Annotated in this window: 214 protein-coding genes, 3 pseudogenes and 1 riboswitch (2 of these 218 cut by a window edge); of the genes and pseudogenes, 124 read left to right on the top strand and 93 right to left on the bottom strand. The window is 69.3% G+C overall.

Annotated features, from left to right (window positions below):
- Positions 1-1,209: the 3' portion of an NPCBM/NEW2 domain-containing protein gene (locus JOF29_RS08150; RefSeq protein WP_209693611.1), read on the top strand. It extends 855 nt beyond the left edge of the window; the window shows 1,209 of its 2,064 coding nt (coding positions 856-2,064); its start codon lies beyond the left edge, outside the window; its stop codon occupies positions 1,207-1,209.
- 223 nt (positions 1,210-1,432) lie between these two features.
- On the opposite strand, the gene JOF29_RS08155 is transcribed toward JOF29_RS08150, so the two are convergent.
- The gene (locus JOF29_RS08155; RefSeq protein WP_209693612.1) at positions 1,433-3,043 is read right to left on the bottom strand and encodes a beta-N-acetylhexosaminidase; all 1,611 of its coding nucleotides are present in this window, start codon (positions 3,041-3,043) and stop codon (positions 1,433-1,435) included.
- Between the two features lie 363 nt (positions 3,044-3,406).
- Here JOF29_RS08155 and JOF29_RS42820 point away from each other — a divergent pair, with 363 nt between their 5' ends.
- On the top strand, positions 3,407-3,724 hold the full coding sequence (locus JOF29_RS42820; protein WP_245357495.1) for a CopG family transcriptional regulator: 318 nt from the start codon (positions 3,407-3,409) through the stop codon (positions 3,722-3,724).
- Positions 3,725-3,841: 117 nt separating this feature from the next.
- On the opposite strand, the gene JOF29_RS08165 is transcribed toward JOF29_RS42820, so the two are convergent.
- The 7 genes from JOF29_RS08165 to JOF29_RS08195 all read right to left on the bottom strand — a co-directional run bounded on the left by JOF29_RS08165 (position 3,842) and on the right by JOF29_RS08195 (position 12,362).
- Positions 3,842-5,227 carry a GH1 family beta-glucosidase gene (locus tag JOF29_RS08165; protein WP_209693613.1) on the bottom strand — a complete coding sequence of 462 codons (1,386 nt, stop codon included), beginning with the start codon at positions 5,225-5,227 and terminating at the stop codon, positions 3,842-3,844.
- A gap of 10 nt (positions 5,228-5,237) precedes the next feature.
- Complete coding sequence (locus JOF29_RS08170) at positions 5,238-6,236, bottom strand: ABC transporter ATP-binding protein (protein WP_209693614.1); 999 nt, start codon at positions 6,234-6,236, stop codon at positions 5,238-5,240.
- The gene (locus JOF29_RS08175) at positions 6,233-7,234 is read right to left on the bottom strand and encodes an ABC transporter permease (protein ID WP_209693615.1); all 1,002 of its coding nucleotides are present in this window, start codon (positions 7,232-7,234) and stop codon (positions 6,233-6,235) included. Before JOF29_RS08175 ends, JOF29_RS08170 begins: the two co-directional genes overlap by 4 nt.
- Positions 7,234-8,214, bottom strand: a complete 981-nt coding sequence (locus JOF29_RS08180) for an ABC transporter permease (protein ID WP_209693616.1) — start codon at positions 8,212-8,214, stop codon at positions 7,234-7,236. The genes JOF29_RS08175 and JOF29_RS08180 overlap by 1 nt, the downstream gene beginning before the upstream one ends.
- Positions 8,211-9,224: an ABC transporter ATP-binding protein gene (locus JOF29_RS08185; RefSeq protein ID WP_209693617.1), complete on the bottom strand. Its 1,014-nt coding sequence runs from the start codon at positions 9,222-9,224 to the stop codon at positions 8,211-8,213. Before JOF29_RS08185 ends, JOF29_RS08180 begins: the two co-directional genes overlap by 4 nt.
- A 170-nt stretch (positions 9,225-9,394) precedes the next feature.
- Positions 9,395-11,020, bottom strand: coding sequence for an ABC transporter substrate-binding protein (locus tag JOF29_RS08190; RefSeq protein ID WP_245357496.1), 1,626 nt, complete (start codon positions 11,018-11,020; stop codon positions 9,395-9,397).
- A gap of 256 nt (positions 11,021-11,276) precedes the next feature.
- Positions 11,277-12,362, bottom strand: a complete 1,086-nt coding sequence (locus tag JOF29_RS08195) for a LacI family DNA-binding transcriptional regulator (protein WP_209693619.1) — start codon at positions 12,360-12,362, stop codon at positions 11,277-11,279.
- 222 nt (positions 12,363-12,584) lie between these two features.
- On the opposite strand from JOF29_RS08195, the gene JOF29_RS08200 reads away from it, so the two are divergent.
- Positions 12,585-13,760, top strand: coding sequence for an ROK family transcriptional regulator (locus JOF29_RS08200; RefSeq protein ID WP_209693620.1), 1,176 nt, complete (start codon positions 12,585-12,587; stop codon positions 13,758-13,760).
- Here the strand turns inward: JOF29_RS08200 and JOF29_RS08205 are convergent.
- On the bottom strand, positions 13,757-14,983 hold the full coding sequence (locus JOF29_RS08205) for a glycoside hydrolase family 16 protein (protein WP_209693621.1): 1,227 nt from the start codon (positions 14,981-14,983) through the stop codon (positions 13,757-13,759). The genes JOF29_RS08200 and JOF29_RS08205 overlap by 4 nt on opposite strands.
- Before the next feature lie 222 nt (positions 14,984-15,205).
- Here JOF29_RS08205 and JOF29_RS08210 point away from each other — a divergent pair, with 222 nt between their 5' ends.
- The 4 genes from JOF29_RS08210 (at position 15,206) to JOF29_RS08225 (ending at position 19,638) form a co-directional block, all read left to right on the top strand.
- Positions 15,206-17,062 carry a ricin-type beta-trefoil lectin domain protein gene (locus JOF29_RS08210; RefSeq protein WP_209693622.1) on the top strand — a complete coding sequence of 619 codons (1,857 nt, stop codon included), beginning with the start codon at positions 15,206-15,208 and terminating at the stop codon, positions 17,060-17,062.
- Between the two features lie 77 nt (positions 17,063-17,139).
- Entirely contained in the window at positions 17,140-18,423 is a 1,284-nt protein-coding gene (locus JOF29_RS08215) for a ricin-type beta-trefoil lectin domain protein (RefSeq protein ID WP_307863208.1), read from the top strand.
- A 45-nt stretch (positions 18,424-18,468) separates the two neighbouring features.
- Positions 18,469-19,284, top strand: coding sequence for a MerR family transcriptional regulator (locus JOF29_RS08220; RefSeq protein ID WP_209693624.1), 816 nt, complete (start codon positions 18,469-18,471; stop codon positions 19,282-19,284).
- A gap of 6 nt (positions 19,285-19,290) precedes the next feature.
- Entirely contained in the window at positions 19,291-19,638 is a 348-nt protein-coding gene (locus JOF29_RS08225; protein ID WP_209693625.1) for a VOC family protein, read from the top strand.
- A 110-nt stretch (positions 19,639-19,748) separates the two neighbouring features.
- Here JOF29_RS08225 and JOF29_RS08230 read toward each other — a convergent pair whose 3' ends face one another.
- A complete protein-coding gene (locus JOF29_RS08230; RefSeq protein WP_209693626.1) occupies positions 19,749-20,471 on the bottom strand; it encodes a 6-phosphogluconolactonase in 723 nt (240 codons plus the stop codon).
- A 232-nt stretch (positions 20,472-20,703) separates the two neighbouring features.
- Between JOF29_RS08230 and JOF29_RS08235 the strand changes: the two genes are divergently transcribed.
- On the top strand, positions 20,704-21,324 hold the full coding sequence (locus tag JOF29_RS08235) for an NADPH-dependent FMN reductase (RefSeq protein ID WP_209693627.1): 621 nt from the start codon (positions 20,704-20,706) through the stop codon (positions 21,322-21,324).
- Here JOF29_RS08235 and JOF29_RS08240 read toward each other — a convergent pair whose 3' ends face one another.
- The 4 genes from JOF29_RS08240 to JOF29_RS42830 form a co-directional block, all read right to left on the bottom strand.
- Complete coding sequence (locus tag JOF29_RS08240) at positions 21,325-23,820, bottom strand: ABC transporter permease (RefSeq protein ID WP_245357497.1); 2,496 nt, start codon at positions 23,818-23,820, stop codon at positions 21,325-21,327.
- Entirely contained in the window at positions 23,817-24,602 is a 786-nt protein-coding gene (locus tag JOF29_RS08245; RefSeq protein ID WP_209693628.1) for an ABC transporter ATP-binding protein, read from the bottom strand. The genes JOF29_RS08240 and JOF29_RS08245 overlap by 4 nt, the downstream gene beginning before the upstream one ends.
- Positions 24,603-24,680: 78 nt before the next feature.
- Positions 24,681-25,277, bottom strand: coding sequence for a TetR/AcrR family transcriptional regulator (locus JOF29_RS08250; RefSeq protein WP_209693629.1), 597 nt, complete (start codon positions 25,275-25,277; stop codon positions 24,681-24,683).
- A gap of 63 nt (positions 25,278-25,340) precedes the next feature.
- A complete protein-coding gene (locus tag JOF29_RS42830) occupies positions 25,341-25,958 on the bottom strand; it encodes a hypothetical protein (protein WP_245357498.1) in 618 nt (205 codons plus the stop codon).
- On the opposite strand from JOF29_RS42830, the gene JOF29_RS42835 reads away from it, so the two are divergent.
- The 4 genes from JOF29_RS42835 (at position 25,930) to JOF29_RS08270 (ending at position 29,757) form a co-directional block, all read left to right on the top strand.
- A complete protein-coding gene (locus JOF29_RS42835; RefSeq protein WP_245357499.1) occupies positions 25,930-26,400 on the top strand; it encodes a hypothetical protein in 471 nt (156 codons plus the stop codon). The genes JOF29_RS42830 and JOF29_RS42835 overlap by 29 nt on opposite strands.
- A gap of 190 nt (positions 26,401-26,590) precedes the next feature.
- The gene (locus tag JOF29_RS08260; protein WP_209693630.1) at positions 26,591-27,991 is read left to right on the top strand and encodes an extracellular solute-binding protein; all 1,401 of its coding nucleotides are present in this window, start codon (positions 26,591-26,593) and stop codon (positions 27,989-27,991) included.
- 18 nt (positions 27,992-28,009) lie between these two features.
- Positions 28,010-28,933, top strand: a complete 924-nt coding sequence (locus tag JOF29_RS42840; RefSeq protein ID WP_209693631.1) for a carbohydrate ABC transporter permease — start codon at positions 28,010-28,012, stop codon at positions 28,931-28,933.
- Positions 28,930-29,757: a carbohydrate ABC transporter permease gene (locus tag JOF29_RS08270; RefSeq protein ID WP_209693632.1), complete on the top strand. Its 828-nt coding sequence runs from the start codon at positions 28,930-28,932 to the stop codon at positions 29,755-29,757. Before JOF29_RS42840 ends, JOF29_RS08270 begins: the two co-directional genes overlap by 4 nt.
- Before the next feature lie 744 nt (positions 29,758-30,501).
- Here JOF29_RS08270 and JOF29_RS08275 read toward each other — a convergent pair.
- Together JOF29_RS08275 and JOF29_RS08280 are read right to left on the bottom strand one after the other, a co-directional pair.
- The gene (locus JOF29_RS08275) at positions 30,502-32,067 is read right to left on the bottom strand and encodes an HNH endonuclease signature motif containing protein (RefSeq protein WP_245357500.1); all 1,566 of its coding nucleotides are present in this window, start codon (positions 32,065-32,067) and stop codon (positions 30,502-30,504) included.
- Between the two features lie 48 nt (positions 32,068-32,115).
- Positions 32,116-32,721 carry a CGNR zinc finger domain-containing protein gene (locus tag JOF29_RS08280; protein ID WP_209693633.1) on the bottom strand — a complete coding sequence of 202 codons (606 nt, stop codon included), beginning with the start codon at positions 32,719-32,721 and terminating at the stop codon, positions 32,116-32,118.
- A gap of 82 nt (positions 32,722-32,803) precedes the next feature.
- Here JOF29_RS08280 and JOF29_RS08285 point away from each other — a divergent pair, with 82 nt between their 5' ends.
- Positions 32,804-33,973: an epoxide hydrolase family protein gene (locus tag JOF29_RS08285; RefSeq protein ID WP_209693634.1), complete on the top strand. Its 1,170-nt coding sequence runs from the start codon at positions 32,804-32,806 to the stop codon at positions 33,971-33,973.
- Positions 33,974-35,509: 1,536 nt separating this feature from the next.
- Here the strand turns inward: JOF29_RS08285 and JOF29_RS08290 are convergent.
- Together JOF29_RS08290 and JOF29_RS08295 are read right to left on the bottom strand one after the other, a co-directional pair.
- On the bottom strand, positions 35,510-36,160 hold the full coding sequence (locus JOF29_RS08290) for a hypothetical protein (protein ID WP_209693635.1): 651 nt from the start codon (positions 36,158-36,160) through the stop codon (positions 35,510-35,512).
- On the bottom strand, positions 36,157-37,368 hold the full coding sequence (locus tag JOF29_RS08295; protein WP_209693636.1) for an MFS transporter: 1,212 nt from the start codon (positions 37,366-37,368) through the stop codon (positions 36,157-36,159). The genes JOF29_RS08290 and JOF29_RS08295 overlap by 4 nt, the downstream gene beginning before the upstream one ends.
- A gap of 149 nt (positions 37,369-37,517) precedes the next feature.
- Between JOF29_RS08295 and JOF29_RS45210 the strand changes: the two genes are divergently transcribed.
- The 3 genes from JOF29_RS45210 to JOF29_RS08310 all read left to right on the top strand — a co-directional run bounded on the left by JOF29_RS45210 (position 37,518) and on the right by JOF29_RS08310 (position 40,286).
- On the top strand, positions 37,518-38,807 hold the full coding sequence (locus JOF29_RS45210) for a sensor histidine kinase (RefSeq protein WP_209693637.1): 1,290 nt from the start codon (positions 37,518-37,520) through the stop codon (positions 38,805-38,807).
- Positions 38,808-38,814: 7 nt separating this feature from the next.
- Complete coding sequence (locus tag JOF29_RS08305; RefSeq protein ID WP_209693638.1) at positions 38,815-39,459, top strand: response regulator; 645 nt, start codon at positions 38,815-38,817, stop codon at positions 39,457-39,459.
- Between the two features lie 401 nt (positions 39,460-39,860).
- The gene (locus JOF29_RS08310; RefSeq protein ID WP_209693639.1) at positions 39,861-40,286 is read left to right on the top strand and encodes a CBS domain-containing protein; all 426 of its coding nucleotides are present in this window, start codon (positions 39,861-39,863) and stop codon (positions 40,284-40,286) included.
- Positions 40,287-40,325: 39 nt separating this feature from the next.
- On the opposite strand, the gene JOF29_RS08315 is transcribed toward JOF29_RS08310, so the two are convergent.
- Both JOF29_RS08315 and JOF29_RS08320 read right to left on the bottom strand, forming a co-directional pair.
- On the bottom strand, positions 40,326-41,672 hold the full coding sequence (locus tag JOF29_RS08315; RefSeq protein ID WP_209693640.1) for a M16 family metallopeptidase: 1,347 nt from the start codon (positions 41,670-41,672) through the stop codon (positions 40,326-40,328).
- Positions 41,669-42,952, bottom strand: a complete 1,284-nt coding sequence (locus tag JOF29_RS08320) for a M16 family metallopeptidase (RefSeq protein WP_209693641.1) — start codon at positions 42,950-42,952, stop codon at positions 41,669-41,671. Before JOF29_RS08320 ends, JOF29_RS08315 begins: the two co-directional genes overlap by 4 nt.
- 117 nt (positions 42,953-43,069) lie before the next feature.
- Between JOF29_RS08320 and JOF29_RS08325 the strand changes: the two genes are divergently transcribed.
- The gene (locus JOF29_RS08325; protein WP_307863209.1) at positions 43,070-43,417 is read left to right on the top strand and encodes a YciI family protein; all 348 of its coding nucleotides are present in this window, start codon (positions 43,070-43,072) and stop codon (positions 43,415-43,417) included.
- Between the two features lie 23 nt (positions 43,418-43,440).
- Positions 43,441-44,601 (top strand): RNA polymerase sigma factor, encoded by a 1,161-nt coding sequence (locus JOF29_RS08330; RefSeq protein WP_307863210.1) that lies wholly within the window; start codon positions 43,441-43,443, stop codon positions 44,599-44,601.
- On the opposite strand, the gene hisN is transcribed toward JOF29_RS08330, so the two are convergent.
- Positions 44,585-45,364 (bottom strand): histidinol-phosphatase, encoded by a 780-nt coding sequence (gene hisN / locus JOF29_RS08335; protein ID WP_209693642.1) that lies wholly within the window; start codon positions 45,362-45,364, stop codon positions 44,585-44,587. The genes JOF29_RS08330 and hisN overlap by 17 nt on opposite strands.
- A gap of 134 nt (positions 45,365-45,498) precedes the next feature.
- On the opposite strand from hisN, the gene JOF29_RS08340 reads away from it, so the two are divergent.
- On the top strand, positions 45,499-45,993 hold the full coding sequence (locus tag JOF29_RS08340) for a DUF2231 domain-containing protein (RefSeq protein WP_209693643.1): 495 nt from the start codon (positions 45,499-45,501) through the stop codon (positions 45,991-45,993).
- A gap of 40 nt (positions 45,994-46,033) precedes the next feature.
- Here JOF29_RS08340 and rsgA read toward each other — a convergent pair whose 3' ends face one another.
- Genes rsgA through JOF29_RS08365 form a run of 5 tightly spaced genes read right to left on the bottom strand, consistent with a single transcriptional unit; the run spans position 46,034 to position 50,919 of the window.
- Positions 46,034-47,077: a ribosome small subunit-dependent GTPase A gene (gene rsgA, locus JOF29_RS08345; RefSeq protein WP_209693644.1), complete on the bottom strand. Its 1,044-nt coding sequence runs from the start codon at positions 47,075-47,077 to the stop codon at positions 46,034-46,036.
- Positions 47,077-48,348 (bottom strand): 3-phosphoshikimate 1-carboxyvinyltransferase, encoded by a 1,272-nt coding sequence (aroA, locus tag JOF29_RS08350; RefSeq protein ID WP_209693645.1) that lies wholly within the window; start codon positions 48,346-48,348, stop codon positions 47,077-47,079. Before aroA ends, rsgA begins: the two co-directional genes overlap by 1 nt.
- 40 nt (positions 48,349-48,388) lie before the next feature.
- A complete protein-coding gene (locus JOF29_RS08355) occupies positions 48,389-49,540 on the bottom strand; it encodes a hypothetical protein (protein WP_209693646.1) in 1,152 nt (383 codons plus the stop codon).
- A 31-nt stretch (positions 49,541-49,571) separates the two neighbouring features.
- Positions 49,572-50,144: a DoxX family protein gene (locus tag JOF29_RS08360; RefSeq protein WP_209693647.1), complete on the bottom strand. Its 573-nt coding sequence runs from the start codon at positions 50,142-50,144 to the stop codon at positions 49,572-49,574.
- A 31-nt stretch (positions 50,145-50,175) separates the two neighbouring features.
- Positions 50,176-50,919 carry a DsbA family oxidoreductase gene (locus tag JOF29_RS08365; protein WP_209693648.1) on the bottom strand — a complete coding sequence of 248 codons (744 nt, stop codon included), beginning with the start codon at positions 50,917-50,919 and terminating at the stop codon, positions 50,176-50,178.
- 85 nt (positions 50,920-51,004) lie between these two features.
- Between JOF29_RS08365 and JOF29_RS08370 the strand changes: the two genes are divergently transcribed.
- The 4 genes from JOF29_RS08370 to JOF29_RS08385 all read left to right on the top strand — a co-directional run bounded on the left by JOF29_RS08370 (position 51,005) and on the right by JOF29_RS08385 (position 54,477).
- Complete coding sequence (locus tag JOF29_RS08370; RefSeq protein WP_307863211.1) at positions 51,005-51,850, top strand: aminoglycoside phosphotransferase family protein; 846 nt, start codon at positions 51,005-51,007, stop codon at positions 51,848-51,850.
- A 78-nt stretch (positions 51,851-51,928) separates the two neighbouring features.
- The gene (locus JOF29_RS45890) at positions 51,929-52,033 is read left to right on the top strand and encodes a helix-turn-helix domain-containing protein (protein WP_209696029.1); all 105 of its coding nucleotides are present in this window, start codon (positions 51,929-51,931) and stop codon (positions 52,031-52,033) included.
- Between the two features lie 17 nt (positions 52,034-52,050).
- Positions 52,051-53,232, top strand: coding sequence for a DUF4097 family beta strand repeat-containing protein (locus tag JOF29_RS42850; protein WP_245357503.1), 1,182 nt, complete (start codon positions 52,051-52,053; stop codon positions 53,230-53,232).
- Positions 53,233-53,250: 18 nt separating this feature from the next.
- A complete protein-coding gene (locus JOF29_RS08385; RefSeq protein WP_209693650.1) occupies positions 53,251-54,477 on the top strand; it encodes a serine hydrolase domain-containing protein in 1,227 nt (408 codons plus the stop codon).
- A 51-nt stretch (positions 54,478-54,528) separates the two neighbouring features.
- Here JOF29_RS08385 and JOF29_RS08390 read toward each other — a convergent pair whose 3' ends face one another.
- The 5 genes and pseudogenes from JOF29_RS08390 to JOF29_RS08405 all read right to left on the bottom strand — a co-directional run bounded on the left by JOF29_RS08390 (position 54,529) and on the right by JOF29_RS08405 (position 60,887).
- Entirely contained in the window at positions 54,529-55,752 is a 1,224-nt protein-coding gene (locus JOF29_RS08390; RefSeq protein WP_209693651.1) for an ArgE/DapE family deacylase, read from the bottom strand.
- Between the two features lie 409 nt (positions 55,753-56,161).
- Positions 56,162-57,016, bottom strand: a complete 855-nt coding sequence (locus tag JOF29_RS08395; protein WP_209693652.1) for a phosphotransferase family protein — start codon at positions 57,014-57,016, stop codon at positions 56,162-56,164.
- Positions 57,017-57,026: 10 nt separating this feature from the next.
- Positions 57,027-57,947, bottom strand: coding sequence for an aspartate--tRNA(Asn) ligase (gene aspS / locus JOF29_RS08400; protein ID WP_307863545.1), 921 nt, complete (start codon positions 57,945-57,947; stop codon positions 57,027-57,029).
- A gap of 160 nt (positions 57,948-58,107) precedes the next feature.
- Positions 58,108-58,311, bottom strand: a pseudogene (locus JOF29_RS42855) (OB-fold nucleic acid binding domain-containing protein); the annotation flags it as partial.
- Between the two features lie 275 nt (positions 58,312-58,586).
- Positions 58,587-60,887 carry a sigma-70 family RNA polymerase sigma factor gene (locus JOF29_RS08405; protein WP_209693653.1) on the bottom strand — a complete coding sequence of 767 codons (2,301 nt, stop codon included), beginning with the start codon at positions 60,885-60,887 and terminating at the stop codon, positions 58,587-58,589.
- Positions 60,888-61,159: 272 nt separating this feature from the next.
- Between JOF29_RS08405 and JOF29_RS08410 the strand changes: the two genes are divergently transcribed.
- The gene (locus JOF29_RS08410; protein WP_209693654.1) at positions 61,160-61,975 is read left to right on the top strand and encodes a hypothetical protein; all 816 of its coding nucleotides are present in this window, start codon (positions 61,160-61,162) and stop codon (positions 61,973-61,975) included.
- A 226-nt stretch (positions 61,976-62,201) separates the two neighbouring features.
- Here JOF29_RS08410 and JOF29_RS08415 read toward each other — a convergent pair whose 3' ends face one another.
- Positions 62,202-63,410: a pyridoxal phosphate-dependent aminotransferase gene (locus JOF29_RS08415; RefSeq protein WP_209693655.1), complete on the bottom strand. Its 1,209-nt coding sequence runs from the start codon at positions 63,408-63,410 to the stop codon at positions 62,202-62,204.
- Positions 63,411-63,473: 63 nt separating this feature from the next.
- Here JOF29_RS08415 and JOF29_RS08420 point away from each other — a divergent pair, with 63 nt between their 5' ends.
- Positions 63,474-64,091: a winged helix-turn-helix transcriptional regulator gene (locus tag JOF29_RS08420; RefSeq protein WP_209693656.1), complete on the top strand. Its 618-nt coding sequence runs from the start codon at positions 63,474-63,476 to the stop codon at positions 64,089-64,091.
- Between the two features lie 14 nt (positions 64,092-64,105).
- Here the strand turns inward: JOF29_RS08420 and JOF29_RS08425 are convergent, their stop codons facing one another.
- On the bottom strand, positions 64,106-64,585 hold the full coding sequence (locus tag JOF29_RS08425; RefSeq protein ID WP_209693657.1) for a universal stress protein: 480 nt from the start codon (positions 64,583-64,585) through the stop codon (positions 64,106-64,108).
- 5 nt (positions 64,586-64,590) lie between these two features.
- On the bottom strand, positions 64,591-65,043 hold the full coding sequence (locus JOF29_RS08430; RefSeq protein WP_245357504.1) for a MarR family winged helix-turn-helix transcriptional regulator: 453 nt from the start codon (positions 65,041-65,043) through the stop codon (positions 64,591-64,593).
- A 78-nt stretch (positions 65,044-65,121) separates the two neighbouring features.
- On the opposite strand from JOF29_RS08430, the gene JOF29_RS08435 reads away from it, so the two are divergent.
- From JOF29_RS08435 to rsrA, 4 genes are all read left to right on the top strand, one after another.
- Positions 65,122-65,907: an SOS response-associated peptidase gene (locus tag JOF29_RS08435; protein ID WP_209693658.1), complete on the top strand. Its 786-nt coding sequence runs from the start codon at positions 65,122-65,124 to the stop codon at positions 65,905-65,907.
- 36 nt (positions 65,908-65,943) lie between these two features.
- The gene (locus JOF29_RS08440; RefSeq protein WP_209693659.1) at positions 65,944-66,585 is read left to right on the top strand and encodes an alpha/beta hydrolase family protein; all 642 of its coding nucleotides are present in this window, start codon (positions 65,944-65,946) and stop codon (positions 66,583-66,585) included.
- Between the two features lie 104 nt (positions 66,586-66,689).
- Positions 66,690-67,370, top strand: a complete 681-nt coding sequence (locus JOF29_RS08445) for a sigma-70 family RNA polymerase sigma factor (protein ID WP_245357505.1) — start codon at positions 66,690-66,692, stop codon at positions 67,368-67,370.
- Positions 67,367-67,645: a mycothiol system anti-sigma-R factor gene (rsrA, locus tag JOF29_RS08450; protein ID WP_209693660.1), complete on the top strand. Its 279-nt coding sequence runs from the start codon at positions 67,367-67,369 to the stop codon at positions 67,643-67,645. The genes JOF29_RS08445 and rsrA overlap by 4 nt, the downstream gene beginning before the upstream one ends.
- Positions 67,646-67,656: 11 nt before the next feature.
- On the opposite strand, the gene JOF29_RS08455 is transcribed toward rsrA, so the two are convergent.
- Both JOF29_RS08455 and JOF29_RS45895 read right to left on the bottom strand, forming a co-directional pair.
- A complete protein-coding gene (locus JOF29_RS08455; RefSeq protein WP_209693661.1) occupies positions 67,657-70,110 on the bottom strand; it encodes an XRE family transcriptional regulator in 2,454 nt (817 codons plus the stop codon).
- A gap of 278 nt (positions 70,111-70,388) precedes the next feature.
- A complete protein-coding gene (locus tag JOF29_RS45895; protein ID WP_369759046.1) occupies positions 70,389-70,463 on the bottom strand; it encodes a 50S ribosomal protein bL37 in 75 nt (24 codons plus the stop codon).
- Between the two features lie 471 nt (positions 70,464-70,934).
- Here JOF29_RS45895 and JOF29_RS08460 point away from each other — a divergent pair, with 471 nt between their 5' ends.
- Complete coding sequence (locus JOF29_RS08460; RefSeq protein WP_245357506.1) at positions 70,935-72,092, top strand: HD-GYP domain-containing protein; 1,158 nt, start codon at positions 70,935-70,937, stop codon at positions 72,090-72,092.
- Positions 72,089-73,372: an HD-GYP domain-containing protein gene (locus tag JOF29_RS08465; RefSeq protein WP_307863212.1), complete on the top strand. Its 1,284-nt coding sequence runs from the start codon at positions 72,089-72,091 to the stop codon at positions 73,370-73,372. Before JOF29_RS08460 ends, JOF29_RS08465 begins: the two co-directional genes overlap by 4 nt.
- On the opposite strand, the gene JOF29_RS08470 is transcribed toward JOF29_RS08465, so the two are convergent.
- From JOF29_RS08470 to JOF29_RS08480, 3 genes are all read right to left on the bottom strand, one after another.
- Positions 73,334-74,008 (bottom strand): DUF5317 domain-containing protein, encoded by a 675-nt coding sequence (locus tag JOF29_RS08470; RefSeq protein WP_307863213.1) that lies wholly within the window; start codon positions 74,006-74,008, stop codon positions 73,334-73,336. The two genes, JOF29_RS08465 and JOF29_RS08470, sit on opposite strands and share 39 nt — an antisense overlap.
- Positions 74,009-74,126: 118 nt before the next feature.
- Complete coding sequence (gene mctP, locus JOF29_RS08475) at positions 74,127-75,758, bottom strand: monocarboxylate uptake permease MctP (RefSeq protein ID WP_425557266.1); 1,632 nt, start codon at positions 75,756-75,758, stop codon at positions 74,127-74,129.
- Entirely contained in the window at positions 75,755-76,021 is a 267-nt protein-coding gene (locus tag JOF29_RS08480; RefSeq protein ID WP_209693663.1) for a DUF3311 domain-containing protein, read from the bottom strand. Before JOF29_RS08480 ends, mctP begins: the two co-directional genes overlap by 4 nt.
- An 84-nt stretch (positions 76,022-76,105) precedes the next feature.
- Between JOF29_RS08480 and JOF29_RS08485 the strand changes: the two genes are divergently transcribed.
- Positions 76,106-77,074 (top strand): endonuclease/exonuclease/phosphatase family protein, encoded by a 969-nt coding sequence (locus tag JOF29_RS08485; RefSeq protein WP_209693664.1) that lies wholly within the window; start codon positions 76,106-76,108, stop codon positions 77,072-77,074.
- On the opposite strand, the gene JOF29_RS08490 is transcribed toward JOF29_RS08485, so the two are convergent.
- On the bottom strand, positions 77,071-77,973 hold the full coding sequence (locus JOF29_RS08490; protein WP_209693665.1) for a DUF2785 domain-containing protein: 903 nt from the start codon (positions 77,971-77,973) through the stop codon (positions 77,071-77,073). The two genes, JOF29_RS08485 and JOF29_RS08490, sit on opposite strands and share 4 nt — an antisense overlap.
- 105 nt (positions 77,974-78,078) lie before the next feature.
- Here JOF29_RS08490 and JOF29_RS08495 point away from each other — a divergent pair, with 105 nt between their 5' ends.
- Positions 78,079-79,557 carry a sensor histidine kinase gene (locus tag JOF29_RS08495; RefSeq protein ID WP_209693666.1) on the top strand — a complete coding sequence of 493 codons (1,479 nt, stop codon included), beginning with the start codon at positions 78,079-78,081 and terminating at the stop codon, positions 79,555-79,557.
- Positions 79,558-79,664: 107 nt separating this feature from the next.
- On the opposite strand, the gene JOF29_RS08500 is transcribed toward JOF29_RS08495, so the two are convergent.
- Complete coding sequence (locus tag JOF29_RS08500) at positions 79,665-79,916, bottom strand: WhiB family transcriptional regulator (protein ID WP_130383822.1); 252 nt, start codon at positions 79,914-79,916, stop codon at positions 79,665-79,667.
- A 483-nt stretch (positions 79,917-80,399) separates the two neighbouring features.
- Between JOF29_RS08500 and JOF29_RS08505 the strand changes: the two genes are divergently transcribed.
- Entirely contained in the window at positions 80,400-80,732 is a 333-nt protein-coding gene (locus JOF29_RS08505; RefSeq protein ID WP_209693667.1) for a DUF1266 domain-containing protein, read from the top strand.
- Positions 80,733-80,734: 2 nt separating this feature from the next.
- Here the strand turns inward: JOF29_RS08505 and JOF29_RS08510 are convergent, their stop codons facing one another.
- The 8 genes from JOF29_RS08510 to JOF29_RS08545 all read right to left on the bottom strand — a co-directional run bounded on the left by JOF29_RS08510 (position 80,735) and on the right by JOF29_RS08545 (position 87,369).
- Positions 80,735-81,514 carry an RNA polymerase sigma factor SigF gene (locus JOF29_RS08510; RefSeq protein WP_209693668.1) on the bottom strand — a complete coding sequence of 260 codons (780 nt, stop codon included), beginning with the start codon at positions 81,512-81,514 and terminating at the stop codon, positions 80,735-80,737.
- The gene (locus tag JOF29_RS08515) at positions 81,511-81,903 is read right to left on the bottom strand and encodes an ATP-binding protein (protein WP_209693669.1); all 393 of its coding nucleotides are present in this window, start codon (positions 81,901-81,903) and stop codon (positions 81,511-81,513) included. Before JOF29_RS08515 ends, JOF29_RS08510 begins: the two co-directional genes overlap by 4 nt.
- Before the next feature lie 162 nt (positions 81,904-82,065).
- Entirely contained in the window at positions 82,066-82,884 is an 819-nt protein-coding gene (locus JOF29_RS08520) for an amino acid ABC transporter ATP-binding protein (RefSeq protein ID WP_209693670.1), read from the bottom strand.
- Positions 82,884-83,849 (bottom strand): amino acid ABC transporter permease, encoded by a 966-nt coding sequence (locus JOF29_RS08525; protein ID WP_209693671.1) that lies wholly within the window; start codon positions 83,847-83,849, stop codon positions 82,884-82,886. The genes JOF29_RS08520 and JOF29_RS08525 overlap by 1 nt, the downstream gene beginning before the upstream one ends.
- An 8-nt stretch (positions 83,850-83,857) precedes the next feature.
- A complete protein-coding gene (locus JOF29_RS08530; RefSeq protein WP_209693672.1) occupies positions 83,858-84,769 on the bottom strand; it encodes an ABC transporter substrate-binding protein in 912 nt (303 codons plus the stop codon).
- A 175-nt stretch (positions 84,770-84,944) separates the two neighbouring features.
- Complete coding sequence (locus JOF29_RS08535; RefSeq protein WP_245357507.1) at positions 84,945-85,700, bottom strand: amino acid ABC transporter ATP-binding protein; 756 nt, start codon at positions 85,698-85,700, stop codon at positions 84,945-84,947.
- Positions 85,700-86,524, bottom strand: a complete 825-nt coding sequence (locus JOF29_RS08540; RefSeq protein WP_209693673.1) for an amino acid ABC transporter permease — start codon at positions 86,522-86,524, stop codon at positions 85,700-85,702. Before JOF29_RS08540 ends, JOF29_RS08535 begins: the two co-directional genes overlap by 1 nt.
- Positions 86,521-87,369: an ABC transporter substrate-binding protein gene (locus JOF29_RS08545; protein WP_209693674.1), complete on the bottom strand. Its 849-nt coding sequence runs from the start codon at positions 87,367-87,369 to the stop codon at positions 86,521-86,523. The genes JOF29_RS08540 and JOF29_RS08545 overlap by 4 nt, the downstream gene beginning before the upstream one ends.
- A gap of 289 nt (positions 87,370-87,658) precedes the next feature.
- Here JOF29_RS08545 and JOF29_RS08550 point away from each other — a divergent pair, with 289 nt between their 5' ends.
- The 4 genes from JOF29_RS08550 to JOF29_RS08565 all read left to right on the top strand — a co-directional run bounded on the left by JOF29_RS08550 (position 87,659) and on the right by JOF29_RS08565 (position 91,035).
- Positions 87,659-88,876: an NAD(P)-dependent malic enzyme gene (locus JOF29_RS08550; protein WP_209693675.1), complete on the top strand. Its 1,218-nt coding sequence runs from the start codon at positions 87,659-87,661 to the stop codon at positions 88,874-88,876.
- A gap of 226 nt (positions 88,877-89,102) precedes the next feature.
- Entirely contained in the window at positions 89,103-90,071 is a 969-nt protein-coding gene (locus JOF29_RS08555; RefSeq protein ID WP_209693676.1) for a zinc-binding dehydrogenase, read from the top strand.
- On the top strand, positions 90,072-90,578 hold the full coding sequence (locus tag JOF29_RS08560) for a GNAT family N-acetyltransferase (RefSeq protein WP_209693677.1): 507 nt from the start codon (positions 90,072-90,074) through the stop codon (positions 90,576-90,578). It begins immediately after the preceding gene.
- Positions 90,579-90,723: 145 nt separating this feature from the next.
- Complete coding sequence (locus tag JOF29_RS08565) at positions 90,724-91,035, top strand: WhiB family transcriptional regulator (RefSeq protein WP_209693678.1); 312 nt, start codon at positions 90,724-90,726, stop codon at positions 91,033-91,035.
- On the opposite strand, the gene JOF29_RS08570 is transcribed toward JOF29_RS08565, so the two are convergent.
- A complete protein-coding gene (locus JOF29_RS08570) occupies positions 91,032-92,261 on the bottom strand; it encodes a calcium:cation antiporter family protein (protein WP_209693679.1) in 1,230 nt (409 codons plus the stop codon). The two genes, JOF29_RS08565 and JOF29_RS08570, sit on opposite strands and share 4 nt — an antisense overlap.
- A gap of 114 nt (positions 92,262-92,375) precedes the next feature.
- On the opposite strand from JOF29_RS08570, the gene JOF29_RS08575 reads away from it, so the two are divergent.
- On the top strand, positions 92,376-92,726 hold the full coding sequence (locus JOF29_RS08575; RefSeq protein ID WP_209693680.1) for an ArsR/SmtB family transcription factor: 351 nt from the start codon (positions 92,376-92,378) through the stop codon (positions 92,724-92,726).
- Between the two features lie 80 nt (positions 92,727-92,806).
- Here the strand turns inward: JOF29_RS08575 and JOF29_RS08580 are convergent, their stop codons facing one another.
- From JOF29_RS08580 to JOF29_RS08595, 4 genes are all read right to left on the bottom strand, one after another.
- Complete coding sequence (locus JOF29_RS08580) at positions 92,807-93,535, bottom strand: AAA family ATPase (protein WP_209693681.1); 729 nt, start codon at positions 93,533-93,535, stop codon at positions 92,807-92,809.
- Between the two features lie 13 nt (positions 93,536-93,548).
- Positions 93,549-93,725 carry a DUF6104 family protein gene (locus tag JOF29_RS08585; protein WP_209693682.1) on the bottom strand — a complete coding sequence of 59 codons (177 nt, stop codon included), beginning with the start codon at positions 93,723-93,725 and terminating at the stop codon, positions 93,549-93,551.
- A 1-nt stretch (position 93,726) separates the two neighbouring features.
- Positions 93,727-97,527: a multifunctional oxoglutarate decarboxylase/oxoglutarate dehydrogenase thiamine pyrophosphate-binding subunit/dihydrolipoyllysine-residue succinyltransferase subunit gene (locus JOF29_RS08590; RefSeq protein ID WP_209693683.1), complete on the bottom strand. Its 3,801-nt coding sequence runs from the start codon at positions 97,525-97,527 to the stop codon at positions 93,727-93,729.
- 430 nt (positions 97,528-97,957) lie between these two features.
- Complete coding sequence (locus JOF29_RS08595) at positions 97,958-98,368, bottom strand: DUF3052 domain-containing protein (protein ID WP_209693684.1); 411 nt, start codon at positions 98,366-98,368, stop codon at positions 97,958-97,960.
- 34 nt (positions 98,369-98,402) lie between these two features.
- Between JOF29_RS08595 and JOF29_RS08600 the strand changes: the two genes are divergently transcribed.
- The 4 genes from JOF29_RS08600 to JOF29_RS08615 all read left to right on the top strand — a co-directional run bounded on the left by JOF29_RS08600 (position 98,403) and on the right by JOF29_RS08615 (position 103,291).
- Complete coding sequence (locus tag JOF29_RS08600) at positions 98,403-99,074, top strand: FadR/GntR family transcriptional regulator (RefSeq protein ID WP_209693685.1); 672 nt, start codon at positions 98,403-98,405, stop codon at positions 99,072-99,074.
- 15 nt (positions 99,075-99,089) lie between these two features.
- Positions 99,090-99,296 (top strand): DUF6343 family protein, encoded by a 207-nt coding sequence (locus JOF29_RS08605; RefSeq protein WP_209693686.1) that lies wholly within the window; start codon positions 99,090-99,092, stop codon positions 99,294-99,296.
- A 150-nt stretch (positions 99,297-99,446) separates the two neighbouring features.
- Positions 99,447-101,027, top strand: a complete 1,581-nt coding sequence (locus tag JOF29_RS08610; protein WP_209693687.1) for an ABC-F family ATP-binding cassette domain-containing protein — start codon at positions 99,447-99,449, stop codon at positions 101,025-101,027.
- Between the two features lie 86 nt (positions 101,028-101,113).
- Positions 101,114-103,291: a heavy metal translocating P-type ATPase gene (locus JOF29_RS08615; protein WP_245357508.1), complete on the top strand. Its 2,178-nt coding sequence runs from the start codon at positions 101,114-101,116 to the stop codon at positions 103,289-103,291.
- On the opposite strand, the gene JOF29_RS08620 is transcribed toward JOF29_RS08615, so the two are convergent.
- Complete coding sequence (locus JOF29_RS08620; protein ID WP_209693689.1) at positions 103,268-103,750, bottom strand: TetR/AcrR family transcriptional regulator; 483 nt, start codon at positions 103,748-103,750, stop codon at positions 103,268-103,270. The two genes, JOF29_RS08615 and JOF29_RS08620, sit on opposite strands and share 24 nt — an antisense overlap.
- On the opposite strand from JOF29_RS08620, the gene JOF29_RS08625 reads away from it, so the two are divergent.
- Positions 103,749-104,006: a DUF2218 domain-containing protein gene (locus tag JOF29_RS08625; protein WP_209693690.1), complete on the top strand. Its 258-nt coding sequence runs from the start codon at positions 103,749-103,751 to the stop codon at positions 104,004-104,006. The two genes, JOF29_RS08620 and JOF29_RS08625, sit on opposite strands and share 2 nt — an antisense overlap.
- Before the next feature lie 80 nt (positions 104,007-104,086).
- Here JOF29_RS08625 and JOF29_RS08630 read toward each other — a convergent pair whose 3' ends face one another.
- Together JOF29_RS08630 and JOF29_RS08635 are read right to left on the bottom strand one after the other, a co-directional pair.
- On the bottom strand, positions 104,087-104,698 hold the full coding sequence (locus JOF29_RS08630; protein WP_209693691.1) for a DUF305 domain-containing protein: 612 nt from the start codon (positions 104,696-104,698) through the stop codon (positions 104,087-104,089).
- Between the two features lie 51 nt (positions 104,699-104,749).
- Complete coding sequence (locus JOF29_RS08635; RefSeq protein WP_209693692.1) at positions 104,750-105,220, bottom strand: DUF6153 family protein; 471 nt, start codon at positions 105,218-105,220, stop codon at positions 104,750-104,752.
- 80 nt (positions 105,221-105,300) lie between these two features.
- Here JOF29_RS08635 and JOF29_RS08640 point away from each other — a divergent pair, with 80 nt between their 5' ends.
- The 6 genes from JOF29_RS08640 (at position 105,301) to JOF29_RS08665 (ending at position 113,867) form a co-directional block, all read left to right on the top strand.
- Positions 105,301-106,647: a purine-cytosine permease family protein gene (locus JOF29_RS08640; protein WP_209693693.1), complete on the top strand. Its 1,347-nt coding sequence runs from the start codon at positions 105,301-105,303 to the stop codon at positions 106,645-106,647.
- Between the two features lie 97 nt (positions 106,648-106,744).
- Positions 106,745-108,316 (top strand): hydantoinase/oxoprolinase N-terminal domain-containing protein, encoded by a 1,572-nt coding sequence (locus tag JOF29_RS08645; protein WP_209693694.1) that lies wholly within the window; start codon positions 106,745-106,747, stop codon positions 108,314-108,316.
- A 124-nt stretch (positions 108,317-108,440) separates the two neighbouring features.
- Positions 108,441-109,514: an S-methyl thiohydantoin desulfurase family protein gene (locus JOF29_RS08650; RefSeq protein WP_209693695.1), complete on the top strand. Its 1,074-nt coding sequence runs from the start codon at positions 108,441-108,443 to the stop codon at positions 109,512-109,514.
- A 73-nt stretch (positions 109,515-109,587) separates the two neighbouring features.
- Entirely contained in the window at positions 109,588-110,691 is a 1,104-nt protein-coding gene (locus JOF29_RS08655) for an S-methyl thiohydantoin desulfurase family protein (protein ID WP_209693696.1), read from the top strand.
- Positions 110,692-111,003: 312 nt separating this feature from the next.
- Positions 111,004-112,074, top strand: coding sequence for a DUF917 domain-containing protein (locus JOF29_RS08660; RefSeq protein ID WP_209693697.1), 1,071 nt, complete (start codon positions 111,004-111,006; stop codon positions 112,072-112,074).
- A gap of 614 nt (positions 112,075-112,688) precedes the next feature.
- Positions 112,689-113,867, top strand: coding sequence for a PucR family transcriptional regulator (locus JOF29_RS08665; RefSeq protein ID WP_209693698.1), 1,179 nt, complete (start codon positions 112,689-112,691; stop codon positions 113,865-113,867).
- 111 nt (positions 113,868-113,978) lie between these two features.
- Here JOF29_RS08665 and JOF29_RS08670 read toward each other — a convergent pair whose 3' ends face one another.
- From JOF29_RS08670 to JOF29_RS08680, 3 genes are all read right to left on the bottom strand, one after another.
- On the bottom strand, positions 113,979-114,941 hold the full coding sequence (locus JOF29_RS08670; RefSeq protein ID WP_209693699.1) for an aldo/keto reductase: 963 nt from the start codon (positions 114,939-114,941) through the stop codon (positions 113,979-113,981).
- Positions 114,938-115,690 (bottom strand): SDR family NAD(P)-dependent oxidoreductase, encoded by a 753-nt coding sequence (locus JOF29_RS08675; protein WP_209693700.1) that lies wholly within the window; start codon positions 115,688-115,690, stop codon positions 114,938-114,940. The genes JOF29_RS08670 and JOF29_RS08675 overlap by 4 nt, the downstream gene beginning before the upstream one ends.
- Positions 115,691-115,808: 118 nt before the next feature.
- The gene (locus tag JOF29_RS08680; RefSeq protein WP_209693701.1) at positions 115,809-117,125 is read right to left on the bottom strand and encodes an L-fuconate dehydratase; all 1,317 of its coding nucleotides are present in this window, start codon (positions 117,123-117,125) and stop codon (positions 115,809-115,811) included.
- Positions 117,126-117,293: 168 nt separating this feature from the next.
- On the opposite strand from JOF29_RS08680, the gene folP reads away from it, so the two are divergent.
- Genes folP through JOF29_RS08705 form a run of 5 tightly spaced genes read left to right on the top strand, consistent with a single transcriptional unit; the run spans position 117,294 to position 121,194 of the window.
- Entirely contained in the window at positions 117,294-118,175 is an 882-nt protein-coding gene (gene folP / locus JOF29_RS08685) for a dihydropteroate synthase (protein WP_307863214.1), read from the top strand.
- A complete protein-coding gene (locus tag JOF29_RS08690) occupies positions 118,172-118,915 on the top strand; it encodes a pyrimidine reductase family protein (protein ID WP_307863215.1) in 744 nt (247 codons plus the stop codon). Before folP ends, JOF29_RS08690 begins: the two co-directional genes overlap by 4 nt.
- Positions 118,915-119,604 (top strand): class III extradiol dioxygenase subunit B-like domain-containing protein, encoded by a 690-nt coding sequence (locus tag JOF29_RS08695; RefSeq protein ID WP_209693703.1) that lies wholly within the window; start codon positions 118,915-118,917, stop codon positions 119,602-119,604. The genes JOF29_RS08690 and JOF29_RS08695 overlap by 1 nt, the downstream gene beginning before the upstream one ends.
- 10 nt (positions 119,605-119,614) lie before the next feature.
- Positions 119,615-120,211 (top strand): TetR/AcrR family transcriptional regulator, encoded by a 597-nt coding sequence (locus tag JOF29_RS08700; RefSeq protein ID WP_209693704.1) that lies wholly within the window; start codon positions 119,615-119,617, stop codon positions 120,209-120,211.
- 44 nt (positions 120,212-120,255) lie between these two features.
- Entirely contained in the window at positions 120,256-121,194 is a 939-nt protein-coding gene (locus JOF29_RS08705; RefSeq protein ID WP_209693705.1) for an alpha/beta hydrolase, read from the top strand.
- Here JOF29_RS08705 and JOF29_RS08710 read toward each other — a convergent pair.
- Both JOF29_RS08710 and JOF29_RS08715 read right to left on the bottom strand, forming a co-directional pair.
- Positions 121,177-121,827: a hypothetical protein gene (locus JOF29_RS08710; protein ID WP_209693706.1), complete on the bottom strand. Its 651-nt coding sequence runs from the start codon at positions 121,825-121,827 to the stop codon at positions 121,177-121,179. The two genes, JOF29_RS08705 and JOF29_RS08710, sit on opposite strands and share 18 nt — an antisense overlap.
- 24 nt (positions 121,828-121,851) lie before the next feature.
- Positions 121,852-122,844 (bottom strand): ABC transporter substrate-binding protein, encoded by a 993-nt coding sequence (locus JOF29_RS08715; protein WP_307863216.1) that lies wholly within the window; start codon positions 122,842-122,844, stop codon positions 121,852-121,854.
- 160 nt (positions 122,845-123,004) lie between these two features.
- Between JOF29_RS08715 and JOF29_RS08720 the strand changes: the two genes are divergently transcribed.
- The 8 genes from JOF29_RS08720 to egtD all read left to right on the top strand — a co-directional run bounded on the left by JOF29_RS08720 (position 123,005) and on the right by egtD (position 133,743).
- Entirely contained in the window at positions 123,005-123,967 is a 963-nt protein-coding gene (locus JOF29_RS08720) for a FecCD family ABC transporter permease (protein WP_307863217.1), read from the top strand.
- Positions 123,964-125,001: a FecCD family ABC transporter permease gene (locus tag JOF29_RS08725; RefSeq protein WP_209693708.1), complete on the top strand. Its 1,038-nt coding sequence runs from the start codon at positions 123,964-123,966 to the stop codon at positions 124,999-125,001. The genes JOF29_RS08720 and JOF29_RS08725 overlap by 4 nt, the downstream gene beginning before the upstream one ends.
- Positions 125,002-125,004: 3 nt before the next feature.
- On the top strand, positions 125,005-125,769 hold the full coding sequence (locus tag JOF29_RS08730; RefSeq protein ID WP_209693709.1) for an ABC transporter ATP-binding protein: 765 nt from the start codon (positions 125,005-125,007) through the stop codon (positions 125,767-125,769).
- Positions 125,770-125,848: 79 nt separating this feature from the next.
- The gene (locus JOF29_RS08735; protein ID WP_209693710.1) at positions 125,849-129,370 is read left to right on the top strand and encodes a glycoside hydrolase domain-containing protein; all 3,522 of its coding nucleotides are present in this window, start codon (positions 125,849-125,851) and stop codon (positions 129,368-129,370) included.
- Between the two features lie 119 nt (positions 129,371-129,489).
- Entirely contained in the window at positions 129,490-130,710 is a 1,221-nt protein-coding gene (locus JOF29_RS08740; protein WP_209693711.1) for a glutamate-cysteine ligase family protein, read from the top strand.
- Positions 130,707-132,044, top strand: a complete 1,338-nt coding sequence (gene egtB, locus JOF29_RS08745; protein WP_209693712.1) for an ergothioneine biosynthesis protein EgtB — start codon at positions 130,707-130,709, stop codon at positions 132,042-132,044. The genes JOF29_RS08740 and egtB overlap by 4 nt, the downstream gene beginning before the upstream one ends.
- Positions 132,044-132,781: an ergothioneine biosynthesis protein EgtC gene (gene egtC / locus JOF29_RS08750; protein WP_209693713.1), complete on the top strand. Its 738-nt coding sequence runs from the start codon at positions 132,044-132,046 to the stop codon at positions 132,779-132,781. Before egtB ends, egtC begins: the two co-directional genes overlap by 1 nt.
- On the top strand, positions 132,778-133,743 hold the full coding sequence (gene egtD / locus JOF29_RS08755; protein WP_209693714.1) for an L-histidine N(alpha)-methyltransferase: 966 nt from the start codon (positions 132,778-132,780) through the stop codon (positions 133,741-133,743). Before egtC ends, egtD begins: the two co-directional genes overlap by 4 nt.
- A 61-nt stretch (positions 133,744-133,804) precedes the next feature.
- Here egtD and JOF29_RS08760 read toward each other — a convergent pair whose 3' ends face one another.
- Genes JOF29_RS08760 through JOF29_RS08770 form a run of 3 tightly spaced genes read right to left on the bottom strand, consistent with a single transcriptional unit; the run spans position 133,805 to position 136,913 of the window.
- The gene (locus JOF29_RS08760; RefSeq protein WP_209693715.1) at positions 133,805-135,106 is read right to left on the bottom strand and encodes an ABC transporter substrate-binding protein; all 1,302 of its coding nucleotides are present in this window, start codon (positions 135,104-135,106) and stop codon (positions 133,805-133,807) included.
- 12 nt (positions 135,107-135,118) lie between these two features.
- On the bottom strand, positions 135,119-136,000 hold the full coding sequence (locus JOF29_RS08765) for a carbohydrate ABC transporter permease (RefSeq protein WP_307863218.1): 882 nt from the start codon (positions 135,998-136,000) through the stop codon (positions 135,119-135,121).
- 10 nt (positions 136,001-136,010) lie between these two features.
- Entirely contained in the window at positions 136,011-136,913 is a 903-nt protein-coding gene (locus JOF29_RS08770) for a carbohydrate ABC transporter permease (protein WP_245357510.1), read from the bottom strand.
- A gap of 129 nt (positions 136,914-137,042) precedes the next feature.
- On the opposite strand from JOF29_RS08770, the gene JOF29_RS08775 reads away from it, so the two are divergent.
- Together JOF29_RS08775 and JOF29_RS08780 are read left to right on the top strand one after the other, a co-directional pair.
- The gene (locus JOF29_RS08775) at positions 137,043-138,089 is read left to right on the top strand and encodes a LacI family DNA-binding transcriptional regulator (protein WP_307863219.1); all 1,047 of its coding nucleotides are present in this window, start codon (positions 137,043-137,045) and stop codon (positions 138,087-138,089) included.
- Positions 138,090-138,248: 159 nt separating this feature from the next.
- Positions 138,249-138,842 (top strand): alpha/beta fold hydrolase, encoded by a 594-nt coding sequence (locus JOF29_RS08780; protein WP_209693718.1) that lies wholly within the window; start codon positions 138,249-138,251, stop codon positions 138,840-138,842.
- A gap of 40 nt (positions 138,843-138,882) precedes the next feature.
- On the opposite strand, the gene JOF29_RS42860 is transcribed toward JOF29_RS08780, so the two are convergent.
- A complete protein-coding gene (locus JOF29_RS42860) occupies positions 138,883-139,086 on the bottom strand; it encodes a hypothetical protein (RefSeq protein WP_245357511.1) in 204 nt (67 codons plus the stop codon).
- Entirely contained in the window at positions 139,053-139,487 is a 435-nt protein-coding gene (locus JOF29_RS42865; RefSeq protein ID WP_245357512.1) for a hypothetical protein, read from the bottom strand. Before JOF29_RS42865 ends, JOF29_RS42860 begins: the two co-directional genes overlap by 34 nt.
- A gap of 215 nt (positions 139,488-139,702) precedes the next feature.
- On the opposite strand from JOF29_RS42865, the pseudogene JOF29_RS08790 reads away from it, so the two are divergent.
- Positions 139,703-140,041: pseudogene (locus tag JOF29_RS08790) on the top strand (NBR1-Ig-like domain-containing protein); the annotation flags it as partial.
- 168 nt (positions 140,042-140,209) lie between these two features.
- Here the strand turns inward: JOF29_RS08790 and JOF29_RS08795 are convergent.
- Complete coding sequence (locus tag JOF29_RS08795; protein WP_209693719.1) at positions 140,210-141,199, bottom strand: type IV toxin-antitoxin system AbiEi family antitoxin domain-containing protein; 990 nt, start codon at positions 141,197-141,199, stop codon at positions 140,210-140,212.
- Positions 141,200-141,360: 161 nt separating this feature from the next.
- Positions 141,361-141,870, bottom strand: coding sequence for a GbsR/MarR family transcriptional regulator (locus tag JOF29_RS08800; RefSeq protein WP_209693720.1), 510 nt, complete (start codon positions 141,868-141,870; stop codon positions 141,361-141,363).
- Positions 141,871-141,951: 81 nt separating this feature from the next.
- On the opposite strand from JOF29_RS08800, the gene JOF29_RS08805 reads away from it, so the two are divergent.
- From JOF29_RS08805 to rpe, 7 genes are all read left to right on the top strand, one after another.
- On the top strand, positions 141,952-142,863 hold the full coding sequence (locus JOF29_RS08805; protein ID WP_209693721.1) for an ABC transporter ATP-binding protein: 912 nt from the start codon (positions 141,952-141,954) through the stop codon (positions 142,861-142,863).
- Entirely contained in the window at positions 142,860-144,458 is a 1,599-nt protein-coding gene (locus JOF29_RS08810) for an ABC transporter permease (protein ID WP_209693722.1), read from the top strand. The genes JOF29_RS08805 and JOF29_RS08810 overlap by 4 nt, the downstream gene beginning before the upstream one ends.
- Positions 144,459-144,552: 94 nt before the next feature.
- A complete protein-coding gene (locus JOF29_RS08815; protein ID WP_209693723.1) occupies positions 144,553-144,933 on the top strand; it encodes a PPOX class F420-dependent oxidoreductase in 381 nt (126 codons plus the stop codon).
- A complete protein-coding gene (cbiE, locus tag JOF29_RS08820) occupies positions 144,923-146,137 on the top strand; it encodes a precorrin-6y C5,15-methyltransferase (decarboxylating) subunit CbiE (protein ID WP_209693724.1) in 1,215 nt (404 codons plus the stop codon). Before JOF29_RS08815 ends, cbiE begins: the two co-directional genes overlap by 11 nt.
- Before the next feature lie 25 nt (positions 146,138-146,162).
- Entirely contained in the window at positions 146,163-146,903 is a 741-nt protein-coding gene (gene cobM / locus JOF29_RS08825; protein WP_209693725.1) for a precorrin-4 C(11)-methyltransferase, read from the top strand.
- Entirely contained in the window at positions 146,900-147,925 is a 1,026-nt protein-coding gene (locus JOF29_RS08830) for a precorrin-6A/cobalt-precorrin-6A reductase (protein WP_245357513.1), read from the top strand. The genes cobM and JOF29_RS08830 overlap by 4 nt, the downstream gene beginning before the upstream one ends.
- A gap of 238 nt (positions 147,926-148,163) precedes the next feature.
- Complete coding sequence (gene rpe, locus JOF29_RS08835) at positions 148,164-148,829, top strand: ribulose-phosphate 3-epimerase (RefSeq protein ID WP_209693726.1); 666 nt, start codon at positions 148,164-148,166, stop codon at positions 148,827-148,829.
- A gap of 70 nt (positions 148,830-148,899) precedes the next feature.
- Here the strand turns inward: rpe and JOF29_RS08840 are convergent.
- Positions 148,900-150,180, bottom strand: a pseudogene (locus tag JOF29_RS08840) (MFS transporter); the annotation flags it as partial.
- On the opposite strand from JOF29_RS08840, the gene JOF29_RS08845 reads away from it, so the two are divergent.
- Positions 150,077-150,877 carry an HAD-IIA family hydrolase gene (locus JOF29_RS08845; protein WP_209693727.1) on the top strand — a complete coding sequence of 267 codons (801 nt, stop codon included), beginning with the start codon at positions 150,077-150,079 and terminating at the stop codon, positions 150,875-150,877. The pseudogene JOF29_RS08840 and the gene JOF29_RS08845 overlap by 104 nt on opposite strands.
- Here JOF29_RS08845 and JOF29_RS08850 read toward each other — a convergent pair.
- The 5 genes from JOF29_RS08850 to JOF29_RS08870 form a co-directional block, all read right to left on the bottom strand.
- A complete protein-coding gene (locus JOF29_RS08850) occupies positions 150,874-151,608 on the bottom strand; it encodes a polysaccharide deacetylase family protein (protein ID WP_307863220.1) in 735 nt (244 codons plus the stop codon). The genes JOF29_RS08845 and JOF29_RS08850 overlap by 4 nt on opposite strands.
- 79 nt (positions 151,609-151,687) lie before the next feature.
- Entirely contained in the window at positions 151,688-152,425 is a 738-nt protein-coding gene (locus tag JOF29_RS08855) for an amino acid ABC transporter ATP-binding protein (RefSeq protein ID WP_209693728.1), read from the bottom strand.
- Positions 152,412-153,146 (bottom strand): amino acid ABC transporter permease, encoded by a 735-nt coding sequence (locus tag JOF29_RS08860; protein WP_209693729.1) that lies wholly within the window; start codon positions 153,144-153,146, stop codon positions 152,412-152,414. The genes JOF29_RS08855 and JOF29_RS08860 overlap by 14 nt, the downstream gene beginning before the upstream one ends.
- Entirely contained in the window at positions 153,146-153,988 is an 843-nt protein-coding gene (locus JOF29_RS08865; RefSeq protein ID WP_307863221.1) for an ABC transporter substrate-binding protein, read from the bottom strand. The genes JOF29_RS08860 and JOF29_RS08865 overlap by 1 nt, the downstream gene beginning before the upstream one ends.
- A 143-nt stretch (positions 153,989-154,131) precedes the next feature.
- Positions 154,132-154,770 (bottom strand): helix-turn-helix domain-containing protein, encoded by a 639-nt coding sequence (locus JOF29_RS08870; RefSeq protein WP_209693730.1) that lies wholly within the window; start codon positions 154,768-154,770, stop codon positions 154,132-154,134.
- A 147-nt stretch (positions 154,771-154,917) separates the two neighbouring features.
- Between JOF29_RS08870 and JOF29_RS08875 the strand changes: the two genes are divergently transcribed.
- From JOF29_RS08875 to ribH, 7 genes are all read left to right on the top strand, one after another.
- A complete protein-coding gene (locus JOF29_RS08875) occupies positions 154,918-156,981 on the top strand; it encodes a vWA domain-containing protein (protein ID WP_209693731.1) in 2,064 nt (687 codons plus the stop codon).
- A 130-nt stretch (positions 156,982-157,111) separates the two neighbouring features.
- Positions 157,112-158,371 (top strand): serine/threonine-protein kinase, encoded by a 1,260-nt coding sequence (locus JOF29_RS44385; RefSeq protein WP_307863222.1) that lies wholly within the window; start codon positions 157,112-157,114, stop codon positions 158,369-158,371.
- A 136-nt stretch (positions 158,372-158,507) separates the two neighbouring features.
- Positions 158,508-158,638, top strand: a riboswitch (FMN riboswitch).
- Positions 158,639-158,854: 216 nt separating this feature from the next.
- Positions 158,855-159,865, top strand: coding sequence for a bifunctional diaminohydroxyphosphoribosylaminopyrimidine deaminase/5-amino-6-(5-phosphoribosylamino)uracil reductase RibD (ribD, locus tag JOF29_RS08885; protein WP_245358252.1), 1,011 nt, complete (start codon positions 158,855-158,857; stop codon positions 159,863-159,865).
- The gene (locus JOF29_RS08890) at positions 159,866-160,495 is read left to right on the top strand and encodes a riboflavin synthase (RefSeq protein WP_209693732.1); all 630 of its coding nucleotides are present in this window, start codon (positions 159,866-159,868) and stop codon (positions 160,493-160,495) included. It begins immediately after the preceding gene.
- On the top strand, positions 160,492-161,166 hold the full coding sequence (gene pnuC, locus JOF29_RS08895) for a nicotinamide riboside transporter PnuC (protein ID WP_209693733.1): 675 nt from the start codon (positions 160,492-160,494) through the stop codon (positions 161,164-161,166). The genes JOF29_RS08890 and pnuC overlap by 4 nt, the downstream gene beginning before the upstream one ends.
- A gap of 1 nt (position 161,167) precedes the next feature.
- Entirely contained in the window at positions 161,168-162,406 is a 1,239-nt protein-coding gene (locus tag JOF29_RS08900) for a bifunctional 3,4-dihydroxy-2-butanone-4-phosphate synthase/GTP cyclohydrolase II (RefSeq protein ID WP_209693734.1), read from the top strand.
- Positions 162,406-162,879: a 6,7-dimethyl-8-ribityllumazine synthase gene (gene ribH / locus JOF29_RS08905; protein WP_209693735.1), complete on the top strand. Its 474-nt coding sequence runs from the start codon at positions 162,406-162,408 to the stop codon at positions 162,877-162,879. Before JOF29_RS08900 ends, ribH begins: the two co-directional genes overlap by 1 nt.
- A gap of 16 nt (positions 162,880-162,895) precedes the next feature.
- Here the strand turns inward: ribH and JOF29_RS08910 are convergent, their stop codons facing one another.
- Positions 162,896-163,852: a hypothetical protein gene (locus JOF29_RS08910; protein WP_209693736.1), complete on the bottom strand. Its 957-nt coding sequence runs from the start codon at positions 163,850-163,852 to the stop codon at positions 162,896-162,898.
- Between the two features lie 61 nt (positions 163,853-163,913).
- Between JOF29_RS08910 and JOF29_RS08915 the strand changes: the two genes are divergently transcribed.
- Positions 163,914-164,879, top strand: coding sequence for a helix-turn-helix transcriptional regulator (locus JOF29_RS08915; protein WP_209693737.1), 966 nt, complete (start codon positions 163,914-163,916; stop codon positions 164,877-164,879).
- On the opposite strand, the gene JOF29_RS08920 is transcribed toward JOF29_RS08915, so the two are convergent.
- The gene (locus tag JOF29_RS08920) at positions 164,870-165,352 is read right to left on the bottom strand and encodes a MarR family transcriptional regulator (RefSeq protein ID WP_209693738.1); all 483 of its coding nucleotides are present in this window, start codon (positions 165,350-165,352) and stop codon (positions 164,870-164,872) included. The two genes, JOF29_RS08915 and JOF29_RS08920, sit on opposite strands and share 10 nt — an antisense overlap.
- Positions 165,353-165,419: 67 nt before the next feature.
- Between JOF29_RS08920 and JOF29_RS08925 the strand changes: the two genes are divergently transcribed.
- Positions 165,420-166,058, top strand: a complete 639-nt coding sequence (locus JOF29_RS08925) for an NAD(P)-dependent oxidoreductase (protein ID WP_209693739.1) — start codon at positions 165,420-165,422, stop codon at positions 166,056-166,058.
- A gap of 91 nt (positions 166,059-166,149) precedes the next feature.
- On the opposite strand, the gene JOF29_RS08930 is transcribed toward JOF29_RS08925, so the two are convergent.
- Positions 166,150-167,166, bottom strand: coding sequence for a P1 family peptidase (locus tag JOF29_RS08930; protein ID WP_209693740.1), 1,017 nt, complete (start codon positions 167,164-167,166; stop codon positions 166,150-166,152).
- 83 nt (positions 167,167-167,249) lie between these two features.
- On the opposite strand from JOF29_RS08930, the gene JOF29_RS08935 reads away from it, so the two are divergent.
- The 3 genes from JOF29_RS08935 to JOF29_RS08945 are packed head-to-tail and all read left to right on the top strand — an operon-like array spanning position 167,250 to position 168,874.
- Positions 167,250-167,513: a phosphoribosyl-ATP diphosphatase gene (locus tag JOF29_RS08935; protein ID WP_209693741.1), complete on the top strand. Its 264-nt coding sequence runs from the start codon at positions 167,250-167,252 to the stop codon at positions 167,511-167,513.
- Between the two features lie 46 nt (positions 167,514-167,559).
- Positions 167,560-168,408 (top strand): ATP phosphoribosyltransferase, encoded by an 849-nt coding sequence (gene hisG, locus JOF29_RS08940; RefSeq protein ID WP_209693742.1) that lies wholly within the window; start codon positions 167,560-167,562, stop codon positions 168,406-168,408.
- A 1-nt stretch (position 168,409) separates the two neighbouring features.
- Positions 168,410-168,874: a PH domain-containing protein gene (locus JOF29_RS08945; RefSeq protein ID WP_209693743.1), complete on the top strand. Its 465-nt coding sequence runs from the start codon at positions 168,410-168,412 to the stop codon at positions 168,872-168,874.
- Here the strand turns inward: JOF29_RS08945 and JOF29_RS08950 are convergent.
- Positions 168,852-169,736, bottom strand: coding sequence for an aldose 1-epimerase family protein (locus JOF29_RS08950; protein WP_209693744.1), 885 nt, complete (start codon positions 169,734-169,736; stop codon positions 168,852-168,854). The genes JOF29_RS08945 and JOF29_RS08950 overlap by 23 nt on opposite strands.
- Before the next feature lie 196 nt (positions 169,737-169,932).
- On the opposite strand from JOF29_RS08950, the gene JOF29_RS08955 reads away from it, so the two are divergent.
- Positions 169,933-170,268, top strand: a complete 336-nt coding sequence (locus tag JOF29_RS08955) for a YciI family protein (protein WP_245358256.1) — start codon at positions 169,933-169,935, stop codon at positions 170,266-170,268.
- A 2-nt stretch (positions 170,269-170,270) separates the two neighbouring features.
- Positions 170,271-171,950 (top strand): DUF6596 domain-containing protein, encoded by a 1,680-nt coding sequence (locus tag JOF29_RS08960; protein ID WP_307863223.1) that lies wholly within the window; start codon positions 170,271-170,273, stop codon positions 171,948-171,950.
- Here the strand turns inward: JOF29_RS08960 and JOF29_RS08965 are convergent.
- Positions 171,929-172,603 carry a uridine kinase family protein gene (locus tag JOF29_RS08965; RefSeq protein WP_209693747.1) on the bottom strand — a complete coding sequence of 225 codons (675 nt, stop codon included), beginning with the start codon at positions 172,601-172,603 and terminating at the stop codon, positions 171,929-171,931. The genes JOF29_RS08960 and JOF29_RS08965 overlap by 22 nt on opposite strands.
- Positions 172,590-173,090, bottom strand: coding sequence for a hypothetical protein (locus JOF29_RS08970; protein WP_209693748.1), 501 nt, complete (start codon positions 173,088-173,090; stop codon positions 172,590-172,592). Before JOF29_RS08970 ends, JOF29_RS08965 begins: the two co-directional genes overlap by 14 nt.
- Before the next feature lie 99 nt (positions 173,091-173,189).
- On the opposite strand from JOF29_RS08970, the gene JOF29_RS08975 reads away from it, so the two are divergent.
- On the top strand, positions 173,190-173,699 hold the full coding sequence (locus JOF29_RS08975) for an SseB family protein (RefSeq protein ID WP_209693749.1): 510 nt from the start codon (positions 173,190-173,192) through the stop codon (positions 173,697-173,699).
- A gap of 16 nt (positions 173,700-173,715) precedes the next feature.
- On the opposite strand, the gene JOF29_RS08980 is transcribed toward JOF29_RS08975, so the two are convergent.
- From JOF29_RS08980 to JOF29_RS08990, 3 genes are all read right to left on the bottom strand, one after another.
- Positions 173,716-176,211, bottom strand: coding sequence for an FtsX-like permease family protein (locus tag JOF29_RS08980; protein WP_209693750.1), 2,496 nt, complete (start codon positions 176,209-176,211; stop codon positions 173,716-173,718).
- 61 nt (positions 176,212-176,272) lie between these two features.
- A complete protein-coding gene (locus tag JOF29_RS08985) occupies positions 176,273-177,010 on the bottom strand; it encodes an ABC transporter ATP-binding protein (RefSeq protein WP_209693751.1) in 738 nt (245 codons plus the stop codon).
- Complete coding sequence (locus JOF29_RS08990; RefSeq protein WP_209693752.1) at positions 177,007-177,432, bottom strand: DUF1707 SHOCT-like domain-containing protein; 426 nt, start codon at positions 177,430-177,432, stop codon at positions 177,007-177,009. The genes JOF29_RS08985 and JOF29_RS08990 overlap by 4 nt, the downstream gene beginning before the upstream one ends.
- 140 nt (positions 177,433-177,572) lie before the next feature.
- On the opposite strand from JOF29_RS08990, the gene JOF29_RS08995 reads away from it, so the two are divergent.
- Together JOF29_RS08995 and JOF29_RS09000 are read left to right on the top strand one after the other, a co-directional pair.
- On the top strand, positions 177,573-178,286 hold the full coding sequence (locus JOF29_RS08995; RefSeq protein ID WP_209693753.1) for a TetR/AcrR family transcriptional regulator: 714 nt from the start codon (positions 177,573-177,575) through the stop codon (positions 178,284-178,286).
- A 63-nt stretch (positions 178,287-178,349) separates the two neighbouring features.
- Entirely contained in the window at positions 178,350-179,360 is a 1,011-nt protein-coding gene (locus JOF29_RS09000; RefSeq protein ID WP_209693754.1) for a serine hydrolase domain-containing protein, read from the top strand.
- Here JOF29_RS09000 and JOF29_RS09005 read toward each other — a convergent pair.
- Positions 179,350-180,510 (bottom strand): glycoside hydrolase 5 family protein, encoded by a 1,161-nt coding sequence (locus tag JOF29_RS09005; protein WP_209693755.1) that lies wholly within the window; start codon positions 180,508-180,510, stop codon positions 179,350-179,352. The genes JOF29_RS09000 and JOF29_RS09005 overlap by 11 nt on opposite strands.
- 179 nt (positions 180,511-180,689) lie before the next feature.
- Positions 180,690-181,706 (bottom strand): LacI family DNA-binding transcriptional regulator, encoded by a 1,017-nt coding sequence (locus tag JOF29_RS09010; protein WP_209693756.1) that lies wholly within the window; start codon positions 181,704-181,706, stop codon positions 180,690-180,692.
- An 87-nt stretch (positions 181,707-181,793) separates the two neighbouring features.
- Between JOF29_RS09010 and JOF29_RS09015 the strand changes: the two genes are divergently transcribed.
- The 3 genes from JOF29_RS09015 to JOF29_RS09025 all read left to right on the top strand — a co-directional run bounded on the left by JOF29_RS09015 (position 181,794) and on the right by JOF29_RS09025 (position 184,994).
- Positions 181,794-183,092, top strand: coding sequence for an ABC transporter substrate-binding protein (locus JOF29_RS09015; protein ID WP_209693757.1), 1,299 nt, complete (start codon positions 181,794-181,796; stop codon positions 183,090-183,092).
- A complete protein-coding gene (locus JOF29_RS09020) occupies positions 183,092-183,970 on the top strand; it encodes a carbohydrate ABC transporter permease (RefSeq protein WP_209693758.1) in 879 nt (292 codons plus the stop codon). The genes JOF29_RS09015 and JOF29_RS09020 overlap by 1 nt, the downstream gene beginning before the upstream one ends.
- A 118-nt stretch (positions 183,971-184,088) precedes the next feature.
- Complete coding sequence (locus JOF29_RS09025; protein ID WP_209693759.1) at positions 184,089-184,994, top strand: carbohydrate ABC transporter permease; 906 nt, start codon at positions 184,089-184,091, stop codon at positions 184,992-184,994.
- Here JOF29_RS09025 and JOF29_RS09030 read toward each other — a convergent pair.
- Entirely contained in the window at positions 184,984-185,832 is an 849-nt protein-coding gene (locus JOF29_RS09030; protein WP_245357514.1) for a phosphotransferase, read from the bottom strand. The two genes, JOF29_RS09025 and JOF29_RS09030, sit on opposite strands and share 11 nt — an antisense overlap.
- Before the next feature lie 86 nt (positions 185,833-185,918).
- Between JOF29_RS09030 and JOF29_RS09035 the strand changes: the two genes are divergently transcribed.
- From JOF29_RS09035 to JOF29_RS09060, 6 genes are all read left to right on the top strand, one after another.
- Positions 185,919-186,599: a TetR/AcrR family transcriptional regulator gene (locus JOF29_RS09035; protein ID WP_307863224.1), complete on the top strand. Its 681-nt coding sequence runs from the start codon at positions 185,919-185,921 to the stop codon at positions 186,597-186,599.
- On the top strand, positions 186,596-187,642 hold the full coding sequence (locus JOF29_RS09040; protein ID WP_209693760.1) for an FAD-dependent oxidoreductase: 1,047 nt from the start codon (positions 186,596-186,598) through the stop codon (positions 187,640-187,642). The genes JOF29_RS09035 and JOF29_RS09040 overlap by 4 nt, the downstream gene beginning before the upstream one ends.
- A 219-nt stretch (positions 187,643-187,861) precedes the next feature.
- Positions 187,862-188,590 carry an ABC transporter ATP-binding protein gene (locus JOF29_RS09045; RefSeq protein WP_245357515.1) on the top strand — a complete coding sequence of 243 codons (729 nt, stop codon included), beginning with the start codon at positions 187,862-187,864 and terminating at the stop codon, positions 188,588-188,590.
- Positions 188,587-191,091, top strand: a complete 2,505-nt coding sequence (locus tag JOF29_RS09050) for an FtsX-like permease family protein (protein WP_307863225.1) — start codon at positions 188,587-188,589, stop codon at positions 191,089-191,091. Before JOF29_RS09045 ends, JOF29_RS09050 begins: the two co-directional genes overlap by 4 nt.
- A 49-nt stretch (positions 191,092-191,140) precedes the next feature.
- On the top strand, positions 191,141-191,551 hold the full coding sequence (locus JOF29_RS09055; protein ID WP_307863226.1) for a hypothetical protein: 411 nt from the start codon (positions 191,141-191,143) through the stop codon (positions 191,549-191,551).
- The gene (locus JOF29_RS09060; protein ID WP_209693763.1) at positions 191,548-192,378 is read left to right on the top strand and encodes an HTTM domain-containing protein; all 831 of its coding nucleotides are present in this window, start codon (positions 191,548-191,550) and stop codon (positions 192,376-192,378) included. Before JOF29_RS09055 ends, JOF29_RS09060 begins: the two co-directional genes overlap by 4 nt.
- Here JOF29_RS09060 and JOF29_RS42875 read toward each other — a convergent pair.
- Positions 192,357-192,596 (bottom strand): DUF1844 domain-containing protein, encoded by a 240-nt coding sequence (locus JOF29_RS42875; RefSeq protein ID WP_307863546.1) that lies wholly within the window; start codon positions 192,594-192,596, stop codon positions 192,357-192,359. The two genes, JOF29_RS09060 and JOF29_RS42875, sit on opposite strands and share 22 nt — an antisense overlap.
- A 433-nt stretch (positions 192,597-193,029) precedes the next feature.
- Here JOF29_RS42875 and infC point away from each other — a divergent pair, with 433 nt between their 5' ends.
- The 5 genes from infC (at position 193,030) to JOF29_RS09085 (ending at position 196,171) form a co-directional block, all read left to right on the top strand.
- Entirely contained in the window at positions 193,030-193,707 is a 678-nt protein-coding gene (gene infC / locus JOF29_RS09065) for a translation initiation factor IF-3 (RefSeq protein ID WP_245357516.1), read from the top strand.
- A gap of 90 nt (positions 193,708-193,797) precedes the next feature.
- Positions 193,798-193,992, top strand: a complete 195-nt coding sequence (rpmI, locus tag JOF29_RS09070) for a 50S ribosomal protein L35 (protein WP_209693764.1) — start codon at positions 193,798-193,800, stop codon at positions 193,990-193,992.
- A gap of 75 nt (positions 193,993-194,067) precedes the next feature.
- Positions 194,068-194,460 (top strand): 50S ribosomal protein L20, encoded by a 393-nt coding sequence (gene rplT, locus JOF29_RS09075; protein ID WP_209693765.1) that lies wholly within the window; start codon positions 194,068-194,070, stop codon positions 194,458-194,460.
- 20 nt (positions 194,461-194,480) lie between these two features.
- Entirely contained in the window at positions 194,481-195,284 is an 804-nt protein-coding gene (locus JOF29_RS09080; RefSeq protein WP_209693766.1) for a TrmH family RNA methyltransferase, read from the top strand.
- Positions 195,281-196,171, top strand: coding sequence for a CehA/McbA family metallohydrolase (locus JOF29_RS09085; protein ID WP_209693767.1), 891 nt, complete (start codon positions 195,281-195,283; stop codon positions 196,169-196,171). Before JOF29_RS09080 ends, JOF29_RS09085 begins: the two co-directional genes overlap by 4 nt.
- Positions 196,172-196,355: 184 nt before the next feature.
- On the opposite strand, the gene JOF29_RS09090 is transcribed toward JOF29_RS09085, so the two are convergent.
- The gene (locus JOF29_RS09090; RefSeq protein ID WP_209693768.1) at positions 196,356-197,060 is read right to left on the bottom strand and encodes a TetR/AcrR family transcriptional regulator; all 705 of its coding nucleotides are present in this window, start codon (positions 197,058-197,060) and stop codon (positions 196,356-196,358) included.
- Positions 197,061-197,115: 55 nt separating this feature from the next.
- On the opposite strand from JOF29_RS09090, the gene JOF29_RS09095 reads away from it, so the two are divergent.
- The 9 genes from JOF29_RS09095 (at position 197,116) to JOF29_RS09135 (ending at position 215,015) form a co-directional block, all read left to right on the top strand.
- Positions 197,116-198,630 (top strand): MFS transporter, encoded by a 1,515-nt coding sequence (locus tag JOF29_RS09095; RefSeq protein WP_307863227.1) that lies wholly within the window; start codon positions 197,116-197,118, stop codon positions 198,628-198,630.
- A 110-nt stretch (positions 198,631-198,740) separates the two neighbouring features.
- Positions 198,741-199,094 carry a hypothetical protein gene (locus tag JOF29_RS09100; RefSeq protein ID WP_209693770.1) on the top strand — a complete coding sequence of 118 codons (354 nt, stop codon included), beginning with the start codon at positions 198,741-198,743 and terminating at the stop codon, positions 199,092-199,094.
- 168 nt (positions 199,095-199,262) lie between these two features.
- Positions 199,263-200,222 carry a hypothetical protein gene (locus tag JOF29_RS09105; RefSeq protein ID WP_209693771.1) on the top strand — a complete coding sequence of 320 codons (960 nt, stop codon included), beginning with the start codon at positions 199,263-199,265 and terminating at the stop codon, positions 200,220-200,222.
- A gap of 395 nt (positions 200,223-200,617) precedes the next feature.
- Positions 200,618-201,727: a phenylalanine--tRNA ligase subunit alpha gene (gene pheS, locus JOF29_RS09110; RefSeq protein ID WP_209693772.1), complete on the top strand. Its 1,110-nt coding sequence runs from the start codon at positions 200,618-200,620 to the stop codon at positions 201,725-201,727.
- Positions 201,727-204,432 carry a phenylalanine--tRNA ligase subunit beta gene (locus JOF29_RS09115; RefSeq protein ID WP_209693773.1) on the top strand — a complete coding sequence of 902 codons (2,706 nt, stop codon included), beginning with the start codon at positions 201,727-201,729 and terminating at the stop codon, positions 204,430-204,432. Before pheS ends, JOF29_RS09115 begins: the two co-directional genes overlap by 1 nt.
- Positions 204,433-204,437: 5 nt before the next feature.
- A complete protein-coding gene (locus JOF29_RS09120; RefSeq protein ID WP_209693774.1) occupies positions 204,438-205,982 on the top strand; it encodes a gamma-glutamyltransferase in 1,545 nt (514 codons plus the stop codon).
- Between the two features lie 41 nt (positions 205,983-206,023).
- A complete protein-coding gene (locus tag JOF29_RS09125; RefSeq protein ID WP_209693775.1) occupies positions 206,024-206,998 on the top strand; it encodes a glycosyltransferase family 2 protein in 975 nt (324 codons plus the stop codon).
- Positions 206,995-209,205, top strand: a complete 2,211-nt coding sequence (locus tag JOF29_RS09130; RefSeq protein WP_209693776.1) for a hypothetical protein — start codon at positions 206,995-206,997, stop codon at positions 209,203-209,205. Before JOF29_RS09125 ends, JOF29_RS09130 begins: the two co-directional genes overlap by 4 nt.
- 80 nt (positions 209,206-209,285) lie before the next feature.
- A complete protein-coding gene (locus JOF29_RS09135; RefSeq protein WP_209693777.1) occupies positions 209,286-215,015 on the top strand; it encodes an Ig-like domain-containing protein in 5,730 nt (1,909 codons plus the stop codon).
- Here JOF29_RS09135 and JOF29_RS09140 read toward each other — a convergent pair.
- The 3 genes from JOF29_RS09140 to JOF29_RS09150 form a co-directional block, all read right to left on the bottom strand.
- Positions 214,914-215,525, bottom strand: a complete 612-nt coding sequence (locus tag JOF29_RS09140; protein WP_209693778.1) for a GNAT family N-acetyltransferase — start codon at positions 215,523-215,525, stop codon at positions 214,914-214,916. The genes JOF29_RS09135 and JOF29_RS09140 overlap by 102 nt on opposite strands.
- A gap of 74 nt (positions 215,526-215,599) precedes the next feature.
- Positions 215,600-216,472: an RNA polymerase sigma-70 factor gene (locus JOF29_RS09145; protein WP_209693779.1), complete on the bottom strand. Its 873-nt coding sequence runs from the start codon at positions 216,470-216,472 to the stop codon at positions 215,600-215,602.
- Positions 216,469-217,023 (bottom strand): carboxymuconolactone decarboxylase family protein, encoded by a 555-nt coding sequence (locus tag JOF29_RS09150; protein WP_209693780.1) that lies wholly within the window; start codon positions 217,021-217,023, stop codon positions 216,469-216,471. Before JOF29_RS09150 ends, JOF29_RS09145 begins: the two co-directional genes overlap by 4 nt.
- A 122-nt stretch (positions 217,024-217,145) precedes the next feature.
- On the opposite strand from JOF29_RS09150, the gene argC reads away from it, so the two are divergent.
- The 10 genes from argC (at position 217,146) to JOF29_RS09200 (ending at position 226,757) form a co-directional block, all read left to right on the top strand.
- Positions 217,146-218,186, top strand: a complete 1,041-nt coding sequence (argC, locus tag JOF29_RS09155; RefSeq protein ID WP_209693781.1) for an N-acetyl-gamma-glutamyl-phosphate reductase — start codon at positions 217,146-217,148, stop codon at positions 218,184-218,186.
- A complete protein-coding gene (argJ, locus tag JOF29_RS09160) occupies positions 218,183-219,397 on the top strand; it encodes a bifunctional glutamate N-acetyltransferase/amino-acid acetyltransferase ArgJ (protein WP_209693782.1) in 1,215 nt (404 codons plus the stop codon). The genes argC and argJ overlap by 4 nt, the downstream gene beginning before the upstream one ends.
- A 115-nt stretch (positions 219,398-219,512) precedes the next feature.
- Positions 219,513-220,391 carry an acetylglutamate kinase gene (argB, locus tag JOF29_RS09165; protein ID WP_209693783.1) on the top strand — a complete coding sequence of 293 codons (879 nt, stop codon included), beginning with the start codon at positions 219,513-219,515 and terminating at the stop codon, positions 220,389-220,391.
- Complete coding sequence (locus JOF29_RS09170; RefSeq protein WP_209693784.1) at positions 220,388-221,587, top strand: acetylornithine transaminase; 1,200 nt, start codon at positions 220,388-220,390, stop codon at positions 221,585-221,587. The genes argB and JOF29_RS09170 overlap by 4 nt, the downstream gene beginning before the upstream one ends.
- Positions 221,587-222,519 carry an ornithine carbamoyltransferase gene (gene argF, locus JOF29_RS09175; protein ID WP_209693785.1) on the top strand — a complete coding sequence of 311 codons (933 nt, stop codon included), beginning with the start codon at positions 221,587-221,589 and terminating at the stop codon, positions 222,517-222,519. Before JOF29_RS09170 ends, argF begins: the two co-directional genes overlap by 1 nt.
- 76 nt (positions 222,520-222,595) lie before the next feature.
- Positions 222,596-223,150: an arginine repressor gene (locus tag JOF29_RS09180; RefSeq protein ID WP_209693786.1), complete on the top strand. Its 555-nt coding sequence runs from the start codon at positions 222,596-222,598 to the stop codon at positions 223,148-223,150.
- Positions 223,151-223,217: 67 nt separating this feature from the next.
- Positions 223,218-223,757 carry an RNA polymerase sigma factor gene (locus tag JOF29_RS09185; protein WP_209693787.1) on the top strand — a complete coding sequence of 180 codons (540 nt, stop codon included), beginning with the start codon at positions 223,218-223,220 and terminating at the stop codon, positions 223,755-223,757.
- Positions 223,754-224,398, top strand: coding sequence for a hypothetical protein (locus JOF29_RS09190; RefSeq protein WP_209693788.1), 645 nt, complete (start codon positions 223,754-223,756; stop codon positions 224,396-224,398). Before JOF29_RS09185 ends, JOF29_RS09190 begins: the two co-directional genes overlap by 4 nt.
- Positions 224,399-224,414: 16 nt before the next feature.
- A complete protein-coding gene (gene argH / locus JOF29_RS09195) occupies positions 224,415-225,830 on the top strand; it encodes an argininosuccinate lyase (protein WP_209693789.1) in 1,416 nt (471 codons plus the stop codon).
- 210 nt (positions 225,831-226,040) lie between these two features.
- The gene (locus tag JOF29_RS09200) at positions 226,041-226,757 is read left to right on the top strand and encodes a DNA-3-methyladenine glycosylase (protein WP_209693790.1); all 717 of its coding nucleotides are present in this window, start codon (positions 226,041-226,043) and stop codon (positions 226,755-226,757) included.
- On the opposite strand, the gene JOF29_RS09205 is transcribed toward JOF29_RS09200, so the two are convergent.
- Positions 226,754-227,004: the end of an LLM class flavin-dependent oxidoreductase gene (locus tag JOF29_RS09205; protein WP_245357517.1), read on the bottom strand. Its footprint extends 697 nt past the window's final position; only the last 251 of its 948 coding nucleotides appear in the window; its start codon lies beyond the right edge, outside the window; it ends in the stop codon at positions 226,754-226,756. The two genes, JOF29_RS09200 and JOF29_RS09205, sit on opposite strands and share 4 nt — an antisense overlap.

Here is a 227,004-nt window from a genome sequence, read left to right on the forward strand (position 1 = left end):
ACGTTGTGGGCGGTCGCGGCCGCGCCGCTGGTGATCGGCAGCGACGTACGAAAGCTCAGCGCGACCACCGTCGGGATGCTGACCGATCCCGAGGTGATCGCCATCAACCAGGACAAGGCTGCTGTCCAAGCAGTACGTGTCGGAGCAGCCGGTACGACGGAGACGTGGGTGAAGCGGCTCGCCGACGGCAGCCGCGCCGTCGTACTGCTCAACCGTGGTGACAGCGCGCAGACGCTGACGACCACCGCGTCGGCGGTCGGGCTGTCCGGGGAACGGTTCACACTGAAGAACGCGTGGACCGGCAAGGTGACCGAGAGCGGCGGCGTGATCAGCGCGGCGGTTCCGGCGCACGGTACGGCGTTGTTCCGGGTCGCGGCGGCCCGTGGCGCCCCGGGCGCTCCGCACGTGACGGCGGGCATCCCGCAGGTGACGAAGGTCGGCACCGACGCCCAGCCGGCGGACGCGGCACCGGTCGTTGCCGGAGGCGACGAACTGACCGTGCAGGTTGCCGTGCGCAATGATGGCGTGCGGCCGGTGTTCGAGCCGGCGGTGACTGTTGCCGGAGGCACCGGGTGGACGGTGCGGGCATTGTCGAAGGCGCCGCGGCTGATCGAGGGCGGTGGGCAGGCGACGTTCGCGTTCACGGTCAGGCTCCCCGCCGGCGCCCCACCCGGCACGGCGAGTCTGACCGCGACGACGACATACCAAACCGTTCGGTATGGAGAGCAGCGGCAGACGACTGTGCTCACGCCGGTGGTCGTCGCGCCCGCGCCGCCGAGTGGGATCGTGCCGTTGTCGCATCATCAGTGGATCACGGCGACGAGCGGGTGGATGTCGCCGACCGTCGACGAGAGCGTGGGCGGTGGCAATCCGATCAAGCTCACCGGTACGACGTACCCCACCGGGATCGGGGTCGCCTCGCCGTCACTGATCCGGTACTACGTCGGCAAGGCGTGCTCGCGTCTGACCGGCACTGTCGGCATCGATGACGTGGTCAGCAACGTCGGTCCGGAGGGCGGTACCTCGACGTTCCAGGTTGTCGGCGACGGCAAGGTCCTGTTCGACAGCGGCATTGTCGACCGCTTCACGCCGAAGCAGTTCGACGTCGACCTGACCGGCGTACGCGTCCTCGACCTCCTCGTCGGCGACGCCGGCGACGGCGGCTACAACGACCGCGCCGACTGGGCAGCACCTACCGCCACCTGCTGACGACCTGAGCGGACCGGGCGCGGATCGCCAGGCCATCACAATCACCGCCTCCGGAGGACGGCCCGCGGGGACCGGTCCCAGGCGGGCGATTGTGATGGCCTGCAGATCCGGACTCCGGACGTGTGGCACTCACCAACTGCCCGTGGACCCTCGGGCCCACGCTCGACAGGGTGTCGGCGACGCCCCGTCCGTGGAGTTGGTGAGTGGCACGGGTCCGCAGTTCCTACTTCCAGTCCACCTCGGTCGACTGCAGCCAGGTCCAGGTGCGGTTACGCCAGGTGGGGGACTGGCGGGCGAGGCGGGCGGCGTACTCGGGCCAGTTGGTGGGGGTTTGGTGGGACCAGGCCTTTTCGGCGAGGCCGGGGATGCGGGGGAGGAGCAGGAGTTCGAGGTCGTCGGAGTTGGTGATGGTTTCGCACCAGATCGCGGCCTCGACGCCGGCGATCTGGTCGGGGTCGACGAGGGCGGCCGGGTCCCAGGAGACGCCGTGTTCGATGGAGGCGGCGCCGTAGAACTCGAGGCCTAGGCGTTCGCGGGCCTTTTCCTGTTCGGGGTCCGCGGATACGTCGGCGTGTGGGCGGTCGAAGTACAGCCAGGTGACGGGGGAGACGATCAGCTTCGCGCCTTGTTCGAGGGCTTTCGGGGCGTCGTGCTTCGCCTTGCGGAGGGCTTCGACCAGGACCGGGAGGAGTTCCTCGGGTGGGGTCGGGGCGTCGGGGTTGTCGGCCATCGTGTCGATGTCGAGGTCCAGCCAGTACTGGACGACGTCGGCGGGGTCGAGCTTCGCGCGGGCGATCTCCTGCCAGCCGACGACCCGCTTGCCGCGCTGCCTGACGAGTGCGGATGCCTTTTCCACGAACGCGGCGTGGTCCTCGTCGGACATGCCCCAGGTCTCGTCGCCGCCGATGTGTACGTACGCACTGCCGGGGAATTGCGGGATGATCGCGTCCAGCACGTCCTCGACGAAGGTCCAGGTCTCGTCGCGCGCCGGATCCAGCGTGCCGAGGTGGAGCTTGTCGCCGTTGCCGAGCTCGACCGTCTTCGGGTCGGCGGGGGCGAGCTCCGGGTAGGCCTTGAAGACGGCTGCGGTGTGGCCGGGCATGTCGATCTCGGGGACGATGGTGATGTAGCGGTCGGCTGCGTAGGCGACGAGGTCGGCGAGTTCGGCCTGGGTGTAGTAGCCGCCGGGGCGGTCGCCGATCGCGCCGGTTGCTCCTACTTCGGTGAGCGCTGGGCGGGACGGGACCTCCACCCGCCAGCCTTGGTCGTCGGTGAGGTGCAGGTGGAGGACGTTGAGCTTGTACAGGTCGAGCATGTCGATGATGCGACGTACTTCGTCCGGCCCGTGGAACGTGCGTACGACGTCCAACGACAACCCGCGCCACGCGAACCGCGGCCCGTCGACGAACCGAGCAGCCGGGAGCACCGCAGTACCGTCCTGCAGATGCTCCGACACCAACTGCCGAAGAGACGTCAGCCCCCGGTGCACTGCTTCAGCTGTAGACCCCCACACCCGAACCCCGTCGGCGGAAACCTCCAACCCGTAACGCTCATCCGCCTCTGCACCGGCGCCTCCGGCGCTTGCGGGAGGCGCCGTACCCGCGGTTGGTGCGCCGTCGGCTCGCACGCCGACGGCTGGTGGTACGTCGTCTGTCGGGGCGAGTTCTACGGTGATGCCTGTGGTGCCGGTGAGGGTTAGGCCGGTGTCTTGTGCGAGGGCTTGGACGAAGCGGGCTACCGGGCCGGCGAGTTCGGGTGGGGTGGTGATGCCGGTGGTTGCGGTGAGAGTGAAGGTGCCGGCGCCGGGGATGGTGGTCGTGGGTGCAGGGATCATTCCACGAGTTTGCGGCAATACAGGACGTCCGGGGTACCACTTGAACCTACTCAGGTGGTGAACCCGGCCCCGGCGACGTACTCGTCGTCCGCGCACTGCCCCCAACGACTGCGACGTACCAGCGCACAGTACTGATGAGACGCGGGCTCCCCGCACGCTGTAGCCGATCAGGTAGAAGCCCGGCGAGCCTGAGTTCGGCGAACCCGGCGACGATGTCCGGCCGATGCTCTTCATCGGGCCGCCCAGGCGGCTCGGAGGAGCACTGCTGGAGGTCATGGTCGAGGTGACGCCGCCTCGGGATCTGCACAGATTTCATGTGATGATCGCCAGGCCCAAACACCTCGAGCGACTTGAGGAGGACAAGTGACTGACAAGGACTATGAGGGCGCGGCCGAGTGGGCCGAGCACGACCTGAGCTTGCCGACGAACTCGAGGACCAGCCTTCGCGGTGCGGACGCCGCCGACTTCGGTCGAGAGCTGGTCGAGCGCTCTCGGGGAGGACGGCCGTCGATCGATCCCGAGGCGGCACCGGGAGAGAAGTCGCCGGTGCGCCAGGTGCGACTTCCGCGCGCTCTCGACGCTGATCTGGAAGCGTTCGCGAGCAGTCGCAAGCGCAAGCCGAGCGAGATCATGCGTGAGGCCCTGAGCGAATACCTCGAGAGCCACAGAAAAGCCGGCTGACTCCAGTCGGCTCGACAGCCGTCCCGGGTACAGGCGTTTCACAGACACGGCGCCGAGCATCGCGTCGGTCGGGCGAGGGACGCGGCAGCACGATCTTCGGGCGCTGGGACGAGATGCTCAGTGGGCTCGGTGCTGGGCTGCTAGCTGCTTGAGGTACGTCGCGCTGGCTTTGGGGGTTCGTTGCTGGGTCTCGTAGTTGACGCGGACTATGCCGAAGCGTTTGGCGTAGCCGTAGGCCCATTCGAAGTTGTCGAGGAGGGACCAGGCGAGGTAGCCGCGGATGTCGGCGCCCTGGGTGATGGCGTTGGCGACCGCGGTGAGGTGGGAGGTGAAGTACGCCGTACGGTCGGTGTCGTCGACGTAGTCGTCGGCGTCGGGGACGTCCTCGAAGGCGGAGCCGTTCTCGGTGATGACCATCGGGAGGCCGGGGTAGTCGCGGTGGATGCTCAGCAGCAGTTCGGTGAAGCCCTCGGGGACGATCTCCCAGTCCATCGCGGTGCGGGGTTTGCCGAGCGGTACGTCGCGGCTCACCGGGTTGCCATCGGCGTCGGTCGTGCTGCCGTCCTCGGCGTACCCGGTGAACTTCTGGCTGAAGTAGTAGTTGACGCCGAGTACGTCGATGGGGGACGAGATGATCTCCAGGTCGCCGTCGGCAACGGGTAGCGTCACGCCCTCGCGGGCCAGGTCCGCCACCACGTCGGCGGGGTAGTGACCGTGGACCAGCGGGTCGAGGTAGATGCGGCGGCCCATCCCGTCTGCGCGCCGAGCGGCGTCGACGTCCGGTGCGGCGTCCGAAGCCGGGTACGCCGTGGCGACGTTGAGCGTGATGCCGATCTCGAGCTTGCGCGGTGACGCCTCCCGCATCTGAGAAGTCGCCAGCCCGTGCCCGAGCAGCAGATGATGTACGGCGGCCAGCGCCGCCGGGTACTCGCGCCGCCCCGGCGCATGCATGCTGTACGCGTATCCCAGCATCGCCGAGCACCACGGCTCGTTCAGGGTGGTCCAGGTGTCGACCCGGTCCTTCAACGCGTCGAACACCAGCATCGCGTACTCCGCGAACCGGTACGCAGTGTCCCGTACCGGCCAGCCGCCCGCGTCCTCCAGCTCCTGCGGCAGGTCCCAGTGGTACAGCGTCACCCACGGGTCGATGCCCTGGGCAAGCAGCTCGTCGACCAGCTTGTCGTAGAAGCCGATGCCGGCCGGGTTCACCGGGCCCTTGCCGCGCGGCTGCACTCGCGGCCAGGCGACCGAGAATCTGTACGTGTCCAGGCCGAGGTCCTTGATCAGGGCGACGTCCGCCGGCATCCGATGGTAGTGGTCGCAGGCGACGTCGCCGGTGTCGGCGTTGTCGATCGCGCCGGGTACCTGGCAGAACGTGTCCCAGATGGAGGGGGTGCGGCCGTCGTCGTTCACGGCGCCTTCGATCTGGTACGCGGAGGTGGCGACGCCCCAGCGGAATCCGGTCGGGAGTTCCGCGATCAGGGCCTCGGGAGTGGTGCTCATAGGTGCCTTTCTAGGCAGTGCGGCCGGGGAGCCAGCACGCGACAGCTCGGTTGGGGTCGTTGCGGGCGGACGGGATCTCCAGGACGGGAACGTCGACGGAGCAGCGTTCGAACGCTTGCGGACAGCGTGGATGGAACGAGCACCCGGACGGCATTCCGCGAAGGTCCGGCGGTGATCCGGGGATTCCGGCGAGTTCCCGGCGGGCGCCGCGCAGGGCCGGGAAGGACTTCAGGAGGCCTTCGCTGTAGGGGTGCAGGGAATCCTTGTAGAGGTCGGCGGAGCGCGCTTCCTCGACGATGCGGCCGCCGTACATGATCGCGATGCGGTCCGAGAACTCGACCAGCAGAGACAGGTCGTGGGTGATGAAGAGGACCGAGAAGCCGAGGCGTTCGCGGAGTTCGACGAGTTGGGCGAGGATCTGGCGTTGCATCACCACGTCGAGGGCGGTGGTCGGCTCGTCCATGATCACGACCTGCGGCTCGAGGACGAGCGCCATGCCGATCATCACCCGCTGCCGCATGCCGCCGGACAACTGGTGCGGGTACGCGTCCATCCGGTCCGCGGAAATGCCGACGAGTTTGAGCATTTCCTGCGCCCGGGCGATCCGGGCCGGTGCGGACAGCCCGGGCTCGTGCGCCTTGATCACGTCGAGCAGCTGGGTGGAGACCTTGTGCACCGGGTTCAGCGAGTTCATCGCGCCCTGGAACACGATCGACGTCTCCGCCCAGCGGAACCTCCGCAGCTCGGCGTCGGTCAGCGCCATCACGTCGTACGGGTCGCCGCTAGGCGGGTAGTAGACGACCGACCCGCCGCTGATCACGCCGGGCGGCGGCAGCAGTCGCGTCACGCCGTACGCGAGCGTCGACTTCCCGCTGCCGCTCTCGCCGGCCAGGCCGAGTACTTCACCGCGGTGCAACGTCAGCGTCACGTCCCGGACGGCCTGAACTGCTTCAGAGCCGAGACCGTAGTCGACGTGGAAGTTCTTGATCTCCAGTACGGGCGTCTTCACGCGGCATCCTCCTCGCGACGTGCGACGGGGGTCACCGGTTCACGGGACGAAAGGACCGGAGTGAAGCCGACCCGCATCCGCACCGTGTGACCGTCCTTCGTCTTCACCTTCGTGTGACCGCTCGAGCGCAGCCGCGGGCTGACGAACTCGTCGATACCGAAGTTGATCAGCGACAGCGCCGTACCGAGGACCGCGATCGCCAGGCCGGCCGGGACGAACCACCACCACGCGCCCTGGGCCAGTGCCTGCTGTGATTGCGCCCAGAACAGGATCGTGCCCCAGTTCCACTCGGAGATCGTCGAGATGCCGATGAACGCCAGCGTGATCTCGGACATCACCGCGAAGATCACCGTCCCGACGAAGCCGGACGCGATGATCGCGGTGAGGTTCGGCATGATCTCGAACGTGATGATCCGCCAGGTACTCTCGCCGGTCGCCCGGGCCGCCTCCACGTAGTCCCGCCGGCGCAGCGACAACGTCTGCGCGCGCAGTACCCGCGCACCCCAGGCCCAGGACGTGAAACCGATGACCAGGGCAACCATCAGGTCGCCCGCGGACGGGATCGTGGACGCCACGATGATGATCAGCGGCAGCGCCGGAATCACCAGGAAAACGTTTGACAGCGCGGAAAGCCCGTCGTCCGCGGCGCCGCCGAGGAAACCCGCGCTGACCCCGATCAGGATCGACAACGTGGTCGCGACCAGCCCGGCCAGCAGCCCGACGAACATCACTCCGCGGGTACCGACCAGCACCTGGCTGAAGATGTCCTGCCCGAGGTGCGTCGTTCCGAACCAGTGCTTTCCGGACGGCGCCTGGATCAGGTCTCTGCTCCGCGCCGACGGGTCGTACGGCGCGATCCACGGGCCGATGATCGCGATCAGGCAGAAGAACGCGAGCACGACGAGGCCGGTTGCCGCTTTCGGGTTCGCGACGAACCGCAACCGCCGGCGCTTGGCCGGCGCCACTGAGGTCGTCACCGCGGTGATCGTGGCGGTCATCAGCCCTCCTTCCGGGTACGCGGGTCGAGGAGCAGGTACGCGACGTCGGCGAGCAGATTGGCCACCAGAACCGACAGCGTGATCACCAGGAAGACGCCCTGCATCAGGGGGTAGTCCTTGGCGCCTACGGCCTGGAACAGGTTGTAGCCGATACCCGGGTAGGAGAACACGATCTCCACCAGCAGCGTGCCGCCGACGATGAAACCGAGCGACAGCGCGAACCCGGAAACGTTCGGCAACAACGCGTTCCGCGCCGCGTAGCTGACCATCACCCGGCGCTCCGGCAGGCCCTTCGCGTGCGCGACCGTGATGTAGTCCTCGGACGCGACCGTCACCATCATGTTCCGCATGGTCAGGATCCAGCCGCTCACCGACGAGATCAGGATCGTGAACGCCGGCAGCAGACTGTGCTGTACGGCGCTGCCGATGAACCCGGCGTTCCACGAAGGCACCAGCCCCGGCTCGTACCCGCCGGACGACGGGAAGAAGCTGCCCGGTCCAGCCAGCAGCGCGATCGCCAGCAGGCCGAGCCAGAAGTACGGGATCGACGACAGGAACGTTGTCACTGGCAACAACCCGTCCATGATCGACCCGCGCCGCCAGCCCGCGACGACGCCCAGCGTCGTACCGATCATGAAGCTCGCGAACGTCGTGATGCCGACCAGCGCGATCGTCCACGGCAAGCTCTGTTTCAGGATTTCCGAAACCGGTGTCGGGAAGAACGTGAACGACAACCCGAGGTCGCCGTGGAACACCTGCCGCCAGTAGTCGACGTACTGGCTCCACAGCGACGCGTGCTTGTCCAGGCCGAACAGCACGTACAGCGACTTGATCGCGTCGGTGCTCAGCTGGCCCTGGTACTTGTTGATCAGCGACGTCACCGGGTCGCCCGGGATCAGCCGCGGGATGAAGAAGTTGATGGTCAGCGCCGCCCACGCCGTGAAGACGTAGAACGCCAAGCGCTGCAGGAGAAACTTCACTGCGCCGCCCCTTCCTCGTACAACCAGCAGGCGGCCCAATGACCTGAGGACGGCAGTTCGAAGCGGGGTGGAAGGTCGGTCGAGCACTTCGGCATCGCGTGCACACAGCGCGGGTTGAACCGGCAGCCGCTAGGCGGTGCGATCAGGCTCGGCGGTTCGCCGCCGGCCTGGTCCTCCGGCGTACTCAGCTGCCCGAGCCGGTCGGGGTCCGGCGCACTCTCGATCAGCAGCCGCGTGTATGGATGGGCCGGGTGCTGCGTCACGGTCTCGGAGTCGCCGCCCTCGACCAACCGCCCGGCGTACATCACGAGCGTCTCGTCGGCGAAGTACCGCGCGGACGCGATGTCGTGGGTGATGTAGAGGATCGCGAGGTCGAGCCGCTCCTTCAGGTCCCGGAGCAGGTTCAGTACGCCGAGCCGGATCGACACGTCGAGCATCGACACCGGCTCGTCCGCGAGCAGCGCCTCCGGGTCGGCGCCGAGCGCGCGGGCGATCGACACCCGCTGCCGCTGACCGCCGGACAGTTCGTGCGGGAACTTGTCGAGGTAGCGCTCCGGGGGAGTGAGCTGGACCTGCTCCAGCAGGTTGCGGAGGTTCTCCTCATGATCACCTGCACGGCCGTGAATGCGCAGCGACCGGGTCAGGTGGTACCGCACGGTGTGCGTCGGGTTCAGCGAGGCGAACGGGTCCTGGAAGATCAGCTGCACCTTGCGCGCGTAGGCGCGGAACTTCCGGCCGCCGCGGATCGTGACCGGCTCGCCGTGCAGGCGGATCTCACCGGCGGTCCGCCCGTACAGCTGGGCCATCAGCCGCGCGACGGTGGACTTGCCCGATCCGGACTCGCCGACCAGTGCGGTGACGCGGCCGCGGCGCAGGGTGAGCCGCACGTCGTCGACCGCGTGGACGGACTTGTGTTCGCGGGACAGCAGGTCGCGGACTCTCCGCCGTACCGGGAAATGCTTGGTGAGGCCCACGGCCTCCAGAACAACCTCGGTCTCGGTGACCGTCATTGGACTCCGATCACGGCTCGCTGCGCTCGCCGGATGTGGTTCGGGCGGCTCGCTGCGGTCGCCGGATGTGGTTCGGGGGCTGGCTGCGGTCGCCGGACGCCGGCTGCGGTCGCCGGATGTGGTTGGGGGTGCCGCGGCGCCGGGGTCGGGCCCGGCGCCGCGGTCACGCCTCACTGGCTGCCGGCCGGCTTCAGGTTCAGGATGATTTGCAGAGCGTTCTGCTGGGTCGGCTGCGCAGGCCCGTACTGGTTCTGCTCGTCGGGCCAGCCGACCCAGTTCTTGGTGCTGTAGAGACCGCCGACATTGGACGCCGAGGTGGGGATGATCGGCATCTGCTCGACCATGATCTTCTGCAGCGTGTTCAGCGCGGCGGTCCGGGTCGCGTCGTCCGCGGCGTTCGCGTACTGGTCCAGCGCCTTGGTCGCCTCCGGGCTGTTGAACCGCCCGTAGTTGCCGCTGACACCGCCCTTGCCGACCGGCTTCAGGATCTTGCCGTCCATGATGTTCTGGTAGATGTCGAACGGCGTCGCGCCGCCGTTGGTCCAGTGCATCGCGGCGTCGAAGTTGCCGGTGTCGATGTTCTTGAACCAGGCGTCCTGGTTGGCCTTGTCGACGGTCGCCTTGATCCCGATCGTGGACAGGTTGTCCCTGATGATCTCCAGGTCGGTCTGGTAGTCCGACCAGCCGGCCGGATCGGTCAGCGTGATCGTCACCGGCTTGCCGGCCGGGTCCTTCAGTACGTCGCCCTCGAGCTTGAAGCCCGCGGCGGAGAGCTCCTTCTTCGCGCCGTCGAGGTCGACCGAGTGGTTCTTGTCCTTGTACTCCGGGGCAATGAAGGACGCACCGGCCGGTGTGGGGATGCCGGTGACGGACTCCACCTTCGGGTAGAAGTAGCCGGCCTCGCCCTGCTGGAAGATGTCGTCGCGGTTGATCACCAGGTTCATCGCGCGGCGCAGCGCCGGGTTGTCGAACGGCTTCTTGGTGGTGTTGATCCACAGGCCGTGGATGCCGAGGTTCGCCGGGAACCAGAGCTTGTGGTTCTTCGGGTCCTTGTCCTGGTAGACGGCCTTGACGTTCGGGACGAAGACGAAGCTCCACTCCGACGAGCCGTTCGCCAGCGCGGTGGTCTGCGCGTTGTTGTCGTTGTACGACGTGTACCGGAGCTCCTTGACCTTCGGCAGGTCCTGCCAGTACGAGTCCCGCAGCGTCAGCGTGGTCGTCTGCGGGGTGAACGACTTGACCGTGTACGGGCCGGTGCCGATCGGGTTCTTCAGGGTGTCCTGGGTCGGGTCCGCGATCGTCGACCACTGGTGCTTCGGTACCACGAACACGGTCAGGATCTTGTTCTGGTTGGTGAACTGCGACCGGGGGAAGGTCAGGTCCACCTTGGTTCCGGAGGCGGTGATCGTGCCGTACGGGATCGCGTCGGTGTTCAGCGCGTCGTGGTCCTTGCGCAGCTGGAACGAGTACGCCACGTCGTCCGCGGTCAGCGGCTTGCCGTCGGACCACTTCACGCCGTCGCGGATCGTGAACGACAGCTTGGTGAAGTTGGCGTCCCACTTCCACTCGGTCGCCAGCCAGGGCTTGCCGGGCTCGGTCGGCTTGATCCCGTTGATCATCACCAGCGGCTCGTAGATCATCCACCGGTAGCCCAGCGAGGCACCCGCGGAGGAGCCGAGGAACGGGTTGTTGTTCTCGGTCTGCGGACCGTTCGGCATGCCGATGTTCAGTACGGTCGCGCCGCTGCCCGAGCCACTGCCGGCGGCCTTCCCGTCCCCGTTACTACAAGCAGCCAAGGTGGCTGCCGCGAGCAGGCCCGTGAGGGCGAGGACCGCGGAAGCGACGTTCCTCGAGTAACGCCGCTTCCGCGGTCCTGGCGCGACTGTGCGTCGTGCTCGCATCGGTTCCTCCTGTGCATCAGTTGGCGGATGGCCCACCCTGAGCCGGTGGGCCAGTGCATCCTGGCGTGAAAGCGCTCTCATGGGAAGAGCTCACACGGTCGAGCGAGTACGCCGGCGACGGAGCAGGGGCAGCTGCCCCGCCGCCGGAGCGCTACTGCCCCGCCATCCCCCTTGCGTCCGAAGAACTGTGGGTGCGAGCCCTCGCTTCTTCGGACGTAAGGGGGAGGCGGTGGGCGGGTTTCGGGGCGGTGGAGCTGCGGACGATGAGGGTTGTCGGGAGGACGAGAGGGTGGGTGGGGAGCGGCGTACCGGCGAAGTGCGCCATCAGCATCCGGGCCGCGGCCTGGCCCATCTGGCGCATCGGTTGGTGCACCGTGGTGAGGGGCGGCTCGGTGTGTTCGGCGTACGGGATGTCGTCGAAGCCGACCACGGAGACGTCGCTCGGCACGTTCCGCCCGGTCTCCCGGACGGCCTGGATCGCGCCACCGGCGGACAGGTCGTTGTGCGCGAAGACCGCGTCGAACTCGAGACGCTCGTCGAGTGCCTGCTGGACGCCGCGGCGCCCGCTCTCGTAGGTGAAGTCGCCCTCGTACACGAGTCTCGGGTCGAGCTCGATCCCGGCCTCCGCGTAGGTGTCGCGGAAACCGTCCAGGCGTTCGTGGGTGCAGCCGAAGCGCTCGACGCCGGTGATCACCAGTGGCCGGCGGCGGCCGAGCTCCAGCAGGTGCCGGGCGGCGGACTCGCCGCCGGCGTAGTTGGTGGTCGCAACGGACGGGAACTGCGGGCGGTGGTCGCGGTCGTCGATCAGGACCACCGGCAGGCCGCGGGCGTGCAGCTGCTCGATGTAGGTGAGCGTGCCCTCGGGCTCGATCACCAGCAGGCCGTCGAAGGACTGCGACGAGACCTGGGACGCGAACTGCTGCATGGATTCCGCACCCCGGTTGAAGGTGAACAGCAGCAGTCCGTAGCCCTCGCTCTCGACCACGTCGACGGCGCCCTGCAGCACCTCGCCCATCCACGGCCAGGTCAGCGACGGGACCAGCATCCCGACGATCCGGGTCCGGCCGCGGGCCAGCCCGACGGCGCGGGCGCTCGGCACGTACCCGAGCTCCTCGATCACCTGCCGGACACGTTCGGCGGTCCGCAGGTCCAGCTCGCCCTTGCCGTTGAGGACGCGCGACACGGTGGTCTTGCTGACGCCGGCACGGGCCGCGACATCGGCGATCGTGATGGACACGCTGAAGCTCCCCTCGGGCGGTCGGGGCTGAACTGGTCGGAACCGGTTTCGGGACCGGTTCCGTTGATGAAAGCCGAGCCGGGACGGGTCGTCAATCACGGGGCGGTAACGAATCGCGTCTTAGTTCACGATCTGGAGGAAGGGGGATCTTCCGCCGCCGGGGGTGACGTGATGAACTCGGGGTCGAGCGGCCCGCGCGGGCCGGGCAGGATGAGGTCGAGGATGGAAGTACGCCGGACCACGGTGCGCGACATGCGCCGGTCCAACCGCTCGGTGATCCTCACCAGCATCTATCGCGAGGGCCCGCTGAGTCGCCAGGAGCTGACCGTCCGGACGTCGCTGAGTGCCGCGAGCGTCAGTAACCTGGTCGCGGAGCTGATCGCCGAGGGCGTGGTCGAGGAAGCCGGCTCGGTCGAGTCCGAGGGCGGCCGGCCGCGGGTGCTGTTGCGGGTGGCACCGACCTTCCGGTACGTCGTGGGCGCCGAGGTCGGGGAGACCCGGGTCCGGGTGGAGCTGTTCGACCTGGCGATGAACGTCCTCGCCCGGGCCGACCACCCGATCAGCTCGCCGACACCCGAGGAGGTCGTGAAGCACGTCCTGGAAGGGCTTTCGACCGTGATCGCGGCCTCCGGCGTACGGTCCGGGCAGATCCTCGGCCTCGGAGTCGCGGTCTCCGGCGTGGTCGAGGACAACGCAGTCGTCGACGCGCAGACGCTCGGCTGGGACGCCGTACCGCTGGGCCCGATGCTTGCCGAGGGCATCGGTATTCCGGTGCACGTGGACAACGGCGCGAACATGCTCGGCCAGGCGGAGATGTGGTTCGGCGCGGGCCGGGGCGCGACCGACGCGGTCGTCGCGCTGGTCGGCTCCGGCGTCGGATCCGCCTTGGTGGCCGGCGGATCCAGCTACCGCGGCACCCGCAGCAGTGCGGGCGAGTGGGGCCACATGACGATCGTCTACGGCGGCCGGCGATGCCGCTGCGGGGCGCTCGGCTGTCTCGAGGCGTACGTCGGCGCCGAGGGCGTGCTGGACCGCTATCGGGAGGCCGGCGGGCTGGTCGGGGGCGACGAGGAGGCTGCCTTCGTCGAGGTCCTGGCGTCGGACAAGGAGCCGGCGGCAACCATCGTCGCGGACACGATCGGCTACCTGGCCGCAGGATTCGCGAACCTGGTCAACCTCGTCAACCCCGAACGCATCGTGCTCGGCGGCTGGGCCGGTCTGCTCCTCGGTGAGAAGCACCTGGACGAGCTCCGCGCGGAGGTGGGCAAGCACGCCCTCCGGCGGCCGTACGCACAGGTGTCCATCGTGTTGTGCGAACTGGGTCGCGACGCCGTGGCTCTCGGCGCCGCGACCCTCCCCGTAGTACGCCTACTCCGCGATGGAGGCGCAGTCCGTTAGACGGTCCACTTCTGGTTGGCGGCGCCGGAGCAGGTCCAGATCTGGGTCGGGGTGGCGTTCGCGGAACTGTTGCCGGTGACATCGAGGCACTTGTTCGCCTGTGGGTTCACCAGGTCGTGCCCGGAGCTGTAAACCCATTGCTGGGCAGCGTTTCCGTTGCAGGTCGCCAGCTGGACCCTGGTCCCGTCGGCGACTCCGGCGTTCGCCACGTCGAGACACTTGCCGAGGGCCCGGATCGTGCCGTCGCCAGGGCGGGTCCACTGCTGCGCGTTGGTGCCGTTGCAGTCGTACAGCTGCACCGTCGTACCGTCGGCGGCGTTCGCACCGGCGACGTCCAGGCACTTGCCGGCCAGGCCGGTGATCTGCGAGCCGCCACCGCCGGAGCTGCCGAGCGTGGTGACGCGCACGTAGTCGACGGTCATGGTCTGCGGCATCTGCGTGGTCCCGTCCGGGTAGCCCGGCCAGTACCCGCCGACGGCGAGGTTCAGGATCATGAAGAACGGGTGGTTGAACACCCAGGTGTTGCCGTTCAGGTCGGCCGGCGTACGGCGCTGGTACTGCACGCCGTCGACGTACCAGGTGATCGAGTCCGGGGCCCAGTCCACCGCGAACGTGTGGAAGTCGTCGGCGAAGGACCAGCCGTTCGGATGGTTGTACGCGGCACCGATGCCGCCGGCGCCGGAGTACCCCGGGCCGTGGATGGTGCCGTGCACGGTGGCCGGCTCCTTGCCGATGTTCTCCATGATGTCGATCTCGCCGTCGTTCGGCCAGTTGCCGCCGCCGAGCATCCAGAACGCGGGCCAGATCCCTTGTCCGCGGGGGATCTTGATCCGGGCCTCGAACCGGCCGTACGTCTGGGTGAAGGTCTGCGCGGTGAGCAGCCGGGCCGACGTGTACTGGCACGGGCCGTAGTGGCACTGGTAGCCGCCGTTCTCCTGCCGGGCGGTGATCACCAGGTTGCCGTTGCCGTCGAGAGCGGAGTTGCGGGTGCTGTTGGTGTAGTACTCCATCTCGTTGTTGCCCCAGCCGTTGCCGCCGATGTCGTACCGCCACTTGGCGGGATCGGGGGCCTGGCCGGCCGGGCCGTCGAAGTTGTCCTCCCAGACCGTCGCCGTCTGTGCGGCGGAGGCCTGCTGATGGCCGCTGACGGCCGGCTGGAGGAGGGCGGTGCCGACTGCGACGGCACCGATCGCGACAAGCGCGAGCAAGCGTGGACGCTTCATGAGTACCTCATTTCGGGGGCGTCTGAATGAGGACAGTGATTGGCCCGCAGCGTGCCGTGAGAACGCTCCCACGTCAACCCCGGGACTAATTAAAAGATCTGAAAAAAGTCGTGGGTTCGGCGTTGACAGGGTTCTTCACCGATGGTTATCTCGTGGTGACCAGCAGTTGCGGCGCGGGCAGACGCCGCCTTGAACTCCTTGAAATAAAGGGAGAACCGCCCCATGAAACGCTTCCTGCCGCCCGCGGTCGCCGCGCTCTGCGTGGCCGCCGCCGGCCTCGGCTTCGGAACCGCTGCACCGGCCCAGGCCGCCGGTGAGCAGGTCAACGTCTGGCTGACCACCACCAACGACTCCGGCGGCCGCAACGTGACCCGGGGGCTGCAGCAGCAGACCCCGGTGAACTTCGGCCCGGCCGGCGGCTCCGCGGACCAGACCATCACGGTCAACGAGAACACGACGTACCAGTCCTTCGAGGGCGGCGGCGCGTCGTTCGCCGACAGCTCCGCCTGGCTGCTGAACAGCGGCGGCGTGATCTCGGCGGCCACCCGCGACCAGGTGATGAAGGACCTGTTCGACCCGGTGAACGGGATCGGTCTGTCCTTCGTCCGGAATCCGATGGGCGCGTCCGACCTGGCCCGGTTCAACTACTCGTACGACGACACCTGCTGCGACCTGAACGACTTCAGCATCCAGCACGACCTGGCGGACGTCGTACCGCTGACCAAGCAGGCACGGCAGCTCAACCCCGCGTTGAAGGTGATGGGTTCGCCGTGGAGCGCGCCGGCCTGGATGAAGGACAACAACGACTTCGTCCACCGCGGCTGGCTGAAGGCCGAGTACTACCCGATGTACGCGCAGTACTTCGTCAAGTACCTGCAGCAGAACGAGGCCCAGGGCAACCACATCGACTACATCTCGGTGCAGAACGAGCCGACCTGCTGCGGTACGGACAGCACGGGGTACGCCTCGATGAACTGGAACGGGTCCGGGCTGCTCGAGTTCACCAAGAACAACCTGCTGCCCGCGTTGCACGCCGCCGGACTCACCACCAAGGTCCTGCTCCTCGACTACAACTGGGGCAACTACAACGACCTCGGCTCGGTCCCGCTGGCGGACGCCGCGGTACGGAACGACCCGAACTTCGGCGGGATCGCCTGGCACGGGTACGGCGGTGACGTGAACCTGCAGACCCAGATCCACGACCAGTACCCGTCGGTGAACGCGTACATGACCGAGCACTCCGGCGGTACCTGGATCGGGAACCAGCAGACCGAGGACATGAACAACCTGATCGACTACACCCGCAACTGGGACAAGTCGTGGGTCAAGTGGGGCATCGCTCTCGACGAGAACCACCTCCCGTACGTCGGTGCCGGGTGCAACGTCTGTACCGGACTCGTCACCGTGCACCGGAACGACAGCCTGCGCGGCCAGGTCACCAAGACCGTCGAGTACTACACGATGGGCCACCTGACGAAGTTCGTGAAGCCGGGGGCGTTGCGGATCGACTCCACCGCCAACGGCTCGGTGAAGAACGTGGCGTGGAAGAACCCGGACGGTTCGAAGGCCCTGATCGCGTACAACACCACGGGCAGCTCGCAGTCGGTCCGGGTGAACTGGGGCTCGCAGTCGTTCGTCTACACGCTGCCTACGCAGACGTCCGCGACGTTCACCTGGTCCGGCTCGCAGAGCGCTGGTAGCTCCGGGCAGATCACGGGGCTCGCCGGCAAGTGCATGGACGTCGCTGGTGCGAGCAGTGCCGACGGTACGGCGGTCCAGCTGTACGACTGCAACGGTTCGACGGCGCAGCAATGGCAGCGTCCTGGCGACGGGACCATCCGTGCACTCGGCAAGTGCCTCGACGTCAACGCGGGCTCAGTTGCCGACGGAGCGAAGGTGCAGCTTTACACGTGCAACGGCAGCGGCGCCCAGCAATGGACCTATACGAGCGGGAGAGATCTAGTGAATCCACAGGCGAACAAGTGCCTCGACGTCACGGGTAACGTCTCAACCAACAGCACCCCGCTCCAGCTGTGGAGCTGCACTGGTGCGGCCAACCAGAAGTGGACCGTGTCGTGAAGCGGCTGCTGGTAGGGGGTGCGGTTCTCGCACTCGGGCTGACGGTGGCTACTCCTGCGCAGGCTGCTACCGGAGCTGTGACAGGTCTGGCTGGCAAGTGCTTGGACGTGGCTGCGGCTGGGACTGGGACTGCTGACGGTACGGCGGTTCAGCTGTACGACTGCAACGGGACAGGTGCGCAGCAGTGGTCGCGGTCGAGTGACGGGACGCTGCGGGCGCTCGGGAAGTGCCTGGACGTTTCTGGTGGCTCCGTCGCTAACGGTGCCCGGGTGCAGCTGTGGACGTGTAACGGGTCCGCAGCGCAGCAGTGGACGTACACGTCGGGCCGTGACCTGGTGAACCCGCAGGCGAACAAGTGCCTCGATGTCACGGGCAACAACCCCGCGAACAGTACGCCGGTGCAGCTGTGGAGCTGTACCGGTGCGGCGAACCAGAAGTGGAACGTGCCGGCGTCGGACGGACCTCCGCCCGCGGGTGGTGCGCCGATGGCGGCAGCGCCGTACCTGTATGAAGGCTGGGGTGATCCGCCGGACCCGGCGACGGTGATGAACGCGACCGGGGTGAAGTGGTTCACGATGGCGTTCATCCTGTCCAACGGCTACTGCAACCCGCAGTGGGACGGCGGACGGCCGCTGACCGGCGGGGTCGACCAGCAGGCGATCAGCACGATCCGCGCGAACGGCGGCGACGTGGTGGTGTCGTTCGGCGGGTGGTCCGGGAACAAGCTGGGCCAGAGCTGCGGTACGGCGGGTGAGCTGGCGGCGGCGTACCAGAAGGTGATCGACGCGTTGTCGCTGAAGGCGATCGACATCGACATCGAGGACCAGGAGATGGCGCAGCCGGCTGTCCGGCAGAAGGTCATCGACGCGCTGAAGATCGTCGAGCAGAACAACGCCGGGATCACGACGTACCTGACCTTCGGCACGACGCAGTCCGGGCCGGACGGCGACGGGCAGGACCTGATCCACCGCGGCGCGGCGTTCGGGCTGAACCTGGACGGCTGGGTGATCATGCCGTTCGACTTCGGCGGCGGGTCGACGAACATGGGGACGCTGACGCAGCAGGCGGCGGACGGGCTGAAGAACGCGGTCAAGTCGGCGTACGGGCTGACCGACGACGCGGCGTACCGCAGGATCGGCATCTCCTCCATCAACGGCCTGACCGACCAGGCGGGAGAACGCGTCAACCTGTCCGACTTCGAGTCCAACCTCGCCTACGCCGCCCAGCACCACCTGGCCCGCTTCACCTACTGGTCCACCAACCGCGACCGCCCCTGCACCGGCGGCAGCGCCGACAGTTGCTCCGGCATCGCCCAGAATCCGTGGGACTTCTCGAAGGTGATCGGGCGGTACGCCGGGTAGGGCGCGTTTGACCCTCCTGTAGCCGGAGGGTGGAAGCTAGGGCACATGACGGCGACGGTGACGGTGGGGGAGTTTTCGCGACTTACCCACCTGAGTGTGAAGACCCTGCACCACTACCACGAGATCGGCCTGCTCGCGCCGGTGTCGGTGGATACTTCGTCCGGGTATCGGCGGTACGGGACCGGACAGGTGGAGACCGCCCTGCTGATCCGCCGGCTGCGCGAGTTACGGATGCCCTTGCCGGACGTGCGGTCCGTCGTCGAGGCGGGTGACGGTGCTGCCCGCGAGGAGACGCTCCGCACGCACCTCGAGCGGATGGAGCAGGAGCTCGCGCACACCCGCGACGTCGTCACTTCACTCCGCGAACTGCTCACCCCGGGCCGCCCGCTGCTCGACGTGCAGTACCGCTTCATCCCGCCGTTCCGTGCGTACGGCGTCCGCGGTCAGGTGCTGCGCGACGGGATCGGGCCGTGGTGCGAGTTCGCGTACGGCCGCCTGGGCCAGGTGGCCGGCCACATCAGCGGCACCTCCGGCGCGACGTACAGCGACGAGTTCTTCACCGAGGACGAGGGCGAGGTGGTCGCGTTCCATCCGGTCCCGCTCGACCAGCCGGCGGCCGACGGCGTCGAGCTCGTCGACCTGCCCGGCGGGTACTTCGCGATCGCCGTGCACGCGGGCCACATGACCGACTTCGACCGGACGTACGGCGCCCTCGGCAGTCACGTCGCGGAGTACTGCGAGGTCGCGCCCGGCCCGATCCGTGAGCTGTATCCCATCGGCCCCGGGGACGTCCCCGACCCGGCCGACTACCGAACCGAGGTCTGCTGGCCGATCCAGCGGATCCCTGTCCTGAAAGGCTGAACACCCATGTCGATCACCCTCGAGAACATCGCCGTCGACTGCGCGAACGCGAAGGCGCTGGCAACCTTCTGGGCCGCCGTACTGTCGTCCGAAGTGGAGGCCGAGGCCAACGAGTTCTTTGCGACCATCAAGGCGACGGCCGGACCGACGCTGATGTTCCTGCAAGTCCCCGAGCCGCGCACCGGCAAGAACCGCCTGCACCTCGACCTCGCCACCGCCGACTGGTCCGCCGAGGTCGACCGCCTCGTCGACCTCGGTGCCAAACGCCTCGACGAGCACACCGAGTACGGCACCCACTGGATCACCCTCGCCGACCCGGAGGGCAACGTCTTCGACCTGGCCGAGCACCACTGAGGGCAGCTCGGGTGAGAGATTGCGAGGCACCGGCTCGAGGAGGAAGGTGAGAACCGTCCGGCGGCGCCGCCGGGGCCTGCGTCCGGGCTACCTGGGTGAAGGTCGATGCCTCAGCCTGGTGGGTTGGACTCGGCGTCGAGGAACAGGTGTACGTCGGGGTGGGTGCGGAGCGCCGTGCCGGGGTGGTCGGGGCCGATCGGCTGGGTGAGGGTGTCGTGCACCGCCTGGCGTTTGACCGCGCCGGGAACGGAGCCGATCAGGGTGTGGGCGTTCAGCAGGCGGGGAATCGTGACCGTGACCGCGTGCGTCGGTACGTCGGCCAGCGTCGGGAAGTTGCCCTCGTCGACCTGCTGCCGGCGGCTCGTCTCGTCCAGTGTGACGCGCTTGACCGCGTGCGGGTCGTCGAAGTCCGCGGGCGGATCGTTGAAGGCGAGATGGCCGTTCACGCCGAGCCCGAACAGCACCAGGTCGAACGGTTCCTCGCCCATGACGTAGCTGTCGGCGTCCGGATTCAGTGGGTGAAAGGTTGCCTGTGGCACCTTTTCGAGGAAGGTCCGGCGCAGCCAGTTCCGGAACGACTGCGGCGCGTCCGGGCTCAGGCCGACGTACTCGTCCATGTGGAAACAGACGACCTTGCTCCAGTCGAGGTCCCGCTCGTCGGCGAGGGCCGTCAGAGTCGCGGTCTGACTCGGCGCGGCCGCGAGCATCACGCGTGCATGGCCCGTCTCCGCGATCGCCTTCCGGAGTCGTACGGCGGCCTCGGCGGCAGCGGCCCGCCCGAGCTCCCGGCGGTCCGGGAAGCCGCTGACCCGCACCGCATGCTCGACAGTCATACGCAAAGCCTCGCACAATTCCGCCTGCCGCACTTTGAGAAGCCACCAACCGGATTTCCGCTCCGGACATGGTTGGTGGCTTCTCAAAGTAGTCACCGCAACCCGCACGTGGCCGTGCAGCCGCCTGGGTCGGGCTGTGGGGGCGTTCGGATGCTGAGAAAGTCAAGTTGGGGGATCGACTTTGTCTACTCTCGAAGCAGGAGTTGCCGCCGAGATTCAGGAGATGGGTCAGATGCCGTCAGTCGCGTTCGAGTCGCAGGGTGGGCCCGAGGCCGGGTCACCGGTGTGGCCGCAGGCCGTGGTCACGGTGGTGGGTAATCCGCGCGCCGGTTCGCGGACGGCGGCCGCCGCGGCGTCGGTCGCGGAGTTGCTCGCCTCCGAGCTCGGTACGCCGTACCGGATCGACGAGCTGATCGACCTGGTGACGTTCGCGCCGGCGATCTTCCAGGGCGAGCACGCGGACGCCGACGCGCAGGCCGCGCTGGAGAGCGCGGTCGACCAGGTGTCCGCCGCGTCCGTGATCGTGGTCGCGACCCCGGTCTACAAAGGCAGCTACACCGGCCTGCTGAAGAGTTTCCTCGACGTACTGCGGCCCTCGGCGCTGGCCGGTGCGGTGGTGATCCCGGTGACGGTGTCCGCCGCCCCGAGCCACAAGCTCCTCGCCGACCAGCACCTGCGCCCGGTCCTGGCCGAGCTGGGCGCGAGCGTCCCGGTGCCCGGCGTGATCCTCGAGGAGCGCGACCTGGAGGACCTGCAGGTCGTCCTCTCCACCTGGATCCGGACGAACGCCGTCATCATCCAGGCCACGACGATCGCTCTCCAGCCGGTCCCCGAACCCACACCAGCGCGCTAGCTAGTCGGCGTGGGTGGGGTGGGTGGGGGAGTGGCGGAGGGCGGCGGTTGCCGGGACGAGCGTGGAGCCGAAGGTGAGTACGGCGGCTGCGCCTGCGATGGCCAGGTAGATCCAGGCGGGACCGGTGGGGATCGCGCTGCCGGAGACCTTGGACGAGAACGGGAGCAGGCAGGCCAGCGCCACCGCCGTACCGAGCGTGATGCCGATCAGCGTGACCAGTGTGCTCTCAGTGGTGAGCATCCGTAGTACCTGGAAGCGGGTGGAACCGGTCAGCCGTTGGAGGGCGAACTCGCGGCGGCGGCGCAGGGTCGTCGACACCAGCGTGTTGACGACCGAGACTGCCGTGTACGCGATCAGCATGCCGACCAGCATGTAGTTGACCCACGCCTGCGTCTGCAGGTCCTCGACGTTCGTGGCGACGAGTGCGCTGCGGTCTGCCACCTGGACGCCGGGGTGGACGGCCGCGAGTCTGGCGAGCGCCGGTCGTACGTCGGCACCAGGCGAGGCGCGGACCAGGATCTGCTTGGTGAGACCGTCGGTGGTGTGCGCGGCGACCAGTGACGCGGGGAGCATGATCGTTTCGTACCCGCGTTCGGCGGCGAACGTCCCGACGATCCGCAGCTTCACGGTGGTCCCGTCGCCGAGCGTCATCGTGATGTCCGAGCCGACGCCGCGGCCGGTCTTGGACGCCATGCTGTCCGGTACGGCGGCCGTCAGCCCGCTCAGGCCGGAGAGCGATCCGGCGGTCAGTCGTACGGGCGCCGTACCGTCGGCACCTTGTGCGTCGACGCCGACCACCGGTACACCGTCCTCGTCGAACGGGGCGTTGCGCGGGTCGTCGACGGCGCCCATGCTGCGGACGTACGCCGAGGCGCTCGCGACGCCGGGTACTGCGCGGACCTGTTGGAGGACCTTCGGGGAGAGGCCGGCGTCCGACACCAGTACGGCGTCTGCACGGAGGTCGCGGGTGAATGCCTCCGAGGATGCGTGGACCTGGGTGGTCTGCATGTACAGGTTCGCGGTCGAGATACCGACGGCAAGCATCACAGGGACTACTGCTGCCGAAAGGGCGACCGAGCGGGCCGAGAGGTTCCGGATCGCGAGGCGTCCGTTGACTCGGGTCAGCGCCTGGATCGGCCAGCGCCAGAACGCCAGTACGGACTTGGTCCAGAACGGGCCGAGGAGGGCGACGCCGATTGCCCAGCAGAGGACGGACGGGCCGGCAGTCGAGGCGGCGAGCGGGCCGCTCATGACGGTTGCGGTGACGATCAGCAGGGCGAGTCCGCCGCCGAGAGCGACCAGGCCGAGGAACAGACGGATCCAGCTGAACCATTTGCGTTGCAGCGAGGCCTCGGCGAGGGCTTCGATCGGGCGGATCTTGGCGGACTTCCGGGCGGCGATCAGGGCCGCTCCGATGGCGGCGAGTACTGCGGCGCCGGCGCCGGCGGCGAACGGGATCCAGCCCTGGGAGAACTCGATGACCGGGGAGGCGACGCCGTGGGCGCCGAGCTGGTCGAAGAGGAAGCGGCCGAGGAAGATGCCGGGTAGGCAGCCGAGTACGACGGCGGGCAGCGAGACCAGCAGGGCTTCGCCGAGGATCATCCGGCGTACCTGTCCGGGGGTGGTGCCGATGCCGCGGAGGAGGGCGAACTCGCGCTCGCGATGCTGCGCGGCGAGGGCCAGCGTGGAGGCGACGACGAACATCATCGTCATGGTCGCGATACCGCCGAAGGAGCCGGCGATCGCGATCAGGGCGGTCCGGTGGGATTCGGCGTCGGGGTGCTCGGCGAGGCCGCGGTCGACGCCGGTGGTGACTGTCAGGTCGGTGTCGATCGCCTGCAGGTTCTTCCGTACGGCGTCGAGGTCGGTGCCGGGAGCAACTTGTACGCCGACATCGGCGAAGCGCTCCGGATTGCGGACGAGGTGTGCGGCATCAGCGTCGGAGAAGAACGCGTGCCCCGCCGGGCCGCCCGCCAGCCCGCTGATGGTGAAGGTGCGCGGTTCTCCGTTGATCAGAAACGTGAGGGACCTACCTATCGTCCCCGACGGAACAACCACCTCCCCGGACAGCGGCGCACGCCCAGCACTGAGGTGGTAGGGCGCAAGCACCGCCGACGACCAGTTGTGGCCCTCGGCAACCGTCGGCGCCGCGCTCGCGCCGCGCGCGGCCGCGGTGGTGGTGGCGGTGAAGCTGTAGTCGCCGGTGGCGGAGGTGACGCCTGGTACTGAACGGATTTGGGGGAGGAGGTTGACCGGGACCCCTACGCGTTCGGGGAGGGGAGTGGCGTCTTCGGCGCCGGGGCGGAGGTGGGACTGTTTGCCGGTGAGGACGAGGGCGGATGCGGCCAGGCGTTGGGGTTCGACGTTCGAGCGGATGCCGGTTTCCATCAGGCCGCCGCACGCCATCACGATCGCCGTACCGAAGACGACCGCGACGAACGTCGCCAGGAATCCACTCTTGCGATAGCGCAACGTGCGGAGCGCGAGCCGCATCATCCCGCCACGACCTGCAGGTTCGAGCGGGCGCCGAGGTGCGTCATCCGGTCGGCCACCTGCTCCGCGGTGGGCTCGGTCAGGCTGCCGGCCAGTACGCCGTCGGCGAGGAACACCACCTGGTCGGCGTACGACGCGGCGACCGGGTCGTGCGTGACCATCACCACCGTCTGGCCCTGCGTCCGGACCGGCTCGCGGAGCAGTTCGAGTACGTCGGCAGCGGTCTGGGTGTCGAGCGCACCGGTCGGCTCGTCCGCGAAGATCACCGCCGGACGCGCGACCAGCGCACGGGCGATCGCGACCCGCTGCTGCTGACCGCCGGACAACTCGCTCGGGCGGTGGTTGTACCGATCACCGAGGCCGACGCGCTCCAGCACCTGGCGTACGGCGGCCTTGTCCGTACGGCGGCCGTCGAGCTCCTGCGGCAGGCAGACGTTCTGCCAGACGTTCAACGTGGGCAGCAGATTGAAGGACTGGAACACGAACCCGATCCGCTCCCGCCGGAGCTCGGTCAGCTTCCGCTCGCTCAACCCGGCCAGCGGCTGCCCGTCGATGGACACGCTGCCCGAGGTCGGGCGGTCGAGCCCCGCGGCGCAGTGCAGGAACGTACTCTTGCCGGACCCGGACGGCCCCATCACCGCGGTGAACGTCCCGGGGGCGAACTTCATCGAGATCCCGTTCAGCGCCGTCACCGCGTTCCCGCCGCGGCCGTACACGCGACGTACCTCCTGCAGGACGACCGAGTACCCGGTCCCGTCGACTGCTTCCTGCGTCCGTTTCCTCATGCCGTCGACGCTACGGAGCAACGGCGTACCGGCCGAGGGTGCTGGACCGCCGTACGAGGTGGGTGAAAGTCCACCCCGCTACGAACGCAGCAGCGCCCGCAGTCCCTCGGTGTAGCTCTCGGGTGTCACGTCCCCGATCAGCAGCCGCTGGATGATGAACCCGGGCAGGGTGCCGAACAGGACCTGCGCGATGTACGCCGGGTCCGCGTCGGCGTCGACCGTGCCGTCGGCCTGGGCGCGCCGGGCGACGGCCACGAAGTGCTCGCGCAGTTGCGTGTACTTGTCCACCGCGGTCGCCTTGACCGCCGGGTTTCGCAGCGACTCGGCCCAGGCCTGCACCGCCACCCGGGTGACGTCGCCGCCGGGCCGTTCCGCGATCACCACGACGTGCTTGAGTGCCGCCTCCAGCGCGGTCAGTGGAGTCAGCGGACCCTCGGAGGCGAGGATCTTCTCGAACAGCTCGTCGATCGCGCTCAGCGCGTCCTCGGCGATCGCCGCGACGATCTCCTCCTTGCTCTTGAAGTACCCGTAGACAGCGCCCGCGGAGAGCCCGGACGCGCGGATCACGTCCGCCATCGTCGTCTTGTGGAAGCCCTCCTCGAGCACACAGGTACGGGCCGCCGCGACGATCTGCGCACGGCGCGCCAGCCGGTGTTCCTCGGTGACCTTGGGCACGTCCGCAACATAAAACGAATGTCCGTTCTTGACAAGCCGACGACCCGTTTGCCACGCTCGGAATCATAAAGAACGATCATTCGGTTTTAATCTCAGAGTTGTCCGAGGGAGAGTCCCGCCATGACCACCGAAGCGCACGCGGCCGCCCGTCGCCGGCCGCCCCTGATCGCCGTCATCGTGCTGCTGACCGCGGTCCTCACGGTGTTCCTGATCGCGTTCGCCTGGCCGTCCGCCCGGTCCCAACCGCGTGACGTCCCGCTCGCCGTGGCCGGCCCGGCGCCCGCGGTCGCGCAGGTGAGGACCGCGCTCGACCAGGCGGTCCCGGGCGGCTTCGAGCTCGCCGCCGTACCGGATCGGCAGGCGGCCGTGCAACGGATCAAGGACCGGGACGCGTACGGCGCGATCGTGCTCGACTCGCCGCAACCCGAAGTACTGACCGCGTCGGCGGCCGGGCCCGCCGTCGCGCAGATCCTCACGCAGCTCGCCGGGCGGATGCACCCGGACGGCGGGGCGTTGGTCACCGACGTCGTGCCGCTGCCGAAGGACGACCCGCGCGGCGCCGGCCCTGGCCGCCGGTGCGTTGCCGCTCGTACTCGGCGGGATCATCGCCGCCGGAGCACTGACCCAGTTGGTGCGGTCCGGGTCGAAGCGGATGATCGGCGCGATCACGTTCGCCGTCACCGGCGGGCTCGCGCTGGCCGCCGTACTGCAGTACTGGCTGGGCTCGTTCGAGGGGAGCTACCTCGGCAACGCGGGCGTGATCGCGCTGTCGATCGCGGCCATCAGCCTCACCCTGCTCGGCCTCGAGTGGCTGCTCGGTACGGCGGGCCTCGCGCTCGGCGGCGCCGTGATGATGCTGCTCGGCAACCCGCTCTCCGGAATGACCAGCGCCCCCGAGATGCTGCCGAGCGGCTGGGGCACGCTGGGCCAGTTGCTACCACCAGGAGCCGCGGGTACGGCGTTGCGCTCGGTCAGCTTCTTCGATGGCGCCGGGATCGGGCGGCCGCTCGTCGTACTGGGCTGCTGGCTGCTCGCCGGGCTGCTGTTCTGCGGACTCGGCACACTCCGCGGCCGGCGCCGCGCCGTACCGGCTCGTCATGAGGCGCGAGCCGTAGCGGCCTGACAAAGCCGGGGTATGGAAACGCGGTGACCGGATCGTTACTATCCGGTCACCGCGTTACCGCGTGACTGCGGCGACAACGTTGTCTGTCAAGCATTGACTTGGGCCGACCGGGACTCCTACGGTCGCGGAAAAGCCCGCAGGATTTGGGTCGTAGTACCGGGATGACAACGATTGCCCGAAGGTGGACCTGATGAAGTCAAGGAAACGTTTCACAGTGGCCGCGGTCGCGAGCGCGCTGCTGCTGGCGGTGTCGGCCTGCAGCCAGGGTTCGACGACCAAGCAGCCGGACGCCGGCAGCTCGCAGAGCGCCGGTCCCGCGCACATCAAGATCGCGTACCAGCAGTGGGGTCCGGGCGTGGTGATGAAGAACTTCCTCACCGGCGTGAAGTCCGAGTACGAGGCCGCGCACCCCGGGTCCCAGGTCGAGATCGTCCCGGTCGTCGCCAGTGAGAACGACTACTACACCAAGATCCAGTTGATGATGCGGTCGCCGAACACTGCGCCGGACATCGTCTACGAGGACACCTTCCTGATCAACTCCGACATCACCGCGGGGTACCTGAAGCCGCTCGACGACTACATCAAGAACTGGGATCAGTGGAGCCAGTTCGAGGACACCGCCAAGGGCGCGGCGAAGGGCCAGGACGGCAAGACGTACGGCGTACCGGACGGCACCGACACGCGGGCGCTCTGGTACAACAAGCAGATCTTCCAGAAGGCCGGACTGCCGGCCGACTGGCAGCCGAAGACGTGGGACGACGTACTCAGCGCGGCGCGCACCATCAAGCAGAAGGTGCCGGGCGTGACGCCGTTCAACATGTACTCCGGCAAGCCGATGGGTGAGGGCTCGGCCATGCAGGGCTTCGAGATGCTGCTCTACGGCACCAAGGACACCCTGTACAACTACGACCAGAAGAAGTGGGTCGTCGGCAGCCAGGGCTTCAAGGACTCGCTGAACTTCGTCAAGACCGTCTTCACCGAGGGCCTGGCGCCGTCGCCGAAGGACGCGCTCAGCCCGAACATGGGCAGCAAGGTCGGCACCGAGCTGCTTCCGCAGAGCAAGCTGGCGATCGACCTGGACGGCTCCTGGATCTACGGCAACTGGCTGAAGTCCGGCGCCAAGCCGTGGCCGCAGTGGAGCACGGTGCTCGGGCAGACCGCGATGCCGACGCAGGACGGTAGTGGCAAGGGCAAGGTCAGCCTCTCCGGCGGCTGGACCTGGGCGATTCCGGCCAAGGCCAAGTCTCCCGACGCGGCCTGGGACTTCATCAAGACCCTGCAGACCCCGCAGAACGCGGCGAAGTACGCCACCGACGGCGCGCAGATCGCCGTACGGAAGGACGTCGCCTCGAACGCGGCGTACAAGTCCTCCTCGGCGAGCACGCAGTTCTTCACCGACCTGGTGTCGGTGACCGTGTACCGACCGGCGCTGCCGGAGTACCCGAAGGTGTCGAACGAGATCATCACCGCGATGGAGTCGGTGATGACCGGGCAGTCCTCGCCGGACGACGCCGCGAAGAACTACGACCAGGCGGTCGAGGGAATCGTCGGCGGCAAGGACAGTACGACGACCAAGAGCACTGGCCAGTAGGCCGGAGGTTTCTCCCCTGTGACGACGACTGTCGCGCCCACCGCGGCCGCTGCCCCGACAACGGGCAAGCGGCCGCGGGGGGCCAAACTCGTCCGGATGCTGCCGCTCTCGCCGGCCATCGGACTGATGCTGGTCTTCCTGGCCGGCCCGATCCTCTACTGCGTGTACGCCGCGTTCACGAACATGGCGCTCACCGGGCCCGGCGCGGCGAACGTGAAGTTCGTCGGGCTGGACAACTTCCGGAAGGCGTTCGGCAGCGGCGCGTTCACGAACGCGATCTGGCTGACGCTGGTGTTCACGCTGATCTCCGCGATCATCGGCCAGAACACGCTCGGCCTCGGGCTCGCGCTGCTGATGCGCAAGTCGACCAAGGTGGTGCGGAACTTCGTCGGTACGGCGGTGATCGGCGCCTGGGTACTGCCCGAGGTGGTCGCGGCGTACCTGCTGAGCGCGTTCTTCAACGACAACGGCACGCTGAACGTCATACTGCACGCGGTCGGCCTGCCCGGCCAGGACTGGTTGTACGGGGCACCGATCATCGCGGTGTCGCTGGCCAACATCTGGCGCGGTACGGCGTTCTCGATGCTGGTGTACTCCGCGGCGCTGAGCGAGATCCCGAAGGAGATCGAGGAGTCGGCCGAGATGGACGGCGCAGGCGGGTGGCGGCGGCTCGCGTTCGTGACGGTACCGATGATCACCCGCGCGATCATGACCAACCTGATGCTGATCACGCTGCAGACGCTGAGCGTGTTCGGCCTGATCTACGCGATGACCCGCGGCGGCCCCGGCACCAAGAGCCAGACGTTGCCGCTGTACATGTACGAGCAGGCGTTCAGCTTCTCCCAGATCGGCTACGGCACGGCGATCGCGCTGGTGATGCTGGCGATCGGCGCGGTCTTCTCGCTGATCTACCTGCGTGGACTCAACTCGGAGGCAGCGTGATAGCCCGCGACCGGATGAGCAAGCTCGCGTCGAACCTGGTACTGCTTGCCATCGGCATCTTGTTCGTGCTGCCGCTGCTGTGGGTGCTGTTCGCGTCGATCAACCGGACGGCGGGGTTGCGGGTCGAGCTCCCGACGCACCCGACGCTGCAGAACTTCAAGGCGGTGCTGAACACCGACACGACGTACCGTCCGGTGTTCAACGGCATCGTGCTGTGCGGCGGGGCCGCGTTGCTGACGATGGTGTGTGCCGTGCTGGCGGCCTATCCGTTGTCGCGCTTCCGCACTCGGTTCAACCGGCCGTTCCTGCTGACGGTGCTGTTCTGCACGGGGCTGCCGATCACTGCGGTCATGGTGCCGGTTTATGGGTTGTTCGTGCAGTTGAACCTGGTGGACACCCTTGGTGGCACCATCATGTTCATGGCGACAGCCGCGCTGCCGTTCGCGATCTGGCTGACCAAGACGTTCATGGACGGCGTACCGATCTCGCTCGAAGAGGCAGCCTGGGTCGACGGCGCGGGCAACATGCGGGCGCTGTGGGCGATCGTCCTGCCGCTGATGTGGCCCGGGATCGCGGTCGTGCTGATCTTCACCTTCATCGGCATGTGGGGCAACTTCTTCGTCCCCTTCATGCTGCTGCTGTCACCTGAACGGTTGCCGGCCTCGGTGAGCATCTTCACGTTCTTCGGCCAGTACGGCGAACCCAACTACGGCCAGCTGGCGGCGTACTCGCTCATCTACACCACCCCCGTCCTCCTCCTCTACCTCCTCCTCAGCCGAAAGCTAGGCGGCGCCTTCGCCCTCGGCGGCGCCATCAAGGGCTGACCCCCACGCCCTCCGCCCCCGAAAGCCAGGTACCGGCGACCGAGACGACGTCGCCGTTCCGGATCACGTTGCACACCAGGCCGCGCCGCCGCATGCCGGGCGTTAGGACACCGCTCCGCGCCGACTGCCTGCTGCCGCCTCCGGCGGTGCGCGCGTGAGGTGCTGAGGGCGCCGGGGTTGGTGACGCGTGGAGCTCGACGGCGCTGGGTGCCGTGATGGGGGTGAGGGACCCACAGCTGTGCAGGACTCCGGCGAATCCGGCCGGGCGGTGCGCGGCAGGTGCATGGGCTGGTGGCGTGCGGAGGTGGACGGCGCCGGGTGCCGTGATGGGGGTGAGGAACCCGCAGCTGTGCAGGACTCCGGCGAATCAGGCCGGGGCTGCGCGCGGCAGGTGCATGGGCTGGTGGCGTGCGGAGGTGGACGGCGCCGGGTGCTCTGGTGACGGAGTGGGGATGGGTCACGGGCGCGGCTTCGCGGTGGCAGTGTGCGGCCCTTGGCGGGCGCGGTGGTGGCGTGCGCAGGTCGGTAGGCCCGCGTGCTGGATACCGACAGAACGGCCGGCGCCGCTGACCGCGGAGGTGCTGGACGCCGAGGACCGGTTGCTGCGCGACTCTGATAGTCGCAGAACGACCGCAGCCGTCGAACGCGGCTGTTGAGCGCCGATGGCGGTGTGTTGACCCTCGCGCCGAGGTCGGCGATCGCCTGATCTCGGTGGGGGTCAGAGGGTGGCGGGTTCGGTGGGGGTCAGATGGTTGCGAAAGATGGTGGGCCGGTGGCGGGCTCCGCGGTGCGGTCGCCCCAGACGGCGAAGCGGGCTGCGGCGGTGAGGGTTGCTTCGTCGGATTTCCAGCGGGTTGGTTGGTCGGGCACGTCTGTGTCGCCCCAGGGGTTGTCTGGCGGCTTGTGGGGTTCGGGTGGTCTGGGTTGGTTGTCGGGATCGTCGGGGCATGCGGGTACGGCGCCTGGTGGCTCGGGTGTGCCGGGTGTGCCCGGTGTGTCCGATGCGTTGGGTGTATTGGGTGTGTCGCGCAGTGGTTGACCGGCTGGGGGACCGGGTTGTGCGATGCGAGCGCGTGCCGGTGGGCTGGTGTTTGGTGGGCTCGTGCTTGGTGGGTTGGTGCTTGGTGGGTTGGCCCAGGTGGGGCGGGCGATGTGGACTTTGCCGTTGGTGGTGGTGATGTGCCAGCGGCCGGTGTGGAGGTCTACATGGTGGCGGCGGCACAGCAGCACGAGGTTGGTCAGGGCGGTCGGGCCGCCGTCCAGCCAGGAGGTGAGGTGATGGGCGTCGCACATGACCGGCGGCGCGGCACACACTACGCAGCCGCGGTCGCGGGCGTTCAGGGCGTGCCGGGTGTGTTTGGTGACCAGGCGTTCGCGGCGGCCGACGTCCAGCGGTTCGGAGGTGGAGCCCAGGACCAGCGGGATGACATTGGCGTCGCAGGCCAGGCGGCGGATCGCGGCGGCGGACAGGGCGTCGCCGTAGACCGTTTGGCCGGTCGCGTCGGCGGTGGCTGATGTGAGGTCGTCGAGGTCGATGGTGACGGTGATGGTCGCTTTCGCGCCGTGCCCGGCCGTATCGGTGTCCCAGGCGTTCGCGGCGACCGTCAGTGCGGTGGTGAGTGCGTCGGCCTGGCGCTTGTCGCGGGACCGGGGGTCGTGTTCGCCGTCGACGGTTTTGTGGGGGCGGGCGCCGGCGTGGACGATGGCGCGCAGCAGTTCGGCGTTCTCGTTGGCGAGGTAGCCCCTGAATTTCACGCCGTTCTCGGCCGTGGTCAACGTCAGCGACTCCCGCGCGTACGCCTTGTGTTCCTCCGGTTCGACGCCGTCAGCATCGAGCAGGTTGCACAGCTCTCTGGCCGCGGCCCGCAGCTCTTTGGGAGTGAGGTGGGCGGCAAGCCCGACCAGTTGTGCCTCGGCGACGTCCAGGTCCTCCACCGCAACCCGCGAGCGGATCCGTTCGAGTTCGGTGACGATCGCGAACGCGTGCGCGGTCTGCATGAGCCGCACCGTGCCATCGCCGGACTGGATCCCGTCAGCCAGGGCGGCACCGACCGCGCCGTACTTGGGCAACACGCGGGCCAGGCGGACGTCGCGCCAGGCCTCGGAGCGGTCGCGGCGGTGCCGGAGGTTGAGCAGCTCGACGGTGTCGCGGGCGCCGAGTTCCTGGGCGTGGCCGTCTTCCTCGGCGCGGGTGACGAGTTGCAGCCGGATCCCTTGCAGCCGGATGATCTCGGCGTCGACCGCGTCGAGCGCAGGCATCACCTCATGGTTGCCCAACGCAACCACCGAGCGTCCACCGAGAACATCCATGCCAACAACTCTAGCCGCCGCCTCCGACAGTTCTCAAAGCGAACCCCCTTATTTTTCCGGGGATTTCGACAACGGAGCCGGAGCGGGGCGCTCCGCTCGCTTGCGGTGGCTGGCGTTGAAGCGGGCTTTCTTTTGGCGGTTGCCGCAGGTGTTCATGTCGCACCATCTGCGGGTGCGGCTTTGGCTGGTGTCGAAGAAGGCGGCTTGGCAGGTTGGGGATGCGCACAGGGCGAGCTTTCCGTCTCGTTCGCCGGAAATGATGCTGATTGCGTCGGCGGCGATGACGCTGAGGGCGTCTTCGACACGGGAAGCTGAGTCGAGTTGCCATTGGCGGTTGCCGTCTGGCGTCAGGATGGCCGCGGCTCGGCCGTGGGTGCTGCGGTCGTTGATGACCTGGACGGCGGATGCCGGGAGAGCGTCTTGGAGTGCGGCTGCTGTTGCGGCGGCGTGGATTGATTCCCTCAGGTCCCGGGCTAGTTCGAGTTGGGTGGGGGTGCAGGAGTCCACCGCGAGGCCGCTCACTGCCAGCCAGTCGACGAGTCGTTCGGGCGTGGGGATGCGCTCGACAGGTTCGCCGCAGCGTTCGGTCAGAGTCGCGGTGAAGCTGGTGGCCAGCACGGTGCCGAGGCGAAAGTCGGGGAACTCTGCGCGCATGGAACCACCTTAGCCGGTTGCATCCAGCCGGAAGGGCATGTTAGAACCGTCTTAGCCGGTTCCGCGATGGTCGGGAGGTCTCATGTCCACAGCCAGCGACGTACAAGCATTTGAAGCGCATGCATCTGACGCTGACCTCGACGAGCTGCGTGGGCGCTTGGCCGCGGCGCGGCTGCCGGAGGTCGAGACGGTTTATCGCGCGGGGCCCGATCCTCGCCGATGGGATCAGGGCGTTCCGCTCGCCGACCTCGTCGAGGTCGTGGACTACTGGCGCACGGAGTACGACTGGCGGTCGTTCGAGGAGCGCCTCAACGGCATCGGCCAGTTCCGCACGACCATTGACGGTCTGGGGATCCACTTCCTGCATCGACGATCCGCGCGTACCGATGCCACTCCGCTGGTCTTGACGCACGGCTGGCCGGGCAGCATCGCCGAATTCGTCGATGTCGTGGACGAGTTGGCGGATCCTGAGGATGCGGAGGCGCCGGCGTTCCATGTCGTGGTTCCGTCGCTGCCGGGGTTTGGCTACAGCGACAAGCCGGCTGCGACCGGGTGGGGGACCGAGAAGATCGCGGCCGCGTGGGTGGAACTGATGGGACGGCTTGGCTACCGCAAGTTCGTCGCCCATGGCGGTGATTGGGGAGGGAACATCACCACGGTTCTCGGCGGCAGGTTTCCGGCGCACGTGCTCGGGATCCACTCGACGTTCGCGGAGGGGCCGCCCGGGTTGACGACGGACGGGCTGACGGCGGACGAGCGCAGGTGGACAGCGGAGACCCGCGATTTCTGGCGCCACCGCGCGGCGTACGCGAAACAGCAGGCGACCCGGCCGCAGACGATCGGCTACTCGCTCGTCGACTCGCCGATCGGACTGCTTGCGTGGATCCTGGACAAGTTTGCCGAGTGGTCGGATACCGAGGACAGCCCGTTCGAGACGATTTCCAGAGATCGGGTTCTTGACGATGTCACGCTGTACTGGCTGACGCGGAGCGGCGCGTCGGCGGCGCGCATCTACTACGAGAGCCACAACTCGCTGGACCCCGAGCTTCGGGTCGACGTACCGGCGGCTCTCAGTGTGTATCCGCGGGACATCGAGAAGTATCCGCGTCCGTGGGCGCAGGAGCGGTACCGGCAGATCGTCCGCTGGGGCTCGCCGGAAAGCGGCGGACACTTCCCGTCGCTGGAGGTTCCGCAGTACTTCGTCCAAGACCTCCAAGCGGGCCTCGCGGCGGTACTTGCCGCCAATCGGTGAATGCGCCTAGGTGAACGCGCCTGGTGAATGTGCCTAGGTGGACGCGGCAGGTGAACGCGCCTAGTACTGCAGCCGTAGGGCGTGACCTTTTTCGGCGTCGGCAGTTGCAGAGTCGGGCGCGGTGAGGTGGCGGATTTCGTTGCAGGTATGGGGGATCAGCTGGTCGTCGGCGGTCGGCGGTCGGCGGTCGGTGTGGCGTGGTTGTGGTGGGTGTGGTCGATTCTCGTGCGTTGGTGACGGCGTCGAGGGTGGCGTGGCAGCGGTAGACCAGCTCGCCGCTGTACACCCCACCGTGTGGGTGGATGGCGGAGCTCGGGGCCGGACGTAGGTCCGGGTTGGGGAGGATGTTGTGCCGAATCGGGCGGGAAATCCTCCCCAACTCGCCGTGCCGAAATGGTGCCGGAGATCTGCCGGGATCCGCGGACACGGTCCCCGGGGGATCTCCCGCACTCATCAACCCTGCTGCACTGGCGGCGGGCGCCGATGCCGGCGGTTGCTCCTGGACGGCGGCCAGCGGTTGCTGAGTGCTGCACGTCCGGACCGGGGGGACATCGCAAAGTCCGGCTGTAGTACTAGGTGGACGCGGCTGCGTGGACGGGGCTGGGTGGCGGGCTGGGTGACGCCGGTCGATCGCCGCCTGCTCCGGCCCACGGCGTTGCCTCTCTCGGGACTTGTGGCGCACGCACAAGCCCAGATCCGTGGAGGGTCGGCCGCTGCGGCGGTCCTTCGGTGCGGGATCTGCCTGCAAGACGAGGGGTTCACCCATCGTGTTGCCCGTTCGCCCCTTGCATACCAGGGGCGAAGGGGCAACATCAGGGGATAACCCCCGAACGGCAGTTGCAGCGAGCCGGACCACTCACCTGAGCTACACCACCACCTCCCAAGCACGCCGCCGGAGGCGCCAGAACAACTGCCGCCGCCGGGGGTGCCAGAGCAGCTGCCGCCGCCGGGGGTGCCAGAGCAGCTGCCGCCGCCGGGGGTGCCAGAGCAGCTGCCGCCGCCGGGGGTGCCAGTACAGCTGCCGCCGCCGGGGGTGCCAGTACAGCTGCCGCCGCCGGGGGTGCCAGTACAGCTGCCGCCGCCGGGGGTGCCAGAGCAACTGCCGCCGTCGGGGGCGTCCCGAAGAACTGCTGCCGCGGAGCGGTGTCGTTTTACTGCGCCACCAGAGCTCGCGGCGTTGGAGACCTCCGCCTCACGATGACCTGTGGCGGGCGCCGAGGGTGGCGTCGTTGAGCGCCGCGACGCTTCGCGCCGTCGACCTCAGCCCCGCGATCGCCTCGTGCGCCTGCCGCCGGAGGCGGCCAGAAGAGTTGACGCCGCGGAGCGGTGTCCGTCACCACATCAGGCGGAGCCATCGACCTCCGCCATCTATCACCCGTATGTGCACCCGCCGAAGGCGGCAAGAGGCGGCCACCGCGAAGCGGTGACCGCTATCCACACACCCCAGCACCTGGCGCGGCCGGCCTCAGCCGTGTCAGGGCCTCACGCGCACACCGTCGGGGGCCGCGAGAGGGAGTCGCCGCGGGGAGGTGGCGTTTAGGTGAGGGCTTGTTTCCAGGTGGCGAGTTTTTCGGGGAAGGTCTGGGTCCATTGGGGATCGGGGATTGCTTGGGTGAAGCGGGTTAGGGCCAGGGGGATGAGGGTGGCTGAGTCGGGGGTGGCTTCGAGGGCTACGGAGAGGCGGATGGTGAGGGTGGAGAGGCGGGTGAGGCGGTCGTGGTCGGGGGTGGTTTCGAGGTCTTTGAGTTGGGCGCGGAGTTGTTTGAGGGTGCGGAGGGCGGTGCGGTGTTCGGCGCGGCCGGGGGAGGTGTCGAGGTCGCCGGACGGGATGCCGAGGAGTTCTGTGGCTTCCGCGGTGGGCTCGGACACCGCTGTGGGTTTGCCGAAGAGGCGGGGCTTGCCCAGGTGGTCGGTGATCTGCGTGAGCAGGGCGTCCAGGGACTCGACGACGGCGGGGACGGCGCGGTCGGCGGTTTTGCGGCGGTTGGTTTCCAGGGCGGTGAGGCGGGTGTGTTCTGCTTCGATCGCCGTGCGGAGGGACTCCGGGAAGTCGTCGAGCCCGGTCAGCTGTTCCTGACGGGGTGCTGACGGGCTGAGGGCGCTCGCGTCCAGCGGCTTGGCGCCGGAGCGGGCCGCGGTGATTTCTTCCTCGAGCTTCTTCTTCGGTCCCGGAACGATTGAGCTCACGCGTCCACCCTACGCAGGTTCCAGACCGACGGGACGATCAGCGTGATGACGGTGATCAGTACGAACAGGGCGGCGCCGTACAGTTCGACGGCCTTCGCGCTGATCGCCACCGCGACGTACCCGACGGTGAGTTGGCCGACCGGGCCGGCGATGAACGAGCCGAGCATGTCGTACGACGAGACGCGGGACAGCTTGTCGATCGGTACGTGCTGGCCGAGTGCAGTCTCCCAGCTGATACCGAAGATGTCGAAGCCGACGCCGAGGACGAACGCCGCGATCGCCATCGCCCAGAGGTGCGGTACCAGCGCCAGGCAGAGCATGACCGGGATGGTGAGCAGCATGCCGATCATCCCGATGCGCAGCGGTCGCCGCGGCTTGAGCCGGAGCATGACGATGCCGCCGGCAACGAGTCCGGCGCCGAAGCACGCGCTGACCACACCCCAGCCGGCCCGGCCGAAGGTGCGGTCCGCGATCACCGGGCCGAGGACCTGGTAGCAGGCCGTGTAGATGAGGTTGAGCAGGGCGAACGCGAGTACGATCACCCACACCCACTGCCGGGACACGAACTCGTGCCAGCCCTCGCGCAGATCGGTCAGCACGGAACTGGCCGCCCGTTCGATCCGCGGGATCGTCAACCGGGACAGCAGCAGCGCACCGACCAGGAACGTCGCCCCGTCGACCGCGAGGCCGATCCCGGGGCCGGTGAGGCCGACGATCACGCCGGCCACCGCGCCGCCGCCGATCATCGCGGACGAGCGGGCGAACCCGGAGATCGCGTTCGCCTGTGGGAGTTCGGCGCGGTCCACGATCGACGGCAGGATCCCGGTCATCGCCGGCATCACGAACGCGGACGCGATCCCGTTCACGGCCTCGATCGTCGCGAGTTGCCAGATCGTCGCGTGCCCGCTGAGGACGAGCGCTGCGGCGAGGCCTTGAGTGAGGCCGCTGATCGTGTTCGCGGTGACCAGGACCAGGTGCCGCGGCAACCGGTCCGCGATCACGCCGCCGAGCAGCAGGAACACGATGTTCGGGATGCTGCGCGCGGCGAGGACCGTCCCGACCGCGCTCGCCGAGTCCGAGACGTCGAGTACGGCGAACACCAGCGCCACCGGGGCGATCGACGACCCGAGGATCGAGATGAAGCGCGCGGACACGAAGACCCGCACGTCGCGATGCCGCAGTACGGCCAGATCCTGCCGGAACCCCACCCCACACCCCTCTCGCCAAACCTGGGGAGCCTATCGGACCGCGGTACCGGCGCTCCTCCGATTAACCCACCAGCAGACAAGGAGGCGTACGGTCGGTGATTGTGAGGCGGCAGCGGGTGGTGGGGGCAGCGTGGGCGGCACGGGGGAGCGTGGCGCTCGTAGCGGTTGTCGTATGCCTGGCCGTGGTCGCACTCGCCGAGGGAAAGCTCGGGTACCAGAGTCCCGCTGCGCACCTCGTGCTCGAGACCGTCAACGCCTGCGTGGCCCTGCTGCTGGCGTTCTTGGTTTACGGGCGCTTCCGGCGTAGCACCACCTGGCAGGACCTCCTCCTGCTTCAAGGACTGGTCGTTCTCGGTACGGCGAACGCACTGCTCAGCGTCACCCTCGTCAAGGGCGAGGTCGGCGCGTTCGGCAGCTGGCTCCCGCCGACCCTGCGGATCGTAGGGACGTTGCTGATCGCTGCATCCGCCCTGGCGCCGGCCAGGCAGGCCTGGGGTAGTGGCTGGCGGCACTGGGCGCTGGCACCAGCTGTCGCCGGCATGCTCCTGCTCAGCGCGTTGCTGTACTGGCGGAGGGGATCACTGCCGGACGCTGTGACAGCCGGCGAGCTGCTGGTCCCACAGATCCTGACACTCGCCTTCTTCGTGGTAGCCGCAGTGGCGTTCACGTTGCAGGCCCGTAGCCGTGACGACGTGCTCCTGCGGTGGCTGGGTCCTGCTTGTGCAGTAGGCGCGTTCGCACGCTTGAACTACCTCCTGTTCCCACCGGACAGCCCTGACTGGTTGTACTCCGGCGACGTACTAAGGACCGTGTCCTACCTCCTCCTGCTCATCGCTGCCGGCCGCGAGATCAGCAGGCACTGGGCGCTGCAGGCGGAGATCGCTGTCGTCGAAGACCGTCGGCGGCTCGCCCGCGAGATGCACGACGGCGTACTGCAGGAGCTCGGCTACATCCGTTCCGAGATCGCCACGTTCGACGGCCCGCGCGGCAACCTGATCCTCGCCGCCAGCGACCGGGCGCTGGACGAGGCGCGGCAGATGCTCGAAGCACTCGGCCGGGCGGACGACGAGCCGCTCGGGACCGTGCTGCGCCGGGCGGTCGAGCAGTTGGCCCAGCGGTACGGCGTGACGCTCGACCTCGAGGTGGACGAGTCGATCGTGGTCGACCGGCCGCAGCGGCACGCGCTGGTACGGATCGCGCGCGAGGCGGTACTGAACGCGGTACGGCATGGGAAAGCGGACCGGGTACGAATCCAGCTGAGCCGGGACGGCGACGGGAGCCGGCTGCGGATCATCGACGACGGGCCCGGGTTCGACCCGGAGCAGCGGCACACCGGGTTCGGGCTGATCAGCATGCGCGAGCGCGCGGAGGCGCTGCCCGGTACCTTCGTACTGACGACGCGACCGGCCGAGGGGACGACGGTGGTGGTCAGGTGGTGACGAATTGGTGACAGCGGAACCGCGCCGGGTGGTGATCGCGGACGACCATCCGCAGCTCAGGGCGCACATCCGGCAGGCTCTGGAGGCAGGCGGTTTCGAGGTCTGCGCCGAGGCGGCCACCGGTCCGCAGGCGGTTCGGCTCACCGAGGAACACCGGCCGGACGTGGTACTGCTCGACATCCACATGCCCGGCGGCGGGATCCGTGCCGCCGCGGAGATCTCCCGGCTGCTGCCGGACATCGCGATCGTGATGCTGACCGTGTCCCGCGACGACAACGACCTGTTCGACTCGCTGCGCGCCGGGGCGTCCGGCTACCTGCTCAAGGACACCGATCCAAGGCGGTTGCCGGAGGCACTGCGCGGTGTGCTGTCGGGCGAGGCCGCGATCCCGCGGTCGCTGGTCGCGCGGATCCTGGACGAGTTCCGGGAGCCGGGCCGCCGGCGCCCGGCCCGGCGGTCGAAGGCGGCGCTGCTCACGTCCCGCGAGTGGGAGGTGATGGGCCTGCTCGGCGACGGCCTGACCACCGACGAGGTCGCCAAGCGGCTGTTCCTCTCGCCGACCACGATTCGCGTACACATCTCCTCCGTACTGCGCAAACTCCGGGTCAAGGACCGCCAGGCAGCCATAGACCTGCTCCGCGACGAGAGCTGAAGAGCTGAAGACGAAGAGTTGAGACGAAGAGTTGAAGACGAGAGCTGAAGAGCTGAAAACGAAGAGCTGAAACGAAGAGTCGAGGACGAGAGCTGAACAGCTGAAACGAAGAGCTGAAGACGAAGAGCTGAAGGCGAAGAGCTGAACCGGTCGTGCGGGAGGTCCCCCCTCCTCACCGCCCGCACGACCGGTCCGCTGTTTTGTTACTTCGTGCCGAGCACGATCCCCCCTCGCACTCGGCATGTAATCACTGTAAGTAGCGATGGCTCGCGGTGCCATACCTTTGAGCGTTCAAACACCTAAACGCCCCCGGCGGCCGCGGTTGTCCGTCGTTGTCACTGGGGGTGATCACGGGATTGCCGTTACCGTGGGGTATTGGTCCTCGATCTGCAGGAGGCTCCGTGAAGATCAACGACGTACTGCGCGGCAAGGGCAACCAGGTCGTCACCATCTCCCCAGAAGCCACTGTCACCGAGCTGCTCGCCCTGCTGGCCGAACACAACATCGGCGCGGTGGTGGTGAGCGCGGACGGATCGACGGTGTCCGGGATCGTGTCGGAGCGCGACATCGTGCGGCTCTGGAACGGTACGCCGGAAGCCGGCGACGTCCGGGTCAGCGCGATCATGACGTCCGAGGTGCACACCTGTACGCCGGACGACCTGATCGACAACCTGATGCGGATGATGACCGACCGCCGGATCCGGCACGTCCCGGTCGTTGTCGACGGCAACCTGGCCGGCCTGGTCAGCATCGGCGACGTGGTGAAGTCCCGGATCGGCGAGCTCGAGTTCGAGAGGGAGCAGCTCTCCAACTACATCACCAGCTGACCGGGTGCTGCCCCCGACCGGATCGGGGGCAGCACCCGGCTACAGGTCGATGAGCTCGCCGAGATCGAGGCCCTCGAGCTGAGGACGCACGTCCTTGGCTTCTCCGACCACGACCACGAGCAGACCGTCGGTCCCGACGTACCGGCGGTAGGCCTCGGTTGCCTCCGCCGCGGTGGTGGCGGCGATGTTGGTCAGGTACGTGTCGGCGAAGTCGATCGGTACGCCGTTCGCGATGTTGCTGCCGACCTGTTGCGCCACCGAGTCGGCCTGCTCGTAGCGCAGCGGCGCGGTCCGGATCAGGCTGTCCTTCGCCTCCTGGACCTCCTGCTCGGTGAGGCCGTCGCGGGCCTCCCGCAGGATCCGTAGCGCGTCGGTGATGGCGGCGCCGGTGACCTCGGTCCGTACGGCGCCGCCGAGGCTGAACGTGCCGCCCTTGCGCGGTGCCGAGAAGCTGGTGCGCGTGCCGTACGTGTAGCCCTTCTCCTCGCGCAGCACCGTGTCCACGCGGGAGGTGATCGTCCCGCCGACCACGTGGTTCGCGACCGCGGCAGCGCCCCAGGCCGGGTCCCGGCGGTCAGGTCCGGCGCAGCCGATCAGCAGCTGGCTCTGCACGGAGCCCGGCCGGTCTACCAGGACGATCCGGTTCCCGGTGAGGTAGATCGGCTCCGGGGTCTCCAGCGCCGTACCGGCCGACGACGTCCAGTGGCCGAACGCGCCGTCGATGATTCCGGCAACATCCACACCGGTCGCGTCCCCGGCGAACAGGATCTGCGCCCGCTCCGGACCGATGTTGTTCCGGTAGAACTCGGCGACCTCGACGTGGGTCAGCGGCCGGATCGTGTCCGGCGTCCCCGCGGTCGGCCGGGACCGCCGCGTCGACGCGTCGAACAGGTGCGCCGCGAACGCCTCGCGCGCCCGGTACCCGGCGTTCGCCCGCTCCTGGTTGATCTCACCGAGCCGGATCGTCACGTGCCGCCCGACGTCGGCCCGGTTGAACGCGGGCCGGGTGATCGCCTCGGCCAGCAGCTCGACCGCCGGCGCCAGGTGCGACACCGGCACCGAGATCTCCACATGCAACGCGTCCGAGCTGACGTCCACGCCGTACGCCGCGCCGTGCCGCTCGAGGGCGGCCGCGAACTCGTTGGCCGAATGCAGCTCGGTGCCCTCGTCGAGGGTCCGCGACATGATCGTCGCGACACCCTCGAGGTCCCGCGGCTCGGCGATCAGCGGCATCGCGATCGTCACCCGCACGGTGGCGACGTACTGCCCCGGGCGGTCGAACACGTGCACCGGCGTACCGACGCCGATCTGTGTCGTCACGGCGTCCGGGAACTTCCACGGCCGCGGCGCACCGACGGCCGGTGGGGTGGTCAGAACCTGGTTCATGCCTGCTCTCCCGTTCCGCTGCGGCGGTAGGTCACCTGGACGCGGCCCGCCGCGCGGACCCACTTCTGCGCGGCTGCCTGCACCTGGTCGACCGTGACGGCCTGGACCTGGTCGATCCGGGTGTTGATCCGGTTCGCGTCGCCGAACAGGAGCGCGTAGTGCGAGATCTCGTCCGCACGCCCGGCGCAGGTCGCCAGCTGCTCCAGCCAGTCGCGCTCGGCCTGTGCCTGGACGGTCGCCAGTTCTTCGGACGTGACACCGTCGGTCGCGAGCTTCTCGATCTCCTCGAGCAGCGCGTCCTCGACCTTCTGCAGGTCGACGCCGTCCGACGCGATCCCGGTCAGCGTCCCGAACGACACCCCGCCGATCAGCGGCAGCGCGCCACCGGACACCGACTGCGCGATCTGCTCGTCGCGGACCAGCCGCCGGTTCAGCCGGCCGCTCTGCCCGGCCGCGAGGATGTCGAGCGCGAGCCCGGCCGCGTCGAGTTCCGGCGTACCGTCCACCGGGAGCCGGAACATCATCGTGACCAGGTCGGACGGTACGTCGGACGTCACGTCGTCGCGCTGTACGCCGGTCATCGGCCCGATCGTCCCGTCCGGGGCGGGCGGCGGTGCCGGGATCGCCGGCAGGTGCCCGAAGTACCGCTTGGCGGCGTCGAACGCGTCCGCCTCGGAGACGTCGCCGACGATCGTCAGGACCGCGTTGTTCGGCCCGTAGTACTTGCGGAAGAACGCGTGCACGTCCTCCACCGACGCGGCATCGAGGTCGGCCATCGAGCCGATCGTCATGTGCGCGTACGGGTGGCCCTCGGGGAAGGCGAGCTTCACGAGCCGCTCGTACGAGTCGCCGTACGGGCGGTTGTCGTAGCTCTGCCGCTTCTCCTCCTTGACCACGTCGCGCTGGTTGTCCAGGTTCTCCTGGTTGACCGCGTCGAGCAGGTAGCCCATCCGGTCCGCCTCGAGCCAGAGCGCGAGGTCCAGGCCGCCGCTGGGCAGCGACTCGAAGTAGTTGGTGCGGTCGAAGAACGTGCTCGCGTTCAGGCTCGCGCCGGCCGTCTCCAGCAGGCTGAAGTGCTGACCGGAGGCGACGTTGCGGGACCCCTGGAACATCAGGTGCTCGAAGAGGTGCGCGAACCCGGTCAGGCCCGGCGGTTCATGGCGCGAACCCACGTCGTACCAGAGGTTGACGGCGACGATCGGGACGGCACGGTCCGAGCTGACGACGACCCGCAGGCCGTTGTCCAGCGTCTGCTCCGCGATGGGGTAGTCCAAGGGCATACCGGCCACCATACGTGGTCGCGAAACTTCCTTGCCGTGGTTGTCGATCCCGGGACGGGTCGCGCATCGGGATGGTGAATGCTGGAACCGGAGTACGACGAGAGAGGGTGACCCGCAGTGGGCAAGTACCTGGTGATGATCTACGACGACGAGGCGAAGTGGGCCGCTGACGACGGATCGGTGATGGCGCAGAACGACAAGAACCACCGGGCGTTCGTGGAAGCCAACGGTGCGGCGATCCGCGACGCCGGGCAGCTCGACGAGAGCACCACGGCGACGTCGATCCGCACGGACGGCAACGGCGGGTACGTCGTCACCGACGGGGTGTTCGCGGAGACGCGTGAGGTGATGGGCGGCTACTACCTGATCGAGGCCGCAGACCTGGACGAGGCGCTCGCGATCGCCAAGCAGGTCCCGTCCCCGATGGGCGGCGTCGAGGTCCGCCCGCTGGTCAACGGTGACTGAGGTCTGCTCGTCCGGCGGCTGCTGTGGCTGATCTGGTTGCGGAGGCGGTGGCGGCGGCCCATGTGAGCGAGTGGGCCGCTGTGCTCGCCGCGACCGCGCGGGTTGCGGCGGATCTCGACCTGGCCGAGGACTGCGTCCAGGACGCGTACGCGAAGGCGCTGGTGCACTGGCGCGAGCAGGGTGTGCCGCGACGCCCGGGTGCTTGGCTGACGACGGTCGCGACCAGACGGGCGTTGGAGCACCGGCGGCGGGCGGATGTCGCTCGTCGCAAGCTCCCGCTGCTCGTGCCCGACGAGGACCCGGCCGACCAGACCTTTCCCGACGACCGTCTGCGGCTGGTCTTCACGTGCTGCCATCCTGCGCTGTCGCAGGAAGCTCAGATCGCGCTCACACTGCGCCTGGTCTGCGGCCTTTCCTCGGCCGAGATCGCCAAGGCCTTCCTGGTGAAGGAAGCCACCATGCAGGCCCGCATCACCCGGGCCAAGCACAAGATCTCCCGCACCGGCATCGCGTACCGGATCCCACACGTCCCGGAGCTGCCGGAGCGCATCGAAGCAGTCCTCGACGTGGTCCACCTCGTCTACACGGCCGGCAATCAGTGGGGGATCGACCTTGCCCGGATGGTTCGGTTGTTGCTGCCGGCGAGTGCTGAGGCGGCCGGGTTGCTGGGGTTGTTGCTGCTGACCGAGGCGCGACAGGCGGCGCGGGTCGATGGCGCGGGACAACTGGTGCTGATGGAGGACCAGGATCGGCGCCTGTGGGATCGGGGGCTGATCGCCGAGGGGTTGGAGTTGGTGCCCGAAGCCGTCCGGGAGGGCGGGCGGTTCGGGTTGATGGCGGCGATCGCCGCGGTGCATGCGGAGGCCGGATGCTGGGAGGCCACCGACTGGTCCGAGATCCTGGGACTGTACGAGTTGTTGTTCGCTCGGTGGCCGTCGCCGGTGGTCGGGCTGAACCGGGCCGTGGCCGTCAGCTATGTGGAGGGGCCTGCGGCGGGACTGCAGCAGTTGCCCGACGACCCGGCGTTGGCGACGTACTCGTACTTGTACTCGACCCGGGCGGAGCTGCTCAGACGGCTCGGGCGGACCGAGGAGGCGCGGGCGGCCTACGAAGAAGCGCTTGCCTTCACCACCGATCCGGTGGAGGTCGGGTTCCTCCAGGGGCGGCTTACTCGAGACGTTTGAGTACGTCGTCGTGCAGCCGGCCGTTGGTGCCTACCGCGTTCGGGCCGTTCGGGCCTGGCGTACCGTCGACCGACGTGAACTTGCCGCCGGCCTCCTCGACGATGATCGCGAGCGCGGCCATGTCGTACAGCTCCAGCTCCGGCTCGGCCGCGATGTCCACGGCGCCCTCGGCGACCAGCATGTACGACCAGAAGTCGCCGTACGCCCGGGTCCGCCAGACCGAGTCCATCAGCTCGGCCCACTGGTTCTTCTTGCCGATCTTCTCCCAGCCCTTGAGCGACGCGTACGACAGCGACGCGTCCTCGATCCTGCTCACGTCGCTGACCCGGCACGGCTGCGACGAGTGCAGCGCGCGGCCGGTCCAGGCTCCGTCGCCGTACGACGCCCACCAGCGCTTCCCGAGCGCGGGCGCCGACACCACGCCGACGACGACCTGGTCCTCGATCATCAGGCTGATCAGCGTCGCCCAGACCGGGACGCCGCGGATGTAGTTCTTCGTGCCGTCGATCGGGTCCACCACCCAGCGCCGGATGCCCCAGCCCGACGTACCGTCCTCCTCGCCCACGAACGCGTCCCGCGGGCGGGCCCGGGAGAGCGTCTTACGCATCACGTCCTCGACCTTCTTGTCCGACTCGCTCACCGGAGTGAGGTCGGGCTTGGTGGCCACGTGCAGGTCGAGCGCCTTGTAGCGGTCCATCGTGGTCGAGTCCGCGTCGTCGGCCAGGATGTGGGCGAGCCGCAGGTCATCCGTGTGCGAAGGCATGCCGGAAGGCTAGCCTGAACCGTCCCTGAGCGCGCCACGAGCCCGGTACGAGTTGTGGCCGGATTGAACCAAATCGGATCGTCGAACGTGCCATGAGAGTCTGACCACGTCGTTACGACTGCCGGGAGGCGTCAATGTTCGAGCGCTTCGGGGACCTGCCGCTCCACGTACTGGTGATCCATCTTGCCGTGGTGGTGCTGCCGGTGAGCGCCCTCACCGCGATCGCCTTCGCCGCGGTGCCGAAATGGCGGTGGTTCCTGCGCTGGCCGGCGCTGGTGTTCGGCGTCGGCGCGCTGGTGTGCGCGTTCGTGGCGAAGAAGAGCGGCGACGCGTTCGTGGCGGCACTGCCGCAGTTGCGGCAACTGGTCGAGCTGCATCGCTCGCGCGGGAACCTGCTGCTTTGGCTCGTCCTGGCGTTCGCCGTCCTCGTGGCCGCTGCGTTCCTGCTGCTGAGCGGTCCGCGCGTACCGACGGGTGGAACGGGTGCGAGGGCAATCAACAGCCGACCGCTCGAGCTGGTCGTGACCGCGGCCGTCGTCGTGATGGCCGTCGTGGTGATCTACCAGACGATCCGCACCGGCGACGCCGGCGCGCGAGCGGTCTGGGGCGGCTCGCTGCCCAAGAAGTAGCGGACCCCCGGCACTGACCAACGCTGCCGGCTTCGCGGCGTTACGCCTGCGGGGGCGGCTCGGTGCCGTCGCGGGAGGGGTTGGTCAGTGCGGCAGGTTCGGTTCGGCCTTCGCGGGAGGCCAGCAGACGGCGGAACGACGCCACCCGGGCGGCGTCCACGCGACCTTCGGCGACCGCTACGTCCAGGGCGCAGTCGGGTGCGTCGGTCGCGTGCGTACAGCCGCGGGGGCAGTCCGCGGTGAGGTCCGCCAGGTCGGGGAACGCGTCGATCAGCTTGTCGGCGTCGACGTGCGCCAGCCCGAACGAGCGGATCCCGGGGGTGTCGATCATCCAGCCGCCGTCCGGGAGCCGCAGTACGACGGTGTTCGTCGACGTGTGCCGCCCGCGGCCGGTGACCTCGTTGACGACGCCGATCGCCCGGCCGGCGCCGGGGATGATGCCGTTCACCAGCGTGGACTTGCCGACGCCGGAGTGGCCGACCAGCACGCTCGTCCGGTCGTGCAGCTGCTCGCGGAGCTCGGCCAGGTCGCCGCCCTGCTGGGTGGCCACCGACTCGACGCCGAGCGGGCGGTAGATCGACAGCAGCGGGTCCGGGTCGGCGAGGTCGGTCTTGGTGAGGCAGAGCAGCGGCCGCATGCGGGCGTCGTACGCCGCGACCAGGAAGCGGTCGATGAGGCCGGTCCGGGGCTCCGGGTTCGCGACCGCGACGACGATCACCAGCTGGTCGGCGTTCGCCACCAGGGGGCGCTCGACCGGGTCGTCGTCGTCGGCCGAGCGGCGCAGCAGCGTCGTCCGGGGAAGCACCTCGACGATCCGGGCAAGCGAGCCCTCGTCGCCGGTCGCGTTGCCGTCGAGCTTGACCCGGTCGCCGACGATCACCCCGGTGCGGCCGAGCTGACGGGCCTTCATCGCGGTCACCTCGCGACCGCCGTCCGGGTCGTCGACCCAGCAGGCGTAGCGCCCGCGGTCGCGGGTGAACACGAAACCGATCACGGCGTCGTCGTACGACGGGCGGTCCTTGGTCCGCGGCCGGGTCCGGCGCTTGGGCCGGTCGTACCTGGCCTCCTCGTCGTACCGGGACATCAGGCCACGAGCCCCGACCACATGTCGGGGAACTCGGGCAGGGTCTTCGCGGTGGTGCCGATGTTCTCGATGCGCAGGTCGTCGACGAGCAGGCCGAGGACCGCGGCGGCGTGGGCCATCCGGTGGTCGTCGTAGGTGTGGAAAAGCCCGCCGTGCAAGGGCTTCGGGCGGATCGCCAGCCCGTCCTCGAGCTGCGTCACGTCGCCGCCGAGCGCGTTGAACTCGGCCTCGAGCCCGGCCAGCCGGTCGGTCTCGTGGTTGCGCAGGTGCGCGATGCCGCGCAGGTACGACGGCCCGTCGGCGAAGGCGGCGACCGCGGCGATCACCGGCGACAGCTCACCCACCTGGCTGAGGTCGAGGTCGCACGCCTGCACCCGCCCGGTCCCGCGAACCGTCAGCCCGTCCGCCCCGAGCGTCACCTCGGCACCGAACCGGGTGAAGATCTCAGGCAGCTGACCACCCGGCTGCGTGGTCTCCGCGGGCCATCCGGTCACCGTGACGGAGCCGCCGGTGATGACGGCCGCGGCCAGGAACGGCGCCGCGTTCGACAGGTCCGGCTCGATCGCGGTGTCCAGCGCCCGAACGGTGCCCGGGGCAACGACCCAGCGGTTCGGCTCGGCGTCGTCGACGTGGACGCCGCGTTCGCGCAGCATCGCCACCGACATGTCCAGGTGCGGCTGCGACGGCACCGGCTTGCCGTCGTGCCGGATGTCGACGCCCTCGTCGTACCGCGCGCCGGCCAGCAGCAGCGCGGACACGAACTGGCTCGACCCGGACGCGTCCAGCGTCACCTTGCCGCCGCGGACCGAGCCGGTGCCGGACACGGAGTACGGCATCCGCCCGGTGCCGGCGTCGTCGATCTGTACGCCGAGGGTGCGCAGGGCGCCGAGGATGACGTCCATCGGCCGCTCGCGCGCGTACTCGTCGCCGTCGAACGCGACCACGCCGTCCGCGAGCGCGGCGACCGGCGGGACGAACCGCATCACGGTGCCGGCCAGACCGCAGTCGACATTCGCCGGGCCTTTGAGTGAGCCTGGGGTCACGGTCACCGTCGTACCGCTCTCGGTGATGCCTACTCCGAGCGCGACCAGCGCGGACCTCATCAGCCCGGTGTCACGGGCCGCCAGCAGCCCGGTGAGCTGCGACGGACCGTCGGCGAGGGCGGCGAGGACGAGGGCACGGTTGCTGATCGACTTCGACCCGGGCACGGTGACCCGTCCGTTGACAGCTCCGTCAGCCAGCGGTGCCGGCCAGCCCTGATCTTCGCTCATGCCACTCCCTAGGCTCGTCATCTCGAGCCTGAGCCTATCGCTATTGCACCTTCCAGCCCTGCGGCAGCAGCAGCGACAGGTACTGCGGGGAGTTGTTCAGCACCGGGGCCGGCAAGGTCTTCGGGAACGAGTAGTTGATCACCTGGATACCGGGGGCCGGGATCGCCGCGCCGCCGCTGTAGGCCGGTGCGCCGATGCCCTTCTCGAACGTCGCGACCGGCAGCAGGGTCTTGGCGTCCAGGTAGTAGACGGCGTGGATGCCGACGCCGAGCGGGTAGGGGTTCGACCACGGCCACGTCACCGGGTCGAGTCCGGCGTCCCGGAACGCCCACATCGAGATCGCCGTACCGCCGTAGCCGGCGTCGGTCAGGACGACAGGCTTGAAGTCGACGACCTGCCGCACGTAGGTCCGGCCGCCGGCCGAGAGCAGGGTTGGCTTCGCGGGATTCACGTACCCGGAGTAGCTCCGCAGCTTCGCCAGCACCGTGCCGGCCTGGCCCGGGGTCAGGCCGCTCGAGAACAGGCTGTCGCCGGTGTTGAAGGACTGCTTCTTGGAGCACTCCGGGCTGTCGAACGGGACGACCTGCCACGTCTTGAGGATGTGGTTCCAGCTGTAGCTCTTCCCGCCCTTGCAGATGGCGCTGGTCGGTTCGTTGTCGTTGGCATTGGCGCGGGACGTCGTGGCGAAGTAGAACTTGTCCGTCTTGTGATCGATGACCGAGTCGGTGATCGTCCACGAGTCGCTCCGGGCCAGGAACTTCTGCTGGCTCTCGAAGTACGACACCTTGAGCCGTCCGAGCGGCTGGGTCATCTGTCTGCTGGCCATACCCTCGAAGAACGTCGCAGGATCGACCTCACTCAATGCCTGGGCGGTCACGGGCTGACCGGGCTCGATCGTCTTGCCGTGCGGCGCGCCGGCCGTACCGTCGTCCTTCTTGGACAGCGCACGCCAGCCGAAGATGCCGGCCGGTACGGCGATCACCAGCAGGACCGCCGCGACGACTGCCCAGATCACACCGCGCCGTTTACGCGGCGGCTTCGGATTGCCCGGCTGCTGCGGCGGAGGGTACGGCGCCTGCTGAGCAGGCGGGTACGGCGCCTGCTGGGGTGCTTGCTGGGGCGGGAGAGTCGAGATCGGCTGCCAGGAGCGGCCGTCCCACCACCACTGGCCGTCGTCGCTGTACGTGGGCACCGATCTAGACTAGAACGGTGTAGGGGGCAGATCAGCTCAGCTCGGCCTTGGCGAGTCGGGCGGCGTGCTTGGCCTCGCGGGCCAACTGCTTGGCCTCTCGCTTGGCCGCCTTCGCGCTGCGCTTGGTCTCGCGCTTCGCTGCTTTCGCGCCGTGTGTGGCGCGCCAGGCGACCCCGGGCTTGCCCTCGGTGTCCACCGCGGCCAGCAGCAGCCCGCCCAGCAGCCCCAGGTTCTTCATGAACTGGATGCGCTGCTGGTTGCGCACCATCTTGTCCTTCTCCTGCCAGAACGCGTGCCCGGCGAGCGTCGTCGGCACCAGCGAAGCAGCCAGCAGCGACGCACCGAGCCGGCGGCCCTTGCCGGTCGCCAGCGCGACACCGCCGAGCAGCTGCGCAGCGCCGTTCAGCCGGACGAGGTTGGCCGTGGTGTCCGGGATGCGCTCGCTGACCTGCGGAGGCGCGACCTTCTTCACCATCGGTACCAGCCGGTCGGTCACCGGCTGCGCCTTCGGGACCAGCGGCTCGGGGTTGCGGATCGCGTTCGTGCCCTGCACGACGAAGATGGCGGACAGCAACGGCCTGGCCAGTGCGCGCACGACAGTCATAACTCTTTCATACACCACGGTCCGCACCGGCTCAGATAGGACACCCGTCAGGCCCGCACGCGGCGTCACCGTCGGTCGTTGCGCCCGGCGCGGTGATGAGCGTGACCGGCTTACGGTCGGCGTTCGCGCGTCGCAGGGCCTCCGCGAACACTTCCACGGGCTGCGCACCGCTCACGCCGTACTTCTCGTCGATGACGAAGAACGGTACGCCGTTGGCGCCGTACGCCAGCGCCTGCGCCTGGTCCGCCGCGACCTCTTCGGTGTACGTCGTACCTGCCAGCACCTCGCGCACCCGCTCGGCGGGCAAGCCGACCTCGGTGGCCAGCTCCGTCAGGGTGGCGTGGTCACCCACCGGGAGACCGTCGGTGAAGTACGCCTTCAACAGCCGCTCCTTGAGGCGGCCCTGCGTGTCTGCAGGAACCTCACTGGTCTCGGCAAGCTCACGGGCCAGGTGCAGGACGCGGTGGGCGTCGACGGTGTTGACAGCCTTCGCCTTGTCCAGGTGGTAGTCCAGGCCGACCTCAGCGGCGACCTCGGTGACCTGGGCGTTCGCCTGCAGGCCCCACTCGCGGCCTCGGCCGTACTTCTCGCCCAGGCGGGTCGCCAGGTCCCGCGGGTCGTCGTTCGTCGACGACGGGTCGAGCTGGAAGCTGTGCCAGACCACGGTCGCGGTTTTGGACTCTGGGTCACCGCTGCCGGCGAGAGCCTCTTCGAGCCGACGTTTCCCGATGTAGCACCACGGGCAGACGACGTCGGACCACACATCAATGCGCATAACAGTCGGCAACTGACCAGTCCGTGGACCTATTCCCAACCAGGTCCGTGTGTGACGCGTCTGACGCTCCATGGACGAGGAACTCGTGCGGACCCTGTTGAAAGAGCAGCATCCCGACCTGGCCGACCTGGAGCTCAAGGAGGTGGACGGCGGCTGGGGCAACCAGATGTGGCGCCTCGGCGAGGACCTGGCCTTGAGAATCCCCCGCCACGACCCCACCTCCGTCCCGCTCCTGAACGAACACCGCTGGCTGCCTGAGATCGCGGCCCGGGTCCCGCTGCCGGTCCCGACTCCTGTGCGGCTCGGTGAGCCGTCGGACAGCTTCCCCAAGTCCTGGCTGGTCACCACCTGGGTGTCCGGCGAACCAGCCGACCGTACGCCGATCACCTCGGCGCAGGCCGCCGATACCTTGGCCGCGTTCCTGCACGCCCTGCACACCGAGGCCCCGGCCGACGCGCCGCGAACCCCGGGCCGGGGCGACGGACTGCGCGGCCACACCGACGGCTTCGAGAAGTGGGCGGACGAGTTCGCCGTCGAGGACGCCGTACGGGAGGTGTGGGCCGACGGGGTCGCGGCACCGGCGTACACGGGTAGGCCGGTGTGGCTGCACAGCGACCTGCATCCCGCGAACGTGGTCGTTGCCGACGGCACCCTCGCGGGCGTGATCGACTTCGGCGACCTGTCCCACGGCGACCCGGCCACCGACCTGTCGGCCGCCTGGCTGCTCCTGCCCGACGGCTCGGTGGACCGCTTCTTCGACGCCTACCCCGTCGACGAGCCGACCTGGCGCCGCGCCCGCGCGTGGGCCGCGGCCCGTGCTCTTTCGCTGATCGCCATCGGCTCAGCGGGCGAGAAGGGTCTCCCGGGCGGCAAACCGACCTGGCTGCCGGCTGGGCACGTTGCGATGAAACGGGTTCTCTCAGGGGTTTGACGACGGCCTCCAGACTCGGCCCGCCGAGAGGAGGCCCGGTAAGCATGCGGGACGAGTTGGCGGGGCACCTGTCGCAAACTGCGTGAGCGGGCCGGCCGGAGCCTGCGTGAGCTTGCCCGCGACATCAACGCCAGCAGCTCCTCCTTGTCGCGGTACTTCTCCGGTCAGGCCGTACCGCCGTGATCACCAGCCGCCGACGCATGGTCGACCTGGACGGTGTCCAGCTGATCTCACTCGACGTCCTGCCGAGCGAGGACGCCGTACAGCTGCTGGTCCTCGCCGGAGCCTCCGCAGCCCGGCGGGGAGCCATGACCGTCGTGGCCGGCGCTGGTACGGGCGTCTACCGCGCTGAGCTGGCCGGACCCCTCGAGCCGGTCGAGATCCGGGTCGATCGCGCCGGATCCACGCTGGCGGTGCAGAGCTGGTACGCCGGGGTGTACGCCGTCACCACGGGTGCGGCCGGAGCGCTGGTGACCCACCGCGTGCACCGGGTCGTCCCAGGTCATCCGGGCTTCGCGGACGCGATCGCCGACCTCGGTCTGCGGGCCCGCGTCGCGACCTGGACGAAGTACTGGGTGTCGTCGCCGACCGGCTCGGCTGCTGACACCCGTCCCGTCACCACGCCCGAGGCCGTGTCAGTGCCGCGGCTGCCCGGTGTCAGGCCGGTCTTCCAGAGTGGTGGCAACAACAAGGTTCGCAATCATCAGAAGGGCAACACCATGTCGACGTTCAACACCCCCAAGGCCATCTCCGCAGTACTGAACATCCCCGCCGGCCGGATCCAGTTCGTCGCCGCCGAGCGGACCGACACCGCGGTCCAGGTGCGGCCCCTCGACCCGTCGAAGGGGCGGGACGTGAAGGCGGCCGAGGCGACGCAGGTCGAGTACGCGGACGGCGTACTGCGGATCACGGTCGTCACGAAGAACCAGTACTTCGGCCCGAGCGGGTCTCTCGCGGTGCAGGTCGAACTGCCTGCCGGTTCCCAGGTCGAGGTGAAGGCGGCCAGCGCCGAACTGCAGACCACCGGGACGCTCGGCGCGGTGGTCGTCGAGAGCTCGCACGGCTCGATCAACCTCGCCGACGTGGCCAGCGCCCGGGTCACCACCGTCGCCGGCGACGTCTCGATCGGCCACCTGAACGGGCCGGCCGAGGTGCGCACCAGCAAGGGCGACATCCGGATCGCCGAGGCGGTGCAGGGCGCGCTCGAGCTGCGCACCGACGTCGGCGAGATCGAGGTCGGCGCCGCCGCCGGCGTCTCGGCCGCCCTGGACGCCGGCACCACCACCGGCCGGATCAGCAACTCGCTGAAGAACTCCGAGACCGCCCAGCTCACCATCCAGGCGACCACGACCGTCGGCGACATCGTCGCCCACAGCCTCTGACCGAAAGGAACACCACTGATGGCAACGAACGGAATCTCCGCGGCCGCTCAACGCCGGCTGCACGAGGTCCTGGCCGGGTACGTCGACTCCGGGAGGATTCCCGGGGTCGTCGCCCTGGTCGGCCGCGGTGACGCCGAGCCGCACGTCGAGACACTCGGGACCATGCGCCACGACGGCGGCCCGCCGATGCAGCGGGACACGATCTTCCGGATGGCGTCGACGTCCAAGCCGGTCTCGGTCGCGGCGGCGATGGTGCTGCTCGACGAGTGCAAGCTGCGGCTCGACGACCTGGTCGAGACCTGGCTGCCGGAACTCGCCGACCGCAAGGTGCTACGGACGATCAACTCCGAAGTGGACGACTCCGTGCCGGCCAAGCGGCCGATCACCGTCCGGGACGTGCTGACCTCGACGTTCGGGCTCGGCATGGACATGACCTCGCTCGGTACGCCGATCATGAACGAGGTCTTCGCCCAGGGCCTCACGCCGAACCTGCCCGAGCCGATGCCCGAGCAGGACGAGTGGATCCGCCGCCTCGGGACCCTGCCGCTGATGCACCAGCCCGGTGAGCTGTGGCAGTACCAGATCAGCAGCGACCTGCTCGGCGTACTGGTCTCCAGAGTCTCCGGACAGTCGTACGGCGACTTCCTGCAGGAGCGGGTGTTCGGGCCGCTCGGCATGAAGGACACCGGGTTCTACGTACCGGCCGAGGAACTGCACCGGCTGCCGCCGCTCTACGTGCCGGACCCGGCGACCGGGGAGTTCCACGTGTGGGACGAGGTCGAAGGCGGCCGGCACAGCACGCCGCCGGCGTTCCAGGGCGGAGGCGGCGGGCTGAACTCGACCGCCGACGACTACTACGCCTACTTCCGGATGCTGCTGAACCAGGGCGTGCACCAGGGCGAGCGGATCCTGTCCCGGCCGGCCGTGGAGCTGATGACCACCAACCGGCTCACGGCGGAGCAACTGGTCTGGCGGGAGGCGTTGGCGCGGGACAACGTGCACATCTCGTTCGGCCAGGGCCAGCACGGCGGCTGGGGCTTCGGGATGGCGGTGCGCACGTACCGCGGCGACTACGCCCCGGTCGGTCAGTTCGGCTGGGACGGCGGCTCGGGTACGTCGACGTACGCGGACCCGACCAACCAGGTCGTCGGCATCCTGCTGACCCAGGTCGGTGCATCCACGGCGACGCCGATGCAGCTCATGCAGGACTTCTGGACCACCATCTACCAGTCCCTCGACGACTGACGTGCAGACCGGCCATTTCAAGGGTTGCCCCCTGAAATGGCCGGTGGTGTGTCAACCGCAGCGCCGGACAGCCAGCAGGGCGTACACCCGGGCAGCATGCAGTACATCGGCCAGTACGACGTGCTCGTCCGCGGCGTGCGCGTACCTGACGTCACCCGGGCCGTACTGCAACGTCGGGATACCCGCCGCGGCGTACTGCCGCAGATCGGAACCGTACGGCGCTCCTTGCACCGCCGGGGCCTCCCCGCGAACGTCAGCCACCGCCTGCACCGTGTCAGCCAGCAGTGGGTCCCCGTCCGGCAGCATGCCCGACGCGAACTCACCACCCGGCCAACTCACCCGCACCGGGTGCTCCCGCAGCCAGTCGTCCTTCGCACACGCGTCCGCGACAGCCGTCTCGAAAGCGGCCCGTGCCACCGCAAGACCTTCACCCAGGCGTACGCCGTACCTGCCCTCCGCCAGCAACCGATCCGGCACCGTGCTCGCCCAGTCGCCGGCCGCGATCGTGCCGACCGAGAGCGGGTTGGCCAGGTCGAGGTGCGCGAGCAACGGATGCGGGTCCCGGTTCCGGTCGCGTTCGAGGTCCTGCAGCGCGGTCTGGATCACGGTGAACTTCTCGATCGCGTTCACTCCACGGCTACGCGTCGAGCCGTGCGTCGCGCGCCCAGGCACCTCCAGCCGGAACGTCAACGAGCCCGCGTTCGCCGGGATCACCGTGCCCGCGGTCGGCTCCGCGATCAGGCAGGCCGCGCCGCGATGCCCGCGCCGCAGGGTCGCGAACGCGCCGGCGCCGCCGTCCTCCTCGCCGATCACCGTGTGCACGGCCAACGGTCTCCGCAACTGGATGCCCGCAGCAACGATCGCGGCGACCGCGCCGAGGATCGCCGCGACGCCGCCTTTCATGTCACAGGTCCCGCGGCCCCACATCACACCGTCCTCGACCCGCGCGTCGAACGCCGTACCGGGCACCACGTCCACATGCCCGTTGAGAATCAGCCCCGGCGTACCGGCACCACCGAGAACGCCGGCACAGCCCCAGGCCTCGGCGCGCTCGACCTCCATCCCGGGGAACTCCGGATCGTCCACCGGTAGCTCGAGCGGCCAGTGGTCCACCGTCATCCCGAGCGCGCGCAACCGCGCCGCACACCAGGCCTGGACGTCGACCTCGGCCGCGGTCCCGTCCACACTCGGGATCCGGACCAGCTCCTGTAGATCGTCGACAATCCGCTTGTCGTCAATCGCCTCCAGAACGGCCCGCTCAGTCTCGACATGCACAGCACCTGAATACCACCGATCGGCCGACAAGAACTGGCCGATCGCCCGACAGACGGCGCGCCGCAGCGCCGCCTCCCCTTGCAGCGGGATCCACCTTGAGAGGTTCACCCATCACATTGCCCCTTCACCAATGGTGTGCAGGGGGTGAACGGGCAATCTGAAAGGTGAACCCCTGAAGCTGCGGTCGGTTTGGCACACCTCGGCTGCCTGTACGGACGACCTTCCGCGGATCTGAGCTAAGAGCCGACCCCGAGTGGAAGATGTGCATTGTCGACAGGACATGTCTGCGGCTGGGTAGTGCACCTGAGCGTGAACTTGCCCGCGCGTACAGCGTCTCACCAGTGCACTACCTGTCTACCTGCCCACCCACTCGTCCAGGCCTGGATCCGTGAACCCCACCCGGGCAGCGCTAGGCGTCGAGTAGTTCGAGCAGGCGGTGGCCGCCGTGGGTTACCAGGGCGTGGGAGTACGTCGAGCGGTTGTGGACGAACTCCGCGACCGACGCGAACGCCGCCCCCGCGCAGACCGCGACCGCGGCGCGGCCGTTCGCCCGCAACGCCGCCTCGAGGAACAGCTCGTCGACGCCGGCCGCGGCGCCGTCCCGCGCTGCGGAGGCTGCCAGCGACACCAGGTCGTACGCCCGGGCCCCGCCGCCGGCTGCCTCGATGTCCACGATGCCGGTGATGCGGCCGTCGGACACCAGCAGGTTGCCCATGTTCAGGTCGCCGTGGACGAAGTCGTGCCGGGGCAGTACATCGTCGCGGTACGGCCGGCACAACTCGCCGTACCGCCGGACCAGCTCGGATGCCTGATCGTCGTACCCGAGCACACGCTCCCACACGCCGTCCCAGCCGTCGAAGACGACGCCGTGCGACCAGCCGGACCAGGTCACGTCGTGGTCCTCGGGGACCAGGTCCCGCTGGAGTTCGCAGATCCCGATCAGCTCCCGCGCCAGCGCCTCGTCGAGCACGGGCGCGCTGCCGGGAACCAGTTCCTGCAGCTGGTACGGCGATCCCGCGGCGGTGGTGCCGACCGCCAGCCAGTCGGGCGTCGGGTACCCGACGGCGCGGGCCCGGCGGACGAGCTCGGCTGCCCGCCGGACCCGTGGAGCCCAGTCCGGGTTGTCCGTCCACTTGAGGACGACGCCGCCGGTCAGCTCGTACGCGGTCGACTGCAGACCACCGGTCAGTTGCCGCACGACCTGATGGTCGGTGCCGAGGGCAACGTTCAGTTCGGCGACAACCGACGCGGTGGTGTCCTTCATGAATGAGCCATCAGGGCGTCAACCGGTGCAGGTCGCGCGGGAACAGCGTGACCTCACGGACGTTCTCCGCCCTGGTCAGCCGGGCCACGAACCGCTCCAGCCCGATCGCGAACCCGCCGTGCGGCGGCATCCCGTGCTTGAACGCCTGCAGGTACGAGCTGTACGCCGGCGACTCCGCCGACTCGCCCCGCGCCTCGAGCGCCGCGACGTACTCCGAGTACCGGTGCAGCCGCTGGCCGCCGGTGACCAGCTCGACACCGCGGAACAGCAGGTCGAACGAGTTCGACCAGCGCGGGTCCGACGGCTGCGGATGCGTGTAGAACGGCCGCTTCACCATCGGGTAGCCCTCGACCGCGACGAACTCGCTGCCATGCTCTCGCAACGCCCACTCGCCGACCGCACGCTCGTCGGCCGGCGCCAGGTCCGGCTCCTCCGGGTCCGCGCCGGCGATCTTCAACGCCTCGGTGAAATGCAGCACCGGTACGTCGACCGGGATCTCCGGCACCGTCACACCGAGCCGTTCGAGCGCACCGCCTGCCCGCGACGCCACCGCCGACAACATCCCGTCGATGGTGGACCGCAGTACGGCGAGCACGTCGCGGTGGTCGGTGATGAACCCGAACTCCGCGTCCAGCGACACGTACTCCGCAAGGTGCCGGACAGTGTCGTGCGGCTCCGCCCGGAACACCGGGCCGACCTCGAAGACCCGCTCGAACACGCCGACCAGCTGCTGCTTGTAGAACTGCGGCGACTGCGCCAGGTACGCCGGGCCGCCGAAGTAGTCCAGCGCGAACACGTTCGCCCCGGACTCGGTCGCCGTACCGACGATCTTCGGGGTCTGGATCTCCGTGAAGCCCTGGCCCCCCAGCGCCTCCCGGAACCCGGACAGCGCGGGCCGCGGCGATCTCCCACCCGGCTCGCACCACCGGATGCCGCAGTGCGACCGGTGCGTTGTCGAGTACGACGGGCAACCCGGCGGTGACCGTCGGCCGCCACAACTCGATCGGTGGCGTCGCCGCGGGCTCCGTCAGAAGCGTGATCACCGGGTCGACGATCTCCGCGCCACCGGGAGCCTGCGAGTTCGCGGCGACCGTGCCGGTCACCTGGACCACGGTCTCCTCGGTGAGTTCGTCCAGCTGCTCGGGCGAACCCTTGACGACGATCTGGGCCAGGCCGGACCGGTCGCGCAGGATCAGGAAGCTGACGGCGGCGAGCCGTCGTCTTCGGTGCACCCAGCCGGCCACCGTGACGGACTGGCCTACTGCTGAGGGGATCTCATGGCTGAGAATGCGCATTGCTGTTTCACCTCCAGGTCTACATCCGAACCCCGGAGGTGTGGGCGAAGGGGAATCTCGCGGTGCCACCACACCTTCACCGGACCCAGTGATGTCACGAAGGTCCGGCCTCTTGCACAGCAGTCGCTCGGGAGTGTCTTCGCCACCGCCGCACGCATCGCCTTCCCAGCTACCGGCGACTCTCTCGGACGTGCAGTACGGCGCTACTCGGTTCCGTCAACGCGAACATCATCAGGATAAAGGACGGCGGCAACTCGATTTCACCAGCGGTACTGTCACCGGCGCGACTCCGACGGCGGGATCTGCACGCTGTCCGTGTCCTCCCGGCCGCCGACCCGTGCGTGCACGGTGACGGCGTTGTCCGGGCCCTTGCCCGGGAACCAGGCGTTCCACTCCGAGTTGAGCGACTTCTTGTAGTTGTTCGTCCAGCAGGTCGCGCGGCGGATGTCGCTGGTCCGGTCACAGGTCCAGCCGAGGTCGAACGACGGCAGGAACACCAGGTTGCGTCCCCACGAGATGTCGAGCTCGACCCGCCGTCCCTGCGCGCCGTTGACCGTCAGGAACCTGTTGTAGACAAAGGGGTTCGGGTCCTGGCCCGGCGTCGGCGTGAGGATCTGCAGCAGCGAGTCGTCCTGCTGTACGGCCGGCAGCACCTCCGAGTCCGTGTCGCTGACCAGGTCCGCCTGTGCCTTCACGGTGAACGTCCGCGCCGCGGCCGACGACTTGTCCGGTACGTCGAAGTCCGCCGCCAGCGGAGCGGGCTTGTCCGGGTTGGCCGCCGTACACGTCGAGGTTGTCTGCGAGCACTTCCAGCCGGCCGGGTTCGCGGCGATCGGCCACTCCAGGGCGTCGCCGTACGTGATCTTCAGGGTCACGCTGGTCCGGCCGGCGTGCGGGGCGACGGTGAGGATCCGGTGGTGCACGTCCGGGTCGGCCTTGCCGTCGAGGATCTTCAGCAGGTTCTCGTCGGTGCTCGGCTTGGGCTGCACGGTCGCCGCGGCGGAGTCGTACAGCCGGCCGGTCTTGGCGCTGACGGTGAACGTGCGGTCCGCGGCCGAGCCGCCGGTCGGGGCGGTGAACGTGACCGGCATCGGCTGCGGGGTCGCGGAGCTGACAGCTGTACAGCTGCCGGTCGCCTTCACACACGTCCAGCCCGGCGGGTTGGTGGTCAGCGGCCAGGCGAGCTCGGCGCCGTACGTGAGCTGGATCACCACCGGGTTCGGGTTCTTGGCCGGGGGCTTGATCGTGATCACGAAGTTGACGCCGGAGTCCGCGCTTGCCGACGCTGCCTTACCTTGCAGCGCAGGAGCGCCGCCGCCGTGCGGCATGCTGATCGTCACCATGCCGGGGTAGTGGATCGGCGTGGTCGGCGTCGGCTTCGGCGGGGTCGGCGTACTCGGTGGGGGCGTCGGCGTCGGCACCGGAGTGGTCGGCGCGGTCGTAGGTGCCGTCGTAGGTGCCGTGGTCGGGGCGCTTGTCGGTGCCGTCGTCGGGTTGGACGCCGGTGGCTGCGTCGGTGGCTTCACCGTGGGCGGCTTCACCGTCGGCGGCTTGACCGGCGGGACTGTCGGGTTCGCCGGTGGTTGCGTCGGCTGCGTGGCCGGCGGCTTGGTCGGCTGGTCGATCGCGGCCGGGGGAGTGTGGTTGCCGGTCAGCGCCATCGCCGCGAGCACGGCAGCGACCGCGACCACCACGACGGCGCCGGCGCCGACGGCGGTCCGGGTGCTGTTCTCGGTGACCTTCTTCCAGCCGGTGACGAAGAAGCCGACCAGGCCGACCTTGGTGCCTGAGGCAACGGCCAGGTAGCCGAGGCCCGCAGAGCCCAGCAGGGCCGGGGCGAGCAGCGCCGGCAACGCACTGTTGACCTCGACGAGCTCGAGGTAGACCGCGGTGCACTTCACGCAGTCGTCCATGTGTTCGCGGACGTTCCGGTTCTCGCGCTTGGTCAGGCCGCCGCGGACGTACGCGCCGAGGCGCTCGGTCGTCCAGCGGCAACGGTCACCGGCGACGTCGGCCAGGTGCTGCTGCAGGTAGGCCTGCCGGAGGCCCTCGCGGGCTCGGTAGGCGAGCGCGGAGACGCCGTTCGCGGTCAGGCCGAGCAGCGGCGCGATCGCGGCCGGCTTCTCGCCCTCGACCTCGGTGTGCCAGAGGACCGCCTGCCAGCGCTCCGGGAGGCTGGCGAACGCCTTCGCCGCCGCACCGCTCTCGAACCCGGTGACGGTCGGGTCGTCGAACGTCTCCGGCTCCCGCTCGTACGACGCGATGTCGTCGGTGGACTGCACCTTTTTACCGGAGCGGATCCGGTCGACGTGCACCCGCCGTACCGTGGTCAGCAGGTAGGCGCGGAAGGAGACGTCCGGCCCGCCGCCCGCGCGCAGCGCGTCCAGCACCTTCGCGAACGCGTCACTGGCCAGGTCGTCGGCGTCGTTGGCCGGCACCAGTTGGCGGGCCATCCGCTCGGCGGCGTGGTGGTGCCGCGCGTACAGCTCGCCGTACGCCTCCAGGTCGCCGTTGCGGACGCGAGCGATCAGCTCCGCGTCGCTCGGTGCATCCGGCTGGCCTTCCGGCGTCTCCATTCATCTCCCCCGTGGGCTCTGACTAACTCTGCGTACGGCGACGTGACGGACCGTCACGTGCTGCCGGAGACAAGGCTCCCACGTAGGACGGATCGGCGCACCTTCCATGACGCGGAAACTGTGCCTCTTTCCTTACGAGATCACCAGTGCAGAAGTTACGCCAAAAAAATTCTCGGAAATCCGCGTCATGAACTCCTCCCGGGTCTGTCTCTTCGGCGTACGACGCTTCCGGCCGACCGGTCGGGAGACTGACGGGACAACTGAGGAGGGCCATGTCGCTGTTCGCGGACATCCGCCGACGGTTCGACCTGCGGCCCGGCAAACCGTCCCTGAACCTGGCGGGGTCGCCCGCCCGGATCGCGCCGGAGGCGTCGTCCATCGATCAACCGCGCGGCTGGAGGGAGCCGCACGGCACAGCTGGTACCGACCACAGCGCCTATCTCGCGATCGCCGAGGCGCTTCGGGACGGTGCCGATGTCGTGCCTGCATCGGACGAGACCGGACGCCGCCTCGCGGCCGATGGTGTCTCGCTGGTGGAGGCACTTGATGGGCTGAGTGCGTTGTACCGCTCGATCGCCGGGGGCGAGCCGGCTTTCGCGGCGGTACGCGCACTCAGTTCCAGCTGGGCCGAGGCATCTCTTGTCTACCTGCACTCGCTGTCCTGCGAGGACCCGCTGACCGGGCTGTCCAGCCTGGCGCACCTGCGGTCCCGGCTCGGCGAGCTCTACCGAGAGGCGGAACTCCGTGGAACTTCCGTACCGCAAACCCACGCACTGGTGGTTGTCGAGCCGCTCCATCCCGAGGGCACATCGCCGTTCGACCGCGAGCTCCGGCTCGTCGACATCGCGGAGTGCCTGCGGATCGTCTTCTGCGGCGGTGACGTACTGGGCCGCGTCGGCTCACACCGCGCGGCGGCGCTCGTCGGCCGCGACCCGAACCTGCCGGAGCAGGTCGCGACGGTACGAGCCCTGATCACCCAGTGGCGGCTGGACACCGACGTACCGCAGCTGGCCCGGATCTGGATCGAGGGCCTGCCCGGTAGCGACGCGATGGCCGGCCGGCTGCTCGACGAGCTGGCCAGACCGTGACGGCCAGACCCTAGGACCTGCGTCCGGCCGCCAACAGGGGGGCGGCCGGGCGCACCAGACCGGCGGCGGATCGCCTAACACGGGGTGGGCGATCCGCCGCCGCTTGTCTTGAGCAAGAGCTCGACGAGGTCTTCGTAGGTCATCCCGGCGCCCTGCGCGGCGACCCTCGGCCGGTGGCTCGGGCTGCTCCGCCGTGTTGTAGACCACCCGCGCCCGTGCTCACTTACTACTGCTGGTAGCTGTCCAGGAAACGGCCGATGCGACGGATCGCCACCTCCATGTCGCCCGCCTCCGGAAGCGTCACGATCCGGACGTGGTCGGGCTGCGGCCAGTTGAACCCCGTGCCCTGGACGATGTGGATCTTCTCCCGGAGCAGCAGGTCGAGCACGAACCGCTCGTCGTCCTTGATCCGGTGCACGTCCGGATCGATCCGCGGGAACGCGTACAACCCGCCTTGCGGTTTGACGCAGGACACACCGGGAAGTTCGTTCAGGGTCTGCCAGGCGGTGGTCCGCTGCGCCTCGAGCCGGCCGCCGGGCCGGACCAGTTCGTCGATCGTGTTGTCGGTCAGCGCGGCCTCGATCACGTGCTGGGCGAGCGCGTTCGGACACAGGCGCATCCCGGCCAGCATGGTCAGGCCCTCGAGGTAGTTGGCGGCGGCCGGACGGGGTCCGGAGACGATCAGCCATCCGGCCCGGAAGCCAGCGATCCGGTGGCTCTTCGACAGCCCGCCGAAGGTCAGGCAGACGAGGTCGGGGGCCAGCGCTGCGAAGTGGTGATGCGTCGCGCCGTCGTACACGATCCGCTCGTAGATCTCGTCGCTGAAGACCATCAGGCCGTGCCGGCGGGCCAGTTCGGCGATCTGCCGGAGCACCTCGGGGGAGTAGACCGCCCCGGTCGGGTTGTTCGGGTTGATCACCACGATCGCCTTCGTCCGCGCGGTGATCTTCGCCTCGAGGTCGGCGAGGTCGGGCTGCCAGCCGGCGGCCTCGTCGCAGAGGTAGTGCACCGGCACGCCCCCGGCGAAGCGGGTGACGGCGGTCCAGAGCGGGTAGTCGGGGCTTGGGATCAGTACTTCGTCACCGGTGTCGACCAGCGCCTGGATGGCCATGCCGGCCAGCTCGGAGACACCGTTGCCGAGGTACACCGACCGCTCGTCGAGGCCCTGGAAGCCGCGGTCGGCGTAGTACTCGGCCACCGCCTGCCGGGCCGAGGTGATGCCCCGTGCGTCGGTGTAGCCGTGGGCCTGCGGGAGCCGGGCGATCAGGCCGGCGAGGACCGCGTCCGGAGCAGCGAACCCGAACGGCGCCGGATTGCCGATGTTGAGCCGGAGGATGCTGTGGCCGGCGGCTTCGAGTGCGTTGGCCTGCTCGACCACCGGGCCGCGGATCTCGTAGCACACGCCGGTCAGCTTGCTGGACTGCCTGAACTCCATGGGCGGCATCGTACTTGGTTATTCCAAGTACGTGCTTGGGAGGTCCAAGCTATGGTGGAGGGCATGCCTCGCCGAAGCTATGCGCAGTACTGCGCTGTCGCCCGTGGACTCGACGTGGTCGGTGAACGTTGGACGCTGCTGATCGTCCGGGAGTTGGCGTTCGGTCCGCGGCGGTACACCGATCTGCACGCCGACCTGCCGGGAATCAGCACCGACGTACTCGCGGCCCGGTTGAAGGAACTGGAGGCCGACGGGGTCGTCGAGCGCCGGACGTTCGCGCCGGCGGCGCCGGTGCGGGTCTACGACCTGACCGATCGCGGGCGGCTGCTCGTACCGGTGGTGACGGCGTTGGCGGCGTGGGGGAGTCCGTTGCTCGCGGCGCATCAGGAGACGGATGCGGTGCGGCACCACTGGTACCTGCTCCCGCTGGCCGCGCTGGTGCGGGATGCCGCCGCCGGAGCAGGTGGTGTGGTGGAGCTGCGGGTCGAGGGGAGCAGTTGCCGGCTCCAGCTCGCGTCGATGACCGTCGTACCGGACGAGGCGCCGGACGTGGTGGTCACCATCACGCCGAAGATCGCCGACGAACTGCTGGCCGGCCGAACGACCCTGGCCGCTGCGATCACCGACGGCCAGGTGCTCGTCGAAGGCTCCGGCCCCGTCGCCGACCGCCTGTCCCGTTAGGGAGTCTCTGGCAATTACGGCACCACGACGACGACCGGGGCGTCCTTGCGGCAGGTGAGGCGGTGGCCGAGCGAGCCGGTCAGGCGGTGCCAGCGCTTCGCCGAGCGGCCGACCACGACCAGCCGGGCGTCGACCTCCCGGGCGACGCCGGACAGCGTCCCGATCGCGTCGCCGAACTCGCTGACGAAGCTCAGCTGTACGCCGGTCTCGTGCGCGCGGCGGTCCGCTTCCGCCTCGATCTCGTCGGCCAGCTCGCGCCGGCTCTCCTGCGCGGCGCCGTAGTCGTACGGAACCCCGAGCGCGGCGGTCGGATCGGAGTACGGCATCACGTAGACCGCGACCAGGCGGCCGTTGGTCCGCAGTGCCTCGCCGGCTGCCCAGGCGAAGGCGTCCCAGCTGGTGCCGGAGCCGTCGAGACCGACGACGATCGCTGGTTCGCCGAGGTGTCGGTTCAGCGGGAGGGGAGTGCGCCGGGCTTCGGCGTCGTAGTTCATTCTGGTCACCTCTTCGGCAACGGGGTGCGGCTGTCCTGGTCCTCGCCGGCCAACTGGATCAGGCGGAGGAGTGCGGGGGTGGCGTCGTGGAGCGCGTCGGCGTCCTGGTCGTCGAGCTTGTCGATCAGGTCGGCGATGGTGGAGGCGCCCTCGGCCCGCATGTCGCGGAGCCGGCGGCTTCCGTCGGTGGTGATGGCGACGAGTACGACCCGGGCGTCAGCGTCGTCCCGGCGGCGCTCGGCCAGGCCCTGGTCTGCCAGCTGGGTCACCAGCGCGGTCATCGACGGCTGGGTCACCTCTTCACTGACGGCCAGGTCGGTGAGCCGCCGCGGGCCGGTGCGCTCCAGCGTCGACAGCACCGAGGCCGCGGTCAGGCTCAGCGTCCGCGGTCGGCGCCGGATCGCGACCGTCGCCAGCCCGAACAGCGCCTCGCCGATCGTGGCGGTCCGAGTACTCATACGACAAGTATAGGCACAATTATATAGATCGGACTATGTGACCTGCCCGGAGTCGATGCGGGTGTCTAGGCTGACCCCATGTGCGGTAGGTATGCCTCCAGCAGGGCCCCGTCGGACCTCGTCGCCGAGTTCGAGATCGAGGCCGGCAACGTGCGCGAGTCGGTCGAGGAGCTCGGCGAGAACTACAACGTCGCGCCGACCAACCAGGTGATCGCGGTGGTCGAGCGCAAGGACCGCGAGCAGCCGGACACCACGGTCCGGAAGCTGACCACGGTCAAGTGGGGGCTGGTGCCGTCCTGGGCGAAGGACACCTCGATCGGCAGCCGGCTGATCAACGCCCGGATGGAGACCGTCGCGGAGAAGCCCGCCTTCAAGAAGGCGTTCGCCACCCGGCGCTGCATCCTGCCCGCCGACGGGTACTACGAGTGGTACACCGCCGAGGAGAAGCTGAACGGCAAGCCGGTCAAGCAGCCGTACTTCATCCACCCGCCGGACGGCAGCGTGCTGTCGATGGCCGGGCTGTACGAGATCTGGCGGGACAAGTCGGTCGCCGACCCCGACCAGGACGCGGCCTGGCTGTGGACGTGCACGGTGCTGACCACCTCGGCCACCGACGACCTCGGCCGGATCCACGACCGGATTCCGCTCCTGGTCGAGCGCGAGCGGTACGACGCCTGGCTGGACCCGCTGTCCTCGGACCCCGACGACCTGCTCGAACTGCTGGTCCCGGCCGCACCCGGCCGCCTCGAGGCGTACGCCGTCTCGAAAGCGGTCAGCTCGGTGAAGAACAACGGCCCGCACCTGGTCGACCCACTCCCGCCCGACGGCGACGACCCGCAGGACGCCCCGACCACACTCTTCTGAGTTTCGTGCCCGCGGTTGTGCGGAGCTGATGACAGGATGGGGCGGGTGACCGACGAACGGATTGTGCGGACGCCGCACGGCGAGGCCCGGATCGTGGCGCACCGCGCCCGCCGCCCGGTGGCGACGCTGGCCCTCGGTCACGGCGCCGGGGCCGGCATCGAATCGGGTGACCTCGCCGCGCTGGCGAGCCGGCTGCCGAAACAGGACATCAACGTGTTCCTGATCGAACAGCCCTGGCGCCGCGCCGGCAAGAAGCTTGCACCGGCGCCCAAGGTGCTGGACGAGGCGTGGATCGCGATCATCGGGCAGCTCCGGGTCCGGACGCCGCTGGTGATCGGCGGGCGGAGCGCCGGCGCCCGGGTGGCCTGCCGTACCGCCAGTAGTTTGGGTGCTTCCGGCGTACTGGCCCTGGCCTTTCCGCTGCACGCACCGGGGAAACCCGAGAAGTCCCGGGTCGACGAGCTGCGTGGCGCCGGGTTGCCGACCCTCGTCGTACAGGGGGAGCGGGACCCGTTCGGTACGCCGGAGGAGTTCCCGCCGCTCACCGAGATGGCCGTCGTACCGGACGCCGACCACTCCTTCAAGGTGCCGAAGCGGGCCGAGCTCGACCAGCAGGAGACGTACGACCTGCTGGTCGAAGCTGTGTTCGAATGGGTCAGTCGCGAGGTGTCCGGCTGACCCTGGGGAATGCCCCCGTGGCCGGGCGTGTTGTGACGAACATGATGGCGACGAGAGAGGCACCGGCGCGGACTTCTGGGAAGACCCCGGTATTCTCGATCACGATGCCGACTCCCACCACGACCGAGACACCCGAGCAGCGCACCGCGCGGTTCGAGCGCGAGGCGCTGCCGTTCCTGGACCAGATGTACGCCGCGGCGATGCGGATGACGCGTAATCCGGCGGACGCCGAGGACCTGGTGCAGGACACCTTCGCGAAGGCGTACAGCTCGTTCCACCAGTTCACACCGGGCACCAACCTGAAGGCCTGGCTGTACCGGATCCTGACGAACACCTTCATCAACGGATACCGGAAGCGTCAGCGGCAGCCGACGCAGTCGCCGACCGAGGAGATCGAGGACTGGCAGCTGACCGCCGCCGAGTCGCACACTCCCGGTGGGCTGAAGTCGGCCGAGGCGGTCGCCCTCGAGCACCTGCCCGACTCCGACGTGAAGTCCGCCCTGCAGGCCATCCCGGAGGACTTCCGGCTGGCCGTGTACCTGGCCGACGTCGAAGGCTTTGCCTACAAGGAGATCGCCGAGATCATGGGCACACCGGTCGGCACCGTGATGTCGCGGCTGCACCGTGGCCGGCGCCAGCTCCGTGAGCTGCTCGGCGACTACGCCCGGGACCGCGGCCTGATCCCGGACGACGAGAGCAAGGACGCAACCGCCCCGGACGACAGCACGGACGCGACCGCGTCGGTGTCCAGCACCGGTGAAGTTGCGGAGAAGGAGGAGTCGTGAGCTGCGGCGAGCACCACGACGTCGACTGCGGAGAGATCCTGCAGCGGGTCTACGTCTTCATCGACAACGAACTCGCGGACGCCAGTTCCGACGAGATCCGCCAGCACCTCGAAGAGTGCGCCCCCTGCCTCGACGAGTACGACCTGGAACGCTGCGTCAAGAAACTGGTCCACCGCTCCTGCGGCTCCGACCACGCCCCCGACGCCCTCCGCCAAAGAATCCTCCTCCGCCTAACCCAAATCCAAATCGAAACGACCATCACCACCACGGACTGATTCGGCCCAGCTCAGATCACGTAGGCAACGATCTCGTAGCTGTCGATTTCGCCGCGATGAAGCTTTTCCAGTAGCTCGCGGGCGTCCTTGTAGTAAACCTCGGAGCCATTCCTGAGCGCCGTGAGTGCAGCGTTCAATTGCTCGGCAGCGGTGGAGCGATCGCCACGGGCCGCGGTGATTCTGGCAAGTTCGACATACAGCCGGCCCTCGCGCTCGACATCCCGGGACACCCGAGCCGTCTGCAGGCCGGCCTCGATGTGGGCGGCCGCGGTGCTGAACTTGCCCTGGGCGGCGTGCGCGATGGCGAGCAGATGGTGGCTCTCGGCCTGGAACGTGGAGTCGCCTGCCTGCTCGACGACGTACAGGGCCCGCCCCGCCATCCGCTCGGCGTCCTGATACCGCCCCACCTGGACGTGGACGAAGGCGGCATTGAGGTACCGCTTGAAGATCCCTCGCGTGTCGTTGGCCCGCTCGGCCAATGCGATGCCCTCGGCAAATGCTTCGTCGGCCGCGGCGAAGTCGCCGGTCCGGTCGTAGAGCCCGCCGACCGCGGTGAGCGAGACGCCCTCCAGAGTCGGGTCCTGGATGGTACGACTCAGAGCGAGGGCAATCCGGCCGTAGGCCAGCGCATCCTCGATCTGTCCTTCCAAGCCGAGCAAGTAGGCCAGCGACGACGTGCAGCGTGCCTGGCCGAAGAGGTCGTCGACCTCCGAGAACATCTCCAGCGCGATCTGAATCTGGGCGACCGCCGCACCGACGGCGCCGGATTCCGCATCCGGGATGGCGCCGTCGTGCTGCAGCCAGGCGGCGGTCCCGGGTCGATCGTGCCGTTGCGCGAGCTCGATGGCGCCGGCGCCCAGCTCGCGCATCTCCTGCCAGCGTCGACGGGACTCGTGATAGCCGAAAAGGGCGAGCGACAGCTCTGCGAGCAGCACACTGCTCGCCAGGCTGGTCTGTCGCGCCTGCCGGAAGCGGTCCATGAGGTTCCGCTGCTCCGCGTCCAGCCAGCGCAGACTCGCCTCCCGGCTGCTGAATGTCGGTAGCAGGCCGCTGCTGCCGACAGTCCCCAACGGGAGTCGCGGGTTGGCCGGATGCGTGAGCGATTGGCAGATCCAGGCAGCCTCGGCGTACAGCCGGAGAACGCGAGCGAGGCCCTTCTCGCGCTCGAACTGGCTCAGGGTCTGGTTGGCGACCTCTCGGCCGTAGGCGCGGATCAGGTCGTGGAACCGATAACGCGTCGGGGCAACGGACTCCAGCAGGTTGAGGTCGACGAGGCGCTCGACGATGGCATTCGCACGGCGCAACGGGAGCTCGAGCAGCGCGGCGGCGACACCGGTGGTGATGTCGGATCCGTCCGGGATCGCCAGCCAGGGCAGGGCAGCCGCTGCCTGCCGATCGAGGTCTCGGTCGCTGGTCTCCAGGAACTGGACTGAGCTTGCGATGCTGGCGCGGACCCCTGTTTCGTCGGAGCCGAGGCTGTCGAGCCGACGCCCCTCGTCCTGCAGCAGTTCGACGAAATGCTGGATGGGCCAGGTCGGCCGGGTCGCCAGCCGGCCTGCGACGAGCCGGATTGCCAGCGGCAGGCGGCCGGAGTAGGAGGCCAGGACGCGAGTGGCGTCGGGCTCCGCCGCTACCCGGTTCTGCCCGACCACCCCGGCCAGCAGGTCGACCGACTCCGACTCCGACAGCGCGTCGAGAAGGATGTGCCGGGCGCCGTGCAGGTTGGCCAGCGAACCGCGGCTGGTGATGATCGCCGCGGATCCCGCATGACCGGGCAGCAACGGCAACACCTGGGCGACGTCCGCGACGTTGTCCAGCAGCAGGAGCACTCGCCGGCCGGCGAGCTGGGAACGTAACAGGGCAGTGGCCTCGTCGACGTTGTCGGGGATCGAAGCGACGTCGGAACCGAGCGAGCGCAGCAGGTGACGCTGGGCGTCCGTCGGAGTCATCGGCTCGCCGGGACCGTAGCCGCGAAGGTTCAGGTAGAGGTGGCCGTCCGGGTAGCTGTCGGCCAGCTTGTGTGCGGCGTGGACGGCCAGTGTGATCTTGCCGATGCCGCCCATCCCGGTGATGGTGACCAGCCCGACGGCCGACGGATCCCGAAGTACAGAAAGGATTGCGTCGATCTGGGCGGATCGGCCGGTGAAGTCCGGGGCCGCCGGAGGTAGTTGCCAAGGGGTCGGGACCTGGTCGGCTGCGGGGTCCTTCGGCGGCGTTCGTGGTGTGCCGAGCTTGCCGCGGGCAATTGTGCGGAACTGGTCGGCTTCGGTGGGTGTGAGGGCCAGTGCCTGGGTCAGGGCCCGGACCGTGTCCGCGCGGGGGCGGCTGCGGGTGCCGCGTTCGAGGACGCTGATCGCCTGCTCGCTGAGGCCGGCGCGCTCGGCGAGAGCGGCCTGGGTGAGCCCGGCGCGAGCACGGAAGGTACGGAGCAGCTCGCTCAGTGTCGGCGCAGCCGGCTCGCTCACTCCCTCACCCTCCTTGGATCCCTGACCCGATATCGGTCAGTACCGGAAACCTCCGGACCCAACTGTAGGGGGATCTGCCGACGAGCGGTGGCCGTTGTCCACAGGTCCGCCGAGTCTGACCGCGAATACCCAACGGTCGTTTGAAGGATCGCATTCAGTATGCGGCCGGAGACTCTCCGAATACAGGACCTCTGTTTAGCTGGTCTGCTGTAAAGCTGTGACCAAATCGCAAAGACCCCGGATTTCTCCGAGGTCCTCGCTGTCTGTAGCCGCCTGAGTCAGGCGTTCGGGCGCTTGCCGTGGTTAGCGCCCTTCTTCTTGCGTGCACGGCGCTTCCGGCCAGTCTTTCCCATTCCTAAGCCTCCTTGAAACAACTGCAAAGAGTCACAGTCTCTCATACCACAGCCGCTCCCGTCGTAGTCGGCGGCCAGTCGCGATCGGGCTTACAGTGTTTCGGCGCAGCAGGTAAGAGCAAAATACCTATGAGTCAGCGACTTGCTGTCTGGCCCCCTACGCCCCGCTTGATCTGCGGGGCGTAAGACTGCGAACGCTGATAGGAGGTGACGTATCATGAGCGGCGACTTCTGGGACTGGTGATCCGGCATTCCGGACGGAAGCAGGGTGGTCGAGGCATGAGGCACCGAGCTCTTCGTGTCTTCGTCTCTGCTGCATCCCTTCTGGCCGTCGGCATCCTTGCGCTGGCTGTTACGCATGTCACGGACATCTGGACGCTGTGCGCACTCTGTCTGTTGATGCTGATCGGCGGCTTTCTCCGGTTCTCTGTCGGAAGTAGTTATCTCGCCTCACTGGACTCTGTTGTCCTGATGACGGTCTATGTCATCAGCGGTCCCTGGGCAGCTGTCATCGCCGCCGCGGTTGCGTACCTGCCGCAGCTTCGCCGGCGATTGCCGTGGGAACGCCGGACCTTCAATGTCGCCCAGCGCGTCCTGTCTACCGCGGCCGGTGGTATCGCCTACTCGCTGGCGAACGGCCCGATCGGGGACACGGCACTCGACCACGAGTTCCGGGCGATCGCTGCCACCATGGCTGCGACTATCGCTCTGCACATCGCGAACGCGGCGCTGGTATGCCTCGTGATCTGGATCGACGGCAAGGCCAGCCCTCTCGATTTCCTCCGCCAGGTCGTCGTTCCGACCTTCCTGCCGATGGCGGGTTACGGCTTTCTCGGCCTGCTGCTCGCGGTCGTCTGGCTCGGTGGGCTCGGGCCGGTGGCCGGTCTGCTGGTCCTCGTGCCGTTGCTGTTCGCCCGCTGGGCCCTGTCGCAGTACGAGGTCGAGAAGAACGCCCAGGCCGCGACGCTACGCGCGTTCATCCAGGTCATCGAGACCAAGGATCTCTACACCCGCGGTCATTCCGAGCGGGTCAGTGAGGGCGTCGGGATGCTCGGCCGGCACCTCCGGCTGCCACCCGATCGGCAGGCCGCGCTGGAGAACGCCGGCCTCCTGCACGACGTCGGCAAGGTCGGCGTACCGACCAGGATCATCCGCAAGCCGGGGAAGCTCGACGACACCGAGATGGACGCCATCCGGCTGCATCCGGCGCGCGGCGTCGAGCTGATCGGGAACATCCCGTTCCTGGAGGAAGTGAAGTCCGCGGTGCTGCATCACCACGAGAAGTACGACGGCACCGGTTACCCGGCCGGCCTCAGCGGCCCCAACATTCCGTACTTCGCCCGCATCATCGGCATCGTCGACGCCTTCGACTCGCTGACCTCGACCCGGTCGTACCGGCCGGCACGGACCGTGAACGAGACTCTCGCGATCCTCACCAACGACAAACTCACGCACTTCGATCCGGCGCTGGTCGACGCCTTCGTCGACGTGATCAGGCGGGACGGCTGGACAGCGCCCGTCACCGAGCAGCCCGCGCCGGACGTCACGGTCCAGATGGCCGTCGACCACGACGACCTCAGCCTCGGGAGCGGCGGCGGCGCGTCCGGGACTGCCGCGGGGCCGCTGTGACGAGCCAGGACGCGGCCGGCGACCTCGGCGTCCGGCGGATGGGCAGCGGCGTCGTGATCGTGGTGGCCGGGCTCGGGCTCGGGCTCGTCTCCGGCGTGCTGACCGCCCGCGAAGGCGTCAGCGAGTGGGCCTTCGCGCTCACCTTCGGCGCCCTGATCGCGATCGGCGAGATGGTCCAGTTCTACGTCGACCGGACCCGCAATCGAGCCCCGATCGCGACCAGCGCGGCGCTGGCGTACGCGATGCTCCGGGGCCCGTCGCTGGAGACGCCGCCGAGCGTGGCGCAGATCATCGTCGTCACGACGCTGGCGACCATGATCGGGATCTGCCCGCGGGCGATCGCGGGACTCCGGTGGGACATCGTCGTCTCCAGCCGTCGTGCACTGTCGGTCGCCTGTACCGCCTTGGTGTTCTCCGCCGTGATCCCGACCGACCTCGGCTGGAACGGTTCGTGGCGGCACGCGGCGCCGTTGTGCCTGGCAATGCTCCTCGGCGTCCTGACCGCCGGCATCGTGGACGCGCTCGTCGGGGCTGGGCAGTCGACCGAGATGGAGAACAAGCCGTTCCCGGCGGCGCTGCGCGACGAGCTGACGGTCATGGGGCAGATCGGGATGGCTATGGGTCTCGGCGGCGTACTGCTGGCCGCGGGGACTTCGTTGCTGGGTCTGTGGGCCGTCCCGCTCGTTGTGGTGCCGTTGTTGCTTACGCAGTTTGCGTTTCGGCGGTTTGCTTCGGCGCAGCGGACTTACCGGACGACCGTGCGGTCGATGGCTCGGAGTACGGAGATCGCCGGGTTCAGTAGTCCCGGGCAGAATGCGCGGACGGCTTCGCTGGCGGTGGCTATTGGCAACGATCTGGGGTTGACGCCGGCGCGGATGGAGGCCCTGGAGTATGCCGCTTTGTTGTCGGGGGTGGGGCAGCTGGCGTTGGCGGATCCCAGTCCTGGTGGGGCTTCGTTGCTGAGGACTCGGGAGGAGCGGCAGCGGGCGGCGGAGATCGGGGCGGCGGTGATCGAGCGGTCGGGGGTGCTGGATCATGTGGCGGAGATCGTGCGGCACTCCAACGATCCGTACCGGCACGGGCGGGCGAACGACTCGTCGATTCCGGTGGAGAGCGGGATCGTGAACGTCGCGCTGGCGTACGAGCAGCTGGTGGGGGAAGGGTCGGGGCAGTCGCCGGACAAGGCGATGGAGTCGATCGGGCTGGGGATCGGGGCGGAGTACGACCCGGTGGTGGTGGAGTCACTGCGGCGGGTCGTCGGGCGCGGCTTCCGATTCTGAAGGTCCTGAAGACCGTGAGGCTGCCGACAGTTCGCGGTCGGCCTCGGGGGAGAGGTGCAGCAGGGCGGGGGTGCCGGCGCACGGTTCGAGGTCGTCCCAGATCGGCGCGGTCGTTGCCGGTACGCGGCCGGTGGCGCCCATCCCGGCGTACAGCAGAAGCCCGGCGCCGGCCGCGATCAGCAGGTCGCCGGGGCTGATCGCCTGCCCGAGCCCGGGAAGGGCCACGGGTACGACGTCGCCGAGCCAGGGCAGCCGGGTCGACGTACCGGCGAGCTCGTGACGGGCGTCGGCGATCACCGCGCCGCCGATGCCGGCGCGTTCCAGCGCTCGCAGCGACACCGGCATCGCGCCGTTCAGCGCGACCACGACGGCGTTGCAGAAGAACCCCAACGCCAGCAGGCCGACCCCGGGATGCCGCAGGTTCAGCCGCAGGAAGACCGCGATGCAGACCGCGGATCCGATCAGGCCGACGGGGTACGCCGTACCGCCGAAGAGCGAGCCGAGCAGTTGGCCGATCGCTGCCGCGGCGAGCCAGTGCAGGCCGCTCAACGTCTTGCCGGCCAGGTTGCCGAACCGTCCGCCGGTCGCGAGCGCCGCCCCGGCAGCGAGAACCATGACGAGGAGGACCAGCAGCACGGGTGTGATTCTGCCGAATCAGCGGCCCGAAACCGGGCAAGCTGACCCCGCAGCGTGTCGACTTAACCGCAAAAAGTAGCGGCGGCCCGGGACTCCCGGACCGCCGCCGTCACTGCTGTCAGGACTTCGCAGGTTCGATCACGTCGGCCACGCCCGGGTCGCCCCGGTCCGCGGTGTAGTCCGACGGGTGCGTGGTGTCCTGCCCGTCCGCGACCTTCGCGGCCCGCAGTACGAACGTCAGCACCACGACCACGATCACGTTGATCACGAACGCGGTCAGCGCGATGTACGCCGGCGTGTGGGTGAACGGGATGTTCGCCAGCGATCCGCCGAAGTGCTTCTTGGTCGCCGGGTTCACCACGTTGTACGCCGACACCGTGCCGAACACCATCGCCACCGCCCAGCCGGCCAGCAACGCGTACCGGTGGAACCAGCGGGTGTAGAGCCCGACCACGATCGCCGGGAACGTCTGCAGGATCCAGATGCCGCCGAGCAGTTGCAGGTTCAGCGCGATCGTCTTGTCCATCCCGAGCACGAACACCAGCGCGCCGACCTTCACCAGGAGGGAGGCGAGCTTGGACACCTTGGCTTCCTGTGCCGGCGTGGCGGAAGGCTTGATGAAGGCGCGGTAGATGTTCCGGGTGAACAGGTTCGCCGCCGCGATCGACATGATCGCCGCCGGCACCAGCGCGCCGACCGCGATCGCCGCGAACGCGATCCCCGCGAACCAGGACGGGAACTCCTGGTCGAACAGCCGCGGGATCGCCAGCTGCGGGTTCGCCAGCCCGTCCAGGCCCTTCACGTTGACGTTCGCCTTGATCGCCATGAAGCCGAGCAGGGCGAGCAGCCCGAGCAGCAGCGAGTACGCCGGGAGGATGGCGGCGTTGCGCCGTACGACGTTCCGCGTCTTCGTCGACAGCACGGCCGTCACCGAGTGCGGGTACATGAACAGCGCCATCGCGGAACCGAGGCCCAGCGTCCAGTAGGACACGTAGCCCGCGTCGGTCGGGATGAACGACCCGGTCGGCTTGCCGGTCACCTGGTTCGGCTTGGCCATCTTGTCCTGCGCCGCGTGGAAGATCGCGTCCCAGCCGCCGAGCACGTGCGGCAGGTAGAAGATCGCGACCAGGATCACGATGTAGATCAGGAAGTCCTTGACGAACGCGATCATCGCCGGTGCCCGCAGCCCCGACGAGTACGTGTACGCCGCGAGGACGGCGAACGCGATCAGCAGCGGGAGGTCCTTGGCCAGCGTGTTGTTGCCGCCGAGGCCCATCGTCTCGAAGACGGCCTGCATGCCGACCAGCTGCAGCGCGATGTACGGCATCAGGGCCAGGATGCCCGTGACCGCGACCGCCAGCGAGAGCAGCTTGCTGCCGTAGCGCCCCTGCACGAAGTCGGCCGGCGTCACGTACCCGTGCCGGTGCGAGACCGACCACAACCGGGCCATGAACACGAACACGATCGGGTACGCGACGATCGTGTACGGCACCGCGAAGAACCCGCTGATCGCACCGGTGGCGTACATGGCCGCCGGTACGGCGATGAACGTGTACGCCGTGTACAGGTCGCCGCCGAGCAGGAACCAGGTGATGAAAGTACCGAAACCGCGACCGCCCAGACCCCACTCGTCGAGGGTGTCGAGGTTGCCGGTGCGCCGCCAGCGAGCGGCCATGAAGCCCATCGCGGTAACGCCGGCGAAGATCACCACGACGATGATCAGCTGCACCCAGTCGACCTTGGTGTTCACTGGTCACCGTCCTTCTCCGGGTCGCCCAGGCCCTGCTCGGCCCGGCGTCGGCGCTCCTCGGCGCGGAGCAGGCGGTAACTGATGCTGACCAGGATCGCGGACAGGAAGACCCAGAGCAGCTGGTACCAGTAGAAGAACGGGAAACCCCACAGGTGCGGGTCCTTCTTGGCGTACGTCGGCACCAGGAGCGGTACGACGACAGCCACCACCAGGAGTACACCGGAGATCCAGTACACGGGTCTGATCGCGGACAATCGGGACACTGCAAACCTCCTCGGAGGGGACACAGGCGCAACGGAGCACGCTACCGTTCGTCCGGACAAGCGACCAGACCATCGGGTGTGTGCATGGGTAACGAAAAGGCATGGTTCGTACGGCGGCTCGTGCTGTCCGTACTGTTCCTCGTCGTCGTTACCGTGCCGCTGTTTCCGGAACTGTTCGGGCTCGACGAGCTGACCCCGTTCACGCAGGTTGCCGCGTTCCGTCCGCAGGCCGTCGCGGTCGTGCTGGTGCTGGCCCTGCTGATGCTCGTACGGCGGGGCTGGCGGATCGCGGCGGGGTTGATCGGCGTACTGGCGTTGATCGGTGCGGCACTGACCGCGCCGCGGCAGTTCTCCGCCGCGCGACCGGCACCGGCCGGGTCCCGGGTGCTGACGATCATGGTCGCGAACGTGTTCGGCGGCGGCGCCCGGGCCACGGACGTGGCGCAGCTGATCCGGGACCGGAAGCCCGATCTTGTGTCGTTGCCCGAGGCACAGGCCGACGTCCGCGAGAAGATCCGTGCGCTGCTGCCGGACCAGCAGTACAAGGGATATACGGACCAGCCGAGCAGTGCCGCGCCGAGTGCGACGAGTGTGCTGGTGTCACCGGCGCTCGGCGGCGTCGCGTTCGCCTCCGAGCCCGGGACGACGTTCGGGAACATCGTCGTGACCGGTGGGAACCTCGGGGCGGTCCGGTTGATCGCGTACCACGGCTACCCGCCGCTGCCGGACGCCGTGGCGACCTGGGCACACGACCTGCTGAAGGTCCGCGAGTGGTGCTCGCAGGATCCGCCGACGGTGATCGCGGGCGACTACAACGCGACCGTCGACCATGCGTACTTGCGTTCCGCGCTGGGCGGTTACTGCCGCAGCGTCGGGCCGTCGGTCGGTGGTGGGCTGGACGGCACCTGGCCGGCGGATCAGCCCGCCGTACTGCGGACGCAGATCGATCACGTCGTGGTGACGAGACAGTTCGAGCCGGGGACCTTCACGACGTACTCGATCCACGGAACGGACCACCGGGCCGTGGTCGCGACGATCGCGCTGAAGACCTAGGACGTCGCCGCGGGCCGGTAGATGTACGGCTGCGAGGCCTGCACCGCTTCGGTCAGCATCAGCAGCAGGTCCGCGCGGGCCTCGATCGGGCGGCCGAACAGCTCGTCGTCGCCGGGAATCGGGAAGCCCTTGACCCCGATCGCGAGCTGGCTGAGCAGGACGTGCAGGACGCCGCGGGCGTTGAACACGTTCGGCGACGGCCACTCCGGGAGCGTCTCGTGCATCAACGGCTGCTGCCCCGCGGTCGCCGCGATCGGCTTCAGCCAGCGCTCGAGCTCGTCGCTGGTCAGCATGTTCCGGTGCAGGACCGTCATCACCGCATGCGCCACCCGGTCGTGCTCCTCGTGCACCCAGCGGTACGGCGTGTCCTTGACGATCCGGTCCGCGAGCACGTCGAGCAGTGCCCGCAGTACGCCGGCGTCGCAGTGCCGGGACCGGGCCAGCGCGCCGATCGCGTCGGCGCCGTGGGCAACGGCATGCGCCCACCCGCAGTCCTGCACGTAGCCGCGCAGGTCGCGCTCGCGCAGCAGCCAGGTCGCCAGCCGGTCGCCCCAGCGCATCACCACCTCGTCGTGCACCAGGAACTCGGCGTTGTCGCGGTGGATCACCTCCGCCAGCGTCAGCGCGGTGAACGAGCGCCGGAAGACCGTGTCGGTACCGTCCTCACCGAGCCCGTAGTTCAGTCCGGCGCACAGGCCGTCCCCGAAGCCGGGCAGCAGATCGTCGTACACCCCGCGCTCGAGCCAGGTGGCGAGCGTCGGGTAGGCCAGGGCGTCACGGACCTGCGGGTTGGTGCTGGCCAGACCGCGGACCAGCTCCTCGGTGAGCTCGGTCAGCGTACGGTCGTGCGGTACCGCGTAGTCCGCGGCCATCACGTCCTGCCAGTACGTCGACTCCACCCGACCATCCTTTCATCTGTCGCTGTTCAATCAACACCCACACACGCCAACTTGTCGAGCGGACCACTAGTCGGCCTGGTATAAGCGAATCGGTAGCATCGGACCGTGCCGTCTTTGACCGATGTGGCGCGCAACCACACCACGCTCGACCAGGCCGACCTGGACCGTCTGCAACTGCTCGTCTCGGACTGGCAGATGCTGGCCGACCTGTCGTTCGCCGACCTGGTGCTCTGGCTGCCGGACACCGAGGGGCTGGGGTTCTGGGCGGGTGCGCAGATGCGCCCGACGACCGGACCCACGGCGTACCTCGACGACATCGTCGGCAGCTTCATCCCGCGCGGCCGCCGGCACCTGCTGGACCAGGCGTACGACGGCGGCCGGATCTGCCGGGAGGGCGACCCGGAATGGCGCGACGACGTACCGGTCCGGGTCGAGACGATCCCGGTCCGCCGGGGCTCCCGGGTGATCGCGGTGATCGCGCGGAACACCAACCTGCTCGGCGTCCGGACCCCGTCCCGGCTGGAGATCGCGTACCTGCAGAGCGCGACGGACCTGGCCCGGATGATCACCGACGGCATCTTCCCGTACGGCGGCGAACGGCTGCTGTCCACCACCCCACGGGTCGGTGACGGCTGTATCCGGGTCGATCGGCACGGCATGGTGACGTTCGCCAGCCCGAACGCGTTGTCGGCGTACCGGCGAATGGGGCTGGTGACCGATCTGGTCGGCTCCCGGCTGAAGGACATCACCGCGGAGCTGCTGCATTCCGGACGCAAGGTCGACGACGTGCTCGCGTCGGTGGTCACCGGGCGGGCCGCCAAGGAGATCGAGATCGAGAACGCCGATGCGACGCTGTTCCTGCGGGCGATCCCGCTGCGGGCCGACGGCCAGCACGTGGGGGCGCTGATCCTGCTCCGGGACGTGACGGAGCTGCGCAGCAGGGAACGGGAGCTGGTCACCAAGGAGGCGACCATCCGGGAGATTCATCATCGCGTCAAGAACAACTTGCAGACGGTCGCCGCGTTACTCCGGATGCAGGCCCGAAGGATCACGGTGCCGGAAGGACAGGACGCGCTCGCCGAGGCGGTACGCCGGGTCGGGTCGATCGCGATCGTGCACGAGACGCTGTCGGAGTCGTTCGACGAGCACGTGGACTTCGACGACGTCGCGGACCGGGTCGGGGCGATGGTCGCGGACGTGTCGACGGTCGCGACCACGGTGGAGACGCGCCGCAGCGGGTCCTTCGGCGTACTGGACTCCGAGGTGGCGACGCCGCTGGCGATGGTGCTGACCGAGCTGATGCAGAACTCGGTGGAGCACGCGTTCGGGGCACGGGACTCCGGTGCGGCGAGCGGGACGATCGAGCTGGTCGCCGAGCGGGCGCTCGGCCGGCTGCACATCGACGTACTCGACGACGGCTTGGGCCTGCCGGCGAACTTCGACACCGAACTGTCCGGCAATCTCGGCCTGTCCATCGTCCGCACGCTGGTGATCGGCGAGCTGGACGGAACGCTCGAGTTCGGCCCTCGCCACGACGGCAAGCCCGGCACCCAGGTCACCCTGGACATCCCGCTGAAGGACTGACCCGTTACGTCCGAAGATCTGAGGGCGCGAACCCTCACATCTTCGGACGTAACGGGGAAACACAAAGGCCCCGCGGTGGGTTCCGCGGGGCCTCGAAGAGGACTTGATCAGGCGGTGCGGATGCGTTGCCGGGCGTTGCGGCGCTTCAGCGCACGACGCTCGTCCTCGCTCAGGCCGCCCCACACACCGTGGTCCTGGCCGGCTTCCAGCGCCCATGCCAGGCACTGCTCACGCACGTCGCAGCGTCGGCACACCTGCTTGGCCTCCTCGATCTGCATGATCGCGGGCCCGGTGTTGCCGATGGGGAAGAACAGTTCCGGGTCCTCGTCGAGGCATACGGCCCGGTGGCGCCAATCCATGGCGGATCCCATCTCTCTCAGTAGTTGACGTATGCTGCCGGGTAGGTCTGTGCCCGATCAGCGGTGCTGTACTCGTCGGTTCGTGAGGCACGGGGTTTGGTGCCGCGTCTTGTTGTGAACGCTTTCACGAACGAGACCATGTTCCCAATCTTGGCGGATCGAAACAAGGGTTATTGAGTTGTCGATCCGATCACAACGCTTCCTTAACACTCCGAACCGGCACGCAGCGGCTCTCTCCATCCGGTTATCGGACGAAGCGGCCCGTCTGCAAGTACCCGTTCACTGCAGGTAACCGTTCCAACCATCTTTTGGTTACGCAGAACCTCAAATCCCTGTGGGGCAGGAGGTCCGGACTTCCCCGGGGCGGGCACCTAGGGGGCCAACCGACACCCCTATGCTGGCGAAGTGCCGACCGACTCCCCAGTTGCCGCCGTCCCGAGACCGCTCAAGTTAGCTGCGGCAGTGGTCGCTGTGGAAGGGGTTGTGCTCATCGTTCTCGGAATTGCCCAAGCCTTGACGGTCAACAGCTCCCGGCTGGTGCTCGGACTCACCACCACCGGCTTCTTCCTGGTGTACGGCGTGGGCCTCGTCTTCGTCGCCGTCCGAGGTCTCTGGAAGGCCGCACGCTGGAGCCGCGGGCCGACGGTGTTCACCCAGCTGATCCAGCTCCTGATCGCGTACAGCCTGTGGGACGGCGGATCCAAGGCCGTCGCCGCCGGCCTCGCCGTACTCGCCGTCGCGATCCTGGTCTGCGTTTTCCAGAAGGCCTCCACCGAGGCCCTGACCGCTGGTGACTCCAACGATCACGTGCTTTAGCGTTACTCCTTGAGCAGTCCCGTCCGGAGTTCGGTGAGGGTCCGGGCGAGCAGCCGGGAGACGTGCATCTGCGAGATCCCGATCTCCTCGGCGATCTGGGACTGCGTCATCCCGCGGAAGAACCGCAGCGTCAGGATCCGCTTCTCCCGGGTGTCCAGCTGGGCCAGCAGCGGCTTCAGGGACTCCCGGTACTCGACGCTCTCCAGCGCCTCGTCCTCGCCGCCGAGCCCGTCCAGCACAGTGGTCGCGTCGGTCTCGTTCTGATCGGGAGCGTCCAGGGACAAGGTGTTGTACGCGTTCGCGGACTCCAGGCCCTCGATCACCAGGTCCGGCGACAGCCCGAGCCGGTCGGACAGCTCCGCCACCGTCGGCGCCCGGCCGAGCTCCTGGGTCAGCTCCGCGGTCGCGGCGGTCAGCGACAGCCGCAGCTCCTGCAGCCGCCGCGGCACCCGGATCGCCCAGCCCTTGTCCCGGAAGTACCGCTTGATCTCGCCGAGGATCGTCGGCGTCGCGTACGTCGAGAACTCCACCCCGCGGTCGGAGTCGAACCGGTCGATCGCCTTGATCAGCCCGATCGTCGCCACCTGGACCAGGTCGTCGTACGGCTCGCCCCGGTTCCGGAACCGGCGGGCCAGGTGCTCCACCAGCGGCATGTGCAGCGCGACCAGGCCGCCGCGCGCCACCGGGTACGCCGGGTCGAGTGGGCCGGCGGCCATCTGCCGGAACAGGTCCGCGGTCCGGGTGCGTAGATCTGGGGACTCTTGGGCCTGTTCGTCACTCACAGGCTCTCCGTGGCGGTGGCGGTGGCCGTCACGGTGATCGTCAGCCGGCCGTCGATGGTCTCCGCGGCGGCCGATTCCACGAGCGCGGTCAGCACGGTCCAGCCGAAGGACGTGGTGTCCGGCCGCCAGCCGTTCGGTACGACGGCACTCGTCCGCACCGTCAGCTGCGGCGGCGCGATCTGGAACACGCACTCCAGCACCCCGTCCGCCGACTGCGGCAGCAGCAGCGCGCACGCCTCGTCGACCGCGATCCGCAGGTCGTCGATCGCGTCCAGCGTGAAGTCGTTGCGGGCCGCGAGGTTACCTACCACCGACCGCGGTACGGCGATGTACGCACTGTCCGCCGGGATACTCAGGCGAACCTCGGCGGCTCCTCCAGTGCTGCTCACATCGTCTCCTGTGTTATCGGCCGGGCCTTCGGCGCCGGCGTGGTCATGGGGCTGTGACTCCCGGCCTTCCCTCGTCGCTCCGGTCGCTTCGCTCCCTGCGCTCCTCAGTCCAGGCCGGGAGGCCCCATGACCGCCCGTGGCTCGTGGTTCGACCGTACCTGCTTACGGATGTTCGTGCTCCGAGCGGAGGCGGGTGAGGAAGGCCTGGGTGCGGGAGTGCTGCGGGTTGCGGAGCACGTCGTTCGGTGATCCCGACTCGACGACGACGCCGGCGTCCATGAAGACGACGGTGTCCGCGACGTCCCGGGCGAACGACATCTCGTGGGTGACCACGATCATCGTCATCCCGTCCAGCGCCAGCTCGCGCATCACCGCCAGCACCTCACCGACAAGCTCGGGGTCGAGGGCCGACGTCGGCTCGTCGAACAGCATCAGCTTCGGCTGCATCGCCAGCGCCCGGGCGATCGCGACCCGCTGCTGCTGACCGCCGGACAACTGCGCCGGATACGCGTTGCAGCGGTCCGCGAGGCCGACCCGGTCGAGCAGCTTCATCGCCCGTTCCCGAGCGCCCTTCTTGGCCTCACCCCGGACCTGGGTCGGCGCCTCGACGATGTTCTCCAGCGCGGTCTTGTGCGGGAACAGGTTGAACCGCTGGAACACCATCCCGATCTCGCGCCGCTGCGCCGCGATCTCCTTGCTCTTCAGCCGGTACAGCTTCCCGTTCCGGTCGGCGTACCCCATCAGCTCGTCGTCGACCCAGATCCGGCCGCCGTCGATCGTCTCGAGCTGGTTGATGCAGCGCAGGAAGGTGGTCTTGCCGGAGCCGGACGGGCCGAGCAGACAGACCACCTGGCCGCGTTCGACGTCCAGGTCGATGCCCTTCAGCACCTCGTTGTGGTGGAAGGACTTGGTCACGTTGACCGCGTGTACGAGCCCTTTGGTCAACGGCTTGGCCGGCTCAGCGGCCGCAGCGGCTGTCATCACGCACCTCCCGCGCCTGCGGGCCGCGCGGCCCGCGGGGTCTTCGTGGTCCCGAAGCCGCGGCCGAAGTGCCGCTCCAGGAAGTACTGCCCGACCATCAGCACACTCGTCGCGGCCAGGTAGTACAGCGTCGCCGCGACCGCGATCGGGAACGTCTTGTAGAAGTTGCTGCCGATCGACTGCAGCTGGTAGAACAGCTCGCCGATCACCGGCACCGCGACCAGCAGCGAGGTGTCCTTCAGCATCGCGATGGTCTCGTTGCCCGTCGGCGGCACGATCACCCGCATCGCCTGCGGCAGCACGACCCGGCGCATCACCTTGCCGCTGCTCATCCCGAGTGCCTGGGCGGCCTCGGCCTGCCCGGGGTCGACGCTCATGATCCCGGCCCGGGCGATCTCGGCCATGTACGCCGCCTCGGAGAGGCCGAGCCCGATCACACCGGCGATCAGCCCGGTGAACACCTGATTGGCGTCCAGGTTCAGGAAACGCCAGTCACCGGACAGCCCGAACCAGCCGATCAGCTTCCAGTCGAACGGGAAGCCGACGGAGATGCCCTGCGGGAACAGGATTCCGAGCGTGCCCATGGTGAACAGCAGGATGTACCGCGGGATGCTCCGGAAGAACCAGGTGAACACCCACGACACGCCGGCCAGGATCGGGTTGTCCGACAGCCGCATCACGGCCAGCAGCACGCCGCCGCCGACGCCGACGACCATCGACAGTGCGGTGACCAGCAGCGTGCCCTTCAGGAAGCCGTTGATCACCGGCTGCTGGTTCATGGCCTGGAAGACGAACTTCCAGTCGAAGGCGCTGTTGGTCACCAGCAGGTGCAGCAGCATCGCGGCCAGAACCGCGATCATCGCGATCGCGACCCATCGGCCGGGATGCCGGACCGGCACGGCCTCGATCGCGCCCGGCCGGTCAGGAGCGGCGTCCTGCGGCCGTGCTTCGGTTTCGGTGCTCATGTCTCAGCTCACGGGTTCACGGCGAAGTCGGTGATGGCACCCGAGCCGTTGTTCCACTTCTGCAGAATCGACTTGTACGTGCCGTCGGTGTTCAGCGCCTGCAGTGCCTTGATGATCGCCTGCGCGAACGCGGTCTCCGACTTCGGGATCACGTAGCCGTACGGCGCCGCGCCGTAGATCTGGCCGAGCTGCTCGAGCTGGCCGTTGGTCTGCTTGATCGCGTCCAGTACGACGGGGGAGTCGGCGAGCATCGCGTCGGTCTTGCCGGACGCCAGGTCCGCGGTCGCCTGGTCCTGCTTGTCCCGTGGCAGCACGTTGATCGCCGGCTTGCCGGAGTCCTTGCACTTCTTCTGGCGGATCGGCAGGTCGGTCTGCTGCTGCGTCGTACCGGTCTGCACGCCGACGGTCTTTCCGCAGGCGTCGTCGGCGTTCACGCCCTTCGGGTTGCCCTTCTTGACGGCCCAGAGCGTGCCGGCGCTGAAGTAGCTGACCATGTTGACCTGCTTCTTGCGCTCGGCGTTGATCGTGAACGACGAGATTCCCATGTCGTACTTGCCACCCTGGACGCCGGTGATGATCGTGCTGAACGTCGCGGGCTGCCACTCGACCGTGACTCCGAACTTCTGCGCCACCGCGTCGAACAGGTCGACGTCCATGCCGATCACGGTCTTCCCGCCCTGCAGGAACTCGTTCGGCCGGTACGTCGCGTCGACCCCGACGACGATCTTGCCGGCCGCCTTGATCTTCGGCGGCAGCGAGCCACTCAAGTCCGGTCCGCTGCTCGACGGTGCGCTGGAGGGGGCGCTCGACGGGGCGGTCGACGGAGAGGTGGACGAACCACCGAGAGAGTTCGAACCACAGCCGGCGGCGGCGAGAACCAGGACACCGGACAGCACCAGCGTCCTACGCAGGACAGACATCAAGGTCCTCCAAACCCGGGCACCGGTCGGCCCGGTGCCATGTGTCCGCATCTTGACACAGCGACGTACGGGCCGCGCACCGACCATCCCCGAACAGAGACCTATTCGTAGTCTGACCGCCGGGCTGCTGCGTGTCCGTCGCACGGCCGGACACGCAGCGTCACTGAGAATGTTCTCAGTCGGCCGGTTCCACGTGCGTCGGATCCAGTACCCGGCGGAGGAAGGTACGGGTGCGCTCCTCCTTCGGAGCGCCGATCACGTCCGCCGGCGGTCCCTGTTCGACGATCACGCCGCCGTCCATGAACACCACCCGGTCCGCGACCTCCCGGGCGAACGCCATCTCGTGGGTGACGACCAGCATCGTCATGCCGTCCAGCGCGAGCTTGCGCATCACGGTCAGGACGTCGCCGACAAGCTCGGGGTCGAGCGCGGACGTCGGCTCGTCGAACAGCATCAGCGCCGGGTCCATCGACAGCGCCCGGGCGATCGCGACCCGCTGCTGCTGACCACCGGACAGCTGCATCGGATAGGCGGCCACCTTGTCGTTCAAGCCGACCCGGTCCAGGTTGGCCCGGGCGACCTTCTCCGCTTCGGCCTTACTGCGCTTCAGTACGGTCGTTTGCGCGATTGTGCAGTTGGCCAGCACCGACAGATGCGGGAAGAGGTTGAACTGCTGGAACACCATACCGATCTGCTGCCGAGCGGCGTCCAGGTGGCAATCCCGGTCGGTGATGTCCTCACCACGGACGAAGACCTTGCCCTCCTGCGGTACTTCGAGCAGGTTGACGCAACGCAGCAGGGTCGACTTGCCTGAGCCGGACGGCCCGATCACGCAGACCACCTCGCCCTGCTCGACGGTGAAGTCGATGCCGCGCAGGACGTGGTTGCTGCCGAACGACTTGTGCAGGTTCTTGATCTCCACCAGTGCCATCAGTGCGCCCTCGCAGCCTTGGCCTCCAGCCAGCGGACCAGCAGGCCGAGCGGCAGGGTGATGACCAGATAGCAGAAGCCGGCGGTGACGAGTGGGGTCAGGTTCGACTCGGTGTTGGCCAGGTCCCGGCCGAAGCCGGTCAGCTCGTACGCCGCCGCGGAGGTACCGATGATGAAGACCAGTGACGAGTCCTTCACCAGCAGGATCAGGTCGTTGGCCAGCGGTGGCAGCACGATCCGGAACGCCTGTGGCAGGACGATCTTGCGGGTCGCGACGCCGGCCGGCATCCCGAGCGACCGGGCGGCCTCGACCTGTCCCTTCGGCACCGCCTGGATGCCGGCCCGGATCACCTCGGCCATGTACGCCGCGGCGACGATGCCGAGCGCCAGCCAGACGGTGCCGTAAGGATCGAGCGGGATGACCAGATTCGCGAACGCCAACGGCAGCAGACTGAACGCCACGAACACGACGATCGCCGGCAGCCCCCGGAAGAACTCGATGTACGCCGTCGCGAGCCAGCGGTACGGCGCGACCCGGCTGAGTCGCATCAGGGCGAGCAGAGTCCCGCCGAGCAGGCCGATGACAAAGGCCCCGGCCGTGTACTCGAGCGTCTTCAGAAAGGCTTCGGGCAGACCGGTGGTGAACGCCGACTTCACGAACTCCGGTTTGAAGAAGACGCCGGCGATCTGGCCCCAGTTGGCTGTGAAGGCGGCTACCACGACGATGACGACCAGAACGGCGTACTGGATGCCGCGAGAGCGCTGGGCCCGTTGCCGCGGACTGAGCCCGCGACGCTTCTCGACTACCGCGTCAGTGACCGTCACTTCTTCGGCTCCACACCGAACCACTTCTTGAAGAGCTGGTTGTAGGTGCCGTCGGACTTGGCCTTGGTCAGCAGTCCGTTGAACCTGGTCAGCAGCTTGGTGCCGCTGGGGTCGTCCTTCTTGGCCGCGAAGCCGTACTGCTCGCCAGTGTTGAACTCGGCCGTCACCTCGGTGTCCGGGTTCGCCTGGACGAAGTTGAACAGCGCTCCGTTGTCGTTGATGGCGGCGTCGACCCGGCCGGACTTGACGTTGTTGGTCTGCAGGGCGAGGTCGTTGAACACGACGACCTCGAAGCCGATCTTCTTCGACGCCGCGGTGGCGTAGTCCTTGCCGGTGGTGTCGGCCTGGACCCCGACCTTCTTGCCCTTCAGGTCCTCGAGCGACTTGTACGGCGCGCCCTTCTTCACCAGCAGCACCTGGGTCGCGTCCATGTACGGGTCGCTGATCCCGATCGCGGCCTTGCGCGACGCGGTGATCGTCATGGCGCCCATGCCCATGTCGCACTTCTTCGCATCGTAGGCGGCTCCGGACGTGACCTGGGCCCACTCGATGCTGATGACTTCCTGCTCCACGCCGAGGTCCTTGGCGAGCAGGTCGAGCAGGTCGACGTCGAAGCCGACCACCTTGGTGCCCTCCTTGTACTCGAAGGGCTTGTAGGACAGGTGCGTGCAGACCGTCAGCTTGCCGGGCTTCACCAAGGTGATGCCGGCCGCTTTCGCTTTGTCCTGGCCTCCTCCACCGCTGCCCGAGCCGTTGCCGCAGGCAGAGAGCGCGAGGGCGAACACCGCCACTGAGGCGGCGGCGACGGTGAGGCGACTCTTGCGGAGGGTGGAGACGATGTTCATCGCTGGTACTCCTCGATACTGGTTGTGGCACGCCGGCCCCGGACAGTACCCGAGCCGGATTCCCCGCATCCTGACACAGCAAACAGGTACGTGTCGGCTGCCGGCTCCCGACGAGACTCGATCGTCACCGTCCCGCGCGCCTTGTGGTGGCCCTCACAGAGCAGACCAGTGGGGCCTGTGGTTTACTCGTGACCGACGGGTGACCCCCTGGCAACGGCGCCGTTCGACGCACCCTCATCGAACGCCCACCACTTCACGTTCCGCTCGCTCTTTCCCGAAGGGTCCCCGCATGGTCGCCCAGGCTGTTGAGCCCGTTGTTCCCTCCGATCCGTACGCTGGTGATCCGGTCTTCGAACTGCACCGCGGCGGCAAGATCCAGGTCACGTCGTCGATCCACGTGCGCGACGCCGACGACCTCTCCAAGGCGTACACCCCCGGTGTCGCGCGGGTCTGCACCGCGATCGCCGAAGATCCGGCGCTGGTCCGCCGGTTCACCTGGAAGTCCAACGTGGTCGCGGTCGTCACCGACGGGACCGCGGTGCTCGGGCTCGGCGACATCGGGCCGGCCGCGTCGCTGCCGGTGATGGAGGGCAAGGCCCTGCTGTTCAAGGAGTTCGGCGGCGTCGACTCGGTGCCGATCGCGCTGGATTGCACGGATGTCGACGAGTTCGTCGAGACGGTCGCGCGGATGGCGCCGACGTTCGGCGGCATCAACCTCGAGGACATCTCCGCGCCGCGCTGCTTCGAGATCGAGCGCCGGCTGAAGGAACGCCTCGACATCCCGGTGTTCCACGACGACCAGCACGGTACGGCGGTCGTCGTACTCGCCGCGCTGCGGAACGCGCTCCGGGTGACCGGGCTGCGTGGGACTCCTCGGCGAATCGAGGACATCCGAGTGGTGATCTCCGGGGCCGGTGCGGCCGGGGTCGCGTGTGCGCGGATCCTGCTGCAGGCGGGTGTCGGCGATCTCGCGGTGGTCGACAGCAAGGGCGTCCTGCACGAGGACCGGTCCGACCTGAACCCGGTCAAGCTGTCCCTCGCCCGCGACACCAACACCGGCGGCCTGTCCGGCCGGCTGGTCGACGCGCTCGCCGGTGCGGACCTCTTCCTGGGCGTGTCCGGCGGCACCGTCCCCGAGGAAGCCGTCGCCAAGATGGCCCCCGGCGCGATGATCTTCGCCCTCGCGAACCCCAACCCCGAGGTCCACCCCGACATCGCCCACCGGCACGCCGCGGTGGTCGCCACCGGCCGCTCCGACTTCCCGAACCAGATCAACAACGTCCTGGCCTTCCCGGGAATCTTCCGCGGCGCCCTCGACGCCAACGCCTCCCGGATCACCGAAGGCATGAAACTGGCCGCCGCCAACGCCCTGGCCGACCTCATCGCCGAACCCGACCTCCGCCCCGACTACATCATCCCGTCCCCCTTCGACGAGCGCGTCGCCCCGGCCGTAGCCGCCGCAGTGTCCGCAGCCGCCGACACCGACGGCGTCGCCCGCCCCGCCTGACCCATCCCACCCCCACCCGCTCCGCTCCGCCGCCTGCTCCGGCCTCTCCGGTGCTGCCCGCTTGGGCGCCGGTGCGTTTGAGGGGTTCACCTCCGAGGTGTGCCCTTAACCTTCCGCATGCGGGTGTGGAAGGGTCCGTTCGAGAGGTGAACCCCTCAAACGGCACCCCGGGAGCGGGTGAGGTCGGACACTGACGTGGGGTGGACCAGCGCCTAGGGTGGTTCGCATGCTTGCTGCCTACGCCGCCAAGTTCGATGCCGAGAACCCGATCGCCGCGCTGGAGGTGGGGGAGCGGCCGGAGCCGAGCGCGCCCGAGGGGTGGGTGACGATCGACGTACGGGCGACTGCGCTCAACCATCACGATCTGTGGTCGTTGAAGGGGGTCGGGCTGGCCGAGCAGAGTCTGCCGATGATTCTCGGATGTGATGCGGCCGGCGTGGACCCGGACGGGAACGAGGTCGTCGTACATGCGGTCGTCTCGGACCCGGCGTGGAAGGGTGACGAGACGCTCGACCCGAAGCGGTCGCTGTTGAGCGAGCGGTACCAGGGGGCCCTCGCGCAGAAGGTCGCGGTGCCGGCGCGGAACGTCGTACCCAAGCCTGCCGGCATGTCCTTCGAGCAGGCCGCGTGCTTGCCGACCGCCTGGTTGACGGCGTACCGGATGTTGTTCACGCAGTCCGGGCTGAAGCCGGGTGACACCGTGCTCGTGCAGGGCGCGGGTGGCGGTGTCGCGACAGCGCTGATCACGTTGGCGCGGGCCGCGGGGATCCGGGTGTGGGCCACCAGCCGGGACGAGGGCAAGCGGGCGAAGGCGCTCGAGATCGGCGCGTACGACGTGTTCGAGTCCGGCGCGCGGCTGCCGGAGCGGGTCGACGCCGTGATGGAGACCGTCGGCCAGGCGACCTGGTCGCACTCGCTGAAGTCGCTGAAGCAGGGCGGCACGCTGGTGATCTCCGGCGCGACCAGCGGCCAGGCCCCGAAGTCGGCCGAGCTCAACCGGATCTTCTTCCTCCAGCTCCGCGTCCAGGGCTCCACGATGGGCACCCGCACCGAGCTCGCCGAGCTGGTCCAGTTCATGGCGAACGCCGGAATCGCCCCGCACATCGACACCGTCCTCCCGCTCGCCGAGGCCCGCACCGGCTTCGAGAAGATGAATGCGGGCGACGTCTTCGGCAAGATCGTCTTTACTGTCTGAATGCAGCAGCCCGAGATCAGGCTTGCCACGGTCGACGACGCCGAGGCGGGGGCGTGGTGTCATCTGCTGTGCTGGCGGGAGGCGTACGCCGGTCTGGTGCCGGACGACGTACTGCTCGAGCGCACCGCCGACATCGCCCGCCGTACCGGACGCTGGCAGGCCAACCTCGGCGCCGGGCGCCAACGCTGGATCGCGCTGAACCCGGACCCGTCGGCGACGGTCCAGGACCGGGTCGCGGGCTTCATCGGCATCGGGCCTGGACGCGACGAGGATGCGCCGGTCCCGTTCGAGCTGGAGGCGATCTACACCCGCCAGGCGTTCTGGAAGACCGGCCTCGGCACCCGCCTGCTGGACGTTGCCGTCGGCAAGCAGCCCGCGTTCCTCTGGGTCTTCGAGGGCAACGCCCGGGCCCTCGCCTTCTACCAGCGCCACGGCTTCGAACCCGACGGCACCGGCAAGTACGACCCGTACTTCGACCTCCAGGAGATCCGGCTGGTCCGCGCCTAAGGTCCTGTCTGGTGCCAGCGGCACACATGTGACACCTCGGCGGCACTAAGTTTCACGCCTGAAACATTCGCGTCGCACCGGGGCAACGCGACGGGGTCACTCTGTTCCTACCGATCCGCCCGATCGATGAGGAGCAGGGGAGCGCATGAGGCCTACTTTGACGGTGATCGTTGACCCGGCCGACAACTGGATGTCGCAGGCCGCGTGCGTCGGTCACGCGCCGTCGTACGACGAGACGGCCAGCCAGTGGGAGCAGCGGAAGGCGCAGGCGATCTGCCTGACGTCGTGCCCGGTGATCGACCAGTGCCGGGAATGGGCCCGCCGTACCAAGTTCACCGGCACCGCCGCCGGCGAGAAGTTCCTCTCCGGCCGCCGCCGCGGCCGCCCCGGCCCCCAGGAACGCCGTACCCGCCCGGTCCTGACCCCCGACATCATCGGCGAACAGCAAGCCAGCTAGGCCTTGACGAGCTCGCGTTCGGTTGCGGCGACTTCTGCCGTACGGCGGAACGGGGCGGTGATGGTCTGCGCCAGGTACTTGCGGTTGTGGATCGCTGCGCCGATGGCCAGTACCAGGTAGACCGCGCTGATCACGTAGCGGCCCGTCTGACCCGGTACGGCGAACTGGACCGCGAACAGCCCGAGCAGCGTGAAGGCCGCCCAGCGGGGGAACCGCAGGCTCAGCAGGATCGCGATGCCGAGCAGGGTCTGGGTCGCGGTCAGCAGGAACTCCTCGATCTGCCGCCCGTCCAGGTGCAGCGCGGCGCCACCGCCGCCGATGCCGTACGCGATCGGCAGGCTGCCGATCAGCAGGGTCCACTGGTTCACCTTCGCGGAGATCAGCAGGCCGAGCGCGGCCGCGCCCTTGCCGCGCCACGCGAACAGGATCGCGACGATGAACTCCGGCGCCTCGGACGCCAGCGGTGCCAGCCACTGCACCAGCAGGAACTGGTCGATCCCGAGCGCCTGACCGCCGGCGACGAGCGAGTCCGCGAACGGCTCCGCAGCCGCCAGGATCACTCCGGCGGAGACGAGGAACATCGCGGTCACCAGGATCCGGCGCTGCAGCTGGGGCAGCGCGCCGATGGTCGCGGCCGGGCCGATCAGGTCCGGCTCGCCGTCGTGGTCGGCGGTCGCCGCGCGGTACAGGTAGAAGGCGAAGAACGCGAGCAGCAGGATACCGAGCACCAGGTGGATCTGCCCGGTCACCGGGATCACGAACGCGACCAGGCCGGCGACCGCGAGGAAGCCCAGCTCGCGCCGGTACCCGGACTCGAGGACCAGGGACTTCACGGTGCGCCCGCTGCGCCGCGAGGCGACGTACAGGCTGATCAGCACGACGGCCGACCAGCCGAGGCCGAGGAGCAACCGGTTCGACCCGGTCATGTTGGCGGCGGCGTACTGCACGTAGTCCGGGTTGGAGCCTGCGGTGTGCGCGAAGTACAGGTCCACCGCGTACTCCGGGAGGACCGCGATCACCGCGAGCAGCGCGATCGCCAGGCCGCCCGAGATGTCCATCTCCGCGGCCTCCGCCGCCCAGGCCAGTACGAACGACGCGGCGACCACGGCGAGGCCGAAGATCGCGATCGACGCCGCCGCCGGGGGATGCGTGCCGGTGAGGCGCAGGACGACCGCGGGGATCGCCACTAGGAGCAGCAACAGCACGGGGCGGATCGCTCGGAACATGGTTCCAGCCTGCCACCGTTTCGATACTTTCGCAATTGCGAAAGTATGAGACCGTCCTCACCACGGCACGCCGGACTGCCCACAGGCCGCTCGACCGGTCACAATGACTGCGCGATGACCAACCCTGATCCGACGAAGGCGCAGCTCGATTCCGCCGCGGGCACCTTCGCCATGCTCTCCGCTCCGGTCCGGCTGCACCTGGTGTCGCTGGCCGCGCAGGGGGAGTACGACGTCGGCACCCTGGCGGAGCGAGTCGGCGTGAGTATCGCCACCGCGAGCCAGCACCTCGGGAAACTCCGCCTGGCCGGCATCATCACCGCCCGCCGCGAAGGCCGCCGCCACATCTACACCGTCGACGACCCCCACGTCCTCAACCTCGTCGACCAGATCTTCGAACACATCGCCCCCGACGGATCCCTCGCCCCCGACCCACCCCGGCGTACCCGACCGCCGCACACGGGCTGAGAGCGGACCGCCACGCAGGCAAAACCCCGCCCAGGCGGGTGCTAGGAGCCGTTTTCTGCCACTTTTGCCAGCATGCAGGTTCACAACACGTGCCGAAGGTAGCGCTCCGGCGTCTGCAGATAGGCCTTCCAGTTCTGGACGAGTTGCAGGTCGTCCCAGGTCGTACGGCGGATGCCCCAGGCGCCGGTCTCCAGGATCGTGGCGCCGGGGAGGGCGGCGATGACGGGGGAGTGGGTGGCGCAGAGGACCTGGGAGCCGGATTCGGCGAGGCGGTTGAGTACGCCGACCACCGCGAGGCTGCTGGAGAAGGAGAGGGCTGACTCGGGTTCGTCGAGGCAGTAGAAGCCCTGGCGGGTGAAGCGGTCGTTGATGAGGGACAGGAAGCTCTCGCCGTGGCTCAGCTCGTGGAAGACCGGCTCGGGAGGGGCTCCGGGGGGCTTGGGGTTGCGTTCCAGGTAGCTGTAGAAGCCGTGCATGGTCTCGGCGCGGAGGAAGAAGCCGGCGCGTTTGCCGCCGACGCCGCGGGTCAGGCGCAGGTCGGCGGCGAGTGACGACTCGGTCGCGCGGGTGGTCAGCCGGGCGCCGGTGGAGCCGCCCTCCGGGGAGAGGCCGAAGGCGACGGCGATCGCCTCGACCAGCGTCGACTTGCCGGTGCCGTTCTCGCCGACGAGGAACGTGACGCCGGGTTCGAGGTCGAGGCCGTCGGTCAGGAGCTGGTGTACGGCGGGAATCGTGTGCGGCCAGCGCCTGGACACGCGAATGCCCTCCGCCGCGGCGACCCGGCGTACGGGCTGCGTGGCGAAGGGCATTCACCCAGACTAACTAATCGTCCTCGTCGTCCAGCCGAGCGAGCCAGGTGGCGAAGCGCTCGATGGGCGTCTCGAACTCGGGGTTCAGGTCGACGAACTCGCGGAGCCGCTCGGCGACCCACGCCAGCGTGACGTCCTCCTCGCCACGCCGCTTCTCGAGCTCCTCGATCCCGCGGTCGGTGAAGTACATGTCAGCTGAAGGCCTGCTTCAGCAGCGTCGCCTGCTCGGTGCCGTGCACACCGTGCGAGCCGACCGCCGGAGCGGACATCGCCGGCCGGGACACCCGGTAGAACGGCTTGCCGCCCAGGTGCTCGGTCAGGTTCAGCGCCATGAACGGCCACGGACCCTGGTTCGCGGGCTCGTCCTGCACCCAGCGGACCTCGGTCGCGTTCGAGTACTTCGCCAGCTCCGCGACGATCTCGTCCGCAGGCAGCGGGTACAGCTGCTCGACCCGGAGGATCGCGGTGCTGATCTTGTCCGGCTCGACCTTCTTCCGCTCGGCGAGCAGGTCGTACACGATCCGGCCCGAGGCCAGGATCACCCGCTCGACGGCGGCCGGGTTCTCCTCGGCCGCGACGTCGCCGAGCACCGGACGGAAGGTGCCGTGGGTCAGCTCCTCCGGCTGCGACACCGCCTCCTTGCGCCGGAGCAGCTGCTTCGGCGTGAAGACGATCATCGGGACGTGCTCCTCGCCGAGCGTGTGCCGGCGCAGCAGGTGGAAGTACGACGCCGGCGTCGACGGCTGCGCGACGGTCATCGCGTTCTCCGCGCAGAGCTGCAGGAACCGCTCGATCCGGGCTGACGTGTGGTCCGGGCCCTGGCCCTCGTAGCCGTGCGGGAGCAGCAGCACGACACCGGACTTCTGGCCCCACTTCGCCTCACCGGACGAGATGTACTCGTCGATGACCGACTGGGCGCCGTTCACGAAGTCGCCGAACTGCGCCTCCCAGAGCACCAGCGCGTCCGGCCGCGCCACGGAGTACCCGTACTCGAAGCCGAGGGCGGCGTACTCGCTGAGCAGCGAGTCGTAGACGAAGAAGCTCGCCTGGTCGGCGTCCAGGTGCTGCAGCGGGACGTGGTCCTGGCCGTTCACCCGGTCGATGATCGCGGCGAACCGCTGGACGAACGTACCGCGACGGCTGTCCTGACCGGCGAGCCGGACCGGACGCCCGTCGAGCAGCAGCGAGCCGAACGCGGTCATCTCCGCACTGGCCCAGTCCAGCGGACCCTCGGTGATCGCGTGCGCCCGGCGCTGCAGCTGCGGCTGCACCTTCGGGTGCACGGTGAAGCCGTCCGGCAGCGTGGTGTACGCGTCGGCGATCTTCTTCAGTACTTCGGGCGTGATCGCGGTCGCGTCCGGACCGTCCGGCTTGTCCGGGTATTCCGGAGCGGTCACGTACGGCGGCGGTGTGTCCGGCTCGTTCTTCGCGTCCCGGACCTCGGCGAACACCCGCTCGAGCCGCTGCTGGAAGTCCTGCATCGCCTGCTCGGCCTCTTCGATCGTGATGTCGCCACGACCGATCAGGGCCTCGGTGTACAGCTTCCGGACCGAGCGCTTCTGCTCGATCAGGTCGTACATCAGCGGCTGCGTGAAGCTCGGGTCGTCGCCCTCGTTGTGACCGCGGCGGCGGTAGCAGACCAGGTCGATGACGACGTCCTTGTTGAACGCCTGGCGGTACTCGAACGCGAGGTCCGCGACCCGGATGCAGGCCTCGGGGTCGTCGCCGTTCACGTGGAAGATCGGCGCCTGCACCATCCGCGCGACGTCGGTGGAGTACATCGACGAGCGGGACGAGGCCGGCGAGGTGGTGAAGCCGACCTGGTTGTTCACGATCACGTGGATCGTGCCGCCGGTCCGGTAGCCGCGCAGCTGGGACAGGTTCAGCGTCTCCGCCACCACGCCCTGGCCGGCGAAGGCCGCGTCGCCGTGCACCAGCACCGGCAGCACCGGGAACGCGGCGCCACGGTCCAGCAGGTCCTGCTTGGCCCGGACGATGCCCTCGAGCACCGGGTCGACGGTCTCCAGGTGCGACGGGTTCGCCGCCACCGAGACGTTGATCTTGTCGCCGAACTCGGAGACGAACTCGCCCTCCGCGCCCAGGTGGTACTTGACGTCACCGGAACCCTGCACGGTCCGCGGGTCGATGTTGCCCTCGAACTCGCGGAAGATCTGGCCGTACGACTTGCCGACGATGTTCGCCAGTACGTTCAGCCGGCCGCGGTGCGCCATCCCGATCGCGACCTCGTCCAGCCCGGCGCCGGCGGCCTCCTCGCAGAGCTCGTCGAGCAGCGGGATCGTGGTCTCCGCGCCCTCGAGCGAGAACCGCCGCTGACCGACGTACTTGGTCTGCAGGAAGGTCTCGAAGGCCTCGGCCTCGTTCAGCTTGGCCAGGATCCGCAGCTGCTCCTCGCGGGGCGGCTTGGTGTGCGGGCGCTCGACCCGCTCCTGGATCCACTTGCGCTGCTCCGGGTCCTGGATGTGCATGTACTCGATACCGGTGGTCCGGCAGTACGAGTCGCGCAGGATGCCGAGGATCTCGCGGAGCTTCATGAACCGCCGGTCGTTGCCGCCGAACGAACCGGTGGCGAACTCGCGGTCCAGGTCCCACAGCGTCAGGCCGTGGGTGGCGACGTCGAGGTCCGGGTGGCTGCGCTGCTTGTACTCCAGCGGGTCGGTGTCGGCCATGATGTGGCCGCGAACCCGGAACGCGTGGATCAGCTCGAGGATGCGGGCCTGCTTGCTGATGTCCTCCTCGTGGCTGTGCGGGAGGTCGGCGGCCCAGCGGATCGGCTCGTACGGGATCCGCAGCGACTGGAAGATCTCGTCGTAGAAGCCCTCGCCGCCGAGCAGCAGCTGGTGGATCCGGCGCAGGAACTCACCCGACTGGGCGCCCTGGATGATCCGGTGGTCGTACGTCGAGGTCAGCGTCATCACCTTGCTGACCGCGAGCTTGGCCATCGTCTCCTCGGCCGCACCCTGGTACTCCGACGGGTACTCCATCGCGCCGACGCCGACGATGCAGCCCTGGCCGGCCATCAGCCGCGGCACCGAGTGCTGGGTGCCGATCGTGCCGGGGTTGGTCAGGCTGATCGTGGTGCCCTGGAAGTCCGGCAGCGCGAGCTTGTTGTCCCGGGCCCGGCGGACGATGTCCTCGTACGCCATCCAGAAGTCGGCGAACTTCATCGACTCGGTGGCCTTGATCGACGGCACCAGCAACTGCCGGGTGCCGTCCGGCTTCTGCATGTCGATGGCCAGGCCGAGGTTGATGTGGGCCGGCTGCACGTGCGTCGGCTTGCCGTCGGTCTCGTCGTACGACGCGTTCATCTCGGGCAGGGTCTTCAGCGCCTTGACCAGCGCCCAGCCGATCAGGTGCGTGAAGGAGATCTTGCCGCCGCGGGCGCGCTTCAGGTGGTTGTTGATGACGATCCGGTTGTCGATCAGCAGCTTGACCGGCACCTGGCGAACGCTGGTCGCGGTCGGAACCTGGAGGCTGGTCTCCATGTTCTGCGCGGTCCGCGCCGGGGCGCCGCGGAGGATCTGCCGCTCGGAGTCCGCGCTGGTCGCGGGGGCCGGCTTGGCCTGGGCTCTGAGCGGCTGGTTCACCGTGCCTCCGGTGGGAGCGGCCGTCGCCTTGGCAACGGGAGCCTGTGCCGCTGGTACGGCGGCCTGCGCCGGGGCGCTCGCTGCCACGGCTGCCGCCGCCGGGGCGCTCTGGGCGGGCGCGGTCGGCGTCGTACCGCGGCTCGGCGCCTCAGGGGTCTTGTTGTCGGACACCGCATCCGGCCGGGGAGCGTCGGCCGGGGAGGTGTTCACCGGCTTCGCGTCGTCACCTGGCTTGTAGGTCTTGAAGCCCTGTTCTTTGAAGTAGGCGAGCCACGCCGGATCCACCGAATTCGGGTCCTGCTGGTACTTCTCGTACAGCTCGTCGACCAGCCATTCGTTCGCACCGAAGGCTGCTAGGGGATTGGTGTCTGATGGCTCGGTGGCCACTTGGCAGTTCGCCTCTTCCGATTTCGGGTCCGGTACCACGGGTGGTTAATGCTGATGTTATGGGTGGTGTCCCAAGCAAAGGCTAATAGCACGCGGAGTACTTCCACAGCCGGGGACCACCGGACCAGTGTGTCGAGTGGTCGGGCCTTGGTGGGACGATCCATCGACGCCTGAAACACTGCCCACAAAGGTGTTTCAGGCCACACGCCTTCCGCTCACCCCGGCCGGATGCGGAGAGCAACGGTCATAGCTCCCGGACGCCTTGCAGAGGTGGCCTTTCCGGCACCCTTCCCGACTCCGTCGCGACGGCGTCCTGAGCGCGGTTGCCCACTGTGTGCGGTTGTGTACTCGCCGCCCGTGATGATCAGCACCGCGCAGAAGTGTGGCCAACGTCACGCTCCGAATCAGTCCACCTGGGCATGATTGGCCTTCAGCGGTTGATGAGCCTCCGCACCAGTTTCAGCCCGGACCAGGTGGCGTCGACCGCGCACACCTTCACATCGACCACCCCGAGCGGGAGGGCGAGCTCGCGGACACCGTTCTCGTCGAGGTCGGTCCGCACCCCGGACGACCGCTTCGGCCAGGCGACCCAGATCATCCCGGCGGTGGCCGTCCTCGCGAGCAGGACCGGGAGCCGTCGGGCCAGCCGGTTCCGGTCGGGGCAGAACATCAGCACGACGTCGTACGGCGTACGCCCGGCGCGGCGGGCAACCGCCGTACCCGCCGGAAGGCCCTCGACGGTGAAGCCGGCCGGGGCGTTGTCGATCAGGACGAGGTGCTCCGGTTTGATCCCGAGCTTGGCCGCGAGCGGCTTGCCCGAGTACCCCGGCGTCGTGCTCATGAGCGGATGGTACTGGCGGGGGCATACTTGCTGGATGGCGTTGACGGATGAGGCGATCGTCAAGATCAAGGGGATGATCACCTCGGGGGAGCTCGGCCCGGGGGATCGGTTGCCGAAGGAGGCGGACCTGGCCGCGCGGCTGGGGCTGTCCCGGAACTCGCTACGGGAGGCGGTCAAGGCGCTCACGCTCGTGAACGTGCTGGACGTCCGGCACGGCGACGGGACGTACGTCACCAGCCTCGACTCGGCGCATCTGCTGGACGCGCTGAGCTTCATGGTCGACCTGCACCGCGACGACTCGGTGCTGCAGTTCTTCGAGGTACGCCGGCTGCTTGAGCCGGGCGTCGCCGCGCTGGCCGCGACCCGGATCACCCCCGAGCAGGTCATCGAGCTGCGACTGCTGTGCAGCGACCTCGCGCCGGACGCCGGGGTCGAGGAGCTGGTCGCGAACGACCTGCAGTTCCACCGCGGGATCGCCGAGGCGACCGGGAACCAGGTCGTCTGCTCGCTGCTCGACGGCGTCTCCGGCGCCACCCAGCGGGCCCGGATCTGGCGCGGCGTGACCCAGGCCGGCGCGGTCGAGCGCACGCTGTCCGAGCACGCGGCGATCCTGGACGCGATCGAGAGCGGCGACGCCGAGGCGGCCCGCGCCTGGATGACCGCCCACATCGCCGGCGTCGAAACCTGGCTACGCAAGGCCCCGTAGTAGTACATCGGAGGTATGTACGAACCACCCCCGCCAAGAAGTGCGTTGACGCTGCGGATCGTGCTGTCGGGGTTCGGGGTGGTGATGTTCGTGGCGGCGACCGTGCTGGCGGTCGGGTTCGGGCTGCCGTTCGGGTGGGTGGTGGTGTTCGGGCTGCTCACCGGGGTCGCGCTGGTGGATCTCGTGGTCGTTGCCTGGCGCAAGCACTCGGAAAACGGTTGATCAACCCGGTCCGGGTCCGTAAGCTTTTCGGAGTCACATTCCCGACGACAGGGGTTCGAGTTGTCGAACTGAGGTCCTCTCTGCAGCCGATCGATCGCCGCCGTTCTGGCGCGCGGTCTCGTCCGAGACCTCAGTGGGAGTCGACAACTCATGAGTTTTTCCCTGTCCTGTACCGACCTCTTCTTCGCCTGGCCCGACGGCGAGGTGCTCTTCGACGGCCTGACGTTCGTCGCCGGCCCGGTCCGTTCCGGGCTGGTCGGCCGCAACGGCACCGGCAAGTCGACTCTGCTCCGGCTGATCGCCGGGCGGCTCACTCCGCAGCGCGGCTCGATTCGCGTGGCCGGCGAGCTCGGGTACCTGCCGCAGGACCTGACCTTGGACACCTCGCTGCGGGTCGACCAGGCGCTCGGCATCGACGCCGTACGGCGGGCTGTCGTCGCGATCGAGTCCGGTGACGCCTCCGAGCAGAACTTCGCGATCGTCGGCGACGACTGGGACGTCGACGAACGCGCCGAGGCGCTGCTCGGCAAGCTCGGCCTGGGCGCGATCGGCCTGGACCGCAGCGTCGGCGAGCTGTCCGGCGGCGAGACGATCCTGCTCGGGCTCGCGGCCGAGCTGCTGCGGCGTCCCGACGTACTGCTGCTCGACGAGCCGACCAACAACCTCGACCTGCGGGCGCGGCGGCAGCTGTACGACGCCGTGGACCAGTTCCGCGGTGCGCTGGTGGTCGTCAGCCACGACCGCGAGTTGCTGGACCGGGTCGACCAGATCGGCGATCTCCGCAAGGGTGAGGTCACCTGGTACGGCGGCAACCTGACCGCCTACGAGGAGGCGGTCGCCGTCGAGCAGGAGGCCGCCGAGCGGATGCTCCGCGCGGCGGAGGCCGACGTACGCAAGCAGAAGAAGGATCTCGTCGACGCGCGGATGAAGATGGACCAGCGCCGGGCCCGGGGCCAACGCGCGTTCGAGCAGGGCGGGATCCCGAAGATCGTCGCGGGCGGGCTGAAGCGGTCCGCGCAGGTGTCGGCCGGCAAGCACCTCGGGATGCAGTCCGAGCGGCTCGGGTCGGCGCAGGAGGCGCTCGCGGACGCGGAGGACAAGGTCCACGACGACGACACGATCCGCGTCGACCTGCCGAAGACCGCCGTACCCGCGGGCCGGATCGTGCTCCGGCTGGAGGATCACGTACTGCGGACCGGGGCGCACGTCGACCTGGAGATCCGGGGTCCGGAGCGGATCGCGCTGACCGGGCCGAACGGTGCCGGCAAGACCACGCTGCTGCAGTCGGTCGTATCGGGGGAGCTGCCGGTGGTGCCGTTCCGGTACCTGCCGCAGCGGCTCGACCTGCTCCGCGACGACCTGTCGATTGTCGACAATCTGGCGTTGCTCGCGCCGGGGACGGAGAACCAGGAGCGGCGGTCGAGGCTGGCGCGGTTCTTGTTCCGCGGGCGGTCGGCGGATCAGGCTGTCAGTACGTTGTCGGGCGGGGAGCGGTTCCGGGCGACGCTCGCGGCGCTGCTGCTCGCGGAGCCGCCGCCGCAGTTGCTGATGCTCGACGAGCCGACGAACAACCTGGACCTCGGGAGTGTGGCGCAGTTGAAGGACGCGCTGGCGTCGTACAGCGGGGCGCTGGTGATCGCGAGTCACGACGTACCGTTCCTGCGCGAGATCGGGATCACCCGGTGGGTGGAGCTGACGCCGGAGGGGCTCACCGGCATCGATCCGCTGTAGGGCGTGGTGTCTGCCCCGTCGCCTTCGGGTGGCGGGGCTTTTCCCTGCGCTTGATTCTGATACCCCCTGGGGGTATGGTCTGGCGCATGGACGAGCACGAGCTGCATCAGCACGGTGGACACGAGGCGCACGGTGGGCGCGGCGGACATGGTGGACATGGTGGGCATGGGGATCATGCGGCGCAGTTCAAGGACCGGTTCTGGATCAGCCTGGTGCTGGCGGTGCCGGTGGTGTTCTTCAGCCCGATGTTCGGGGACCTGCTCGGGTACCTGCCGCCGGAGTTCCCCGGGTCGGGGCTGATCGCGCCGGTGCTCGGCACGGTGATCTTCCTGTACGGCGGGCAGCCGTTCCTGACCGGCGGCTGGAGCGAGCTGAGGACGCGCCGCCCCGGGATGATGCTGCTGATCTCGATGGCGATCACGGTGGCGTTCGTCGCGTCCTGGGTGACGACGCTGAAGCTCGGCGGGTTCGACCTGGACTTCTGGTGGGAGCTCGCGCTGCTGATCGTGATCATGCTGCTCGGGCACTGGCTGGAGATGCGGGCACTCGGCGCCGCGTCCGGTGCGCTCGACGCGCTCGCGGCGTTGCTGCCCGACTCGGCCGAGAAGGTGACCGACGACGGCGTGGTCGAGGTTTCGCTCCACGAGCTGCAGGCGGGTGACGTCGTACTGGTGCGGTCCGGCGGTCGGGTGCCGGCCGACGGAACGGTGGTCGAGGGTCAGGCCGAGGTCGACGAGTCGATGATCACCGGCGAATCGCGGCCAGTGTCGCGTTCGGTGGGCGACTCGGTCGTCGCCGGGACTGTTGCCACCGACAACGCTCTGCGCGTCGAGATCACCGCGGTCGGCGACGACACCGCCTTGGCCGGCATCCAGCGGCTGGTTGCCGAGGCACAGGCGTCGTCGTCGCGGGCGCAGGCGCTGGCCGATCGTGCGGCGGCGTTCCTGTTCTACTTCGCGTCGATCGCGGGGCTGATCACGTTCGTGGTGTGGGCGCTGCTGGGCAAGCTGGACGAGGCTGTCACGCGGACGGTGACCGTGCTGGTGATCGCCTGCCCGCACGCCCTCGGGCTGGCCATTCCGCTGGTGATCGCGATCTCCACGGAGCGGGCCGCGAAGGCCGGCGTACTGGTGAAGAACCGGCTGGCGCTGGAGCGGATGCGCACGATCGACGCGGTCCTGTTCGACAAGACCGGGACCCTGACGAAGGGCGAGCCGGCCGTCACCGGGGTTGCCGCAGTCGGGGCGATCTCGCGGGACGAGCTGCTCGCGCTGGCCGCCGCAGTCGAGGCGGACAGCGAACACCCACTGGCCAAAGCAATCGTCCGGGCACACGCTGCCCAGGCGGCCGGCGCCGACTCCACCGGCGCCCACGCCGTCGGCGCGCAGTCCGTCAATGCGCGGGAAGGTGGTGCGCGGGAGGGCGGTGTCCGGGTCGGCGGGGGAGCGGCGGCGGGTGAGGTTGCCGGTGGCAAGTTTGTCGCCTCGGAGTTTCGGTCGTTGACGGGGCGTGGTGTGCGGGCGGTCGTCGACGGAGCCGAGGTCGCGGTTGGTGGGCCGGCGTACTTGCGGGAGAACGGTCTGCCCGAGCCGGATGCGCTGGAGGTCGCGGTGGCGGTGTGGAAGGAGCGTGGCGCCGCGGTGCTGCATGTGGTGCGGGACGGGCAGGTGCTGGGGGCGATCGCGCTCGAGGACGAGGTACGCGAGGAGTCCAGGCAGGCGGTCGCCGCGCTGCACAAGCGTGGCGTGAAGGTCGCGATGATCACCGGCGACGCGCACCAGGTCGCGGACGCGGTCGCGAAGGAGCTAGGGATCGACGAGGTGTTCGCGGAGGTACTGCCGCAGGACAAGGACGCCAAGGTCGCCGAACTGCAGGCGCGTGGGCTGAAGGTCGCGATGGTCGGCGACGGGGTCAACGACGCGCCGGCGCTGGCTCGGGCCGAGGTCGGGATCGCAATCGGCGCCGGTACGGACGTCGCGATCGAGTCGGCCGGGGTGGTGCTGGCCGCGGATGACCCGCGGGCGGTGCTGTCGGTGATCGACCTGTCGAAGGCGAGCTACCGCAAGATGTGGCAGAACCTCGCGTGGGCCACCGGGTACAACATCATCACCGTCCCGTTGGCGGCCGGCGTACTGGCCTTCGCCGGGGTGGTCGTCTCGCCGGCTGCCGGTGCGGTGCTGATGTCGATCTCCACGATCGTGGTCGCACTCAATGCGCAGCTCCTGCGCCGGCTGGATCTCTCACCGCGACGGCTCGCCGCGTAGCCCGCTCAGCGTCACCGCCACCAGGCGCCGTACCGCCGCTTTCGACGGTACGGCGCCTGCCGCGCCGAGGGCGTGGACGACGTACGCCGCGAGCTCCTTCCGCGGTACGTCGGTCCGCACATCGCCGGCGGCGTACGCCGCGAGCTCTTCTGGCGGTACGTCGGTCCGCACGTCGCCGAGGCGCTCCGCGATGAACGTGATCATGTGCTCGCGGGCATGATCGACGTGCTGTTGCCGGTGCAGTGACGGGCTGGCTGTTGGCGGGTGGTCGTGACAGATGAAGGCGTAGGCCTCCAATACATCGTCGATGCGGTGGGTCCGCTCCCAGATGTCGGTGAGTTGCTGCAGGTGATCGGCGACCTGCCGCTGATGCCACGCGGAGAGGACCGCGTCGACATCGGCGAAGTACTTGTAGAGCGTGGCTCGCCCGACTCCCGCCCGCTGCGCGATCTCCGCCATGCTGACCCCGGTCAGGCCGGGCGGTTTGAAGGTGCTGTCCACGTCCGCCGAGCAGTTGGTCGTCGACCTCTGTACGGCGACCTGGACCATCCGCTCCACCCCCGACCACCTGATCCTCCGCCTCGACGCGGCCGACCCGGCCGCCCTCGAACAACAGAGCGCCCGGGTCGCGCACCGCATCGAGCAATTCGCCCGGCGGGACGACCTGAAGGTGGTCTGGACGCCGGCCGGTTCTCCGGAAGGAAATCGCCGCTGAGCGACGACTTCCTTCCGGAACGGCGGTCGGTCGGTCCTTCCGGAACGGCGGTCGGTCAGTCCCTCCGGAAAGGCCGCCGGTCAGGCGGCCGGCAGCCGCCCGAGCAGGCGTTGCATCGTGGCGATCTCCGTGGTCTGGGCGGCCTGGATCTTCTTGGCGAGGGCCATCGAGGAAGCGTCCTTGCCGGTGGATTGCTCGGTCTTCGCCATAGTGACCGCGCCTTGGTGGTGCTTGATCATCATGGTGACCCACATGCGGTCGTACATGCTGCCGGTGGCCTTGGAGAGGTCATCCATCTCCTGGGGGCTCATCATGCCGGTCATGGTGTGACCGGCATGCTCGCCGGGCATCGGGACCGGCTTGCCCCAGGCGGTCAGCCACCCGGACATCAGCTTGATCTCCGGGTCCTGGGCCGCCTTGATCGCGGTCGCGAGGTTCTTGACCGGGGCGGTCGTTGCCTTCTGCAACGCCGAGTCGGCCATCTCGACAGCCTGCTGGTGGTGCGGGATCATCTGCGACGCGAACATCACGTCCGCGTCGTTGAAGGTCGCCGCCGCTGAAGCCGACGGGGACGTCGAGGTGTGGCTCATTCCGGGCATGGAGCCGGAGCCGGAACCACCACAGCCGGCAACGCCGAACACAGCGGCGAGAAGTGCGGCCGAGGCCGCGATCGTACGGTAGACGTGCGTCATCACATTCCTTGGGTTGTCGTGTGGGTACGGCGGAACAAGGCGCACGTCGGCCTATATCCGCAGTACTCCCAAGGAAGACAGCACCAACCGTGGCGGCGACCGCTCGCCCAGGACGCGGCGCGGGCCGTAGACCGGCACGCCAACGGCGCGCCATACCAGCAGACTCCGCAGCCCGAGCAGGAGTGACAGCAACAGCACCAGCCCGGTCAGCACGGCAAGACAGGCGGTCCCCATCTGGTCCACCTCGTCGGCCAGGGCGACCTGCGCGCCCAGGGCGACCTGCGCGCCCAAGGCGACCTGCGCCCCCGGGCCGACGTGCGCGCCCGAGGCGGTGGCGTGGTGCATCGGCATCCCGGGGGCGGCCATCGCCGGGTCGTGGTGGGAGGTGAGGCCGTGCATCGCGAACACCCCGGCGACCACGGTGAGTACGCCGAGGATCCGGAACAGTCGCGCTCCGCAGTCGTGTATGCGTCCGGCCATCGCGGCAAGAGTACCGACCTGGGCGACCTGCACAGTCAGCACGCGCCGGGTGTGCACACTGGACAATGAAGCAGGCCGCCAGCGGACGTACGTTCGGTGAAATCCCAGAGCTGGAGGTCCCGATGGCCGGTTCTTCTGTTGGTGCTGACGACTACGCGCTCGCCCGGGTCCCGGAGCATGCGCGCTACTCATGGTGGTCCGTCGCGACCCAGCGGTTCGGGCAGATCTCGGCGCTCAGCCAGTTCCTGCTCGGCGCGACGCTGGGGTTCGGGATGAGCTTCTGGCATGCGTTCTGGGCGCTCACGCTCGGCGCGGTGATCCTCGAGCTGGTCGCGATCCTGATCGGCGTGATCGGCGCCCGCGAGGGGCTGCAGACGTCGGTGATCGCGCGCTGGACCGGGTTCGGCCAGGGTGGCTCGGCGCTGATCGGGCTGGCGATCGGGATCAGCCTGATCGGGTGGTTCGGGATCCAGTCCGCGGTGTCCGCGGCCGGCCTGAGCCAGCTGATCGGCGTACTCCCGACGTGGGGCTGGTCGCTGGTCTTCGGGCTGCTCGTGACGCTCGTCGTACTGCGTGGCTTCCACTCGATGGCCTGGGTCGCCTATGTAACTGTTCCGGCGTTCCTGCTGCTCGTCGGCTGGTCGATCATCAGCCAGCTGTCCAACCACAGCTTCGGCTCGCTGGTGAACGCGGCGCCGCCGGGTCCGCACCTGAGCCTGCTGGAGGGTACGACGCTCGTCGCGGGCGGCTTCATCGTCGGCGCGGTGATCACGCCTGACATGACGCGGTACAACCGGACCGTCGGAGACGTGGTCAAGCAGACGATCCTGGGCGTGACGCTCGGCGAGTACGTGATCGGGCTGGTCGGCGTACTGCTCGCGCATGCCGTTGGTTCGGCCAACGTGATCACGATCGTCACCTCGTCGGTCGGCTGGGTCGGCACGCTGGTGATCATCCTCGGCACGCTGAAGATCAACGACTGGAACCTCTACAGCTCCGGCCTCGGCGTGGTGAACTTCATCGGCACGGTCTTCGGCCGGCGGGTCAACCGGGCGGTCGTCACGCTGGTGGTCGGCGTCCTCGGCAGTGTGCTCGCGGCCGGCGGGATCCTGGACAAGTTCACCCAGTTCCTGATCGTGCTCGGCGTCGCGTTCCCGCCGATCGCCGGGATCATGGTCGCGGAGTACTTCGTGGTGAAGCGCTGGCGCCCCGACCTGGAGGCGTCCCGCACCGGCGGCACGCTGCCCCCGACCGCGCCGACGTGGGTCCCGGCCACGATCGTGATCTGGGTCGGCGCCGCACTGATCGGCAGGTACGTCGCCTGGGGCCTGCCGAGCATCAACTCCCTCGTGGTCGGCTTCCTCGCGTACGTCGTCGCAGGCAGACTCGGTCTGATCCGCGGCATCGGCACCAGCCAGACGATGAACCCCGACCCAGCCGCAGCGAACGCCGTACCCGCCACCAGCTAGCTCCATCTTTGAGAACCCACCAACCAGTTCACCGTCCGCAAAACGGTTGGTGGCTTCTCAAAGTCGGCGAAGGACGAACCAAACGGGAGGAACTGGAATGCGTATCGGTATCGATGTCGGTGGGACGAACACCGACGCCGTGCTGCTCGACGGCGAGGGTGCCGACGTCAACGTGCTGGCGGCGAACAAGTCCGCGACCAGCGCGGACGTGACGGCCGGCATCATCGACACCCTGGACCGGTTGCAGGCGGAGCGATCCTTCGACCCGGCGCAGGTGCAGGCCGTGATGATCGGCACCACGCACTTCATCAACGCGCTGATCGAGGCCCGGCGCCTCGCTCCGACCGCGGCCCTGCGGCTCGGTCTGCCCGCGACGGCGTCCCTGCCCCCGCTGGTCGACTGGCCGGAGCGGCTGGTCGGGGCGATCAGCGGGCGCAGCTACCTGGCGCACGGCGGGCACGAGTTCGACGGCCGGCACATCGCGGAGCTGGACGAGGACGAGCTGCGCCGGCACGCCGCCGACATGCAGCAGCACGGCGTACGGTCGGTGGCGATCTCGTCGGTGTTCTCGCCGGTGAGCAACGAGTTCGAGCTGCGCGCGGCCGAGATCCTGCACGCCGAGCTCGGCGACGACGTGGCGATCTCGCTGTCCCACGAGATCGGCCGGATCGGCCTGCTGGAGCGTGAGAACGCGACCATCATCAACGCCGCGCTCCGCGAACTCGCCGCGAGCATCGTCGACGGCCTGTCCGGCGCGGTCGCCGGCCACGGCATCTCCGCACCGCTCTACCTGAGCCAGAACGACGGCACGCTGATGGACGTCGACTTCGCCCGCCGGTACCCGGTGGCCACGTTCGCGTCCGGGCCGACCAACTCGATGCGCGGGGCTGCCCTGCTGTCCGGTCTGGATACCTGCGCGGTGGTCGATGTCGGCGGTACGACGAGCGATGTCGGCGTACTCACCCACGGGTTCCCGCGGGAGGCGACCACCGAGGTCGACGTGGCCGGGGTACGGACGAACTTCCGGATGCCCGACGTACTCAGCATCGGCATCGGCGGCGGCAGCTTGGTGGCCTCAAGCAACGACCTGGTGACGGTCGGTCCGCGGTCGGTGGGATACCGCCTGACCGAGGAAGCGCTGGTCTTCGGCGGCAAGACGCTCACCGCGACGGACATCGCCGTCGCGGCCGGCCGGGCTCTCGTCGGCGACGCGGACGCGGTCGCGGACCTCGACCCGACGCTGGTGAAGGCCGCGCTCGCCCGGGTGGCCGCGGACATCGCGGACGCGGTGGAGCGGATGCGTACGTCGCCGGAGCCGCTGCCGGTGGTGGCGGTCGGCGGCGGGTCGATCCTGCTGCCGGACGATCTGCCCGGGAGCCTCGCCGTACATCGGCCGGAGAACTTCGCGGTCGCGAACGCGATCGGCGCCGCGATCGCGCAGGTCGGCGGCGAGGTCGACCGGGTGTACGCGATCGACCCGGGCCGCCGCGACGCGGTCGTCGACGAGGCACGCCAGGAGGCCGTCGACCGCGCGATCGCGGCCGGCGCCGACCCCGCGGCCGTACGGATCGTGGACTTCGACGAGGTCCCGATCCCGTACCTCCCCGGCAACGCGACCCGCATCCGCTGCAAGGCGGTCGGCGACCTGCGGCTGGGTGAGACCCGATGAGCGCGGATCTCCAGGCCATCACAATCGAGCGCCGAGACGGCGGCCACGCGGGGCATGCGGCGGAGAGCGCAATTGTGATGGCCCTGGGATCCGGGGCTCGCGTCGCAGGAGTGGAGTGGTTGCGATGAAGTTGCGTGCCGAAGACCTGGGTGCGCTTGCGCGGGGTGCCGCTGTGCTGGGGACTGGTGGGGGTGGTGATCCGCATATCGGGCGGTTGCTGGCGCAGCAGGCGTTGAAGGAGCACGGGCCGGTGGAGGTCGTTGCCGTCGGCGACCTTCCGGACGATGCGTGTGTACTGCCGGTCGCGATGATGGGCGCGCCGACCGTGATGGTGGAGAAGCTGCCCTCGGCCGACCAGATCTCGGTCGCCGTACAGACGCTGGCGAAGTACGTCGGAAAGACGCCGACCCACCTGGCCTGTATCGAGGCCGGCGGCGTGAACTCGACCGTACCGGTGATCGCGGCCGCACAACTCGGCCTGCCCCTGGTGGACGGCGACGGGATGGGCCGAGCGTTCCCCGAGTTGCAGATGGTGCTGCCGACGCTCGCCGGGATCGAGGCGACCCCGATGGCGATCGTCGACGAGAAGGGTAACCGCGGCGTCTTCGATACGGTCACCAACGAATGGGCCGAACGCCTCGCCCGCTCGGCCACCGTCGACATGGGCTGCTCCGCGATCGTCTCGCTGTACGCGATGACCGGCGCCGAGGTCCGCGGCTCGTTCGTCGCCGGGACGCTCAGCAAGTGCGTCACGATCGGCCGGGCGATCGAGCGGGCGCAGCGGATGCACAGCGACCCGGTAGCTGCCGTGGTGGACGAGCTGGGCGGGCGGCTGCTGCACCTGGGCAAGGTCGTCGACGTACAACGCCGTACGACGACCGGATTCGCGCGCGGTGATGCGGCCGTCGACGGGCTGGACGCGTCTCAAGGGCGGCTGCTGACGCTGCGCTTCCAGAACGAGCACCTGGTCGCGGAGCTCGACGGTACGGCGGTGGCGACCACGCCGGACCTGATCATCGTGCTCGACACCGAGTCCGGCGAACCGATCACCACCGAGGCACTGCGGTACGGCCATCGGGTGAGCGTGCTCGCCGCGCCCGCCGACGACCGCTGGCACTCGCCGGCCGGCATCGACCTGGTCGGCCCGCGGTACTTCGGCTACGACCTGGACCCGATCCGCGCCCTGGAGACAGCATGACCGAGCGAAGCGAGGGCATCAGAAAGCACAGTGTGATTCGCTCAGGCCCGCCCGGAGCGAAGCGAGGACGGGCATGAGCTGGCAACTGGACATCGCGCATCTGAAGGATCTCGCCCGCGGCGCGGCGATCCTCGGGACCGGCGGCGGCGGCGATCCGTTGATCGGGCGGTTGCTGGTCGAGCAGGCGATCCGCGAACACGGGCCGGTGACCGTACTCGATCCGGACGAACTGGACGACGACGCGTTCGTGATCCCGACCGCGCAGATGGGCGCGCCGACCGTGATCGTGGAGAAGATCCCGCGCGGCAGCGAGCCGGTCGGCGCACTGCGGGCGCTGGAGAAGCACCTCGGCCGCCACGCCGACGCCACGATGCCGATCGAGTGCGGCGGCATCAACTCGATGATCCCGCTGCTGGTCGCGGCCCGGACCGGGCTGCCGGTCGTCGACGCGGACGGCATGGGGCGGGCGTTCCCGGAGCTGCAGATGGAGACGTTCTCGGTGTACGGCGTACCGGGGTCGCCGATGGCGATCGCGGGGGAGCACGACGAGACCGTGGTGATCGACACCGGCACGGACAACAAGCAGATGGAGTGGCTGGCGCGCGGGATCACGATCCGGCTCGGCGGGGTCGCGCACATCGCGGAGTACTCGATGACGGGTGCCGAGGTGAAGCGGACCGCCGTACCGCGGACGTTGTCGCTCGGGCTGTCGATCGGGCGCGCGGTGCGGGAGGCGCGGGCGGCGCACGAGGACCCGGTCGAGGCGATCCGGGCCGCGCTGGCGCCGACGTTGTACAGCCACCTGCGGGTGCTGTTCCGCGGGAAGGTCGTCGACGTGGAACGCCGTACGCTCGAAGGCTTCGCGCGCGGGCGGGCGCGGTTCACGGGGTACGACGGTACGTCGCAGCTGGAGCTCCGCTTCCAGAACGAGAACCTGGTCGCGGAGGTCGACGGCGAGGTGGTGTGCACGGTGCCGGACCTCATCTGCGTGCTGGAGGCGGACACTGCGGAGCCGATCACCACCGAAGGCCTGCGCTACGGGCAGCGCGTGACGGTCGTGGGCATCTCGACGCCGGACCTGATGCGTACCCCGGAGGCGCTGGCGGTGTTCGGCCCGTCGTGCTTCGGCCTGGACGTCGAGTTCAACCCCGTCGAACGCCACGCCCTCGTCCCGTAGGGATCCCCAGCCCCCGGCCCGCCGCGCTGACCCCTCCACGGCGGGCCGGGATTCCACCCCGCAGGTCCACGGCGAGGCGTCGGGCGGGGGTTCCGTTTCAGTGGTTAACCCCTGAGACGGACCGTTCACGGGGCGCATGCCGGGGGCGAACCGGCCAGCTGAGGGGTTAACCCCTGATGCGTTGGCTGATGCGTTGACCGCGATTCGGACGGGGGCGTCGACGGCAGCCCCGGCGACGGGGACGTCAGGCGAGGGCGCACTGGTTTGGTGCCGTTGACCGGTGGTCCGGGGGTGCGGTGGGAGGATCGGCCCATGAGCACGGTCGTCCGGGAGCAGGATCTGGGGGCGCTGGTCGTTGGGGTCACGCTGCTCGGCTCCGGTGGTGGGGGCGATACGGGCGCCTTCGGGCGGATGTTGCGGCGGCGGCTCGGAACGGGGGAGTTGGTACTGCGGGACGCCGTGGACCTGCCTGGTGTTTCGGTGAGTCCGATCGGGGTGGTCGGGGCGACCAGTGTGTTGATGGAGAAGCTGCCCAGCGGAGGGGAGTTCGAGACGGCGGTACGGGCGGTCAGCCGGTGGACCGGGGTGGACGTGACCGCGCTGATGTCGTTGGAGGCCGGTGGGCTGAACGGGCTGACGCCGTTGATCGCTGCGCTGGACCTGGGGCTGCCGGTGGTCGACGCGGACCTGATGGGGCGTGCCTTGCCGCGGTTGGACCAGTTCTCGTGGGCGGTGGCCGGGCGGTCGCTGACGCCGTGTGCGCTCAGTGAGCCGAGTGGGCAGGTGATCGTGGTCGACAACGTCGACGCGGCGGGTCTGGAGCGGGCTGTACGGAGCTTTGTCGCTCAGACGGGTGGATGGGCGGTGCTGGCGCTGGCACCGACGCCGATCGAAGCTGCGGCCGTTGATGCGGTCGAAGGGAGTCTTACGCGGGCACTGGCGCTTGGCCGGGCGCATGCTGCGCTTGAGCCTGGGGCGGTGCCGGCAGCTGTTGCTGACGGTTTGGGTGGGCGCTTGCTGGGGAGCGGCCGGGTGGTGGAAGTTGCTCGGCATGTGATCGCTGACGGTGGTGCGGCGTTCGGCCGCGGGAGCCTGTGCGTGGTCGACTCCGCCAGTCGAGCAGTCATCCGCATCGAGACCGAGAACGAGTACCTACTCGCCCTGGTCGACGGCACACCAGTAGTCACCACACCGGACCTCCTGTGCGTTTTGGACCGCCGTACCCTGCAACCGATCGCCGTAGACGCCGTACGCACCGGCGACGAGGTAGTCGTCGTGGCTCTCCCCGGCCCCACCTGGTGGCACCACCCCGATCGCCTCCCGCACGTAGGCCCAGAAGCCTTCGGCCTAGCCTGCCCAGCTCAACTCCTGGAAGCCTCGTGACAACCCTGTTTCCGACCTTGACCGCCATGCTCGCCTCCCCGGGCTGGCGGGGTGTGGTGGTCCTCGCCGGAGCCCCAGGTGACGACGCAACTGGCGCCGAGGTCTCGGCTGCTGCCGATACGGGTGCTAGAGGTGCACCCGCCCGCGGTGCCGGCGCTAGCGGCACGGGTGCTGGAGGTTCACTCACCCGCGGTGCGGCTGCTAGCGGCACGGGTGCTGGAGGTTCACTCACCCGCGGTGCGGCTGCTGGTGGGGTGGCTGCTGGAGGTGCACCCGCACGCGGCGCCGGTGCTGCCAACACGGGAGTTGGAGGTTCGCCTGTCCGCGGTGCTGGTGGGGTGGGGTCTCGGCTTAGTGGGTCTTCTGTGGTGTTGGGGGTGGGGGCTCAGCCGGAGGGGCTTGAGGGGAGGGTGCTTGTTGTGTTGGTGGTTGAGGACCACCGGGACTGGCGGGTTGATGCTCTGATCAGCCGTGCCTCGGCTGCGGGGGCTGGGGCCTTGTTGCTGGCGGGGACTGAGCCTTTGGGGCGTGGGGCTCAGTTGTTGGCGGAGCGGTTGCAACTGCCGGTCTTGGGGTGTGCTGATCCCTTGGCGGCGCATGAATATCTTCGGCGCGTGACCGCCGAGCCTGAGGTGGTGCGTTCAGACCTGGTACTACGGGCGGTGTCGGAGCTCAGGCGGGCAAGTGGTGATCTTGCGTCGGTACTGCGGACAACGTCCGGCGTGCTGGACCGTGCTGTAACGCTGGCGGGTGCTGACGGCGGCACGCTTGCCGGTGAACCGCTGGAGCCGGAGGAGCGCGCGGCGCTGGTGGACGTGTTGCCACAGGTACCAGTGGCATGGGCTGCGCCGTACCGGGTCGACCTGCCGAGTGGGGCCGTACTCATCGCGGTTGCGGTGCTCAGCGTCGGCCCTGTGTGCTGGCTGGTTGCACGGCTGCCCGGTGTGGTCCCGGCTGAGGTTGCCGCCGTACCTGAGGTGCTGACTGTGGTCGCGCCAGCCGTGGGTGAGCGGTTGGCGCTCAGGCGGCTGGAGCTGGAGCGAGACGCACGCCAACGTACGTCGCTGCTGGGGGAGCTGCTGCACGGTGAGCCGTCAGAGGCGACAAGACGGCGCGCGGTCGACCTGGGGTGGCAGCTCGACGGCTGGCACACCGGGATCCGGCTCGGTGCCGACGGGCAGGTGGACGTGGCCGGTCGACGTACGGACGTCGTGGAGGCGTTCGACGCGGAGGGTCTGCGGGCGGTGGTGGTGGAGCAGGGCGACGGCTGGTCCGCGTGGATCACCGCCGTACGCGAGCCGACCGCCACCGAAGTACAACAGCAAGCCGCCGCCATCCGCCGAGTCCAGCGCCGCCTCGTGCAGACGGTCGACACGTACGTCGGGGTTGGCCGCGTCCAGCCTGGTCCGAGCGGTATCGCTGTCACGCTGGCGGAAGCGGGTGACGCGGCCGGCCTGGCGCGGGGGCGTGCCGAGACCGGGCGGTTCCTGCACGTCGACCGGCTCGGGTTGGCGCAACTGCTGCTCGCCTGGACCCGCACAGACACGTTCCAGCCTGCCGCGCAGGCGCTCCTCGCTCCCATCAAGGACCAGCCCGGCGACCTGGTCACCACACTGGCCGTCTACCTGGACACCGAGTCATCCCTCGCCGAAACCGCCGCCGTCCTCGGCATCCACCGCAACACAGCGTCGGCCCGCATAGCCAAGATCCAGCACCTTCTAGGCGTAGACCTCACCAACCCCGACGAACGCCTAGCCCTCCACCTAGCCTCCCGCACATCACCCACGCAATAGCCCCGCGCCACACACGGGGAGGGGGAGGACGCCCGCTTGTGGAGGGGAAGGGCGGGAGGACGCCCGCTTGTGAGGGGAGGGGCGGGAGGACGTCCGCTTGTGGAGGAGGTCTTACGGGGTTGGGGCGTCCTTGCGTAGTAGGGCCGCGGACTTCAGGTCGGACCATACGGCTGGGGGGACCTTGGTGCGGGTTAGGGCTGCGTTGGTGTGTACTTCGTCGGCGGTGCGGCAGCCTACTGCGATGCCTGCGACTGCTGGGTGTGCCAGTGGGAAGGCGAGGGCCGCGGCGGGGAGGGTGGTGCCGTGGGACTCGCACACGTCGGCGATCTTGTTCGCCCTGTCGACCAGGGCCTGGGCCGCGGGCTCGTAGTTGAAGGTCGTGCCGGCCGCGGGACGAGGCTGGGACAGCAGGCCCGAGTTGAAGATGCCGACGGCAACCACCTGTACGTCGTTCTGCACGCAGGCGGGCAGTACGTCGTCGAGCCCGTCCGGGTCGATCAGCGAGTACCGGCCGGCCAGCATGATCACGTCGAGGTCGACCTCCTGGACGAACCGGGTCAGCATCGCCGACTGGTTCATCCCGGCTCCGATCGCGCCGATCACGCCCTGCTCGCGGAGCTCGATCAGGGTCGGGAACGCGGTCGCGACCGCGTCGGAGTAGTGATCGTCCGGGTCGTGCACGAACACCACGTCCAGCCGGTCGGTCCCGATCCGCCGCAGCGAGTCCTCGATGCTCCGCAGTACGCCGTCCCGCGAGAAGTCCCAGCGCCGGCGCCGCGTCGTACTGAGGTCGAAGCCTTCGTCGTCGGGTGCCGCGGTGTCCGACGAGTAGATGATCCGCCCGACCTTGCTGGAGAGCACGTACGAGTCCCGCGGCTTGCCCCGCAGCCCGAGGCCGAGCCGCTCCTCGGCGAGCCCGAGTCCGTAGTGCGGTGCGGTGTCGAAGTACCGCCAGCCTTCGTCCCAGGCGGCGTTCACCGCGGCGACCGCGTCCGCCTCGTGGACCTCGCCGAGCAGGTTGCCCAGCGGCGCACCGCCGAGCCCGATGCGCTGGTCCTCCGGAAAGAGCTTCATGAGCGGGCTCCCGGAAGCCGCAGGTTCTGCATGCCGCCGTCGACGGCCAGCGCCGTACCGGTCGTCGAACCCGACAGCGGACTCGCGAGATACGCGATCGCGGACGCCACCTCGTCCGCCGACACCAGTCGGCCCATCGGCTGCCGCGCCTCGAGCGCCGCACGCTCCGCGGCGGGGTCCTCGGCGACGTCGAGCAACCGCCCGACCCACGGCGTGTCCGCCGTACCGGGGTTCACGCAGTTCACCCGGATGCCTTCGCGGACGTGGTCCGCGGCCATCGCCATCGTCAGCGCCAGGACGGCGCCCTTGCTCGCGGAGTACAGCGCCCGGTTCGGCAGGCCGGCGGTCGCGGCGATCGAGCAGGTGTTGACGATCGCGGCCGCGGCCGACTTCCGCAGGTGCGGGAGCGCGGCCCGGGTGACGCGGGCGATGCCGACCACGTTCACGTCCAGCACCCGGTGCCATTCGGCGTCGTCGTTCGCGGTCACGTTGCCCTGGGCGCCGATGCCGGCGTTGTTCACCACGACGTCGATCCCGCCGAGCTGCAGCGCCGCGGCGGCGACCGCGTCCCGGATCGAGTCGTCGTCGGTGACGTCCGCCGCGATCCCGGTCAGCGGCGCCTCGACGTCCGGCTTCAGGTCGAACACGACCACCTGCGCGCCGCGGGCCGCCAGCAGCCGGGCCGCCGCGAGCCCGATCCCGGACGCACCGCCCGTGACAACAGCCCGCAGGCCGGCGAAGTCGGTCACGGGGCCTCCCGGTCTGGACTGAGGAGCGGAGGGGGCGAAGCGACCGGAGCGACGAGGGAAGACCGGGAGCCAAGGCCCCGGGACCGTGCCGGCGCCGGAGGCCCGGCCAACAGTACTGTCACTTGCTCTCCTCAGCTAGGTCGGTCCAGATCTTGCCACCCGGGTACCGGAAGTCGGTCAGCGTCTCGGCATCCATCTCCGCGCCGAACCCGGGCCGTACCGGTGCCACGTAGTGCCCGTCCCGGACCACCACCGGGTCCAGGAAGTGCTCGTGCAGGTGGTCGACGTACTCGATCACCCGGTCGTCCAGTGATCCGCTCACCGCGATGTAGTCGAACATCGACAGGTGCTGGACCAGCTCACACAGTCCTACCCCGCCCGCGTGCGGACACACCGGTACGCCGAACTTGGCCGCCAGCAGCAGGTTCGCGATGTTCTCGTTGACGCCCGCGACCCGGGCCGAGTCGATCTGCAGGACGGACAGCGCCTCGGCCTGCAGCAGCTGCTTGAACACGATCCGGTTCTGGACGTGCTCGCCGGTTGCGACCTTGATCGGCGCGATTGCCTTCGCGATCGCGGCGTGCCCGAGGATGTCGTCCGGGCTGGTCGGTTCCTCCACCCAGTAGACGTCGTACGGCTTGAGGGCCGCTATCCAGGTGATCGCCTCGGCGACGTCCCAGCGCTGGTTGGCGTCGATCGCGATCCGGATGTCCGGGCCGACCGCCTCGCGGGCCAGCCGCAGCCGGCGGATGTCGTCGTCGACGTTCGCGCCGACCTTCAGCTTGATCTGGGTGAACCCGTCGGCGACCGCCTCGTGGCAGAGCCGGACCAGTTTCGCGTCGTCGTACCCGAGCCAGCCGGGAGTCGTGGTGTACGCCGGGTAGCCGCGCTCCCGCAGTACCGCCTCCCGCTCGGCCCGTCCGGGCTCGGCCGCCCGCAGGATCTGCAGCGCCTCGTCCGGGGTCAGCGCGTCGGTCAGGTACCGGAAGTCGACCAGGCCGACGATCTGCTCCGGGGTGAGGTCCGCCAGCAGCTTCCACAGCGGTACGCCGGCCCGCTTGGCGGCCAGGTCCCACACCGCGTTCACGACCGCGCCGATCGCCATGTGCATGACGCCCTTCTCGGGGCCGAGCCAGCGCAGTTGCGAGTCGTGCACAAGTGACTTCCAGAACCCGCCGAGGTCGCTCAGCGTGGCGTCCAGGTCGAGCCCGACGACATGGTCGCGGAGCGCCTCGATGGCCGTGGTCTGGATGTCGTTGCCGCGGCCGATCGTGAACGCGAACCCGTGTCCCTCGAGCCCGTCCCCGGCGTCGGTCCGGAGGATGACGTACGCCGCGGAGTAGTCCGGGTCGGTGTTCATCGCGTCGGACCCGTCCAGGTCCAGGGACGTGGGGAAGCGGACGTCGTACGTCTCGAACTCGGTGAATCGTGCCATGCGGGAGCCGATCTACGCGGGCGGGTGTCGACGAGATCCTATAGGATATGTGCCTGCCTTGATAGGTTGATGGATCTGCAGGCATGCATAACCCTGGTTCCGGGCCGCCTGGCGGGCGTTAGGCGGTACTTGTGCGTGCCTGCAGATCCGCCACGTACAGTCGGTGCCGTGGCGGACGAGCGGGATGGAGTGTTGCGACTCGGCGGGCGGTCGTTCGGGCCGGGGGAGTTCGCCGTGATGGCGATCGTGAACCGGACCCCGGACTCGTTCTTCGACGGCGGCGCGACGTACGCGGCCCAGGCGGCGCTGACCGCGATCGACCAGGCGGTCGCCGACGGTGCGGACCTGGTCGACATCGGCGGCGTCAAGGCCGGGTACGGCGAACCCGTCGACGAGGCCGAGGAGCTGCGCCGGACCGTCGACTTCGTCGCCACCGTCCGCGACCGGCACCCGGAGCTGCTGATCAGCGTCGACACCTACCGCAGCGGCGTCGCCCGCCGGGTCGGAGCCGCCGGGGCGAACCTGATCAACGACACCTGGTCCGGCCACGACCCCGAGCTCGCCGGAGCCGCGGCCGAGGTCGGCGCGGGCCTGGTCTGCAGCCACGTCGGCGGGCTGAAGCCGCGCACCGACCCGCACCGGATGGCGTACGACGACGTGGTCGCGGACGTGATCCGGACGACCACCGCGCTGGCCCGGAAGGCGATCGCGGCCGGGGTGCACCCGGACGGGATCGTCATCGACCCGACCCACGACTTCGGCAAGAACACCCTGCACTCGCTCGAGGTGACGCGCCGGATCGACGAGCTGGCGGCGACCGGCTGGCCGGTACTGGTGGCGATGTCGAACAAGGACTTCCTCGGCGAGACCCTCGACCTGCCGTCCGGCCGGCGCGGTCCGGCGACGCTCGCCGCGGTCAGCGTCGCGGCCTGGCTGGGCGCGCGGGTGTTCCGGGTCCACGACGTCGCCGGCGTCCGGCAGGCCCTCGACCTGATCGCCGTACTGCGGAAGACCGCGACCCCGGCGTACACCCGAAGGAGCCTGGTGTGATTCGAGATCGTGCGGCCGGTCGCGAGCTGACCGAGGACGAGCTGATCGCCGCCTATGCGGTGGCGGATCGCTCGGTGCCCCGGCTCCGGGCGAACTTCGTCACCAGCCTGGACGGCGCGGTGACCGTGAAGGGCGTGTCCGGAGGCCTGTCCAGCAAGGACGACCAGAACATGCTCGGCCGGCTCCGGATGCTCGCGGACGTGGTCCTGGTCGGAGCCGGCACGCTGCGCGCCGAGGGGTACGGCGGTCTGCGGCTCGGGTCGAAGCGCCGCGCCTGGCGGGTCGAGCACGGCCTGCCGGAGAACCCGACGCTCGCCGCGGTCTCGGCCCGGCTCGACCTGCCCGCCGACAGCCCGGTGTTCACGAATGCGCCGACGCGCGCGATCGTCATCACCTGCGCGGCGTCTCCGGCCGAGCAGCGGGAGGCGCTGGCGGAGGTCGCCGACGTACTGGTCTGCGGCGAGGACGCGGTGGACCTCACGGCGGCCGTGGCTGCGCTGGGGGAGCGCGGGCTGACGCAGATCCTCTGCGAGGGCGGCCCGCACCTGCTGGGTTCGCTCACCGTCGCCGACCTGGTCGACGAGCTGTGCCTGACCGTCTCCCCGCTGCTCGCCGGACCGGGTGCGCGCCGGATCACAGACGGCGTCGCCGCCACCGAGGCACGACCGCTCCCGCTCATGCACATCCTGTCCGCCGACGACGGTTTCCTGTTCCTCCGCAACGGCCGGGGGATTCGCTAGTGCCGGTTGTTGTCGCGGCGGTTTGTCCGCATCCGCCGATCATCGTGCCCGAACTCGCCTCCGGCGCCGCGCCCGAACTCGACTCGCTGCGGGCCGCCTGCCGGACCGCCCTCGACGCGTTGTCGTCCGCCACCAGCATCCTCGTCGTCGGCTCGGGGCCGGTTTCGGCGACGTACGGCGCGGACGCGGGCGGGTCGTTCGGTCCGTACGGCGCTCCCGACGTACGGATCGGATCCGGTCCGCGGGTGCTGCCGCTGTCGTTGACCGTCGGCGGCTGGCTGCTCGGGCAGTCGAAGGCGGCCGGTCTGCCCCGGACGTACCTCGCGGTGCCGGTGGACGAGGTGCCGGCGCGCTGCCTGGAGCTCGGCAAGGAGATTGCCGCGGGCAACGAACGGGTCGGCCTGCTCGTGATGGGCGACGGCTCGGCGCGGCGCAGTGATCATGCGCCGGTGCACCTGCACCCACGCGCCGAGATCTTCGACACCACGGTCGCGAAAGCCTTCCAGGACGTGGATCTCGACGTACTGGCAGCACTCGACCCGGATCTCGCCACCGTACTCCAAGCAGCCGGCCGCGCGCCTTGGCAGATCCTCGCCGGCGCGTTTACCGGTACGACGCTGACGGGCGACCTGCTGTACGACGCAGCGCCGTATGGCGTCGGCTACTTCGTCGCGTCGTTCACCCAGTGATACTGGCGGGGTGACTGAGGAGCGGACGGGTTATCGGCGGTCGGCGAAGTCGCCGCGGGGTGAGGCGCGGCGGCGGGAGTTGCTCGAGAAGGTGGCGGACGACCTCGGGGCGAACGGGCTGGTCGACTTTTCGCTGCGGCGCGCGGCGCGGGCGGCCGGTACGACGCACAAGGTGCTGCTGTACCACTTCGACGGCGCCGAGGACCTGCTGACGCAGGCGGTCCTGCAGTTGCGCGAACGCCGGATCACGCGCGCGGTCTCGGCGGCGGCCGAGCAGGGCGGGTCACTGGCTGAGCGGGTGCGGTCGATGTGGCCGACGCTGATCGGCGAGGAGTCGTGGGTGCTCGACCAGGCGATCGGCCTGGCGATGTACGACGCCGGGCGGTACGCCGATCTCGCCCGGTCGGCGTCGCGGCAGTACCTGCCGACGTTGCTGGCGTTGTGCCCGGACGGCTGGGCGGACGAGCGGCGTACGGAGGTCGCGGAGCTGATCCTGGGGACGCTGCGCGGGTTCCTGATCGAGTGGCGGACGAGCGGGGACGCGGCCGGGATCGATGCCGGGTTCGCGGCGCTGACACGGGCCTTGGAGCGGGAAGAGCAGGCCTGAAGTAGGCATAGACAGATTTGCGAACCACGTGGTTCACTTCTGGTATGCGCGAGAAGGTGAGCTTCACGAGTGCCGGGCTGGACTGTGCGGCCTGGCACTACCCGGGTGGCAACGGCGGGTGCGTGGTGATGACCGGTGGCTTCGGAGTGCCGAAGGAGCCGGGGACGGATCGGTTCGCGGAGCGGTTCGCCGCGGCCGGATTCAGCGTGCTGGCGTTCGACCACCGCAACCTCGGGGAGAGTGCCGGGGAGCCGCGGCAGGTGGCGCGGGTGCGGGACCAACTGGACGACTGGCGGGCGGCGATCGCGTACGCGAAGACGCTGCCCGGGGTGGAACGGGTGGGAATCTGGGCGTTCTCGCTGCCCGGCGGGTACATCGTCCAGCTCGCCTCGGAGGATCTGGGCCTCTCCGCAGCGATCGCGCAGTCGGCGAACGTCGACGGCCCCACCGTCACCCGCCACGCCTCCCGCTACCAGTCGACCGGCAGCGCCCTCCGCCTGGTCGGGCGGGCGTTGCTGGACGTCGTCGGCGGTTGGCTGGGCCGCCCGCCGCGCCTGGTCGATCTGGCGGGTCCTACCGGGACGGTGGCGCTCCTCAACACCCCCGACGCCCAACTGGGCAGCGAAATCCTCAACCCCGGCAACCGCTACCCCGACTGGCAGCAGCAGATCGCGGCCCGCTCGGTGCTCCCCGCAGCGGTCTACCGCCCGGCGAAGTACGCCCCGGACGCCCGCTGCCCGATCCTGTACGTCGTCTGCGAAGACGACAAGTCAGCCCTGGCAGCCCCCACACTGAAGGCAGCCGCCACCACCCCAAAGGCAGAGGTGCTCCGGGTCGCCGGGAACCACTACGCCCCGTTCCTGGACGCCCACGAGGAGGTTGTCGCGGCCGAGTTGGCGTTCCTGGGGCGTCGGCTCGCGGCGCCGGATCTTTCCGGAAACAAACCGGCGCCAGGCGACGAAAAGTTACCGGAAAGGCTCTAACTCGAGCGGGACGTCCGGCCAGCGGGGTGCGGTGGCGGCCAGGTCGGCGTGTCCGGCGGACCGGAGCTGCTCGGTCAGTTCGGTGCGAGCCTGGCGTACGGCGGCTACTGCCTCGGCGGACGTGGCGTGCGGGCCGGACCAGTTGCAGACGGCGTCTCCGGCGTACCAGGCTCCGGTGGGGGCGCGGCGTACATGCGAGGTGGCGAGGCGGGCTGCGGGGAGGGGAACGTCCGCCAGTTGTACTACGGCGTCCACGGCGATCACGTCTGCGGACAGGTCCAGGAGCGGCTGCAGTTCTACGGCGTCCGCGTGGACGAACTCGTAGCCGGCGGGGGCTCGCTCCGCCAGCCACGTGAAGGCCTGCTCGGCTACGGCTGCCAGTTCGCCGGACAGTTCCGGGTCGAGGGTTTGGACGCCGCAGACGCGCGGATCGGTCGGGCGGAGGGCGGCCTGGCAGCGGCGGACGAGCATCTCCTCCGGGAGCGTCTGGCGACGGCCGACGATCCGGGACAGGCCGATGATGTCGAAGTTCAGCTCGTCGGGGGTCCGCTTCCGGCCGGGCTCGAACGCGGCGCCGGCCGCCGTACCGCGCGTCGTCCACGGGCCGGCGTGCCAGCGGGTGAGAGCTGTCATGCGGCCGACCCTACAAGCGTGCGATCAGGACGGCCGGACGGGTGCCGGTACGTCGAAGGTCTTCGCCAGGTCGTCCAGGATCGCCCACGCGCCCTGCAGGCCGACCGCGGTCATCCAGGTCAGGTCCGGTACGTCGTGCACCTTCGGCGCCAGCGGCTTCCACAACGGGTTCGCCTTGAACTGGGCGGCCGTCTTCGCGCCCAGCCCCTTCTCGTCGGCGTACGTCGTGACGAAGATGGCGTCCGCGTCGGCGTCCTTGATCCGCTCCGGGCTGATCTCCAGCGCGAAGTCGTCGACGTCCTGCGACTTCGGGCGCTTCAGCCCGGCGTCCTTGAGCACGATCCCGGAGTAGCTGGCGTTCCGGTACAGCCGGGTCGGCCCGTCGACGAACCGGACCACCGAGATCGTCGGATTATGCGCCTTCGCGTTGATCGCGTCGCCGGTCGTCTTCGCGGCCTTCTCGTACGCCGAGATCTCCTTCTCCGCGAGGTCCTCCGCGCCGAGCGCCTTGGCCTCCAACCGGATGTTGTCCTTCCAGGTCGCGCCGGTGGTCTCGGACATGATGGTCGGCGCGATCGCGGCCAACTGGTCGTAGAGCTTCTCGTGCCGGACCTTCGCGGTGACGATCAGGTCCGGGTTCAGCGCGGCGATCTTCTCCAGGTTCGGCTCGGCCAGCGTGCCGACCGACTCGGCCTCGGACCCGTACGTCTTCCGGTCGTCGCCGAGGTAGTCCGGCAGTTGCCCGTTGATCGTGCGGTAGTCGGTGTACCCGACGACCGGCGTGTCCAGGATCAGTGTCGCGTCCACGTAGCTGGTGTCAAGTGCGACCACCCGCTTCGGCTTGCTCTTGATCTCGGTCTTGCCCATCGCGTGCTCGACGGTCCGCGGGAAGCCTTCGCCGGCCGCACCGGCGGCGGCCGGGTCGTCGTCGGATCCGGACGCGCCGCAGGCGGTCAGCGCGAGGGCTGAGGTCGCGAGCACGGCAGCGAGCAGGGCGGTGATGCGGGGCAGGCGCACGGGTGTCTCCAGATCGGCACGAGTGGCGGGTTAAGGTAGCTCTTCACCTCAGAGGTAAGGCAAACCTAACCATATGTCCCCGCCGCCCGCACACCCGCCCGTGTCGCCGCCCCCGCCGCCGAGTGCCTCGCACCCCGTCACCCGTCGGGCCGTCGCCCTGGTGGCGCTCGCCGTGCTCCTGCTGCTGGCGTTCGCCGCCAGCCTCGCGCTCGGCTCGCGCTGGCTGGGACCGGGCGCGTTGTGGCACGCCTTGACCGCGAACAACGGCTCGGACGCGGACGTGATCGTCCGCAACCTGCGCTTCCCGCGCACGGTCGTCGCCGTACTGATCGGCTTGTGTCTCGGCATCGCCGGCACGTTGATGCAGGGTCACACCCGGAACGCGCTGGCCGAGCCCGGCATCTTCGGGGTGAGCTCAGGTGCGGCGTTCGCGGTGGTGCTCGGGTTGCAGGTGGGGCTGGTCGACTCGGTGTCGTCGACGGTGTGGGTTGCCTTGCTCGGCGCCTTGATCGCGACCTTCGCCGTACAGCGGCTGGCCGCTCGGGGTAGCGGTGCGACGCCGGTCGGGCTGGCGCTGACGGGTGCGGCCGTGGCGGCGATGCTCGGTGCGTTGACGTCGGCGATCGTGCTGCTCGATGCGAACACGTTGGACAGCTATCGCTTCTGGGCGGTCGGCTCGGTGGCCGGGCGCGGACTGGACGTGGCCGGGCAGGTGCTGCCGTTCGTGGTGATCGGTCTGCTGCTGGCCGCGGTCAACGCGCGCGATCTCGACCTGCTTGCGCTGGGCGACGATGTGGCAGCGGGACTCGGGTTGCCGGTCCGTCGGGCGCGCCTGGTCGGGCTCGGCGCGATCGGGTTGCTGACGGCCGCGGGCGTCGCGGCGTGCGGGCCGATCGGGTTCCTCGGGTTGCTGTCCGGCCATGTCGCGCGGCGGATCTTCGGCGCCCGCAACACCTGGTTGATCCCGGCCGCGGGTCTGATCGGCGCGACCGCGCTGGTACTCGCGGATCTCGTCGGCCGGCTCGTCGGCGGTGCCGGTGAGGTCCAGGCGGGCGTGGTCCTCGGCATCGTCGGCGCCCCGATGTTCGTCCTCGTCGTACGGCGCCGGGCGGTGGCGTTGTGAGGTCCCGCACCGTCCTGCTGAGCGTCCTGTTCGCGGCTTTGGCGGTCGTGATCGCGCTGGTGTCGTTGAGCGTCGGTACGACGAAACTCCCGGTCGCGGACGTGCTCGACGTACTGCTCGGCGGCGGCCGTCGCGGTACCCGGCTCGTCGTACTGGAGCTGCGACTGCCGCGGGTCGCGACCGGGCTGCTGGTGGGGATCGCGTTCGCCGTGTCCGGTGCGTTGCTGCAGACGTTGTCGCGGAATCCGCTGGCCAGTCCGGACATCGTCGGCGTGAACTCGGGTGCGTCCGCGGGTGCGGTCGCGGTCATCGTCCTGGCGGGGACGGGCGGTGGCAACATCTCCGGGTTTGCGGCGCAGGTCGGGATCCCGTTGGCGGCGGTGCTCGGCGGGCTGACCGCGACGCTGATCGTCGGTGCGCTGTCGATCCGGCGCGGCCCCGGGAGCACGGTCGATGCGGGCAAGGTGGTGCTGATCGGTGTCGGCATCGCCGCCGCCGCAAACTCGCTGGTCGCCTGGTTGCTGGTGATCGGCGACGTGAACGACGCGGGCCGGGCGGCTGCCTGGCTGGCCGGTTCGCTCAACTCGCGGGCCTGGAGTGACGCGCTACCGGTGCTGATCGCGGTCGTCGTGTTGTTGCCGGTGGCAATGATGTTCAACCGGGACCTGTCCGCGCTGGTGCTCGGCGACGACGTGGCCTCCGCACTCGGCGTCCGGGTGGCGCGGGTCCGGCTGGCGTTGCTGGTGATCGCCACCGTGCTGGCTGCCATGGCTACTGCCGGAGCTGGTCCGATCGCATTCGTCGCACTGGTCGCGCCGCAGGTCGCGCAGCGGCTCACCCGGATGGAGCGGCCGCCTTTGCTGACCACTGCGATGCTCGGCGCGCTCTTCGTCGTTCTGGCCGATCTGGTGGCCCGGAACGGGTTGCAGTGGGCGCAGGTCGGCCCGTACGAGTTACCTGTTGGTGTGGTCACGGCTGCGTGCGGAGCGCCGTACCTGCTGCACCTCATCGGCCGTCAGCAGAAGGGACGCTGAACCGTGCACGTAGAGAACCTGACCCTCGCGTACGACGCTGCGCCGGTAGTGGACGGCCTGACGTTGGAGGTGCCGTCCGGTCAGCTGACTGCGGTGGTAGGGCCGAACGGCTCCGGCAAGTCCACGCTGCTGCGGGGGATGAGCAGGCTGCTCACACCGCTTCGTGGACAGGTGCTGCTGGACGGGAAGGACATCCACCAACTGCCAGCGCGTGAACTAGCCAGGAAGCTAGGTGTGCTGCCACAGGGGCCTGTGACTCCGGAGGGCATCACTGCTGCCGAGCTGGTGTCGAGAGGCCGGCATCCGCACCGCGGGCTGTTCGGACGGCTGACCGCGGAAGACGACGCCGCTATCGAGGAGGCCTTGGCCGCGGTTGAGCTGACGGAGCTGCGTGAGCGCCCCGTGGACCAGCTGTCAGGTGGGCAGCGCCAACGGGTGTGGATCGCGATGGTGCTGGCCCAGGGTACGCAGCACCTCCTGCTCGACGAGCCCACGACGTACCTGGACCTCGCACACGCGGTGGACGTGATGAAGGTGGTGCATGGAGCAGCCACGACAGGCCGGACCGTTGTGGCTGTACTGCACGACCTGACGCTGGCAGCGCAGTACGCCGACCACCTGGTGGTGATGGGTGAGGGCCGGATCGCCGCTGAGGGGCGTCCGGTCGACGTACTCACGGCTGCCTTGCTGGAGGACGTCTTCGGCCTCAAGGCCACCGTGGTGGAGGTCGGCGGCGCACCGGTCGTCGTACCGGACCGCACCACCTGACCGCGTTCGGGTTGATTGGTCTATACAGGCTGGCTCGAAAGGATTGCCGGGTCCGGCGCGGCCGCGGAGGCTTGGCGGCATGCGCTGGACACGAGTAGTGGTGGCGGTTGGACTGATGGTGACGACGGCCGGGTTGGCGCCACTGGCGCACGCGGCCGGCGCGACACCGGACATGTGGACCGAGACGTCGTACAACTCGGTCTTCAAGGACAGCGGGCGATCGCCGGAGGCCGGTGACGACATCCGGCTGGACACCGCGAAGAACGACTACGAGGCAGCGCAGATCGTGCTGCGCGGACCGGCCGCGTTCACCGTGAACAGCGTCGACTTCAGCGCGCTGCAGGGGACCGGCGACGCCATCGCGGCGAGCGAGATCAGCTACAACCCGGTCGGGTACGAGTACCTGGACCGCAACTCGTACAACGGCTGGGAGCCGGACAACTTCGTCGTACCGACGATCCGGACCGCTCCGGGCGACTTCCCGGACCGGCTGCTGAACCAGCCGGGTATCGCCGTACCGGCGAACCAGACGCAGTCGATCTGGGTCCGGGTGCACGTGCCGGCGACCGCAAAGGGCGGCATCTACGCCGGCTACGCGACCGTCCGGACGACGAACGGCAACCTGTACGTGCCGATCCGGGTGAACGCCCGGAACGTGGTGATCCCGCCGGCCAACCAGAGCGAGTTCACCAACGTGATGTGGACGAACTTCCTCGGCCTGACCTCCTGGGACATGGGCCAGGGCGACACCGTCAAGCTGTTCTACGGGCACGACCGGTACTCGCCGCAGTGGTGGCAGCTGATCGACAACTGGGCCGACACGATGAAGCGGTACCGGCAGAACGACCTGCAGCTGCCGCTGGTCAACCTGCTCACCGACGGCGGCAGCAAGGTCGATGCCACCGGCAACTACACGTTCAACTTCGACCGCTTCGACCAGGTCGTGCAGCGGTTCCTGGACAAGGGCGTGGTGAACCGGCTGGAGGGGTTCACCGGCGCCGGGCCGCAGAACCCCGAGCACAACCCGCAGTACCCGCGGTACCTGCAGGAGGTGACGCCCAAGGAGACCGGCAGGCAGCTCCCGGACTTCGTGTACTGGGACTCGCCGGAGGCGGACAACTGGTACAAGCAGTTCTACCCGGCGCTGCGCCAGCACCTGGCCGACAAGGGCTGGGCGAGCATGTTCTGGATGCACGTGGGCGACGAGCCGGGGGCCGGCGGTGACCCGGGCTGGTTCGGTGTCGCGAACAAGCTCCGGCAGTACTGGCCGGACGTGAAGATCGGTGACGCGGTCGTCAACCAGCTGGCCGCGCGGGTGGCGCACGCGGAGGACATCGTCATTCCGAACCTGTTCACGTACACGGCGAACCCGAAGCCGTTCGACGACGAACGCAAGGCCGGCAAGCCGCTGTGGTTCTACAACTGCAACATCCCGGCCGGCAACCATCTCAACAGGTTCATCGACCAGCCGGAGTGGAGTCAGCGGCAGACCATGTGGCTCGCGTACGGCAAGGGCGCGACCGGGTACCTGCACTGGGCGTACGGCAACTGGCAGTTCAAGATGAGCGACCAGACCGTCAAGGGCGACGGGTACATCGTCCGGCCGGACACTGTGCACAACACGGTCGAGGCCTCACCGCGGTACGAGTCGTTGCGGGACGGCATGGAGGACTGGGAGGTCCTCAACCACCTCGGCAAGACCAACCCGGGGCTGGCACACGACCTGGCGACGGCCGCAGTGCAAGCCAGCGACAAGTACTCGCCGGACGTGAGCTACATGCAGCGGATCCGTGCTCTTACGCTGGATGCGGCCGCTGGGCTGCCTGTGAAGGGCCTCCCGTACAAGAAGACCGGCACCTCGAACGGAGTGCAGATCGACCTGGGCCGCCAGGCACAGGTGGACGGCGTACAGCTGCACTGGGGCGCCACCTGGGCCAGCAAGTACCACGTGCTCATCTCGTTCGACGGTACGAAGTGGGCAGAGGCAGCGAACAGGACCGACGACCCCGCGGACGACCTGGCCAAGCCCGGTGGCGACGACTTCCTGGGGATCAACGCGAAGACGCGCTACATCCGGATCACGGTGGACGGCACAGCGCCGTACGACCTGCAAGGGCTGGAGGTGGCGGGGCACCGCCTGCTGCAGCAGAACCTTGCGGGTGGGAAGCCGTACACCAAGACCGCTCCGTCGACACGGTTCCCGGACGCGGGTAACGAGGCGACCGACGGGGTGCTGGGCGACAACTGGGGCGACGGCAAGCAGTTCGGGTACGAGCTGGCCAACGTCGGCGACAGCGTGCATCCGACGGTCAACATCGACCTCGGGTGGGCCCAGACGGTCGGCACGGTGCGCGTGCATGCCTACGAGGAGTACCCGGACTACCGGCCGGACCAGATCACGGTCGCGACCAGTACCGACGGTACGAACTTCACCGACCGCGGGCAGGTCAGTTCGGTGAACGGGGCCTCGCGGATCTGGTACGACATCGGGTTCGCGCCGTCGAAGGCCCGGTGGGTCCGGGTGACGTTCGACAAGACGATGCACAACAAGTACCAGTCCGGCCTGTTCGTCGACGAGATCGAGGCGTACGGCGCCGGCCACGCGGGCGACGTGGTGCCGGGGGCGACGGCGTACCAGTGGAACGACGCAGGTGGTGCCGGTCACGAGGTGATCTTCGCCCCGACCGCGGCCGGCACCATGGGGCGCTGGGACTGGAGTGGTGCGGCCGGGCTGAAGCGGAACGACCTGGGTGGTGGCCCGATCGCCGGCAAGACCACGGGGTACGCCTGGGAGAACCAGCAGCACGCAGTGGCCCGAAGTACGACGGGAACGCTGCTGCACTGGTGGTGGGTCGAGGGCGAGCCAGCGGCGCACAACGCGGACTGGGGAGGTGATGCGGCCGGTGATCCGGCCGCAGTGGTCTGGTCCGGCCAGCAGCACATCTTCGCGCGCTCCTCGACCGGTGGCCTCACGCACTGGTGGTGGGACCCCGCTGACGGCCAGTTACGCCTCGACAGCTGGGGCGGTGCACCCGGTGCGATAGTCGGTACGCCGTCGACGTACGTGTGGGACAACCAGTTGCACGTTGTCGCCCGTGGCGCGGACAACCACCTGTACCACTGGTGGTGGCAGCTGGGTGACTTCGAGCCGCACTTCGCCGACTGGAACGGTGAGGCGTACTCCGACCCCACGGCGTTCGTTTGGAACGGACAGCAGCACGTGTACACGCAAGCCGCGGACGGGCAGCTCTACCACTGGTACTGGGACGCCGGTGACGGGCTGCACCAAGTCGAATGGGGAGGTGCTCCGGCGAAGTTCGTCGGGGCGCCGTCTGCGTTCAAGACCGCGACGCAGCAGCATGTGGTCGCACGTGGTCCCGGCAACACGCTCTACCACTGGTGGTGGGACCAGGGCACCAGCAAGGTGACGTGGGAGGACCTGGGCGGGCAGGTGTACGCCGATCCGGTGGCGTTCGCGTTCGCTGACCAGCATCAGTATTTCGCCCAGAGCGGAACCGGAACGTTGTACCACTGGTGGTGGACGCCGCAGGACGGCTGGCACCAGAACGACTGGGGCGGTTCGGTGCAGGTCCCCGTCTGAAAACTGTCGGTGGCGCCGGGGAACATCGCGGGCATGAGTCGACTCGCTACCCAGGCGTCACCGACCGGTAATTTTCTGGTCGGTTGTCCAGCCCCGCACCCGGAGCTAGGTTCGCTGACGTGACCTCGCCCAGTGGTTCCACGGCGACGACTCCGATCGGCTCCCGGGCCGAGGCGGAGGGGTACGTCGCGATGGTCTGTTTCAAGCACGGTCCACCTCGGCTGTACGGCGTCGAGCTCGAGTGGACAGTGCATCACGCGGACGATCCGCACCGGCCGCTCGACGCCGGACAACTGAGTAAAGCCCTGGGCGAGCACGCCCCCGCGACCCTGGTCCGCGGCAGCCCGCAGCTGCCGTTGCGCCGCGGCGCTCTGGTCACCGTGGAGCCCGGTGGCCAGGTGGAGATCTCCGGTCCCGCGACCGACTCGATCCCACGGCTGATCGACGACACCGCCGCCGACGCCGACGAGCTCACCACATTGCTTCTGGACGCCGACCTGGTCCCGGGCGGCTACGGCCTGGACCCGTTCCGGGCACCCCGGCGGATCCTCGCGGTCCCGCGGTACGCCGCGATGGAACACGCGTTCCAGCGGCTCGGACCGCACGGCCCACGGATGATGTGCAGCACCGCCGGCCTGCAGATCTGCTTGGACGCCGGCGAGGCTGACCAGACCGCTCTCCGTTGGCGGGCCCTGCACGATCTCGGTCCCGCATTGGTCGCGTTGTTCGCCAACTCCCGCCGCCGCGACGGCTCCGACACGGGCTGGGCCTCGGCTCGTACACAGGCCACCTTCGGTACGTGCGCCCCGTTCACCGAGCCGCCACCGATCGACGGCGACCCGGCCGCCGCGTGGGCGCGGACCGCGATGGAGGCGCCGGTGCTGTGTCTGCGCCGCGGCGACACGTGGGACGCCCCGACCGGTCTCACGTTCGGTGCCTGGGCGGACGGACAGCTGCCCGGCGATCGGCCGACGTACGACGACCTCGACTACCACCTGTCCACGCTCTTCCCGCCGGTCCGGCCGCGCGGGTATCTCGAGGTGCGCTACCTCGACGCGCAGCGGGGGGACGGGTGGATCGCCCCGACCCTGCTGCTCACCGCACTCATGTCCGCGCCGCTCGACCAGGTCCTGGCCGCGGCTGAGCCCGCCGCCGGGCGCTGGTTCCCGGCCGCGCGGGAAGGCCTCAGGGACAGGTTGGTACTGCGTGCCGCGCGAGACGTGGTGGCACTCGGTGCCGCGGTCCTGGACCGGACCGGTGCGGATCCCGAACACACCGCTGCCGTCGCAACCCGGCTGCAGCGCATCGTCGACACCACCCAAGGAAGGCGAGCTTCATGAGTCACCAATTGTCCGACCTGTCGCCCGAAGGTCTGCGGGCCTTCGTGGGGGAGCAACTGGAACGGTCCCGGGCCAGGACCGTGCAGCTGACCGACGCGGTCGACACCGACGACCTGGTCAAGCAGCACTCCAAGCTGATGTCACCACTCGTCTGGGACTACGCACACGTCGGCAACCAGGAGGAGCTCTGGCTGGTCCGCGACGTCGGCGGCCGGGAGCCGCTGCGCCAGGACATCGACGAGCTGTACGACGCGTTCCAGCACCCGCGGGCGGACCGTCCCTCGTTGCCGCTGCTGGGTCCGGCGGAGACCCGCCTCTACGTGAACGAAGTACGGGACAAGGTGCTGGACGTCTTGGATCACGTGAAGTTCGACGCCGGGCGTGAGTTGGTGGACAACGCGTTCGCGTTCGGGATGATCACGCAGCACGAGCAGCAGCACGACGAGACGATGCTCGCGACACATCAGCTGCGGGCAGGTGTGCCGGTGCTGGACGCGCCGCCGCCTCCCGCCGGACGGGTCTTGCCGGCGGCGGAGGTGTTCGTGCCGGGCGGGGTGTTCGAGATGGGTACGTCGATCGAGCCGTGGGCGTTGGACAACGAGCGGCCGGCACACGCCGTACACGTGATGCCGTTCGCGATCGACACGGTGCCGGTGACGAACGGGGACTACCTGCGGTTCGTGCTCGGTGGTGGGTACGCGGATCCGCAGTGGTGGTCGGAGGCCGGGTGGGCGCTGGTGCAGCAGGCGTCGCTGGTCGCGCCGCGGTTCTGGTCGCAGGCTGACGGGGAGTGGTGGCGGCTGCGGTTCGGGCATTTGGAGCGGTTGCCGATGGACGAGCCGGTGATGCACGTCTGCTTCTACGAGGCGGAGGCGTACGCGAAGTGGGCCGGCAAGCGGCTGCCGACCGAGGAGGAGTGGGAGTTCGCGGCGCGGTTCGATCCCGCGTCCGGGCGGACGCGGCGGTTCCCGTGGGGTGACGAGTCGCCCGGCCTGCAGCACGCGAACCTCGGCCAGCGGCATCTCTCGCCCGCACCGGTCGGGGCGTATCCGGCCGGGGCGTCGCCGCTCGGGGTCGAGCAGTTGATCGGCGACCTGTGGGAGTGGACGTCGAGCGACTTCCGCCCGTACCCCGGGTTCCGCGCCTGGCCGTACGACGAGTACTCGCTGGTGTTCTTCGGCCCCGACCACAAGATCCTACGTGGCGGTTCGTTCGGTACGGACGAGGTCGTCGCCCGCGGCACGTTCCGCAACTGGGACTACCCGATCCGCCGCCAGATCTTCGCCGGCTTCCGCTGCGCCCGCGACCCGCACCCCGAAGAACTCCACCCCTGATGTGCCGTCACCTGGCCTACCTGGGCCCACCCATCACGCTGTCCTCCCTGATCCTCGACCCCACCCACTCCCTCTACGAACAAAGCTGGTCCCCCCACGACATGCGCGCCGGCGGCACCGTAAACGCCGACGCCTTCGGCCTCGCCTGGTACACGGAAAACCAGCTCACCAGGTACCGGCGGAATGTGCCGATCTGGACGGATGACAACCTTCCGGGGTTGCTCGGAGCTATTCGTTCGGGGGCGGTGGTTGCTGCCGTGCGGAACGGGACCGAGCGGATGCCGCACAGCGAGGCGGCGGTTGCGCCGTTCACGTCTGGGGACTGGGCGTTCAGCCACAACGGACGGGTCCCGGGCTACCCCGACTCGGCTGTGAAGCTGGCCGAGGAATTGCCGGCGCGCGACCTGCTGCAGCTGGACGCGCCGGTGGACTCGGCGTTGCTGTTCGCGCTGATCACCCACCGCCTGAGCGCGGGACCAGCTGAGGCGGTCGCGTCGGTCGTGCGTGACGTGGAAGCTGCCGCGCCGGACTCCCGCCTGAACCTGCTGCTGACGGACGGGCAGCAGGTGATCGCGACGGTGTGGACACACTCGCTCCACGTCCGCCGTACGACCGACTCCGTCACTGTCGCCTCCGAACCCTTCGGCGACGGCGACTGGACCGCAGTACCCGATCGTTCCCTGCTCGTGGCCACCGCCACGACCGTGCAGGTCACCCCGATGGAAGGACACCCGTGACCCTCATCGACGTACAGCTGACCCCGGACTACGCCGCGCGCGCCCTCCGCGACGACGTACGCGCGGGGTTGTCGGCGACGCCGAAGTGGTTGCCGCCGAAGTGGTTCTACGACGCGCGGGGGAGTGAGCTGTTCGAGCAGATCACCCGCCTGCCGGAGTACTACCCGACTCGTGCCGAGCGCGAGATCCTGCAGACCCGCGCCGCCGAGATCACGACCCTCACCAACGCCCACACGCTGGTCGAGCTCGGCTCCGGTTCCTCGGAGAAGACCCGCCTGCTGCTCGACGGGCTCCGCGACCACGGCACACTCACCAGTTTCGTACCGCTGGACGTCTCGGAGACGGCGCTCCGCGAGGCGTCCGGCGCGATCAACGCCGACTACCCGACCATCGACGTCCACGGTGTCGTCGGCGACTTCACCGCGCACCTCGACAAGCTGCCGGGCGACCCGCCCCGGCTGGTCGCGTTCCTCGGCGGCACGATCGGCAACCTGATCCCGGCCGAACGCGAGACGTTCTACCGCTCGATCCGCGACGTCCTCGAGCCCGGCGAATTCCTCCTCCTGGGGACCGACCTGGTGAAGGATCCCGCCACGCTGGTCGCGGCGTACGACGACGCGGCCGGCGTCACGGCCGAGTTCAACAAGAACGTGCTCCGGGTGATCAACCGCCAGCTCGGCGCGGACTTCGACGTCGACGCGTTCGAGCACGTGGCGATCTGGGACGAGGACAACGAGTGGATCGAGATGCACCTGCGCGCCACCCGCGCGATGCAGGTGCTGATCCCGGAGATCCACCTCGACGTGACGTTCGCCGCGGGCGAGGAGCTCAGTACGGAGATCTCCGCCAAGTTCCACCGCGCCGGAGTAGAAGCCGAGCTCGACAAAGCGGGCTTCACCCCGGCCGCGTGGTGGACCGACACCGCACACCGCTTCGCCCTCTCCCTCTGGCAAGCCCTCTGACCCGTAACGTCCGAAGATCCGAGGGCGTGCGCCCTCGGATCTTCGGACGTCAGCGGTGGAATCAGCCGCCTTGTTTGATGAGGGCGTTGATCTTGTCGACGTAGTTCGGGAGGTCGGTGATCGGCTTCTTGCCGCTCAGAATCGGCTGGTAGTTGGCCGTGGTCAGGTCACCGACCTGGCTGGCCCACTGGGTGGTGAACCGGACACCGACCGTCTTCTCCGCGGACAGGTCGGCCTTGACCGTGTCGACGACCGTCGGCTGCTGCGCCTTCGTGAGCGCGTCGAAGTAGCTCGCCTGCGCCGGCGTGTAGGCCGGCGGCGCGACCGGCGAGGCCGGTAGAACCGCGTCCCACACCTTGGTGTTGATGTACTCGAGCACCTTGAACGTCGCGTCCTGGTTCTTCGTGTACTGCGGCGTGCAGATCCCGACCGAGTCGTACAGCGTGGTCGGCGTCTGCACCTGCGGGAACGGCGCGAACCCGTACTTGATCTTCGGCTTGTCGGTCTGGAACCCGGCCGCCAGCCACTGCCCGCCGAACGTCATCGGCACCTTGCCGGCCGCGAACAGCGACTGCACGTTCGACGCGTCGTACCCGGGCGGTGCGACCGACCCGTTCTTGATCGCGGCGGCGAGCTTCTGCACGCCTTCCTGGTACTTGCCGTCGGCCTCGGCCTTCGTCGGGTGGTTCACGTTGTCGGTGAACGGCGCGCCGCCCGCGGACACGGAGTACATGCTCATCGTGAACGGACCGTCCGCGCTCGTCAGCTGGTCGGCGACCAGGCCGTACTTCGCCCCGTTCTTGTTCGCGAGCTTCGCGGCGTCGGCGTACATCTCGTCCCACGTCCAGCCGGCCTTCGGCAGCGGCAGGCCCGCGGCCGTGAACGCGTCGGCGTTGTACCAGACGCCGTACGTGTTCATCAGCGACGGCAGGCCGCCCATCTGGCCGTCGGCAGTCTTCCAGTTCTCCATCGCGGACGGGACGAAGTTGTCCGCCTTGAAGTCGCTGCTGCTGCTCTTGATCTTGTCCGCCCAGTTGACCAGCAGGCCCTGCGACGTGTACTGCTGCTCGGTGTCGTTACCGCACCAGAACAGGTCCGGCAGTTTCTTCGCCTGGGTGAGCGACGCGAGCTTGTCGCCGTACTGACCGCTCGGGGAGTCGAGTAACTGGACCTTGACGTTGTCGTCCTTGAAGCCCTCCAGCGCCTTCTTGATCGCGGCGTTGGTGTCGGTCGACTCCCAGGTCATCACGGTCACGGTGACCGGCCCGTTGCTCGAACCGCCCGAACCGGACCCGCCGCCGCAGGCCGTTGCCGCCAGCAACCCCGCGCACGCCAGCGCGGTGACGCCCAATGTCCTCTTCACAAGGAATCTCCTCTATTTCTGGTTCGTGCTGCCGAGAGCGCCGAGGCCCTGGATGAAGTAGCGCTGCGCGGCGAAGAAGATGATCAGCGGCGGCAGCATGTAGAGCAGGTTCGTGGCCATGTAGTAGCTCCAGTCCGGCGTCTTCCCGGCGAACGGCGAGATGAACGACGCCATCCCCACCGACAACGGCCACTTGCCGGACGAATACAGGTAGACCAGCGGATTCAGGTAGTCGTTCCAGGAGGCCTGGAACGCGAGGATCGCCATCGTCAGCCAGGCCGGCCGGGTCAACGGCAGCATCACGCTGACGAAGATCCGCAGGTGCCCGGCGCCGTCGATCTTCGCCGCTTCATCGATGGAATAGGGGATCGCGAGGAAGTACTGCCGGGCCAGGAAGATGAACAGCGGGTTCCCACCGAGGAACGCCGGCACGATCAGCGGCAACCAGGTGTCGTACCAGCCGATGCTCTTGTACATCTGGAACAACGGGATCAGGCCGACCACGCCCGGAAGCAGCATGCTGCCGACGAACAGGTAGAACCACACCTTGCGTCCCGGGAACCGCAGCCGGGCCAGCGCGTAGCCGGCCATCATCGCGGTCAGCACGCCGCCGATCACGCTCAGCGCGGTGATGATCAGCGAGTTCAGGAACAGCCGCGGGAAGTGGATCGCCTCCGGCCCCTTGATGAAGTTGCTCCAGGTCCACTCGTGCGGCAGCAGCTTCGGCGGGATGTCGAACACCGCGGTCTTGCTCTTCAGCCCGATCGTGATCATCCACAGCAGCGGGACGACCATCACGGCGCAGATGAACAGCGCGACGACGTACCACGACGTCGTACCGAGCACACGTGGTTTCTTCTTCGCGGGACGCGCGGCCTCTTCGGCGGGCGTCACCGGGGGAGCTTCAGTCGGAAGTGCTGTCACTGTACGTCCAGAGTGAGGAGAACTTCGCGGTCAGGGCGATCACGGCGATGATGATGACGAACAGCACCCACACCTGCGCGGACGCGTACCCCAGTTGCGGGATCCGGCCGAGCGTCGGGAAGCCGTTGCCGTAGATGCCGAGCATCAGCACGTTCGTACTGAACCCCGGACCACCGCCGGTCAGGATCTTCGGCTGGTTGAACGTCTGCAGCGCGGCCGTGGTCTGCAGGATCACCTGCAGCAGCATGATCGGGCTGATCATCGGCATCGTGATCCGGAAGAACACCGACCACGGGCCGGCGCCGTCCACCTTGGCGGCCTCGTACAGCTCGGTCGGCACCGACTGCAGCGCGGCAAGGAAGATGATCATGGTGCTGCCGACACCCCACAGCATCACCAGTACTACGGACGGCATCGCCATCTTGGGACTCTGCAACCACAGGCTTGTCGGCAGGCCGAGCCGGTCGAGGATCGTGTTCAGCAACCCGACCTGGGGATCGAGCATGAACTTCCACAGCGTGATCGTGGCGACCGCGGGCAGGACCACCGGCAGGTAGGCGAGCGTCCGGACCACCCGGACACCGGCGAACCGCTGGTTGCAGAACATCGCCAGCGCGAGGCCGATGATCAGCGACAACGGGACATAGAGCAACACCAGATAGCCGGTCGCCCGCAACGACGGCCAGAAGGCCGGGTCGGTGGTGAACAGTCTCCGGAAGTTGCCGAGGCCAATGAAGACCGGGTTCGTCAACCCGTTGTACTTCGTCAGCGCGAGATAGAACGATCGGATCAGCGGATATCCCACGAAAACGAGGAACCCGATCACCGCGGGAGCGATGAACAGGTACGCCGCCTTCACGTCGGAGCCGGCGTTGCGACTCATCCCACCGCGGCTCTTCCTCCGGGTGGTTCCGCCTGGAGTGGCACTACTCATCCGGCCTCCTGGACGGTAACGTTTCCAACGTCTTACTGTTGGGTGACGATGCCGTGTCCCGAAAAGGAAGTCAACCCCGTGCCCGAAACGTTTCCAACCAAGCCGGAGGTCGCTCGGCCGACGATGATCGACGTCGCCCGCCGGGCCGGCGTCGGGCTCGGCACGGTGTCGCGTGTCGTGAACGGCGGCCACGGCGTCCGGGACGAGACCGCGCAGCGGGTCCGGGCGGCGATCGACGCGCTCGGCTTCCAGCGCAACGAGGTGGCCCGCGCGCTCCGGCCGGGCAAGAAGTCGACCAGCCTGGCGCTGGTCCTCGGTGACCTGACCAACCCGTTCTACGCGAGTATCGCGAAGGCGTCGCTGGAGATCGCCGGGCAGTCCGGGTTCGCCGTCGTGCTGGGCAGTGTCGACGAGGACCCCGAGGGCGAGAAGCGCGCGATCCAGGAGCTGGTCAGCCGCCAGGTCGCGGGGCTGATGATCGTCCCCGACCAGGGCGACCACGCGTTCCTGGAGGGCGCCGGCGTACCGGTGGTGTTCGTCGACCGCCCGGCCACCGGGATCGAGGCCGACATCGTGATGGTCGACAACGAGGGCGGCGGCCGGATCGCGGCCGAACACCTGCTCAGCCAGGGACACGAGCGGATCGCGATCATCCTCGCGCCGTCGTACTACACGATCGGCCGCCGGTTGCGCGGCTTCCGGCGGGCGCACCGGGCGGCAGGGGTGGAGGTCGACGAGTCGCTGGTCATCCAGTTGCCGGAGGGCAACGCGGAGGCCGCGGAGAAGGCGACCCGCGAGGTGATGCTGCGGCCGGATCCGCCGACCGCGATCTTCGCCTCGACGAACTTCCTGGTCGAGGGCGTGCTGCGCGCGCTCGGTGAGCTGGACCAGGACCCGGCGGTGGTCGGGTTCGACGACTTCCGGCTCGCGGACATGCTGCCGACGCCGGTCACGGTCGTTGCCTCCGACATCGCCGAGCTCGGCCGCAGCGCCGCACGGCTGCTGCTCGACCGGGCCTCCGGCGCGGACACCCGGCCGCCGCAACGGATCGTGCTGCCGTGTGCGTTGATCGAGCGCGGGTCGGGGGAGCGCCCGCCTTCTGCTGTGAACAGAAAGGCTCAGTGATCCGCGACCCCGCTGGTTAGGGTCGCAGCGTGTACTACGAGTCCTTCGGCGCCGGCCCGCCCGATCTTCTTCCTCCCCAGCTGGGGCGGCGACGCCGGCGAGGCCCGCGACGTCCACGAACCGATCTTCCGGCAGCGCGAGGGCTGGCGCCGGATCTACGTGGACCCGCCCGGCACCGGGAAGTCGCCTGCCGACGCATCGATCACCGACCAGGACGGGATGCTCTCGTCCATCGCCGGGCTGATCACCTCGATTGCCGGTGACGAGTCATTCGCCCTCGCAGGTACCTCCGCCGGTGGCCTGCACGCCCGCGGCATCGTCAAGCGCGACCCGCCCCGCGTCCTGGGATTGTTGCTCCGGGCACCGGGTGTCGTCATCGACCGCTCCCGTCGCACGCTCCCGGCCGACGCGTACTTGTTGCCGTCCACAGCCCGCGATCGCCAGCACGAGTACTACGAAGCAGCCGAGGCAGGGGCGGATCTCGAGTTCCTCGGCCGGATCCAGCGCGACGTGTCGACGTACGGCCTGCGGGAAGATCCGTCGGTCCACTTCGACCGCCCGACCCTGATCGTCACCGGCCGCCAGGACACCATCGCCGGGTACGCCGACGCCTGGCCGCTGCTCGACGACTACCCGCGCGCGACGTACGCCGTACTGGATCAAGAGGACCACTTCCTCCCCGGCCCCGGCTCCGCGCTCTACCGGGCGCTCGTGGAGGACTGGCTGGACAGGGTCGAGCACCCGGACGCGTGAGGGGCGGAACGCGCGGCCGGGTGCTCGTGATCGGGGTGGGTCAGAAGTTCGGGTAGGCCCAGCCGAGGTAGCTGTTGAAGTACGGCAGCGCGCGCTTGCCGATCGCGCCGCTGACGCTGGTGGCCCAGAAGTTGCCGTCACCGGTCGCCACGCCGACGTGGCCGTACGGTGCGGCCAGGTCCCAGAAGACCAGGGCGCCCTTCGGCGGGTTCAGGTCTCCCTTGTGCGCGACCCCGCGGGCCACGGCGTCGTTCCAGTCGGCCTTGGCGGAGGCCCAGATCGCGGTCTTCCGTACGAGTTCTCCGCGGCCATCTCGCAGTACCCCTGGAAGGCCGTCGACCCGTTGCGGGCGGCGTACCACGCGATGGCGTTGTCGGCGCGCGGGTTGCTGGTGCACAGCGGTGCGATCAGGCCGCTGCTTCGGGTGTTGACGTAGGAGTCGGTGATGTATCCCTTGCCGGGGATGTGGTCCCAGACGAGGCTCCGTCCGTACTTGCCGGTGACGGGTTCGCCGTAGAGCTGGCAGTCGATCTCGACCGGTCCGTTGGGCTGGGTGCCGACCGAGCCGAAGCTGGTCGCGTTCCCGGACCGGATCGCGACGCCGGCGAGGAGGGCGGTGACGGCAACACGGGCGGTGATGCGCATGAGGCGGTACGCATGGTGTGTTCCCTTCCTTGAAGTTGTACTCGCAGGGAACCAAAACGCGCCGCTGTTGTCGGAGTGGGCAACGGAAACCAGTCACTGCGATTTGGTACTTTATGTAGATAAGTGACCGCGAGAGCGGAGAGTGCGCCGTGCGCCCAGCCCAGGCCCGGTACGTGATCGGAGCGCGTATGCGCGAGCTGCGCGAGGCCGCCGGAATGCCGCTGACCCGCGCCGCCGCCGAGTCGGGCTGGGACAAGGGACACCTGTCCCGCGTCGAGCGCGGCCACACCAAGCCGAGCCGCGAGCTGATCGAGTGGTACGACGACTCGTTCGGCGCGGGCCAGGCGCTGGTGAACCAGCTGACGGAGCTCGACGCCGCCGTACGGGCCGGTCGCGACATGTCGCAGCGGGACCTCCGCCGGCACGTCCAGCCGGTGCTGCTCGGCGGTTCGGTCCCGATCGACCATCACCCGGACGATCGGGCTGAGCTGGTGGGGGAGACGGTCCCGGACGGTACGCAGGTACGCCGCGACGAAACGTTCGAGAAGACCTGGGTGATCCGCAACAGCGGCGACCGCCCGTGGTGCAACCGCTGCCGGCCGGTTGTACTACCCCGGCCTGGAGTCCCCACCCATCTACTGCACGATCCTCACCGTGTACGACCTCTAACGCGCGAGCGGCCGTCAACAAGAACCGGTTGGGTTGGAGCAGAAATATCCTGTTCAACGCCTCCGCCACGCGGTCGTCGCCCCGCCTGGTGGCAGCCGGGCGGGGCGGATGTTCGCCCCAGCCGCGAGCGACGCCTCGCGAAGTCGGCTGGCCGTGGTGCGCGGGTGATCCAGGTCCTGCCAGCCAACCCGCACGAACTGGTACCCCAGTGCGCGCAGGTTGTCCTCGCGCCACTTCTCCGCGACGAGGCTCTGGGCATCGCCGTACTTCGTCGCGCCGTCGAACTCGACGATGGTCACGCCTCCCAGCAAGATGTCGACCCGGCCGATCAGCCGGCCCGACCGGTCGCGGATCTCGACCTGCAAATCCGGCTCCGGCAGACCGTGGTTCGCCATCAGTACCCGGAGCCGCGACTCGCCGACCGATTCACTCAGCCCGTTCGCGAACCGCGCCGCTGCCCGTGCTGCCGGTGAACCCTGCCAACCGGCGTGCCGGTCCGCCGTCGCCACGAGTGCATCTCTGGTGACCAGGCGGTTGTGTAGTGCGGCGTCCCCGAGTACGACTCCGACCTCGTACGACGAGGCGCAGGTGGCCTCGGCGACGGCACGCGCCGGCGTCACCACCGGCACCCCGTCGACGGCGGTGACCTCACCGGGATCGAACCGCGATCGGTGCACTTCGGCGAGCATGTCGGAACGCGTTCGGCCGCGCGGCTTGGTCACGTGGATCTTGGACAGGTCGAGGCCCCAGCTGGGCAGCCCATGCAGAACGGCCGCGGATTGATGGCTGACCACCGCGCCGGGCCCCATCCGGTTGACGATGGCCCGGGTCTTCAGGAGATGCAGCCGCCGGGCGCGGTCCCAGCTCGTCTCGCCAGCCGGCGCGCCGGTGGGTTCGACGTACACGTCGCGGGACAGTCGCGACCACTGACCGGTCCGGAGTCGTCGCCGGATTTCGCTGTCCGTGTATCCGGCTGCCGTCGCGTCCGCCCGGCTGAACCAGCCACCCCGGGCATCGGCCAACACGCTCAATTTGGGGTTCATACCGGGAAAGATGCCGTCGTCGCGGGCGCCGCCGGTGACCGAGTTCGTGGTTGTGGACAACCATGGCTGGGGGCCGTGCACACCGACTGGTGGCGTTGCACACGAAATGGCCTGTGTCACGCAACCGCAGGATGTTCAAGGCCCCGTCGTACGGGCGCGGATCAGGGGCCGGCGTCGTACTCCGCGTCGAGTTCGGCGTCGAGCTCGGCCTTGCGTTTGATCCAGCGTTCGCTGAGGCCCTTGACCTCTTCGTTGATGAAGTCGATGAAGCAGAGGGAGACGCGGATGCGGCGGTGCGCGTCGGTGCCTTCGCCGGAGGCGTCGAGGACCTTGCGGAGCGATTCGGACCAGCGTCCGAGCGACGCGTCCTCGGTCATCATCGTCTGGTACCAGGCGTCGTCCTGGACGACGTACACATCGCGGCGGCTGCCGGGCTCGCGTTCCCGGGTCGCCAGCCGGAGCTGGAGCAGGTAGTTGACCGCGCCGGAGACGGCGGCCGGGCTGGCCTGCAGCTGTTCGGAGAGTTCGGCGGCGGTCATCCGGCCCGACACGCTGGACAGGATCGCGGCGAACGTCCGGCCCGCCATCCGCGGCCACCCCGTATCCGCGAGCAGGTTGCCGAACTGCTCCGTGTACCGCTTGACGGCGTCGTCGTCTCGATGTGCACTCACCGCCCCATCATCCCCTCTGAAGCCGTTGGTATGGCGTTAGGAAGATTCACAATCTTCTGAACACAGTGTACGTTATGAATCATGACATCAGCCATCGTGGTCTCCGGACTGCACAAGTCGTTCGGAAGTACGCACGCCCTCGACGGTCTCGACCTGGAGGTCGCGACCGGCGAGGTGCATGGATTCCTCGGCCCGAACGGCGCGGGGAAGTCCACCACCATCCGTGTCCTGCTCGGGCTGTTGAGGGGTGACGCCGGCGATGTCTCGTTGCTCGGCGGCGATCCCTGGCGCGACGCCGCCAAGCTGCACCGGCGGCTGGCCTACGTACCGGGCGACGTCAACCTGTGGCCGAACCTGACCGGCGGCGAGGTGATCGACCTGCTCGGCCGGCTCCGTGGCGGGCTGGACGAGAAGAAGCGCGACGAGCTCCTCCGCCGGTTCGACCTGGACCCGACCAAGAAGGGCCGGACGTACTCCAAGGGCAACCGGCAGAAGGTCGCACTGGTCGCGGCGCTCGCGTCGGACGTGGAGCTGCTGATCCTGGACGAGCCGACCTCCGGTCTGGACCCGCTGATGGAGGAGGTGTTCCGGCAGGTCATCGAGGAGGACAAGCGGGAGGACCGCACCGTCCTGCTGTCCAGCCACATCCTGTCCGAGGTCGAGGCCCTGTGCGACCGGGTCAGCATCATCCGCCGCGGCAAGGTGGTCGAGACCGGCACGCTGGCCGAGCTGCGGCACCTCACCCGTACGTCGATCCAGGCCGAGCTGACCGGATCGCCGAACGGTCTGGCGCAGCTGCCCGGCGTGCACGACCTCGATGTCGAGGGCAACCGGGTGCGCTGCGAGGTCGACACCGCGCAGCTCGATGCGGTGATGCGGCAACTGTCCGCGAGTGGCATCAAGAGCCTGGTGGCGCAGCCGCCGACGCTCGAGGAGCTGTTCCTGCGGCACTACGAGGACGAGGTCGCGGAGCCCGAGGCGGCGCTGCGATGAACGACTTCGTCGGTACCGGGACGCTGGTGCGGCTCGCGCTGCGCCGCGACCGGTTGCTGATCCCGATCTGGATCGTCGTCTTCGTGATGTCGGCGGCCGGCTCGGCCAAGGCGTCGATCGCCCTGTACTCCGACCACAACGCGCTGGTCGAGGCCGCCCGGACGTCGAACGCGTCGCCCGCCCTGGTGTCGCTGTACGGCCGGATCTTCGACGAGTCCTCGCTCGGGGAGGTCTCGCTGTTCAAGCTGACCGCGTTCGGCGCGCTGCTGGTCGGCCTGCTGGCGGGCATGCTCGTCGTACGGCACACGCGGACCGAAGAGGAGTCCGGGCGGCTCGAGCTGCTCAGCGCCGGCGTACTCGGCCGGTACGCCGCTCTGACCGCCGGGCTGATCGTGTCCGGGGCGACGGTCGTCCTGCTCGGGCTGGTGACAGCACTGTCGCTGATCGGAAGCGGACTGGACGCCAAGGGTTCGTTCGCGTTCGGGCTGATGTGGGCCGCGGCAGGTCTCTCGTTCGCCGGTGTCGGGGCCGTGACGGCACAGGTCACCGAGAGCGCACGGGCCGCCAACGGACTGACCGCGGTGGTGCTTGGTGTTTGCTATGTACTCCGTGCCATCGGCGACTCGTCCTCGGACGGCAGCACGCGCTGGGTGTCGTGGCTGTCTCCCATCGGCTGGTCTCAGCAGGTCCGTGCGTACGCCGGTGACAGGTGGGCGGTACTGCTTGCGCCGCTGGTGTTCTTGGTCGTACTGGTTGCTGCAGCGACCGCACTGATCCGGCGGCGCGATCTTGGCGCCGGTCTGGTGCGGCCACGTCCCGGTCCGCCACGAGCGGGTGCCTCGTTGCGGTCGCCGCTCGCACTGGCCTGGCGGCTGCACCGTGGTTCCTTCGTCGCTTGGGGATTCGCGTTCCTGCTGCTGGGGCTGTTGGTTGGCAACATCGCCAGCAACGTCGACGGGTTCGTCACCAGCGACAGCGCGAAGGAGATGGTGCAGAAGCTCGGCGGTGTCCAGGGCATCACGGATGCGTTCCTGGCGACCGAGATGGGCGTGATGGGGCTCCTGGCGTCTGCGTTCGGCATCCAGGCCGCGCTGCGGCTGCGGTCGGAAGAGACTGCGCTACGGGCGGAGCCGTTGCTGGCAACCGGTGTGACGCGTGCGCAGTGGCTGGCGAGCCACGTACTGATGGCACTGCTCGGCACCGGCGCACTGATCCTGGTTGCCGGTCTTGGGTCTGGGGTCTCCAGTGGGGCGTCGCTTGGCAACATGGGTCGCCAGGTGCCGCGGATGCTGGCCGCGGCCGCCGTACAGCTGCCTGCGATCTGGCTGGTGACTGCACTGGTCGTCCTCCTGTTCGGCCTGGCACCGAAGCTGGTCGCCGGTGGATGGGGGCTGTACGGGGTGTTTCTGCTGATCGGGCAGTTCGGTGAGATCTTCAATCTGCCGCAGTGGATGATCAACCTCAGCCCGTACGGCCACACGCCGCGGCTGCCCGGCGGTGACTTCTCCGTCACACCCGTGCTCTGGCTGACCGGGATCGCGGCTGCGCTCACGATTGCCGGTTTCGCCACGTTCCGGCGCCGCGACATCGGCTGACAGTGCACGCCGACAGAGCAGCGCTGGTCTGAGGGGTCCAGCGCTCACAGGCCCGCCCGGCGAGGTTCCGGGCGGGCCTGTCTACGATCGCGGGGTGTTGAGTGAGCAACTGGTCGGGTTCTGGACCGAGCGGCACCTGTGCGTGCTGAGCACGGTCCGAGCGGACGGGACCGTACATGCGACCCCGGTAGGCGCAACCCTTGATGCCGAGGCAGGGCTACTACGAGTGATCTGCTCCGGTACGTCGCACAAGGCGCGGACGATCCGCCGGCTGGGGGAGGCGTCCGTTGCGGTTACGCAGGTGGACGGCCGCCGCTGGAGCACCCTGGAAGGCCGCGCTGTCGTCAGCGACGACCCGGCCGACGTGCTGGACGCCGAGACTCGCTACGCGAAGCGCTACAAGCAGCCCCGCGCCAACCCTGCCCGCGTGGTCATCCACATCACGATCACAAAGGCCCTCGGCAATGCCGGCTGACCCGCTCACCGTCGTCGGCATCGGCCCCGACGGCTGGCCAGGCCTCTCCCCAGCAGCCCAAACAGCCCTCCAAGCCGCCGAGGTCCTCCTAGGCAGCCCCCGCCAACTAGCCCTGATCCCATCCGGCGCCTCCGCGCCGAGCGTGGCTGCTGTGCGGATCGCCTGGCCGTCGCCGCTGTCCGAGGCTCTGCCTCGACTGCTGGAGGAACACCGCGGACGCCGCATCTGCGTGCTCGCCAGCGGAGACCCCACCTTCCACGGCATCGGTACGACGCTTGTCCGCCTCCTGGGAGCTGACGCCGTACACGTGATCCCTCACCCGTCCAGCGTCTCCCTCGCCTGCGCACGCCTCGGCTGGCCACAGGACCAAGTACAGGTAGTCAGCACGGTGACCAACCCCGTCGACCGCCTGCACCCACACCTCCAACCAGGCCGTCGACTACTGATCCTCAGCCGCACCGCCCAAACCCCCGCCGAGGTCGCACACCTACTGGTAGCCCGCGGCTACGGCGACAGCACGTTCACCGTCCTCGAACAACTGGACGGCCCCGCCGAACGCATCCGCACCGCAACAGCAGCCGACTGGTCCCACGAGGTGGACCCCCTCAACCTCATCGCCATCCACTGCCCACCCGACGCCCCCGTGCTCTCCACCGCCCCCGGCCTCCCCGACGACGCCTACGAGCACGACGGCCAACTCACCAAACGCGAAGTTCGCGCCGTCTCGCTCTCCCGCCTCGCGCCCGTACCCGGACAACTCCTCTGGGACATCGGCGGCGGCGCCGGCAGCATCGCGATCGAGTGGTCCCGACACCACCCCACCTGCCGAGCGATCGCCATCGAACGCGACCCCGCCCGCGCCAAGCGTCTCGGACGCAACGCGACCGCACTGGGCGCCGCAGTGACCGTCGTCGAAGGCCCTGCCCCAGCAGCTCTGGAAGGCCTCGAGTCGCCCGACGCGATCTTCATCGGCGGCGGCGCGACCGCTCCGGGCCTGTTCGACGCCTGCTGGAACGCGCTGCGCCCCGGCGGTCGCCTGGTCGCCAACGGGGTCACGCTCGAGACGGAGGCGCTCATCATCCAGTGGTACAAGACGTACGGCGGCGACCTCGTCCGCCTGGACGTCCACCGCGCGTCCCCAATCGGCACCATGACCGGCTGGCGCCCCGCCCTGCCCGTCACCATCTGGAGCGTGACGAAGTGACCGCCACCATCTGGAGGCCCGTCGGATGACCGTGCACTTCATCGGCGCCGGTCCCGGGGCGGCCGACCTGATCACCGTCCGGGGGCGTGACCTGATCGCCTCCTCGCCGGTCTGCCTGTACGCCGGTGCGCTGGTCCCCGTCGAACTCCTCGACCACTGCCCGCCCGGTGCCCGCAAGATCGACACCGCGAACCTCACCCTCGACGAGATCGTCGCCGAACTCACCGCCGCCAACTCCGCCGGCCACGACGTCGCCCGCCTGCACTCGGGCGACCCGTCAGTCTTCAGCGCGATGGCCGAACAACTCCGCCGCCTCGACGCCTTGCAGATCCCGTACGACGTGACCCCTGGAGTACCGGCGTACGCCGCCGCGGCCGCCACGCTCAACCGCGAGCTGACCGTCCCGGAAGTCGGCCAGACCGTCGTCCTCACCCGCATCGGCGGCAGCGCCAGCGCGATGCCACCCGGCGAGGACCTGGCCACCCTCGGCGCCAGCCGGGCGACGATCGTCCTGCACCTCGCCGTCCAGCAGATCGACCGCGTCGTCGCCGAACTCGTCCCGAACTACGGAGCCGACTGCCCGGTCGCGGTGGTCGCCCGCGCCTCCCGCGACGACGAGGTCGTACTCCGCGGCACGCTCGCCGACATCGCCGTACAGGTGAAGTCCGCGGGCATCCGCCGTACCGCCGTCATCATCGCCGGGAAGGTGCTGTCGGCAACGACCTTCCGCGACAGTCACCTCTATTCGTCCGACCGCTCCCGATGAGGGTCCTGCTCCTCGGTGGCACCGGCGAGGCCCGCGAACTGGCGCGGCTGCTGGTTGCCGACGGCATCGAGGTGATCTCCTCGCTGGCCGGCCGGACAACCGCTGCCCGTCGACCGGCCGGCGAGCTCCGGGTGGGCGGCTTCGGCGGGGTCGCCGGCCTGATCACCTGGCTACAAACGAACCCCGTCGACGTCGTAGTGGACGCCACCCACCCGTTCGCCACCCAAATAACCACCAACGCCACCGCCGCGACAGCCCACCTCAACCTCCCCTTCCTTATCCTCAACCGCCCCGCCTGGACCCCCGAAGACGCCACCACCCCGCCCCCCGCACCACCCGCCTGGACCCCCGAGGACGCCACCACCCCGCCTCCCGCACCACCAACCTGGACGTCTGACACCACCGCGCTGTCCACCCGGCTGCCTGACACCCCCGCGCCGCCCACCTGCCCGCCGGGTGACACCTCCGCGCCGCCCACCTGGTACTGGGTTGACAGTCCTGCGGCGGCTGCGGAGTTGCTTCCTCGGGTCGGTTCCCGGGTGTTCCTCACGATCGGCCGGCAGGGCCTCGACGCCTTCGCGACGACCGGCCTGTGGACCCTCGCTCGCTGCGTCGACCCACCCGAGCCCCCGCCGACGTGGTGTCAGCTCCTCCTCGCCCGCGGCCCCTTCTCGGAGTCCACCGAACTGGAGCTCCTGCAGCGGCACCGCATCGACGTACTCGTCACCAAGAACAGCGGCGGCCCCGCCACCGCCCCCAAACTCAGCGCCGCCCGGCAACTGCACATCCCGGTGATCATCATCCGCCGCCCACCACTTCCCGACGGCCCGAACGTCGTCACCTCACCCGCAGAAGCTCTCACCTGGCTGAAAGTCAGCGGGTATTCTGAGCAAGCCACTCGCCAAGCACGTGACGCTCCCCATCGGTCAGCATCCCAAGCTCCGGCAGGTACGCCCGCAGCGCATTGGCCGCCCGCGTCGGACCCTCCGCACCCGCCGCCACGAGCCTCGGGCCCGTCGTGATCGTCGCGGCGTACCGTTCACTGCCCTGCGCAACGGCTTCTCCGGACGGCGCAGTCCCGCACGTCGTGCCCGACACGCGAGTACGCCGGTGCGCCTGCTGCGGTCGGCCCTGGAGGCCGGAGAACTGATCGTGCCTGAGGACGGCCCGTTCTCGTGGACCGCGCACCGGGTGAGGTCCACCACGTTCTGGGGCTGACCGCCTGACGAGGCCGAGGTGACCGCTCGATAGATTGACGTCATGGGGATTCAGATCGCACCGAGCATCCTGTCCGCCGACTTCGCCCGGCTGGCCGACGAGGCGGTGGCCGTGTCGAACGCGGACTGGCTGCACGTCGACGTGATGGACAACCACTTCGTGCCGAACCTGACCCTCGGGATGCCGGTGGTCGAGTCGCTGGCGAAGGCGACCGACATGCCGCTCGACTGTCACCTGATGATCGACGACCCGGACCGCTGGGCGCCCGGGTACGTCGAGGCCGGCGCGTCCAGCGTCACGTTCCACGTCGAGGCCTGCCGCGCCCCGATCCGGACCGCCCGGGAGATCCGCGCGAAGGGCGCGCGGGCCGCGATGGCGCTGAAGCCGGCGACCCCGATCGAGCCGTACGAGGACCTGCTGTCCGAGCTCGACATGATCCTGATCATGACGGTCGAGCCCGGGTTCGGCGGGCAGAAGTTCCTCGACGTGTGTGTGCCGAAGATCCGCCGGACCCGCGAACTGCTCGACAAGCACGGCCTGGACCTGTGGATCGAGATCGACGGCGGCGTGTCGGCCGAGACGATCGAGCGCTGCGCGGAGGCGGGCGCCGACGTGTTCGTGGCCGGCTCGGCGGTGTACGCCGCCGACGACCCGAACGCGATGGTCGAGGTACTACGCGGTCTCGCCGAGCAGTCCTCCGGCCGATAGGTCGGAATCGGCCGGCCGGATCGACCCGGGCGGCTCCACGTCGGCTTCCGGCCCGGCCCTCGGGCGGCACGCGCAGCAGCACCAGCGTCGAGAGCACCGCGAGCACGGCGGCCAGCAGCCACACGTACCGCACGCCGAAGGCGTCGATGACCGCACCCGCTGCGGCGGCCCCGATCGCCGCGCCGCCGGTCGCCGCACTGCCCATCCACCCGAACACCTCGGTCCGCGCGACGTCCGGCGTCAGCGCGCCCAACCGCCCGTACAGCGCGCCGATCGCCGGCGCCAACGTCAACCCGGACAAGGCCAACGCGATCCCGAGCGACACCGCGGACCAGGTCGCGAACACGCACAGGAGCATCCCGGCCGCGACCAGCGCGGCCCGCCGCCAGAGGTACGACGTACGGCGACCGGGCAACGCGCCCGAGATCGCGCCGCCGACCAGGCTGCCGAACGCCCAGACGGCCTCGAAGATCCCGGCGATCAGCCGCTGCCCGTGATCGTCGGCGAACGCGACGATCGCCAGCGAGATCCCGTTGAACGACATGATCCACAGGCCGAACGCGAGAATCAGCGGCAACCGGTGCCGATGCCAGAGCAACTGCCGCGCGGTCAGCGGCACCGCAGTGTGCACGTCACGAGGAAGCGGCGCGGGTTGTCGCAGCACATACCACCAGATGAAGACCGCCGACATCGCCGCCGCGAGCAGTACGCCGAGACGCGGGCTCGCCACGCTCACCGCGGTTGCCCCGAGCATCGGCCCGACCATGAACAACAGCTCCTGCGCGGTCGCGTCCACGGAGTACGCCGTCCGTAACGCCGGGCCGTCGACGATCCGCGGCCAGGCGGCACGCAGCGTCTGCATCACCGGCGGCACCAGCGCGCCCGCGATCACCGTCAGCGCGGGCAGGAACCGGTACCGGCCGGCGGGCAGGAGCGCGATCGCGAGCAACGCCACGCTCCAGCCGATCCCGGTCACCAGCAGCACGCCGCGCGGCCCGCGACGGTCGGCGGCGCGGGACCACAGCGGCCCCGCGATCGCCATACCGATCGAGTAGGCACCGGCGACGACGCCCGCCCAGCGGAACGATCCGCTCGCGTCCTTCGCCAGGAACGCGATCGGCACCATCGTCGCCAGCATGGGCAGCCGCGCGAGCAGCGACGACACCAGCAACGGCAGCACGCCGCGTGATCGCCACAACTCTCGATAACCCATGAGGTGATTCTGAACGGGGCCACCGACAATTACGATGAGCAGTGTGACCGAGCCCAAACCGGTGGATACCTGGCTGACCGACATGGACGGCGTCCTCGTGCACGAGGAGCGCGCGATCCCCGGCGCCAGCGACTTCATCGCCGCGCTGCAGGCGTCCGGCAAGAAGTTCCTGGTCCTCACCAACAACTCGATCTTCACCCCGCGAGACCTCCGCGCCCGGCTGCTGGTGGCGGGCATCGACATCCCGGAGACGTCGATCTGGACCAGCGCGCTCGCCACCGCCCAGTTCCTCGACGACCAGCGGCCGGGCGGTACGGCGTACGTGATCGGCGAGGCCGGGCTGACGACCGCGCTGCACGAGATCGGGTACGTGCTGACCGAGCGTGACCCCGACTACGTCGTGCTCGGCGAGACCCGGACGTACTCGTTCGAGGCGATCACCAAGGCGATCCGGCTGATCACCGACGGTGCGCGGTTCATCGCGACCAACCCGGACCCGACCGGCCCGTCCCAGGAAGGCCCGCTGCCCGCGACCGGCTCGGTGGCCGCCCTGATCACCCGCGCGACCGGCGTGGCGCCGTACTTCGTCGGCAAGCCGAACCCGCTGATGATGCGCAGCGCGCTGAACCGGATCGAGGGGCACTCCGAGACCACCGTGATGATCGGTGACCGGATGGACACCGACATCATCAGCGGTCTGGAGGCGGGTCTGCGCAGCGTGCTGGTGCTGTCCGGCTCGACCGGCGAGCACGAGGTCGAGCGGTTCCCGTACCGCCCGACCCGGATCGTCGCCTCGATCGCCGACGTCGTACCGCTGGTGACCACCCTGTCCTAGCAGGTCAGGGTGCGGAACCCGTACCCCTGCGCCTTGAGTGCCGTCAGGATCGCGGGCAGGGCAGCCACCGTCTGCGCGCGGTTACCCCCGCCGTCGTGCATCAGGATCACCGAGCCGCTGTGCACGTTCTTCAGTACCCGCTGCACGATCGCCGCCGTACCGGGCTTGGTCCAGTCGCGCGAGTCGACGGTCCACACGACCAGGTCCTTGCCCAGCTGACGGGCCCGTTGCCGGACGGTGGCGCTCACCCCGCCGTACGGCGGCCGCAGACAGCCCGGCGTACTGCCGATCTGGACGCGGATCGCCTGGTCCGTCGACGTGACCTCCTGCTGGAACTTGGCCGCGGTGAGCTTGCGCAGGTCGCGATGGTCCCAGGTGTGGTTCTGCACGCTGTGCCCGGCATCGTGGATCCGCTTGGTCAGCTCCGGATGCTTGCGCACGTTCTGACCGACCTCGAAGAAGGTCGCCTTGGCGTCGTACTTCGCGAGGACGCCGAGCACCTTCGGGGTGTACTCGGCATCCGGACCGTCGTCGAAGGTCAGCACGACGTACTTCGTCGGCAACGGCGTCGGGCCGGGCGTGACGGCAGCCGGGGCCGCGGCGGGCGGCGTGACGGGCTTGGCCGGTGACCTCGCGGCCGCGACCACGACCGTACCGATCACCGCGCTCACCAGCATCATCATCGCCAGGCCGACGGCCCTGTTCCCCGCATGCGTCAAGCGAACGTTCACAATCCCCCCAGGGCGGTGGGTGGTTCACTTCCTCACTGGAACCTCACTGCAACCTCACATAACCTCACTGGTCCCCACGCTAGAGCACTTGTGACAGGAATTGACGTAACCTCGGCGACTCGGCCGCGCCGAAGATCTGCTCCGGTACGCCGGACTCGACCACGACGCCCTCGTCCATGAACGCGACCTGGTCCGCGACCTCGCGCGCGAATCCCATCTCGTGGGTGACCACGACCATCGTCATCCCGGCGCCGGCGAGGTCGGCCATCAGCGCGAGCACGCCCTTCACCAGCTCCGGATCGAGCGCGGACGTGGCCTCGTCGAACAGCATCACCTCGGGCTTCATCGCCAGTGCCCGTGCGATCGCGACCCGCTGCTGCTGACCGCCGGACAGGTTCCCCGGGCGCGCGGTCGCCTTGTGCGCAAGGCCGACCAGCTCGAGCTGCTCGCGCGCCGCTGCCTGCGCGGACTCGGTGTCGAGCTTCTTGATCTTGCGCAGCGGCAGCGTGATGTTGTCGAGCACGCTCTTGTGCGGGAACAGGTTGAAGTGCTGGAACACCATGCCGATCCGGCGGCGCAGGACGTCCGGGTCACCCCGCAGGACCGACTCGCCGCCGAGCTTCACGTCGCCCGCGTCCGGCTCGAGCAGCCGGTTGATCGCCCGCAGCAACGTCGACTTCCCGGAACCCGACGGGCCGACCACGCACGCGGTCCGCCCGGCCGGTACGGCGAGGTCGACGCCGCGCAGCACCTTGTTGCTGCCAAAGGCGAGCTCGACGCCGCTGACCTCCAGGCTCGCGGCCTCAACGTGCTGCATGCTCGACCTCCTCCACCGGTCGCCCTTCGCGGAGACGTTTGTCGAAGTGGTTCACCAGGTGCGTCAGCGGCACCGTCATCACCAGGTAGAAGATGCCGGCGAGCAGCAACGGTGAGAGGTTTCCGTTGGTCGCCGCCGCGTCCTGGCCGATCCGGAACAGCTCACGCTGACTCGCGAGCAAGCCGAGGAAGTAGACCAGGCTGGAGTCCTTCACGAGCGCGATGAACTGGTTCACCAGCGCCGGCAGCACCCGCCGTACCCCTTGCGGGATGACGACCAGCCGCATGCCGCTGGGGTAGCTGAACCCGAGCGCGCGGGCCGCCTCGAGCTGACCCTTCTCGACGCTCTGGATCCCGGAGCGGAAGATCTCCCCGATGTACGCCGCCGCGATCAGCGAGAGCGCGAGGATGCCGAGCGGGTACGGGTTCGGGCCCCACCAGTGCCGGGTGATCGGGGAGAGGCCCTGGCCGATCAGCAGGATGGTCAGGATCGCGGGCAGGCCGCGGAAGATGTCGGTGTAGATCTTCGCCGGCCAGCGCAGCCATCGCTTCCGGGACAGCGCGAGGACCGCCACGATCATACCGAGCACAGTGCCCAGCACGACCGAGGCGGCCGCCAGGATCAGCGTGTTGACCAGCCCGACCTTCAGCATCTCGGGCAGTACTTCCTTCATCGACTCCCAGTCGAGGAAGGTGTCGCGCAGGGTGGACCAGATGTCCATCAGGCTTTGGGAGCCGTGAACTTGACCGATCCGCTGCCCGGCTTGAAGTTCGCCGGTACGGCGCGACCCGGGTAGTACTGCTCGACCAGCTTGGTCCAGGTGCCGTCGGCGATCACCTCGTCGAGCGCCTTGTCGACGGCCTCGCGGAGCTTGTCGTTCTGCTTCGCGACCGCGAACGCCATCGGCGCGTCACTCAGCTCCTTCGCGGCCAGGATCACCGTGCCGCCGCCCTGCTCCTTGGCCATCTTCTCGCCGATCTCGGCAGGCGAGACCCAGGCGTCCGCCGTACCGGCCTTGAGCTGGCCGAGGGCGGCGTTGTAGTTCGGTACGCAGACCGGGTTCAGGTTCTTCTGGGTCGCGTAGTCGTCCTGGACGGTGCCCTGGACCACCACGACGCGCTTGCCGGGGAGCTGGTCGAACTTCGTGATCCCGGAGCTCTTGGTGGTGTTGAGGCCGAGGTAGCCGAAGTCGTACCCGTTGCTGAAAGCAACCGTCTTCTTGCGGGCCTCGGTGACGGTGATCGACGAGCTGCCGAGGTCGAACTGGCCGCCGTTCACCTGCGACAGCAGCGCCGAGAAGTCGGTGCCGACGAACTCGGGCTTCAGGTTCAGCTTCGCCGCGACCGCGGTGATCAGGTCGTTGTCGAACCCGGTGAACTTGCCGTCCTTCACGTACACGTTCGGCGGCGCGTCGGTCAGCGTGCCGATCCGCAGCGTCCCGGCCTGCATCAGTCCCAGGTCCGGCCCGGCCGCGGAATCCTTCTTGTCGCTGCCGCAGGCAACCATCGCTGCCGTCAAGGTGATGGCCCCGACTACCGCGACAACCCGCCGAAACGCACGCACAACTGTCTCCTCACACCGTGAACGAACGCAGAGCGATCGGCCCTGCCGTGGCAACCCAACACCACTGCCGGGCGCCCGTATTCCACGGCGACAAGGCGTGAGACAGCGGTCAAAGTCCAGTCGGCTTGTGCTATATCAACCGGTCAGCCGTGATGCTGCTCATAGTGCGCGAGCGCGTCGGCGGTACGACCGGTGCCGTAGGCAAGCAGCAGCTCGGCGACGGCCGGCGACTCCGCTGCCGCCGCCGCAGCCGCACGCTGGATCTCGTCGGCCGAGGCGACCGAACGGAACAGGTCCTGGAGCTCCCGCACGACGGCGCGCGCGGGGAGGTCGGGTGGAGCCGCCTGCCACGCCGCGGCCGACGTCTCCACGGGCAGGCCGGCGGGCGAGGTGAACGGCGTCGGCGCTCCTGTCGTCGGCGCCCCGGCCGAACCGCTGTCCGGGTGGCGAAGGTGGTGGTTGGTGGTCGCGCTGGTGTAGGCGCCACGCGTCGACCGGATCGTCGCCAGCTCGATCGCCACCCGGCCCGGTAGGAGCCCGTCGGCCACGGTGACGTCCGCGAGCTCGGAGACGGCGCGCAGCCGGGACACCACGGCTGGGTTGCCGATCTTCACCCGCTGGGCGCTGACCAGCTGCGAGAGCATCGGCGCGGACAACCCGATCACCTGTGCGAGCCCACCCTGGGTCAGGCCGAGCGCCGCGGTGACCCGCCGCACCACCTCACCCAGCGGCTCGCCGTACAGCTCGACCTGTTGTTTCAGGTTCTGCGCGCTCTGTTCCATCCTCGGACTCCTTCGGCCGGCCCTTCTGTCGGCACCTGCAAAGCTGATCTTCGCACTTGCGAACGCCAATTTCCAGTGCGGATGCGGCTTGACATTTGCAATCGCAAACTGAGAGAGTTTGCGGCAGCGAATCCCACTGGAGGAACGATGACGACCCACCATCGACACCGCCGCCCGGCGGTGCTGGCGCTTCTCGCCATCACACTGACCGCGCTGCTCGCCGGGCTGGCGGCGCCGACGGCGCAGGCCGATCCTGCCCCCGACAACGGCAAGCTCGTCCTCGTGCTGGACTCGTCCGGCTCGATGAAGGAGCCGGCCGGCGACGGTAAGACGAAGATCGTCGCCGCCCGTACGGCGCTGACCCAGGTGGTGAGCAAGCTTCCGGCCGGTGCACAGGTCGGCCTGCGGGTCTACGGTGCGACCGTGTTCAAGGGCAGCGACCCTGGCGCCTGCACCGACACCCAGTTGACCGTTCCGATCGGCACGGGCAACCGGCCGCAACTGCAGGCGGCGATCGCCAAGTACAAGCCGTTCGGCGAGACCCCGATCGGGTACTCGCTGCAGCAGGCCGCGAAGGATCTCGGCCCGAGCGGCCAGCGCTCGATCGTGCTCGTCTCCGACGGCGAGTCGACCTGCGCCCCTGATCCCTGCGTGGTGGCCAAGAGCATCGCCAAGCAGGGCATCGACCTGAAGATCGACGTGATCGGGTTCCGGGTGCAGGGCAAGGCCCGCACCGACTTGCAGTGCGTCGCCCGGGAGGGTCGAGGCGACTACTACGACGCGGACTCCACCATCGACCTCGAGGCCGGTCTGGGCAGGCTGTCCACGCGTGCTTTCCGCCCGTTCCGCATCTCCGGTACGCCGGTGGCGGGCACCGCGGCGCCGGAAGACGCTCCGGTCGTCGCTCCGGGGCTCTACTCGGACTCGTTCGACCTGCTCGACCAGCCGAAGCACTACGTGATCAAGCGCACGATGACCGGGTCGACCCTGCGCGCAGGTCTCAGCTTCCGACGGCCGGTGGGCGCGACCAGCTTGGTCATCCAGACGGAGCTCAGGCTCAAGACCCCCGACGGCGAGGACTGCGGTCGCAGCTTCCCGCGGATCCAGTCCGGCGACCAGGGGTTCGCCACCGGCACCGCGTCGAGCTGGTCGAAGTACGACAAGCAGAACAAGACCTGCTCCGAGGCCGAGCAACTCGTGCTCACCGTCGATCCGGGCAAGGACTTCCGGGAGATCAAGGACGTCCCGTTCGAGTTGCGCATCGACGAGGAGCCACCGGTCGAGGAGACCAAGAGCCTGCCGGCCGAGGCGGACGACCCGATCTGGTCGGCGATGACGGTCACAACGCCCCGAGAGATCGTTCCGGGGTCCAGCTTCCCCGACGCTCCATTGCTGCAGCCGGGGACGTACAAGACGACGCTGCTGCCGGGTGAGCTGCAGATCTACAAGATCAAGGCCGACTGGGGCCAGCGGATCCAGGCGCAGGCGACGGTGCCGCAGCTGTCCAAGGCGACCGGGAACATCGTCGGTCTGCGCTACCTGGATACCGCTGTGATCTCACCGACCGGCGAGGAAGCCTTCGCGGTCTTCCCCAAGAAGGTGCCGGGAGGCCCGGGTGGCAAGCGAGGCGTGCTGACCGGGCGGGGTGTCACGCAGGCCATCACCACCAAGGAGATCCGGTACCTGAACCGTGACGGCGCCAACAACTCCGACACCGGCACCTCGACGCCCGGCGAGTACTACATCGTCGTCTCGATGACCCGGAAGGCCGAAGACACGGCCTTCACGATCCCGATGACCTTGACTGTCGGGGTGCCGGGAACGCCCGGTGCCGGAAAGCCGCAGTACGTCGACGGCGCGACGCCGGTGTCCGGCGAGTCCGTGACCCCGACGCCGAGCGAGACGCCGAGTGCATCGCCCACGGAGTCCGCTGACCCGGGCGACTCCGGCGATAAGACCGAGGCCGGCGGGCCGGTGCAGGGCCGTGCGGACGGCGACAACGGAACGCCGGTCGCTCTGGTCGCAGGGCTGGGCGGAGGTGGGGCGGTCCTGCTGCTGGTCGGCGCGCTCGTCGTCCTCCGCCTCCGTCGGAAGCCGGTCGTCGCCCAGCCGAACGCGGCCACCTGGCCGGGCTCCCAGCACCCGAACCAAAACGGCCCCCACCATCCGAACGGCCCCCAGGGCCCAGGCGGTCCGCAGTACCCGAACTAACCACCACTAACAACGACCGCCCGCCCGGTCTGTCAGTTGGTTGCCTGCCCACCCCATCCTCGGCCTGTCGAAGGTGGGGTGGGTTGGCTGGTTGGTGGGGGGAACTGGTGGAGGCGGTAGGTTCTGGGCGGTGGAGGCGTTTGCGGGGCGGTTTCAGCTGATCGATCTGATCGGGACCGGTGGTATGGGTTCGGTCTGGCGGGCCTGGGACCTGCGGCGGTCGACGTACGTCGCCGCGAAGGTCCTCGGGCAGCACGATGCCGCGACGCTGCTGCGGTTCGTCCGGGAACAGTCGCTGCGGATCGAGCACCGGCACGTGATCGCGCCGCACGGATGGGCCGCGGACGACGACAAGGTCGTGTTCGCGATGGACCTGGTCCGGGGCGGGTCGGTGGCGACCTTGCTCGGTGACCATGGCCCGCTGCCGACGGCGTACGTCGCCATAATGCTGGATCAACTGCTGCACGGGCTGTCCGCGGTCCACGCGGCTCGGGTCGTGCACCGGGACGTGAAACCCGCCAACCTGCTGCTGGACGTCACCGGCACCGGTCGACCGCACCTGCGGCTGTCGGACTTCGGCGTCGCCGGCCTGCTCGACGAGCCCCGGATGACCCACCGGAGCATGATCCTCGGAACCCCCGGCTACCTCGCCCCGGAACAACTGACAGGTGCCGACCCCGACCCCCGCCAGGACCTGTACGCCGTAGGAGCCGTAGCCGCCGAACTCCTGACCGGCGAGCGCCCCGCCCCCGACGGGAATCCGCGTGAACCCGTCGGCCCGCTGTCCGACTTCATCCGCCACCTCACCGCGCCCGACCCGTCCGACCGCCCCACCTCAGCAGCGGCGGCCGCCCAACTCCTTGCCACCGCCACCGCAAACGAGCCCACCTCCTGGGCAAATGGCCCCGACACCCCAGAGGTCTTCGAGCAACTCCCACCCCTTCCATCACCGTGGACCCCCACTGGCCCCCAACCACCAGCCACCCCATCTCCGGGCCCTACCAACACCCCCACCACCCACCAAACCCGAACCAACTCACCAGCCCTGCCCTCACCGCCTGCCCCAACTGGGCAGCCAGGCCCGGGTGCGCCGTTTGCGGCGGGCGCGGAGGCTGGAGCGGGTGCTGCAGGGGCGGGGGTTCGAGCGAGTCCTGGGCGTGTACCGGGTGCGGGGGTTGGAGAGGCTGCTGCGGGTGTCGCGGGTGCGGGGATTGGAGTGGGTGCTGCGGGTGTGGGGGCTGGTGGGGGTGGGCGGGATGTCGGGCGTGGGGAGTTGGTTGGGGGTGGGGTTTCGCAGGGGCGGGGGAGTTGGGCTTGGTGGGTTGCGGGGGTTTGCTGGGTGGGGGCGGTGGGGTTGTTGGGGAGTGCGATCTGGCTGTTGATTCGCTGACGGGTAGATCGGCGGACGCGGAGGGGTGGGCGTGATCAGACTGCGGCTGACGGATCTGCCGGGTGGTCACGATGTGACCTGGGTCGTGGCGGGGGTTGGGGGAGGGGGCATACTTGAGGAACGAGTGAAACCCACTCGCGTGCTCCGGGGTCGGTGTAATTCCGAGCCGGCGGTGACAGTCCGCGACCCGTGACTTCGCAAGAAGGATCGGTTGACCTGGTGGAATTCCGGGACCGACGGTGAAAGTCCGGATGGGAGGCGCACGCGGTCGGCGGGTGTGCTCTGGCGCCCGGCGGCGCGGAGCGTGGGCTGTGAGGCCCACGGGACGCGACGGCGAGGGAAGCAGCGGACGAGAGTCCGGTGGCGGACCTGGCGTCGGGACCGAGAGGTTCTGACGAGGCGGCAGGGTGGGCGTGCCGGCCGGAGGCCCCGCGAGTGCGTCCGTGACGACGAGGGGCCCGAGTAGTGAACGACGTGTCGCCGATGGATGTCGCCTGGATGCGGCGTGCCGTCGAGCTGGCCGCGCGCGGCACCGGCAGCACGCATCCCAACCCGGTCGTCGGTTGTGTGATCACCGCGAGCGACGGGCATCCGGTCGGCGAGGGCTTCCATGCCGTTGCCGGCGGCCCGCATGCCGAGGTCGAGGCGCTCCGGATGGCGGGTGCCCGCGCTCGCGGCGGTACGGCGTACGTGACGCTGGAGCCCTGTAACCACACCGGCCGGACCGGCCCGTGCGCGGACGCGCTGATCGAGGCGGGCGTGGCGCGGGTTGTGTACGCCGTACCGGATCCGAACCGTACGGCGGCCGGCGGCGCCGACAAGCTGCGCAGCAAGAACATCGACGTCGTCGAGGGCGTACTGCGGGCTGAGGCCGAGGCGATCAACCAGGTGTGGCTGCACAGCGTCCGGGTCGGGCGGCCGTTCGTCACCTGGAAGTTCGCGACCACGCTCGACGGGCGGTCCGCGGCGCCGGACCGGACGAGCAAGTGGATCACCGGCCCGCTCGCCCGGGCGGACGTCCATCGGCAGCGGGCCGCCTGCGACGCGATCGCCGTCGGCACCCAGACGGTGCTGGACGACGACCCGGAGCTGACGGTCCGGGACGAGAACGACGTACCTGCGGCGCGGCAGCCGTTGCGGGTGGTGGTCGGCGACCGGGAGATCCCGGCGACCGCGCGGGTCCGCAACGACCGCGCGGAGACCTTGCTGCTGCCGACCCACGATCCCGCCGAGGTGCTCCGGCAGCTGGACGACCGGCAGATCCGGCACCTCTGGCTCGAAGGCGGCCCGACGCTGGCCGCCGCGTTCCTGCGCGCCGGCCTGGTCGACCAGATCGTCGCGTACGTCGCCCCGGCCGTGCTCGGTTCGGGGTACGCCGCGGTCGGCGACCTCGGCGCGGAATCGATCGACCACCTGCGGCGGTTCAACCTAGCGGACGTCACCCGCCTCGGCGACGACGTCCGGCTGACCCTGGTTCCTCTGGGAGGAAAGTAGATGTTCACCGGCATCATCGAAGAACTCGGCACGGTCGAGTCCCTGGACCTCGACGGCGACGCCGCCCGGCTCACGATCCGCGGCCCGCGGGTGACCGAGGACGCCGCGCACGGCGCCTCGATCGCGGTCAACGGCTGTTGCCTGACGGTCGTCGAGTACGGCGGCGGCGTCTTCACTGCGGACGTGATGCGCGAGACGCTGCAGCGCACCAGCCTCGGCGGCCTGGAGAAGGGCTCGCCGGTCAACCTGGAGCGGGCGGTCGCCGCCCACGAAAGGCTCGGCGGGCACATCGTGCAGGGGCACGTCGACGGCACCGGAACGATCGCGTCGCGGACGCCCGGCGACCGCTGGGAGGACGTCCGGATCGCGACCTCGCCGGAGATCCTGAAGTACGTCGCCGAGAAGGGCTCGATCGCGATCGACGGGGTGTCGCTGACGGTCACCGATGTGGACGACGCGAGTGGGACGTTCGGGGTCAGCCTGATCCCGACGACGCTCGAGCTGACGGTGCTGGGCGCCAACAAGGTCGGCGACACGGTGAACCTCGAGGTCGACGTGATCGCGAAGTACGTCGAGCGCCTGCTGACCGCGGGCGGCACCCCCTCTTCTGTTGCTGGAGGCAACAAGTGAACCCGATCAACTGGCTGTTGACCTCGCAAGTCACGATCGCCGGCTCCCCGGTGCTGGTCCGGGAGATCGTCGGCAACGTGTTCGGCCTGGCCAGTGCGCTGTTCGGCATGCGCCGGCTGGTCGCTGCGTGGCCGGTCGGCATCGTAGGCAACGTGCTGCTGTTCACGGTGTTCGTCGGCGGCATCTTCGACACCCCGCAGGACAAGGACCTCTGGGGCCAGGCCGGCCGTCAGGTGTTCTTCGCGATCATCAGCCTGTACGGCTGGTACCGGTGGTACCAGACCCGTCACAAGGGTGCCGGTCAGGCGGTCCAGCCGCGCTGGGCGACCACGCGCGAGCGGCTCGAACTGCTCGGGATCGGCGTCGTCATCTACGCGATCGCCTACTTCGTGCTGAAGGCGCTCGGCTCGTGGGGCCCGCAGTGGGACGCGTGGATCCTCACCGGGTCGATCCTCGCGACGTACGGGATGGCGCGCGGGTTCGTCGAGTTCTGGATGATCTGGGTGGCCGTCGACGTGGTCGGCGTACCGCTGCTGGTGCAGGCGAAGTTCTACCCGTCGGCGACGATGTACGTCGTGTACGGGCTGTTCTGTGTCCTCGGGTTCGCGTCGTGGTGGAAGATCCAGAACCGCGAGCGGGCCGCAACTCCCGAAGCTGTGGTGGTGGGCTGAGATGGGAACCGTGCTGAAGCTCGACACGATCGAGCATGCGATCGAGGAGATCCGCGCCGGCCGTCCGGTGATCGTGGTCGACGACGAGGACCGGGAGAACGAGGGCGACCTGATCTTCGCCGCGTCCAAGGCCACACCGGAGCTGCTGGCGTTCCTGATCCGGTACAGCTCCGGCGTGGTGTGCGTGCCGATGGAGGGTGCAGAGCTGGACCGGCTCGGGATCCCGTTGATGACGCCGCACAACCGCGAGCGGATGCGTACGGCGTACACGATCTCCGTCGACGCGCGGGACGGGATCAGTACCGGTATCTCGGCGGCCGACCGTTCCCGGACGATTCGGGTACTCACGGATTCCGCGTCGGAGCCGTATGACCTGGTGCAACCGGGTCACGTGTTCCCGTTGCGCGGGCGCGACGGCGGCGTACTGGTGCGGCCCGGGCACACCGAGGCGTCGATCGACCTGGCCCGGATGGCGGGGCTGACGCCGGCGGCGGTGATCTCGGAGCTGGTCAACGACGACGGCACGATGAAGCGCGGGCAGGACCTGCGGGCGTTCGCGGACGAGCACGGGCTGGTGCTGGTGTCGATCGACGACCTGATCCGGTACCGGCGGCGTACCGAGTCGCAGATCCAGCGGGTCGCGACCACGACGCTGCCGACGCAGTACGGCGACTTCGTTGCGCACGGCTACCGCAACACGGTGGACGGGTCGGAGCAGCTCGCACTGGTCCGAGGTTCGCTGAATGACAAGCCGACGTTGGTGCGACTGCACTCGGAGTGCCTGACCGGCGACGTGTTCGGGTCGCTGCGGTGCGACTGCGGGCCGCAACTGGACGAGGCCATGCGGCAGGTCGCCGCCGAGGGCGGTGTAGTCGTGTACCTGCGCGGGCATGAGGGACGCGGGATCGGGCTGCTGCACAAGCTGCAGGCCTATGAGCTGCAGGACGCCGGGCGGGACACCGTGGACGCGAACCTTGATCTCGGGTTGCCGGCGGATGCGCGCGACTACGGGACCGGGGCGCAGATCCTCGCCGATCTCGGCGTGAAGTCGGTGCGGTTGCTGACCAACAATCCCGACAAGCTCGCGGGCGTGCAGGGGTACGGCATCGAGGTCGTCGAGCGGCGCGGGATCTCCATCGACCCGACCGAACACAACCTGCGCTACCTGCGCACGAAGCGCGATCGGATGGGTCATCACCTCCCCGATGGCCTGTTGACCGAAGAGAACGGAGCCGGCTGATGTCGGGCAGTGGAGCACCCACCATCGAGGTCCCCCGCGTCGAAGGCGCCCGGGTCGCGGTCGTCGCCGCCCAATGGCACCCGAAGGTCACCGACGGCCTCCTCGCCGGCGCCCTCCGCGCGCTGGAGGACTCCGGCGTGACTGACCACACCGTCATCCGCGTGCCCGGCTCGTTCGAACTGCCGGTCGCCACGTTGCACGCGGCCAAGGCCGGGTACGACGCTGTCGTCGCACTCGGCGTGGTCATCCGCGGCGACACCCCGCACTTCGAGTACGTCTGCCAGGCGACGACGGACGGGCTGATGCAGGTCGGCGTGACCACCGGCGTACCGATCGGCTTCGGCGTCCTCACCTGCGACAACGACCCCCAGGCCCTGGACCGAGCAGGCCTCCCCGACAGCCGCGAAGACAAAGGCTATGAAGCAACCCAAGCCGCCCTCTCAACCCTGTCCGCCATCCGTCAACTGGGGTAGCCGTCACCCGCGGGGGCTATGCCAGGCGGGTGTGTTCCATGTACCAGTTGACTGTCCAGGTCTTGCCGTTGTCGGTGGAGAAGGATTGTTCCCAGGCGGCCTTGTCGGTGCCGGGGGTCCAGAGGAAGCGGACGTCGATGGGCTGGTCGTCCCAGACGTCTGGGCCTTCGAAGGTGCCGACGTCGTTGGCGAAGGAGCCGATGACGGGGGTTTCCAGTTGGCCGCGGGTGCTGTTGATCCAGTGGATGGACCACGTGCGCGCCTGCGGGTTGTAGAGGCGGAAGGTTGCGCCGCGGAAGCCCTCGCTCGGGAACCAGCCCTCGTCGAAGCTGATCGCGCCGTCGAAGTACGTCGTGGCCTGCATCGTGGCGTCGTGTTCGTACCACTCGAACGGCTCGCCGAGGACCGGGCGCCGGCGGCGGTTGTGGAAGGACCACCGGCCGATGAGGAAGTCGAAGTCGTCGGTGAGCTTCGGTGCGTCGAGGGCGGGCGGGGGAGTGGCTCGGCGGGTGAAGTCCATGGTCCAGTTGGTTTCCCAGGTCTCGCCGCCGTCCTCGGAGTACGCCTGTTCCCAGTGCGCCGTCTCCGCGGTGATGTCCGACCATTCGTAGCTGCACAGGATCGGCCGGCCGTCGTGCGTGTCCTCGCCGACCAGGCGGCAGCGTGAGCCGTCGGCCGACCAGCCACCGTGCACCGGCGGGTACAGCTCCATCGCGGTGCTGTTGACCCACCAGATGTTCCACTGTTCGCTCACGGGATCGAACAGCCGGAGCGACAGCCCGTACGTGCCCTTCGTCGGGAAGCGCATCTCGTCGATGCTGATCTGGCCGTCGAAGTACGTCCGCGCGCTCGTGGTCCCGTCGTACTCGAGCCACTCGTCGCACCCGGCGAGGGCTTGCTTCAGCGTGCGGTGGCGGACGTCGAAGTACCCGTTGAGGAAGTCGAAGTCCCCGGTCACCTTGTCACAAGTCATACGCCAAGCCTGCGAGCAATACCTGACAACCGCTGGCAGTGATCCGGACTAACCTCGGAGTATGCGTTCGAGCCGGCTGCTGTCGATCCTGTTGTTGTTGCAGACGCGTCGGCAGTTGACGGCGCGGGAGCTCGCTGAGGAGCTCGAGGTGTCGCTGCGCACGATCTACCGCGACGTCGAAGCTCTCGCGGCTGCGGGTGTCCCCGTGTACGCCGACCAGGGCCGTGCAGGTGGTTACCGCCTGGTGGAGGGCTACCGCACCCGCCTGACCGGCCTCACCGAACAGGAGGCAGCTGCACTGTTCCTGGTCGGTATGCCCGGTGCCGCCGCAGCACTGGGCCTTACCGCCGAGACGAGCGCCGCCGAGCTCAAGCTCCTGGCAGCGCTCGCCCCGGACCAACGGGACCGGGCGGGTCGTTTGAAGAACCGCTTCCACCTGGACCTGCCCGCTTGGTACCAGGACGCTGAGAACTCCCCACAACTCGCAGCAGTCGCCGACGCAGTGCTCCACGACCGCCGTGTCCGCGTGCTGTACCGCAGGTGGGAAGAGCCTCGCGAGGTCGAGCGCCTACTCGAGCCGTACGGCCTGGTGCTCAAGAACGGCAGCTGGTACGTCGTAGCCGCTACACCCGGCGGACTACGCACGTACCGCGTCTCGAACATCCTTGAGCTCACGCCGACCGACGAGCAGTTCGAACGCGCCGACGGCTTCAACCTCACGCAGTACTGGCAGGAACACCTGGAGGGGTTCGACCGCACCCGCTTGACGGCGGACGCGGTCGTCAAGGTGTCAGCCAGGCTCGCCGGAAAGATGTACGACGTCTCGTACCCGGCACTGGTCAAGGCGGTCGCGGCCGCCGTAGCGGAGCCCGACGGGAGTGTCGTGGTGACCGTCCCGATCGAGTCGGTCCAGAACGCCGCAGCCACGCTCAGCCGCTTCGGCGACGCCCTAGAGGTGCTGGAGCCGCAAGAGCTCCGGGCTGAGCTGAGAGAGCTCGGCCGGAAGCTCCACGACCTCTACTCCTGACCCAGCTCCCCGTTGACCTGCTGCCCGGCCTCCGCACTGCGCCGCAGGAAGTCCGCGATCACCCTGAGCTCGGCCTCGCTGTAGTCCGCCAGTACGTCGTCCATCGCGCCGATCATCGGCTGGTACAGCCGGATCACCTCCGTACTGCGGTCCGGCAGCACCCTGATCGTCACGCTCCGCCGGTCCGCCCGGGCGCGGTCGCGGGCGATCCAGCCGCCGCGTTCGAGCCGGTCGAGGATCCCGGTCAGCGTGGCCGGGTGCAGGCCCGCCTGGCGGGCGAGCGCGCTCGGGGTGAGCGGTCCGTTGCGCGCGAGTACGTCGAGGCAGTCGAGGTCGACGTCCTTGAGCGCCAGCTTGCCGCCGATCTGGTGGTTCAGCAGCGCGAGCTGGATCCGTAGGTCGCGGAGCGCGGCCTTGATCTCGTTCCCGGTTCGCCGGCGGTGCCGTACGTCACCTTGTTCTGTCTGTTCCATATATTATGATTTCCGTACTATACGAGTTGCAGATCAGAATTACGGTAGCGCAGAGGAGGCGTTTCGGATGCGGATCACGGTGTTCGGTGCGACGGGCGGGATCGGCGGTCACGTCGTACGGCAGGCGCTGGAGGCGGGCGAGAAGGTGACGGCCGTGGTGCGTACGTCGTCGGCGTACGAGCTGGAGCACCCGTCGCTGGAGGTTGTCAGGGTGCCCGGGCTGGACGTGGTGGAGCCGCTGCGCGAGGCGATCGACGGGAGTACCGCGGTGATCTCGGGCGTCGGCGCCCGCGGGCGGAAGGTCGGGCCGGTGGCGTCCCGCAGCACGAAGTCGATCCTGGCGGCGATGGATGCGGTCGGCGTACGGCGGTTCGTCGCGGTCAGCGCGGCGCCGCTCGGACCGGTGCCGGCGGACGAGAGCTTCCTGAACCGGCGCGTGGTGTACCCGATGATCAACGCGTTCGCGGCCGACGTGTACGCCGACCTGCGGGTGATGGAGGCGGACATCATGAGCAGTGCCGCGGAGTGGACGATCGTGCGGCCGCCGAAGCTCAGCAACAAGGCGTTGACCGGGCGTTACCGGACCGAGGTCGGTGGGACTGTCACCCACGGGTACCTGATCTCCCGCGCCGACGTGGCCGACCTGATGCTCAAGTCCCTCGCCGACCCGACGACGATCCGCCGGCCGGTCGGCGTCGCCTACTGATCGTGGATCCCCAGGCATGCAAAACCCGTCGCGGCCGTGGCGGCTGAGCGTGCGCGCGAGCGCGACAGCCGACTTTTGCCGGCGTGGCGGTTCACACACTCCGCTCGATCCGGTCGTGCGGGACGGCGCGGACGGTGTGGCGGAAGCCGGTGGTGGTTCGGGCCATGGTCAGGGAGTTGAGGAGGGCTTCTTCGACTGATTCGGTGACGGCTTGGAACGGGGTACGGAGGTCGCGGTCGGCGACGGACGGCGTACGGCTGGTGGTGAAGGCGATGGCGTAGTCGCCGCTGCCGGGGGCGTAGTCGGAGCCGACGCGGGCCATCGCGAAGATCGCGCGCCGCGCGAGCCGGCCCAGTTGCCGGGAGTCGAGGGGCAGGTCGGTCGCCACCACGATCATGCACGAGTTGCCGTCGGCCTCGATCGGCTCGGCGGGGATCGGTCGCCCGAGCACGGTCAGCACCCCGGAGAAGTTCGCCTGCACCAACGCACCAACCGTGTACCCGCCGGCGCCGCCGGCGGGAGGTGCGGCGGACGCGGCCCGAGCGGACGGTGGTGCGGGGGTGGGGAGGACTCGGGAGGCGGTGCCGATGCCGGCTTTGAAGCCTAGGGCGGCGGTTCCGGTGCCGGCGCCTGCGCAGCCTTCTGTGGGGAGGGCGGGGGAGGCGGTGTCGAGGGCGGCGTGGACGTGGGCCGGGGTGATGGGGCGGCGGCGGATGTCGGAGAGGTGGCCGTCGTTGGTCTCGCCGACGATCGGGTTGAGGCTGGTGGCCCGCGGGTCGCGGTCGAGGAGCCAGGTCAGGAAGGCGTCCGCGACCCGGAACGTGCTGAGCGTCCCGGTCAGCAGGATCGGCGTCTCGATGACGCCGAGCTCGTCCACCTGCGTGGTTCCGATCAGCTTGCCGTATCCGTTGCCAACAGCAACCGCCGCCGGAAGCGTCGCCTCCCAGCCGTCCGGCACGATCGCGGTGACCCCGGTGTTCAGCCCGTCACCGGTGATCGTGGTCTGGCCGACGCGCACCCCGGGTACGTCGGTGATCGCGTTCAGCGACCCGGTCGGCAAGGTGCCGACGACCACGCCCAGCTCGCGAACTCTCCGAGGACTCTGCATACGGCTATCGTCGCCCAGATCCGGTCCGCCCACCGGACCTGGGGATCGATCCCCTGAACGCGCCCCGTAGGCTTGGGCGCGCGATGAAGACTTTTGACGAGCTGTTCGCCGAGCTGGGTGAGAAGGCGCGGACGCGGCCGGAGGGTTCCGGGACCGTGGCGGCGCTGGATGCCGGCGTGCACGCGATCGGCAAGAAGCTGGTCGAAGAGGCCGCCGAGTCCTGGATGGCCGCCGAGTACGAGGGCAAGGAGCGGGCTGCGGAGGAGCTGTCGCAGCTGCTGTACCACGCCCAGGTGATGATGCATGCGCTCGGCCTGGACCTCGACGACGTGTACCGACATCTGTAGGAGTACGCACAGATCACCGGTTCATCTCATCCGAAAGGGCAGTGCCATGCTGCGCGTCGCAGTACCGAACAAGGGCTCGCTGAGCGAAGCCGCCACCGGGATCCTGGCCGAAGCCGGCTACAAGCAGCGCCGGAGTACCAAGGACCTCACCCTCACCGACTCGGCCAACGAGGTCGAGTTCTACTACCTGCGCCCCCGCGACATCGCGGTGTACGTCGGTGAGGGCACCCTCGACGTCGGGATCTCCGGCCGCGACCTGGTGCTCGACTCGCACGCGGACGCGGACGTGATCATGGGCCTCGGGTTCGGCTCGTCGACGTTCCGGTTCGCCGGCCGGCCCGGGGTCGCGGACTCCGTGAAGGACCTGGCCGGCAAGCGGATCGCCACGTCGTACGCCGGAGTGCTCCAGGACCACCTCGCCGAGAACGGGGTCGAGGCGGCGGTGGTCCGCCTGGACGGCGCCGTCGAGTCGGCCGTCCAGCTCGGCGTCGCGGACGTGATCGCGGATGTCGTCGAGACCGGTACGACGCTGCGCCAGGCCGGGCTCGAGGTGTTCGGGGAGCCGATCCTGCAGTCCGAGGCCGTACTGATCAAGCGGCACGGTGTGGACACCCCGCCGAACGGCCTGCAGCAGCTGGTCCGCCGGCTCGAAGGCGTCCTGATCGCGCGGAACTACGTGATGATGGACTACGACATCCGCGCCGAGGACGTGGACGCGGCCACCGCGGTGGCGCCGGGGCTGGAGTCGCCGACCGTCTCGCCGCTGCACCGGCAGGGCTGGGTCGCCGTCCGGGTGATGGTGCAGCGGGCCGAGGCGCAGCGGCTGATGGACCAGCTCTGGGAGGTCGGTGCGCGGGCGATCCTCACCACCGACATCCACGCCTGCAGGATCTGAGATGGCTGCCCGGGGCCGGCTGCTGACGTTCCATCCGTGGATCGTCTCCGGGATGTCCGCGGGGATGGGGCTGTGCCTGATCGCCGTGTTCGGCGTGATCTGGTTCCGGCTGTCGCCGGAGGACCGGGCGACGTTCGACTGGTTCCAGCGGATCACGTTGCTGGCGTTCTTCGGCGCGGTGCTGTGGATCCTGTACCGGATGTCCACGCTGCGGGTGACGGCGTACGCCGACCGGGTGCGGGTGCGGAACGTGTTCAGGTCGTACACGCTGAAGTGGTCCGAGGTGACCGCGCTGCGGTTCCGGCCGGGGGACGCGTGGCTGCAGCTGTTCGATGCCGACGACAACCGGATCGGGATCCTCGCCATCCAGGCCTCCGAGGGGGCGCGGGCGACCCGTGCCGCCAAGGAGCTGGCGGCGGTCGCCCGCGAACACGGCGCCGGGGCTAGACCGATACCTGAAAAGTAGTCCTGTGGGATTCGCCCGGCTGCAGGACGATCAGATCCTGGCCGGTGCGGAACGCGTCCGGCGGGCAGGTCATCGGTTCGACTGCCAGGGCGGTGCGGCCTACCGGTTCGCCGGTGAACAGCTGCATCCACTTGGTGTCGCTGGTGAGGATCGAGCGGGCGCCCGTTTCCGGGTCGGTCAGGGCGACGGACCATTGGCCGCCGAGGCCGGTGAAGGCGTTGTCGATGACGGTGGCGCCGATCGGGTGCGGTTCGTGGAAGTCGTACGGCGAGCCGCCGACGGGTGTCAGGCCGAGTGGGGTCAGGCGGTCTGGGGAGACCTCCAGGCGATCGCTCGCCCGGAACTCCAGCACGCATTCGTCGACGGGGCGGCCGACGGTGAGGTACGGATGTGCTCCGTAGCCGTACGGAGCTGCTGTCCTACCGACGTTGGTAGCAGCTGCCGTCACCGTCAGGTGCGTTGTCAGGTGGTAGGTGAGGTGGAGGTCCAGCTGGTGCGGGTAGCCGGGTTCGCCGTGGAGGCGGTGGGCCAGTTCGACAGTGGAGTCGTCGGACGCGTCGTCGGTGCGGTACCAGTTGGCCCAGCGGGTGAGGCCGTGGATGGCATTCCGGCGGGCGGGTTCGCTCAGCGGGAGGTGCTGGGTGACGCCGTCGAACGTGTACTCGCCGTCCGTGATCCGGTTCGGCCACGGGAACAGGTGCTGGCCGATCCCGGCGTGCGCCGGCTCGTCCTCGCCGTACCCGAGCAGCACCGGACGCCCCTCGTACGTGAGCCCGCGCAGCCCGCCGCCGACGCCCACCACGGTCGCCTCGTACCCGCCGCCCCGAAGACCCCACTGATCACCTGAAGGCAAGACATTCATGTCCCCATCCTCACCCATCTGCGTACCGAAGAACGGGCAGTGGTCACCCCTCGGCGGCCCGGCCGGCGCCAGTCAGGCGTGCGGCGGACGCCGCCGGCCGACCACTGCCCGTTCTTCGGTACAGCATGTCCATCGGGGACGCACCCGTTCGTGGTGATGATGTAGACAGCCACCCAGGAGGTACGACGTGAAGTACATGCTGCTGATCAACGCCGGTGAGCTCGACCCGCAGAACGCGCCGGTCGGGTGCGAGCCGGAGGACTGGATGCGGTTCGACAAGGAGATCCAGGACGCGGGTGTGGTGGTCGCGTCCGAGTCGCTGGCCGACCTGGTCACCGCGACCCGCATCCAGGTCGCGAACGACGGTAAGCGGACCGTGGTCGACGGGCCCTTCGCCGAGACCCGGGAGGTGCTCGGCGGGTTCTACGTGATCGACGTACCGGATCTGGACGTCGCGCTCGGCTGGGCCGCGAAGTGCCCGGGGTCGCGGGGCGGTGGCTCCGTCGTGGTGCGGCCGGTCGCGGAGTTCTGACGGTGGACCAGGTCGACGCGGTCTTCCGGGAGGAGCGCGGCCGGTTGCTGGCCGCGCTCGCCCGGCGGTTCGGCGACCTCGACCTGGCCGAGGAGGTGACGTCCGAGGCGATCGAGACGGCGCTCACCCGCTGGCCGGTGGACGGCGTACCGCCGAACCCGGGCGGCTGGCTGATGACGACCGCCCGGCGGAAGGCGGTCGACCGGCTGCGGCGCGACCAGGTGTACGCCGCCAAACTCGCGATCCTGCAGGTGGAGGCGGACCGCCCCGCGCCGCAGGCCGGCGGTGACGAGCTGCCCGACGAGCGGTTGCAGCTGTTCTTCACCTGCGCGCACCCGGCGCTGGCGCCCGAGGACCGCGGCGCGCTGACCCTCCGCTGTCTGGCCGGGCTGACCACGCCGGAGGTGGCGCGGGCGTTCCTCGTGCCGACCGCGACGATGGCGAAACGGATCGTCCGTGCGAAGAAGAAGATCCGGGAGGCAAGGATCCCGTTCCGCGTCCCCGGTCCGGACGAGCTGCCGGAGCGCCTGCCCGGCGTACTGCAGGTGATCTACTCGGTCTTCACCGAGGGGTACGCCGCCAGCTCCGGGCCGTACCTGCAACGCCTGGACCTCGCCGAGGAAGCGATCCGCCTGGCCCGCATCCTGCACCGCCTGCTCCCGGACGCCCGCGAGGCGACCGGTCTGCTCGCGCTGATGCTGCTGATCCACGCCCGCCGCGACGCCCGCAGCGGACCGCACGGCGCGATCGTCCTGCTCGAGCACCAGGACCGCAGCCGCTGGGACCAGGACCTCATCGCCGAAGGCCGCGCCCTGGTCGTCACCGCGCTCACCGGCGGCCCGGCCGGACCGTACGCCGTACAGGCCGCGATCCACGCCGTCCACGACGAGTCCCCCGACTTCGCGAGCACCGACTGGCCCCAGATCGTCCAGCTGTACGACGTACTCCTGGAGCTCGACCCGTCACCGGTGGTGGCGCTCAACCGGGCCGCCGCGATCGCGTTCCGCGACGGCCCCCAGGCAGGGCTCGCGCTCCTGGACGAGCTGGGCGCCGAACCGCGGCTGCAGGACTACCACCCGTACGCCGTCGCGCGCGCCGACCTGCTGCGCCGGCTCGGCCGTTTGCCCGCGGCAATCACCGCGTACGAGGACGCCCTGGCGCTCGCGGGATCCGAACCGGAGCGCGCGCACGCCCGTGACCAGCTCGCCGAGTTGGGGCAGACTGCCGACATGGAAACCGTTTACGAGGCCGCGGGTGGGTCCGAAGGACTGGAGCGGCTGGCGGCCGCGTGGCACGAGCTGGTGATGGCCGATCCGGTCGTCAGCCACGCGTTCCACGACGGAGCGAAGCCCGATCACGTCGAACGGCTGGCGTCGTACTGGGGTGAGGCGCTGGGCGGACCGCCGGCGTACACCACGAAGTACGAGACCGAGGCGTTCGTCCAGCGGTTGCACTCCGGGAACGGCGAGCACGACGAGATGAACCGGCTCGGCATCGACTGCTTCGACCAGGCGATGACGAACGCCGGCCTGACCGACCCGCGGGTCCGCCAGGTCCTGCACGACTACTTCGCCTGGGCCACCTTCAACACCATGTACCGGCACCGCGCGGAGGACGTCGACGACGGCCAGGCAGTCGTCCAATGGTCCTGGGACGGGCTTCAGGACGCGGCGGAGTCGTGAAGGGGTAGCGCCACCGACGTCGTGGCCAGCTCCAGGGCCGGGTCGAACGGTGTCGACGGGTTACCGTCGACGATCACGTGCGCACGGGACCGGGTCGCCTGCTCGGCGAAGTGGTCGCGCTCCCAGCGCATCCACTCCAGCCAGTGGTCGCGGAGCGCCTCGCCGTCGCGTTCGATCCCGCGGTCCAGGCGGACCTGGTTGGACGTCTCGACCCAGAGCCGCAGCGACTGCCAGTGCCCGGCGTCCCGGTCGCAGGCCGTGACCCCTTCGACGATCAGCAGGTCCACGGTGCTCGGTACGACGTGCAGCTCGTCGTACGCGCCCTTGTACCAGTCGTACCGGCGGTAGCGTCCCTCGCGGCCGTCGGCCAGCCGTTGCAGGACGTGGTCGCGGAGCAGCGCGAATCCACGCTCGGCCCCGGTCCAGCCGTCGTACAGGTCGTCCATGTGGATCACGTACGTGTTCAGGTCGCGCAGCTTCGCGCGGGCCTCGAGGCGGGCGGCGACGGTGGTCTTGCCGGAGCCGGCCGGTCCGTCGATGCCGATCAGCCGGGTCCGGCCCAGGTGCGGGGAGCCGGCCTGGACGTTGTCCAGCAGCGAGTCGATGGTCAGGGGCTTCGGGCCGTGGTCAAAGGCCTTGTCAGTTGATTCCATGGCGCTTCAGGATGTCCTCGATCTCGTCGAACTCCGACGATTCCTGCTGCTTCGCCTTCCCCTTTGACGGCCCCTTTGAGCGCGCAGCAGCTTGTGTGGTAGTGGCTGAAGCGGGCGCGGGTCCCGTCGGTGTCAGCTCTCCCGCGGGCGAGGCGGGTTTCTTGGGTGCCTTCTCCTTCGGGGTCCGGCCGCGGGCGACGCCGGACACGACGTACAGCACGACCGAGACGCCGAACAGCGCGACCCCGGCCCAGACGGTCGGTGAGAAGATCAGGTGGGCGGCCCAGCTCACGACCGAACGCACTACTTCCCAGAGCACCTTGAGCAGACCGGTCATGTACAGGGACACCGGTAGCAGCGACCAGGCCACCCCGCGCGTCCCTGCCGCGACCCCGCGGCGCCGCCAGGCGAACCACGAACCGATCAGTCCGAGCAGCGTCAAGCCTGCGCAGAGCGGCAGTAGCGTCGAAGCGTCGTAAGTAGGCACATGTCCAGGCTCGCACAGTTGGCCCGCGAACCAAGAGGGGAAAGGCCCTGACCTACCCCTGAAACAGTTCTCCGGAGATCCGGGTTGGAGAATGCAGGTATGCAACCAGAGCGGCGGCTGGCCTTCACGGGGTTCGACAACGACGACGGGTCAGCGGATCCGGCGTTGGCGACGGCGCTGGCCGCGGGGGACGACGGCGCGGTGCTCGCGGCGCTCACCCAGGCCCGGCTGCTGGTGCCGGTCGTGGCGATGCTCGGCGAGCTCGAGTACGACGAGAACGGGCTCGCGCACGACAAGACGTCCGACATGGCGGTCGCGCTGCTGCAGGGGCAGGACGGGCGGAACGCGTTGCTCGCGTTCAGCGGTTCCGAGAGCCTGGCTCGCTGGAGCCCGGACGCGCGCCCGATGCCGGCCCAGACCAAGCTGGTGGCTACCGCCGCGATCCAGGAGGGCGCGGCCGCGATCGTCCTGGACATCGCCGGCCCGGCGGCGGGCGTGATCGAGACCGACGACGTACGGCGCCTGGCCGCCGGCCTCCAGGTGGTTCGCCTGGAAGACGGCGGCTACGCGTGGGTCGAACCGGCCGGCTCAGACCCCTCCGGCAGCTGAGCCGGCCGGAAGAGGGTCAGCCGACGGCGGAGGAGAGCGCGTCCATCGGCTTGGCGCGCATCGCGATCCGGCCGGTGATCGCGGTCGTCGGCAGCACCAGCAGCAGTACGACGGCGACCCACGCGAGCAGGATCCACACCGGACCGGACGGGATCGGCCAGCCGCGCGTCGCGATCGCGATCGGGAACACCGTGAACGCCGCCGTGACCAGTCCCGCGACCAGCCCGAGCGCCGCGATCAGCAGCCCCTCCAGGACGAGCATCCGGGAGACCTCGCGCCGCGTCGACCCGGTCAGCCGCTGCAGCCCGAACTCCCGCCGCCGGTCGAGTACCGCGACAGCGATCGTGTTGATCGAGGCGATCGCTGTGTACGCGACCGCGATCGCGGCGAGCAGGTAGCCGATCCAGGCGTCCACGCCGAGCCCGGTGTCCAGTCCGTCGGCGAGCACGCTCCGTTCGCCGATCGACGTACCGGGCCATTTGGACAGGTCGGTCTTGAGCACGGCCTTCTTGTTGTCCGTCTTCAGCACCAGCTGGCTGGGGAGGCCGGTCGTCGTGTGGGCGGCGAGGAGCTGGGCGGGCAGTAGCAGGGACTCGTACCCGGACGGTCCTTCGGCCAGCGCGACCACCTTGAGCTTGACCAGCGCGTCGTCACCCAGCCGTACGCCGAGCTCCGAGCCGACGTCGACCTTCAGCTTCTTCGCCGTACCGGGCGGGATCGCGACCGTGTCGCCGGTCAGGTCGTCGAGCGAACCCTTCGTCACCTTGCCCTTGTAGACCGGGCCGCTCAGGCCGAGCAGGGGCCAGGCGTCGCTGGTGTGCGACTTGTCGTACGGCTCCTCGATCCAGCCCTTGCTGCGGACCAGTTCCGAGACCGTGGTGACGCCCGGCATCGTCCGGGCGGCGTCGGTCAAGGATGCGGGGATGCCGCCCGCGGTGGAGCTGATCACGATGTCGCCGGCCAGGTTCTTGGTGAACGCGTCGACGGCCGCCTGCTGCTGCGTGGTCTGCGAGTAGATGTTGCCGACGGCAATCGCCGTGGCGATCGTGATCGGTACCAGGATCGCGCCGAACTGCACCGCGCGGACCCGGAGGTTGATCACCGCGAGGATGCCGCTGGTACCGCGCTTCTCGACCAGGCGGGTGATCCGGGGGATCAGGGCCCGCCGGATCACGAGCGGGGCGAGTACGGCGACCGCGATCGAACCGGTCAGCCCGGCCGGGCCGCCGATCGCCGCAGCGTTGGCGGGACCCATGAACGGGGTGGAGAGCGCGATCGCCACCGTCGCACCGGCGAAGACCAGGCCGATGATCATCCGGACCCGGCCGAGGGCGACGTTCGGTACGGCGGCCTCGGCGAGCGCCTGGATCGGGCGGATCCGGGCGGCCCGGGCGGCGGCGATTCCGATGGTGACGCGGAGTACGGCGAACGTCAGTACGGCGGCGCCGGCGAACGGGAGCGGGCCCTGGTCGAAGCGGAGTTGCGGCGGGACGACGCCGCCGTCGGCCAGCATGCCGAAGATCCAGGTGCCGGCGATCCGGCCGCAGAGCAGGCCGAGGACGAGGCCGAGGACGCCGACCACCATGGTCTCGGCGATCACCATCTTGGCGACCTGGCGCGGGGTGGCGCCGCTGGCGCGGAGGAGGGCGAGTTCGCGGCGGCGCTGACGGACCGACAGGCCGATCGTGGCGGAGACGACGAGCGCCATCACCACGGCCACCATGCCGCCGAACACGCCGGACATGATGATCAGCGGGAGACTGGTCGCGATCCCGGAGAACTCCGCGACGCCACGCTCGTCGCCGGTGTACGCCTTCACACCGGCCGGCAGGTCGAGCCGCTTGGCGAGGTCGCGCACCGACGTACCGCCCGCCGGGAACACGCCGATCGCGTCCACTCCCGCCGGCACGTCGGCGTCGGCGAAGAACACCGCCGGCACGTCAACCTGATGCTGGGCAACCGCAACCCCCGCAAGCACGTACGTCCGCGGCTCGCCCCCGACGGTGATCGTCACACGCTCACCCGGCCGGACCCCGCCCGCCAACCGCTGATCAAGCACAACCTGCCCACTACGGGGGGCACGCCCGGCGATCAACCCGTACGGCGTCAAGCCCGCAGACCCCCAGCCATGCCCAGCAAGCACACCCGCGTCAGGCGCGCTGCCAGCGCCGACGGAACCCGCGCCGGGCGTGAGGACTGCTGGGAAGGATCGGTCGGGGACTGCCTTTTCCACACCCGGGGTGTTCAGGAGTTTGGTGATGAGGGCGAGGTCCAGGCGGTGGCGTTCCGGGAGGGCGGCTGAGCCGCTGCCGTCCGGTGGGTGGTAGGCCGGGTCGCCGGTGACGACGATCGGGGCCGCGGCGAGGCGTTGGGGTGGGGCGTTCAGGCGGAGGCCGGTTTCGAGCAGGCCGCCGGCGGCGCTGAGCAGCGCCCCGCCGAGCAGGACCGCGACGAAGATCGCGAGGAACGCGGCGGTCCGGTACCGCAGGGTGGTGACGGCGAGGCGGAACATGAGTCAGATCTCCCTCAGGAAGTAGGACATGGCCCGGAGGCGGAAGTACCGGGTGAGGCGGTCAGTGGCTGCGGGTGGAGCTGAGGTGGGCCAGTTCGGTGGCGACGGTTTCCGGCGTGGGAGCGGTGGACTCGGAGGCGATCCGCCCGTCGACGAGGAACACGACGCGATCGGCGTACGACGCGGCGACCGGGTCGTGGGTGACCATCACGATCGTCTGACCGAGCTGGCGGGACTGGTCACGCAGCAGCGTCAGGACCTCGAGCGCAGTACTCGTGTCCAGGGCACCGGTCGGCTCGTCGGCGAACGTGATCGCGGTGTGCCCGGCCAGCGCCCGGGCGATCGCGACGCGTTGCTGCTGCCCGCCGGACAGTTCGCTCGGGCGGTGCCGGACGCGTTCGCCGAGGCCGACGCGCCGGATCACCTCGGTCACCCACGCGTCGTCCGGCTGCTTCCCGGCCAGCGTCATCGGAAGTACGACGTTCTGACGCACGGTCAACGCCGGCATCAGGTTGAACGACTGGAAGACGAACGCGACCTGCTCCCGCCGCAACTCCGTCAACGCGGTCTCGTCGAGCCCCTGCAACGACTGACCTGCCAACTGCACCTCGCCCGCCGTCGGCGTGTCGAGCCCGGCCGCGCAGTGCAGCAACGTGCTCTTGCCGGACCCCGACGGGCCCATCACCGCGGTGAACGTTCCGGCAGCGAACCCGCACGTCACACCGGCCAGCGCGTCGACCGCGCCAAGCCCGGTGCCGTACACCTTACGAACGTCGGTGAGCTGGACAGGCGTACTCACGACGCCACCAGCACATCGCTCTTGCGGTGGTACGACTCGTTGGTCCACCACAGGATCGCCACGATCGCACCGAGGCCGAGGTCCGACCAGAGCCACCACGGCCCGTCGAAGTGACCGAAGACCGCCAGCGCCAGCCAGACCACGAACTGGACCACGCAGGCGACCAGCCAGACACCGGTGAAGGCCTGCAGCGCCACCGTCAGCCCGCGCGGCGGGGCGGCGTTCGCGACGCCGGACAGGATGTTCCGGAGCTCGCCACGGGTGCGGGCCGTGAGGACCCGGTCCTGCCGGTCGCTCGCCTGCGACGGGGTGAGGGCGGCCTGCCGTACGGCGCTGTCCAGCCGGGCGATCGCGGCGCTCCGGTCGGCGTCGGTGAGCGCGACCTGGTCGGGGGTCAGCAGGGCTTCGAGCATGTTGTTCATGAGAATCGTCCTTTCAGCGGGTTCCGATGTGAAAAAGCGTAAGGGTTGAACAGTTTCTCCTACCCGGTGCTCAGGACCCGTTTCGAGGTGGTGCTAACACCCCTTTTCGGAGCTGTCCGGCGTACGACAGGATGGGAGGTATGACCGAGGACCGCGGGGAACTGCCGCCGGGGCTCGCCCTCTCCTGGGGCGTGCAGCCGGTGCAGCGGCGCGGGCCGAAGCCGGCGCTGACGATCGAGCAGATCGTGGCCACCGGCATCGAGTTCGGCGACCGGTACGGGTTCGCGGCGATCTCGCTGCAGCGGATCGCGGGCCGGCTCGGCGTCACCACGAACGCCATGTACCGGTACGTCCGTTCCAAGGAAGAGCTGATCGTGCTCGTCCACGACAGGGCGCTCGGCCCGCCGCCGGAGCTGCCGGACGGCTGGCGGCCGGCCGCGACCGCGTGGGTCGATGCCCAGGTCGTGCTGTACGCCGAACGCCCCTGGCTGCTCGACGTGCCGATCCGTGGCGCGCCCGTCACACCGAACGTGCTGCGCTGGATGGAGGTCATGCTCGCCGCGCTCGCGGAGACAGGGCTGAACCAGCACGACAACCTCGGCTGCCTGATGCTGCTCGACGGGTACGCGCGCAACTACGCCGGTCTCGCCCGGCAGCTCGGTGCCGGCGACCACACTCCGGTGCAGGCCGAGCAGGTCGGCCGTTTCCTCGTGCCGCGGCTCCTGGAGGGCGGCTATGCGACGGTGGCATCGCTGTATCTGAACGCGGAGTACGAGGACGGGCTCGACGACGATCTGGAGTTCGGGCTGGCCCGGATCCTGGACGGTATCGAGGCGCTGATCGCGAAGCAGTAACGCTGGGGAAACAGCGTGCGGAGTTGGATCTCAGTGGTCATCGATCACGTGAGGAGCACTCCCTTGGCACAGCAGAGCAGCAGGCGCACGTTTCTCCGGAGGTCCGGGCTGGCGGTCGCACCGGCAGTCGTTGCCGGCGGCGCCTGGGCCTATCCCAGCGCGGCTCAGCAGACCGGCCGCGGGACGGCTGCCGACGAGCTGGACAAGTACCTCGACAAACTGCAGGCCGACGACTCGTTCTCCGGCACTGTCCTGGTGCTCAAGGACGGCCGCCCGGTCGTGTCCCGCTCGATGGGGTACGCCGATCAGGGTCGGCGAGTCCGCAACCGGCCCGACACGATCTTCTGTCTGGCCTCGGTGACGAAGATGTTCACCGGGATCGCGATCGGCCGGCTCGCGCAGCGGAGGTCGCTGAACCTCGACGACCCGATCGGGAAGTACCTGAGCGGGTTCAAGGCCGGGATCGGGGACAAGGTCACGATCCACCACCTGCTCACACACACCTCGGGCCTGGGCGACTACATGCAGCTCGACGGGTACTGGGCGGAATCGGCCACCTGGACGACGCCGCAGCAGACCATGGACGGCATCCTGCGCTACGTCCGCACCGAGTCCCTCGCGTTCGCGCCGGGCACCGAGGCGAAGTACAGCAACTCCGGCTTCCACGTCCTGGGCTGCATCGTGGCGAAGGTCGCGGGCGTCTCGTACTACGACTACATCCGCACGAACGTGTTCCGCCCGGCCGGTATGACGTCGTCCGACTTCACCCTGCTCGACCAGTGGAAGACCGACCGCCGCTTCGCGCATCCGTACCCCACCGACCAGTCCGGCAAGCGGTACGACGCCCTCGCCGCCGGAGCGTTCGGCCTGATCGGCAGCTTCGTCGGGTACGGCGTGGACAGCTCGGTCCTCAACGGCGGGCTGATCACCGGCCACACCGGCGGCGCGCCGGGCGTCAGTACGAGCGCCGAGTGGTACCCCGAGCGCGGGTACACCGCCGTACACCTGGGCAACTACGACCCGGCCCCCGGTGCGAACGTCAACCAGGAACTGCGCCAGGTCCTCACGAGCTGATCCGCACCGGTCCTTCCGCCCGGGCCGAGACCCACTGCCGGTGGAACTCGCTGCCGGGGGCAACTTCCGCGCGCCGGTCCGGTTCGGTCCGGAGGTCGACCGGCGCGGTCAGCGTGGCCACCGGGGCCGGCCGTGGTACGCCGTTCAGCCGGACGTCGGCGATCAGCTCGGCGAACGCCTGCGCGGCCGGCTTGCGCTGGTGGTCGACGGTGAACAGCCCGAGGTCGTACTCACGGTCCGGGAAGTCGAGCAGCCGCCGGTCGACGTCGTGCGACGACCACCAGGTCACGCCGTACAACGCCGGATTCGTCAGCACGCTGGAGACCGTACGGCGGGTGAACTCGGCCTGCAGGTCGACCGGGATGTCCGGACCCGGTACGCCGACCTCCTGCAACCAGACGGGCCGATCCGGCGCGAGCGACCGGGCGAGCTCGATCAGGTAGTCGGCGTGCGTGAGCGTCGCCGGCCCGAGCGGACCGTCCACTCGTGAGACCCCGTTGAAAACCCACGAGTGCACGGTCGTCAGGTCGCCCAGGTCGACGGCGTCGACCGGGCGGAACGGGTGGTCGCCCTGGTACCAGGCGTCGTCGAAGACCGAGTGCAGCGCGAGGACGTCGGGCGCGGCCTTCTTCAGCGTGGCCAGCAGGTCCCGCGCCCACACCGTCGAGGTCTCCGCGGTGGTGGAGCTGTCCGGCCAGAGGTTGTTGACCTCGTTCCCGAGGGTGATCGCGAAGACGTTCGGCTTGGTCGCGACCGCGCGCGCCACGGTGTCGACGTACGCCGTGAGCCCCTCGCGGACCGTCGGGTCCTCGAACAGGCTGCTCCGGTGCCAGGTCAGCACCCATGACGGCAGGAAGTCGAAGCTGGACAGGTGTCCCTGGATCAGGTCGACCGCGACCGTCAGGCCGTGCTCGGCGGCGGCGTCGATCGTGTCGAGCAGGTCGGCGATCGCGCGCTCGCGGATGATCGCCCGGTTCGGCTGGATCCACGGCCAGACCGGGAACACCCGGACGTGGTCGAGACCCATCCCGGCCAGGTCGGCGAAGTCCCGCCGGACCGCGTCGCCGTCGTAGTCGAGCCAGCTGTAGAACCACCCCGCCGACGGAACGTAGTTCGCACCGAACCGGGGCGTGCTGGTCTGCAAAGCCATGCCGAGGATGCTAAATCGGTTTAGGCCGGTTGGGCAACTGCCACCACCCCGGGCCGGCTGAGAGGTTCACCGCCGAGGTGGCCCGTTCACCCCCCGCATGCGCGCGGTGAACGGGCATCCTGAGAGGTGAACCTCTCAAATGCACCCGTGCGGGCGCCGGGATGCAGGTGGGTGGTGGGTCAGGCCGGGGGTGCGGTCGACTCGCGGACCGTGAGGACCGGGTCGGCGGTGCGGCGGTTGATGACCATGCTCGGGTCGGCGATCGTGTCGAGCAGGACCTCCGCCGCCTGGCGGCCGAAGTCGAAGGTGTCGCGGGACAGCGCGGTCAGCGCCGGGTGCATCAGCTGGGTGAGGATCGAGTCGTCGAAGGCGACGATCGACAGCTCGCCGGGCACCGAGACGCCCATCTCCATCGCGACACCGAGGCCGGCGACCGCCATCACGTCGCTGTCGTAGACGATCGCGGTCGGGCGGTTCGGCTGGGAGAGCAGCTTGCGGGTGATCGCGGCGCCCTCCGCGTCGCTGAAGTCCGTGGTCAGCGACGGCGCGTCGAGCAGCCCGAGCCGGGGTGCCGCGTCCCGGACCGCGCGGATCCGGCGCTGGGTGTGCTGGAAGTTCGGCGTACCGGCGACGTGCGCGATCCGCCGGTGGCCGAGCGCGGCCAGGTACTCGACGATCGCCAGCATCGCGTCCCGGTCGTCGGCCCAGACCGAGGCCAGCGCGCCCTTGCCGCCGCGGCCACCGATCACCACGGCCGGCAGCTCGAGCGCCTTGAGCTCGTCGATCCGCGGGTCCTTGACGGTCAGGTCGACCAGGATCACGCCGTCCACCCGGTGCTCCGACGCCCACCGCCGGTACACCTCGATCTCCGCCGCGCTGTCCTCGACGATCAGCAGCTGCAGGGAGATCGACTCCGAGGACAGCCCGGACTGCACGCCGGACAGCAGATGCGCGAAGAACGGCTCGACGCCCAGCGTCCGGGCGGGGCGCGCGATCACCATCCCGACCGAGTCCACCCGGGACGCGCCCAGCGCCCGCGCGGCACTGTGCGGCCGCCAGCTCATCTGCTCGGCGATCTTCAGGATCCGCTCCCGGGTCGCGTCGCTGACTCCGGGCCGCCCGTTCAGCGCGAACGACACCGCGCCCTTGGACACCCCGGCCCTGGTCGCGATGTCAGCGATCGTCGGTCTCACCATCGTCGTACCTCTCTCCACCCTTGACAGCGGATTCTACGATGTGGATAGTTCGGGAGCTATACCGGTTTATCAAATCCAGGAGATCCCATGCGTAGACGCCGTCCGGCGCTCGTGGCAAGTCTTGCCGTCGCCGCTCTCACCCTGGCCGGCTGTGGCCTCGGTTCCGGGGGCTCCGGCAGCAGCAGTGGCGGTGCGAAGCCGACCGTGGATTCGAACGCCCAGGTGACCGGTGAGGTCAGCTTCCAGACCTGGGCGCTGAAGCCCAAGTTCACGTCGTACGTCGAGGGCGTGGTCAAGGCGTTCGAGGCCAAGTACCCGGGCACCCACGTCACCTGGCTGGACCAGCCGGGCGACGGCTACGACAAGAAGGTGCTGAGCCAGGCGTCGGCCGGCCAGCTTCCGGACGTGACGAACCTGCCGCCGGACTTCGCCCTGTCGCTGGCCAAGCAGAACATGCTGCTCGACGTCGCCGCCGCGGACCCGAAGATCAAGGACGAGTACGTCGAGGGCGGCGTCCAGGCGTACGAGTACCAGGGGATGGACGGCACCTTCGGCTACCCGTGGTACCTGAACACCGACATCGACTACTGGAACGCGACCAAGTTCGCCGCGGCCGGCCTGGACGTGAAGAACCCGCCGAAGACCTTCGACGAGCTGCTTGCGGCCGCGAAGACCATGCACGACAAGACCGGCGGCAAGGAGTACCTGATGAGCCGCCTGCCGGGCATCGGAGACTTCACCAACGCCGGGATCAAGATCCTCTCCGACGACGGCAAGAAGTTCGTCTTCAACACCCCGGAGGCCGCAGCGCTGCTGGACAAGTACCGCGACGCCTACAAGGCCGGGTACATGCCGCGCGACATCCTGACCAACGAGTACCTGGGCAACTCCAAGCTGTTCACCCAGGGCAAGGTCGCCTGGACGACCGGTGGCGGCAACGCGATCCAGGACTTCATGAAGGACAACCCGTCGCTGAAGGGCAAGGTCGTCCCGTCGCCCGCGCTGGACACCCCGCCGCTGTACGTGCAGGGGCTGTCGGTGTCCGCGAAGACCAAGAACCAGGCCGCCGCGATCGCACTCGCCCGGTTCGTCACGAACGCCGAGAACCAGGCCGCGTTCGCAAAGATTGTGAACATCTTCCCGTCCACCAAGGCCTCCGCCCAGGACCCCTACTTCTCGAAGTCCGACGGTACGCCGGAGAGTGACGCCAAGGTGCTCGCGTTCCAGTCGCTGGCCAAGGCGAAGAACCTGCAGCCGCCGGTGATCAGTGGCGCGACCAACGACTTCATCGGGCAGCAGATCTCGCTGGCCATCTCCGGCAAGATCTCGTCGCAGGCCGCCCTCGACGCCGCGGTGGCGAAGGCCGACCAGCTGCTCACCTCCTGATGCGTACCAACCGATGGTTCACCCCGTGGGTGCTGGTGATTCCAGCACTCACGTGGTTGCTGGTGTTCAACCTGTGGCCGTCGATCAACACCGTGATCCTGTCGTTCACCAACGCCAGGCCGATCGGCGGCGGCCACTTCGTCGGGCTGAAGAACTTCGAGACCCTGCTGCACGACGACCAGCTGCGCTGGGCGTTGCTGAACAGCGTCATCTACATGGTGGTCTGCCTGCCGTTCCTCACGGTCCTCCCGCTGCTGCTCGCCGTACTGGTCGAGAAGAAGCTGCCCGGTATCACCTTCTTCCGTACGGCGTTCTACACCCCGGTGGTGGCGTCCGCGGTCGTGGTGGCGCTGATCTGGCAGTGGATCCTGGACGACCGCGGCCTGGTCAACGGGCTGGCCGAGAAGCTCGGCGTGATCTCCGGGCCGTTGCCGTTCCTGTCCGACCAGTGGCTGTTGTTGCTGAGCGCGATCAGCCTGACGATCTGGAAGGGGCTCGGGTACTACATGATCATCTACCTGGCCGCTCTCGGGAACGTCGGGCGTGAGCTGCACGAGGCGGCCGCGGTCGACGGGGCGAGCCCGCTGCGGCGGTTCCTGCACGTGACGATCCCCGGCGTCCGCGGAACGATGATCCTGATCTCGATCCTGATCTCGGTGTCCGCGCTGCGGGTGTTCTCGGAGCTGTTCATCCTGAGCGGTGGCAAGGGCGGTCCGGGCGGCCGGGACAACTCGGTGGTGATGCTGATCCAGCAGTACAGCCAGGGCTTCGAGGGCAACCTCGGGTACGCGTCCGCGCTGTCGATCGTGCTGTTCTTCGTCACCGTCGTACCGATGCTCGTACTGGCGCGCCTCAACCGTAGAGGAGCCGAAGCGTGACGGTATTTGCTGGCCGCGCCTCCGGCACGGCGGGGTCATGGGGCCTTGGCTCCCGGTCTTCCCCCGTCGCTCCGGTCGCTGCGCTCCCTCCGCTCCTCAGTCCAGACCGGGAGGCCCCATGACCACGGTGCAGGACGCCCCGCAACGAGTGGATGCCACCGCGACGCCGGTACGGCGGAGTCGTTCGTTCGGGTTCAACACGGTGTCGCCGCGGGAGAAGGTCGTGCGGTACGTGCTGCTCGTATTCGTGCTGCTGATCACGATCGGGCCGTTCCTCTGGCAGTTGTCGACGTCGCTGAAGGGGTCCGGCGAGGACATCTACACCCGGATCCCGCGACTGCTCCCGGCGCAGCCGACGTTCGCCCACTACAAGGAGGTGACCGACACCATCCCGGTCCTGGACTACGCGCGGAACTCGCTCGTGGTCGCCGTACTGGTTGTCGGCGGCAACATCATCGGTGCGTCGCTGGCCGGGTTCGCGATCTCCCGGCTGCAGTTCCGGGGCCGCAAGATCGTGCTCGGGCTGTTCCTGGCGACGCTGGTGCTGCCGGGCGAGGTCACGATCATCTCGCAGTACGTGACGGTCCGGGAGTTCGGGCTGGCGAACACGCTGCTCGGCGTCGCGCTGCCCGGCATGATCGGCGCGCTCAACGTGCTGCTGATGTACAACGCGTTCCGGGCGCTGCCGCTCGAGGTCGACCAGGCCGCGATCGTGGACGGCGCGAACGCCTGGCAGCGGTTCGTGTACATCGGCCTGCCGTCGGTGCGCGGGACGATCAGCGTGATCGCGATCTTCGCGTTCATCGGCGCCTGGGACGACTTCCTCTGGCCGCTGATCGTGCTCACCGACCCGAACAAGTACACCCTGACCGTCGGCCTGCAGTACCTGTCCGGCACGTTCAGCAACAATCCCCGGCTGATCGCGGCCGGCACGATGATCGCGTTCATTCCGATCGTGATCGTGTTCGCCACCCTCCAACGCTTCTTCTTCAAGGGCGTCGAGGAAGGCGCGGTCAAGGGCTAGCGAACTCCAGCCAGTGGGTGACGTCGGCGGAGGTGTGGTGGCGGATCGACCAGTCGACCTGACGTAGGGCCATGTGGGCCCAGTAGAGCCGCAGTACGGCGGGTTCGAGGACGGTCCGGAGCAGCTCGTCGAACCAGGTGAGGTCCGCGTCGGGCAGCCGGACGTGCGCACTGAAGCGCAGCGTGACCAGGCCGAACTTCCGGTCGCCGCGGCCGATGCCGTCCCAGTCGACGATGCCGGTGATGGTCCCGGCATCGTCGACCAGCACGTTGCCGGGGTGGAAGTCGAGGTGCACCAGGTCGTCCCCGGTCATCCCGCCCGGCTCGCCACGACCGACCTCACGGATCCAGCCGAGCAGCCTGCGGGTGCGGTCGTCGTACCGCTCGAGGGACTCGTGCAGGCAGAACCCCGGGCCGCTCTCCAGCAGGTACATCGACGGCACCGGCAGCGCGGGCGCGATCCCGGCGAACCGCTCCGACAGCGCGATCATCGCCTCCAGCAACGTCCGGTCGGCCTTCTCCGGCGCCCGTCCCGGCAACCGCTCCTGCACCACTCCGACGCCGTCCGGCAGCCCGGCCAGCATTTGGTACTGCGGAACCGGCAGCCCGAGCGCCTGCGCCACGTCGAGAGCAGCCGCCGTACGCCGTAACTCCGCAAGCCCGCCGGCCCCGCGCGTCAACACCCCGTCCCGCCCGTCCGGCCACCGCACGAACGCGGCCCCCACCTCACCGCCGGCCGCCCGCCCGACGAACTCCAGCCCGGCGCCCGTACTCCGGTTCACCTCGTCCAGCAACACCCGCGCATCGAGCTTCGGAACAGGGGGCGGCAGCTCGGTCATTCGCTCGACCGTACCGGCGGCGGGCCGAAGAGCCGACCGAATATCACGAACTTGTTCGTAACGAACATGTTCGCTATGGTGCAGAGGTGACCGAAGAACCCAGGAGTAGACGCGAGCGGCCCGCCAAGGCGGCCTTGTCGCGGCGCGCGATCGTCGCGGCGGCGGTCGAGGTGATGCGGACCGAGGGGATGGACCGCGTGACGATGCGGCGGCTGGCGAAGGAGCTGGACACCGGTCCGGCGTCGCTGTACGTGTACTTCCGGAACACCGCGCTCCTGCACGGTGCGGTGCTCGATGACCTGCTGGCGGCGGTGGACCTGTCGGCGGTGACGGCTGTTGGTGGCTGGCGGGAGCGGGTCGCGGCGGTGCTCACGTCGTACACCCAGGTCCTGTTCGAGTACCCGAGCCTTGCGCAGTCGGCTGTGGCGGCGCGGCCCGCGGGGGAGAACTACCTGCGGCTCGTAGAGGGCCTGCTGGCGTTGCTGGACGAGGGCGGTGTGCCACCGGCGCAGGCTGCGTGGGGTGTGGACCTCCTGCTCCAGCTGGCAACAGCGACGGCTGCTGAGCATGCGGGCGGTGACGACCCGGCGGCCTGGGGTGCAGCGCGGGCCGCACTGCTCGCGGTGCGGCCGGAGACGCATCCGCGCATCGCGGCGCTCGGCGAGGACCTGTTCAGCGGGCCGGGCGAGCAGCGGTTGGCCTGGGGGATCCACGTACTGATCAACGGGGTGCTCGGCACTCCACGCACGGGAGGTGCGTCGGCATGATCGCAATCATCGGTGCCGGGCTCGGCGGACTGATGCTGGCCCGGATTCTGCAGGTCAACGGCGTCGAGGCCGTTGTCTACGAGGCTGACGCGTCGCCGGCGGTGCGGACGCAGGGCGGGATGCTCGACATCCACGAGGACTCCGGCCAGGTGGCACTACGCGCGGCCGGGTTGTACGACGACTTCCTCCCGCTGGTGCTGCCGGGCGGCGAGGCGATGAAGGTGTACGACAAGCACGCCGTACTGCGGCACGCGGACGACGGTGGCAGCGGCCGGCCCGAAGTACATCGGAAGGCCCTGCGGGATCTGCTGATCGACAGCCTGCCCGCCGGAATGATCCGCTGGGGTTCGAAGGTCGACCTGGCCGACGATCAACTGCGGCTCGCGGATGGAACGGTCGTCGGCGCGGACCTGGTCGTCGGGGCGGACGGCGCGTGGTCGAAGGTGCGGTCGCTGGTGTCGGACGCGGTCCCGCAGTACGCCGGGATCTCGTTCGCGGAGCTGGATCTGCTCGATCCCGACGTACGGCATCCGGAGAGCGCGGAGCTGGTCGGCGGCGGGTCGATGTTCGCGCTGTCGGACGGGCGTGGGCTGCTGGCGCACCGGGAGCCCGATCGTCTGCACGTGTACGCCGCCTTCCGCGCGACCGAGCATGCGCCGGTCACCCCCGAGGCGCTGGCGGCCACCTTCGCCGGCTGGGACGACGCTCTGCTCCGGTTGGTCCTGGATGCCGACGGCGAGCTGATCCCGCGGCCGATCCACGCGCTGCCGATCGGGCACCAGTGGAAGCCGGTGCCGGGCGTCACCTTGCTCGGGGACGCGGCGCACCTGATGTCCCCGTTCGCCGGCGAGGGTGCCAACCTCGCTCTCCAGGACGCCGCCGAGCTCGCGGCCGTCCTGGTGTCCGGCGAGCCCCTGGACACCTACGAGTCGGCCCTGTTCGCCCGCGCCGAGCAGTCCGCACGCGAGTCGGCCGACAACCTCGAAATCTGCTTCGCCCCGGACGCACCAACCGGATTGGTCAATTTCTTCCGCGGGCTCTAGGGCATGTCTCCTAATCCCACGCCTACTGCGGGCACTCGGTGCGGCATCTCGGCGCACGGGTGCAAAGGCCACGATGCTCCGCATCGAGACCTTCGCCCCCGCGCGCCGAGCTACCGCACCGAGCACCTCCTCGCTACGACGTGGGATTAGGAGACATGCCCTAGCTGCGAGGTCAATCAAGTTTGCGTCATGGATACCGAGTATGCATACTCAGTATCCATGGAGAACGAGCAAGGGTTGGTGGTGCGCGATCTGACCCGGATTCACGGGGACGGTGCGCAGGCCGTGCAGGCGTTGCGGGGTGTGCAGCTCACGGTGCGGCCGGGGGAGCTGGTCGCGGTGATGGGGCCGTCGGGGTCGGGTAAGTCGACGCTGCTGACCTGCGCCGGCGGGCTCGACCGGCCGACGAGTGGGCAGGTGCTGGTCGACGGGAACGACCTCACCACGCTGAGCGCGACCGCGGTCGCGGCGGTCCGGCGGCGGCTGATCGGGTACGTGTTCCAGGACTTCAACCTGATCCCCGCGCTGACCGCGGCCGAGAACGTCGCGCTCCCACTGGAGCTGGACGGCGTGCGGACCCGGGTCGCTCGCAAGCAGGCGCGGGCGGCGCTGGCGGAGGTGGATATCGACGACCTCACGGACCGCTTCCCGGACGACATGTCCGGCGGCCAGCGGCAGCGGGTCGCGATCGCGCGGGCCATCGTCGGCGAGCGCCGGCTGCTGCTGGCCGACGAGCCAACCGGTGCGCTCGACTCGACCACCGGCGAAGCGGTCCTTCAACTGCTGCGCGACCGCTGCGACCAGCACGGCATCGCCGGTGTGCTCGTCACACACGACGCGCGGCATGCGGCCTGGGCGGATCGCATCATCTACCTGCGTGACGGCCGCATCGACGGTCAGACGGATGCCCTGCCGGACGCGGACGTGTTGCTGGAGGCCCCGCAGTGAAGCTCCTCAACGACTGGGTCCTGGCGTTGCGCCTGGCCCGCCGTACGGCGCGGCGCACCCTGGGCCGGACGCTCCTGATCGCTGCCCTCGTCGGCCTGCCCGTGCTCGCCGGGAGCTGGTTCAGCGTCGTACACCGCGGTACGCATCCCACGGGCGAGCTGCTTGCGCGCACCGTGCTCGGGTCGGCCGACGCGCAGCTGACGGTGCCGTCGGCGCGGACCGACGTACGCCGTGTGCTGCCGAGCGGGTCGCAGTACACCCGAGCGAAGTCGATGACCGGTGAACTCGAGGTGCGTGGCAACGGGGCCGCACTGAACGTCGGACTCGTCACGGGTGACTTCACGAACGCCCTGCTCGCAGGAACGTTCCGCCTCGACAAGGGGCGGATGCCGGCCAAGAGGAGCGAGGTCGCGCTGTCGCCTGCGCTTGCGGACCACCTCGGGCTGCAGCCGGGTGGTGCGATGACGGCTGCGGACGGTACGACGTACCAGGTCGTGGGTCTTGCTCGTACGCTCGACTTCCCGAAGGCGCGACAGGTGTTCGCTTCGCCTGCGCTGGGCGACCCGGACTCGCAAGCGCAGTACCTGGTCGACCTGCCGAACGGGGTGGACGCGGCCGCGCTGGCTGACAAGCTCAGCAAGCAGGGGATGACGCTTGAATCGAGGGCCTCCGTCATCGACCCGCCTGCGACGCCGCGCGGCCCTGTGGGTGGTGCGGCGGCACGAGTGCTCATCGTCGGCTTCGGCGTACTGGAGCTCGTGCTGCTCGCGGGTACTGCGTTCGCGGTCGTAGCTCGCCGGCAGACCCGGGAGCTCGGTCTTGTCACCGCAGTCGGCGGTACGTCGGCCGACGTACGACGTGTCGTGCTGGCGCAGGGGCTGTACGCCGGACTGCTCGGCGCGGGTGGCGGGTTCGTGATCGGCGTGGTGACCGCGCTGGTCGGGAACGCGTGGTGGGAGGACGCGACCTCGACGCTGATCACCGGCTGGCAGCTCCCGTGGTGGCAGCTGCTCGGAGTCGTTGCCGTCGGGCTGGTTGCAGGGCTCGCGTCTGCGCTGGTCCCCGCGATCGGGGCGGCACGACGACCACCACTGGCCGCCCTGGCCGGCCGGTTCGCCGCGGTCGTGGGAGCGGTCCGGGTTCGCCGGGTCGCACTCGCACTGGTTGCCGGCGGACTGGTTCTGTCCGTGATCGGCAACATCCAGCTGGCCTCCGCGCTCGACACGGCACGGGAGCAGCGTGCCGCCGCCGACCCAGCCCAGATATCCCGGGTCGCCTCGGCGTCACCGACGCTTCCGGTCGCGGTGGTCGTCGTCGGCATCACTCTCGTCGTCGCCGGGCTGGTCTGGATGCTGCCCGCCCTGGTCGGCAAGGTCGCCGGGAGCTTCCGCAGCCTGCCGCTGGGCATGCGGCTCGCACTCCGGGACGCGTCAAGGCACCGGCACCGCACCGGCCCGGTCACCGCGGCGATCATGATCGCGGTCGCCGGTACGACGGCACTCGCGTTCGCCGTGGTGAACCAGTCCGCCGCGAAGGCGCAGAACTACGAGCCGGCCGGGCGGATCGGGGACGCGGTCCTGCAGTTCGACGGCGACGTCCCGTACTCGGCGCAGCTCGTCGACCGCGTCCAGAGCCTGCTCCCGGTGGAGCACCGCTACGACCTCGGCACCGTCGTACTGAACGGAACGAAGGCGATCGACGGCTACGTGGCGAACGGCAGCGTCTACTCGAGCGGCTACTCGCTGACGGCGGTCGACCCGGCGTACGTGGCGCGGTTCCTCGACTGGGGTCGTCGGGCTGCTGCCGAACTGCGGCAGGGAAAGGTCGTGGTACCGCTGGCGACGATTGCGCATGACGGGAAGGTCAAGCTCGCGCGCGGGGACGACCTCGACGGGCGCAGTACGATCCCTTACCCGGCTGCCGTCGTGACGTCGCCGCCGAGGGTCGGTGTGCTGCCACGGTCCGCCCTGATCAGTGCCGATGCAGCCCGGAGCCTTGGGACGGCCTCGGTCGACCAGGTGCAGTTCAGCCTGCGGGAGCAGCCGAGTGCTGCGCAGTTGGCCGCTGTCGCGAGGCTGCTCGGTCGTGAGGACGCGTTGACGGTCGAGCACGGTTACCAGAGCCCGGTGCGTAAGGCCTCGATCGGGCTGCTGCTTGCGGGGCTGGCGGCCACCCTGCTCGGGGTTGCGATGTCGGTTGCGCTCTCGATGTCCGAGGGGCGTGCGGACTTCGCGACGCTCGCGGCGGTAGGTGCACCGCCCAGGTTGCGGCGCGGGCTCGCGGCTGCGCAGGGCTGGTTCCTCGGGCAGCTCGGTTGTCTGCTCGGCGTGGCGGTCGGGGCCCTGTACGGGTTCACTGCGCACACTGTCGTCGGGTCGCCGACTGTCGTGGTGCCGTGGGCCGTGATCGCGGGTGTCGCCGTCCTGGTCCCCCTGTTCGCCGCTGCGGTGCCTTACGCCCTAACTCGTTCCCGATTGGAGCTGGTACGCCGTGCCGACTGAACAGCAGCTAGTGCCCTGCGCACTAGGGCGTCGCGGCCGGATCGTGCGGGTGGTCGTTGCGGTGGCCGGGATCGTGTTGCTCGTCAACGGATCGGTACGGGCCAGCGACGACCTGTGGCCGTTCGGGCCGATGTCGCAGTACGCGATGGTGGTCGCCGACGACGAGTCGATCGTCTTCACCCGGATCAGCGCGGTCACCGACGCCGATACGACGGTCGACGTACCGCTGAGTATCGAGGGGGCCGGGGTGGGGCGCGCCGAGATCGAGGCGCGCGCCGGGGAGATCGTGCGGAACCCGGCGCTGCTCCAGCAGGTGGCCGACGGGTGGGCGCGGAAGCACCCGGACAAGCCTCAGTACGTGAGCCTGTCGTTGATTCAGGACACCACGACGCTGGCCGGCGGCAGGGTCTCCGGGCCGCCGGTGCCGAACGTGCTGACGACTTGGAAGGTACGCCGATGACCTGGTTCACCCCGTCGATCGCGCGCGGGCGGATCGCCTGGCTGCGGACGGTGCTGTACCTGTTCGTGATCCTCGACATGCACGCGTTCGTCCGCGACACGCTGCTGAAGGGAGAGCACCCGGGCCTGTACCAGCCGCTGTTCCTCGCCCGGCTGTTCGACCTCCCGAAGCCGACGGTCGCGAACACCACCACGCTGTACTTCGTGCTGATCGCGGCCTGTCTCGTCGGTGCGACGAACTACTTCCCGCGGATCGCCGGCTGGATCGTCGCGCCGGCGTTCACCTGGTGGGTGCTGATCGGGATGAGCGACGGCAAGGTCGACCACGACCACATGGCGCTGGTGATCGCCTTGTGGGTGCTACCAACGGTCGGGAAGGCGTCGTACCGCGACCGGAGCCCGTCCGAAGCAGCCGGCTGGGTGATCCGGTGCATCCAGCTCTGCGTGATCGCGACGTACTTCCTGTCCGCGATCGCGAAGCTCCGCAGCGGGCACTGGACCCTCGCGTGGCCGAGCAGCGCCGTACTGACCTGGGCGATCGTACGGCGGCCGAACGCGGTGGGGGAGTTCGTGCTGCAGTACCCCTGGATGCTGCACGTCATGCAGTGGGTCGGGATCGTCGCGGAGTTCTGCTCGCCGGTGATCCTGTGGCTGAAGGGGCGGTGGCAGCTGTTCGGAGCCCTGTTCTTCCTCGGGTTCCACGCGGCCACCACCGCCCTCCTGGGGATCCACTTCCTGCCGACGGTGGTCTGCTGGCTCGCCTTCGCACCGCTGGAGAGGATCCGGGTCCCGCGGCTGCGCAGGTCCTACTTGGCGGCGGCCGGGTAGACCGCGCCGGTGTACTTCTCGCCGGGGCCCTGGCCCGGCTCGTCCTGGATCGAGCTCGCCTCCCGGAACGCCAGCTGCAGCGAGCGCAGCCCGTCCCGCAGCGGCGCGGCGTGGTGGTGCCCGAGGGACGGGCCGGCCGCGTCCAGCAGGCCGGCCAGCGAGTCGATCAGCGACCGCGCCTCGTCGAGGTCCTTGTGCTCCGGCAGGTCGGCGGCCAGGCCGAGGTTGACGGCGGCCCGCGCTCATCAGGTGGAGCGCGGCGGTGGAGATGATCTCCACCGCGGGCACCTCGGCGATGTCGCGGGAAGCGGTCGCGAGGGGGTCAGGCTGCGGAGTGGCATCTGCGTCGGTCATGCTGCTACTCTTACATGGCGACCGACCCGGTCCGTTGGTGACCCCTGAGTGGAATAGTTCAGGATCGCCGATGGTTCGAGTCTAAGCGGAGGGCCACCTCCCACCCAGTCGATGAACAGTCGGCGGGTCCCGGTCAACGTACGGCGTATCGGCCTTTCGGGGTTGGGACGTCGTACAGCTGGGAATTGGGCCTTCGTGTGATCGCACGAGGGCCTTCGTGTTTTCCAGGGGGACTTCGGGTGATCACGAGGTGGCATCCAGTACGAGTTCAACCCAGGAGGACCCATCACCACTGATTTGCGCGTCAACGAGCGCATCCGCGTTCCCGAGGTGCGGCTGGTCGGACCGAACGGTGAGCAGGTAGGCATCGTCCGGATCGAGGACGCACTTCGGCTGGCCCAGGAGGCCGACCTCGACCTGGTCGAGGTCGCTGCTACCGCCCGGCCTCCGGTCTGCAAGTTGATGGATTTCGGCAAGTACAAGTACGAGACTGCGCAGAAGGCGCGCGAGTCCCGCCGGAACCAGACCAACACCATCATCAAAGAGATGAAGCTGCGGCCGAAGATCGACCCGCACGACTACGAGACCAAGAAGGGTCACGTGGTGCGGTTCCTGAGGGCCGGGGACAAGGTCAAGATCACCATCATGTTCCGCGGACGTGAGCAGTCCCGGCCCGAGCTCGGGTTCCGGTTGCTGCAGCGGCTGGCCGAGGACGTCAGCGAGCTCGGCTTCGTCGAGTCCTCGCCGCGCCAGGACGGCCGGAACATGATCATGGTGCTCGGACCGCACAAGAAGAAGTCCGAAGCGCGCGTGGACGTGGAAGCCGAGAAGGCGCATCGCAAGGCCGAGCGGGACGCCGAGGAGCAGGCGGAGCGCCAGGAGCGCGCCGAGCAGGCTCAGGCTCACGAGGCCGAGCGCGCCGCCGGCGTCACCAAGAAGCCGAAGGGTCCGGCCGACAACCTCGACCCGGAGTGACCGATCGCTCCGGCCGCCAGGTGAACCACAGCGGCCGGAGCCGGCACACCGACGATCGAGTCAACGAAGAAAATCAGGAGCACAACAGCCATGCCGAAGATGAAGACCCACTCGGGGATGAAGAAGCGGGTCCGGATCACCGGGTCGGGCAAGATCCGTCGTGAGCAGACCGGAGTCCGGCACCTCGCCGAGGCGAAGTCGTCGAAGCGCAAGCGTCGCCTGTCGGGCACCGTCGAGGTCGCCCCGGCGTACGTGAAGAAGGCCAAGAAGCTGCTCGGCATCTGACGCACTTCCCCTCCCGAACATCCCCCGTCGTCGGCAGTCCTGTCCACGGCGCAGAAATACAAGGAGTAACACCTCATGGCACGCGTGAAGCGGGCAGTCAACGCCCACAAGAAGCGCCGGGTCGTACTCGAGCAGGCCAGCGGCTATCGCGGCCAGCGCTCGCGGCTGTACCGCAAGGCCAAGGAGCAGGTCACCCACTCGCTCGTCTACGCCTACCGTGACCGCAAGGCGCGCAAGGGCGACTTCCGCAAGCTGTGGATCCAGCGCATCAACGCCGCGGTCCGCGCCGAGGACCTGACCTACAACCGCTTCATCCAGGGCCTGCGGCTGGCCGAGGTCGAGGTGGACCGGAAGATCCTCGCCGACCTCGCCGTCAACGACCCGGCCGCGTTCTCCGCGCTCGTGCAGCTGGCCAAGGCCGCCCTGCCGGCGGACGTGAACGCGCCGAAGTCCGACGCCGCAGCCTGAGCAACACCCGTACTCCACAAGTGGCGAGCCCTGGTGTCCTGACCGCGCAGTCCGCGCGGATCAAACAGGCCCGGCGGCTCGCCACTCGTGCGTTCCGGCGCAAGGCCGGCCGGTTCCTGGTCGAAGGCCCGCAGGCCGTCCGGGAGGCGCTCGAACATCGCGAGCTCGTGCTCGAGGTGTACGCCGAGACTGCCGTCGCGACCCGGCACCGTGATCTGTACGACCTCGCCGCGGCCGCCGGCGTCCCGTGGTTCGAGGTCGACCGCGCCGCCGTGGAGTCGTTGAGCGAGACGGTCACCTCGCAGGGCGTCGTCGCGGTCTGTTCGCTGGTCACCGTTCCGCTGCCGACCGGTTCGGTCAAGCTCGTCGCGGCCGGCGTCCAGGTCCGCGATCCCGGCAACGTCGGCACGTTGATCCGTACGGCGGACGCGGCCGGCGCGGACGCCGTCGTACTGTCGTCGGAATCCGTCGATCCGCACAACCCGAAGGCGGTCCGGGCCAGCGTCGGCAGCATCTTCCACGTCCCGATCAGCACCGACGTCGACATCCTGGACGCCGTACACGCGTGGCGCGAGCAGGGGTTGCAGGTGCTCGCCGCGGACGGGTACGGCGCGACCGACCTGGACACGTGCATCGACGACGGCACGCTCGCCCGGCCGACGGTCTGGCTGTTCGGGAACGAGGCGCACGGCCTGCCGGACGGCATCAACGCCGTCGTCAACCACTCGGTGAAGGTGCCGATCTACGGCCGCGCTGAGTCGCTCAACCTGGCCACCGCGGCGGCCATCTGCCTGTACGCCTCCGCCCGGGAGCAACGCCGATGATCTTCGACCTGCCGGGCCGGTTCTGGCGCGGGAACCTGCACACACACTCGAACCTGTCCGACGGGTTCCTGTCGCCGGCCGAGACCGCGCAGGTGTACCGGGACGCCGGGTACGACTTCGTCGCGATCACCGACCACTTCCGGCCCGAGTACGGGTACCCGATGACGGACACCCGGGACCTCCGAACCGACGCGTTCACCACGCTGATCGGCGCCGAACTGCACGCCCCACGCACCGAGGCCGGGCAGCAATGGCACATCGTCGCGGCCGGCCTGCCCCTGGACTTCGCGCCTCCGTCCGCCTCCGAATCCGGTCCGGAGCTGGCACGCCGAGCACGCGCCGCCGGTGCGTTCGTCGGCATGGCCCATCCCTCGGCATCACTGCTGACCGCGATCGACGCCGAGAGCCTCGACGCCGCCCACTCGGTCGAGGTCTACAACGCCCTCGCGGACCGCGAGAACCGCGGCGACAGCTGGCACCTCACCGACGTACTCCTGAACCGGGGCCACCGCCTCACGACGTACGCCGCCGACGACGCCCACCTGCAGCCCCAGGACCCGCCGTCCTGCCAGGCCTGGGTTCACGTCCGCGCCGAATCCCTCGACCCCGACGCCCTCCTGACCGCCCTGAAAGCCGGTCACTTCTACTCCAGCACCGGCCCCGAGCTGTACGGCGTACGCATCGAGGGCGACGACATCCACGTCCACTGCTCACCCGCCACCAAGATCCTCCTCACCGGCGGCCACCCCGGCGCAGAAGTTGCCCAAGGCACCGACCTCACCGAACACACGTTCCCCCTGAACCTGTTCCGAGCCACCCACTGCCGCATCACCGTCGAAGACACCTCGGGCGCCCGAGCCTGGACCAACCCGATCCACCTCGGGTGACGTCCTGCGGGCGCACGTGTCAGCGTCGGGGTAGTGCGCGTCAGGGCGCCTCCTCTCCGCGGCAAGCACTGAGTGCACCCTGGATCGAATGCGGGACATCGCCCGCGAAGGCGACCGCGAGGTGCTGGCTGAAGAACTCGCCGAAGAACCCTGGTTCGGTCTGACGACCTGAGGACGGGGCGGGCTAGTTCTTGGCGCGGGCCTGGAGGCCGTCGAGGAGAGCGTCGAAACCGTAGACGAAGGTCTCGGTGAGGCTGGTGTTGAGGTCGGTGACGGTGCGGCGGCGGACGGACTCCTGCATCGCCGGGTAGTCGCCCGCCGCCGACTGGGCCTGTTCGAGCAGCTCGGCGATCCATTCCGGCTCGGAACTGCCGGACTTGCGGGCCATCTCGCGGGTGGCGACCTCGGCGCTGGCGGTGCCCAGCACGTACGACATCACCGCGCCCATCGCCAGGTCGACCTCGCGCTCGGAGAACCCGGCCGCGCCGAACAGCACCATGCCGCGGGCGCCGAGTCCCATCGCCTTCGGCCCGATGCTCGGCCGGGTGTACATCACCTCGGGCAGCCAGGGATGCCGCAGTACGGCGGACCGCATGCTGTGGCCGAACAGCAGCGCCCCGCTCCGCCAGCCGGCCAGGTCCGGCTCCGGTACGTCGATCTCGCCCCAGACCTCGTCGATCAGCAGGTCGATCAGGTCGTCCTTGGTCGGCACGTGCCAGTACAGGCTGGTCGCCCCGGAGCCGAGCTTCGCCGCCAGCTTCCGCATGCTCAGGCCGGTCACGCCCTCGGTGTCGAGAACCTGCATCGCGGCGGCCACGATCTGCTCCCGGCTCAGCGTCTCGCGGGCGGGTGCCGCCTTGCGTTGCCGGGTCCAGATCGTCTCTCTCATACGCCCATCCTACTAACCACTCGCACGCCGTACGAGATCGTCGTACAGTGTGCGAGTGACTAGTACACCGTTCGAGTCCACTGCCGAGGGACATCCCCGGCGCTGGTGGATCCTGCTGATCCTGTGCCTGAGCCTGATGGTGCTCGTCGTCGACAACACCGTCCTGAACCTGGCGATCCCGTCGCTGATGCGCGACCTGGGCGCGACGCCGGCGGACATCCAGTGGGTGATCGACGCCTACATCCTGGCGTTCGCGGGGCTGCTGCTGACCGCGGGCAGCCTGTCCGACCGGTTCGGGCGCCGCAAGATGCTGCTGATCGGGCTGGTGCTGTTCGGCGCCGCCTCGCTGCTTGCCACGCTCGCCGCGAACCCGTGGCAGCTGATCGCCTGCCGCGGGCTGATGGGCGTCGGCGGTTCGCTGCTGATGCCGAGCACGCTGTCGCTGCTGTTCACGGTGTTCCCGCCGGAGGAGCAGCGCAAGGCGATGGCGGGCTGGTCGATGGTCGCGATGGTCGGCGTGGTGGCCGGCCCGACCGTCGGCGGCGTACTGCTGAACCACTTCTGGTGGGGCTCGATCTTCCTGCTGAACGTACCGATCGCGGTGCTCGCGATCATCGGCACGCTGGCGCTGATCCCGGAGTCGAAGGGCCCGGCGCGCGACGTCGACCCGGCCGGCGCGATCCTGACGATCGTCGGGATGGCGTCGATCGTCTGGGCGGTCGTGTCGATCCCCGGCAGCGGCTGGGGGTCCGCGAAGGTGCTCGGCGGGCTGGTGGTCGGGGTGGTCGCGCTGACCGCGTTCGCGCTCTGGGAGAAGCGCAGCGCGCATCCGATGGTGCCGCTCGCGCTGTTCAAGGACCGGCGGTTCAGCGGTACGAGCTTCTCGATCGTGCTGCTGTCGTTCACCGCGGGCGGGCTGATGCTTGCGTTGACGCAGTACCTGCAGTTCGCGCTCGGGTACTCGCCGCTGAAGGCGGGGCTGGCGCTGATCCCGTACGCCCTGGCCGCGACCGTCTTCAACGTGCTCGGCGCGACGCTCGGGAAGAAGCTGGCGGACCGGACGCTGATCGCACTCGGCCTGCTCGTCATTGCGGGTGCCTTCGGGATCCTGACGCAGGTGTCGGACTCGACCGGGTACGGACTGCTGATCCTCGGCCTGCTGGTGATGGGGATCGGCGGTGGCCTGGCCGGTCCAGCGGCGTACACGCTGCTGATGCAGGCCGTTCCGGCGGAGCACCGCGGCGTCGGCTCGGCGATGAACGACACCGTCCAGCAGACCGGTGCCGCGCTGTCGGTCGCCGTACTCGGCAGTGTGCTCGCCGCGGCGTACTCGTCGGCGCTGCCGGACTCGGTGCCGGAGGGGGCGCGCACGTCGATCGCCGCCACACTCGCACTCGGCCAGGACTTCTTCGCCGCCGCCAAGCACGCGTTCGTGGACGCGATGTCGATCGCGATGACAGTCGGCGCGATCGGCGCGGCAGCCGGGGCGGTCGTCGCCCTGACGGTCCTCCCGAAGGGCGAGCGGAAGGTACAGGACGCCGAGGCACCCGTGGACGACCCGGTCCACTGACAGCATTCGGGCATGACCCGACTGATCGACGCGCCGACACCGGCCTGCGGAGTACGACGTACTTCGTCGACTCGGCGGGCCGGCACTGCGCGGTCGGTCAGCTGATGCGGATGTCGGCCGAGCCTGAGTTCCAGAGGGTCGCCAACGGGGTGCTGCTGGCGTTGTTGATGCTGCTTCCGTTCGCGCTCGGGACGATGTTGAGCGGGCGGTCGCGGGGGAGCCGGCGGGTCCTCGGGTGGGCGCGGGGGCTCGCGCTCGCGACGGTCGTCCTGGCGATCGGGTACGACGTGGCCGGCGCCGTTTGCCTGATCCTCGCCGAACCCACCCCCGGCCACGAGCCGTGGGTGGATCCGGCCGCCGTCGTGCACTACCCGACCTTCTTCCTCCCGATCGGCGTAGCCGCCTTCCTGGCCGCCCTCGGCACCCTCGTCGCCACGATCCGCGCCCGCCACCACCTGGGCTGACCCCACCCCCGCTCCCACCCCGGCTCCCTCCCCAGCTCCCTCCCCGGCACGATCCGGCTTGGGGAGGATTTATGGCCCGGATCGGCACGAAATGCTCCCCAAGTCGACTGTCCACAGGGGGAGAGCACGGTCGTCGGGGAGGGGGCGGATGCGGGCATGTTCTTGGGGGTGGAGGAGAGAAGCGGGGAATCGTTCGGGGAGTTGCGGCGACGGCAGGCGGGGGCGTTCAGCCGGGGTCAGGCGGTGGCACAGGGAATCACCGACAAGGTGTTGCGCGGGCGTCGCCGAGCGCGGCAGGTGCAGCGCGTTCATACAGGTGTCTATGTCGACTTCACCGGGCCGCTGCCCTGGGAGACCAGGATGTGGGCGGCATGGTTGTCCTGTGGGCCGGAGGCGGCGTTGACGGGTACGACGGCGCTCCGTCGGTACGGCGTCGCCGGGGACTGGCGGGACGAGCGGATCCAGGTCGCGGTACCGCACTCGCGCCGGATCGTGCCGAAGGCCGGGGTGGTCGTCACTCGGCACCGTCACCTGTCCTCGCTCGTGCAGGCGTCGCGTGAACCGCCGACGGTGCGATTGGAGGTCGCGCTGCTGGTCACCGCCAGTGCGGAGGCGAACGTTTCGCGGCGGGCCGCCGTACTGTTCGATGCGTGCCGGCAGCGCCGGACGACACCGGCCCGGTTGCTGGCGGAACTGGACTCGCTCCCGGAGCTGCCGGGCCGGCGGATCCTCCGGCGGATCCTGGCGGAGGCGGCCGAAGGTGTTCAGTCGCTGCTCGAGCAGGCGTACGTCCGACGCGTCGAGCGGGCGCACGGGTTGCCCCGGGCGCGACGACAGGTCCGTGCCGTCGACGCGGGTGCCGTCGTCTACCGGGACTCCGAGTATTCGCCGTACGACGTGCTCGTCGAGCTGGACGGACAGGTAGGGCATGCCGACGCGGCCGATCGATGGCGCGACATGACCAGGGACAACGCCGCCGCGACGACGGGCAGGCTGACGCTCCGATTCGGCTACCGCCTGCTCACCGAACCCTGCCTCGCCGCATCCCAGGTAGCCGCCGCCCTCCACCTCCGAGGCTGGCCCGGCACCCCCCACCCGTGCTCCCCCACCTGCCCCATCCCCCAATAACCCGCTCGCCCGCGGCAACCCGCGCCCCTTCGTCCCCGGGCAAACCCCTCGTCCCCGGGCAAACCCCTCGTCCCGGGCAAACCCCTCGTCCCGGGCAGCCCGCGTCCCCGGCGACCCCTCGTCCCCGGTAGTCCCCTGTCCGCCCGACAGCTCCCTTGTCGCCCTTGGGGAGGATTTCGTGCCGATCTGGGCGCAAGATCCTCCCCAAGTCGGACTGGGCGGGGAGCGGGCGGGGAGCGGGCGGGGGTGGGCGGAGAGTTGGCGGGGGACTTGGCGGGGGACTTGGCAGGGGAACGCTCCGGGGCGCGGGTGGGGGTTGTGGACGGGCGATTCACGGGTTTGGGGTTGGGGTTTCTAGACTGCAATTCGCAGAAGTTCCGAATTGAGAGCGAGCCATGTCCGGTCCCAACACTGATTACGACCCGGTCGAAGTGACGCCGCTGCATGCCGAAGAGCTGGAGCGGACCCGCGACGAGGCGCTGACGGCGTTTGCCGGGGCGGCCGATCTGGCTGCCCTGCAGGAGGCGAAGTCCGCTCATCTCGGGGACAAGTCGCCGATCGTGCTGGCGAACCGGGAGATCGGCGCGCTGCCGCCGCAGGCCCGTAAGGAGGCCGGGCAGCGGATCGGCGCCGCCCGGAAGGCGATCAACGAGGCGTTCGCGGCCCGGCTCGCGGTGCTCGAGGCGGAGCACGAGGAGCGGATGCTGGCCACCGAGCGCGTCGACGTGACGCTGCCGTGGCACACCCCCGAGCTCGGCGCCCGGCACCCGCTGTCGCTGATCTCCGAGCAGGTCGCGGACGTGTTCACCGCGCTCGGCTGGGACGTCGCCGAGGGTCCCGAGGTCGAGGCCGAGTGGCTGAACTTCGACGCCCTGAACTTCCAGCCCGACCACCCGGCGCGGCAGATGCAGGACACGTTCTTCGTCGAGCCGGCCGGTTCCGGGAGGGTGCTGCGGACGCACACCTCGCCGGTGCAGGCGCGGTCGATGCTGACCCGTAAGCCGCCGATCTACGTGATCTGCCCGGGCCGCGTGTTCCGCACCGACGAGCTGGACGCGACCCACACGCCGGTCTTCTACCAGGTCGAGGGCCTGGTGGTGGACGAGGGCATCACGCTCGCGCACCTCAAGGGCACCCTCGACCACTTCGTCGTCTCGATGTTCGGCGAGGGTCTCGAAGCGCGGCTCCGGCCGAACTTCTTCCCGTTCACCGAGCCGTCGGCCGAGGTGGACCTGAAGTGTTTCGTCTGCCGCGGTGCGTCCGTCGGCAACCCGGACCGTCCCTGCCGCACCTGTGGCAGCGAGGGCTGGATCGAGTGGGGCGGCTGCGGCGTGGTGAACCCGCGGGTCCTGCAGGCCAACGGCATCGACACCGAGCGGTACTCCGGTTTCGCCTTCGGCATGGGCCTGGAGCGGACGCTGATGTTCCGCAACGGGGTCGAGGACATGCGGGACATGGTCGAGGGTGACGTGCGGTTCAGCCGCCAGTTCGGGATGGAGATCTGATGCGGGTCCCACTGTCATGGCTTCGCGAGTACGTCGACGTGCCGGCCGGCGTCACCGGTCGCCAGGTCGCGGAGCAGCTGATCCGGGCCGGCCTCGAGGTGGAGACCGTCGAGGAGTCCGACCTGACCGGACCGCTCGTGGTCGGCAAGGTGCTGACGTACGAGAACGAGCCGCAGAAGAACGGCAAGACGATCCGCTGGTGCTCGCTGGACATCGGCAAGGACGAGCCGCAGTGGGTGGTCTGCGGTGCGCACAACTTCGAGGTCGGCGACCTGGTCGTCGTGGTGCTGCCGGGTGCGGTGCTGCCCGGCGGGTTCGCGATCGCGGCGCGGAAGACGTACGGGCATGTCTCGAACGGGATGATCTGCTCGAGCTCCGAGCTGGGGCTGGGCGACGACGGTACGCACGGGATCGTCGTGCTCGAGCCGGGTGAGGCCGCGCCGGGTGACGACGCGATCGAGCTGCTCGCGTTGCGGGACGACGTACTCGACATTGCTGTGACGCCGGATCGCGGGTACTGCCTGTCGATCCGCGGGGTCGCGCGGGAGGCGGCGACGGCGTACGGCGTGCCGCTCAGGGATCCGGCGGAGCTGGCGCTGGACGGGTCCGGCGCGGGCGGGTATCCGGTGCGCGTGGACGACGCGGCGGCGTGCAGTGTGTTCGTCACGCGGACGGTGACCGGGATCGACCCGGAGGCGTTGTCGCCGCGGTGGATGCAGAAGCGGCTGCTCGCGTCCGGGATGCGGCCGATCTCGATCGGGGTCGACGTCGCGAACTACGTGATGCTCGAGCTCGGGCAGCCGATCCACACCTACGACAAGGCGCGGCTGTCCGGGGAGATCGTGGTACGGCGGGCGAACGCCGGCGAGAAGCTGATGACGCTCGACGACCAGACGCGGGAGCTGGACACCGAGGACCTGCTGATCACCGACGACTCCGGGCCGATCGGTGTCGCCGGGGTGATGGGCGGTGCGTCGACGGAGATGTCCGACAGCACCACCGACGTGGTGATCGAGGCCGCGCACTTCGACCCGATCGTGATCGCTCGGGCGTCGCGGCGGCACAAGCTGTCGTCGGAGGCGTCGCGCCGGTTCGAGCGCGAGGTGGACCCGGCACTGCCGAGGTACGCCGCCCAGCGGGTCGCGAACCTGCTGGCCGAGTACGCCGGCGGCACGGTCCTCCCGGACGAGACCGTCGTCGACACGCACCCGTCCCCGTCCCCGGTAACCCTCCGCGCCGATCACGCAGCCCGCGTCGCGGGTGCCCCCATCACCCTGGCGGACACGCTCACACACCTCCGCTCGGTCGGCTGCACCGTCGAACGAGCCGCCGCCGGCGCAACCCCCGCCCCCCTCGCGGTGGGCGTGCACGCCCCGGCCCTGGTCATCGAGCCCACCCCACACGCCGCCGCGAGCACGACGACGACCGGCCCGGCAGTTGATGCTGCCGCCGGCCTCGTCGCCGAGGGCGCTGCGAGCGCGACGACGACGGGCCGGGCAGTTGCTGCCGCGAGCGGCGCCGACGTGCCGGAGGTGGCTGTGGGCGCCGGCCTGGTCGGGGACGACTTGCTGACGGTCGTGCCGCCGTCTTGGCGGCCGGATTTGCGGGATCCTAACGACTTTGCCGAGGAAGTCATTCGGCTGTTCGGGTTCGACAACGTGCCATCGGTTCTGCCGGCGGCACCGGGTGGGCAGGGGCTTACGGTGGCGCAGCGGCGGCGTCGCCGGGTGGCTACCGCGCTGGTCGGTGCTGGGCTGACCGAGGTGGTGTCGTACCCGTTCACCGGCGAGGCCGACTTCGACGCGCTGGGACTGCCGGCCGACGACCCCCGGCGTACGACGGTGAAGCTCGTCAACCCGATCTCCGACGAAGAGCCGTCGATGCAGACCACCCTGCTCGCGACGCTGCTCCGGACCGCCGAACGCAACGTCGGCCGGGGCGCGAGCGACCTGGCGATCTTCCAGACCGGCCTGGTCTTCCTGCCGAAGGCGGAGACGAAGCCCGCGCCGCTGCCGTCGGTCGCGCACCGCCCGAGCGACGCCGAGGTCCAGGCGCTGGACGACGCGCTCCCGGACCAGCCGCTGCACGTCGGTGTCGTGCTGACCGGTTCGCTGACGCCGACCGGCTGGTGGGGCAGGGGCCGCCCGGCGGGCTGGGCCGACGCGGTCCAGATCGCGCGGCTGATCGCGTCCGCGGTCGGCGTCGAGCCGGTCGTGCGGAACGTCGAGCTCGCACCGTGGCACCCGGGGCGGTGCGCGGAGCTCGTGGTCGAGGGCAAGGTCGTCGGGCATGCGGGCGAGCTGCATCCGAAGGTCTGCCAGGCGTTCGGGCTGCCGGCCCGGTCGAGTGCGGCCGAGCTGGACCTGGACGCGCTGATCGCGGCCGGCCCGGAGTCGGTCACGGCGCACCCGTTCTCGTCGTACCCGGTGGCCAAGGAGGATGTCGCGCTGATCGTCGCGGCCGACGTACCGGCGGCGGACGTCCAGGCGGCGCTGGCCGAGGGTGCAGGGGAGTTGCTGGAGTCGGTGCGGCTGTTCGACGTGTACACCGGTGAGCAGATCGGCGAGGGCAAGAAGTCGCTCGCGTTCGCGCTCCGGTTCCGCGCCCCGGACCGGACCCTGAAGGAGAACGAGGTCGCCGACGCCCGGCAGGCCGCCGTCCAGGTCACCGTCGACCGCTTCGACGCCGTACAACGGGTCGGCTGAGACTCATGACCGGGAGTCACCCGCGGGTGGCCGTCGCGGCGCCGAACGCGGCGGCCGCGGATGCGGGTGTGCGGGTGGCTGCCGAGGGTGGCAATGCGGTGGATGCCGCGATTGCCGCCACGCTGGTGACGATGGTGAACGAGATCGGCGTGGTGTCGCCGGCCTCGGGCGGGTTCGTCACGTTGCAGGTGGCCGGTGCGGAGCCGGTGACGATCGACGGCTGGGTGGAGATGCCCGGGCGCGGCCTGTCGAGTGACCGGTTCGGGCAGGGCGTGTGGGACATCACCACCGACTACGGCGGCGGTACGACGACCACGGTCGGCCACGGATCCGTCGCCACGCCGGGCGGGATGAAGGCGCTCGACCTGGCGCACCGCCGTTCCGGGAAGGCGCCGTGGCGTGAGGTCGTCCAGCCCGCGATCGAGGTCGCCCGCAACGGCTTCGCGCTGAGCCGGACCTCGGGGTACTACCTGGGCTTCACCCACGAGATCATCTTCGGCTGGCACCAGCCGAGCCACGGTGTCGTGCACGACGAGGACGGCACGGTGATCAAGGCCGGCAGTACGGTCGTGATCCCCGAGCTCGCCGAAGCGCTCGAGCTGATCGCCCGCGACGGCGCCGAGACCATGTACACCGGCGACCTCGCCCGGCTCCTCGTCGAGGACATGGCCGCGAACGACGGCATCCTCACCGCCGAGGACCTCGCGGCGTACGAGGCGGTCGTTCGCCCCTCCCTGATCGTCAAGCAGAACGGCTGGCGCCTGGCCACGAACCCGCCGCCCGCGGTCGGAGGTGTGGCGGCCGCCGCGATGCTCGCGCTGCTCGACGGCGTACCGGCCGACGGCAGCTGGCGTCAGTCCGAGCTGGAGCGGCTCATCGACGTGCAGTACGCCGTGCTCGGCCGGCGGCTCGCCGAGCTCGACGCGGAGGACGTACGACGTCTCGAAGGGCAGAAGCTGCTCGACCTGGCCGCGGCCGGTGACCTGCGCGCGCTGTCCTCGCCCAGTACGGCGACGGTGTCGGTCGTCGACGACGATGGCGACGCGTGCGCGATCACGGTCTCGTCCGGGTACGGCTCGGGCGTCCTCACACCCGGTACCGGCATCTGGCTGAACAACGCGCTCGGCGAGCAGGAGCTCCTGCACGGCGGCCCGCACAGCCTCGCCCCGGGCACCCGGCTGACGTCCAACATGGCACCGAGCGTCGCCCGAAGGGACAGCGACGGCGCCGTGCTCGCGATCAGCTCGCCCGGCTCGGACCGGATTCCGACCGCGATCGCCCAGGTGTACGCGCTCACCACCCACGGCGGCCTCTCACTCCGGGAAGCCGTCGAGCACCCGCGGCTGCACGTCCGGGTCCGCGAGGACGTGACCGTCGACTACGAGGACGACCTGCCGGTGTCCGGCTCGACCGCGCTGCCGACCCGCGCGATGCCGCCGCACTCGATGTACTTCGGCGGTGTCGCGGCCGCGTTCTGGGATCCGGCCGACGGCCTGCTCGCGGTCGGCGACCCGCGGCGTACGGGTGCGGTGGCGATCTCGCCGGTGTAGCGCGCGCTAAGGTCAACCCCTGATCTGGAGAAAGGTAGCCAATGCGGGACAAGCCCGAGCTCTCCGTCGTCGTACCGATGTACGACGAGGAAGAGGTGCTGCCGATCTTCTTCGAGCGGATGCATCCGCTGCTGGACGGGCTCGGGATCAGCTACGAGTTGCTGGTCGTCGACGACGGCAGCCGGGATCGGACCGCCGCGCTGCTCCTGGACGCCACGAAGGATTGGCCGCAGCTGCGCGTCGTCCGGCTGCTCCGGAACAGCGGTCACCAGGCGGCCCAGTCGGCCGGCTTCCGGCGCGCCCGCGGCCGGTATGTGGTCACGATCGACGCCGACCTCCAGGATCCGCCGGAGGTGATCGCCGAGTTCCTGAAGGCGGTCGACGAGAAGAACGTCGATGTCGTGTACGGCGTCCGCTCGGATCGTTCCAGTGACTCGTGGGCGAAACGGACGAGCGCCCGGCTGTACTACCGGTTGATGTGCCGTCTGGTCGGCAAGGAGATCCCGTTCGACGCCGCCGACTTCCGGCTGGTGACCCGCCGGGTGGTCGATGCCGTGAACGCCTTGCCCGACGACGGCCGGGTGTTCCGGCTGGTGATCCCGTGGCTCGGCTTCCCGAGCACCGAGGTGAAGTACGTGCGGGCGGAGCGGGCCGCCGGGACCACGAAGTACAGCCTGTCGAAGATGGTGCGGCTCGCGTTCGACAGCGTGACCGCGTTCTCGGCGGCTCCGCTGCGGCTGGCGACCTGGCTCGGGCTGCTCGGCGGCGCGATGTCCGGCCTGTTCGTGATCGGCGCGCTGGTGATCAAGCTGGCCGGCCGGAGCATTCCCGGCTGGACGTCGACCGTGCTCGCGGTGAGTGTGATCGGTGCGATCCAGCTGCTGTGTCTCGGGCTGCTCGGCGAGTACGTCGCCCGCCTGTTCCAGTCGAGTCAGCGCCGTCCGCAGTTCCTCGTCGGTTACGACAGCCTCGACGACCACGGGCATCAGGAGCCCGTTCACGAAAGCACCAGATGAGGCGGTCGGCCCCTTGGCTGCTGCCGATCCTGGCAGCGGTCGGCGGGTTCGTCTCGCTCGGTGACTTCGGCGCCGGTCCGATCCTCAAGTACGCCGCGTACTTCGCCGGCGCGATCGCGCTGCCGGGTACGTTGCTGCTGCGGGCCGCGTGGCGCAGTACCGGTAACTGGGCCGAGGATCTCGGGCTCGGGTCGGTGGTCGGCGCGACCTGGCAGCTGATCGGCTGGGCGATCTTCACCGCGCTCGGCTGGCAGCGCTGGCTGATCGTCTGGCCGGCGCTGGTGCTGATCGGGTTCGCGGTCGCCGGTCGGCGGTACTTCCGGATCGCCGAACCCGAGCCGCTGCCGTTCGCGTGGACCGTCGGGCTGGCGGTGTCCGCGGCGGTGATGGTCGGCGCGACCACCCTCGGCGTGATGGCATACCACCCAATGCCCCCGCACGGCGAGGCGTACTACCCGGACCTGCTCTACCACTTGTCGATGGTGCACGAGCTGACGCGTGCCGTGCCGCCGGAGCTGCCGCAGGTCGTCAACGAGCGGCTGGACTACCACTGGTTCGCGGACGCCGACATGGCCGCCGCCGTGGACGTCACCCGCCTCACACCGCTCGTCGTACTGTTCCGGCTCTGGGTCCTCCCGTGGCTGGTCGTATCGCTGCTCGTCTGCGCAACACTCGCAAGAATCGTCAGCCGCACCTGGTGGACCGGCGTACTCGCCGCACTCGCCCTAGCCGCCCCGCAGCTGTTCCTGCTCGTCAACACGAGCGTGAACCTCGCACCGCCGGTCAGTCTGCTCAGCCCGTCTCAGACGTTCGGCATGGTCGCGGCTGTTGCGGTAGCGGTGTTCTTGATCGAGCTGCTGTTCAGAAACGGCAGCCATCGCCTCTGGCTGCTCATCGTCCCGGTCGCGGTCGTAGGCGGCGGCTCCAAGCCGACCGTACTCCCACTGCTGGTAGCAGCCGTCGGCCTAGCCGCCCTGTACCTGCTGGTGACAACCCGACGCCTCCCATGGCGCCTGATCGGTACGGCGGTCGTCCTGCTCGTTGCTGGCGCCGCTACGTTCCTGACTGTTGCCGGAAGCACCAGCGGCTCACGCGTGCAGTTCCTCGCCGTACTGAAGTCCCTGCCCGTCTACACCGCCGCTACTGGCGACAAGACGCAGCCCGGTGACGGCGGGTTGATCCTCCCAGCGCTGGCACATGGTGAGGTGCTCGGAACGCTCAGCCTGCTGCTCGGTCTGCTCTTGACCCTGCAGGCGATGTCCTGGGCCGGCTTCGGCGTCACCGGCCGCCGGGACCCGATCGCCTGGTTCCTGCTCGGTGCGATGATCGCGGGCTGGGCCGGGTACCTGCTGGTCGACCACCCGTCGGTGAGCGAGTCGTACTTCGTCTACACCGCGGCGCCGTTCAGCCTGGCCGGAGCGGGCTGGTTCGCGGCGACCAGTGCCCGCGCGTCGGGACGCCCGATGCCGATCGCGATCGCCGCCTTCATCCTCTCGATCGGGTACGCCGGTCTGCTCGTTTGGGCCCGTGGTGTCCCCGCGGCGTCGACCGGGCGGCAGCTGTGGCTGACCACCCGGATGCTGCTCGTCGTCCTCGGGATCACGTTGTTCCTGCTGCTCGTGTGGCGGCTGACGTTGCGGCAGGCAGGCGGCGGCATGTTCGTCGTACTCGTGCTGCTGTCGACCGCGCCGATCAGCTCGTTCGCGCAGAGCGCCGTACGGGGCGACACCGAGAGGGCGCCGACGTACCGCGCGGCGCGCTGGTGGGTGTACCCGGACGAGGCCGAGGCCGCGTTGTGGCTCGGGCAGCACTCGGGGCGGTACGACGTGGTCGCGACGAACACGTGGTGCCGTCCGGCCGGCCCGGGAACGCCCGGCTGCGACGCCCGCGGCTACCTGGTCAGCGGCATCGCGGGCCGCCGTACGCTGATCGAGGGCTGGGCGTACACGAACCAGGCGATGGCCGCGCAGGGCCACGGCGGCCGCCGTTACACCGAGCAGCCGTCCCCGTGGCCGGACCGCGTCGCGCTCACCGAACAGGCCCTGACCGCACCGACCGCGGAGGTGCTGCGGCGGCTGCGCGACGAGTACGACGTCCGCTGGCTGTACGCCGACGGACGCAACGGACCCATTTCGCCCGCGCTCGACCGGCTCGCGGTCCGGCGACACAGCATCGGCAAGGTGCGGATCTACGACCTCGGAGCGTGAACGTCCCGTAACATCTGGTGGCAAGGCTCGCCCGCCCGCGGCCGCAGCGTCGATCGTGATTGCTCGGGAGGGCTGGACACATGCGGGCAACCCGACCGGGGGCCATTCTTCTTGTCACCGGCCTGCTGAGCCTCGGCACTCTGACAGCGAACGCCTACGAGGTGCCGACCGCGCCCTTCACCGCCGGCGCGACCACGGTGATGCCGGGCTCCGGCCTGCGGCAGACGATCACGGTGACCGGGCAGACCGAACTCGGCGACCCGACGACCGCGGGCTTCCGAGGCCCGGCCACCTACCGGCCTGCGATCGCGCCCGGCACACCCACTCAGGACGTGGTGGTGAACACCGGCGACTGCGCGTCCACCGGCGGCTGCGGCGACCGCGGCACGGTGACGATCACGTTCTCCCAGCCGGTCCGCAACCCGGTCCTGCACCTCGGCGGCATCGGCGGATCGGTCACCCGGACCGTCAGCGGCCGGACCGTCGCGCAGTCCGAACTGCACGCGATCCTGAAGCTCAGCACCGCCGGCCTGAGCCTGACGAAGCTCGGTACCGGAAACAACCTCGCGGTCAGCAGCGACACGATCACCGCCGCGAACCACGACACCGGCCCGAACTGCGTGAACACCAAGTCGCCGTCCGGTCTCGACACGTCCGCAACCGCCGCGTGCGGCTCGGTCCGCGTGAACGGTGTCGTCACCAAGGTCAGCTTCACCGTCTCGGCGCTGTTCACCAAGCACCCGAAGCTGCCCGCGCTGAACGACGGCTCGTCCGGCGATGCGTTCTCGATCGTCGCCTCCGCGCCGGAGAACTTCAGCCATGCGCCTACGTCGTACGGCACCGCCTGGTCCGTGCTGAGCGACGTACGCCTCGGCAAGGACGCGCCGGAGGACAACCCCGGCATCCCGAACGGCACCACCAGTTCGCCTACGCCGCGGCCCGGCGACGGGGTCGTTCTCAAGCCGCTGCACACCGGGCGTACGTCGTACTCCGCCGACCTGCAGCTCACCGGCGCGTCGAAGGCCGGGCGGGCGTGCGGGTGGATCGACGTCAACGTCAACGGCGTCTTCGATCCGGGCGAACGAGCCTGTGCGCCGTTCGCCGCGAACCAGTCGACGGTCACGCTGCGCTGGTCCGAGATCGCGCCGAAGGCGGGTACGTCGTACGCGCGGGTGCGGGTCGGATACAACGACGCGCAGGTGGAGAAGCCGACCGGTGCGGCGGATGCCGGTGAGGTCGAGGACTACCCGTTCGCGATCACGCCGCCGCCTCCGCCGGTGCTGACCGACGACACCGCGACGACCGGGTTCGGCACCGCCGCGGTCGTCAAGGTGCTGGCGAACGACAAGCCCGGCGATCCGGGTGCGCAGCTCGTCCCGGCGACGCTGTGCATTGTCGACAATCAACAATGCACACAGTTGCTGACCGTGGTCGGCCAGGCGAAGTACGTCGCCAACTCGGACGGCACGATCCGGGTCGAGCCCGTGCCCGGCTTCGTCGGTACGGCCAAGCCGGTCACCTATCGCGTTGCCGACAGCAACGGTACGACGGCGACCGCGAAGCTCACCGTGACGGTGTCGCTGCCCGACCACCCGGTCGCGATGCCGGACACCGCGACCACCCCGCAGAACGTCAGCGTCTCCGTGAAGCCGCTCGCCAACGACCACGCGGCCGCGGGCGTGCAGCTCGTCCCGGGCTCCGTCGTACTGCGGGACCCGGCCGACGCGAAGTTCAAGAAACAGGTGGCGATCGCGGACGAGGGCGCGTACGTCGTGAAGCCGGACGGCGGCGTGGACTTCGTCCCGAAGCCGCGGTTCACCGGCGTCGGTACGTCGATCGGGTACCGGGTCAGCGACACCACGAAGCAGGCGGCCGAGTCCACGCTGACGGTCACGGTCACCCCGGTGACGCCGACCGCGAACGGCGACTCGGTCTCGACCGCGTTCGACACCGCCGTCGTCGTACCGGTGCTCGACAACGACCTGCCCGGCTCGCCGGACGCACCGCTGGTGCCGGCCACGCTGCGGCTGGTCGATCCTGTCAGCAAGCAGATTGTCGACAAACTGACGATCCCCGGCCAGGGCACGTACCTGGTGGACGCGGGCAAGGTGACGTTCGAACCGCTGCACGGCTTCACCGGCGTCGGTACGCCGGTCACCTACCAAGTGCTCGACAAGAACGGCACGGCGGCGCGCGCCGAGCTCACGGTCTCCGTCGCGGCACCCGGCCCGCCGGTCGCGAACCCGGACGTCATCAGCACGCTGCAGGGCCGGACCGTGGTGGCACCGGTGCTCGACAACGACAAGGCCGGGCCGACCGGCGCGGCCCTGAAACCCGGCAGCGTCCGGCTGCTGTCGGCGACCCAGCCGGTGCTGTCGCTCGTCGTCCCCGGCCAGGGCAAGTACGTGGTGAAGGCCGACGGCAGGGTGCTGTTCGACCCGCTGCCGTCGTTCAACGGCACGGCGACCGCGGTCGGCTATCAGGTTGCCGACAGCAACGGTGCGGTCGGGCGGTCGACGCTGACCGTGCGCGTGACCAAGGTCCAGCCGGACGCGTCCGACGACACCGCGGGTACGGCGTACGGCACCCGGGTGACCGTTCCGGTGCTCGCGAACGACGACGCCGGCGACCCGTCCGTCCCGCTGGTGCCGAGCACCGTGCGGCTGATCGACCCGACCACGAAGGTGCCGACGGCGACGTTGGTGATGCCGGGCCAGGCGACGTACACGACCACCGCGGACGGCATGATCGAGGTCGCCCCGGCGCCGAAGTTCACCGGCGCCGCGACCGCGGTCACCTACCGGGTCGCGGACGTGAACGGTACGACGACCACCGCGACGCTGTCCGTCACGGTCGCGAAGCCGGCGCCGCCGACCGCGGAGCCGGACACCGCGACCGGCAAGCAGAACGTTCCGCTGCGCCTGAGCCCGCTGGCCAACGACCTCCCCGGCGTCGGGACCGTCCTCGACCCGCACAGCCTCACACTGGTGGATCCCGCGGACGGCTCGCTCGCGAAGCTGGTGAAGATCCCGGGCCAGGCGACGTACCAGGTCAACCCGGACGGCACGGTCACCGTCGATCCGCTGCCGGCCTTCACCGGCACGGGCGCCAAGGTGACGTACCGGGTCGCCGACGAGTTCGGGCAGACCGCGCGCTCGACGATCACGGTCACGATCGCGCCGGTCACTCCGGTCGCGGCCGACGACACCGCGCGGACGCCGTACGGCAAGCGGGTCACGGTGAGCGTGCTCGCCAACGACAAGCCGGGCGATCCGACCGCGCCGCTGGTGCCGGGCAGCCTGCAGCTCGTCGACCCGGCCGACGGGTTGGCGAAGGAAGCAGTGCGGATCCCGAACGAGGGCGAGTACACCGCTGTCGGCGGAGCGGTGCGGTTCGACCCGAGCGCGACGTTCCGCGGTCCAGGTACGCCGCTGACGTACCAGGTGGCCGATACGAACGGGACGAAGGCGACCGCCCGGTTGACCGTCACCGTCGGGCGACCGCCGGTCGCGATCGCCGACACCGCCTCCACGCTGCAGAACGTGACCGTGACGGTGAACGTGCTGTCCAACGACCGCCCGGGCACCGACGCGACGCTCGACTACGGATCGGTCGGCCTGAACGGGTCCGCGAAGAAACTGACGGTCGCCAACCAGGGGACTTACACGGTGCTGCCGAGCGGGGCGATCGAGTTCGACCCGCTGCCCGCGTTCCGGGGTAAGGCGACACCGGCCGCCTATCGGGTCGCCGACTCCGACGGCAACTACGCCGCCTCGACGCTGAGCGTCACCGTCGTACCGGTCACCCCGCTGGTCGTCGACGACTCGGCGATCACGCCTTACGGGCATGCGATCACCGTGAACGTGCTCGCGAACGACAAGCCCGGCGACCCGTCGGCTCCGCTGAAGCCGGCCAGCCTGGTACTCAAGGACGCGGCGGGCCAGTACGGCAAGACGCTGACCCGAGCCGGCGAGGGAACGTACGCCGTGGACGCCTACGGCGCGGTGAAGTTCACGCCGGCGAAGGGTTTCCAGGGCGTGACGACGCCGACGACGTACCGGATCGCCGATGCCAACGGGGCGACCGCCGAAGGCCTGCTGCTGGTGACGGTCGGCCAAGGCCCCACGGCGGCGCCGGACCCGGTCGGGACCAAGCAGAACGTGACGGTGACGGTCGACCCGCTCGCCAACGACAAACCCGGGACCGGCGCGCAGCTCGACCCCGCGTCGCTCCAGCTGTACGGCGCAACCTGGGGACCGAAGGTGGAGATCCCCGGGCAGGGCGTGTTCACCGTGAAGTCCGGCAAGATCACCTTCGACCCGGAGCCGGCGTACCGCGGGGTCGTATCGGTCGCGTACCGCGTCAAGGACACGACGGGGAACCTGGCCAGCGCGACGGTCACTGTGACGGTCGCGCCGGTCGTCCCCATGATCAAGGACGACGTCGCGAAGACGCCGTACGAGACCGCGATCACCATCGACGTACTGGCGAACGACACGCCAGGTGACCCGAGCGCACCGCTCGTCGCGGGCGGTGTCCGGCTGATCGACCCGGTGACCGGCGTCCCGCTGCCGGCGCTCGCCGTACCGGGGGAGGGGACCTTCACCGTGCAGCCGTCGGGCGCGATCCGGTTCGCGCCGCTGGACGGGTACGCCGGGGTCGCGGTCCCGGTCGGATACCAGGTTGCCGACCGCAACGGGACGCTCGGATCCGGCACGCTGACGATCACCGTGCAGGCCCGGCCGATCGCGATGCCGGACGTGGCGCGCACCAAGCAGCAGGTCCCGGTGACCGTCGATCCGCTCGCGAACGACCGGCCCGGGCCTGGCGCGACCTTCGATCCGGACTCGCTGCTGCTCGTCGGTCCCGACGGCGCGCTCGTCGACCAGGTGACGGTGCCGGGCCAGGGGTCGTACGTCGTCGCGAACGGCAAGGTCACCTTCAGCCCGGAGCCGACGTTCTCCGGCACCGCGCAGCCGGCGGCGTACGAGGTCAAGGACAGCGACCAGAACGCCGCCCGGTCGACCATCACCGTGACCGTCGTGCCGGTGCGCCCGGTGGTCGTCGACGACAGCGCCGACACGGCGTTCGGTACGGCGGTGGTCGTGAACGTGCTCGCCAACGACAAGCCCGGTGACCTGTCCGCACCGTTGCGCCAGGATTCCGTCGTACTGCGGGACCCGGCGGACGGCAAGGAGAAGAAGTCCGTGACGGTCCCGCGCGAAGGCACCTTCGTGGTCGGCGACGGCGGCGCGGTCACGTACACACCGGCGAAGGGCTTCGTCGGGACGACGCGGGCGCTCGTCTACCGGGTCACCGATGCGAACGACACGTCGGACACCGCGCTGCTCGACGTGACGGTCGCCGGCCCGCTGCTCGCCAAGGCGGCGCCGGACACGGCGACCGGTACGCCGGGCAACCCGGTCACCGTGAACCCGCTGCTGAACGACAGCGGCACGATCCGGCCCAGCTCGGTCTGCCTGCGGACGCCGACCGGCACGTGCTCGAAGAACGTGACGAACGGCGCGGGCTCCTGGTCGGTCGGCACCGACGGCACGGTCACGCTCAAGCCGGTGGCCGCGTTCACCGGGACCGCCAAGGTGACGTACGAGCGGACCGGCGAGACCGGCGAGACCGTCACCGCCCCGGTGAAGTTCACCGTCGGCGCCGAGCCCGCCGACGAGCCGCAGCGCTACGACCGCGCCGAACTACCCCCGACCGGCGGCCCGCCCTCCGTCATCCTCACCCTCGGCGCCCTGCTCGCCGCCCTCGGCGCAACCCTCGTCGTCCTCGCCCGTACGAGAAAGTGACATCACCAGCATGATCTCGTCGCGGTAGTCGTCGGACGCGACGCGGACCGCGCGCGGGTGCGTGCCGACGACCCGGTAGCCGAGTGGGCCGTAGAAGTTCTCCAGCCCGAGACCGCCGCGGACGGTCAGCTGCAACTGCTCCAGCCCGAGGTCGTTCGCCGAACCGCGCAGTCCCTCCATCAGCAACCGCCCGGCGCCCTGCCCCTGGCAGTCCGGGTGCACCATCACCCGCAGCACCGTCCGCCAGTGCGGTTGCAGCGCGCCGCTGCGGGTCACCAGCATGCCCATCCCGACGTACCGCTCCCCGTCGTGCAACACCCCGAGCACGTCCAGCCCGGCCGCGACCCGGCCGAGCGCGCCGTCCAGGTTCTGCGCGATCTCGTCGATCGGCGCGGGCGCCGTGTAGCCCACCGCGCCGCCCGCGTTCGTCGCTGCCACCCACGTGTCCAGCAAGTCCGCCCGCAACACCGGATCGAGCGCGTCGTCCGGTTCTGCCTCCAGGTACTTCACCGCACCTCCATCTGCGACTGAGTTGCAGATAGCTTACGGCTCCAACGTATGCATCCGCGGCACGGTGCCCAGGGTCATGTCAGGTGACCCAGCTTGTCCGGGTTCCGGATCAGGTACAGCTGGGTGATCCGGCCGTCCGTGCTCGTCATGAACGTGACAGTGTCCGGCTGGTCGTCGAAGTACGCGACGTAGGCCCGCTCGTCGTTCAGCGTCGCCATCCGGATCTCGAACCCCGGGTTGTCCGCGAGTACCGCGAACAGCCAGCGGGCGATCTTCTCCGCGCCCTGGATCGGCCGGAGCGCGGCCCGCTTCTTGCCGCCGCCGTCGCTGATCAGTACGGCGTCCGGCGCCAGCAGCGCGACCACCTCGTCGAAGTCGCCGGACCCGGCGGCCTGCATGAACCGCATCGTCAGCTCGTCGTGCCGGGCCTTGTCGACGCGGTGCCGCGGCTGCCGGGCGTGCACGTGTTCGCGGGCTCGATGGGCGAGCTGCCGGACGGCGGACTCCGACCGCCCGAGCGTGTCCGCGATCTCGTCGTACGGCAGCTCGAAGACCTCCCGCAGGACGAACGTCGCGCGCTCGAGCGGGGACAGCGTCTCCAGTACGACGAGCATCGCCATGCTGACCGAGTCCGCCAGCTCGACCGCGGCGGCCGGATCGTCGTCGTCGACCGCCAGCGGCTCGGGCAGCCACGGGCCGACGTACGACTCCCGCCGGGCCTTCTGCTCGCGGAGCTTGTTGAGCGCGAGCCGGGTGGTGATCCGGATCAGGTACGCACGCGGGTCGCGGATGCCTTCGATGGTCTGGTGATCGATCGCCGACCAGCGCAGCCACGCCTCCTGGACCACGTCCTCCGCGTCGCTGACACTCCCGACCACCCGGTACGCCGCCCCGATCAGCACCTGGCGATGCTCCGCGAACTCGGCCGCGAGCTGCTCGCTGGTCACTGCACCGGCCTCAGTTCGCAGTACTCCTTGAAGCCCTGGCTGGTGAGGCCGAGCGCGGCGTTCGTACGGGAGCGGTAGTTCTCCAGCGACACGACTGCCGTGAGCTCGACCAGCTGCTCGTCGGTGAGCTCTGCCCGCAACCGCTCGACCTGCTCGTCGGTGACCTCCGGCGGGGTCGCCGACATCGCTTCGGCGTAGTCCATCACCGCGCGCTCCAGATCCGAGTAGACATCGCTGTCACGCCACCCTGGCACATCCCGCAGCTTGGCCTGGTCGACACCCAGGTGATGGAACTCCCAGTACCCGAAGTCCACGCACCAGCTGCACCCGATCCGGGCCGACGTCACCATCACGGCGAGCGCCTTCAGCCCTGGCTCCAGCTTGTTCCATCGAGCGGCGGACCCCTCCATCATCAGCATCGTGGTCAGCACCCGCCGGTTGTGCAGCGCCGCCTTCCCGGGATCCAGTACCTCGCCGTACTTCCGCCGGCTGCCCCACTCGGCCAGCCGGACGAACCACGTCCGCCGGTGTTCCAATCCGATCCGCGCCATCTCGTCCTCCAAGGTTCGTCGTCGACCCCTGGACACGCCTCAGGTGGTTGGCTGTGACATGACCCCGCTCACACCACCGACCCCCGTTGGATATTCTTCCGGATCATGGCATACTCATTCACATGAGTGTGAAGGTGGCGGTGGCCGGTGCCAGCGGATATGCGGGGGGCGAGCTGCTCCGGTTGCTGAGCAGCCATCCGGAGGTGGAGATCGGCGCGCTGACCGCCGGCGGGAACGCCGGTACGGCGCTCGGCCTGCACCACCCGCACCTCGTGCCGCTGGCCGGGCGCATCCTGGTCGAGACCACGGCGGAGAACCTCGCCGGTCACGACGTGGTGTTCCTGGCCCTGCCGCACGGACAGTCCGCCGTCATCGCCGAGCAGCTCGGAGCCGAAGACAATACAGTCACCGTGATCGACTGCGGCGCGGACTTCCGGCTGACGGAGGCCGAGGCGTGGATCGAGTTCTACGGCGGCGAGCACGCCGGCTCGTGGCCGTACGGGCTCCCGGAGCTCCCGGGGCAACGGGACAAGCTCCGCGGGTCGAACCGAGTCGCCGTACCGGGTTGTTACCCCACCGTCTCCACACTGGCCCTGCTGCCCGCCGTTCAGGCTGGACTCGTCGACGCGGGGCAGCTCGTGGTCGTCGCGGTCAGTGGTACGTCGGGCGCGGGCAAGGCCCCGAAGACGCATCTGCTCGGCGCCGAGGTGATGGGCTCCGCGTCGGCGTACGGCGTCGGCGGCGTGCACCGGCATACCCCGGAGATCGAGCAGAACCTCACGCCGTACGCCGAGGTGCCCGTGAGCGTCTCGTTCACGCCGGTGCTCGCGCCGATGGCCCGCGGGATCCTCGCGACCTGCAGCGCGCCCGTTGCCGAGGGCACCGACTACGCGACGCTCCGGAAGGCATACGAGGACGCGTACGGCGACGAGCCGTTCATCCACCTGCTGCCCGAGGGACAGTGGCCGCAGACGCAGGCGACCCTCGGCGCGAACACCGTGCAGTTGCAAGTCGCCCTGGACCAGCGCACCGGCCGCGCCGTCGTCGTGGCCGCGATGGACAACCTCACCAAGGGCACCGCCGGCGCCGCCGTGCAGTGCATGAACCTGGCCACCGGTCTCGACGAGACCCTGGCCCTTCCTCTCGTAGGAGTAGCCCCGTGACCGTCGATATCACCCCGGACGCTGCGCTGGATCTTGGAGTCGATCGGAGCGCCGGAGTGACCGCGCCGGCCGGCTTCCGCGCGGCCGGGGTGATCGCCGGGATCAAACCAGCCGGTACGCCGGACCTCACCGTCGTGGTCAACGACGGCCCTGCCGATGTCGCTGCCGGCGTCTTCACCACCAACAAGGTGAAGGCCGCGCCGGTGCTGTGGTCGCAGCAGGTGCTGACCGCCGGCGCGTTGAAGGCCGTCGTCCTGAACTCGGGCGGTGCCAACGCGTGCACCGGTCCGGAAGGTTTCCAGGACACCCACAAGACCGCCGAGAAACTGGCTTCCGTCTTGGGAGTGGGCGCCGCCGAGATCGGTGTCTGCTCGACCGGCCTGATCGGCGAACGGCTCCCGATGGACAAGCTGCTCCCCGGGATCGATGCGGCCGTCGCCGCTCTGGGCGACGGCGCCGAGGCCGGTCTGGCCGCGGCGACCGCGGTGATGACGACCGACAACGTGCCGAAGCAGGCGGCCCTGAAACACCCGGACGGCTGGAGCATCGGCGGCTTCGCGAAAGGCGCCGGCATGTGCGCGCCGAACATGGCGACGATGCTGAGCGTGCTCACCACCGACGCCGTACTCGACCAGCCGCACCTCGACCACGCGCTCCGGAACGCGGTCGGCAAGACGTTCAACCGGCTCGACGTCGACGGCGGTACGTCGACCAACGACACCGTGCTGCTGCTCAGCTCGGGCGCGTCCGGCGTGACCGTGACGCCCGAGGCGTTCGAGGCCGCGCTGACCGCCCTGGCTGCTGACCTGGTGAAGCAGTTGCAGGCGGACGCGGAGGGCGTCACCAAGCACGTGAGCATCACGGTCCAGGGCGCGGCGTCCGAGGCGGAGGCGCTGGCCGCCGCGAAGATCGTTGCCGAGGACAACCTGTGCAAGACCGCGTTCTTCGCCTCCGACCCGAACTGGGGCCGGATCGCGATGGCGGTCGGCAACGCCCCGACCGCGTTCGACCCTTCGCTGCTCGACATCACGCTGAACGGCGCTGCCATCTGTGTCGCCGGCGGCAAGGGCGCCGACCGCTCCGAGGCCGACCTGAGCGGCCTCGAGATCGACGTACTCATCGATCTGCATGCAGGCCCCGCGTCCGCGACTGTCCTCACCACGGACCTCTCGCACGCGTACGTCGAAGAGAACTCGGCGTACTCCTCATGACTGTGCACATTGCCTCGCTGCCGCTCGGCGGTTCATGGGGCTGTGACTCCCGGCCTTCCCTCGTCGCTCCAGTCGCTGCGCTCCCTGCGCTCCTCAGTCCAGGCCGGGAGGCCCCATGAACACCCATGCGGACGCGGTCGAGAAGGCCGCCGTACTGACCGAAGCCTTGCCTTGGCTGAAGGAGTTCCACGGCAAGACGGTCGTCGTGAAGTACGGCGGGAACGCCATGGTCGACGACAAGCTCAAGCAGGCGTTCGCGTCCGACATCGTCTTCCTCCGGTACGCCGGGGTGCGGGTCGTCGTCGTCCACGGCGGTGGGCCGCAGATCAGCGACATGCTCGGCCGGCTCGGGATCGACAGCGAGTTCCGCGGCGGGCTCCGGGTCACCACGCCCGAGGCGATGGACGTCGTCGGCATGGTGCTGGTCGGCAAGGTCGGCCGTGAGCTGGTCGGGCTGCTGAACGCGCACGGCCCGTTCGCGGTCGGGATGTCCGGCGAGGACGCGGGCCTGTTCACCGCGGAACGGCGTACCGCGCTGGTCGACGGCGAGCAGGTCGACATCGGGCTGGTCGGCGACGTCGTCGAGGTCCGGCCGGAGGCGGTGGTCGACCTGATCGACGCCGGCCGGATCCCGGTGGTGTCGACGATCGCGCCGGACGAGGACGGCCAGGCGCACAACGTGAACGCCGACACCGCGGCCGCGGCGCTCGCGGTCGCGCTCGGGGCCGAGAAGCTCGTCGTACTCACCGATGTCGCCGGGCTGTACCGCAACTGGCCGGACAGCGACGAGATCATCACCCAGATCGACGCGGCCGAGCTGGCAGAGCTGCTGCCGTCACTGGCGTCCGGCATGGTCCCGAAGATGGAGGCCTGCCTGCGCGCGGTCGAGTCGGGCGTCTCCCGGGCGACCGTCATCGACGGCCGGGTGCCGCACTCGCTGCTGCTGGAGATCTTCACCGACGCCGGAAGTGGAACCCAGGTGATCCCGTCATGACCGAGCTTCTCACTGTCGACGGCACGCAGAGTGCGTTGACCCAGCGGTACACGAGTGCGCTGATGAACACCTTCGGGGCGCCGAAGCGCGTGCTGGTCCGCGGCGAGGGCGCGTACCTGTGGGATGCCGACGGCAACAAGTACCTCGACCTGCTCGGCGGGCTCGCGGTGAACTGCCTCGGCCACGCGCACCCTTTCGTGGTTTCCGCCGTCACCTCGCAGCTCGCCACGCTGGGCCATGTCTCGAACTTCTTCGCGTCCGCACCGCAGATCGCGCTGGCCGAGAAACTGCTCGGTCTCTTCGACGCCCCGGGCAAGGTGTTCTTCACGAACTCCGGCACCGAGGCGAACGAGGCCGCGTTCAAGATCACCCGGCGGACCGGCCGGACCAAGATCGTCTCGACTGTCGGTGCCTTCCACGGGCGGTCGATGGGCGCGCTCGCGATCACCTGGAAGCCGGCGTACCGGGAGGCCTTCGCGCCGCTCCCGGGCGACGTGGAGTTCGTGCCGTACGGCGATGCCGAGGCGCTGGCCGCCGCCGTCGACGACCAGACAGCGGCCGTGGTGCTCGAGCCGATCCAGGGCGAGAACGGCGTCGTCGTACCGCCGGACGGCTACCTGCGGGCGGCGCGACGGATCACGTCCGAGCACGGCGCGCTGCTGTGGATCGACGAGATCCAGACCGGGATCGGGCGGACCGGGACCTGGTTCGCTTTCGAGCCCGAGGGGATCACGCCGGACCTGGTGACCGTGGCGAAGGGCCTCGGCGCCGGCATCCCGATCGGCGCCTGCATCGGGCTGGGCGCGGCCGCGGACCTGCTGCAGCCGGGGAACCACGGGACGACGTTCGGCGGCAACCCGGTCGCGGCGATCGCGGGCCTCGCGGTACTGACCGTGATCGAGCGAGACGGCCTGCTCGACCAGGTGAATGCCATCGGCAACCACCTCGCGTCGGCCGTGACCGCGCTCGACCATCCGCTGATCGGCGGCGTCCGCGGGCGCGGTCTGCTGCTCGCGATCCAGCTGAACAAGCCGGTGTCGGACCAGGTGGCGGCGCTGGCGCTGGAGGCCGGCTTCGTGATCAACAATCCGATCCCGGACGCGTTGCGGCTGGCGCCGCCGTACATCCTCAGCAAGGCTGATGCGGACAGTTTCGTCGCGGCCCTCCCGGGCTTGCTCGACAAGGTGGAGGCGTGATGGTGAGGCACTTCTTGCGGGACGACGACCTGTCGCCGGTCGAGCAGGACGAAGTACTCACGCTGGCCGCTCAGCTGGCGGGGGACCGGCACGGGCACAAGCCGCTCGACGGGCCGAAGACCGTGGCGGTGATCTTCGACAAGACCTCGACCCGGACGCGGATCTCCTTCGCCGTCGGGATCGCCGAGCTCGGCGGTTCGCCGCTGATCATCGACGCCCAGACGTCGCAGCTCGGCCGCGGCGAGCCGATCGCGGACACCGCGCGGGTGCTGGACCGGCAGGTCGCGGCGATCGTCTGGCGGACGTTCGCACAGACGCGGATCGAGGAGATGGCGGCCGCGTCGTCGGTACCGGTCGTGAACGCGCTCACCGACGAGTTCCACCCGTGCCAGATCCTCGCGGACCTGCAGACCGTCCGGCAGCACAAGGGGCCGACAGCCGGGCTGAAGCTCGTGTACCTCGGCGACGGCGCGAACAATATGGCGCACTCGTACCTGCTCGGCGGGGCGACGGCCGGCCTGCACGTCGTGGTCGGCTCGCCGGCCGAGTACCAGCCGGACCCGGCGATTCTGTCCCGTGCCGCGGAGATCGCCGCCACGACCGGTGGATCGGTGGCGTGGACCGCGGATGCCGTCCAGGCCGTTGACGGTGCCGACGTACTCGCCACCGACACCTGGGTGTCGATGGGACAGGAGACCGAGGCGGCGGACCGCGAGGCGCCGTTCGTGCCGTACGCCGTGACCGAGCAACTGCTCGCCAAGGCCAAGCCGGACGCGATCGTGCTGCACTGCCTGCCCGCCTATCGTGGCAAGGAGATCGAGGCGGCCGTGATCGACGGACCGCAGTCGGTCGTCTGGGACGAGGCCGAGAACCGGCTGCACGCGCAGAAGGCGCTGCTGTCGTGGCTGCTGGCAAGGAGTTTCGAGGGATGAGCGAGCGAAGCGAGTTCATCATCAAGCACAGCGCGCTTCGTGCCTCATCCGCGCCCGGAGCGAAGCGAGGACGTGGATGAGCTACGCCGTACCGACCACCAAGACCGCGCGGCAGCAGCGGATCGTCGATCTGCTCGGGCGGCAGCCGGTGCGGTCCCAGACCGAGCTGGCCGACCTGCTCGCCGCGTCCGGCCTGGTGGTCGGGCAGGCGACGCTGTCGCGGGACCTGGTGGAGATCGGTGCGGTCAAGGTCCGCGACGCGACCGGCCAGCTCGTGTACGCCGTACCGGGGGAGGGCGGTGACCGTACGCCGCGTGCCGGCGAGGCCGCCGCGTTCGAGGCGCGGCTGGCCCGGGTCGCGTCCGAACTCCTGGTCTCCGCCGAGGGCAGCGCCAACCTGGTCATCCTCCGAACCCCGCCGGGTGCGGCCCAGTACTTCGCGTCGGCGATCGACCACGTGGGTCTGGACGACGTCCTCGGCACCATCGCCGGCGACGACACCGTCATGGTCGTCTCCCGCAAGCCCACCGGAGGTGAGGCCCTCGCAGCCCGCTTCCTGAGCCTGGCCCAGCGCGCCGAGGCCAGGCCCGACCGACCGGCGCAGCCATTGAAGGATCTGACGGTCGACTAGCGCGAACGCTCCGGACCTCTTCCGCCAAGTACGGACCGAAGGCATCGTGCCTCCAGGGAGGAGGGCCATGGGCAACTGGTTCGAGGCGCAGGTCGAGGAACACGGGGCCTCAATTCACGCCTACCTGGCCCGGCGGACTGTGAGCGGCGTCGCGGACGACCTGCTCGGCGACGTCTGGGTGGCGGCGTACAGCGCGCGGTCGTCGTACGACCCGTCGCTGGGATCTGCCCGTGCGTGGCTGTTCGGTGTCGCCCGGCATGTCCTGCACGGTTACTACCGTAAGGAGTACCGCAAGCAACGGCTCCGAGTACGACGCCTCGTCGACCGACCGATCGACGAAACAGCCGCGGTCGACGCCCGCCTGGACGCGGCCGCCCTCGGGCCCGCTCTGCGTACGGCGCTCCGTGAGCTGCCGGCCGCCGAACGTGAACTGCTGCTCCTGGTCGCCTGGGAGAACCTGACCCCGTCCGACGCCGCGCAGGTCCTCGGCATCCCGGCCGGAACCGCCAGATCCCGGCTTTACCGCGCCAGACAACGTATGGACGAACGCCTCGCCGGTTCGGGCCAAACACAGGACGAACGCACCCGGCAGGAGGCCGAACGATGAACACCACCAACCACTGGGACGAGCTGAAATCCGCCGGCCAGGTCGTACCGCCATCACCCGAAGTCCTCGCGCATGCGCGAGGACGCCTCGAGACAACCCAACGTCGACCTACCCGCCGCCCACTGGTTGCCCTGGTCGCGGCAGGTGCGGCGACCGCTGCGGTGATCGGCGGAGTCGCCGTCTACCGACACGACGCGGGACAGGTCTCAGGGACGCCGGCTCCGACGCCCGCTCCGGCCGTTCCGAGCCAGGGCGCCGCCGCATCCTGTGTTTCCGCCTATTCGCTCGAGCAGTTGAAGAAGCGGCCCTTCGCCTTCGACGGAACCGTGCTGTCCGTCGCACCTGCACCGCAGCGGGGACCGCTGCCGGCGTACGCCCTGACTTTCGCAGTGAACCAATGGTTCACGTCGAGTAAGCCACCCAAGCAGGTGGTGCTCGTGACCTACAGACCCCCGGGCGTCACGAGCATGCCCAGCGAGTCCGGGCCGGTGTACACGGTTGGCAGCCGGCTGTTGGTCACAGGCGCTGTATCCGATCCGACGAGCCGGGGCTCGGAGACGCTCCTCCTGTGGGGCTGCGGGTTCAGCCGGCCGTACAACCCGACGGATGCCGCGACCTGGCGGAAGGCGTTTGGCAAGTGACTGAGAGGATGTTTGCGTGAGTTCAGGTGAGAAAGCAGCCCTGTGGGGCGGACGGTTCGCGGGTGGTCCGGCGGATGCGTTGGCGGCGTTGAGCAAGTCGACGCAGTTCGACTGGAGGCTGGCGCCGTACGACATTGCGGGGTCGAAGGCGCACGCCAAGGTGCTGCACCGTGCGGGGCTGCTGTCCGACGACGACCTGACGGCGATGCTGGCCGGCCTCGACGGGCTGCTGGACGACGTACTGTCCGGAGAGTTCCTCCCTGCTCCGGAGGACGAGGACGTGCACACGGCTCTGGAGCACGGGCTGCTGGTGCGGCTCGGTCCTGAGCTGGGCGGGCGGCTGCGGGCAGGGCGGTCGCGGAACGACCAGGTGGCGACGCTGTTCAAGAGCTACCTGAGGGAGCACGGCCGGATCATCGGGCGGCTGGTGCTGGACCAGGTGAACACGCTGGCGGACCGGGCGTCACAGCACCTCGGTGTGGCGATGCCTGGGCGTACCCACCTTCAGCACGCGCAGCCGGTGCTGCTGTCCCACCAGCTGCTCGCGCATGCCTGGCCGTTGATCCGGGACCTCGACAGGCTGGCCGACTGGGACGCCCGCGTTGCGGCGGACTCGCCGTACGGCTCGGGTGCGCTGGCCGGTAGCTCGCTGGGGCTGGACCCGGTCTTCGTCGCGCAGGAGCTCGGGTTCACGAACTCGTCGGCGAACTCGATCGACGGTACGTCGTCCCGGGACTTCGTCGCGGAGTTCGCGTTCGTCACCGCGCAGATCGGCATCGACCTGTCCCGGCAGGCCGAGGAGGTGATCATCTGGGCGACGAAGGAGTTCGGTTTCGTCGAGCTGGACGACGCGTTCTCGACCGGGTCGAGCATCATGCCGCAGAAGAAGAACCCGGACATCGCGGAGCTCGCCCGCGGCAAGGCCGGGCGGTTGATCGGCAATCTCACCGGGCTGCTCGCGACGCTGAAGGCGCAGCCGCTCGCGTACAACCGCGACCTGCAGGAGGACAAGGAGCCGGTGTTCGACTCCATCGACACCCTCGAGGTGCTGCTGCCCGCGTTCACCGGGATGATCCGGACCCTCCGCTTCAACACCGCCCGTCTCGAGGAGCTTGCTCCCCAAGGCTTCTCGCTGGCGACCGACATCGCCGAATGGCTGGTCCGCCAGCAGGTCCCGTTCCGGGTCGCCCACGAACTCGCCGGCGCCTGCGTCCAGGAATGCGAAAAACGCGGCATCGAACTCTGGGACCTCACCAACGAGGACCTGGCCGCGATCTCCCCACACCTCACCCCCGAAGTCCGCACAGTCCTCACCGTCCAAGGCTCCCTGTCCTCCCGCAACACCCGAGGCGGCACCGCCCAACCCCAGGTTGAAGCCCAACTAGCCGAACTCAAAACCCAAACCACCAACCACACCACCCGCCTCACCTAACCCACCACCGGCCAGGCCCGACTCCACCCACCGGCCGGACGCGCCACCTGCCTGGGCTAACCACCCTCCGGCCGGACACGGCGGGCTTGACGCGACCCACTGGCCGGTCCGGCTGCTGCCGACCACCAGCGCGGGACAGCTCTGTAAACAGCCCGGCGGGTGAGCCGGCCGGAGGACCGGCGCACCCGCCGGTCGCCTAAGGTGCTGCGCATGCGGCGTTCTGTTCTGGCTGGTCCTGTGTTGGAGGTCGCGCCGAGGTTGCTGGGAATGGTGCTGCGAAGCACCACACCAGACGGAACAGTCGCCGTCCGCCTCACCGAGGTCGAGGCGTACGACGGCGCTAACGACCCGGGCTCACACGCCTACCGCGGCCCGACAGCCCGCACCGAGGTGATGTTCGGCCCACCCGGCCACCTGTACGTCTACTTCACCTACGGCATGCACTTCTGCATGAACGTCGTCGCCGGCCCCGACGGCAAACCGTCCGCCGTCCTGCTCCGCGCGGGCGAGGTCATCGAAGGCCTCGACCTCGCCCGAACCCGCCGCGGCCACCCCGCCGACCACGCGGTCGCCTTCAACCAGTCCGCCGTACGCAAAGTCCCCGTACGCAAAGTCCCCGTACGTAATGTCCCCGTACGCAAAGGCCCCGTCGCGAAGCTCCCCAAGCCGAACCCCGACCGCGACCTCGCCCGCGGCCCTGCCCGCCTGTGTGTTGCCCTCGGCATCGGACGCGAAGGCAACGGCATCGACCTGCTCGCGAAGAACGCCCCCATCCAGCTCCTCGACGGCCCCGGCTACGACGGCGTACCGGCGACCGGCCCACGCGTCGGGCTCCGCGACGCAGCCGACCGCCCGTGGCGCTTCTGGATCCCCAACGACCCGACGGTCTCGCCGTACCGCCCCCACGTCCCCAAGAAACGCCCCTAACGCCGCGCCAACTCCAGCACATAATCCAGCTGCGGCAACCCGTGCTCCACCTCCGGATCCGGGAAGAGCCCGACATGCTGAACGCCGGCCGCCTCCAACCCGTCGATGTGCGCGGCCGCGTCCTCCACCGTCCCGATCGCACCGATCGCCGTCCACCACTCGCTCGGCATCCCGACCAGCCCGGCCTCGCCGCTCGCGTCGTACAGCTTCTGCAACTCGTCGAAGAACGGCAACGCGGTCAACTGCG

Source organism: Kribbella aluminosa, assembly GCF_017876295.1.
GTDB lineage: Bacteria > Actinomycetota > Actinomycetes > Propionibacteriales > Kribbellaceae > Kribbella > Kribbella aluminosa.

Excerpts from the sequence above, each read along its gene's own strand:
- JOF29_RS08220 (WP_209693624.1), top strand. The coding sequence starts at position 18,469 with ATGACGGCGACGGTGACGGTGGGGGAGTTTTCGCGACTTACCCACCTG.
- JOF29_RS08245 (WP_209693628.1), bottom strand. The coding sequence starts at position 24,602 with ATGAGGAAACGGACGCAGGAAGCAGTCGACGGGACCGGGTACTCGGTC.
- JOF29_RS08805 (WP_209693721.1), top strand. The coding sequence starts at position 141,952 with ATGACATCAGCCATCGTGGTCTCCGGACTGCACAAGTCGTTCGGAAGT.
- JOF29_RS08650 (WP_209693695.1), top strand. The coding sequence starts at position 108,441 with ATGAAGTTGCGTGCCGAAGACCTGGGTGCGCTTGCGCGGGGTGCCGCT.
- JOF29_RS08640 (WP_209693693.1), top strand. The coding sequence starts at position 105,301 with ATGGCCGGTTCTTCTGTTGGTGCTGACGACTACGCGCTCGCCCGGGTC.
- JOF29_RS08535 (WP_245357507.1), bottom strand. The coding sequence starts at position 85,700 with ATGGCACTGGTGGAGATCAAGAACCTGCACAAGTCGTTCGGCAGCAAC.
- JOF29_RS09115 (WP_209693773.1), top strand. The coding sequence starts at position 201,727 with ATGCGGGTCCCACTGTCATGGCTTCGCGAGTACGTCGACGTGCCGGCC.
- JOF29_RS08420 (WP_209693656.1), top strand. The coding sequence starts at position 63,474 with ATGCCTCGCCGAAGCTATGCGCAGTACTGCGCTGTCGCCCGTGGACTC.
- JOF29_RS09125 (WP_209693775.1), top strand. The coding sequence starts at position 206,024 with ATGCGGGACAAGCCCGAGCTCTCCGTCGTCGTACCGATGTACGACGAG.
- JOF29_RS09060 (WP_209693763.1), top strand. The coding sequence starts at position 191,548 with ATGACCTGGTTCACCCCGTCGATCGCGCGCGGGCGGATCGCCTGGCTG.
- JOF29_RS08945 (WP_209693743.1), top strand. The coding sequence starts at position 168,410 with ATGGCTGCCCGGGGCCGGCTGCTGACGTTCCATCCGTGGATCGTCTCC.
- JOF29_RS08860 (WP_209693729.1), bottom strand. The coding sequence starts at position 153,146 with ATGGACATCTGGTCCACCCTGCGCGACACCTTCCTCGACTGGGAGTCG.
- JOF29_RS08965 (WP_209693747.1), bottom strand. The coding sequence starts at position 172,603 with ATGGAATCAACTGACAAGGCCTTTGACCACGGCCCGAAGCCCCTGACC.
- JOF29_RS08285 (WP_209693634.1), top strand. The coding sequence starts at position 32,804 with ATGTCCACAGCCAGCGACGTACAAGCATTTGAAGCGCATGCATCTGAC.
- JOF29_RS08910 (WP_209693736.1), bottom strand. The coding sequence starts at position 163,852 with ATGACTTGTGACAAGGTGACCGGGGACTTCGACTTCCTCAACGGGTAC.
- JOF29_RS09040 (WP_209693760.1), top strand. The coding sequence starts at position 186,596 with ATGATCGCAATCATCGGTGCCGGGCTCGGCGGACTGATGCTGGCCCGG.
- cbiE (WP_209693724.1), top strand. The coding sequence starts at position 144,923 with ATGCCGGCTGACCCGCTCACCGTCGTCGGCATCGGCCCCGACGGCTGG.
- JOF29_RS08930 (WP_209693740.1), bottom strand. The coding sequence starts at position 167,166 with ATGCAGAGTCCTCGGAGAGTTCGCGAGCTGGGCGTGGTCGTCGGCACC.
- JOF29_RS08570 (WP_209693679.1), bottom strand. The coding sequence starts at position 92,261 with ATGTTCCGAGCGATCCGCCCCGTGCTGTTGCTGCTCCTAGTGGCGATC.
- JOF29_RS08795 (WP_209693719.1), bottom strand. The coding sequence starts at position 141,199 with ATGAACCCCAAATTGAGCGTGTTGGCCGATGCCCGGGGTGGCTGGTTC.
- hisN (WP_209693642.1), bottom strand. The coding sequence starts at position 45,364 with ATGCCTTCGCACACGGATGACCTGCGGCTCGCCCACATCCTGGCCGAC.
- JOF29_RS08440 (WP_209693659.1), top strand. The coding sequence starts at position 65,944 with ATGGGGCGGGTGACCGACGAACGGATTGTGCGGACGCCGCACGGCGAG.
- JOF29_RS08435 (WP_209693658.1), top strand. The coding sequence starts at position 65,122 with ATGTGCGGTAGGTATGCCTCCAGCAGGGCCCCGTCGGACCTCGTCGCC.
- JOF29_RS08955 (WP_245358256.1), top strand. The coding sequence starts at position 169,933 with ATGCTGCTGATCAACGCCGGTGAGCTCGACCCGCAGAACGCGCCGGTC.
- JOF29_RS08425 (WP_209693657.1), bottom strand. The coding sequence starts at position 64,585 with ATGAACTACGACGCCGAAGCCCGGCGCACTCCCCTCCCGCTGAACCGA.
- aroA (WP_209693645.1), bottom strand. The coding sequence starts at position 48,348 with ATGAGCGAAGATCAGGGCTGGCCGGCACCGCTGGCTGACGGAGCTGTC.
- JOF29_RS08520 (WP_209693670.1), bottom strand. The coding sequence starts at position 82,884 with ATGACAGCCGCTGCGGCCGCTGAGCCGGCCAAGCCGTTGACCAAAGGG.
- JOF29_RS08410 (WP_209693654.1), top strand. The coding sequence starts at position 61,160 with ATGTCGCTGTTCGCGGACATCCGCCGACGGTTCGACCTGCGGCCCGGC.
- JOF29_RS08340 (WP_209693643.1), top strand. The coding sequence starts at position 45,499 with ATGTTCGAGCGCTTCGGGGACCTGCCGCTCCACGTACTGGTGATCCAT.
- JOF29_RS08645 (WP_209693694.1), top strand. The coding sequence starts at position 106,745 with ATGCGTATCGGTATCGATGTCGGTGGGACGAACACCGACGCCGTGCTG.
- JOF29_RS08705 (WP_209693705.1), top strand. The coding sequence starts at position 120,256 with ATGCGCGAGAAGGTGAGCTTCACGAGTGCCGGGCTGGACTGTGCGGCC.
- JOF29_RS08950 (WP_209693744.1), bottom strand. The coding sequence starts at position 169,736 with ATGAATGTCTTGCCTTCAGGTGATCAGTGGGGTCTTCGGGGCGGCGGG.
- JOF29_RS08615 (WP_245357508.1), top strand. The coding sequence starts at position 101,114 with ATGGACGAGCACGAGCTGCATCAGCACGGTGGACACGAGGCGCACGGT.
- JOF29_RS09150 (WP_209693780.1), bottom strand. The coding sequence starts at position 217,023 with ATGGCGCGGATCGGATTGGAACACCGGCGGACGTGGTTCGTCCGGCTG.
- hisG (WP_209693742.1), top strand. The coding sequence starts at position 167,560 with ATGCTGCGCGTCGCAGTACCGAACAAGGGCTCGCTGAGCGAAGCCGCC.
- JOF29_RS08735 (WP_209693710.1), top strand. The coding sequence starts at position 125,849 with ATGCGCTGGACACGAGTAGTGGTGGCGGTTGGACTGATGGTGACGACG.
- ribH (WP_209693735.1), top strand. The coding sequence starts at position 162,406 with ATGTCGGGCAGTGGAGCACCCACCATCGAGGTCCCCCGCGTCGAAGGC.
- JOF29_RS09190 (WP_209693788.1), top strand. The coding sequence starts at position 223,754 with ATGAACACCACCAACCACTGGGACGAGCTGAAATCCGCCGGCCAGGTC.
- JOF29_RS08870 (WP_209693730.1), bottom strand. The coding sequence starts at position 154,770 with ATGGAACAGAGCGCGCAGAACCTGAAACAACAGGTCGAGCTGTACGGC.
- JOF29_RS08610 (WP_209693687.1), top strand. The coding sequence starts at position 99,447 with ATGAGTTTTTCCCTGTCCTGTACCGACCTCTTCTTCGCCTGGCCCGAC.
- JOF29_RS08385 (WP_209693650.1), top strand. The coding sequence starts at position 53,251 with ATGGCAACGAACGGAATCTCCGCGGCCGCTCAACGCCGGCTGCACGAG.
- JOF29_RS08580 (WP_209693681.1), bottom strand. The coding sequence starts at position 93,535 with ATGCCCTTCGCCACGCAGCCCGTACGCCGGGTCGCCGCGGCGGAGGGC.
- JOF29_RS08935 (WP_209693741.1), top strand. The coding sequence starts at position 167,250 with ATGAAGACTTTTGACGAGCTGTTCGCCGAGCTGGGTGAGAAGGCGCGG.
- JOF29_RS08565 (WP_209693678.1), top strand. The coding sequence starts at position 90,724 with ATGAGGCCTACTTTGACGGTGATCGTTGACCCGGCCGACAACTGGATG.
- JOF29_RS08585 (WP_209693682.1), bottom strand. The coding sequence starts at position 93,725 with ATGTACTTCACCGACCGCGGGATCGAGGAGCTCGAGAAGCGGCGTGGC.
- JOF29_RS09020 (WP_209693758.1), top strand. The coding sequence starts at position 183,092 with ATGCGTACCAACCGATGGTTCACCCCGTGGGTGCTGGTGATTCCAGCA.
- JOF29_RS08205 (WP_209693621.1), bottom strand. The coding sequence starts at position 14,983 with ATGAAGCGTCCACGCTTGCTCGCGCTTGTCGCGATCGGTGCCGTCGCA.
- cobM (WP_209693725.1), top strand. The coding sequence starts at position 146,163 with ATGACCGTGCACTTCATCGGCGCCGGTCCCGGGGCGGCCGACCTGATC.
- JOF29_RS08660 (WP_209693697.1), top strand. The coding sequence starts at position 111,004 with ATGAGCACGGTCGTCCGGGAGCAGGATCTGGGGGCGCTGGTCGTTGGG.
- JOF29_RS08670 (WP_209693699.1), bottom strand. The coding sequence starts at position 114,941 with ATGAAGCTCTTTCCGGAGGACCAGCGCATCGGGCTCGGCGGTGCGCCG.
- JOF29_RS08320 (WP_209693641.1), bottom strand. The coding sequence starts at position 42,952 with ATGCCCTTGGACTACCCCATCGCGGAGCAGACGCTGGACAACGGCCTG.
- JOF29_RS08630 (WP_209693691.1), bottom strand. The coding sequence starts at position 104,698 with ATGACGCACGTCTACCGTACGATCGCGGCCTCGGCCGCACTTCTCGCC.
- JOF29_RS08210 (WP_209693622.1), top strand. The coding sequence starts at position 15,206 with ATGAAACGCTTCCTGCCGCCCGCGGTCGCCGCGCTCTGCGTGGCCGCC.
- JOF29_RS08165 (WP_209693613.1), bottom strand. The coding sequence starts at position 5,227 with ATGAGCACCACTCCCGAGGCCCTGATCGCGGAACTCCCGACCGGATTC.
- JOF29_RS08595 (WP_209693684.1), bottom strand. The coding sequence starts at position 98,368 with ATGAGCACGACGCCGGGGTACTCGGGCAAGCCGCTCGCGGCCAAGCTC.
- JOF29_RS08810 (WP_209693722.1), top strand. The coding sequence starts at position 142,860 with ATGAACGACTTCGTCGGTACCGGGACGCTGGTGCGGCTCGCGCTGCGC.
- JOF29_RS42835 (WP_245357499.1), top strand. The coding sequence starts at position 25,930 with ATGATCGGCGCGATCACGTTCGCCGTCACCGGCGGGCTCGCGCTGGCC.
- JOF29_RS09045 (WP_245357515.1), top strand. The coding sequence starts at position 187,862 with ATGGAGAACGAGCAAGGGTTGGTGGTGCGCGATCTGACCCGGATTCAC.
- JOF29_RS08995 (WP_209693753.1), top strand. The coding sequence starts at position 177,573 with ATGACCGAGGACCGCGGGGAACTGCCGCCGGGGCTCGCCCTCTCCTGG.
- JOF29_RS08625 (WP_209693690.1), top strand. The coding sequence starts at position 103,749 with ATGCTGACCCCGGTCAGGCCGGGCGGTTTGAAGGTGCTGTCCACGTCC.
- JOF29_RS08915 (WP_209693737.1), top strand. The coding sequence starts at position 163,914 with ATGCGTTCGAGCCGGCTGCTGTCGATCCTGTTGTTGTTGCAGACGCGT.
- JOF29_RS08525 (WP_209693671.1), bottom strand. The coding sequence starts at position 83,849 with ATGAGCACCGAAACCGAAGCACGGCCGCAGGACGCCGCTCCTGACCGG.
- JOF29_RS08925 (WP_209693739.1), top strand. The coding sequence starts at position 165,420 with ATGCGGATCACGGTGTTCGGTGCGACGGGCGGGATCGGCGGTCACGTC.
- JOF29_RS08460 (WP_245357506.1), top strand. The coding sequence starts at position 70,935 with ATGACGGTCTATGTCATCAGCGGTCCCTGGGCAGCTGTCATCGCCGCC.
- JOF29_RS08430 (WP_245357504.1), bottom strand. The coding sequence starts at position 65,043 with ATGAGTACTCGGACCGCCACGATCGGCGAGGCGCTGTTCGGGCTGGCG.
- argC (WP_209693781.1), top strand. The coding sequence starts at position 217,146 with ATGAGTGTGAAGGTGGCGGTGGCCGGTGCCAGCGGATATGCGGGGGGC.
- JOF29_RS09025 (WP_209693759.1), top strand. The coding sequence starts at position 184,089 with ATGACCACGGTGCAGGACGCCCCGCAACGAGTGGATGCCACCGCGACG.
- JOF29_RS08600 (WP_209693685.1), top strand. The coding sequence starts at position 98,403 with ATGGCGTTGACGGATGAGGCGATCGTCAAGATCAAGGGGATGATCACC.
- JOF29_RS09135 (WP_209693777.1), top strand. The coding sequence starts at position 209,286 with ATGCGGGCAACCCGACCGGGGGCCATTCTTCTTGTCACCGGCCTGCTG.
- JOF29_RS08990 (WP_209693752.1), bottom strand. The coding sequence starts at position 177,432 with ATGAACAACATGCTCGAAGCCCTGCTGACCCCCGACCAGGTCGCGCTC.
- JOF29_RS08360 (WP_209693647.1), bottom strand. The coding sequence starts at position 50,144 with ATGACTGTCGTGCGCGCACTGGCCAGGCCGTTGCTGTCCGCCATCTTC.
- JOF29_RS08975 (WP_209693749.1), top strand. The coding sequence starts at position 173,190 with ATGCAACCAGAGCGGCGGCTGGCCTTCACGGGGTTCGACAACGACGAC.
- JOF29_RS08280 (WP_209693633.1), bottom strand. The coding sequence starts at position 32,721 with ATGCGCGCAGAGTTCCCCGACTTTCGCCTCGGCACCGTGCTGGCCACC.
- JOF29_RS09015 (WP_209693757.1), top strand. The coding sequence starts at position 181,794 with ATGCGTAGACGCCGTCCGGCGCTCGTGGCAAGTCTTGCCGTCGCCGCT.
- JOF29_RS42850 (WP_245357503.1), top strand. The coding sequence starts at position 52,051 with ATGGTCGACCTGGACGGTGTCCAGCTGATCTCACTCGACGTCCTGCCG.
- rplT (WP_209693765.1), top strand. The coding sequence starts at position 194,068 with ATGGCACGCGTGAAGCGGGCAGTCAACGCCCACAAGAAGCGCCGGGTC.
- JOF29_RS09030 (WP_245357514.1), bottom strand. The coding sequence starts at position 185,832 with ATGACCGAGCTGCCGCCCCCTGTTCCGAAGCTCGATGCGCGGGTGTTG.
- JOF29_RS08900 (WP_209693734.1), top strand. The coding sequence starts at position 161,168 with ATGGGAACCGTGCTGAAGCTCGACACGATCGAGCATGCGATCGAGGAG.
- JOF29_RS08680 (WP_209693701.1), bottom strand. The coding sequence starts at position 117,125 with ATGGCACGATTCACCGAGTTCGAGACGTACGACGTCCGCTTCCCCACG.
- JOF29_RS08855 (WP_209693728.1), bottom strand. The coding sequence starts at position 152,425 with ATGCAGCACGTTGAGGCCGCGAGCCTGGAGGTCAGCGGCGTCGAGCTC.
- JOF29_RS08155 (WP_209693612.1), bottom strand. The coding sequence starts at position 3,043 with ATGATCCCTGCACCCACGACCACCATCCCCGGCGCCGGCACCTTCACT.
- ribD (WP_245358252.1), top strand. The coding sequence starts at position 158,855 with ATGGATGTCGCCTGGATGCGGCGTGCCGTCGAGCTGGCCGCGCGCGGC.
- JOF29_RS08890 (WP_209693732.1), top strand. The coding sequence starts at position 159,866 with ATGTTCACCGGCATCATCGAAGAACTCGGCACGGTCGAGTCCCTGGAC.
- rpmI (WP_209693764.1), top strand. The coding sequence starts at position 193,798 with ATGCCGAAGATGAAGACCCACTCGGGGATGAAGAAGCGGGTCCGGATC.
- JOF29_RS09005 (WP_209693755.1), bottom strand. The coding sequence starts at position 180,510 with ATGGCTTTGCAGACCAGCACGCCCCGGTTCGGTGCGAACTACGTTCCG.
- JOF29_RS08235 (WP_209693627.1), top strand. The coding sequence starts at position 20,704 with ATGCCGTCAGTCGCGTTCGAGTCGCAGGGTGGGCCCGAGGCCGGGTCA.
- JOF29_RS09200 (WP_209693790.1), top strand. The coding sequence starts at position 226,041 with ATGCGGCGTTCTGTTCTGGCTGGTCCTGTGTTGGAGGTCGCGCCGAGG.
- JOF29_RS08315 (WP_209693640.1), bottom strand. The coding sequence starts at position 41,672 with ATGAACCAGGTTCTGACCACCCCACCGGCCGTCGGTGCGCCGCGGCCG.
- JOF29_RS08260 (WP_209693630.1), top strand. The coding sequence starts at position 26,591 with ATGAAGTCAAGGAAACGTTTCACAGTGGCCGCGGTCGCGAGCGCGCTG.
- JOF29_RS08240 (WP_245357497.1), bottom strand. The coding sequence starts at position 23,820 with ATGATGCGGCTCGCGCTCCGCACGTTGCGCTATCGCAAGAGTGGATTC.
- rpe (WP_209693726.1), top strand. The coding sequence starts at position 148,164 with ATGGGGATTCAGATCGCACCGAGCATCCTGTCCGCCGACTTCGCCCGG.
- JOF29_RS08575 (WP_209693680.1), top strand. The coding sequence starts at position 92,376 with ATGACCAACCCTGATCCGACGAAGGCGCAGCTCGATTCCGCCGCGGGC.
- JOF29_RS08405 (WP_209693653.1), bottom strand. The coding sequence starts at position 60,887 with ATGGAGACGCCGGAAGGCCAGCCGGATGCACCGAGCGACGCGGAGCTG.
- JOF29_RS09120 (WP_209693774.1), top strand. The coding sequence starts at position 204,438 with ATGACCGGGAGTCACCCGCGGGTGGCCGTCGCGGCGCCGAACGCGGCG.
- JOF29_RS09180 (WP_209693786.1), top strand. The coding sequence starts at position 222,596 with ATGAGCTACGCCGTACCGACCACCAAGACCGCGCGGCAGCAGCGGATC.
- argB (WP_209693783.1), top strand. The coding sequence starts at position 219,513 with ATGAACACCCATGCGGACGCGGTCGAGAAGGCCGCCGTACTGACCGAA.
- JOF29_RS09085 (WP_209693767.1), top strand. The coding sequence starts at position 195,281 with ATGATCTTCGACCTGCCGGGCCGGTTCTGGCGCGGGAACCTGCACACA.
- JOF29_RS08830 (WP_245357513.1), top strand. The coding sequence starts at position 146,900 with ATGAGGGTCCTGCTCCTCGGTGGCACCGGCGAGGCCCGCGAACTGGCG.
- JOF29_RS08710 (WP_209693706.1), bottom strand. The coding sequence starts at position 121,827 with ATGACAGCTCTCACCCGCTGGCACGCCGGCCCGTGGACGACGCGCGGT.
- JOF29_RS08395 (WP_209693652.1), bottom strand. The coding sequence starts at position 57,016 with ATGAAGGACACCACCGCGTCGGTTGTCGCCGAACTGAACGTTGCCCTC.
- JOF29_RS08485 (WP_209693664.1), top strand. The coding sequence starts at position 76,106 with ATGGGTAACGAAAAGGCATGGTTCGTACGGCGGCTCGTGCTGTCCGTA.
- egtB (WP_209693712.1), top strand. The coding sequence starts at position 130,707 with ATGAGTCACCAATTGTCCGACCTGTCGCCCGAAGGTCTGCGGGCCTTC.
- JOF29_RS09090 (WP_209693768.1), bottom strand. The coding sequence starts at position 197,060 with ATGAGAGAGACGATCTGGACCCGGCAACGCAAGGCGGCACCCGCCCGC.
- JOF29_RS08605 (WP_209693686.1), top strand. The coding sequence starts at position 99,090 with ATGTACGAACCACCCCCGCCAAGAAGTGCGTTGACGCTGCGGATCGTG.
- JOF29_RS08545 (WP_209693674.1), bottom strand. The coding sequence starts at position 87,369 with ATGAACATCGTCTCCACCCTCCGCAAGAGTCGCCTCACCGTCGCCGCC.
- JOF29_RS08920 (WP_209693738.1), bottom strand. The coding sequence starts at position 165,352 with ATGGAACAGACAGAACAAGGTGACGTACGGCACCGCCGGCGAACCGGG.
- JOF29_RS42865 (WP_245357512.1), bottom strand. The coding sequence starts at position 139,487 with ATGCGCATCACCGCCCGTGTTGCCGTCACCGCCCTCCTCGCCGGCGTC.
- JOF29_RS08175 (WP_209693615.1), bottom strand. The coding sequence starts at position 7,234 with ATGACCGCCACGATCACCGCGGTGACGACCTCAGTGGCGCCGGCCAAG.
- JOF29_RS09010 (WP_209693756.1), bottom strand. The coding sequence starts at position 181,706 with ATGGTGAGACCGACGATCGCTGACATCGCGACCAGGGCCGGGGTGTCC.
- JOF29_RS08200 (WP_209693620.1), top strand. The coding sequence starts at position 12,585 with ATGGAAGTACGCCGGACCACGGTGCGCGACATGCGCCGGTCCAACCGC.
- JOF29_RS08550 (WP_209693675.1), top strand. The coding sequence starts at position 87,659 with ATGGTCGCCCAGGCTGTTGAGCCCGTTGTTCCCTCCGATCCGTACGCT.
- JOF29_RS09185 (WP_209693787.1), top strand. The coding sequence starts at position 223,218 with ATGGGCAACTGGTTCGAGGCGCAGGTCGAGGAACACGGGGCCTCAATT.
- JOF29_RS08980 (WP_209693750.1), bottom strand. The coding sequence starts at position 176,211 with ATGTTCCGCCTCGCCGTCACCACCCTGCGGTACCGGACCGCCGCGTTC.
- JOF29_RS08415 (WP_209693655.1), bottom strand. The coding sequence starts at position 63,410 with ATGGAGTTCAGGCAGTCCAGCAAGCTGACCGGCGTGTGCTACGAGATC.
- JOF29_RS08500 (WP_130383822.1), bottom strand. The coding sequence starts at position 79,916 with ATGGATTGGCGCCACCGGGCCGTATGCCTCGACGAGGACCCGGAACTG.
- JOF29_RS08875 (WP_209693731.1), top strand. The coding sequence starts at position 154,918 with ATGACGACCCACCATCGACACCGCCGCCCGGCGGTGCTGGCGCTTCTC.
- argF (WP_209693785.1), top strand. The coding sequence starts at position 221,587 with ATGGTGAGGCACTTCTTGCGGGACGACGACCTGTCGCCGGTCGAGCAG.
- pheS (WP_209693772.1), top strand. The coding sequence starts at position 200,618 with ATGTCCGGTCCCAACACTGATTACGACCCGGTCGAAGTGACGCCGCTG.
- JOF29_RS08230 (WP_209693626.1), bottom strand. The coding sequence starts at position 20,471 with ATGACTGTCGAGCATGCGGTGCGGGTCAGCGGCTTCCCGGACCGCCGG.
- JOF29_RS09100 (WP_209693770.1), top strand. The coding sequence starts at position 198,741 with ATGTCGGCCGAGCCTGAGTTCCAGAGGGTCGCCAACGGGGTGCTGCTG.
- JOF29_RS08655 (WP_209693696.1), top strand. The coding sequence starts at position 109,588 with ATGAGCTGGCAACTGGACATCGCGCATCTGAAGGATCTCGCCCGCGGC.
- JOF29_RS09170 (WP_209693784.1), top strand. The coding sequence starts at position 220,388 with ATGACCGAGCTTCTCACTGTCGACGGCACGCAGAGTGCGTTGACCCAG.
- JOF29_RS08555 (WP_209693676.1), top strand. The coding sequence starts at position 89,103 with ATGCTTGCTGCCTACGCCGCCAAGTTCGATGCCGAGAACCCGATCGCC.
- JOF29_RS08275 (WP_245357500.1), bottom strand. The coding sequence starts at position 32,067 with ATGGATGTTCTCGGTGGACGCTCGGTGGTTGCGTTGGGCAACCATGAG.
- JOF29_RS08530 (WP_209693672.1), bottom strand. The coding sequence starts at position 84,769 with ATGTCTGTCCTGCGTAGGACGCTGGTGCTGTCCGGTGTCCTGGTTCTC.
- JOF29_RS08365 (WP_209693648.1), bottom strand. The coding sequence starts at position 50,919 with ATGCGCATTGATGTGTGGTCCGACGTCGTCTGCCCGTGGTGCTACATC.
- JOF29_RS08845 (WP_209693727.1), top strand. The coding sequence starts at position 150,077 with ATGAGCAGTGTGACCGAGCCCAAACCGGTGGATACCTGGCTGACCGAC.
- JOF29_RS08560 (WP_209693677.1), top strand. The coding sequence starts at position 90,072 with ATGCAGCAGCCCGAGATCAGGCTTGCCACGGTCGACGACGCCGAGGCG.
- JOF29_RS08225 (WP_209693625.1), top strand. The coding sequence starts at position 19,291 with ATGTCGATCACCCTCGAGAACATCGCCGTCGACTGCGCGAACGCGAAG.
- JOF29_RS08445 (WP_245357505.1), top strand. The coding sequence starts at position 66,690 with ATGCCGACTCCCACCACGACCGAGACACCCGAGCAGCGCACCGCGCGG.
- rsgA (WP_209693644.1), bottom strand. The coding sequence starts at position 47,077 with ATGTCCCGGTACGACGAGGAGGCCAGGTACGACCGGCCCAAGCGCCGG.
- JOF29_RS08620 (WP_209693689.1), bottom strand. The coding sequence starts at position 103,750 with ATGGCGGAGATCGCGCAGCGGGCGGGAGTCGGGCGAGCCACGCTCTAC.
- JOF29_RS09130 (WP_209693776.1), top strand. The coding sequence starts at position 206,995 with ATGAGGCGGTCGGCCCCTTGGCTGCTGCCGATCCTGGCAGCGGTCGGC.
- egtC (WP_209693713.1), top strand. The coding sequence starts at position 132,044 with ATGTGCCGTCACCTGGCCTACCTGGGCCCACCCATCACGCTGTCCTCC.
- JOF29_RS08770 (WP_245357510.1), bottom strand. The coding sequence starts at position 136,913 with ATGAGTCGCAACGCCGGCTCCGACGTGAAGGCGGCGTACCTGTTCATC.
- JOF29_RS08185 (WP_209693617.1), bottom strand. The coding sequence starts at position 9,224 with ATGACGGTCACCGAGACCGAGGTTGTTCTGGAGGCCGTGGGCCTCACC.